Here is a 165,930-nt window from a genome sequence, read left to right on the forward strand (position 1 = left end):
ATGAAGTTGTACAGGATGATATGCATCAAATTGAAACAGTAGTAGATGTGAAAGATGAAGTACAACTCGAAACCCTTAAAATCGAAGTAGAGGCTGAAGTTGAGATTGAAGAAGCACAGCCTGATGTATCTATTCATGAGTCGAATGATCATAAAGTTGATACTTTGGTCCAATTTGATGAAAACGGAGACAAAGGAATTGATCTCGTTCAAAATAATGAAGAGAATGATATTAAGTCGGAATTAACAGACGAGTCAGATGTGAATCTAAAAGAGATTAAGGAAGAAGCGGTACAGCATGAAAATTCAATTGTAGAAGCAAAAGTAGAAGAAACCGTTGAAATAAATCAACATGCTGTTACCAATTCAAATGAACAGATAAAGACTGAAAATGAAGTTAATAAAGAAGAAGCTGAACCTAAACCAATCGAGAAACGTCAGAAAAAACGCCATTTTCCTTTTAATGTAATGATGCTTCGAAGTGATGTAGAGGCTTCAAGAAAAGCAAATATAATGAGACAACTTCGTGAATTACAAAATGAATCTGCTGCAACAGTAGAAAAGGTATATGAAGAAGTTGAGATAAAACAAAATGAACAGTTGATCGAGAATGCTAGTTTATCTGAACAAAGTGAAATTTTATCTTCAGAGAAAGTTCAGCCAAGTGAAATAATTGCTGATCCAATCACACATGACAAGACTCCTGAAGGGATTCAAGATCAGAAGGTTGTTGAACCTGAAGAAAGTAAAACAGAAACGAATTTAACTATGGAGACTAAAAATCAGATTGATCAAACTAATGAACCTGAAAGTTTAGTTGAACAACCACCAGTACTTTATGAATTACCAGAATTAGATTTATTAGTTGAACCCCCAATTGAACAATTTAATGATGGGGATTGGGTTGAAGATCAAAAGCAACTACTACAAGAAACATTACATAATTTTAATGTAGGAGCTAAAGTAATTGCTGCAACTCAAGGTCCAACAGTAACTCGTTTCGAAGTACAGCCTGATCCTGGCGTGAAAGTAAATAAAATAACGAACTTACAAGACGATATTAAATTGAGCTTAGCTGCTAGAGATATTCGTATTGAAGCTCCGATTCCTGGTCGAAGTGCAATAGGCATAGAAGTACCAAATAAAGAAAGTAAGCCTGTTTACTTAAGAGAATTAGTTAGCCAGGATAAATTTTTGCAAAGTGAATCACCTTTGACTGTTGCTCTTGGTCTTGATATAGGTGGAGAGCCTGTCTATGCAGATATTTCAAAAATGCCACACGGCTTAATTGCCGGGGCAACAGGATCTGGTAAGAGTGTGTGTATTAATTCAATTTTAGTTAGCATTTTATATAAAGCGAAGCCTCATGAAGTGAAATTAATTTTAATCGATCCTAAGATGGTTGAGCTGGCACCGTATAATCATATTCCACATCTTATTTCGCCAGTTATTACTGACGCTAGAGCCGCGACTGCTGCTTTAAAGTGGGCATGTGAAGAGATGGATCGACGTTATGATTTATTTGCTCATGCTGGAGCAAGAGATATTAAGCGATTCAATGATTTAGCGAAGAAAAAAGGTGCTTATAATGATGAGTTACCTTACTTAGTCATTATTATTGATGAATTAGCGGATTTAATGATGGTATCTCCAGGGGATGTAGAAACTTATATTTGTCGTATTGCCCAAAAAGCAAGAGCATGCGGAATCCATTTATTAGTTGCAACACAAAGACCTTCAGTTGATGTCATTACAGGTATTATTAAATCAAATATACCGACGCGTATCGCGTTTACAGTATCTTCACAAGTAGATTCTAGAACAATTATTGATATTGGCGGAGCTGAAAAGTTACTTGGACGAGGAGATATGTTATTCTTAGATAATGGAAAATCTCAAGCAATTCGATTACAAGGCGTTTATGTTTCGGATGATGAAATCGAACATGTTGTAGAGATTGTTAAAGACCAACAAAAACCGAATTACTTATTTAACCAAGAGGAACTTGTAGCAAAAGCGGATGCACAGGATGTTGATGATGAACTGTTTGAAGAAGCAGTGGAGTTTGTCATTGATCAAAAAGGTGCTTCTGTTTCAATGTTACAAAGACGTTTTCGAATTGGATACAACCGTGCAGCTAGATTAATTGACCTAATGTTTGATCACGGGATTGTATCGAATCAAAATGGAAGTAAACCTCGGGATGTTCTGATTACATCATTAGAGGAGATTCGTTCTGAGTGATATATTAGAAATTCGATAAAAATTAAGTAACGAATGTTAAAGTTATTTTAACCCATACTAGAAAAAAAAGAACGATACTTTTCAGCAGGTGAAGATTCATGGAAAAAGAATTAGATTTAAAATTACAAGGTAAAATAAGCCGATTAACGAACCGAACATTTAAATTTGATGAGAGAATCGGAGAAGGCTGGTTTTCAGCTGTATATTTTTTAAAAACTAGAGAAATCATTCGAAAAAAGAAGCCAGATACTGAAGTAACAATGCAATTTTTCCAAAGAGAAAGCGCAGTATTATGTGGAACGGATGAAGCAATTGCGATTTTACAAACTTTTGCCGATCATCCAGAAAATCTTATTGTTCATTCATTAAAGGATGGAGATATGATTGAACCATTTGAAACTGTCTTAACAATTAAAGGTAAATATGCTGATTTTGGCTATTTAGAAGGAATTATTGATGGTATTTTAGCTAGACGTACTTCTGTTGCTACAAATGTATACAATGTAAAACATTCTGCAAAATCCGCAGGCATTAAAAAGCCTGTTATTTTCATGGGAGATCGTGATGATCATTTCACGACTCAAGCAGGTGACGGTTATGCTGCATTTATTGGTGGTGCAACTGCACAAGCAACTCATGCAATGAATGAGTGGTGGGGCAATGAAGGTATGGGTACAATGCCTCATGCACTAATTCAAATGTATAATGGTGATGTTGTGGAAGCTGCGCGTGCATATACAGAAGTTTATCCACAAGATGATTTAATTGTCTTAGTAGATTATAATAATGATGTCATAAACGACGCTTTAAAGGTTGCACGAGAATACGGTAGCAAATTAAAGGCTGTACGTGTAGATACATCGAAAACAATGATTGATCAGTATTTTATTGGTAATCCAGAATTATTAGGAAGTTTTGACCCTAGGGGTGTAAATCCTCCTTTAATTTTTGCTTTACGAAATGCACTAGATCAAGAAGGGTATCAGCATGTGCAAATTGTAGTAAGCGGTGGATTTACTGTAGAAAGAATCTTAGCTTTTGAGAAGCAAGGTGTACCAGTAGATTTATATGGTGTAGGCGGAAGTTTATTAAAAGTTAATATAGGCTTTACAGGTGATAATGTCGAGTTAAATGGTGTGCAACAAGCGAAAGTTGGAAGAAAGCTTCGTGAAAATCCTCGATTAGAAAAAGTAGAAATGAGCCCTAGACGATAAAGGGACAAAAAAATCAATTTAAGATTGATAGTATTTTAATATAAGCAGATGACTTAAAGTATTTACTTTTCCATCTATTTCCTCATAGTGGGATTTAAAATAAATAGTCCTATGGGAGTTTAAGTGATATAATACTAATTGCGTAAAAATTTAAGTTAGTTATCATTAAAAAAATAACTAGACTCGGCAAAGTAACAATGCATCAAATTTATAAAATATTGATGCCATTTCTTTTATTCACACATATACTGTCTAAGAGATAGGCCGTTGTATTAGTGATCGATTTTGGAGGTTCTTTTAATATGACAGTTTACCATTTTGTAGGGATTAAAGGTACTGGAATGAGTGCTTTGGCACAAATTTTACATGATTCTGGTTTGACCGTTCAGGGATCAGATTATGAAAAGCACTTTTTCACTGAAAATGAATTACGAAAAAAAAATATTACGATTTTACCATTTGATAAAGCAAATATTAAAGAAGGCCAATTCGTTATAGCGGGTAATGCATTTCCTGATACTCATGAAGAAATTGCAGCTGCTATTGAAAAAGGAATTCCGATGGCACGCTATCATAAATTCCTAGGGGAATATATGAATAAATTTACTAGCGTTGCAATTACTGGAGCACATGGTAAAACCTCTACGACAGGTTTATTAGCCCATGTAGTTTCTGGTGCGCGTCCAACTTCTTTTCTAATTGGAGATGGTACTGGGAAAGGTGAAAAAGACAGCGAGTATTTCGTGTTTGAAGCTTGTGAATACCGTCGTCATTTTCTTTCATACTTTCCAGACTATTGCATCATGACTAATATTGATTTTGATCATCCGGATTATTATAAGAGTGTAGATGATGTATTCGATGCTTTCCAACAAATGGCTGATCAAGTAAAGAAAGGTATTATTGCATGTGGAGATGACGAACATCTTCAACGAATTTATGCAAAAGTACCTGTAATGTATTATGGATTTAACGAGGACAATGATTTCCAAGCTCGTAATATCGAAAAACATACAAATGGTACAACATTTGATGTATTCGTCCGTAATACGTATTACGCTACTTTTGATATTACTGGATATGGTGATCATAGTATTTTAAATGCTTTAGCGGTAATTGCGCTTTGCCATTATGAAGAAATCGATGTTAATATTATTAAAGCTAGATTATTAACATACGGTGGCGTAAAGCGTCGTTTCAGTGAAAAACGCTTCGGAGATCAAATGTTAATTGATGATTATGCTCATCATCCAACCGAGATCCAAGCGACGATTCAAGCAGCACGTCAAAAATATCCTGACCGTGAAATTGTAGCAGTGTTCCAACCGCATACATTTACACGAACAAGTAAATTTTTAGATGAATTTGCTGGTACATTAGAAAAAGCAGATAAAGTTTACTTATGTGATATTTTTGGTTCTGCACGAGAAGATAAAGGTACTTTAACAATTGAAGACCTTTCTTGTAAAATTGCAGGTGCTGAACTATTGACTGATGACAATATCAGCAATTTACAAAACCATAAAAATAGCGTATTAATTTTTATGGGTGCTGGTGATATTCAAAAATACCAAGCAGCATACGAAAAACTATAAAAACTATTGAACCCGTTTATGAATGATCATAAACGGGTTTTTTGTTATTTTGAAAAAGCTTGTTTTACAAAAAATGCTTATATAAGAAGGTAAATTGTAAAGACAAAAAGAATATGTCATACGAATGAACAGGGTAAGGAGTGAAATGATTGAATAATCACTATGATGTAATTATTGTTGGAGCGGGCTCTATGGGAATGGCAGCAGGATATTATTTATCAAAAGGAAATCAGAAAATATTATTAATAGATTCTTTTGATCCACCACATAGCTTTGGTAGCCATCACGGCGATACTAGAATCATTCGTCATGCATATGGAGAAAGTAGAGAATACGTACCTTTAGCATTACGCGCACAAAAATTATGGGATGAGTTAGAACAATTGTCTGGAAAACAATTATTCTCGAGAACAGGCGTTTTATGTGCTGGTGCGCCTGGCTCGACTTTTACGAATGAAGTAATAAATAGTGCAAAAGAATTTTCGTTGCCGCTTGAAATAATGGATAGTAATGAGATCAATGCAAGATGGCCCGGTTTACGTTTACCGAAAGGATTTATAGGTTGTTTAGAAACGTCTTCCGGCATTCTTTTTAGCGAAGAATGTGTTCGGGCGTATAAAGAACTATATATCGAGAAAGGAAATAGTCTTCAAACAAACTCACCTGTTGTGGATATTGAGGTAGGTACTAATAAGACGCAAGTGCGTACAGAGAATGCTGTTTACACAGCGGATAAACTTGTAGTATGTGCAGGCGCATGGTCTGGCAAAATTCTTGAAAAGACAGGTATTCATATACCTGTAAAACCTACGCGTAAAACTGTTGCTTGGTTTGCATGTGATCATCAACTATATGATTCTAGTTCGCTACCAGCTTTTACGATTGATCTTATTGATCGACATTATTACGGCTTTCCAAGTATTCATAATAGCGGACTAAAAATTGGTCGACATGATGGAGGGCAAATTGTAGACCCTGAACAATTTAATCGAGAATTTGGAGAGTTTATTGAAGATGAAACGGATTTGAGAAATTTCTTAAGTGAATATATGCCACTTGCAAATGGGAGATTAGTAAAAGGGAAAACATGCTTATATACAATGACTCCAGACGAACACTTCATTATTGACCAACATCCAGATTACAATAATTTAATCATTGCCACAGGTTTCTCAGGCCATGGCTTTAAGTTTGCAAGCGTTGTAGGCGAGATTATTGCTGACCTAGTAACAAATCAGAAAACTGCTTTTGATTTGAGTATGTTTTCATTAAACCGATTTTTAAACTGTAAATAAAAATGCTGAAACTGCAAATAAATCAGGCAAATCTACAAATAAAAAAGTCAAATCTGCAAATAAAATTGTGAAAACTGCAAATAAGTCAACCGAATCATGTAGAAACGCTGTGAATGGATCAAAAAATAAATGGAATAACAGTAAAACAGATTGAGTTAAGGTCAAATCAAATGAAAATTGATAAAAACTATAAAAAGTCTTCTAAATTAATCTTAAAATAATGATTCGCAAATATTCACCTAAGTTCAACGTTAATACGAAGTTCACCTTGTGTTCGTCTTTCTCGATGTTGAGTATGTTAGAGTGATTATCATCGATTTCTAAGAGATAACCAATAAGCTATCTCTTTTTTTTAACTTATCTTCATCATACTCATCATTCCGTCATCCCCTACACTTAATATTTCAGCAATATTGTGCTAGTAATCCGAAACTTTATCTAGAGATAATTTAAGGAGTAATAATTATAATTTATTAAAAATACTGAAAATTTTGGAAGCGCTTTAGAAACGGTTAAGTAAGTAGTTATTTGATGATTACTTACTATTTTTTACAATTTTTATATCTGAAAAGTAAAAAAAGGGGGTATTCTTTTGAAGGAAAAAAAATTTATGATGGATGATGCACCGCTTAATAAATTCCATATTCGTATTACTGGACTTACTTTTGGATCGAATTTTTCGGATGGCTATGCTTTAGGAATTATCGGTATGGCACTTTCGCTACTAGGTCCTCAAATGAAATTAAATTCTGTATGGGAAGGATTAATCGGTAGTTCCGCATTAATCGGACTTTTTTTCGGTAGTTTGTTTCTTGGCGGATTATCAGATCGCATTGGTAGGCAGAAAATCTATTTAGCAAACTTTGTTATTATTACAATCGCATCTGCTTTACAGTTTTTTGTTCACGATCCATATACGCTTTTTGCATTAAGGATTTTAATCGGTGTTGCACTAGGAGGAGATTATGCAGTAGGCTCTACTTTACTTGCGGAGTTTGCACCTAGAAAGTATAGAGGTATGTTATTATCATCATTAAACGTTTTATGGACAGTTGGATATGTAGCTTCAAATCTAGTTGGTTATTATTTAGAAAAAACGGGGCCAGATGCATGGCGTTGGATGTTAGTGAGTGCAGCAATTCCTGGTCTAGTGGTCTTGCTTTTACGTTTCGGAACACCAGAGTCTCCACGTTGGTTATTAAAGATGGGCCGTGTTGAAGAAGCACGTGCTATTGTAAGAAAGTATATTGGTGAAAATGCTGTAATGGATGAATCAGTCGATGCTAATTCTAAACATGCATACAAGGTTACTGATTTATTCAATAAGCAGCTTTGGAAACGTACTACATTCGGATCACTTTTTTATATGTGTCAGGTAGTTCCATATTTCGCAATCTATACATTCCTACCAACTATTTTAAGTAAATTGGGATTTGAAGAAACATTTGGTGTAGACATGGTTCTAAACCTGTTCCTTCTGGTAGGGGCGTTAGCTGGTGTATGGTGTACTGAAAAGTTAACTCGTAGAGGGTTTACAATTAATACATTTATTATTTTAACGATTTCATTATTCGCATTAACAGTCTTACCTCAAGGTCTGCATACAATTGCAATTATTGTGTTTGCAATCTTTACATTTGTCATGTCAGCAGCTTCTAATTTAACATTAGTGTATCCTGCTGAACTATTTCCTACCGAGATACGTGGAACTGGAGTTGGATTGACAACAGCAGTTAGCCGAATTGGCTCAGCTGTTGGTACATTCCTTTTACCGATAAGTGTTAGTTCAATGGGGATGGCACCTTCTATGATCGGAATGTCTATTATTTTATTCATTGGTACAATTGTTTCGATCGCTTGGGCTCCTGAAACAAAATCGCTTTCATTAAATGAAGCTAGTAATCCATTACTTGAAGGTGATCAGCCTGAACCAACTAAACAATCAGTATCAAGTCATTAAACTTAAGATATTCAATGTAAGAGGTGTTTTGATGACAAAGAACGATTTTATTCATCCAAAAAATATAAAAGAGGTTATTCTTGGAGACCATGAGTTATCAATTAATGAAGTAATTGCTGTTGCAAGATATGGAGCAAAAGTATCATTTACAGAAAACTATTATCTTAGAATAAATAAGTCGCGTAATCTAATTGAAAAGTTTCTTGAAGAAGAACGAGCAGTTTATGGGGTAACTACTGGATTTGGAAGCAATGTAAGCGAAGTTATTTCAAAGGAAGATGCTCATACTCTTCAACGAAATATTGTTCGTTCTCATGCTGTTTCTGTAGGGGAACCACTTGAAAAAGAAGTGGTAAGAGCCATTCAATTAATGGTTTTAAATAATATAGGTCAAGGTTATTCAGGCGTTAGAATAGAAGTGTTAGAGTTAATAGCATCCATACTTAATCATGATATATTGCCGTTTGTACCTGGCGAGGGATCTGTAGCATATTTATCACCTGAGGCTCATATGGCGCTAGTGTTAATGGGAGAGGGAAAAGCTTGGTATAAGGATGAGTTATTAAGCGGCCACGAGGCGTTGGAACGGGCCGGTCTAAAACCAGTAACCTTCGAATGTAAAGAAGGACTTGCACTATTAAGCGGTACTACATCAGCCACAGCATTTGCTGTACTCTCGATATATAATGCTATTCAAGCTGTTAAAACAGCGGATATTACTGGTGCTATGTCACTAGAAGCATTGAAGGGAACGATAAAAGCTTTAGATCCCCGACTGCACTCGGTAAAAAAACATGTGGAACAAGCAAAGACAGCTCGAATCGTTTCAAAAATTCTAGATGGAAGTGAGATTGCGGAACAGTATAAAGACTATCGATTACAAGATGCACTTAGTCTTAGATGTATACCGCAAGTTCATGGGGCGGTTAAGAAGGTATTTAAAAATGCATTGGAAAATATTCATAATGAAATGATGTCTTCAAGTGATAATCCGATTATTTGGCCGGAGGAAGAAGACGGGCTTGCATTAATGGGTGGAAATTTTGATGCTTCCTATGTGGGAATTGATGCAGACACAATTTGTATAGGTATGGCAAACTTAGCGAAAATAACAGAACGTCGTATTGATCGATTAGTAAATTATCATGTAAGTGAGCTCCCTAGTTTTTTAGTTGTCAATCCTGGTTTAAATAGCGGCTATATGATTCCGCAATATACCGCAGCAGGATTACTCAATGAAATAAGGGTTCTGTCGCATCCAGCAACGATTGATAATACATCTACATGTGCAAATCAAGAGGATGTTGTTAGCTTTGCTTATTTCGCTGCTAGGAAAGCCTATCTGATTTCAAAAAAACTTGAACATATTTTAGCAATCGAATTAATGGTTGCCACTCAAGCACTAGAATTCCATGATACACTAAAACCGTCACCGGTAACGGCAAGTGTATATCAGTTAATTAGAAATCAAGTTCCAGCAGTTGAAGAGGATCGCTATTTTTATCGTGATATCGAAACAATTCGTAATCACATTCATGATGGAGATATTGTTGAACTTGTTGAAGAGAAAATAGGCGCTATGGAATTATGAAAATTGTAAGGGAGCAGTTATACTCTAAGAGTAGGACAGCTTCTTTTTTTATGGCTAATTCATTTTGATACTTACTACCAAACGTTCAACTAAGAAAAATCATAAGCTAAAAAGGAGAAATTAAGATGAATCGAGATGCTACTCAATCAGCTTTTTCAAATTTGTTACTTTCAGGTACGCTCGTCCATATAGGAAATTTTGATGAAGTTCAAAAAAGATGTGGCATTAATACTAATCCAAATATTGTAATGGTGATTTCGATTGATCGCTATCCTGATTTAGCAGAAGAAAACCCAAAGCAGTGGAAACAAGAAATTGGCCATGAACTTATCAATCAAATTGATCAGACGATCGGAGTTTCTTATTTATGGAACTGGGTAGAAGAAGGTGTGCTTGCTCTTCTAATTGAACTAGATGATGTAGATAGTGAAATCGAGTTCAATAAAAAGATTTATAGAATGGCAGAAGAAATTCAAAATTCATTGGATAGAGTTCAGATTTCAGTTTCAATTGGAATAGGTAAAAAATATAGTGATCCTTATTTGTTATATCACTCTTTTGAAGAGGCTAGAAAGTCAATGTCAGGTCGTTTTTTTCAAGGGAACAAACTGATCTTTCATAGTGATATTAAACTAGTGGAAGAAAATACACTAAGAGCATTATCAACCGAAGACCGTATTGAATTATTAGCACTTGTTCGAATTGGTGATGAAGAAGGTGTAGTCAAGCAATTAAAAAGTTTCCTTGATAAGGTAGCAAATGCATGCCGATTAAATGAAGACGTATTTAAGACTGAAGTAGTCGATTTAATTATGTTAATCTCTAGGGTTGTAGTTGAGTCAGGCGTGAATGCAACACTCATCATGTCAAAAAACGCTCAAATAATTCAAGAACTATATCATATTATTCGCTATGATAAATTCGAAAAAAAGGTTTGCGAATATGCTTACTGGTTAACGATTCAAATAGCCAATTCATTTATTAATCAGATGACTCCTGTTATTCGTAAAGCAACTAAGTATATTCAAGAAAATCATCAAACTAGTATAACACTAGAAGAAATCGCTCAATATTGTTGCGTAAGTAAATATCATTTCAGTCATCTATTCAAAAAAGAAATGGGTACTAGTGTGATCGATTTTTTAAATAGAATAAGAATTGAAAAATCAATGTTTTATTTAGAAATGACTGATTTAAGTATGCAGGAAATTGCTACACGAATTGGTTTTCAAGATTCAAATTATTTTAGTCGTATATTTAAAAAATACATTAAAAGTAGCCCTTCTGAATATAGGGCTACTAAATATCCACATTTAAATTTATTGTTAGAAAATTAAAATGTGGATGCAGAGTTTAAGGTTAAGGAGAAGGTTCTAAAAGACGCTTCTTACCCTTAATCCTGCCTTTCTAATCTTGTTGCATAAGGATAAAGTGAATCTAATAATTGGAATTCATAAGTAATTCCATCGACTTTTCCTACCATCTTTTCACTGTCATAAAGCTCCAACATGAAACCGGCCATTTCTTTTGCAGTATGATATTTTGGCAGAACGCCTTCGAATTTGATGTTTTCTTCTAAATCATAGGATACTTTTGCAAATTCTGTTTCAGTTGCAGCAGGTGCTAATACTTTAGCTTGCATTTTTGCACCTTTTTCTTTTAATTCATGAGCTAGCCCTTCTGTAAAGGCACTTACATAGAATTTAGTCGCACAATATGTGATGGCATTGCCAATAATTGTATACCCTCCACCAGATGACACATTGATAACTTGTGTACCTTCGACTGTTGAATAATCGCGTACGTATAGTGAAGTTAAAATCGTTAAAGCTTCAATATTCAAGTTAAGCATACTTTCAATTTTTTCTAAATTTTGTTCACCAACAGAAGCGAAATTACCAAAACCTGCATTATTAATCCAAGTTTCAATCTCATATTCTTTAAGTTCTTCATATAAATTATAAGCATTTTTAACAACAGATAAATCAGCTGTTTTTATAATCACATCAAGATCTGAATTCAATTTACCGATTTCTGATTTTAATTTTTCAAGTTCTTCCGTTCTACGAGCAACGATGATTAGGTTCTTTCCACGTGCGGCAAACGCAAGAGCTGATTCATAACCAATTCCTGAACTAGCACCTGTAATGACAGTATATTTTTTCATCTAAATTCCTCCCAATAATTTGGTTTATACTAAAATTAAATTAATTGTGTATCAGTTACGGATTCATTATACTGGTTAGAGTAAACTCTAAGTCAAACTTTTTATTTTTCACTCAAACTGGAGGTACTTATGTATTCAATTGGTGAAGTCGCTCAAATGTTAGGAATAAGCACACATACATTACGTTATTATGAAAAAGAACAGATCATTCTTCCAGATCGAAATGCAAATGGTGAGAGGCTGTATTCTGAATCACACATTCAGTGGTTAAGATTTGTCCTTAAGCTAAAAGAAACGCAAATGCCAGTTAATAAGATTAAAGAGTATGCACATTTATATACAGAAGGTGAGCACACTTCTTTGGCTAGGTTGGATTTATTAGTTGAACATAAACAGTCCATTGAACATCAGCTTAAAACATTAGAAGAAACGAATAAAATGTTAGAGCAAAAAATCAATTTTTATAAAGAGGTAATTCATAATAAAAACATAGTCCATAAATAAAACCTTATTGGAGAAAGCCCCAATAAGGTTATTATTTTTATTCAACTCTTTCTTTTTTTCGAAGACCAGCAAATCCTAATAATCCAAGAAGTCCAAGCCATCCATAATTGAAATGATTATTATCGTTATTGTCAGTTGTATTTAATGTGTTAGTAACAGGTGTAGGCGTAACACTTACATTTCGTCGATAATAATTCCCATCATTATTTACTGGATTATTTACTCCATTGTTATTGTTATTTAACATGTCATTTGTTGTATTTTTTATATTATTTTTAGTATTATAATACCCTTCTTTAACCGTGTTTTTTGTATCATAATACCCTTCTTTAACTGTATTTTTCGTGTCATTTACAACGTGGTTTGGATCATTAAAAGTATTGTTAAAATCTCTTTTGATATGTTTACCATTATGATCATAGCTTGGTTCTAATTGTGTAGCGTCAGGTCCAGTTGAAGCAGCGTGAACATTGGCTGAAATGATAAATGATAATGAAACTGTGCATAATGTAAGACAAATTTTATTCATCTTTAACCCTCCTTCTTTATGCAGTAATATTTTGTGCATCTTTAGAAGGAATATATGTGGGAAAAAAGTCCATTAAATAATTGCGCTAGTTTTATTCGAATTTGCTGAATGATACCAGAAATAACAAAGCGTGGTAATCAATAACAAATCAACAAAGTCCCCTCCATAATACATTAAGACCGCACCATTTTGAACATCATTAAAACCGAAACGGTCTAATGGATTTGAAAAAAGAAACTTCGATAAAATATCATGACCTGCTAATGCGAGTATCATAATTGATGAGCGAAACAAAAAACTGAATTTATGAGAGAACGGTTCAATCGCAATGATTGAGATTGTAAATAAATATCCCGAAAAAAACAAATGAATATGTACAAAATTTAACCAAAAGGTACTCTCATGAATTAAGTTAAACACTGTGGAGGTATATAATACCCAAAGTCCTCCGATATTTAAAAGCATTGTTGTAATAGGATGAGTTAATAGTCGAACTGGAGCACTTCTTAAAATACGTGTCACACGCCTTGCATGTTGAGTTTTTAATGTTGTTAATAATAATGTAATCGGTCTAGATAAAGCGATAAAAAATGGAGCGAGCATACCTAGTAACAAATGCATAATCATATGGAAAACAAAAAGGTGATGGCTTAGTTTTGCAATTGGTCCAATAACCGAAACGAATATACAAACAAAACCAGTTACCCATAAGATACAGCGTAATTTTGGCCACGGCTTTTTTTTATGTTTTTTCGCAGCAACCAAATATCCAACAATAAAAAGTAAAATTAATAAAATAATGAGTAGATCAAACGAATAATTATCCCTCAAATTGACCACCTTTATTTCGAGTTTTAAAAATTAGAATACAACCGATCAATGTCATAATAGAAGCAGTAATATTCCAAGTTAAATCATAGGGCATAATATCGACGTTATATCTAATTTGATGAAGCTTCATCCATTTATGCTGAACTGTTCCATCATAAAGTTGAAACAAACCAGCTCCGAGTAAAACTCCGCCGATCCATCTTTTAATATAGATTGATTTTTTTCTTCTTAAATTCGCAAACATAAATAAGGAGCCAATCGTTGCGAACCAACTAAAGGCATGAAATAGACCATCAGAGATCAGTCCCAGGCTTGTTGTAGACTTATCGTAAAAATGATGCCAATGAAGAAGTTGATGGAAAACTGCTTCATCAAAAAATGCCACCAATCCAAGGCCAAATAAAATTCCAGACCATAAATTTAAATGAGAATAATTAGCTGAATTCTCTAGAGTAGTCATAAAGACTCCTCCTTTCAAAATGGTATATTTTTCATTTTGCCCCAATTTTATCTGGCAAATCGTAATTAGTAAAAATTACAATTCAACCAAAAACGTTACTTGGGAAATATAAAGATTGTGATTGTTTTTAGTTACACAAAACGCGGAGGTAATATGGATAAAAAACAAACGCGGAGTTTATGGGCGCTATCTACAGTACCTCTTGTAATGACTTTAGGTAATTCAATGTTGATTCCCGTACTTCCACAATTAGAACAACAATTAAATATATCTGGCCTTAAAGTTTCGATGATTATTACTGTTTATTCAGTTTTTGCAATCATTCTTATCCCTATCGCTGGTTATTTGTCGGATTTATTTGGAAGGAAAAAAGTAATCATTCCAAGTTTAATTATTGCGGGAATTGGAGGAGCCTTAGCCGGCTTTGTTTGTTGGAAATTAGAAAATCCTTACGCTTGGTTAATTGTTGGGAGAATCATTCAGGGGATTGGTTCTGCTGGGGCAATGCCTGTTGTTATTCCGTGTGTGGGAGATATGTTTAAGGATGAAAATGAAGTGAGTAAAGGATTAGGCTTAGTTGAGACATCGAATACTTTTGGAAAAGTACTAAGTCCAATACTTGGTTCAGTATTAGCAGCGGTTGTTTGGTATTTAACATTTTTATCAATACCGTTCCTTTGCTTAATTTCAATTATTTTAATATTAATTTTTGTAAAACCACCAAAACAACCTATGAGGTCAAAAAGAAAAGATAAAAGAAAGAAAAAGTTTAAAATGTTTATCAGATCAATTCGAAAAATATTTCGAAATAATGGCAAATGGCTTTATACGATATTTATACTAGGTGCCATTATCATGTTCATATTATTTGGTATGCTTTTTTATTTATCAAAAATATTAGAAAAACGCTATCACATAATTGGCATATGGAAAGGATGTGTGTTAGCGATCCCACTCGCTGCTTTATCCTACACATCTTATAAGACAGGTAAAAAAATTGGAAATCAAAAAGGTGCAATGAAAAAATGCATTGTGATCGGATTTATCTTAATAAGTATTTCTTTTATCCTGCCGATAATCAATAAAGATATATATATGATTATCACGAGTTTATTGATTAGTGGGATTGGAATCGGAATGTCTTTACCAAGCTTAGATGCATTAATAACAGAGGGGATTGAGAAGGAACAAAGAGGGACTATTACTTCTCTTTATAGTTCTTTACGGTTTGTGGGGGTAGCAGCGGGACCTCCAGTTTTTGCCTATTTGATGAGTAAACCAGATAATTATATGTTGTATTTTTCCATAATTTTAGGAGTTCTTGGTCTTATATTGTCAATTAAATATATTAAGCCTAACGAAGATTCAGAAACCGCTAAATCCACTTAAAACAAATCTAGAAATGGCGGAGACTTAGACATAACCGAAACTACAAAATGTTTTCCAGTTCCAGAATTTCCTAATATGCCGAATGAACATAGCCCAGGTTTATATGATTTAAATATTAAATTTAAAAACTCCTTACAAATGTAGGGAGTTTTAATTTTACCTATATATTTGCTGACTAAGTAACGCTATTTTTTAAACATATCGTCCATAATCAGGTTTGGCGATTGTGTTGAAGTTTTTAACTAAGTAGTCTAATTTCTCATTTAAATCGTTTTCTAGCAATGGAAAGCCGTGACCTGTTATTGCTCTTTTAGGGTGTAAAGCCTGCAGTTTTTTTACAGAATTCAATGCTGCCTCCCAATCTGTCGTCAAATATCTAGGTGGACCATTTATTTCTCTTTGTTGAGTTAGAACGGAATAAATAGAGTCCTGTTTAACATTAACAAAGGCGTCTCCCGCAATCAATAATTGATCATCATGTCTAAAAAGTGAAATATGTCCAGGTGAATGACCCGGTGTGTGGATCCATTGCCAATTTGGCATTTCAGGTACAGAACCATCTGCAGGAAGAACATGGATATATTCTCCATAGTTAATTCCTTCGTTTGGGAACAATGGCGATAACTTTGCTATTAATCCACCTTCAACAGTGCCATCTGGTTCTGGGTAATTTTTTTCTCCTGTTAAATATGGTAACTCTTTTTCATGTGCATAAACAGGAATATTGAATTCTTTTATTAAGTCAAAGATTGCCCCGATATGATCAAAATGTCCATGAGTAAGGATGATTGCTTTTAATTTGTGTTTTTCACCGAATCGTTTTTTAGCTAACTCCATAATATTATCAAATGATTTTGGCATACCGGCATCAATTAATACCCACTCACTTGATAAATTAGGATTACCGTATAAGCAAAAATTCACAATTTGATTTGTTTCATAAAATAAATCATTCGCTAATTCCATCCCATTACCACTCGATATAGATGTAATAGGCATATAATGAAATTCCTTATTCATTTTTTGTAAATCATTTGAGTTATTCATACGATCCTCCATATAAGACTTATGTTGATTAACTTTTTTAGTCTTCTTTTCTAAGAGTTTTTTATTCTGATGGAGATAAAAAGCAAATTGAATTAAACCCATTCATTTAACAAAAGCTAATCATAAAAACAAAAAAGGTAGTGAATATATGCATACAGTTTGGAAAGGTACAATTAGCATGGGATTAGTTACAATCCCTGTAAAGTTGTTTTCAGCAGTTGAGGATAAGGATATAAAGTTTCGTCAATATCATAAGGATTGTAAAACACCGATCTCTTATAAAAAAGTGGCTAGTTGTGACGATGAAGTTACTCCCGAAGAAATTATTAAAGTATTTGAAACACCTAATGGTAGAGTTGTGGAAATTACAGAAGAGGAAATGAATAAATTAAAAGAAGAATTTGAATTAAAAACTGTATCAATCATTGATTTTGTCAAACTAGCAGAAATTGATCCAGTGTATTTTGATCGAACTTATTATATTGGTCCTGATTCTGGTGGAACAAAGGCATATGCTTTACTTTCGGAAATATTGAAGAAAAGTAAGAAAATCGGACTTGCAAAAATTACAATTCGTAGCAAACAGCATTTAGCTGCTATTCGTCCATATAAAAATGCGATTATTCTTGAAACATTACATTTTCCAGATGAGATTAGAGCAATTGAAAATCTGCCAGGTGGTGTTCCTGAAAAGGCTGGATTGGCGGAGCGTGAACTACAGGCTGGTATGATGCTAGTTGAACAATTAACGACAACGTTTAATCCAGAAAACTATACCGATACATATCGTACAGCTTTAGAGCAATTAATTTCGGAAAAAGTTAATAAAAATGATTATATCGCGACAGGGCAGGAGAAACCGGCAGAACAAAAAAATGTTGTTGATTTAATGTCTGCATTACAAGCGAGTATCGATCGAACAAAAGGACAAGCAACACCTCCGAAAAAGCCTAAAACTAAAGCGCCTAAAAAAGCAACGAGTTAAATAGGAGGTAGTAATGGAGCTAGATCCAATTTTTCCTTTTGAGCCTATTTCTTCAGATATTGTACCAAATGGTCCTGAATGGATTTCGCAAATAAAATGGGACGGTGTTAGAATCCTAACCTATTTTGATGGGAAAGAAGTTAAATTATTTAACCGGAAATTAAATGATCGTACAAATATTTTTCCAGAACTAACAAATATAAAATCCTATTCGAATGCTCAATCAATCATTTTAGACGGGGAGGTCATCGCTCTCGATCAAAATGGCAATCCATCGTTTCATGAGGTAATGCGAAGGGATGGAATTAGACGCATGGATCGGGTTGATTCCGCTATAGAAGCTGTCCCTATTTACTATATGATTTTTGATATTCTTTTTTACAATGGAAAATGGGTTACGCAATTATCTCTCCAAGAGAGACAAAATTTATTAGTAGAAGCAATCCAACCTAATAAGCAAATTCAGTTAGTTCCAAATAATACTGATGGAGTTGCCTTATTTGAAGTTGCGAAACAACATAATTTAGAAGGTATCGTATGTAAAAATTTAAATAGTAAATACTTGATCAATGGAAAGCACAATGCGTGGCAAAAAGTAAAAAATTATAAGGACGTTATTACTGTAATCGGTGGGGTAACGTATCGTTCAGGAATTGTTAATTCTATTTTAGTAGGACTTTATAACGAAAATAATCAACTCGTGTTTATAGGACATGTTGGAACAGGAAAATTAACGAAATCAGAATGGAAAGACCTTACTACAGTCATTAATACGATAAAAATAGAAAACAATCCATTTAGTAGCCAACCAAAAAGAATAAAGGAAATTCAATGGATTCAGCCATTGTTAACTGTTAAAGTTCAATTCATTGAATGGACGGAAGGTCATTCATTAAGACAACCAAGTATCCAAGCTTTTATCGAAAAAGATCCTAAAGAATGTACTCTTACAGATTAGGGGAAATAAGCGATGAATCATTACTTTTTTCAAAAACGGAATAAAATTTATACAGGCATTTTCTTTATTTTAGGTTTCAATATAAAAGAAGAATCCTTTTTAGTAGGACTTAAAAAAGAAAATGATATTTTGCAAATGGGGTCCTTCTCAAATGGACTTAGTGAGGAAGAGAAGAGAATTTTGATTAAAGCAATCGAAGCAAATAAAAAAAGCAAAAAAGGAAATATAAAATTTGTTGAGCCTGGAATCTGTATTGAACTTGAATTTCAAAGTATAGAAAACAACCAATTAACAAATGCAAAATTTATATCCTTTCAATTAAAGCATGCATGGAATGAATGTACTTGGGATGGCTTACTATTGAGTAATCTTAATTTGGAGGAAGAATTAACACTTACCAGTCCTGAAAAAGTAATATGGAAGGATCCATATATAAATAAAGAGAGCTTTGTTTCGTATTTAGCTCAAATATCCACTTTTATGCTTCCATTTCTAAAAAATCGTTTATTAACATCGATTCGTTTTCCAAATGGAATAGACGGTGAATCTTTTTTTCAAAAAAACTGTCCAGATTATGCTCCGGGTTTTATTAAAACCGAAGAACATGAGGGGAATAATTTTATTATTTGTAATGATGTATCAACATTGCTATGGTTAGGAAATCAATTAGCGATCGAATACCATATACCTTTTCAAACATATAAAGCCGATAACCCGATTGAAATCGTATTCGATTTAGATCCACCTAATGCAGATGCATTTCATTTAGCAATAAAAGCCGCATTGGAAATGAAATTAATCTTTGATTCTTTTCAAATAAAAAGCTACCCAAAAGTATCAGGAAGTAAAGGAATTCAAATTCATATTCCAATTAAAGAAAATTCTCTTACCTATGATGAAACAAGAATATTTACATCTTTTATTGCACATTATTTAATTGAAAAATTTCCAGATGATTTTACGATTGAAAGATTTAAAAAAAATCGAGGGAACCGTCTTTATATTGATTATGTACAGCACGCGAAAGGAAAAACCATTATTTGCCCATACTCCACAAGAGGAAAAGGAAAACCAACTGTTGCAACGCCTCTTTTTTGGGATGAGGTAAATGATCAATTAAAAATCGAAACTTTTACAATCCCGTTTGTACTAAAGCGGTTAGAAAATAGTTCTTGTCCAATGAATGGTTATTTTGATCAAGAAAACATTTCTTTAATTGACTTAATTTCAAAAATTAAAGAAAACGAATCAAAGTAAAAACTCCCTAATTATATTGTAAGGGAGTTTTTTTAAATTCTATATTTCAATGATTATTGGTAAAATCATCGGTTTTCTCTTTGTTTTCGTAAATAAAAATTGTCCAAGAGACCTTTTAATATTTTGCTTCATAACTCCCCATTGGAGTTTGTTTTCATCAAGTAATTCGTTTATGGATGATGTGACGATTTGATTTACTTCTTTCAATAAACTTTCTGAATCACGCGCATAGACAAATCCTCTTGAAATGGTATCAGGACCTGAGATAATTTTTCTTTCCATTTTATTAATGGTGATGACGATTACAACCATACCATCTTCAGCAAGTTGTTTTCGATCTCTAAGGACAATGTTACCGACATCTCCTATACCCATTCCATCAACATAAATATTTCCAGCTGGAATTCTTCGGCTTTGAATTGCTTCTGATTGTAGAATATCGACAACATCACCGTTTTTAATGATAAAAATATTATTTCGTTTGACACCAACAGATTCAGCAAGTGAACGATGATGGTGAAGCATTCTGTACTCACCATGAATTGGAATAAAATATTTTGGCTTCATTAATGTAAGCATAAGCTTAAGCTCCTCTTGATAAGCATGACCAGAAACATGCATTCCAGTCGAGCTTCCTGACCCATAAATGACATTTGCTCCGAGATTGTAAAAATTATCGATAATTTTAGAAACGCCGCGTTCATTACCAGGAATTGGTGATGCAGCTAAAATTACAGTATCACCAGGATAAATGTCAACTCCTCTAAAGCTGGAGCTAGCTAGTCGAGCAAGTGCTGCAAGGGGTTCACCTTGGCTACCTGTGCATAAAATTGTAATCGCTTCTGGTGCGAAATTATTAATTTCATCTTTATCAATCAACATACCTTCAGGGATTGATAAGTATCCTTGCTCCATCGCAACTTCGACAACATTTACCATGCTTCTCCCAAGTAGAGCTAACTTCCGATTAGTGATAATAGAGGCATCAACAATTTGTTGCACGCGATGGACATTAGAAGCAAATGTTGAAATGATGACTCTTTGTTTTGCCTTCATAAAAGCATCTACTATATGCTCTCCAACAATCCGTTCTGATGGTGTTGAACCTGGCCTTTCAGCGTTTGTGCTCTCTGATAAAAGTAGTAAAACTCCTTTACTACCTATTTCGGCCATTTTATGAATATCTGGGTATTGATTGTTAACAGGAGTTAAATCAAATTTAAAATCTCCAGTATGTACTACAGTTCCTTCCGGCGTTTCAAATACGATGCCTAAGCAATCAGGAATACTATGATTTGTTTTAAAAAATGAAATCGAAAAATGTTCAAATTTAATAACTGAATCAGAATCGATTAAAATTAGTTCAGTTTCTCCTAATAATCCATGCTCTTTTAATTTAAGCTCAATTAATCCAAGCGTTAATCTCGTTGCATAGACTGGAATATTCAATTGCTTCAAAAGATATGGGATTCCACCAATATGATCTTCATGACCGTGCGTAACAAATAAGCCTTTAATCTTTTCTTGATTTTCTTTTAGATACGTAATATCTGGAATGATTAAATCAACGCCTAATAAACTCTCGTCTGGAAACTTAGAACCGCAGTCTATTAGAATAATTTCTTTTAAGTATTGAATAGCATACATATTTTTTCCAATTTCATTAATTCCACCTAAGGCAAAGACCGATAGCATACTTTTTGTTGGACTCAAAATCGTATTCCTCCTAGTACATTGAAAAGTATAAACATTTCCTTTTAAGAAATTGCCATATATTTCTTAGTATGTACGTTTGCATTAAAATCATTCAATCGTGGGTTTGTATAAAAAAATGAGCCGGTATTAACCGAGCTCAATTTTGAATCACTCTTCGAAATAATTTTTAAATGGTTTTTTAGGTGTATGTGTTTCGTTACGATAATATGGATTATCCACAGTAGAATCTTTAGGATCCAAATTTGTTTTAATCACTAAAGACGGTCCCGTTGTACCATGTTCAGCAATAATCCGATCGTTTAATTCATTAAAATCAGGAAGTTTTTTATTCCCTGGTTGTAATGGTTCAGACATAAAACCACCTCCTGACAATAGGATGGTTTCTCTAAGGAAAATTATGTATTTGGATAAGAAAAAAGATGGGTCTTAAATAAGTATCAAATGAAGAAAATAAAAATTTATTTGTTGAGACACTTACTTCTAGGTTGGATGAAATTGAAAAAGAGACGAAAAGAAAACGGGTTGAAAAAAAAAGATTAGTTAAAATAAATGAAATAAGCCACAAACGCTTAATAATTTATCATTCGTGCTTTTTGTTTGAAGAACCATCTTCAATTTCTATTATCGTAAAGTTCATTTGTTATAAAAAAGGAAAGGATTGCAGATATTCATTCTGCTTTCTTGTCCTTTTTTTGTTAAAATGTTCGAATTATAAAAAAATGTAATTTGATAAAATTTATGAAATCTAAAATTCTGTCAAATCTCAATATAATGAGACTATCAAGAGAGAGAGGAAGATGGGGGAAAGATGAAAAAAATCAAAAAAAATGTTACAACTGTGGCACTTACAACAGGTCTTGTAGTTAGCGTATTTAATCCGATGTCGATTACACACAATGTTCATGCACAACCAGTTTCAAAAGTGGAGCAAGTTTTATCAGCTCTTACACCAGCTCAACGTGAGGCAATTAAACAATTAAAAGTTAGTGACAAAGAAGGACTTCAAGTATCTCCAGATTTAGATTTAACAAGTGATGCACAAACTTCAGTTATTGTTGAATTTAAGGACAAGCCTGCACAAACAGCGGTAATGGTAGCTGAGACAGCAGGTTCAAATCTTTCTGAATCAGATGCACAAGCAAAAGTAGATGCTTCACACGAAACGTTTGGTCAAGATCTAAAAACGATCTTCAGTAAAGAACTAAAAGAGAAGAAAAATCCATACAAAATTAAACGTTCATACAAAAAAGCATTTAATGGGGTTTCAATGACACTCCCTGCTAATAAAGTAAAATCATTACTTAAATCGAATGCCGTTCAAGCAGTATGGAGTGATTTACAAGTTCAGTTAGATGATCCAACTGTTAAAGAACAAACGTCTGGGCAACAAGGACCAACTCATAATATGGTAACTTTCCCTGGCGTTGAAAAACTTCATGAAGAAGGTTATACAGGTAAGGGCGTGAAAATTGGTATTCTTGATACGGGAATTGATTACAATCACCCGGATTTAAAAGGTGCATTTAAAGGCGGCTATGACTTCGTTGATAATGACAATGATCCAATGGAAACAACATATGCTGATTGGAAGAAATCTGGACTACCTGAAACAAGTGGTGGTGAAGCTTTTTATACTGAGCATGGAACACATGTAGCTGGGATTATTGCGGGACAAGGTAAAAATAATGCGGACTATGCGGTTACGGGTGTTGCCCCAGATGCTGACATTTATGCTTATCGTGTTTTAGGTCGATATGGATCTGGGCAAACTTCAGCAATTTTAGCTGGTATTGACAAAGCAGTATCAGAAGGTATGGATATCATCAGTATGTCACTTGGAGCAAACTACAATGATCCATTATATCCTACGGCAATCGCGGTAAATAATGCTGTACTTTCAGGTGTAACAGCGGTAGTTGCAGCAGGAAATTCTGGTAATAAAATGTATACATTAGGTTCTCCAGGAAATGCACCTTTAGCAATCACAGTTGGAGCAAGTGATACATCTGTTACGATTCCACAATTTTCAGCAATAGCTCATTTATCAACTGGTGATTCACCAACAAAACTGAAGCTAGCTGCCCAAGGAGATTCTGATAATATAGCGGATTTTCAAGGTCAAACAATGAAAGTGGTAAACGTAGGATCTGGTGCAGATACTGCTTATTATAAACGTGATGCGGATGGTGGTTATACGATACCGATTGATGTAAATGGAAAAATTGTTATCGCACAACGTGGTAACCTAGGCATAGCTGATATCGTCAATACAGCTAAAAAACACGGAGCAAAGGCGGTATTTTTAATCAATACGCCTGGAGATACATTACAAGATGTATTTTTAGGTAACACATACGGATATATTCCAACGTTTTTAATAAACAACCAACAAGGTACAGCTATAACAAGTAAACTACTTCTAACTGAAGCTATGAAAGGAAATTCGATTGACTTTACATTCGGTAATATGAGTCAAACTGTCACACAAGGTAATAAATTAGCAGACTTTAGTTCTCGTGGTCCATCACGTGTGCTATATGATATAAAACCAGAAGTAACAGCACCAGGTGTCTCTGTATTCTCAACAGTACCTGCATATATGCATAAGGACGATAATGGGAATGCATTAACAGATTTTCAAAATGCTTATGAGCGCTTATCTGGTACGTCGATGGCTACACCAAACGTTTCAGGCGTAGCGGCATTATTAAAGCAAGCTCATCCAGACATGACGCCAGCAGATATTAAGGCATCACTTATGAATACAGCAGATCCGTTAAATGATAAATATAGTGTATACGAAGTAGGGGCTGGTCTTGTAAATCCATACAAAGCCGTTCATGCACAAACGGAAATTCAAGTGAAAGACAAGACGAAGACATTTAGCGGTAGTGGTGATTCAGAAGGTACGATTACGCTTGCAAGTAAAGGAATCAAAACAATTAAAAACATTACTGGTGCATTAAGTTTTGGTGAACAATCTGTTGAAGGTAAGGATCTAACAGATCAACGATCAATGACGTTCTTTAATAAAAGCTCTGAAGATAAAACATTTGATGTAAAAGTTCAATTCCAGACATTGGATGGTCGGTTTACAAATGACTCTAGAGCAGACCAAGATGCAGCAGCTAATGGCGTTACATTAGATGTTAAATCAACAGTTAAAGTGAAACGTTACAGCAGTGCTAATATGGATGCTACGATCAAAGTTCCGAAAACTGCAAAACTTGGAACATATGAAGGGTATGTTGTCTATACAAATCAAAAAAATCCTAATGAAACATATAAAGTTCCATTTGCTATTCATACAGTAAAAGAAGGAATTGATTATGTTAAGGGAGCTCCAACTGCTTTTACCCTACCATATGAAGCAGGTAGCAATGCGACAAGATGGTCACTTGGAGTAAACTTTAAACTAAACTCCCATATGCGTAACTTTGATTTCTTCCTAGTAGATCCAAAAACAAACGAAGAGATCGGTTACCTTGGTTCAGCTGATGGAATGGGTGCGGATGAAAATATTGAATATTATTTCCAAGGTGTATTGAATAATGGTCAATATTATCCATTAACTGGAAATTCGGATAACCCAGTTGCATTTGATTATAAGGAAGTTGACCCTGGATTATGGAAAATTAGATTAGTAGGTACAAATGATAATGGTGAAACCTTCACAAGTGATGCACCTGTTTATTATGGTGAGAAAGAGCCAAAGGTTACGATGAACTATCAAGCAGGACAAATCGTTGAAACAGCTAATGCAACTGATAAAACTGTTACAGTAACAGGTGCTGCATTTGATAAAGATATAGCTGAAATGCAAGCTGCAGGAATTACTGCTTCACAAGGCGAGAATAAAATGTATTATTATAATCCAAATAATTCTGCTGAAATTAACATCCCAGTAGACCAGAATGGAAACTTCAATAGTTCAATACCATTGGCTACAGCTGGTCCAGTATCATTGCCAATTACACATTATGATTTCTATGACAGAAATAAATCAACTGTTGAAAATTATGGAAGTTTTAGAGACGTTTATTTTGTGAAAAAAGGCACTGCTTATTCTACAGCAGTTTCTGATAAACAGAGAATCAACATGGGAGATACAACAACAGTAACGTTCTCATCAAAAAATGTAGGAACTAAAGTGAAAAAAGCTGAATACTCATTCTTATATCCAGTCCAGTTCTTAGATACTGTAAGTGTTAAGCCGCATGGAACATATAGTGGAAAACTAGATGTTCAATATACAACTACTTCTTTTAACAATACTTACAATAAAATGACGATCACAGCAACAGCACTTGGTGACCTTGCGACTACAGGTATTACTGGAGATACTTCTTTAGTAGACTTGACATTTAAAGCAAAAGACCAATACTACAAAGGTCCAATGACATTTGAAGATCCAACTGGGTCATCTACTTTCTTTAATGCTATTTATACGAATGTGGATGATAGTAAGGTAACAACGCAGGGTATCCAACCTTATTTCTATATTACTCCTACTTATTCCCTAATGAGGAGTTCAGTTCAGCCAGAAGGATTAGTTACAGGTATTGGCACTGCAGGAGAAATTGTTGCGAAAAAGATTGACTATAACAAAGCCGGAACAAAAATTAGTGTAAAAGATTCTAATGGAAAAGAATATGGAGTATCTGATCCTCTAGGATATAGCTCAAGTGCTCCAAATGGCTTTACGACTAGATTACCGATCACAGATAAGCCATTTACATTATCAATTGACGTTCCAGGGCATTTCACATTCAAGAAAGATTTTACAGTTGGCTTAAAAGAAGACGGTAAGGTAACAGCGGGATCTAAACCAGTTGATTATGATTATATCCCTGGTGGAGATGTAAATAAAGATAATGTAATCGACGTGAAAGATGCTCTATACATCCAAACATATTGGGGCACAAATAAGCGTGACGCAGATATCAACTATGATGGTGTAGTAGATGAGCAAGATATGCAGTATGTAATCGATAACTACTCTATGCAAAACCCATGGAATGACAATGCACCAAAGGCAGTCAAGAAATATAAAGGTGAAACTTTAGATGATGTTTTAAAGGATCTTGGATTAGAGTAATAAAATATAAGTTTTCTATCCTTAGTCGGTGACGATCTAGTATCGTTACCGATTTTTTTGTTTATTCCTAAATAAAGTATCCTACTCCATATTGTATGGTTTTTTATAAAGAAACTAAGTTTTTAAAAGTAGGCACACAATTAGCCCTTATTTCATAATACTACGATAAAGGTTTCTTTTAGCGGATTGGTGGTTGAAATGAGAAGCGAATCGAAAGCAATTGTAGGTTCTGTGATCGTATCAATTGGAACAATAACAGCTGCAATTGGTTCTACGCCGTCCAATTATATAAAAAGTAGTATTCGAGATGACTTATCTCTGATCGGAAATGTTTTGCAGGCTACAGGAAATGGTATTGATGCTGAAGCAGAGGGGACTGTACTTAGGGCAGTTGGAAAAGAAATAACAGCAAGTGGGAATATTACTGTTATTTCAGGGTTGGTTTTTGACATTCGAAAGGAATCATCCTATAAATTATTCATTGCAGGTAATTTGTTACAAGCTTTAGGGTTAGGCGTTAATGTTGGAGAAGCAATTGAGCTTGATCCATTCCCTGGTCAATCCGAAAACATTGTAGGGAGCATAACACAAATTATAGGAAATACATTACAGGCAATTGGGTGGTCAGAAGCAATACATGATCTTATAGAAAATGAAAATAAACAAAAAGAGTTTGGCTTTTATGAGGATTATCTAAAAAAAAGTAATACATCGGAATCTGAAACTTTGGTAGCAACAGGAAGCTGGATCCAAGCAATTGGTTCTGTTATTTCAGTAATTGGAGCAGTGAAAGAAGTAAATGGGGCTAATTAAGTGGTGAGAATAAATATTTGAACCTAAAATTTTAAATACAGACAGAAGCGGGGATAATTTTTTCTCGTTTTTTTGTATTGTTAGAAAACAAGTTAGTTATGTTAAAATGCATTAAAAGTAGAAAATATCATAATGATAGAAGAGTTTTAAGATAAATTACATAAATTAAATAAAAAAACTTTTTATCCCCGTATCTTTTTATGCTCCTATTTTCGTTTAAAGGGTAGAGAGTGTTGATAAAGGAGTGAGCACGAATGTATAGTAAGCGTAGTCTGCACAGCATAGAAAAAGGAAATCAGGATGAAAAGTCTGATGAATTCTACTGGAAGGAGTACTATCCAAAACTGCAACGCTATTGTCATTTTCTAGCCCAAAATGAATGGGATGGTGACGATATCGCTCAAGAAGCCTTTTTTAAAGCAGTAAAATACTATAATAATGAAAAAATGAATTCGGCTTTGTTAAATAGGATAGCTTACAACCATTGGATCGATACTTTACGAAAAAGAAAAGATGAACTGATTATTCCTGATGTTGAACTTTCCCAATGTGCAACTGATCATCCACTTGATAATAAAATAAATAGTGTAGAGCTCTTACTTAAACATTTTACGCCAAAACAAGCAATTATCTTTTTTCTAAAAGAGGCATTTCAATATAAGTCTAAGGAAATTGCAGATATCCTAGGAACAACAGAAATAGCCATAAAATCTAGCCTACATCGAGCGAAAAAGCGTTTAGATAAAACCAACAAAGATGACGAATCCCTTTCTGTAGAATATTTTTGGAATGAGGAAGAACGCGAGAAGCTTGAAGAAGTTTTTCATATGGCTCTAGAAGTCCAAGACCCTACGGTATTAATTCAAGCGATTCCTTCCTTAAATCGTATTGTTGAAATTCCTAAAATGTTAATCCCTAATTTCCAGTCAGCTCGAACTCAATCTCCTTCAAGCACTCTCTGCATGGCTGCATAGCCAATTAACACTTTTAAGGAGGATTTTTAAATGACAACAGTTCCTTATGTAATTGAACAATCTAATCGTGGTGAACGTTCATATGATATATATTCCCGTTTATTAAAAGATCGAATTATTATTATCGGTGATGAGATAAATGATCATGTAGCAAATAGTGTAGTTGCACAATTATTATTTTTAGCTGCAGATGCACCTGATAAAGAAATCTCACTTTATATAAATAGCCCTGGTGGGTCAACTTCAGCAGGATTTGCGATTTATGATACGATGCAATATATAAAGCCAGATGTTAGAACAATTTGTACAGGAATGGCAGCGTCTTTTGGTGCGATGCTTTTGCTAGCGGGAACAAAAGGGAAACGTTTTGCACTTCCGAACAGTGAAATCATGATTCATCAACCGTTAGGAGGAGCAAGGGGCCAGGCAACAGAAATTGAAATATCTGCTCGCCGAATCTTAAAATTACGTGAGCATATTAATCAAATAATTTCTGACCGAACAGGACAGTCAGTTGAGAAAGTAGCAAAGGATACAGATCGAGATTATTTTATGAGTGCAGAAGAAGCGAAAGAATATGGAATAATTGATGAAATTCTGTATCCTAATAATTAAATAAATGATCAACGAAAAAGGTTAGCGGTGCTAGCCTTTTTTTGTGCATTGAAGAACCTAATTTGTTTTACTTCAGATATGTTAATAGATACATTTAAATTATTTAGAACGAATAAGCTAATTTTCTATGAATAGCATTAACTAGTACGCTTAAGTTTAAGCTTAAAATAATGTAAATATCGGATGGGGAGGGTTAAATGACTTTCGAACAAAAGAGTATAGCCGACTTTATGCACCGAGGTATTACAGAAGAGAATACTTACTTCTTTTTAAATGATTTTACTTCTATATTAGTAAGTGGGGAAGATACAAATGGGGTTTTTTGTGTCTTGCATTGTAACGGTAAAAAAGATGGTGGACCCCCTCTTCACGTACATGAATTAGAAGATGAAACGTTTTATGTATTAGAAGGAGAAATTACTTTTTTTATTGGGGATCATACAATTTTAGCTAAGGCTGGGGATTATGTATTTGCACCCCGGGGAATTCCTCATACGTTTAAAGTGCGCTCTGAAAATACTCAATTCATTGTTACTGCTTATCCTTCAGGTTTTGACCAATTTGTAAAAGAACTATCTGTTCCATTTAATAAAGGATTCAATAAACCGATAGGTCCTCCTTCAGATGAAAAACTTCAGAAGTTGATTGAGGTGTCAAAAAAATATAAAATATCTTATCCAAGTTTATAAATTTAATAGAAGACTATTTTCTACTTGGAAACTTTTGTATTCTTTAATTAAAAGGTTTTCTTAGGAAAGAGGATACGAAAATGAAGCATTTAAATAAGTTAAACCCAATTGAAGCAGCACAACACTTTATTAAACAGTACTTTCCAAAGTGTCAGGGAGCATTACTAGCAGGTAGCGTAGTCCGCGGCGAAGCAACAGAAACATCTGATCTTGATATTGTTATATTCGATAAAAGCTTTAGCTCTTCATATAGAGAGTCATTAAAAGAATTCGGTTGGGATATAGAAGTCTTTGTACACAATTTAACATCTTATAAACAATATTTTAAAAGTGATTACGAGAGGGCTAGACCTTCGCTTCCACGAATGGTTTCTGAAGGAATCATTTTAAGGGATGAAGGAATAATTGAGGATATTAAAAAAGAAGCAAATGATATTTTAGATAAGGGACCAGAAAAATGGTCAGAGGAAATAATTAAAGTAAAGCGATATTTTATTACGGATGCACTAAATGATTTTATAGGTTCCTCAAATAGAGCGGAAGAATTATTTATAGCTAATACGCTAGCAGAACTAGTAAGTGAATTCGTTTTAAGAACAAATGGTAAATGGATTGGTTCTTCAAAGTGGATCATACGTTCATTAAGACAATACAACGAAGAGTTTGCAAACATTCTTGTAGAAGCTTTTGATTCATTTTATACGAAAGGTGAAAAGAATCGAATAATCAAATTAGTTGATGAAGTTTTGAATCCATTTGGCGGGCAGTTATTTGAGGGCTTTACTTTAGGAAAAATGTAATGTGTAAAGGGGTCATATTTTTATGACTCTTTTTTATTTTGTTGTTTGTTTAGCTAAATATAGTTTCATATTAAGTTTATCTAAGAAAACAAAAAATTATTTGATTAAATTCATAATTTTCGGTATTTTACTTGCAATTAGATGGGTCATTTATCCTGTTTTTCGTCAAGGTTATAGAAATTTAGATAATAAAAATGAATTTTTTGTTAGATTTTTCCCAATTTTCTGTTTAATATACCCGTTAAAAAAGTAAAAAATCCGACAAAATTTTATAAAATTTACCACAAAGTAACAAGTTTTTTGCATATATCTAACAGTGAAACGTATAAATATGATAAAAAAGTTTGGGAAAGATCTTAGTAGGATTCCCCCAATATACGTTCAATTATGTCAGATGTACAATTTAATTGTATTTAATTAACAGCCACGAAAATCAGAAGAATAGGATAACTTAAGTTTGTTATTATATTTAACTATTACTCTATGGATCCAAGGTGGATTTAAGTAAATACAGAATAAAATTGTAGGAGTGTTGTTATGAAAAACGGAAAATTTAAAGCATTTAAAGTTATGTCTACAACTGCTTTAGTTTCATTACTTTTTACATCACTAGCTTTTGCGGACAATGATAACGTTACACCTCAAACTGATTCAACTGATTCTTCTGATGTAACTTTTGATCAAGGAGCATCTTTATTTGCAAAGAATAAAATAGATTTAACTCAAGACTCAATGTATAAAGAAGGAAACAATCAAGAAGTTACAAAAACATTCAAACCAGATGAGACTGTCCATTTAATCGTTGAAGTGGATGAGCCAGCTGATAGCGAGCAAGCGACACCTGAGCATAAAAAAGTAATGTTTAAAGAAAAGCAAGACAATGTAATTGATGAAATTTCAAAAGAAAAAAATGCTAAATCACAAGCAGCTTTTAAAGTGAGACACCGCTACTTTGAAGGTTTTAATGGATTCAGTATTGAAACAGAATATAAAAATTTAAAAGATATCCAGTCGATTCCTGGCGTAAAGCATGTTGCAGTTGCTAGAACATTCCACGAAACGATGGCAGCAAGTAAAGAATTAGTACAAGCTCAAAAGGTGTGGGAGCAATATGGTTATAAAGGGGAAGGCTTATTAGTTGGGGTTGTAGATTCTGGTATTGATTGGACTCACAAAGATATGACACTATCAGATGCAGCTAAAGCGAAAGAAAAATGGACAAAGGATAAATTTGACCAGTTTGCAACAACAACAGCTGTAAATGAAACTTGGTATTCAGATAAAGTACCATCTGGATATGACTGGGCAGACAATGATACGGATGTTATTCCTGGACCAAAAGGTAGCATCCATGGTACGCACGTTTCTGGAACGATTGGAGCAAATGGTGATGATGCGAATGGCGGAGTAGCTGGTATTGCACCTGGAGTTCAACTACTAGCGGAAAAGGTATTTTCTGATAACGGTAATCCCGGAGCTTCAGAGGATGATATTATCGCAGGAATCGAGCATGCTGTTACAATGGGCGCAGATGTAATTAACATGAGCTTAGGAACAGATGCAGGAAGAGTAGACGAAAATTATGATCCAATCCAAAAAGCAATCAGAAATGCGACTGAAAAAGGTACCCTTGTTGTAGTCGCTGCTGGAAATTCAGCATACAGTTCAAAGGCCTTACTAGTTCCTTCAACATTACAACCATATGCGGAAAATCCTGATATTGGAACTGTTGGTTCACCAGGAGTAAGTCCATTTGCATTATCAGTTGCTTCCTATGAAAATACTAAAATTCATATGAATGCAATTTCAGATGGAAGTCTAGCGGTTCCTTTCAAGGACCATACTCAATATGGACAAGCATTTAACGTATCTAATAATCTATTACCGAATACAAATTATGATTTGGTATATGTAAATGAAGGAAAAAAAGCGACTGATTATCCAAAAGGAAAAACGAATTACATTGCCGTAGTTAAACTTTTAAATTCATATAGTACAGTTTCATCTATACAATTTACTGCAAAGGCAGCAGGAGCAAAAGCTATCATTATGATACCACCTTCAAACTGGCCTGATTATGCAACTCTACCAGTAACTCCATCTGCAACACCAACTGCTTCAACAAGTAAATCGATTGGTCAGGCATTATTAGATAAAATGAGTAAAATGCCTACTGGGCAATATTTAAGTATGAAAAATATCGGCGATTATTGGGTAGATAATCCAGATAAAGACACGATGTCTTATTTCTCATCAATGGGTACGACACCTACATTAGACTTTAAACCAGAAATTTCGGCTCCGGGTGGAAACATTTATTCAACAATTCCTGGAAATAAGTATCAAGTAATGAGTGGTACATCAATGGCTACACCACATGTTGCAGGTGGTTCAACATTAGTATTACAATCACTTTATGAAAAAGGATTAAAACACTCAGAAGATACAGTTTTAAAAGCAAAAGTTGCATTAATGAATACTTCTAAAATCGTGATGGATCCAAGAACAAATAGTGAAGTTCCATATTCACCACGTATTCAAGGTTCAGGTTTAATGCAAATTCAAAATGCGATTAATACACCAGTTATTGTGACAAATCGAAACGCTCCTTTAGAACAGGCTGGTTCAGTAGCATTAAAAGAGATCGGACAAAATACAAGCTTTAAATTAAACGTAGATGCTTTTGATGCACCTAAAGGGAAAAATAATAGTGCTGATATTGAATACAATGTATATGTTGATTTATTAAAAGATAAAACAGAAACAAAGCAATTTGATTTAGACCATGATGGACAATTAGATTCAAAAGATTATTTAACCTTATCAAGTGAACAAATTAAGGGAGCAACAGTCACTGTAAATGATAATATCGTAACAGATAAAATAGGATCTACATTGAAAATCAAACCAGGTCAATCAAAAATGTTAACGGTTAATGTATCATTACCAGATTCATTAAAGAAAAATAGTTTTGTAGAAGGATATGTTCGTCTTGTACCAGTAGCAAAAGACCAAGATAAAGCTGTAACGATAACTATGCCTTATATGGGCTTCTATGGAAAATGGGATGAGCCACGAAACATCGATGCTCCAGCTTGGGAAAAAGATTCCTTTGCAGGTCGTACAGCACTTTGGAATGATAGTACAGAGGGGGGAGCGCCATTAGGATATAATGGAATAGGATTTGATTTAAATCATATTGCTTTCTCGCCAAACTATATAGATAAGGGAATTTTTGGTGGAATGAGCGTTTTACGTAATTTAGATAAAGCTGAGATCTCTATTGAGGATTCTACGGGCAAACAACTCAGATATCTAGGTGACTATAGTGAGTATACTGGAACTGGAGAACCTTGGAAATTTAATAAAAACATAATGTTTAATCAAGATTATGGTTATAATTTATATCAATGGGATATGAAAGACTTATCAGGTAATTTTGTTCCTGATGGTACTTACTATTATGTAATTAAAACAACTTTAGCCTCTCCAAACGCTAGACCACAAACTGTTAAAATGCCAATGATCGTTGATTCAGTTGCACCAAAAATTTCTAATATTAAGGTAACTCCAAAAGACGGTAAATTTGTCATTACATTTGATGCGACAGATAATGCAACCGACTTTAACTTTGCCGATATTTATGTAAATGGAGCATTTTATGAACTAAGACCTGGCGAAACGACTTTGACAGTTAATTCAGAACCAAAAGGTATGGTATTTAGATCTATTGATTATGCAGGAAACATGGCTTGGACAACATGGGGAGATCAAAGTTATAATAAACAAAGTATGATAATGACAACTTGGGGCATTTCTCCATCTACTGGTGTAAACCAATCTAACCCAGCTAAAATTTCTGTTCTCGGTTATAATAGAATAGACTGGACGATTAATATTAAAGATGCTAGTGGAAAACTTGTCGATTCAGCGACATTCGAAAATGAGCATACATTTAGGACACCATGGGCACCAGATAAAGATCTACCAAATGGCACATATACAGTTACTGTAGATGGCGTTACAAAAGACGGCTTTAAAGTAACATCAACGCCTAAAACTATAACGGTTGTTCAATAATACTAAATTGCAATAATAAACAAAGGCTCAGTGAAAACTGAAGCCTTTTGTTTTGTCTTTTTAATTTTCGTTAATTGTAATTCAAGTCTTCTTTATTGCTTTTTAGTTTACCTTGGATTAGGAGAACTAGTAATAAACTAACCGGAATAACAATTTGAAGTGGAATGTGAAGCAAATACGGTACTAAATCGATGCCCTCTTTATGATGCTCAAGAAAATTAGAAGCTACCCATAAGGAAGTAACAACAGTAATAATGCCAATAGGATAGACTAGTTGGTCACTTTTCTTTACATTAAATAAATCTGCAGCCCCAGATACCGCACAATAAAAGTAAATTGTAATTTTTACAAAGGCGTTGCATACAGCAATTACAACAATGAAAGTATCCAATCTTTGAATAAAATCGGCAATATTAATATAACTAACTGCTGTTAAAAGAGGGTAGGTTGTTCTTTCAATAACAGATGGGCCTAATATTGCTGTATTTAATACTGCAAATAAGGTTAAGATAAGTCCGGAAAATAATAAGGACGGTATTCCTACTTTTATTGCTAAATTTTGTTTACTTAAATGTGGCATAATCATTGTAAATGTCAGGATTTCACCAAAAGGTACGGTTAAAGAAATGGGAAAAGCCTTAAAAATTGGTTTCCATCCGTTTTCTAAAACGGGTCTTAAATTATCAATTTTTATTAAATTTGAAATGATTTCAAATCCTATAAATAGAAATGTAAGAAAGATGATCATGATAAATATAAATTCACTAGATCGAGCGAATGTTTCTAGTCCTTTAGAAATTGCATACATGATTAATAACATCATAATTAATCCAATTGAAATTAAAGAAGAAGCATTATACAGAGTGATTGTTAATAAATCCTCAAAATCACGTAAAGACCGCGCAGCAACATAAAGAAAATATAAGATGTATACTAGTGCTAATATTTTCCCGACATATTTCCCTAAAATGATTTGAATATATTTTGTTAAGGGTAGTTCAGGAAATAACGAATATAACTTAATATACACCGCAAAGATTAAACAAGCTGCAAAGAGTCCTATTAATAAACTAATCCATCCATCTTGTTTAGCTCTAGCATATATTTCGACTGGTGGAGAAGCACCGACCCCAAACATAAAAATCATACAAAAGAATTGAAAACCACTTATATTTAATTTACGATTCATTTGAATTCCTTCTTTTGACTTTTATTTTTTGTTCTATATATTTATTTTTTCCATAAAATTCTATTTTATTAGGGTTTAGATAAATAAACTAGTCAGAAGTTTGTTGAAAATTTAGTATAATAATAGCAATCATAAAAAAGGAATGAGGTGGTCATTTCGTGTATATTAAGGTTGATGATTTAACTGGAACTGAGGTTGCGATGTTAATTAGTGAGCATCTACAAAGTATGACACTGCATTCTCCACTTGAAAGCATACATGCTTTAAATCTTGAAGGATTAAAGAAACCGGAAATTACGTTTTGGAGTGTATGGGAAAAAAATGAATTAGTTGGATGTGGAGCTCTAAAAGAACTTGATCCATTACATGGGGAAGTAAAATCAATGAGAACTTCTTCAGCTCATTTAAGAAAAGGAGTGGCAAGGCGCATGCTCCAACACATCATCGAAGAGGCGAAAAGTAGAGGCTACAAGAGAATAAGTTTAGAAACAGGTTCAATGGAAGCATTCGATCCAGCAAAAAAACTATATGAACTCTTTGGATTTAAGTATTGTAAGCCTTTTGCTGATTATAAAGATGATCCTAATAGTGTTTTTATGACATTAGAATTGTAATATTTTTAAGTAAAGTTGCTGTTGTAGCAACTTTATTTAGTTTAATCCCCAACTAATTCCCCATAAATTAAAAGAATAAAAAAATTTTAAAATAAAATTAGTACCTAGTATTAATATCTGGTGATATAATATGGGAAAGATATTAAAAAATATGACTGAGGTGACCATAATGCAAAATTCGAAAGCACGTATCACTGCAATAGGTTCATATGTACCAGAAAAAGTATTAACAAATAAGGATTTAGAAAAAATAGTTGAAACAAATGATGAATGGATTGTAAAGCGAACTGGCATAAAAGAGAGAAGAATTGCAAATGGAAATGAATATACGAGCGACTTAAGCTTTAAGGCAATAAAAGATTTGATGGAAAAATACAATAAGGCTGTTGAAGATGTTGATATGATTATCGTTTGTACTTTAACGCCAGACTTCAAAACGCCAAGTGTTGCTTCAATTATCCAAGCAAAGCTTGGAATAAAAAATGCTGGGGCAATTGATTTAAATGCTGCTTGCGCAGGTTTTACTTACGGTTTGTATATGGCAAATGGATTAATTACATCAGGATTAAATCGAAAAATTCTAGTAGTTGGGGCAGAAACTTTATCTAAAATAACCGATTATGAAGATCGCACTACTTGTATTTTATTTGGTGATGGCGCTGGTGCAGCTTTAGTAGAGTATGATGAAGAACAACCTAGCTTCATATCCTCATACTTAGGATCAGAAGGTGAAAAAGGGAAACATCTATATTGTTCAAATTTATCAAATCAAATGTTTGGCGAAGAGATAATGAATAACAATAATATCATTCAAAATGGACGCGAAGTATACAAATGGGCAGTTACGACAGTACCAAAAGGAATGCAAGCTGTATTAAACAATGGATCCACTTTATTAAATGAAGTCGATTGGTTTGTTCCACATAGTGCAAATTTAAGAATGATTGAATCCATCTGCGAAAGAAGTGAATTTCCAATCGATAAAACACTAAATAGCTTAGTAGATTGCGGAAATACATCATCAGCCACGATTCCATTATCTTTAGTTAAGGGAGTTAAGGAAGGGAAACTTAAATATGGAGACAAGGTTTTACTGTATGGTTTTGGTGGTGGATTAACTCATGCAGGATTACTTATTAATTGGACTTTGTGAAATAGCAATAGGTTACTCATGAAAGGTTCATGAGTAAGTAAAAATGCAAAAAGAAGAAAAAAGGTTCCTCATGAGGGGTTCATGAGTAAGTAAAAAAGCAAAAAGAAGAAGCATGTTCCTCATAACTGGCTCCAGTAGCAACCGACTTTAGTTATGAGACCAATTGACAAACTAATTTTTCAGTAATCCGAAGAAGTCTAATAAGTTATCTAATTAGACTTCTTGTTTGTTTATTTGTTTAGTCCAGTTACTCGATAATAAATTTTGGAAGGAAGAGTAATGTATGAATGTATCTGTCTTAGGCTGCGGTAGATGGGGAACTTTTTTAGCTTGGTATGCTAATCGAGTTGGCCATGATGTAATTTTATGGGGAAGAGCAAGCTCTAGAAATTATATAGGCTTAAATCAGACAAGAAAAAATGACTATTTAAGCCTACCAGATGGAATTGAGTTAACGAGCTCTTTAGAAGGTGCATTATCATTTGCAGAAGTCATTATTATATCAATAAGCGCCCAAGAGCTAAGAACATTTGCAAACGGCTTAAGTCAATATAATGAAATACAAGGTAAAACTTTTATCCTCTGTATGAAGGGCATAGAATCTACTACTGGAAAAAGGCTTACACAAGTCTTTTGTGAAGAGGTGGGGAAATATAGCAATGTAGCGGTTTGGGTAGGACCTGGCCATGTACAGGATTTTGTAAGAAATATACCAAATTGCATGGTTATTGGTTCGGAGAATATTGAAGTAACAAAACAGATTACTAAAGCATTTAACAGCGAGTTAATACGATTTTATTACGGACAAGATTTAATTGGTAATGAAATTGGAGCTGCAACAAAAAATGTCATGGGAATAGCTGCAGGAATGCTGGATGGATTGAAATATAGTAGTTTAAAAGGCTCACTGATGGCTAGAGGCACAAGAGAAATTTCTCGTTTAATAAGAGCAATGGGTGGAAATGATTTAACAATTTACGGTTTAAGTCATTTAGGAGACTACGAGGCAACACTCTTTTCAATGCATAGTCATAATCGAAAGTTTGGACAGGCATTTGTTGAAGAAAAACCTTTTGATAAATTAGCAGAAGGGGTTTCTACAATTAAAGCTTTAAAGGAACTTTCTGATCAGTATGATGTTGAACTACCGATTTGTAACGCATTGTTTGAAATTATTTATGAACATAAAAATGCGAAAGACACTTTAGAGGAATTATTTTTAAGACCAATAAAATTCGAATTCTAAAAATTGAAATTTTATTTCAGTTTTTTTTAGAAAAAGATAACGAAAACATTGTTTTACACAAGTTGATTCTAATATTTTCTGTAAAATACGAATGTTATTATATATTTCTTTAAAAAAGTTCATGTTTTTATTGAAAATATATTTCGAGTTTGATATATTAGCAGTGTAATCATTCATAAACATTACTCGTATATGCTCAGTAATATGGTCTGAGCGTTTCTACCTGGTTCCCAATGAAAGAACTAGACTACGGGTTAAAGTATACTTGGTTTCGTTTTTTGTAACCAATAATGATGGTTGGCATTTATTGCTGATCGATACTTTAACTTTCGTAGGTCTAGAAGGTAGAGATTGTTCTACTTTTTCTAGACCATTTTTTTTGACTAAAACATCGAGTGTGATCATCATCAAGGGGGAAAAGACATTGTTAAAAAAATACGGTTTATTAGGTATCATTTCGACATTATTAATCTCAGTATCTGTAGGTTATAACTTTAAATCGAACACTGCAGAAGCAAAAACTAAACATCTAAAACCAATTATAATTGAGGGGCCAATGCCAATTGAGGCTGAAAAGTTTGCAAGTCAGCTAAAAAATGTAAAAATTGAAAAATCAGGTAGTTTCGTATTTTACAAAGGTACTTTAGATAATTATCCAGTTATTGTAGCAAAAACAGGTAAAGGTATGGAAAACACTGCTGCTGCTACAGCGATTGCAATTGAAAAATATAAACCAATCGCAATTATTAACCAAGGGACATCTGGTGGTCATGATCCAAATTTAAATGTTTTTGATATCGTATTAGGTAAAAATACAACTAATATTGGTTCTTTAAAAACAGAAACGAAGGACGAAAACCAAGGAATTGATGCAACGGAGTGGAAACCAATGGACTTAATGGCTTCAGAAGGTAGTGCAGGTGAAGATCCAAATGCTGAAAAACCACGTTTTTACGAAGGTAATAAAGATTTATTAGCAGCTGCAAATGCTGTGAAAAACAAATACACTAAAGGTAAGGTTGTAGAAGGTACAATCGGATCTGCAGACGTTTGGAACAATGAAGTTGATCGCATTAAATGGTTCCATACTAAATACGGAACTTCAGTAGAAGAAATGGAAGGTGCAGCTGCAGCTCAAATCTCTCAAGCATATAATGTAGCTTTCTTAGGAATTCGCGTATTATCAAACAATAAAACAAATGGCGGTAAATATGATCCAACTACAGCTGATGCTTGTCAGGGGTATGTTATGGAAGTAGTTAAGAAATATATTTCTACAAATCCAAGTAAATAATTAGTTAGAAAAAGAGATATTTTAAAGTATCTCTTTTTCTTTTTTTAGGATTCTGTCAATAGATTTTATTTTACTTAAATGCTAGTTTTTCTCTTCTTTTTTACCCAATTATTTTAACCACCATAATTCAACTGGATTTAATTCATACTGATTATTTTCGCGATACATGTATTGACACATAATGAGCTCTCGTCTCAAAGTAGCGTAATCTTCATGAAATTCCTTCAAATATTCATTGATTTCTTTTTCTTGATAAACTCTACCAAATTCTAAGCCTTTAATCATATGCTCTAAAACTACAAGCTTTTTCTTTCGCTGAGCAGGATAAATTTTAAGTTTGCCTTCTTTAGTAAAGAAATTATTGATAATGCTTGAACGTTCACTATCAGTAACTGACATTTCCATATTGGAATCTCCTCCTGTTCCTACTGTAAAAATTGCTTTCGCATTCATTTCTAAAATTTTTGTATTTAGAGAGAAATAGATTGTATTTTTATCTCGGCGCTCTTTAATCAGACCAACCTCTCTAAGCTTTGACATATGATGGGTAATTGTTGGGGGTTTAAGACTTAATTTACTGGCAATTTCTTGCCCACTTAAATGACCTTGCTGGAGTAAAGCAATAATGCGTACACGAGTAAGATCACCTAAAGCTTTATGAAAATCTACAATTTTACTTAATTGCACTTAATATACACCTACTTTTATACTTATCTAATTAGATGATAGTCTAATTACAACTTCTTTTCAATAAGTAGAATTCACGATACGTAAATTTAGTTATTTTTTACTAAATTAGATACGAAATTTTGTTGGACTGTATGTGAAAGATCAGGAATCTTACTATTTTACTTCGAAGGCACTAAAGTAAAGAAATGTGGTGAAAATAGTGAGGCTGCCATCATACCTGAACTGTGGCATTACAAAATGATACTCAAACAATTTTTTAAAACAAGTCAAATTGGTTTGCTTTAGGCATTCCAATTTTTCTCATTTATATAGGGAAAAAGTATTAGGGTTGCATATTGGCATAATCGGAAATAACTGCTATGCTAATTAAGTGAAAAGTTTAAAAAGGGGGAATTTTCATGCAAATAATGGGTATACCTGGTACTAGTATAAACCGAAGGAGATTTAATAGATAAAGAGAGGTAGAAAGAGCGTGGGGATACTGAAGTTTCACAAAAATATTAAAATTCGATTACTTGAATCGTTCTTAAGTTCGTCAATTGGAAGTATGATTTTTCCATTTATGGCGATTTATTTATCTAATCATTTTGGGGTAAAACAAGCAGGATTACTTTTGCTTGTAAATGTATTTATAGGCATTATTATGAACTTTTTTGGGGGATATTTTTCGGATCAGTTTGGTCGGAAAAAGGCGATTGTATTTGCCGAAACACTTCGATTACTTGCGTTTATTACGATGATGCTTTGTAATTCACCTTGGTTTACATCACCTCTTATTACATTCTTTATGATGACTTTGAATAGTATTTGTTGGGGACTAGCAGGGCCAGCTAACCAGGCAATGTTAATAGATGTGAGTAAGCCAGAGGAACGAAAGCTTATGTACTCAATCATGTACTGGTCGAACAATTTATCAATTGCGATTGGTGGCATGCTTGGAGGATTTTTATTTAAATCATATTTATTTGAACTATTATTAGCACTATCAGTTGCTTCACTTGTTACTTGGGTCTTAATTACGTTCTTTGTTGAAGAAAGTTTAGTTACTGAAAAGACGGAAACAAAGACGATTTCTCATCATGCTCAAAAAATGATTTCAAATTATCGTGAAGTTTTTCAAGATAAGCTCTTTATTCTTTATGTACTGGCAGGTTTGCTAGTACTTTCAATGGAATTCCAATTAACAAATTATATAAGTATTCGATTAGCGAATGATTTCCACACACAACATTTATTGAACTGGACATTTGGTGGAATCGAGATGAATGGTTTCCTACGTACAGAAAATACGATACTAGTAGTTGTAATGGCACTTTTCGCTTCTAAAATAGTAGGAAAATTGGATGATCGAAAAACGTTAATATGGAGTTGTATTGCATTTGTTGGTGGATATGCAGTGATTTCATATAGTAACTCTATTTGGCTATTATTTATAGCAATGTTCATCGCAACAGTTGCGGAAGTATTAAGAGTACCGGTTCAACAAAACTATATGGCTAACTTACCAGCTGACGAAACAAGGAGTTCCTATATGGCGGTTGTAGGTTTAACATTTAATTTAGCGATGTTTATCTGCTCGATAACCGTTTCTCTAAGTGCATACTTATCGAATTTCGCGACCTCTTTCTTTTTAACAAGTTTAGGTGTAATCGGTATTCTTATATTTGTACGAATTACTCCTGCATTAGAAAGAAGATTGAAGGGAGAAATAGTGCAGGAGCAGGGACAGACTGCTGGAATAAATTCTTAAGTTACAGGGAGTTGCCTTTTGCAGCTCTCTTTTTTTTGTGGAGAAGGTGAATAGGCAAAGCCTTTAGCTTGAGGTTATATTTTCCATATTAGGACAACTTAATGGTAAAGGTGGCGTTTTTATGAACCGACGTTTAATCGTTGTTTTAATCAGTACTTTTACATTTTTTACTTGTTCTTCCGTAAGTGCGCGACAAGCTGAACGAGTGGTTATGAATGGGATTCCAAGTGATGTGTGGCAGGAAAATATCTATTTAATCGCTGACCGAATTGATCAGAAAGAATACCGAAATTTTGATGTTCAAATTGGAAATGAAGGTTATTTATATCACTTCCCAACATGGAAAAGTGGGAAGTATGGTACGAAAATGTTTAGTGAAGATTTAAATAAAGATAAACAAAATGAAGTTATGATCGTATTGGATAATTTTAATGATCCGATTCATTTATTGCAAATTAGTACTAACGATGACCAAAGCGAAGAATATAAGGAAGTTCCAATTGAATCGGTGCCTGAAGCCGTTAAACGTCTTGTGGAAATGGAGAAAAAAGGGGATATTGTAACGATAACAACTAAACAAAAAACTTATAAAGTTAATTTGAAAACGTTAGGGTTTAAAGATACGTCTTCTGACGATAGTGTATATACCCACGTACCGGTTGACTATATGGTGGAGAAGAAAAAACTAGTTGCCGATGCTGTTGTAATGATTTCAACCGATGGTGGAGGAGCGATTGGAAATTTGAAGCTTTTATATGATTGGAATGAAAAGAAATATGAGGTTCAGACGATTACTTTTGAGAAGTATAATCGGAAAAGGTAGTAAAGAGCATCTGTTGAGGTGCTTTTTTTTGTTAAAAATAGAGAATCGCAAATGAAAAAGAGTAATCGCAATTAAAAATGGCAAACCCACAATTAAAACCCCGAAATGCTCTTATAAGTAGCTAGTTTAATTAGGAGATTACTACTTTTTACGTCACTACAAGGAAAACTCAAGAAAAATTGAAGGACTTTTCATCACTATGAAGGTATATATATTTTTAAAAAGAGTGGTGCGAGGTGGAAGATTTGATTATTAGGAAAGCTACAATGTCAGATGCGAAAGGCATTGCTAAAGTTCATGTTGATAGTTGGAAAACTACTTATCGAAATATTATACCTAACGAGTTTTTAGAGAAGTTGTCATATGAACAAAGAGAAAAATTGTGGAATTATAATCTTTCAAAAGAGGGGGATTATGTAGTTGTTGCTGAAAATGATGGCGGGGAAATTATAGGTTTTGCGGATTGTGGAAAAAGAGAGAGGAATCAAGTCGAACACTCTGGTGACTTAACATCTATTTATCTTCTTGAGGAATATCAAGGTAAAGGAGTAGGAAAGCAATTAATGAAACAATTATTCCTTCAGTTTCAAAAATGGGGTTATAATCGGGTATTCGTCGAGGTTTTAGAAGACAATAAAACACGCTATTTCTATGAATATTATGGTGCTGAGTTGTTGAAAACAGATAAGATTACATTTTCTGGAACTGAATTGAAATTACTAACTTATGAGTGGAGAAATGTAAATCAAGTATTAGCTAAATTGTAATAAACTCGAATTTTACTATTTAATAAAACACAATAAAACTACCAACTATTCAATAGGAATAGTTGGTAGTTTTTATGTTATTTTGGCCCTAATTGATTCATAAGAGTTGGTGTATCAAATAATCCACGATGAGATAAAATTTTACCATTTTCTACTTTGAATTCTCTAAATAAAAATACTTTTACCGAATTTCCGGTTGGGGCATTTCCTCTAAAAAATCCAGAGTTTGTTCCTGTGAATTCCAGTCTTGTGATAACAGTTTCTCCTTGGGAGACAATTTCTTCAATCGTGTAATGGCTATCTGGGAAGCCTGTGAAAATTACGTTAGCGAATTGTTTTAATCCTTCTGTTGAACCGTAAGAGTAATCTTTGTAATCAAGTGATAAATAATTGGTGGTGCTGTCTAGTTTGTTCTGATTCCAGAAAACCTCAATAAACTCTTTTACTAATTTTTTATTATTCTGTTGGATTGATTGCATAGCATGATTCTCCTTTTTGTTTGGCTTAACACATATGATAAATTATAATAGTGACAAAAACTGTCATAGTTATAAAATAAGGTGAGAATATGTCTGCGAAATCAAAACGATTAATTGAACTATTGATGCTCGTCAATCGGAAGCGTAAGTTTACAGTTAAGGAATTAGCTTATGAATTTAACGTTTCTACTAGAACAATCTTAAGAGATTTAATGGAATTAAGTGAATTAGGGGTGCCTTTATATTCTGAGGTTGGTCCTCACGGTGGATATCAGGTGTTGAACGAAAGAGTTTTACCTCCAATTACTTTTACAGAAGAAGAAGCAGTTTCAATATTTTTTGCTAGTCATGCATTACGACACTTTTCCACACTTCCTTTTGAAGCGCAATCTAAATCCGCTTTGAAGAAATTTTATGCTTACTTACCTACTGACGTTAAAGATCATATTGATGAAATGAAAAATCGGTTTGATTTTTTCATACCAACAAAACAAGCAAAATCCCCATTTCTGCCAATACTATTAGAGACTTCAATTCGACAAAATGTACTTAGTATTGAATACGAGTCGTATAAAGGAAAGTCGTTTCGAGAAATTCAGCCACTTGGAATTTATGCGAGCAATGGTTTATGGTATTGTCCTGCATATTGTTTTACTAGTCATGATTATCGTTTATTTAGATGCGATAAAATTGTTTCGATAAGTCATGAAGTGGAAAATGAGCCGCTTGATTTGCCGCAAATACCACTTGGAAAGAAATTGAAAAGTATGAGAGAAGAAAAATTAATTAAGTTTTACGTGGAGCTTAGTAGGGAAGGGGTACAAAGATGTGAAACAATAATTGATCCGAGGTTTAAGGTACAGACCCGGGAGGACGGAACTGGGTGGATTAAAGATTGGATTACACAAAATGAAATACCTTTTTTAGCTCAAATATTCATTGCCATTGGAAAAGATGCGTCTGTGAAGGAACCGACCGAGCTAATCCAAAGTATAAGGGAGAAGCTTTCTGAAGTTTTGGAGTGGTATAAAATTGAATCATAAAGTCTTATATAAATATCAAAAAAACTGTAATAAAGCTATCGCCTTATTACAGTTTTTTAATCATGTTATACCATTTTACTCCACCATGTGTTGAGCTAGAAATACCGTTATTGATGAAGCCATGGTTTTCGTAAAAATGAATTAAGGTTTCTTTACATGTAAGAGTAATTGAATCACGTTTTTTTTCTTTTGAAACTTTTTCGATATGAGAAAGCAATTTTGATGCGATCCCTTTATTTTGGTTTTGTGGAGCAACTGCTATGCCTAAGATACTTTGATGGCCACCAGTAGATGGATTTTTTTTAATTTCGCTAAATAAATCATCTGTAATGAAAGTCTCATTTATAACAGGACCATTTACTAAACCAACTAATTTACCATTTTCCTCAGCTACAAAAAAACTATCGGGAATTAATTTAATGCGTTTTTCGAATGCCTGTTTTGTTGCCGCCTCTTCTTTTGAAAAACATAGATGCTCAATTTCTACCAGTTCAGTTAAATCTTCCAATCTTACATTTCGTATGTTTAGCATGATTTGATTCCCTCCATTTTTTCTTAATTATATTATATTAATTTCACAGCTTACAATCTATTTAAACTAGCATTTTGTATAGTGATTGAACAAAATGAAATAAAAAGATGTTGACAGAATTATGAAATAACCCCTATAATACAAAACATATTAAAAAAAGAAACAAGCTACTAATGATAGATTAATATAGTTTTAAGCAATGAAGGGAATTTAAGTAGTACTTATCTCAATGTAATAGAGAGCTGATGGTTGGTGGAAATCAGTACAAAGATAAGGATGAATTTCGGTCCTGGAGCTATTTTTTTCGAAGTAAAGTTTAATCTTTACTGAGGGAAAAACGGTCAAATTTGATCGATATCAAATTCTTAAGAGGCAGAATATTTCTGCAACTAGGGTGGTACCGCGAATAATTCGTCCCTACTGATACAATCAGTAGGGACTTTTTTATTAGTTTAAAACTGAATATAGAAAATGCAATGAAGGGAATACAGTAATGTTTGTTTCACTGTTTAAGAGAGCTGGTGGATGGTGTGAATCAGTACATAAACAAGCATGAATTACAATCCTGGAGCATCTTTTTTAAAAGTAAAGGTCGACATTTACTTTGAAAAAGACGGTCATCGATCGTTAAATAAAACAAGTGGCAGATTCAATTCTGCAATTAGGGTGGTACCACGGTGAAAATCGTCCCTGTCGTTAGTGGCAGGGGCGATTTTTTTTATAAAATTACAAGCTAGAAAGAGGAGATAGAAAATGGAATTACAAAAAAATTTACTACCAAGACATATCCGTTTCATGGCACTCGGTGGTGCAATAGGCACTGGTATTTTTAAAGGGACATCAGAAACTGTATCGATTGCAGGACCTGCAGTTATTTTTTCATATTTGTTTGCTGGATTATTACTACTTGTTGTGATGAGTGCGATTGCGGAAATGGCTATTGCGTTTCCAGGTTTGAATATGAAAGGATTTATTCGTAAAGCGTTTGGTACAAGAGTGTCTTTCGTAATTGGTTGGTTGTACTGTTTTATGTGGTTAGTTGTTTGTGTTATTGAAGTAATCGCAGCCGGTAGCTTTCTACAATATTGGTTTCCTTCAATGTCGTTATGGTCTTTAAGTTTTATTAGTGCAATTTTTATTGTGGCCGTTAATTTTATGAATGTGAAACGATATGGTGAAATAGAATTCTGGTTTGCAGGAATTAAAATTACAATGATTGTTTTATTTATTGCGTTAGGCGCTGGAATTTTATTTGGAATTATTCCAAGTGATCATAGTGGTTATGTACAAAATTATGTTGGGCATAAAGGATTTTTCCCACATGGCTGGTCAGGAGTATTTTCTGCTTTATTAATAGTCATTTTTTCTTACGGTGGTTCAGAACTAATTGGATTGACTTTAACAGAAACAAAGGATGCTGAAAAAGTAATACCAAAAGTTATAAAAGGGGTTATTTGGAGAATTGTTTTATTCTACACGCTTCCAATTCTGATTATTTGTGGATTAATTCCATGGAATGAAATTGGTAATCAAGAAAGTCCATTTGTTCAAGTTTTATCAACAGTAGGTTTTCAAGGTTCAGCTCATATTATGAACTTTGTATTAATTACAGCGGTATTATCTGCTGCAAATTCAGGTATTTACGGCTGTACTCGTATGATGTATTCGTTAGCAACTGAGGGAGAGGCGCCAAAGGTTTTTGCAAAAATTTCTAAAAATGGTGTACCTGTTTATACGGTTATTGTAAGTGCAATTATTTTAATTGGGGGCACTTTTGTAGCTTATTTTTCTCCAGATCGCGTATTCGGTTATTTAATGGCAATACCTGGATTTACAGTATCATTAGTATGGTTCAGCATTTGTTTAGCACAATTAAAGCTCCGTAAAACTTATACTAAGCTGCCACACTATAAAGTATGGGGATTTCCGTACGTAACATCATTTACAGTAATTGCATTAGGTGTGAGTTGTATAGCTTTTGCATTCAGTGAACAAAACAGGTTAAGTATTTTTGTATGTTTAGGGATGTTAGTTGTATTAATTTTATGTTCATTTATTAATAGAAAAAAAACAGAATCAGTCTGAAACTCAAGTTTTTTGTACTTTGTTACACATACACTGAAGGGCACCTTATTTGGTGCCCAAATATACTGCATTAAATTATTGATTGTTAGCCAATGCTAAAAGCTGTTCATTTACATTTTCATTTACAACTCCGCCATGGTAACAAATGATTGTTTCAATATCATATTTTGTTAATTGTTTAATGGATAAAAGAGCTGTTTCCATATCAGGTGTGGCATTTGGATTTGGCCCCATAATTACGCCATCAGCCGCGACAACAGCATCACCTGCGATTAAAGTTTTGCTTTGTTGATGATATAAACAAATGTGACCAGGAGTATGTCCAGGTGTAAAAATCACAGTGATTCCACCAGCATATGGTAAAACTTCTTCGTCAGATAGAGTTGTATTAACTTTAGCATTTAGTGGTGTATTATAGATTGCTTTTATTTTTTTTCCTATTTCTTCAGGAACAGATTCAATCATTTTTGCGATTCGCTCTGGATTTACTTTAATTAAAGCTTTATCGCCTTCAATATATGGCTTGTCTTCTTTATGTGCTAGTACTTCAATTTCTTGATCAGCAGTTTTTAAAAACTCAGCAAGGCTCCCGATATGATCAATATCTTGATGTGTAAGAATGATTTTAGAAAGCTTGTTAAATTCCAATCCCGCTTTTTCAATCGCTTCACGAATTTCCCCAGTTTGCCCTGGCATTCCTGTATCTACTAAGATCACTTCTTGTTCATCCCTAAGTAATGTTGGGTGAATAATATTTACCTGTCCTGTAAAGTTCATTTCTAATTCAATTGTTTCAATACCTTTAGCTATTTTCATTTAAATGGTAAAAGCATTTATTGCCTTTACCACACCTCCCTTTGTTATATGTGAGCACTAAACTAGACATCTAAGGAAAGTTGCCTAGTTTAGTGTTCACATTTTTTATTGCTAAAAACTTTTACTTTTGCGTTTTTGAAACAGAAGAAATAAAGTCATCAATCATAACGTCAAAGCTGTCATCTACATTTACTGGATGTTGGAAATATCCAAGGAAATTCATCGAGACAAATCCGTGTAAAATGCTTCTTAATGCTCGGCCTTGATGAATTAATAAAGTAGGGTCCGTAATATAAAATTTTAGAATTTGATGAATAATTCCAGTTGTTTCCCTAGCAAGTCGTTTAACATCATCATTTTCTGTACTCGGGATATTCATAAAAAGTCCATAACCAGTTCTATTATCAAATGCAAAATCACGGTATACATAAGCGATTTCTCTAATCGCTTGTTCACCACTTTTACCGACTAATCGCTGCATTAAAGTCGAATTTAATTTATTTAAAAGTGAAATCGTCATTTTCAATTTTAAATCGTCCATATTCGCAAAATGGTTATATAAAGATGGATATTTAATATCTAGCTTCTCTGCAATTTTTGGAAAAGTAACTTGATTAAGTCCGATTTCATTAGCCAATGAAAAAGCTACTTCAATAATTTTTTCTTTTGTTAAATTTCTTTTTTGAACCATTTTTTTGCTCCCGTCTCATGTTTAGGTAAATTGTTTTTTTAAAGTATATATAGGCTGATTTCTACTGCCAATCAACTAATGTCCTTAAAGATACAATACCTAAATACAAAGTATTTTTAAAGAGAGACTATATTACTGAAAATAGTTTAACACTTCTAATGATAATTAGTAAACTATATAATATAATTTACAAACTATAAAATATAGTTTAGTGTTATATGTATACTAGAAACTTATTGTTATTTTTTATTTGTCTCATTCTTGAGATTTTTTTATAGTGATTTTATTTTTATCAAAAAGGAGGGGGACGTGATGTTATTGTGGAAAAGAAATTTGATTGTTTGCTGGTTCGGAATGTTTGTAACAAGTATTGGAATGAGCCAACTTGGTCCGGTATTACCCCTATATATTGATAAACTTGGTGTTCATAATTCTGCATTAATTAGTCAATTTTCAGGTATTGCTTTTGGGGTAACTTTTATTATTTCAGCCATTTTTTCTCCTATTTGGGGTTTGGCAGCGGATAAGTTTGGACGTAAACCAATGCTGCTAAGAGCAAGTCTTGGTATGTCAATTATCATTTTTTGTATGGGTTTTGCACATAATGTCTATGTTTTAATTGGTTTAAGACTTTTACAAGGTGTCATTACCGGTTACGGTACAGCTTGTACAACTTTAATCGCAACGCAAACAGATAAAGAGCATGCGGGATCGGCATTAGGTACACTTTCAACTGCAAGTATAGCAGGTTCATTACTTGGTCCGATGATTGGAGGTTATATTGGAGAGACTGTAGGCTTACAAAATGTGTTTTTTGTAACTGGTGGACTCATGATGGTTGCATTTGTTACAACAGCATTATTTGTAAAAGAATCATTTACTCGCCAAGATAAAAAAGTGCTTAAGTTTAAGGAAATATGGAGTATTATTCCAGATAAAAGCTTAATGATTACTATGTTCATTACTTTTTTTGTTTTAACAATAGCGCTTTATTCGATTGAACCGGTAATTACGGTCTATATTTCTCAGCTATCTGCTCATTCTACACATGTTGCATTGTTAGCGGGTATGGCATTTTCAGCATCAGGCTTGGCAAGCATTATTGCCGCTCCGAGATTAGGTAAGATTTCAGATCGAATTGGTCCACATAAAGTTATATTCGTTGCACTAATTGTTTCAGGTCTAATGGTTATTCCCCAAGCATTTGTAAAAAACGCTTGGGAATTGATGGGACTACGATTTATTTTAGGTTTGGCAACGGCGGGCTTAACTCCGGCTGTTAATACATTAGTTAAACGAATTACACCAGATGCCATTACCGGCCGAGTATTTGGATTTAATATGTCAGCAGGATATTTAGGTGTATTTGTCGGTTCCATTTTAGGTGGGCAAATTGGAGCATATTTAGGTGTAAAATACGTATTTTTTGTTACAAGTGCATTATTGCTACTTAATTCAATTTTGGTTTATGTTAAGGTTAATAAGAAATTGAATGTAAAAGAAGATTTTAAATTATCGATCTAAAAAGTTATAATTTTGGGGGAGCTACTTAATGTTGCTCCCTTTAATAATAGTACCCTACATAACTTAGCAAGAAATGTCGGATTGGTTAATTTCGTTCCTGTTATTCTATTGATGAAGGAGGTTATAAAATGGATTTGTTAAAGAATATGAATGATGCTCTAGTATATATTGAAGAAAATCTGACAAGTGAGATCGACTATAAAGAGCTTTCTAGACGGGCTTTTTGTTCTGAGTATCATTTTAAAAGAATGTTTTCGTTTCTTGTTGGAATTTCCCTTTCAGAATATATACGTCGCCGCCGTCTTACCGCCTCTGCATTTGAACTTAAAGATCATAACAAGAAAATAATTGATATTGCTTTAAAATACGGATACAATTCTCCGGATTCCTTTACGCGAGCCTTTCAAAACTTGCATGGAATTACGCCGTCAGAAGCTAGAAATAACGGCAATTCGCTCAAAGCATTTCCACGAATGACCTTCCAATTATCAATTAAAGGGGGAAATGAAATGAACTATCGTATTGAAGAAAAAGAGGCATTTCGAATCGTAGGGATAAAAAAGAGAGTTCCGATTATTTTTAATGGAGTTAATCCGGAAATTGCATCCATGTGGAAAACTTTAACGATGGAAAAGATAACGAAACTAAAAGAACTCTCCAATGTTGAACCGAATGGCATAATTAGTGCATCAACAAATTTTTCTGAAGGTAGAATGGAAGAAAAAGGAGAGCTTGATCATTATATTGGTGTTGCCACTACAAATGACTGTCCAAATGAGTTCATTCAACTTGAAGTTCCTGCATTTACATGGGCAGTATTCGAAGCAATTGGAAAATTTCCAGATGCATTGCAAGAAGTCTGGGGACGAATTTATTCGGAATGGTTTCCATCTTCTAATTACCATCAAGTAGAAGGTCCTGAAATATTGTGGAATGAACAGAAAGACATCACATCACCAACTTTTAAGAGCGAAATATGGATTCCAGTCTCTAAAAAATAAAAAAAGAAAGAGACATATGCTCTTTCAGGTTTCTGAATGATTATTATTAAAGTGATCTAGTTTATCTGAAATACTTTTAAGAATTTGATTCTTCTCTTGTTGAATTTTTAGGAATTTTAAAAGAAACCAAATCATAAAAACAAATGGTGCTATGTAAAATAAAATCGGTATGATTGAAAATAGAGGAAAAAGCATGTTATGCATATTAATTTCACTCCTTTTGGAAGATTATACCATAAGATTTAGATTAAAACCTTCTTATTATTGAAGGTTTTTTTGTTTATAACTTATTCAGTTAGATTCTTGGTTAAGAATGATTTTAAAAGGAAAATAGCGTTACTTAGAGAATGTACTATTAATTAAGAGATGCTATAAGTCGAATACTAAAGTAGGAGAATTAAAAATGAAAATAGTAAAACAATGGGTACAAGAGGATAGTGATTTTATTAGAAAAAAAGTAATTGAATTTAATGCTAAAAACCTTCCTGATGAGAGGAAAGCACCGTCGGAAAATATAAGCTTTGTCGTTAGAAATGAAAAAGAGGAAATAGTAGGTGGAATTACTGGAAGGATGTATTGGCACCATTTATCGATAGACTTCTTATGGGTGTCAGAGGAATATAGACATGCAGGTTTTGGTAGTCAGCTAATCAATCAAATGGAAGAATTTGCAATCGAAAATGGATGTCGCCTTATTAAAGTAGATACTTTTAGTTTTCAAGCTCCAAAATTTTATAAGAAACATGGTTTTAAAGTATTTGGATTAATTGAGAATCATCCAAAAGGGTATAATCAATATTATTTTGAAAAAAGATTATAAGAGACAATCTAAACTTTTAACAACATGAAGTTGCTTTTGCAGCTTATTTTTTTTAGCTAATAAACTTAATGGTATGATTAATTAAAAGTTTGATGTGACTGGAGGAATCATTAATGAGCGAGCTTAATTTATTGTTTCGAAAAAGAATCGGATTACGTGATAATGAAGTGATTAACTTTAATAATGTAAATGACGTTCTTGAAAAAACTGCTAAAAATATCCCTTTTGAAAATCTTTGTATTATAGGAAATAAAACGAATGAGATCAACCGAGAAAATTTAATTAGTAAATTATTAGTAAAAAATGAAGGTGGTCTCTGTTATGAATTGAATTCATTACTTTATTTATTTCTTCTTGAAAATGGGTTTAACGTGAGGTTAGCAAGAGGAGTTGTTTATGACAATATAGCTCAAAAATATCCTACTTTTGGAAGAACACATGTCACAATCCTATTAACACAAAATGAAGAAACATACTTAATTGATACAGGATTTGGGGCGAATCTTCCTTTAAAAGCAGTTCCCTTATCCGGTGAGATAATTACTTCTAGTAATGGTGAGTTTCGAATTAAAAAAGAAGACACAGAATTCGGGGATTATGTATTGATGTTAAAACTAAAACATAAAGATCCCGATTGGAGAATTGGTTATGCATTTGATTCACGCGATGTCATTTCAGATGTGTCCGAATTTAATGAGATTCAAACAATTATTGCTGAGCACAAGGAGTCTCCATTTAATAAAAACCCTTTAATGACTCAACTGACAAATGAGGGGAATAAAACTTTAACGAATACTTCTTTTACACAATGGATTAACGGTGTAGTTACGAAAGAGGATATTGATGAAATGAGATATAAGGAATTAGCTAAGCAACATTTTGGTCTCTAATAAAAAAATAGATTTACGATCTATTAGTAAACATCTAAATAATTATTGGTGAAAATTGTTAATAACTTTCTTCTAACCATTCTATTGCCTATGAAAATTTAATGTTCTATCATTTGCTTAATAAGTAATCAACCAAGTAATTTTAGGAGTGAAAAGCAATGAGTAGTGCAAACAGAGGTGTCAATATTGGTCCACCTCGTTTTAAAATAGCAGTTCATGCAATAGTTTGGTTGGCAAATAGTGGTGGAATGTTATCTAGCGCAATGATTGCAGAGCAAGTGGATTCTCATGCGACATTCATGCGAAGAGTAATGCAATCTTTATCCTCAGCAGGTATTGTAGAATCCAAAGGTGGCCGTGAAGGTGGTTATATTTTAAAAAAGGCGATTGATTCAATTACCTTAGGTGAAATCTATACTGCTGTTAATAGGGGTCCCATAGAACAAGAAATGTCAGTTGACTGTGGTGAAGCTGCAGAACAGCTAGATTTAGAAATAGAAAGAATACTATTTGAAGCGGAACGCCAGGCTTTAGATTATTTAAAGCAATTTACAATTGAAGATGTTATGAATCGAATTGATTTTTTTAAGGATTAAATTTAGTTTACTAACTTAATAAGGAATAAAAAGTACTAAATAAGCAGGTAACACTGCTTTTTTATTTTGGGTAGACTAAAGACCCAGCAGAAACGTGGAGGCTCAGCTCATGCTATAGCGAGCATCCTTAGTTGAAATCAACAAGACATGACTTATTTAATAAAACATTCTAATCAAAATTTTAGATTGAATAGTTACTTTTGTAGTAATATGTGCTTTTTTCAATTGCATATATATTAGTAAAGGGGTGATAAAAAATGGATATTTTATCAACTATCTTGCAAATTTTATTAGCTCTTATGTTTTTAATTGCTGGTTTAGGTAAAGTTTTTGGTTCAAAAACGAGTGTTGAAAGTTTTAATCACTTGAAATTAGCACAATGGTTCAGAGTAATTACTGGATTAGTAGAATTGGTTGGTGCTGTTTCACTCATTATTGGATTTTGGGAAGAAAGTTGGGTTCCAGCGGGTGGTTTATTATTAGGAGTTGTGGCAATCGGTGGAATAATATCACATATCCGTGTTAAGGATTCGTTTAAACAAACTTTTACAATATTATTATTAGGTATTATTGCGTTTGTACTTTTATGGATTAATTATTCCGATCTCTCAAGTTTCCCGGGATTTAATTAATTTGCAATCAATATATGCAGGATTAATAAGGCGACGATAGAATAATAATGACAGTACTTAAATCAATCTTATATGTAAAAAGGAGCGATTTTAATAATGTATGATATCGTAATTATCGGCGCCGGACCGGCGGGAGCAAGTGCTGCTTTATTTGCAGCAAAAGCTGGTAAAAAAACTCTAGTTTTAGACAACGACAAGAGTATAACGAAAAAAGCTTGGATTGAAAATCATTATGGGGTTTCAGAAATTACAGGTCCAGATTTAATAGAAACAGGAAAAAATCAAGTTAGAAAATTTGGAGCTGAAATGATCCAAGGTACTGTAGGTAACATTGTAAGTACAGAAAATGGCTTCAATATTGAAACCGAAACAGCAACTTATGAAGCTAATCAAGTGATTTTAGCTACAGGCTTAAGTGTGGATTTAGCTGAAAATGTGGGACTAAAAACAAAAGCTGGAACAGAACCTCGCATAAAGACCGTACTTGATGTAGATTCGACTGGTAAAACAAATATAGAAGGAGTATGGGCAGCTGGAACTGTTGCAGGAACAAGTGTTCATACGATTATTACAGCAGGTGATGGAGCAAAAGTTGCGATTAATGTTATTAGTCAATTAGATGGGAAACGATATGTTGATCACGATGTTTTGAAATCATAATCTGATTAAATAAATAATTTAGCATTACTTCTATTGAAGTAATGCTTTTTTTATATACTATTATTAAATTTTGGTAGACTAATAGCTAATCTACTTAAAAAGATGTATCAGTAATAATTCATTTTTTCATCAATATATTAGAAAGTGAAATGAATTATGTTAGGAGGGGTCCGATTGTCGGATGCATTTATAGCACGTTCTTTAGATGAGATTCTGTTTTGGTCTAGGATCATGAAAGAGCATTCACTCTTTCTTAAATTAGGATTTAATTGTGATGATACTGAATTAATTCAAGAAGCAGATCAATTTTATCAAGTCTTCGAAGCAATTGGAAATAAAGCCCAATCATTTTCACTTCAAACGGATCCTCAGCAAATTAAACAGTTTAATAATGAGGTTCATCAAGCAGCTTCTATGATTTGGGCGTATAAGCGAAAAATCCTTAATTTACTCCTTACTTGTAAAATAACGGGCAATAACTTTCCCTTATTAGTTGACCATACAAGTAGAGAAGCAGCTTATTTTGCAAATCGCTTGACTGAATTAAATAATGGTCAACTCCAACCGCTACCTGCTGCAATTATCCAGGAAAATGTTTTCTTTTTAAGAATTATGGCAGACCATGCAAAATTTATCGGACATTTATTAGATCCATCAGAAAGAAAACTAGTAGATCAAGCCAGAGAATTTAGCCATGATTTCGATCAACTTTTATACCAAGCCGTAGATTTAGAATCAATGAGACCACAATCGGAAACAGTTCCTATACTTGATCAATTCCTTGATGAAAACCGTGTATCGGTAAAATCACTTAGAGATTTTAAGAAAACAGCTCGCGACCTAATAGAAGCTTGTAGAATTAAAAGTATCATTCACCCACTGCTAGCAGACCATGTATTTAGAGAAGCAGATCGATTTTTGCATATAATTGACGCGTTCGAAGCACAGTTAACAGGGAATGGAAATAGAAATATTGTACTGGACGACCATTAAGAACACCGCAAGTTACCAAAATAGACACGAAAAAAGAATCTTTAATCAGATTCTTTTTTTATTGCGCGTTGAAATGGGTAGCATAAGTAGAAAAGGGTTTAAATAATTGATAACATACTTTTTATGTAGAAATTATTTCCTCTCACTATAACTCTTTAACAAATCTTCAACTAAAATGCCATTAATTTTCAATCCTGATAAATTACAATTATTAATTTCGACATGACTTAAATCACAGTCCGTAAACTGACTATTTGTTAAATTGCAATTCTCAAATTTAATAGAATTAGAGTGATCGTCAATATTTAAATCATCCGGAATGACAATATTGCGGAAGCTTGTTCCAGCTAAATGAACATGATCAATTATTAAGTCTCTTAAATTACCATTTGTTATTTTTGTATTAGACAAATTAACATCTGAAATTCGAGTTCCGAATAAATTCACGTCATTTAATTCCAGATTTCTCATGTTTGCATTTGTAAATTTCGAATTTGCCAAGCTTACATTATTAAAGTCTAAATTATCAGCTCTTACTTCATTAAAAGTTGAAAAAGACATATCTGTTTTTTGTAACTCAAATAATGCAGTCTTCCAATTTGACATTACCTCTCCTCCTAAAGCTTTGATAATTGAATATATTTAACTTAGTTCCTGAGAATCCTTCACTCTTATTCATTTTTAATTTCGACAAATAGTTGAATCAACTTTTATTTTGTAATTCATACTATATAAAAATCTATAATCGTTTTGAAATAGTTTGACTTTTCAATATCTTTTTTATAAAATCTTTTTAACATTTGAATAAAAGCAATGAAGAGGAAAAGTAGAATAATGTTATTCTTTACAGAGAGCTTCGGTAGCTGAAAAGAAGCATGAATACTTATTTGAACAATGGCCTCGGAGCTTCGTACTGAACGTATATTTCATATTAGTAGGCTACGACAAGAGTTGGCACTTGTTACCAAAGTCACAGTATATAAGCATTTTTATGCTTTTCGTACTTGCAAAGACAAATGTATGCAAATACTTTGTGAACTAAGGTGGTACCACGTGGATATTAAACCTCGTCCTTATCTTTTATAGATAGGGGCGAGGTTTTTTGCATTTATAAATTAGGAGGAATTGGAATGGATATTTTTATTGGAGGAGCTTGGCCTTATGCAAATGGTTCATTACATTTGGGGCATATTGCAGCTTTACTGCCAGGTGATATTCTAGCTCGATATTTTCGTTTGAAAAAAGCGAATGTATTATACGTTTCAGGAAGTGACTGTAATGGGACACCTATTGCTATTAAAGCAAAACAAGAAAATGTAACTTATAAAGAAATTGCAGATCGTTACCACCTTGAATTCGAGGATAACTTTAAGAAATTAGGATTTACCTATGATTTTTATACAAGGACAGACGCACAGCATCATCATCATACTGTACAAGAAATTTTCTTAACTTTATTACAAAATGGGTTAATTTATAAAAAAGAAATTGAACAATGTTATTGTGAAGAATTTGAACAATTTTTACCAGATCGTTATGTAGAAGGAAATTGTCCAAATTGTGGTCAAAATGCGCGTGGAGATCAGTGTGATTATTGCTCTGCTATTTTAGATCCTTTAGATTTATTAAATAAAACATGTAAGTTATGTGGAAATCCTCCATCCGTAAAAAACACAGAGCACTTTTATTTTTCATTAAGCAAGTTACAAGATGAGCTAAAGGAATATGTTGATTTTGCTAAAATGAGTGGATGCTGGCGTTCGAATGCGATCCAATTAACAGAACGATATTTAAATGAAGGGCTACATGACCGAGCAGTATCAAGGGATTTGCCAAATGGAGTAAGCGTACCAGTAAAAGGGTACGAAAAGAAGAAAATTTATGTGTGGATTGAAGCAGTATCTGGTTATTATTCGGCAAGTAAACAATGGGCACTTAGCACGAATCAAGATGTCACCAGCTTTTGGAAAAAAGAAACAATTTCATATTATATTCATGGTAAAGACAATATACCGTTTCATTCAATTATTTGGCCATCTATTTTAATTGGTTTAAAAAAAGAGGCTCTTCCAACTCATATTGTTTCAAATGAATATTTGACGCTTGAGAAGAAAAAACTGTCCACTAGTAAAAACTGGGCTGTATGGGTACCATATTTAATCGAAAAATATCATCCAGATTCAATCCGATATTTTTTAACAATAAATGCTCCAGAAAATAGGGATACTGATTTTTCTTGGAGGGAATTTATTTTTAGTCATAATAGTGAGCTATTAGGCGCATATGGGAATTTTGTAAACCGCACATTAAAGTTTCTTGAAAAGTACTATAATGGTGTAGTCCCAGAAGGGGAAATTGAACAATCAATTAGATTTGATATTAAAGGGCTTTATAAGTCTGTTGGTTCACAGATTGAATCGGCTAATTTCAAAAAGGCCGTGGAGGAAGTATTTGAATTTATTCGATCTGCAAATAAATATTTTGATGAAGCTGCGCCTTGGAAACAAGTTAAGGAGAATTTGATCGAATGTCATAACACGATGGTGAGTTGTGTCTATGCTATTGCCAACCTGGCGCAAATCTTACATCCAATCCTACCTTTTTCGAGTAATGAAATAAAAGAAAAGCTAAATTTACCAAATTTTGAATGGAAGGAAATTTCTCCGTTTTTAGTAAAAATTAACGAAGTAAATCCTCTTTTTGAAAGAATTGATGTAGGTAGAATAGAGGAAGAATTAGAACAGTTAACTAACCAATCGAAAAATTAATAAAAGAAAGCATTAATAATCAGTGTGATCATTAATGCTTTTCTTATTGAAAAATATAAAATAATTGCTAAAGATTTTAATATAGAACGCTTATAAATTCAAAGGCTGTAAAGATAAAAGATCCAAAAATAATGGTTGCTCCTGTTGAAGTGAAATATTCATCAGGATCGATGATTACAGATGTTGTATGCCATCCATCAATATCAGGTGTTGCTTCACCAGTTGTACGTGGGGCAAATTTAATATAAAGCATGAGTAATAGAGCAAATAGACCAACAAACGGTGCAGTAGATGAAAATGGCATATTAAAATAAAGCGCAATTAAAAATGATATAAAATATAAAACTATAATTGATATACTTAATTTTAAGAATTGTTTAAGCCAATAATTGCGTCGATTGATTGGTTGGTCGCGTAATACTTCTTTCATTTTCTGTGCATCCTTGTATCGGAAATATAATCCGACTGGCCATGCAATTAAGAAGCAGATTAAGGTAAAGGCCAAGCATAGTAAAAGTTTTCCTCCGAAAGCTGTTATGAATAATGACATATTTTCCTCCAAAATTTTAATGATAATTATTATTTTATCAAACTTTCAAATTGAAAATATTGGAAAAATGTAAAATCATATAGAAAATGTAATCGTTTTATTTAACCTGTTTAATAATGTATATTGTAAAATGATTGAATATAAGCACTATTCTAGTAATCTCATAAAAATTAGAGTAGATATAAAAAACTAAATGAGGTGAGAAAATGAAAAATATTACTGTTTACCATTACGATGCTTTTAGTAAAGAACCCAATAAAGGAAATCCAGCTGGAGTCGTTTTAGATTGCGATTCTTTGACTGATTATGAAATGCAGGATATTGCGAAACAAGTGGGATTTAATGAAACTTCATTTCTATTAAATTCGAAGGTTGCTGATCATAAAATTCGTTATTTTACACCAGGACATGAAATGGATTTATGTGGTCACGGGACAATGGCAGTAATATATGCTTTGGTCACTAGAGGGGAATTTGAGTTTAAAAGTGAGTTAACAATTGAAACAAAGGCTGGGATTTTGCCAATCAAAATTCATAATTCAAATAATGAGATCTACATAACGATGAAACAAAAAACACCAGAATTTGTAGGGTTTAAAGGCTCGATTGATGATGTAGCGGCCTCAATTGGTCTTAGTGTAGGAGAAATCGATAAAAGTCTACCAACTCTTTATGGAAGTACAGGTGCCTGGAATTTACTTTTACCGATAAAAAAATTATCTTCATTTGAAAAGATGAAACCTAATAATCTACTTTTTCCTAGTATTTTGAAGGAAATTCCAAAAGCGTCCGTTCATCCATTTTGCTTAGAAACATACGATTCAAATGCAGATTTTCATGCTCGCCATTTTTCTTCTGCATTTTCAGGAACGATTGAAGATCCGGTTACAGGCACTGCCTCTGGGATTTTAGGAGCTTATTATGCTAAGTATATTAATAATGATGTTAATGATGCAATTGAATTAGTTGTTGAGCAAGGAACTGAAATTCAAAAAGACGGGCGTGTAACAGTAAATGTAAAAAGAGTAAATTCGTCATTTGACATAGAAATTACTGGAAATGCTGTATATGTTAAGGAGATGGAATTTCAAATATAAAATGAACAGGAGTACAGTATGTTTTTGAGCGATAAGCTATATGGAGAATACAATATTGATCAAGTTCTTGTTGAATTAATCGATACAAAACCAATTCAACGGTTAAAAAGAATTCATCAAGCTGGTGCTACCTTTTTAGTGGATCAGCATTTTAATGGTACTCGATATGACCATTCTATTGGCGTTATGCTGTTAATAAAAAGGTTAGGGGGTTCGGTCAAGGAACAAATAGCGGGTTTATTACATGATGTTTCTCACACGGCATTTTCCCATGTTATTGATTTTGTTTTTGATAATAGTGAAGAAAATTACCATGAAACAATCTTTGAAAAAGTAATTTTAGATTCGGAGATTCCTTCTATACTTGAAAAATATCATATCGATATGAAAGAAATTTTTGATATAGATAATTGGGAAATACTTGAAAAAGAGCTTCCGAAGCTATGTGCAGATCGAATAGATTATACATTAAGAGATATGCATACATATTTTGGAACAACTAAAAAAGAAATTGAAGTATTTTTAAATTCATTAGTTATTGTAAATGGAGAAATCTGTGTAAATTCTATTGAAATAGCGGAGTGGTTTACAGTGATTTATTATAAACTTGCTATTGATTATTTTTTAGGTCCGATCAGCATTTATTCATATGATTCACTTGCAAAGATTATTAAACTGGCATTACAAAAAGATATTATTAAGTTAAACGATTTATTATTGGACGATATGCAGTTAATGACATTAATTCAAGAAAACAATGTTCAAGAAATTCAAGAGTTAATAAACAGTTTATATGCAAAAGTTGAGCTCGAAGAAAATGATCAGGATTATGATATTCATCGAAAAGCTAAAAGAAGGATTATCGATGTGCCTGTATCATTAGACGGAAAAACTGTCCAACAATCATCTCTTTTATCAGACAATATAGCTAAAATGAATAAGATCGCAATTGAAAAGTCTGAAAAAGGAACATTTGTAAAAATTAAAAGATAGAGTAAAAAGAAATTTGAAGTATGTAAATTAACTAGTTTGAAGCCAGGGGGAGTCTTTTTGAAATCAGAGCTAGAACTTATGGAAATGCATATTAACGTATTATTTAAACACGATGAAGTTGGAAAAATAACAAAAATAAATGAACCACCATATACAAAAGCACCACGGTTTTATATTGGAAGCACCAAAATTGGAAATGTGAAAAGGTTTTTAGATAGTCTTAAAAATGAAGAACTAATTGAATTAGAGAAGGCCTTAGACACGAACTATAGTATACCTATAGTAAATATCATGCAGATTTTAAGTGAAACTCATCAGATAGACAGTTTATGGATGGGGCCGGCATATGTATTTCAAACAGTTGGCAAAGCATCATCGAAAGCAATAAAAATTACCCGGGCAAATAAACAATTTTTATTACCAAACTTTCCTTATACATATGAGGAGCTAGAATTTAAAGAACCATGTTATGCAATTATTGAAAATGACATAGCTGTGTCGATTTGCTGTAGTGCCAGACAATCAGCTGAAGCTGCTGAAGCAAGCGTATATACGCTCGAGGATTTTCGTGGAAAAGAGTATGGATTAATCGTTTCAAATGCTTGGGCTGCGGACATCCAACGCCAAGGACGAACTGCTTTTTACAGTACATCTTGGGATAATTATGCATCGCAGGCAATCGCACGAAAATTAAAATTAGTTCAATATGGAACGGATTTACATTTTAGTTAAAAGCATCAGTATTTTAGTGCAAAAGCATTACTTCTTATATTGAAGTAGTGCTTTTTAATTGAAATATAAGTGTATTATTAATTGAAAGCTAATATAATTATGAATGATATTTAATCAATTTAATGTAATAAATCTGTTTGAAAGAAGGGGAAGAAGTGTTGGAGAACCAATTTTCAGTTAAACAGGCAAGTTTCCTAATATTAGTAACTTTGACTGGAATTATTAGTTCCGTCATATTACAAATCTCTCTCGTATTTGGAATTTTACCAGGATTAATTTTTTTAATCGTATTAAGTTTAAAAAGAGGATATGAAGTTAGAAATATTATGAAGTTAAGCTATCAAGGGATGGGAAAAGTTAAAATTGTTCTCTTTATCTTATTTTTAATTAGCTTTTTACTTCCATCGTGGTATTTATCAGGAACGATAACATCGATGGTTTCGATTACTTTACAGGCAATAAATCCACATCATTTTTTTGTGTTTTGTTTTCTAACGACGATGATTTTTTCAATGATTTTGGGTTCGTCGATTGGAACATTAAGTGCCTTAGGAGTTCCCCTTATTAGTAGTGCCATATTACTGCATATACCTGTGGAAATATCGGCTGGAGCGGTTATTTCGGGTGCATTTGTTGGTGATCGAACATCACCTTTTTCAAGCGCACATCAACTTTTAGCTAATATTCTTGAAACAACTGTCAAAAAACAAGGTAAAGCGATGCTTTTTACATCCATTACTGCTGTAATCGTAACAATCATATTTTTTAGCGTAATGGATTTACAGTTTGCGCAAGAAATTACCCAGACACATCATGAAATCGTGAGCAATAAGAATATTTCATTCATTCAATTTATTCCTCCGATTTTATTAGTTGTACTTGTTTTATTTCGAATCAATATTATTTACTCGTATGTCATTAGTATTTTGTCTGGAAGTTTAATAGCTTTGTTTAATGGCACTTCTTTTAGTAAAATTGTAAATTCTTTTTGGCACGGAATTAATGGACTTGGTGGAGGGCTAAGTCATATGTATAGCTTGTTATTGTTTATTGCTGTAGCAGGAATTTATAATGCGTTATTGGAGGAGCTTAATATCATTCAGCCGATGTTGGATAAATGGCTTCAAACTTCAACTTCAATGCTATCCGATTCTTTAAAAACAATTGGTGCAACAGCTGTTATATGCGTAATAGCAGGTAACCAAACGATGCCTATTATTTTAACAGGGCGATCTTTTTTAGCGCATTGGTCAAATAAATATAACAAAGAAGAGTTGGCTCGGTTAATGGCGGATACAACTTTATTATTTCCAGCAATGATCCCTTGGAATGTTCTTGCAATCATGAGTAGTACAGTCATTAATATGAAGTTACATGAGTATTTACCTTATGCAATATTCTTATGGCTTCTTCCGTGCTTAACGATTTTCATCAATGTATTTAAAAAAGTTAAGACTTACGAAACGAAGTATGAGGTCAGTTCTTAATCAGCAAGGGTAAAACATAGAAAAAGAGATAAATAGCTAATATGCTATCTATCTCTTTTTTTCATACAACACTAGCAGACTGTATTTCCTTTAATTGTCTAACAGTAATACTGTATTTTGTTCGTATAGCTTCTAATTCCATAATAGCAACATCAATGTATTCGGGATCGGCATAAATAAAATTAATTTCTTTTAGCTCTAAAAGTTTTTGTAAGCTTCTTAACTCATTATGTAAAAGTTGTGATGGCGTTTCATCAATTATTTGGTTTTTAGTAAAACGTTGAAAGAATGATTTAAAATTGACAGTTTTTCTTCTAGATTGTTCTTGACCCGTTATTAATTTTGACATTCAGTAATCCTCCCTAAATATAGAAAATATCTACTATAGAAGACATAGGCTTGTCCAACTTAATAAACTTGAAAGAAACTTTTGAGTTGGTTGTTCTAAATCTTATTACAGCGTTGGTAAAAATATTCATGTATATTTTAAAAAATAAATTTTTTACTAAAATTGATTCTCACAAAAAAGATGGTTTAAAAATAGAACGATTTAGAAAAGCTTTAAGTGTATTTACAATTTAACGTTTTGCATCATTCTGTTACACTAAAGGAACATAAAGGTTTTTCTTTATGCAAAATTAATTTGAAATAAGTGAGGTCAAGATTTATGGAAAAGATTGAAGTAGGCGAAATTCTTACACTTAGCTATGATGAAGGTGACGAGCAAGATTACGAAGTACTAGGCTCAATTACAATTGAAGGTCATGAATACATAGCAGTAGGTTTACTAGAAGAAGTAGAAAAAGAAAGTGAAGAGGATATTGACGTTTTCTTCTTAAGAGTCGAAGAAGATGGCGAGTTTTATGATATTGAAACAGAAGAAGAGTTTGAAAAAGTTTCAGCTGCTTTTGATGAAGTCTTAAGCTAATAAGATTAAAAAAAGTAGGATTAAAGCATTGGAATACGGGCAAGGATATGGGGAGTATTTCGTAATTTCAATAAAGGTAGAACACTTGTAGATCATACAAAGTGTTCTTTTTTGTATGTTTATGTAGAAATATGTAGGTTTTATTAAAGAATTGGAGTACAAACTATTAAATTTTCGGTATACTACAAATAGCAATTATATTAGGAGGAAGCTTATGCAATTTTCATTTAGAAATTACGCTTTCCCTTTGATTTTACTTTGTTGTATCATCATAGGTTCAGTCATCGGATATACTCATGAAAGCGTAGGAGTTGCCCTTAAGCCAATAGGGGATTTATTTTTAAATTTATTATTCGTAGTAGTTGTACCACTTGTGTTTTTCTCTGTAGCTTCAAGCTTTGCAAATGGCGGGGGAGAAAAATTCGGTAAGATTATGCGAAATATGTCAGGGGTATTTTTATTTACAGGTATTATTGCAGCGATCATAATGCTTGTTGTTATGAAAGTTTATCCACCTGCACATGGGGTTCATATCCCAATTGTTAAGCCAGATGCAACTGATAAAGTATCAGTTGCGGAGCAAATTGTAAATACATTTACGGTGAATGATTTCTCAGGCTTGTTTACTAGAAGCAATATGTTAGCAATTATCGTTTTTGCTGTATTAGTCGGTTTAGCAACGAATAAAGCTGGTGATAAAGCGGACATTGTTAAAAAATTATTATCAAGTGGTAATGTAGTGATCATGAATATGGTTAACTATATTATGTATCTAGCACCGGTTGGACTTGGAGCTTATTTTGCTTATCTTGTTCCGACATATGGTAAAGAATTAATAGGTTCATATGAGCGAGTTTTTGTTTTATATTATGTAACTGCTATTCTATTTTATTTTATCGTTTATAGTATTATTGCTTATATGGCTGGTGGTAGTTATGGATTTAGAATTTATTGGAAAAATGTATTACCTTCAACGTTAACATCTCTAGGAACTTGTAGTAGTGCAGCAACGATTCCAACAAATTTTGAATCAGCTGAAAAAATGGGTGTATCTAAAAATATTAGAGAGACCGTTATTCCTTTAGCTAGTGCACTACACAAAGATGGATCTGTTATGGGTGGAGTCGTAAAAATTGCTTTTGCATTTGGTGTATTTGGAATGAATTTCTCTGGTTTGAATATTTATCTTGTAACAATCGGTATTGCATTACTAGTTGGTATGGTAATGGGAGCAATTCCAAATGGTGGAATGATCGGGGAAATGTTAATTCTTTCTCTGTTTGGGTTACCGGTAGAATCTTTACCAATTCTTGCAGCAATTAGTACGTTAATTGATCCGCCTGCAACAATGTTAAATGCAACAGGTGATTTATCTGTGAGTATGTTAGTTGAGAGATTGACTAACGGGAAAAAGGCTGTATAAAAACGAAGACTGGGAATCTCCCAGTCTTTTATTTTTGTATTAGAATTGTTGTCTCTTAATTTTTAAGTTTCAGTCATTATACCTCCATTTACATGAAGTACTTGGCCTGTTACAAAAGAGGAATCGTCAAAAGCAAGATATATATAGGTTGAGGCAAGTTCGAATGGTTGACCGGGACGTAGAAAAAAGAACACATAGCCTAGTATGTGTTCTTTATATTAAAAATTATTTTAAGTTTTCAGGGTTTAATCCTTTTAATTCTTCGATTACGAAAAGACCATCTTTACGGATTAAAACGTCATCGAAATAGATTTCTCCTCCACCGTATTCAGGGCGTTGGATACAAACCATATCCCAGTGGATATTTGAGTTGTTACCGTTGTAAGCTTCATCATAAGCTTGACCTGGTGTAAAGTGGAAGCTTCCATCGATTTTTTCATCGAATAAGATGTCTCCCATTGGATGTGAGATGTATGGATTTACACCAATTGCGAATTCACCGATAAAGCGTGCACCTTCATCTGTATCAAAGATTTTGTTGATACGCTCAGTGTCGTTAGCAGTTGCTTCAACAATTTTACCATCTTTGAATTTAAGTTGAACATTTTCAAATGTAAAACCATTGTTAGGAGATGGTGTGTTATATGAAAGTGTACCATTTACTGAATCACGAACTGGTGCTGTAAATACTTCACCATCAGGAATATTCATTTCACCAGCACATTTAATAGCTGGGATATCTTTAATTGAGAATGTAAGATCAGTTCCAGGACCTTTAATTTGAACTTTATCTGTACGGTTCATTAATTCAACAAGAGCATCCATTGCTTTGTCCATTTTACCGTAATCTAAATTACATACATTAAAATAGAAATCTTCAAATGCTTCAGTGCTCATTTTTGCTGATTGAGCCATTGAATCAGTTGGGTAACGTAGTACAACCCATTTAGTTTTTGGAACACGAATTGCTCTATGTACTTTTTGGCCTACAGTTTTACCATGGATTTTAGTTTTTTCGTCTGGTACATCAGAAAGTTCATTAATATTAACACCTGAACGTAAACCGATATAAGCATCCATATCTTTCATTACGTTTGCTTCGTATTCTGCTACTTTATTAAAGTGTTCTTCAGTAGCACCCATTAATAATGCGCGATCTACTTTATGATCTTTGATTGATACGAAAGGAAAACCACCAGCAGCATATGCTTCTTTAACTAAAGCTGTAACTAATTCAGTTTCTAGCTTAAAGTTTTCAATTAAGATTTTTTCTCCTGGTTGTAATTTTACTGAGTAATTGATTAAGTTTTTAGCTAATTTTGAAATACGTGGATCTTTCATTGAAAATTCCCTCCAATAATTATAACTATATACCTATTGTAAACTATTTAGTCAGTTTTGTTTACTAAAGTATTCTTTTTTTACTAAAGAATTTGAAAACTTGTTTTACGACTAGTTTAGTGTTTGGTAAAATTTGTAGTATAATACGAAATAAGTGATTAAATTTGTGGAAGGCTATGAAGGAAAGGGGTTTTTTCGAATGGATTTAATTTCTATTAGTGCATTAATCGCAGCAGTTGCATTTGTGATCTTAGTTGTATTTATTAGTCGTACTTTATTCCGACTAGAAAGGGTATTTAGAGGTGTAGAGTCTACTATTGCTGAAACACAAAAAGATTTACATAATGTTTGTGTTGAAGCCGTTCAATTAGTACATACTTCGAATCATTTAGCAAATGAGGCTAAAATTTTTGTGAATAATTCGAATGAACTTACGAAAGATATGCGAGAACGAGCAAAATCCCTTGATGTATTAGCTAAATCAGTCGAAGAAGTCGGAGTCACAATCTCAGAAATGAATGAAAAAGTACGTGATACTGCGAATAATGTATCGAATACTGTAAAAGTTAGTACTGAAAAAATGTCCCAAGTAGTAAATTGGGGAAATACAGCAATGGATTTATGGGAAAAGTACAAAACGAAGCGTGAGGGAAAAAAGAGAAATGGTAAATCGAATATCAACGATTCAACAGTTTGATGAACTAATTAACAACGATGAGAAATTTGTGTTTTTAAAGCATAGTACAACATGCCCAATTAGTCATGCAGCTTATACTGAATTTTTAGCATTTGCATCTGCATATGAGAATGTACCATTGTATTTTTTACAAGTTCAAGATGACAGAGAATTGTCTAACTATATTGCTGAGAAAACGGCAATCAAACATGAATCTCCTCAATTATTTATTTTTGAAAATGGAGAGGCAGTCTATAATACTTCTCATTTTTCAATTAAGAAAGATTCAATTGAAAATGCTTTATTAAAAAAATAAAAAAACTGCACCTTAAATCGTAACTTAAGGTGCAGTTTTTTTATGTTGTTTGAAAAATAAACAAAAAATTTGATGCTCAGACTGGTTGAAAACGGCTGCCTTTCGAGGCGCGAAGTGACCTTTGTCGGTAATGAGCACCGCTTTAGCAGGTGAAGCAACGAAGAAAGCGAGCGTTTGGCGGGCAGTCTGAGATTTATTCTACGTCAAAGCCAGCAGCTTTCCACGCAGCAGTACCACCATCGATATATGCAACATCAGTGAATCCCATTTTTTTAAGTAAATATGCTCCTAAAGATGCTTGGCCACCTGCACCACATGTAACAAGAACAGGGCGATTTCGATCTGCTAATTTCGGCTCACGTAAATGTTCTGGTAATTCTAAATCAGCACGGATTGGTAGCATTCCAAGTGAGATATTCAAACTGCTTGGTATTAATCCGCATGCACCTGCATCGGCTGCGTCTTGAACATCAATTACTAATGTTTCAGGATTAGCATTAATTTTTTCACGAGCATCTGCTGAACTGATTCCTTGTACATTGTCACGTGCCTCTGCAACCATTTGTTTAAAAGTAATTGCCATTATTACTCCTCCAGTATAATGAATTTAGAAATCCCTAAATTTGGAAATCTCATCTATAAAATACACCGAAAGTCTTATCCAATTCAAATTGGTGGAGCAAATCATATGATTTATAGGAAAAAAGTAATAAAAATTTAAAATTAAAACAAGGGGAATGAAGTTACGTGCAGAAATTATTTATAGTTAAATTATTTTTACATATTAAAATTGAGCGTTGAAAGAAGGAGTAATTATGCCAGAAACATATAAATTTAAAACATCAGATCAGCATTTGCACGCATCTTTTAATAATGAATATGAACCAATTCAAATCATTCGTTCTGGTGATTCGATTGAATTTGATACGATTGATATTGGGTGGGGTTATTCGAGTAAAAATGGAGAAAGAGTAAGATTCGAGTCAAGGGAGAAGGAAGAAGAATGGGGACATCCTATGATTGGTCCAATTTTTGTAGAAGGTGCTAAACCGGGGATGACACTTGAAATTAAAATAAACGAATTAAAAGCTGGCTGGTACGGCTGGAATTGTGCGGGTGGTAAAAAGAATTGGCAAAATAACGCATTAGGTATTTCTGAAGAATTAGAAGTAACTTTAAATTGGCTAATCAATGAAGAAAACAATACAGCAATGACTAAAATCAGAAATAAGGAAGTTTCGGTACCATTAGTACCATTTTTAGGAGTCCTAGGTACAGCGCCTTCTGAATCAGGTGTACATTCGACTATACCACCGAGATATTGTGGTGGAAATATCGACTGTAAAGAGTTGGTTGAAGGTAGTACATTGTATTTACCTATAGCCGTAGAAGGAGCGCTTTTTTCTGCAGGTGATGGACACGCTGCACAAGGAGATGGGGAAGTATCTGGTCAAGCGATCGAATCTCCATTTGATAAAGTGAATCTAACTCTTACATTAAAAGAGGACATGCAGATTAAAATGCCACGAGCTAACACACCAGCAGGGTGGCTTACTTTTGGCTTTGATGAAGACTTAAATATAGCAACTAAAACTGCATTAAATGGCATGGTCGAGTTAATTCAAGAGCTATATGCTATTGAAAAAACAGAGGCGGTTGCTTTAGCTAGCGTTTGTGTTGATTTGAGAATAACTCAAATTGTTAACCATGTTAAGGGTGTCCATGCAGTTTTGCCTCATAATATTAATATTACTTCAATTTATTAAAATGATAGATTTGAAAATTGGAGGTTAATAAAATGCCTTTTTGTACTTTAAATAATATTGACATAAACTATGAAATAAAGGGAGAAGGAAAACCAATCGTTATGATACATGGGTTTACTCCAGACTCTAGGTTAATGCAAGGTTGCATGGAACCGATTTTTACAGAGAAAAGCGGTTATAAAAGGATTTACTTTGACCTTCCAGGTATGGGTAAAACAAAGGGTGGAACAAACATTAATACGACAGATGATATGCTGAACATCGTCTTAAAATTTATTGATACAATCATACCGGGTCAATCATTTTTATTAGCCGGAGAATCTTACGGGGGATATTTAGCAAGAGGAATAATTGCTAATAGACCTGAAAAAGTCAAAGGTGCTGCATTTATTTGCCCAATGATTATTCCACAATTTGAGAAAAGATCGTTACCAAGCCATACCATAATAGTTGAAGATAATACTTTTTTAAATCAATTAAATGAACTTGAAGAAACTGATTTTCGTTCAAACAATGTAATTTTAGATGAGAAAACTTGGGTTCGCTATAAAAATGAAATTGTTAGCGGATGTTCAATCGCTGATCAGGAATTTTTATCTAAAATTAGGAATAACTACGGATTTTCATTTGAAATAGATAAAATTAAGTTCAAAGAACCAAGTCTATTTCTATTGGGATTACAAGACTCGGTCGTTGGATATAAAGACGCATTTACTATTCTTGAAAATTATCCAAGAGCATCATTTGCAATTTTAGATAAAGCTAGCCATAATCTTCAAATCGAACAAGAGAATCTATTCAACTCGCTAATCAATGAATGGTTAGACAGAGTATTAGAAGTAGAAGATGGACGTAGTATTACTTAAGATTACAAAGAAGAGTTACTTTGCTAACTCTTCTTTGTATTTTAATCTCGCAACTATTCCCAACGAGAATACAAAATATTCACTAAAAAAACATTTTTTTAAAATAATGCTCATGTTTTGATTAGCTTTCAATAAAGTGTCATAATAACAAATGAAATATTGGTATTTGCAAGGAGGATTTAATTTGACTAAAAATGATTTAGAACAACTTAGAATTGAAATAGACGAGATTAATCATCAAATATTTGAGTTATTAAATAAAAGAGGCGAAATCGCAAAGAAAATTGGTATAGCAAAAATTGATCAAGGCGTTAAACGTTATGATCCAGTTAGGGAACGTAAGATGCTAGATCATATTGCCGAAATCAATGAAGGTCCTTTTAGTACGGCTACCCTCCAACATATTTTTAAAGAAATTTTTAAAAGTAGCTTAGAGCTTCAAGAAGAAGACGATAAAAAAGTTCTTCTAGTTTCAAGAAAAAGAAAATCAGAAAACACAATCGTAAATGTAAATGGTGCTAATATTGGTGATGGAAGCCCAATTATTATTGCAGGCCCATGTGCTGTTGAGAGCTATGAACAAGTTGATTCTGTAGCGAAAGTGTTAAAGGAACAAGGAATAAAAATTATGCGTGGCGGTGCATTTAAACCACGTACTTCGCCTTATGACTTCCAAGGTCTAGGTGAAGAGGGTTTAAAGATTTTAAAAGAAGTTGGCCAAAACCATGGGTTGGCAATTATTAGTGAAATAGTAAGCCCAGAACATATTGAAATGGCATTAGATTATGTTGATATCATTCAAATCGGCGCAAGAAATATGCAGAACTTTGAATTACTAAAAGCAGCAGGTTCTGTAAATAAACCAATTTTATTAAAAAGAGGTTTATCAGCGACAATCGAAGAATTCATTTATGCAGCTGAATACATCATGTCAGAAGGCAATCAAGAAATTATTTTATGTGAACGTGGCATAAGAACTTATGAAAAAGCTACGAGAAATACATTAGATATAACAGCTGTTCCTATTTTAAAACAAGAAACACATTTACCAGTTTTAGTAGATGTTACTCATTCGACAGGTAGAAGAGACTTACTAATACCTGCAGCAAAAGCGGGACTAGCAATTGGAGCTGATGGTATTATGGCAGAGGTTCATCCAGATCCTGCTACTGCTTTAAGTGACTCATCTCAGCAAATGAATTTTGATCAATTTGACCAATTTATGTCTGAAGTTAATTCTTTCATAAATCGATAATCAACATAAAAGCGCTGGCTGAACAAAATCAGTCGGCGCTTTTTGAATAATTTGTGAACGTTTGTTTTAAATTAGCAATATATAGTGATAAACTACGAATAATTTACATTTTTTTCTAATAGGTGTATTGAACGAATATACGTTTCACTATAAGATAGAATGAAGCACTATTTTTGTGGAATATTACGTTTTATGACTATTTTACCTAAATAAAAAACAAACTACATAATAGATAGAATAAAATAGAGGAGTGATGAATATGACGGTTACGATTTATGATGTAGCACGTGAGGCAAACGTTTCCATGGCTACAGTTTCACGAGTAGTTAATGGTAATCCAAATGTTAAACCTACTACACGAAAAAAAGTAAACGAAGCGATCAGCCGTTTAGGATATAGACCTAATGCAGTAGCAAGAGGACTAGCAAGTAAAAAAACAACTACAGTTGGTGTAATTATTCCAGATATATCAAATACTTTTTATGCAGAACTAGCACGTGGTATTGAAGATATTGCAACAATGTATAAATACAATATTATCTTAAGTAACTCAGATGAGAATGTTGAGAAAGAAATTACATTAATAAATAATATGTTAGCAAAGCAAGTTGACGGAATTTTATTTATTGGTGGAACAATTACGGATATTCATCAAGAAGAGTACGAAAAGGCTGGCGTTCCAATCGTATTAGCGACTACATATGATGAAGCTAATAAAATCCCTTCAGTAAATATCGACTATGCTCAGGCGGCATTTGATGCAGTAGATTATTTAATTAAAAAAGGTCACCAAAAGGTAGCATTCGTAAACGGACCTACTGAAACGAATATTATCGGATTAAGTAAGTTAGAAGGATATAAACGTGCTTTACAAGAAAATGGAATCGAATTCGATGAAGAGTTAGTAACTTATGGTGATAATACGTATGAATCAGGTAGTGAAGCTTTTGAAGCTTTCCATGAGCGTAATATTATTCCGAGCGCGATTTTCGTAGCATCTGATGAAATGGCGATTGGTATAATCCATAGTGCCCAAGACCACGGAATATTAGTACCGAATAATCTTGAAGTTTTTGGTTTTGATAATACAAGGCTGGCATTAATGGTGCGTCCAAAATTATCATCTGTTGCTCAACCAATGTATGATATTGGTGCAGTTGCAATGAGATTATTAACGAAGTATATGAATAAAGAGACAGTGGAAGATCATACAGTCATTCTTCCGCATCATCTTCAAATTAGACAATCAACAAAGTAAATAATGAAAGTAGCTTAGAATTTTAGTGATTCTAGGCTACTTTTGTTTTTTATGCGGAACTTATCAAAAAATATGGAATAAACGTTGGGCTGCAAATAAACTTGGGTGGTCCGCAAATAAAGTAGAACTGCAAATAAAATCCGAGAATCGCAATTAAAAATAGCAAAACTGCAATTAAAATCCAAGAACCGCAAATAAAAATAGTAAAACAGCAAATAAAACTTTGTAAACTGCAAATAAATCAAAAGAATACATATACCCGTAATCGTATTTCACATCTTTATTAACAAGTTAATAGATAGTTTTTAGAATTAAACTAGCAAAGGTGCTCTGAATCTACTTAAAATCGAGCCGTAAATAAATCACAGTCTACTAATTCATAATCAAAAATCTACCAAAAATAATAAACGCCGTCGAGATACTCTCTCAGACGGCGCTTAGTATTTAAATAAAAGGTTTTTTTTGTTGAATGTGCAATGGCTCAAGTGCACGGTATAAGACTTGTTCGTTGTATTCCTCTATTTCCCTTTTCCTTGGAATAGGCTTTACGATTGATGGATTGTCAGTCCAAGTTGTAGGTAACTTAACATTAGCAATTTTCTGCCATTTTTCTAGCCAGCTATCCGGTATTAGGTTAGAAGTTGGTTGTTGATCTGTCATAGCTAGCCATACTTGTGACCAAGCTCTTGGTACTACTCTCCAGTAATCGTATCCTCCTCCGGCAACAGCAATCCATTTGCCATCGCAATATTTGTGAGCGATTTCGTGTGCGATTTTTGGGATTTCCTCAAATGTTTTCATTGTCGTACAAAGATGAGTTAATGGATCGTAACAATGCGAATCAGAGCCATTTTGGGTAAGGATTACATCTGGTTTGAAATATTGAGCTATATCGTTGATTGCTTTTTTATAGCTTAATAGAAATGATTCATCTTCGGTGAATGCATCAATTGGAATGTTAAATGAGTAACCGAAGCCTTTACCTTGTCCTCTTTCTGTTACCGCACCTGTACCTGGAAATAGATATCTACCAGTTTCATGGATTGAGAGTGTGCAAACAGTTGGGTCATCATAAAATGCCCACTGAACTCCGTCGCCATGGTGTGCGTCCGTATCTACATATAACACCTTTAAACCATATTTCTGTTGAATATATTTTATGGCGATTGCACAGTCATTATAAACACAAAAACCAGAGGCTTTTCGTTTAAAACCGTGATGTAGCCCACCACCTAAATTAAAAGCATGATTGGATTTTCCTTCTAGAACGGCATCTACTGCTGTTAAGGTGCCACCAACAATTAAAGAACTGGCCTCGTGCATATTTTTAAAAATGGGTGTATCTTCAGTTCCAAGTCCAAATTGTTCAGCGATATTTGCACTAACTGGTTCTCGACTTGCTTTTTTAACTTGTTCGATAAATTGTAAATCATGAAAAAGGAGCAGTTCGTCATCAGTTGCTAATCTTGGTGGAATAATATCGGCATCATTTAATAGATTACTAGATGTTAATAGTTCATAAACCAATTGAGAGCGAATCGGATTAAATGGATGCTTTTCGTTGAATTGATAGGCATGGTATTCTTCGCTATATACTAAGTATGCATCCTTTTTCATCATGATTCACTCGCTTCATTTGGCCAAAGAATTTTATATCCTTCAGTTTTTAAAGTTTGAATGATCGAAAGTGGATTCATCGTTTGAATTCTAAATACAAGAACCTTATGATCTACATCTTTTGCAGGGTAAACAAGGACACTTACAATATTAATATTTTCTTTTGAAAATACGTTAACAACGTCACTTAAAATGCCTGGATGATCATGGACTAATATTTCTATTTGAGAGCTAGGTTGATATGCACCTGTTAAAGTTACTAGAGTGTGTAATACATCAATTTCGGTCACAATTCCTATTAATTTTCCGCTAGATACGACAGGTAAACAGCCTATTTTATATTGATAGAAATAAGTTGCTACTTCTTCAACGAAGTCAATTGGACTGCAAGTAATGACATTAGTCGTCATAATTTTTTCAACAGGAACCTCAAGTACAGATGAAAATGCTTGTGGAAAAAGTGTTGAAGGTAAAGCATCGCGTACATCTCGATCAGAAATGATTCCAACCACTTGATTATCTCCATTAACGATTGGAATATGACGTACATTACCTGTTCGAAAGTTGGTTACTGCATCACCGATTGTATTTTCTTTTTTAAAAGTAATGTTTGAACTGCGCATAATATCTTGAATAAGCATTATTTTGAATCCTACCTTTCGAGATTAAAGTTCAATTAGTACATATATCTTTGTAAAAAGCGTAGTGCGTCAAATGCTTGAATTTCTTCAGTTGTTACTCGTTTCCCCATTCTTACCATTAAACAGTTAGCTGGATGGGAACAGATTTCAGGATCATCAGTTGCAAATTGGATGAGTCCACCGGCATTCATCATTTTTTCCATCATTTTTCGATATTCCCATACATTTAAACCAGTACCTTTTAAATCCCAATGCCAATAATACTCTGTTGTGATAATGATATAGTCTTCCATTGCATCATCTAGCATTGAGAGATTTAACATATTTTTAGCAACTGAAAAACCGCGGAATTCAGGTATTACCTCAATTGCTCCAAGCTCGATTAAATTTTCTAGAGTTGTTTTTGACCATCGTTCAAGTGGGTCTGGATATAAATAAGTTACGTAACCTACTATTGTTTGATTAAGTCTAGCAATAATAATTCTAGCTTCAGGTAGACTAGCGATTTCAACAATTGCTTTATGTTGCTGTGCTGGTTGTCTAAAAGATGTTAAATTTTCATGAAAATGATATGTTTCAAGTAAGGCAGATTCGACCGGTCCCTCTATAATTAATTCACCATGCACAGTTTGGATTGTTTTTGAAAAATATTTTTTTGGGTGATCCAATATTTCTCACTCCCTTTAGAAAACACCTTTTTAATAATCATACTAAAAAATGCAGGAAAGACATACAGGAAAAAAACAGTATGTGTCTAATACATATAAATGAGTAATTTATTAAAAATACTGAAAATTAAATCTTATCATTGTATAATGATAGTAGAGAATATCAAGGAGGGATTTATATGAAGGTGGAAGCGCTTCCTGTAAAAAACGGACAATTTAATTTAAAAAACTATGATGAAACTTATAAAAATTTTAAGTGGGAAGATGTAGAAAAAGAGTTTTCTTGGTATACAACACAAAAGTATAATATGGCTTTTGAAGCGATCGATCGTCATGCAAATTCTGATCGAAAAGATAAAGTTGCTTTGTATTACAAAGATGATAAGCGAAATGAAAAATATACGTTTGAAGAAATGAAAAATAATTCAAATAAGGCTGCAAATGTTTTAAAACAATTCGGTGACGTTGAAAAGGGTGATCGAGTATTTATTTTCATGCCTCGTCAACCAGAATTGTATTTTGCACTTTTAGGAGCTTTAAAATTAGGTGCTATTGTTGGCCCTTTATTTGAAGCATTTATGGAAGGCGCTGTTAAGGATCGTTTAGAGGATAGTGAGGCAAAGGTATTAGTCACAACGCCAGAATTATTATCGCGTGTTCCAGTTAATGATCTACCTGCGTTAAAAACAATCTTCCTTATAGGTGATGACGTTGAGGAAGGCGGTAAATTTGTAGATTTTAAAGCTCGTTATAAAGAGGCGAAAGCAGATTTTGAGCTTACATGGTTAAATCGTCATGATGGTTTAATTTTACATTATACTTCTGGGTCAACTGGAAAACCAAAAGGTGTACTTCACGTTCAACAAGCGATGATTCAACACTATCAAACTGGTAAATGGGTGACGGATCTTCAAAACGATGATGTATATTGGTGTACAGCAGATCCAGGTTGGGTAACTGGAACTTCATACGGTATTTTTGGACCTTGGTTAAATGGTGCTTCTAACGTGATATTAGGAGGGCGTTTCAGTCCAGATGCTTGGTATGAAACAATTCAAGAATTCGGCGTTACGGTTTGGTATAGTGCTCCGACAGCGTTCCGTATGCTTATGGGTTCAGGGGAAGACATTATTAAGAAGTATGATTTAAGTTCACTTCGACATATTTTAAGTGTTGGTGAGCCTTTAAATCCAGAGGTAGTTCGTTGGGGAGCAAAAGTATTTAATTTACGAATCCATGATAATTGGTGGATGACGGAAACTGGAGCTTCATTAATTTGTAACTATCCATGTATGCCAATTCGTCCAGGTTCAATGGGTAAACCATTCCCTGGAATTGAGGCAGCTATTGTTGATAATAACGGTAATGAAGTTGCACCATATACGATGGGAAATCTAGCAATTAAAAAGGGTTGGCCATCGATGATGAACACAATTTGGAATAATGAAGCAAAATACCAATCATATTTCTTAAACGATGAGTGGTATGTTTCAGGTGACTCAGCTTATATGGATGAGGATGGATATTTCTGGTTCCAAGGTCGAGTAGACGATGTAATTATGACTTCTGGTGAGAGAGTAGGTCCATTTGAAGTAGAAAGTAAGCTTGTCGAGCATCCTGCAATTGCAGAAGCTGGTGTAATCGGTATACCAGATCCTGTAAGAGGTGAGATTATTAAAGCATTTGTTGCACTAAGAGATGGTTATGTTGCTTCAGATGAATTGAAAGAAGAAATCCGTACCTTTGTAAAACTAGGACTAGCAGCTCATGCAGCACCTAGACAAATTGAATTCCGTGATAAATTACCAAAAACTCGAAGCGGAAAAATTATGCGAAGAGTATTAAAAGCATGGGAGTTAGACCTTCCAACTGGTGATTTATCAACGATGGAAGATTAATAACAAAAAACCATTGGAAATAATCCAATGGTTTTTTTGTTGTTCTAAAATTTTCGATCGGAGCCACCACCGCCGGAGCTTCCTCCGCCACCGCCTCTTGGACCACCGCCACCTGATGAGTTTAATAGTGCAGGTAATAAATTTAAAATGAAATAAGTAAGTACACCATTAAAGAACATCATATCAATGATGATGACCGCAATTACAATCGCAATGATGATGAATACTTTTAAAGTGGCCCATAAATTACTTGTCTTAGAATGACCAGTTTGTTCAGAGCCATTTACAATAACATTATATAGAGATTTATATGTGTTTGTTAATGCAAGGGATTCTTCACCTTTTTTCAAATATGGAATAGCGCTCTGGTCCAAAATGTTACCAGATCTAATATCTGTTACAACTCCTTCTAAACCATATCCAACTTCGATTCTTATTTGTCTGTCTTTTTTAGCATATAACAAAAGAACACCATTATTTTTCTCTTTATTACCTAAACCATATTTACGAAATGCTGTATTAGCATATTCTTTAATATCGTTTCCTTCCAGACTTGGGATTGTTAATACTGCAAGTTGAGCAGAGGTAGTGTCTTCTAATTTTTTCCCTAATTGAATTAGAGTTTGTGTATCTTCTCTGTTAAGAACATTTGCATAATCTTGTACATAAATGTCTCCTACTTGAGAAGGTACTTTAATTTCAGCATTTGCTCCTGTAGCAAATGAAAAAAGAAATCCTATTAGGAATATTGATGAGAGAAATTTTCTCATTTATTACCATCGCCACTAAAGTCAACCTCAGGTGTAGCTTTATCTTTTTCAGATACTTCAAAGTAATCCTTCTTCTCAAATCCAAAAGGTCCAGCTACTAGTACACCCGGGAATTTTTTGATTTTTTGGTTGTAAACCGTTACTGCATCATTATAATCTTTACGCGCAATAGCTAATCGATTTTCAGTTCCTTCTAGGCTATCCATTAATGCTTGGAAGTTTTGATTTGATTTTAAATCAGGATAGTTTTCAACCACTACTAATAAACGGCTTAGCGCTCCAGACAATTCTGCGTCAGCTTTACTTTTATCAGCAGTCGTTTGAGCACCAGCTAATTTTGCGCGTGCATCTGTTACTGAAGCAATCACATCTTTCTCTTGTGTAGCATATCCTTTTACTGTATTTACTAAGTTTGGTATTAAATCTGAACGACGTTTTAGTTGGTTATCAACTTGTGACATTTTATTTGTTACATTTTCTTCCTGAGTCACAAAGCTATTATAGCTTCCTACACCCATAAAGATTAGAACGACTACAATAATTAAAGCAATCCATATTCCTTTATTCTTCAAGAAAAAACACTCCATTTCCAAAATATGTATTTTTAAAGATGTTAGTATTAATATTTAACCATATTATTTGATATAAAGCATTTTTATTTAAATATTGAATGACAATTTAAATAAAATTAATAAAAATTTAATTATCTATTTGACTTAAACGATTTATTTGTGATATAAATGTTTCATAACATTTTAATAGTGAGCGTTGAAAGGCTTAGTAGTGTGAATGGTATTGGATCAGAGAGCTAATGGTTGGTGAGAATTAGCACAGACATTGACATGAATTACACCCTGGAGCATTCTTTTTCGAAATTTGTTTAAAGCAAATTAGGATTAGAACGGTTAACAGCCGTTAATTGTATGAGAGGTAGCTAGTTTTATTAGCTACAACTAGGGTGGTACCGCGATTATAATTATTCGTCCCTACTGTTTATCAGTAGGGACTTTTTGTTTTGTTTAAACGACGTATAGAGCATAGAAGGGGTGGGCTAAAAATGGAAAATATCTTACAAGATTTAGAATTTCGTGGATTAATTAATCAAATGACAGATGAAGAAGGTTTACAAAAATTATTAAGCGAAGAATCTGTTTCATTATATTGTGGTTTTGACCCAACTGGTGATAGCTTACACATTGGTCACTTATTACCAGTGTTAATGTTAAAGAGATTTCAAGTTGCAGGTCATAAACCAATTGGTTTAGTAGGTGGAGCAACTGGAATGATCGGTGATCCAAGTGGTAAGAAGGCAGAACGTACATTAAATACTGCTGATACAGTAAAAATGTTCAGTGAACGAATTCGTACACAATTATTACCATTTTTAAACTTCGAAGGTGAAAATGCTGCTAAAGTAGTTAATAACTTTGATTGGACAGGCGAATTAGATGTTATTACATTCTTACGTGACATCGGTAAAAACTTCGGATTAAACTACATGCTAGCTAAAGATTCAGTTGCATCTCGATTAGAGGCAGGTATTTCATTTACTGAATTTAGTTACATGATTTTACAATCATATGATTTCTTAAAATTATACCAAGACCATAACTGTAAATTACAAATTGGTGGTAGTGACCAATGGGGTAATATTACAGCGGGTATGGAATTAATCCGTAAGACAGAAGAAGATTCAAAAGCTTTTGGTCTTACAGTACCTTTAGTAACAAAAGCTGATGGTTCTAAATTTGGTAAAACAGAAGGCGGAGCAGTTTGGTTAGACCCTGAAAAAACAACTCCATACGAATTCTACCAATTCTGGATTAATACAGATGACCGTGATGTAGTTAAATACTTGAAATACTTTACTTTCTTAACGAAAGAAGAAATTTTAGAGCTTGAAAAACAATTTAATGAAGCGCCTGAACAACGTGTTGCTCAAAAAGCATTAGCTGCTGAAGTAACGAAACTTGTTCACGGTGAAGCAGCTCTTGATCAAGCGATTAAAATTACAGAAGCACTATTTAGTGGATCTGTAAAAGAATTAACGGCTGCTGAAATCAAACAAGGTTTTAAAGACGTACCTTCATTTAATTTAAGTGAAGCAGAAAAAGGATTAGTAGACTTACTAGTTGAAGCAAAAATTTCTCCATCAAAACGTCAAGCACGTGAAGATGTACAAAACGGTGCGGTTTATGTAAATGGAGATCGTATACAGGACGTTGCAACTGTCTTAACTAAACAAGATGCAATAGAAGAGCAATTTATTATTATCCGTCGTGGTAAGAAGAAATACCACTTGGTTACATTATAATATTGAACAAACAGTGAACGAAAAAGCAGTAGTTTGATTGGTAGTAGTTCAGAGAGCGAGTGGTTGGTGAAAACTCGTCTACACAATCAAATGAATTACATTTCGGGAGTTTTCTTTTCGTAGTTAGTTGATCTAATGAAGGGAAGAACGTAAATCTACGTTACAGATTCGAGTGATAAGGAATTTTTCTTTTATAAGTATTTATTTCTTATAACTAGGGTGGTAACGCGATCGAGGTCGTCCCTATATTTTATAGGGGGGCCTCGATTTTTTATTGGCTTTTTTTGAAAGGGTGAAAATTATGGAGATAGTTGCAACGAAAGATTACAGAATATTGGCGAAACTTAACGAAGGTGTTCAAAACCTACATGCTGATTTATTTCCAGAGTTTTTTAAAGTTCATAATTCGGCTGAAATAACTGAGTTTTTCAAGAGTGTAGTTGATAAACCAGAGCATCATTTTTTCGTCGTTAAAGATGTCGAAGAATTAGTCGGTTATGCTTGGATTGAAATAAAAAATATACCTGAAGGACCGATAAAAAAGGCTTTTCGATTAGGGTATGTTCATCAGATAAGTATTAATGAAGAAAAAAGAAATAAGGGGTACGGTTCATTCTTAATCCATAAAATTGCTTCTTTTGCTCGTGAGAATAATCTTTCTAGAATTGAGCTAGATTACTGGATCGACAATAAAAATGCAAGAAGCTTTTATGAGAAACTTGGGTTCGTAAAGTTTCGTGAACACGTATATATGGATGTATAAATAAGGGAGAGTATATAAAATGAAAAATATTGAATTAGGTGCGTTAATCGTACTGTTTGCAGTTATTATGTCTAGTTGTCTAGTTATATTAAAATCAGATCCACAAATTCCGCTTCTTTTATGTGTGGTTTGTTTAGCTGTATTTGGATTATTTAAAGGATTTAAATGGGAACAGATTGAAAATGGGATGAAAAAGGGTATTCAAAATGGGTTGTCTCCTACATTAATCTTAATGATGATCGGTCTATTAATCGGTTCTTGGATGCTAAGTGGTACGGTACCAACTTTATTATTTTACGGAATTTCTGTTCTTTCAGCTAAGTGGTTTGCGATCAGTGCAATTTTTATTACAATCATCGTTGCTAGTTTTACAGGTAGTACATTTACAACAATTGCTACAGTCGGTGTAGCGTTGATGGGAATCGCTCATATTATGGGGATTCCACCAGCAATTGCAGCAGGTGCAATTATTAGTGGAGCGTGTTTTGGTGATAAAATGTCACCAATCTCAGATACAACGAATTTCGTTCCAAGTATTTTAGGAATAAAGGTTAATGAACATATTCGACACATGGCATATACAACAATTCCAGCATTAATTGTTACAGTTATTTTATTTTTAATCATCGGTATGGGTCATGGAAATACAGATATGGCGCAGGTTACAGAAATGAAAAAAGCAATTTCATCTAGCTTTGAAGTGAATCCGTTATTATTAATCCCATGTTTAATTGTTTTTATTATGGCATTTAGAGGTTTTTCAACTTTACCAACAATGTCGGCGGGTATTGTTAGTTCATTAGTTTTAGCATTTTTCATTCAAAAGGATCTTACACTTGCAAAAGTGTTTACAACATTACAAAATGGATTCCAAACGGATACAGGAAATGAAATGCTTAATTCGATTGTTAACCGTGGAGGATTACAATCGATGATGTGGTCCGTGTCATTAATTTTTATTGCACTTGCTTTAGGCGGATTATTACAAGAGCTACGTGTATTCGAGACATTAATACAGTCATTATCTAATTTGAAACGTAAAGGGAATATTGTTATTGCAAGTACATTATCTGCAATGAGTGTAAATCTTTTAACAGGTGAACAATACTTATCAATTCTACTTCCTGGGCAATTATTAAAGGATGTATTTATCAAAAAAAATATTCCACTTAAAAACTTATCACGTGCATTAGAAGATGGAGGAACTCTTTTTAATCCAATCGTTCCTTGGAGTGTAAGTGGAGCATTTTTCGCTTCAACATTAGGAGTACCTGTTATTGATTACTTACCGTTTTCATTCGTATTATTTATTACACCATTATTCAGTATGTTAGCCGCTTTATTGGGTAAAGGATTAGAAGTTGAAAATAAAGGTGAAAGTTCAAGAAAAGTCGCATAAACAAATTATTTCTACGTAAACTAGTTTTTGTACGAACTGGTTATTGGAGGGAAAAAAATGAGTCATGCAGCAGGTGGTTCAAAGAAAAATCGTCCTAGTGATGCAAATCATGTAGATGCGAAAACGAAAGCACATCAAAAGAGACTTTCGAAGGATCAACATAATCCTATGGGCGATAAGTATCCTAGATAATTGAATAAATAATTTGAAACAATCCCTTATACGAAAGAAAGGACAAGCATTTCTTTTCGTATAGGGGATTTTTTATTTCACTGTAAAAGACAAGTCAAGATTTTTATGAGGAATAATGTTAAATATTTGTGGAATATTCCAAAATTAAGTGAAATCCACTTTATTATTAGATAAAATAAAAGTTAAAGTAATTTTATTTAAGGAGATAAAGGTAATGGGTGTTTTTAAAATAATTACATATACAATTATCATTGGGATATTAAGTTATGTCTTCTGCATCGTTTTTATCGGTGTAAATAGCATTTTACAATATCAGCATAAAGTACCTAAAAATGCGGATTATGTTATTGTATTAGGTGCTGGTTTGAAAAAGGATAAGCCAACTAGAGCTTTACGTTATCGAATTGAAACAGCAGCAAAATATGCTAAGGAAAATAAAAGTGCAAAAATTATTGTTTCAGGTGGAAAAGGTCATGATGAATTGATATCAGAAGCTGAATGTATGAGGGTTGAATTAATCAAATTAGGAATTGCAGAAGATCGAATCATTAAAGAAGATTTATCAACAAATACATACGAGAATATGAAATTCTCAAAAAAACTCATTCACAATGATCAAGCCCACGGAGTCATTGTTTCAAATGATTATCATTTATTTAGATCTTTAAAATTGGCTAAAAAACAAGGGTTACATGTAGTCGGTCTCCCTGCAAAAACGCCAAAAGTTATCATACCGACAGCATACTTTAGAGAATGTTTATCTATTTTAAAAGCTATTTACTATAAACAAATTTAATCATTGTGGGGCAATCTATCATTTTTATAAAAACTATGAATTAATTTGTACCAATGTCCGTTTCATTTCTACTGATTGAAACATTTTATATTATATGGATTTGCTTGTCCAAATAATATGAAAGGAGTGACGTTAATGTCGTCAAAATTTTTATCAACTGGCGTATTAAGAAGACATTCAAGTACTCAGTTTTTAACAGTTGAAGCTCTTAATGTTGACCCGGATGACGCTCGTTCTGTGAGTGTTTTAATGTTTGACTGGTCAAGTGGTTTCCCGGTGATTCTTCCTATGGTTGACCCATCTACAGTAACAATTCCACCAAATCAATATAGAACATTTAGATCTTTCCAACTTCCAGCTACTTTATTTGCTTATGAAGTAAGAATTCTTCACCCGAAAGATCGTGATGTTGTAGTAAATGTATTTGGACTTAGTGATATTGCATTTGATCCACAAGAAGGTAATAATGCAATGCAACATGACTTAGCGGTAGTGAAATTAAAATAATATAAAAGCTTATTTTAATACACCTCTCATTTCCGCATAAGTAGCCCTTCGAGTAAAGTCGAGGGCTTTTTTTACATATTAATCGAATGTAAATAATAAAAAACTGTAGAAAGAACTCGTGATAATAAAGGCAGTTTGGTAGAAATGAAGATAAAGTTACTATTAGAAAAACGAGTCCCAAACGAAAGCATTGTTTGTTTACACCAACAATCAAATTTGATTGAGGTTATAACGTATTATCATGAAAATTAATGTTTTCCCACTTTAATCTAAGTGCCTCTCATTTTCTCAGACCCGTGTATACCAACAATAAAATAAATGTGTAATTAGTTATGTTTTCTATTTTTTTGCTTAAGATAAAAATAATTTTAGTTCTAAAGGTGAAAGAAAATTTTCTTCATCTTTTTTTGTTGGTAAAGAAATTTTATTAAATCGATTTCTAGTAATAATTTCATCACTAACAGCTGTTCTATTATCGAAACAGGGTATTTTTGTAATATAAATCATTCATAATTTAGATTCTAAATGGTAAAATTAACATGTTTTAAAAAAGAAAATAGAGGAAGTAAGTATTAAATGAAGGTACGCAAAGAAGCGTATGTAATCTCTGAAAACTATTTAAACCGAGATTTCAATACAGATAAACCAAATAGAAAATGGGTAACAGATATTACTTATCTAATATTTAACGGAAAACGATTATACCTTTCAATTATTCAAGATCTATATATTAACGAGATTGTTTCGTATCAAATAAGTGAACGAAACGATATTAAGCCCGTTTTAGATACAGTAAAAAAAGCAATAAAAAAAAGAGATGTAAGTGAACTCCTATTACATAGCAATCAAGGATTCCAGTACACCTCAAAAAGATATAACCTAACACTTAAAAGATACAATAGAAAGATAAGTATGTCTAGAAAAGGAAATTGTCTGGATAATGCATGTGTTGAAAGCTTCTTTAGCCATTTTAAAACTGAATGCTTCTACCGCTATCAGTTTAATGAACAAAAACAAGTCGAACATGCGGTAAAACGCTATATTTGGTACTACAATAATAAGAGATTTAAAAGAAATTAAATAACCTTAGCCTTATAGAATACAGGTCTATGGCTGCTTAAAGTACTTTTTTATTTACTGTCTACTTGACAGGGGTAAGCCCATACTGGAGGGTTCTCTTTTTGTGTTAATTTATTTATTGGGCAAAGGCAAACAAGCTTGTAAAAAAAGAGAAACTCACAGGATAAGTTTCTCTAAAAATTAGGTGAATTAAAGTAGGTTCTGTCCCTTTAATGGATTGTTACTAGACATATTGTATAAAAAATGGGGGGGAATATGAACAATCGTTGGAATGAGTTGATATACAAAATTTGGGCTGGTATATATGATAAGTTTTTTAACACTGGGCAATTCCTCCACGCAAGGAAAGAGATTTTCAGCAAAACTAATTTTTTAAAAAATCAAAAGATACTATTTGTTGGAGTAGGAACAGGTGCAGATTTGGAACTGATTAATCACAAAGAATTACATATTACATCTATAGACTATTCTGATGATATGCTCAATAAAGCAAAAGAAAAATTTAAAGACTCATCAATAAAATTTTTAAAAATGGACGCTCAAGACACCAGTTTCAGTGATTGTTATTTTGATATAGTTATAGGAAGTCTTGTATTATCAGTTGTTCCAGATGCAGATAAGTGTCTTAAAGAGATGTTGAGAGTATTGAAGCCAAGTGGAGAAATTATCATCTTTGATAAATTTGCACCAAAAAATAAAGGACTTTCGCCATTTAAAAAAGTAATTAGACCATTAATAAAATTATTAGGTACTGACATCGGAGTTAACTTTGAAAAATTGTATGATAAGAATAAAGATAATTTATTTGTTAAAGAAGATATTTCAATAATGTTTGACGGGATGTACAGAAAGATTATTATAAAAAAAGTGTATACTGATGATATTTTATTATAGGAAGTTATAGTGAAATATAAAAAAGAAAAGCTCAGAGCATAAAGTCTGAGCTTTTTGAGTGTGATACACGGTGATTTAACCTTTGCATTTAATTAGAATTTAGCGTATTATTTCTATGTTTTCTCCACAGGAACAACTAATAGCCGATTCCTTCACAACTCCATTTTCAATTTTCAAAGTAATAACCGCGACAGCTTCTCAGGTGGTTAGAGAAACAGCTACTAGAACCTTAGCTCACGCGCTTGATCCTTTAATTGAAATTCTTGTTGCAACTAGTCTTCCTGTTGCTTCAGTAGTAATGGTTGGCGGATGTTTTTTCTTTATGTTAGGTAATTCCGAAAAATCCTGGAGTATGATTCAGAATGCTGGTCTTGGTTACGTTCTAATACAACTCTCACCATTATTCATAAAAATGTTAGAACAGGTAGGAAGATCGATGTAATTAAAATCAAGAGGTGATGAGATTAAATTTTAGTTGTGAATAATATAAAAAACAAATACTGTTTATGATAGATATGGTCTTTATATAATTGAAGCTAAATTAAATTCAGAACCAAATAAAATAGGAATCGCGAATGGAAGCAATGTATTAATTTTATTACTTTAATTCAAAGGATAGTAATTGAACTTGAAAAAATTCAAAGTAAGATGTAGAAAATTAAAAGTAAGATTGTATCTGTGAGGAGTAAGTGACAAAAAAAGATTGTAGAAGTCTTTAGTTAATTTTTCATTAACGCCTGTCCACTTTATTAAATTAAAAGTTCCCCCAAAACATCCCCCAATTAATTGGGAGAGAACAACTTATCCTACAAAGCAGAGATAAAATAAAAATCCCTAGAATTGTTGATATACCAACGATTCTAGGGATTTTATAAATGCTATTTACATAGCATTTTGATTAACGGTTGTAGAATTCAACGATAAGAGCTTCGTTGATTTCAGCTGGTAATTCAGAACGCTCTGGTAAGCGGTTGAAAGTACCTTCTAATTTGTCAGCGTTGAAAGTGATGTACTCAGGTACAAAGTTGTTAACTTCAACAGCTTCTTTAACTACAGCTAAGTTTTGTGATTTTTCACGTAAGCTGATAGTTTGGCCAATTTTCACGCGGAAAGAAGGGATGTCTACACGTTTGCCATCAACTAAGATGTGACCGTGGTTAACTAATTGACGAGCAGCACGACGAGTACGAGCAAGACCCATACGGTAAACTACGTTGTCTAAACGAGTTTCTAATAAGATCATGAAGTTTTCACCGTGTTTACCAGCTAATTTACCAGCGATATCAAAAGTGCGACGGAATTGGCGCTCATTAACACCAAACATGTGACGAAGCTTTTGCTTCTCTTGTAATTGTAAACCGTATTCTGATAATTTTTTACGTTGGTTAGGTCCGTGTTGACCTGGTGCGTAAGGGCGTTTTTCTAATTCTTTACCTGTTCCGCTTAATGAAATGCCTAAACGGCGAGATAATTTCCAAGTAGATCCTGTATAACGAGACATTGATTGTCTCCTCCTTTAGTTTTTATTTTGGAGTAAAATAAAAACGTTCGTGTAGCCCCAGTTTGTTTATTTTGCTTTCATGTATCCTCGCTCCAGCAGCCAGAGTTACGCGATGACACCTCTTAAACAGTAGAGGAACAAAATAAATATCAAGCCTGTGCTTACAACGCTGCGTTATTTTACACAAAAAATATTATAACCAGATAGTATAAAATAGTCAAGGGCAGTTTTGTTTTTAGCTTTATATAAAAAGAAAAAAGAAATCCAATAAAGGATTCCTTTAGAAATTAATTTTCTTATTTAATTGTTTCTTCAATTAAATTTACGATTGCTTGAAGATATTTTTGATCCGTTTCATCAAAACGATTGAATTCCGGACTATCGATATCTAATACACCAATTACTTCACCGTTCTGAATTAAAGGAATAACGATCTCTGAATTTGATGCAGCGTCACAAGCGATGTGGCCTGGGAAATCGTGAACATTATCGATTCTTTGAACTGTTTTTGTTTGAGCAGATGTACCGCAAACTCCTTTGCCGTATGGTATACGTACACACGCAGGAAGACCTACAAATGGGCCTAATACTAATTCATTGCGATCGCCATCTTTTAAATAAAATCCTACCCAATTTATTTGGTGTAAAAACTGATTTAATAAGGCAGATGTATTTGCTAAATTAGCAATTAGGTTATGTTCACCATCTATTAAAGCTTTAACTTGAGCTGTTAGAGTATTATATTGTTGTTCTTTTGTACCTGAATATTCGACTTTTTGAAACATTTGTAGACCCCTTTCCCTAATTCATTTGAGATATCATAGCATATTTCGAAAGAATACTGGTAATTTTGTCGACCGATTTGTAGAGGAATTTTTCAGTATTTCGCTAATTAATAAAGGAATTGATGTTGTAAAAGAGGGTGACGAGTATGGAGCAAGATAAACTTGCAACAAAGAAGAAAGTCATCGAGACAGCGCTTACGTTATTTAAAATTAATGGATACCAGGGTACTTCAGTAAGGGACATTTCTAAAAAAGCAAATGTAAATATTGCGACGATTTCATATTATTTTAAAGGTAAACAAGGTTTACTTGAACATATCATAGTAGATTTTTTAGAAGGATACGTTGAAATTTTAGATAAACACAGTTTGTCATTGTATGATAAAAACGCAAATGTCATTTTAATGAACCTTGTTGGTGAAGTACTTAATTATTACTTTTTAAAAAAGGAATATGCTTCGATTTTTTACAGAGAGCTGACAATCGACTCGGTCTTCATTCGTGAAATTATGATGACTTATTTAGCAAGAGAGCGTTATACATTTACTCAAATTTATGATGCTATTCGTTTGTCTAATGTGAAACTAACAATGCCATTTTCAGTCTTTTTCGTCCAATTAAAATCCTTCCTTTCAACACCGTACTTATTTCCAGGCTATTTAAATGAAGTATTGTATATACAACAAAATGATATGTATTTTTTTGAAAGATATAAAGAGTATGTTGAGAAGTGGATCGAATCACTATTCGATATGGATGAGAGACTAGTTAGTCGAGTAGAACTGTCATCCTAAAAGTTCGCCTTTTTCATTGTGAAAAATCACAATGGAAAGGCGTTTTTCGTTGTTTAAAAATCTGAAATTTCTACAAGCTTTTACAGTATTTATTATAGTTTGATAAAAATATGAAAAAATTGAAAAAATTAAGCCAAAAATCAACTTTATCATGTTATTATTAACTATGACCTAAATAAAGAGCGATTTATTAACTCAAAAAATAACGTACAAATAAATAGATTCAGATGGCAGTAAAAGGAGGTACATCAGGGAAAATGACAATGACATTCTATGTAATTTTAGTCGTAATAGCTATTGTTATCGCATTAATGATTGTAGCCTTAACAATTCGACAACGTTTATTCAAAAAACTCGATGAACTTGAATCGTGGAGAATGCAGTTAATGAGTAAGCCAGTTACGGATGAACTTTCAAAGCTAAAGGCCTTAAATATGACCGGCCAAACGGAAGAGCTTTTTGATAAATGGAGAACTGATTGGGATGAACTAGTTACAACATTTTTACCAAAAGTAACTGATTCCATCTCAGAAATAGATGAGGCAATTAATAAATATCATTTCATGAAAGCTAAAGCAGGGATTAGTGAAATTGAGGGAAGCCTAACTGAAGCTGAATCAAGCATCGATAAAATTCTAAATGAGGTAAGTGACCTAGTAGGTAGCGAAGAACAAAATAATTCGGATATTGAAATGTTAAACAAAGAGTATCTTGAGCAAAGAAAGCTTTTATTAACTCATCGTCATTTATATTCAATTTCTGAAACTCAGTTGGAACAAAAAATGGATGATATCAAACAACAAATTCAATTATTTAATGACACAACTGAAAAAGGAAACTATTTAGAAGCAAGAGGCTTAGTGAAAGAAATTGCTGATCAAGTACATATACTAAAAACAAATATGCAAATCATACCGGATTTATATATTGAATCTTCTACTACAATGCCCTCTCAAATACATAATTTAACTGATGGTTTAAAGCAAATGAAAGCAGATGGATATGTGCTTGATTTTGAAGCATTAGAAAATGAAACTATTGATTGTTCTAAAATATGTATCGACTGTGTCGAATTAATTAAAAAACTAGAAATCACAGAAGCGAATGATAAGCTTGAATTTGTGAAAGCAAAAGTCGATTCAATCTATGATTTATTAGAAAAAGAAGTAGAGAGTAAATTTGTAGTAGAAAAAGAAATATGGACTTCTCAGGAAGAAATTCAAAGTATTCGAGAAGATAATTTAAAAACAAAAGAAGAGACTCAATTAGTTGAGCAAATTTATGAATTAAGTGATGAAGATACTCAAGCTCAAAAAATGGTTGAAAAGCAAGTAAGCATCATTACAAAACGCTTTGAATTATTGCAGATCCGTGTAGCAGAACAAGATCTTGCATTTTCTGTAATAAGAGAAGAATTGGATTTATTAAAAAAGCAAATGGAAGATGTTAAAGAATCTCATTTGATGTATGTTGAAATGCTAAAAGCACTTCGAAAAGATGAATTACAAGCTCGTGATCAATTAATTGAAATGAAACGATTAATGTTAGAGGTTAAACGTCTTGTTCAAATTTCTAATTTACCTGGTATGCCAGTTTCTTCTATGAAACAAATACAAGATGCTCAAGAAAGTATGCAAATTGTTTATTTGGAATTAGAGAAAAAGCCATTAAAAATGACGCATGTTTCATTTTTACTAGAAAAAGCAGCAACAGCTGTACATGTTTGCTATAATGATACGAAATATATGATTGAACAAGGGTATTTCGTAGAAAAAGTGATACAATATGGAAATCGCTATAGAAGTAAAAATGAACAAATGGCAACGTCAATGGACAAGGCAGAGCAATTATTTAGAGAATTTCAATATAACGAAGCTCTAGAAGAAGCTGCCGTTTCAATTGAAAAAATTGAACCTGGTGCAATCGATAAATTACAAGAAATACTAAATGAACAAAAGTACACACTACCCCTATAGATGTAAATCTTAGGGGTTTCGTCTGTTTTCAGATATAATGAAAAATGGACTCAAGCAATATGGAGGTACAAAAAAATATGATTTATTTTGATAATAGCGCGACTACTAAGCCTTATAAAGAGGTATTAGACACATATATGACTGTTTCGGACCAATTTTTTGGAAATCCCTCTTCGATTCATAAGCTAGGTGGACGCTCAGAGCAATTACTCTCAAAAGCTAGAAACCAAATTGCAGAGCTTTTATCAGTTCAACCATCAGAGATCATCTTTACATCAGGTGGAACAGAGGGGAATAATTTAGCAATAAAAGGAACTGCCATGATGCATCGTTCAAGGGGGAAGCATTTAATTACGACTGAAATTGAACATCCGTCAATTTATGAAGCGTACAAGCAATTAGAGGATCTAGGATTTGAAGTAACCTACTTATCCCCAAACGAAGATGGGTTTATTTCTGTTGACCAATTAAAAAATGCGTTAAGAGATGATACGATATTAGTTTCTGTCATTCATGTAAATAATGAAACAGGAGCAATTCAACCGATAGCCGAAATTGGGCGATTATTAACGGATTATCCTAAAGTATTTTTCCATGTTGACGCGGTTCAAGGGGTAGGAAAAGTACCATTAAATATTAAACAAGCTGCGATCGATTTATTATCTATTTCTGGTCATAAATTTCATAGTGTAAAAGGAACTGGAATTTTATATATTAGAGAAGGTGTAACATTATCATCTTTAATGACAGGTGGTTCACAGGAAAGAGAGATTCGTTCAGGAACGGAAAATCTAGCAGGAATTGTTGCGATGGCAAAAGCGTTAAGAATCACGCTAGAAAAACAAAAAACAATGAATGATCACCTATATAACATGAGAAACGCACTCATTCAAAATTTAGAGTTGATTGACTATACTGTATTGAACTCACCACAATCAGATTTTGCTCCACATATAATAAATATTTCATTTGTAGGATTAAAGCCTGAAGTAATTGTCCATGCTCTATCTGAAGAAAATGTTTTTATTTCTACAAAATCAGCATGTTCTTCTAAAACTTTTGAGATAAGCCGAGTACTACAAAGTATGGGTAAGAACGAAAAAGTAGCAAGTAGTGCTGTCAGAATAAGTCTTTCTTATGAAAATACAATGAGTGAAGTAGAGCAGTTTAACAAAATAATTAAAGAAGTAATTAAAAATTTATATAAAGTAATGGGGTAACAGCATGAATGTAGAATATATTTTAATTCGCTATGGAGAAATGACTACAAAAGGAAAAAATCGAGGTCGATTTACAAGTATATTAAGAGAAAATGTTCGAAATCGATTAAAAGCTTATGAAAAAATTAAAATCACTGCAACGCGTGATCGTATGTATATAAAATTAAATGGTGAAGACCATGAGAAGGTTGCTGCCAACCTAAAGGAAGTTTTCGGAATTCATACGTTTAGTTATGCTAGAAAAGTTGATACTGAATTAGATGCAATTAAAAAAGGTGCTCTTGAAGCTATTAACGAGCTTGGTGATAGTGTTAAAACGTTTAAAGTTAACGTACAACGTAGTTATAAACAATTCCCATTAAATACGCCACAGTTAAATCGCGAGCTAGGTGGGTATATTCTTCAAAATACTGAACACTTAACTGTAGATGTTCATAAGCCAGATGTAGCTGTTCGAGTAGAAGTGCGTGATGATGCTACATATATTACTTGTGGAGAAGAATATGGTGCAGGTGGCTATCCAGTTGGAGTTGGCGGAAAAGTTATGTTATTACTTTCTGGTGGAATCGATAGCCCAGTAGCAGCGTACATGTTATTAAAACGAGGTGTGTCAATAGAGGCGATTCATTTTGAAAGTCCTCCTTTTACGAGTGATAGAGCAAAACAAAAAGTATTTGATTTAGCAAGTAAATTAACTAGATATTGTAGACGAGTCACTTTACATGTTATACCATTTACTGAAATTCAAAAAGCAATTCATAAAGAAATGCCTGCAAGCTACACAATGACAATCATGAGACGTGTTATGCTTAAAATTGCAGAGCAAGTTTCTGTTGATCGAAAAGCACTTGCTTTAGCAACTGGTGAAAGTTTAGGTCAAGTGGCAAGCCAAACATTGGAAAGTATGCATACAATCAATGAAGTAACTAATTATCCAGTTTTAAGACCACTATTAGCTATGGATAAATTAGAGATTATGGATATTGCTAAAAAAATTGATACGTATGATATCAGTATTAGACCTTATGAGGATTGCTGTACAATTTTTACTCCAGCTAATCCAACTACAAAACCAAAACGTGATAAAGTGGCTCGTTACGAGAGTCGTTTTGACTTTACTGAACTAATAAATGAAGCTGTAGTTAATAGAGAATCAATCATTTTTGAGAACGAAATGATTCGAAATCAAACGTCAACAAAAGAAGCAGAAATCGATATCGACGCACTTTTATAAAATTACTAAAAATTACCAGTAAAAATATGAATGAAGATATGTGTTTTATCACACTCTATACTCACAAGGAGGTGACAACACATGTCAAATAGAAATAATTCAGGTAGCAATCAATTATTAGTTGATGGTGCTGAGAATGCTTTAAACCAAATGAAGTATGAAATCGCTACAGAATTTGGTGTAAACCTTGGTCCAGATTCAACTTCACGTGCTAATGGTTCTGTTGGTGGTGAAATCACAAAGCGTTTAGTACAAATGGCTGAACAAAGCCTTGGTGGATTTTCTCGATAATAAAATTTAAATAATTATGGATTAAGGGGTAGGGTAAAACCTACCTCTTTTCTATTTCGCTAGATTTAATATTTAAGATTAACTTTGCTATAATTGAGGGGAATAAATTAAAGGAGAGACCTGTTCATGTCAAATATCGAAAATGAATTTATTAAAATTACAACTAAATCACAGGGAGCAGAGTTGACGGGTATCTTTACAAAAAAAGATAATTTAAATTATTTATGGAATGCTGATCCTGCTTATTGGGGGAGACATGCACCTGTTTTATTTCCGAATGTTGGTAAATTAATTGATAATCAATATAAAGTGGATAATAAAGTTTATGAGCTTTCTCAACATGGTTTTGCAAGAGATATGGATTTTCAATTAACTGAAATGAAAGAAGACTTTATTAACTATGAGTTAATCAGTAGTAAACACACGCTTTTAAAATATCCATTTCAATTTTCATTAAATATTAATTATAAGATTAAGAACAATACAGTTTTTATTAATTATGTTGTAACGAATAATGATCAGAAATCAATGCCATTTTCAATAGGTGCTCATCCGGCGTTTAACATACCACTGAAGGAAGATGAAAGTTTTGAGGATTATTACTTACAGTTTGAAGAGGAAGAAAGATTAGAAACAATTAAATTAGAAGGACCATATCGAAGTGGTAAAAGAGAACTAATCGGTCAAAATATTAAAAACTTACCATTAACTCGAGAACTTTTTAAGGATGATGCATTAATTTTTGAAAAACTTAATAAAAACGTACTGACAATTCGTTCGAAAAATCATAGTAATACAATCAAAGTTCATTTTGAAGGGTTTCCATACGTTGGAATATGGACTACACAAACAGCACCGTTTCTATGTATTGAACCGTGGTATGGAATTGCAGATGAAATCGGCCCAGTAAAAGAAATGAAAGATAAACTTGGTATTCAAATACTAAATCCAAATGAAACATTTACTTGTACATACAGTATTACAGTTGAAAGTGATTGATTTACAGGAAAGGCGAGGAGTATAGAGCTCGCTATTTTGATGAAATAAACTATCTTTTTTAGGTAGTTTATTTTTTTTATGAGTTTTTGTTTAAATTTTCTGAAAAATAGTCGAAAAATAGCAGGAATTGACTATACAATTAACGAAACCATTATTATTCTATTTTGCAAATTTCAAAATATAATTTTAGTAATGATCAAAAGGGGGACTAACTAAGATGAACAGTACAAGTCTAATCGCTCCAAAAGTATATAATCTCGTTTGGGAAATTGAAAAATTTGCTTCAACTGATAAAGTGGCGTTAAAGTGGGTTGACCTAAATGGAGAATCCCACCAATTAACATATAAGGAACTATATAATAAAGTTCACCAATATGCTTTTACATTTAAAAATAGTGGCATCGAAAAAGGGGACAAACTTTTTGTCATGATGCCAAGATGTATTGAGACTTATGTAGTTTATTTAGCTATTTTAAAAATTGGATGTGTTGTAATCCCAGGATCTGAAATGTTAACGGTTAAGGATATTCAGTACCGTCTTGAACATAGTGAAGTAAAAGCGATTGTTTCGCATGATCAATATATAGGTACTTTTAGCGATATTGCTAAAACTGGAAAATATAAATTATTTACGATTCATAATCAACAAACAGTGTGGACTTCATTGAATGACCAAGCAATTAGTGGAGCACATGTATTAACTGTGGAAACAAAAAGTGATGACTTAGCGTTTATTTCATATACGTCAGGAACGACTGGCAATCCTAAAGGGGTTGTACACACTCATAGTTGGGGGTTTGCACATATTCGTACAGTTGCTTTGAATTGGCTAGATGTGACTGAAGATGATACTGTATGGGCAACTGCAGGGCCAGGGTGGCAAAAGTGGATTTGGAGTCCATTTCTAGCGACATTAGGCAGTGGGGCAACGGGTTTCTTTTATGAAGGGAAATTTGATTCAGATACTTTCCTAACATTACTAAAGGAGCAAAATATAACAGTATTTTGTAGTACGCCAACCGAATACCGTTTTATGGCAAAGGTTGAAAATCTAGATCAATATCAATTACCTACATTAAGAAGTGCTGTATCAGCAGGAGAGCCTTTAAATCAAGAAGTAATCCGTACGTTCAAAAAGCATTTCAATGTTGATGTAAGAGATGGTTATGGACAAACTGAAAATACTTTATTAATCGGGACGATGAAGGATATTAAAGCAAAAGTAGGTTCAATGGGTATTCCAACGCCAGGAAACTTAGTTGAAATCGTTGATGATGAAGGAAATCCAATTGGGGTTAACGAAGTGGGACATATCGCAGTACATTTAAGCTCACCAGCATTATTTAAACATTATTATAATGATATGGAACGTACAAAAGCACAAAGAAAAGGCGAGTATTATTTAACGGGTGACCGAGCTAAGAAAGATGAAGATGGCTACTATTGGTTTGATGGGCGAAGTGACGACATCATTATTAGTTCTGGTTATACAATTGGTCCTTTTGAAATAGAAGATGCGTTAGTACAACATAAGCTTGTAAAAGAATGTGCGGTTGTTGCTAGTCCAGATCCATTACGTGGAAATGTTGTTAAAGCATTTGTTGTTTTGACTGAAAATACTACAAATCAAGATGACTTAGTATCTGAACTACAAGAACACGTGAAAAAAATTACTGCTCCTTATAAATATCCACGTAAAATTGAATTTGTCCAAGAGCTACCAAAAACAACTTCTGGTAAAATTCGCCGAGTAGAATTACGTGCGATGGAACAATTACGTGAATCCAATTAAATACTTATGTTAAAATGAGGGAAAATTCCCTCTTTTTTTGATTTTGGGACAATTTATCTTTCAAAATAAAAAACGAAACTATTTTAAGAACGGTTGGTGGAATGAAATGAAGAAGCTTTGGCATAATGGTTTATTCTATACGATGGAAAGTGAAGGGGAAACTGTAGACTCAATCATTACTGAAGGTGAACAAATTTTAAAAACAGGAACATATGAAGCTTTACTTTCTTCTTTACAGGGTGAACAATTTGAGAAAATCAATTGTAACGGAAAAATCGGTTTTCCAGGTTTCATTGATAGTCATTTGCATTTAATTGGTCATGGAGAAGCGATGAATCGTGTAGATTTGTCAAAGTGTCAATCATATGACGAGATGCTTGATCGAATGAAAAAAGTTGTAAATGACGCGCACCCAAATGAGTGGATTGTTGGGGAAGGATGGAATGAAAACGAATGGGACTCAAAAGCTGTATTTTGCATTGACGACTTAAATAGTTTATCAAGCACAAATCCACTTGTGTTAAAAAGAACTTGTAGACATGTCTACTTTGTAAATTCTCTTGCACTTGATCATGCATCAATAAATGAACAAATGCAAATCGAAGGAGGACAAATTGGCTGCTTTGAGGATGGTCGTTTAAACGGATTATTGTATGATGAAGCTGTCAATTTAATCATAAAAGCGATGCCGGCACCAGACGATCAGTATTTGTCAAAAGCAATCATTTCCGCTATTAAAGATTGTTATCAATACGGTATTGTTGGAGCGGTTACAGAGGATTTATCCTATTATGGAAACGCAAATTTAGTGATAGATTTATATGAGCGATTGTTAAATGAAGTTCCATTTCATACTCATGTTTTAATTCATCATACGACTTTGGATGAAGTCAAAGGAAGATTACATAATGGCAATAAAAATGTATCATTTGGAGGCGTAAAAGCATTTATTGATGGTTCATTTGGTGGTCGCACTGCACTGTTACAAAAACCTTATGACGACGATCAAAGCATAACAGGATTACAAGTGACTTCTCTAGAAAAATTAGAAGTAATTACAAAAAAAGCGCGTGAAAATGGATTGCCAATAGCATTTCATATGATTGGAGATTTAGCCGTTAAGCAAGCTATTGATGTTGTTAAAAAATATCCTAATCAAACTCAGCTACCTGATCGTTTTATACATTGTGCACTTTTATCTCCAAAATTAATTGAGGAAATGAAAGAATTAAACATCATTGTAGATGTGCAAACCTCATTTATATATGCCGATTATCCATGGCTAGTAGAACGTATTGGTCAAAGCCGAAATGAATATGCATATTTAATTAAAACACTATTAAATGAATCAATCGCTATAGCAAATGGTTCAGATACACCGATTGATACAATTAATCCGTGGCAAGGTATATATACAGCGGTTACCCGAAAAGCAAAGGACCAGATAGCATATAATATCGATGAAGCAATTAGCCTATATGAGGCAATAAAACTATATACGATTGATAGTGCGGCTTCGTTTCGTCAAGAAGATAAAAGAGGTCTCATAAAAGAAGGATATTCTGCTGACATTATTTTATTTGATGAAAATCCATTTGAGTTAGAAAAAGATGATCTACTGTATGTTAAATGCAGTGAAACTATTTGCCGAGGTAATATTGTCTATAAAAGACATGAGTAAGTTAATGGAAGGTCAAGCGGGAGTGTCCTAGAAGTTGTTTGTTACCAACAAACAACTAGAATTTACATTAAAAACCTAATATTTTACTACTCAAAAAGAATGGTATGTAATTTTACCATTCTTTTTGTTTATCCAGAAGTTGGTTTGCCCATACTGATACAAAAAAGGGTGATTTTTTGCTTTACATATATTCTATTCTAATTTTTATTGCAATCGTTGTTTTACTGTTAATCATTTTCGTCCTTTTTATAAATATGAAAGTCAATATTTTATCCGTTTATACAAATGAAGAACGATTTATGAATATTAAACTGTCTATCCTGAACAATCTTTTGCATTTCACCTTTACGATTCCTTTAAAGAGACCAAAAGAGGTAAAGGAGGACGTATCAGATTTAGAGAAAAAAAGGGATTTGTCTGTCTTTCAACAAATTGATTTTTTCATAAATTTATACTCCAACGGACATACTATCATTACAAAATTTTTAAACACTGTACAAATTTACAATTTAACTTATCATATTCATTTCGGTGTCGGAAATTCAGCTTTAACAGGGATATCAATTGGAACAGCTTATAGTGCGATCGGAATTTTTGAAAATTTATTAAAGAAATTTACAATATTACATCATCCGCCAACGATCGATATCACGCCCAATTATTATACGTCCGTAATGGAAACTAAAGGAAAGATAAGGTTTTCATTTTCGGTACGAAAGGCAGTCTTTGCGGGATTATTATTACTTAAAGCATACTTAAAAACTAGAAAAGACTTTAAAGCAACACATCCAATCGAAACTAATTAGAGGTGATTAACAATGAGTCAACATCCTATTGGAGACTTAATGCACGCGGCAATGGAAAATTTATCAGCAATGATTAATGTAAATACAATTATTGGTGATCCAATTTCAACACCAGATGGAAGTTTAATTTTAACCGTATCAAAAGTAGGGGTTGGCTTTGCAGCTGGTGGAAGTGAATTTCGAAATTACCATTTAGTAGATGGTGTTAAAGAAGCTGAAGTAAGAAGTCCACATCCATTTGGAGGAGGTACAGGCGGAGGTGCTTCAATCACTCCGATTGCATTTTTAATTGTAGGTAAAGATGGTGTTAAACTACTTCACTTAGACCAAAATACACATTTAATTGAAAAGCTAATGGATTTAACGCCACAAGCATTAGAAAAAGTAAAAAAATATATGAAGAAAAAAGATGATTCAGATAAACATGTGGATGATTTTGATTCAGATTTAGATTAAATATAAAATTTAAGTAAAGTTAATTGCATTCAAGGTTTCCTTCCAGTAAGATAAATGTTGTGAACATTTTGTAATTTTGGGAGGAAATATCATGGCAACTGTAACATTTAAAAACAATCCAGTAACTCTTATTGGACAAGAAGTAAAAGTAGGAGAAAAAGCTCCAAGCTTTACTGTATTAGCAAATGATTTAAGCCCTGTAACTTTAGAGGCTTCAGCTGGTAAAGTACGCTTAATTAGCGCAGTACCTTCTGTAGATACTGGAGTTTGTGATGCACAAACTCGTCGTTTTAACGAAGAATTATCAAACGTAGAAAACGTTGAAGTTTTAACAATTTCAATGGACTTACCATTCGCACAAAAAAGATGGTGTTCTGCAAGTGGTTTAGAAAATGTACATACTTACTCTGATCACCGTGATGCATCTTTTGGTGAAGCATTTGGTGTCTTAATGCAAGAATTACGTTTATTAGCTCGTGCAGTATTCGTAGTAGATTCAAATGATGTTGTTACTTACGTTGAGTACGTAGCTGAAGGTACAACTCATCCAAACTATGAAGCAGCAATCGAAGCTGTAAAAGCTGCAAAATAATAACAAATACCATTTTAGAGGTAAAAGGCTGTCGAGTAAATCTCGGCAGTTTTTTTTGCATTAAAAAGGCATTCACAAATATGAATGCCTCAGTGTGTATATTATCAGACTGATTCCAAGATCATTTACCTAAAGACACTGATTTCTCAGTACAACGTTCCATGGCCGAAATAATAGATGAGCGGAAGCCTTGTTTTTCTAATTCGGCAATTGCTTCTATTGTTGCACCACCTGGTGTACAAACTTGGTCTTTTAATTCTCCAGGATGTAGTTCAGTTTCAAGTACCATTTTTGCTGCACCTAAAACTGCTTGTGCAGCTAACTTATATGCTTGGTCGCGTTTGATACCTTGTAATACAGCTCCATCTGCTAAAGCTTCAATCATTAAGTAAACATAAGCTGGAGAAGAACCACTAACAGCAGGAATCGCATCCATTAATTTTTCATTTACTAATTCGCATTTTCCGAAGCTATTGAAAATTTCCATTACTTCACTTAACTCTTCATTGGTCACTACTTGATTATGACATAGTGCACTCATGCCTTCCCTAACTAACGAAGGAGTATTTGGCATCGTTCGAACGATTTTAACCTCTTTACCGAATGATTTCTCAACACCTTCTAAAGTAATTCCAGCGGCAATTGTAATGATCACAGTATTACTTGAAACAACTTCTTTAATTTCCTCAATAATAGTCGGATATAAATCAGGTTTAACTGCTAAAAACAAATAATCAACCTGCATTGCTAAATCGATATTACTATTTAATGTGTGAACATTATATAAATCTTTCACTTTTACAAGCGTTTCATTAGATCTTGCACTTACATAAATTTGATGCTTTTCAATTACATTCGAATCAATTAACCCACCAATCATAGCTTGGGCCATTTTACCGCAACCAATAAAACCAATTTTCCTATTCATTTGTTCTCACATCCATTTATATTTAATAAATTGAATTATACAGGAGGGGTTAAATATTACCAAATAATACTTTGATAAAAAAAAATAATGTATGGATTTCCACAAGTAATTATTTTTTGTAAAATAGAAATTGTAAAGAAAATTGACTCTTTATATTGGGGGTATTATGAAACAAATTTTAAAAGAATCAAATCAAAAAACTACAATTGAGATTATTCAACAACTTATTAAAACATATGGTGGAACTTCATTAACGCATTTAGGATTACTTGGAGATAAAAAAGTATTTCTTTCAGAAGATCAAAAATCTGCATTTGTTTACCGTAAAGAGGGTAATAAATTAGTTGTTTTATGTGATCCAATTGGTGAGATTTCTTTTGAAAAAATAAAGGAGTTTGAACATTATTCAAGGAGTATAAAATGTATTCCGTGCTTTTATCAAATAGACGAAATCTCAAAAATGTTGTATGAAAAAGCTGGCTATCGATTGTTAAAATTAGGTGAAGAAGCAATAGTTGAATTAGAGAATTTCGAAATTGCAGGTAAAAAAGGAGCAAAACTAAGAACAAAAAGGAATAAATTCATTCGACAAGGATATCAATTTGAAGTGTCTATGCCTGGACATTCTATAGGTCTACTTCAAGAGCTAAAAGGGGTCTCTGATGTATGGTTAAACGGAAGAGAAGAGCTATCCTTTTCAGTAGGTTCATTTCATTTTGATTATGTTTCAAATTTTCCGATCGGAATTTTAAGGGATAAAAATGGTCAAGTAATAGCTTTTGCGACATTACCGATTCAAGCCGAAAATATAACAATCGATTTAATGAGATATTTAAAGGAATTACCATATGGAACGATGGATATGCTGTTTGTTTCAATTATGTTTTGGGCAAAAGAAAATGGATTTAAAAGCTGCAGCCTTGGAATGGCACCATTAGCAAATGTTGGCCAAGATTCAAAATCATCAATCATCGAAAAATCCGCAAAAATAATCTTTAAATATGGTAACTCAATTTATAACTTCAAAGGATTATTAACTTTTAAAAGCAAATTTGCGAATAAATGGGAATCAAAATACTTAGCATACAAACCATATACATTACTTTCGGTTATCACAAGCTTATATCGCCTAGTTCATGGAACAAAATCTTTGAACTATATAACCCGATTTATGAAACCTTTAGAAAAGAAAGTGAAAATTAGTTAAACTGACGACGGTGAAAAATAGAGCTATACATATATAACAGGAAATAAAGACCTCAACTAATGAGGTCTTTAGCGTGTTGAATTAAAACATTGAAACGGCAGTAATAGTAAGTAAACAGTTGAAAATTACTTATTTAAAGCAGGTTCATGAGTAAGTATATCAGCAAAAATTTGAAAGTAAGTTACTCATAATAGGCTTTAGTGGAAATCAACCACCACCAATTGGCAACTAATTGAAAAACTCATTTTTAAGTTTGTTGAAAACTTAAATGCTCTAAAGGGAAAACAATATTAAGTGGAAAATTATTATTGATGTAAAAATTCATTTTTTGATGAACTATTAATGGTCTTAAATGTTAAAATGATTGAGCAATTTTACGATTCCAATAACTATAGTAATGTTAGTTTATTCTAAGTAAAGGCTATTTTGATTAGGTTTTATTGCAGACTTTTTTTAATAAATAAGTTGATTGGAATGGANNCATGGAAAGCGAGCACCCCGTAGTGGAAATCAACAACACTCTACTCCTTTACGGAAATTTGATAATTAATTGACAAGATTATTATTCAACAACGTGAAGACCTCAACTAATGAGGTCTTTGTTTGTTTTCAATTTGTACTGATATTTTAAAACTACATAAAAAGTTCAAAATGTATTAAATAAAAGTAAACATTCATCAATTAAAATTAAATTAACAGTACTGGATTAAAATTGATTAAAAAAACCAAATACTTTCTAATAGAAGAAATTATTAAAGTGGACACGTTTAAAAGCCATACGTATAATGAAACACAATGACTGTTCTATTATGAAAGTGAGGAATGAAAAATGGTAAGAGAGAATTCAGTAGAATTTTTATTTAATTACATAGATGAATCGACAGAATGTTTAAAAGATAATTTAGAAATTTCTTATTTAGAGGCATTAATTGAAACAGGTGAAAATTTCTTTGAAGGGGAAGTTTTGCAAGAAGAAATTAATGGTTCACAAAAAGACAAGCTTATGAATACAATTCATCAATTTACATCGGCATCAAAAGATAATGAGAGTATTCGTAGAGCATTTCAATTAGCGATATTAAAAGGTATGAAGCAAGGGGTACAAACAAATCATGAAATGACTCCAGATGGTATTGCTTTTATTATTACTTATTTAGTTGGAAAGCTTACTGAGGGGAAACAAAATTTAACTATTTTAGATCCGGCAATCGGTACTGGAAATCTTCTATTAACAATTTTAAATTCTTCAAAGGATAAATTTACTGAATCTGTTGGAATAGATGTAGATGATGTTCTTGTTAGAATCGCATTTGTTATTGGCAACTTACTAGGACATGAAATAGAACTATTTAATCAAGATAGTTTAGCACCTTTATTTGTAGATCCGGTTGACCTTGTTGTTTGTGATCTACCAATTGGTTTTTATCCAAATGCTGAACGTGCAAACGAATATACTTTAAAAGCAAAAGAAGGCATGTCTTATGCTCATCATTTGTTTATTGAGCAAAGTATGAACTACTTAAAATCTGGAGGATTTTTCATCTCGCTAGTTCCAAATCACCTATTTACTTCAGAGCAATCTCCACAATTACAAAGCTATATTAATGAAACAGGTGTTATTCAAGGATTGATACAGTTGCCAGTATCTGCCTTTAAGGATGAAAAACATCAAAAAAGTATATTAATAATCCGCAAAAATGCAGAAAATATGAAGAAGCCAAAGCAGGCTTTATTAGTTGATTTCCCTAAGTTATCGAATATGAAAGCAGTTGAAGATATTATGCTTCAAATGAATGAATGGTTTAAAGAAAATTTACAATAATTGAACTTTTAAACACGTAAACTAATTTGTGTTATAATAATTTCAGCTAAAAAAATATAACAGTTTCATGTTTAAAGGAGATGTAAAAAACATGGCAAATATTCTTGCTATTAATGCAGGTTCATCGTCATTAAAATTTCAATTAATTGAAATGCCTAGCGAAAAAGTACTTACAATTGGTTTAGTAGAACGTATTGGTATAAAGGATAGTGTTTTTGTAATTTCAGTAAACGGGGAAAAAATTAAAGAAGTAACTGATATTGCTGATCACTCTGTTGCAGTAAAAATGCTTCTTGAAAAGCTAACAGGTTTAGGAATTATTTCTTCATTCGATGAAATTCATGGAGTTGGACATCGTGTAGTTCACGGTGGAGAACTATTTACAGATTCTGCTTTAATTACTGAAGAAGTTGAACAACAAATTGATCAACTTTCTGATTTAGCACCACTTCATAACCCAGCTAACCTAGTTGGTATTCGTGCATTTAAAGAATTATTACCAAATGTTCCTGCAGTTGCTGTATTTGATACTGCGTTTCATCAAACAATGCCAGAAGAGTCTTACTTATATAGCTTACCTTATGAGTACTATAAGCAATTTGGTATTCGTAAATATGGATTCCACGGTACATCACATAAGTATGTAACAGAAAGAGCTGCTGAATTAATTGGTAAACCAATTGAAGAGCTAAGACTTATTTCATGTCACTTAGGAAATGGTGCAAGTATTGCTGCAGTTGAAGGTGGAAAATCAATTGATACTTCAATGGGATTCACTCCACTTGCTGGTGTAACAATGGGAACTCGTTCAGGTAACTTAGACCCAGCTTTAATTCCATTTATTATGGAAAAAACAGGTAAAACAGCTGAGGAAGTACTTGATGTATTAAATAAACAAAGTGGTATGCTTGGGATCTCTGGATTCTCAAGTGACTTACGTGATATTGAGACTGCAGCTGAAGAAGGTAATAAACGAGCTAAAATCGCTCAAAGTGTATTCATTGAACGTATTCACAAATATTTAGGATCGTATGCTGCACGCATGAAAGGTGTAGATGCGATTATCTTCACTGCTGGTATTGGTGAAAATGGTCCGGAAATTCGTCAAGCCGTATTAGAAGGTCTTGAATTTATGGGTGTTTATTTTGACCCAAGTAAAAATAACTTTAGAGGAAAAGAAGCATTCATTAGCTTTGATCACTCTCCAGTTAAAGTTATCGTAATTCCTACTAATGAAGAAGTTGTAATCGCAAGAGATGTAGTACGAGTTGGAATGAAATAATCAAAAAGTAAGCATAAACGTAGAGCATACAAAAATAGATGACCTCATATTCTTAAATTGAGTTCACTTTTTGGCTCTACGTTTTTTTATATTCGAGGTGATAGTATGGATCAGATGAAAGAGTATAATTTATGGCTTGAACTTAACGATTTGATTGAAAAGAAACAACAACAGCAAAATTTAAATAAATTAGAACTTATGTATCAAAATGCTTCTAATTTTCTCCTCCAAAAAATACCTCAGAGCTATTCGAATACTTTTAATGAACTTTTTTCAACTGCTTTTTTCCACACTCAATCTTTAATACAAACAACAAAACAGTTTCAAGAAAAGAAATTAGATATACTTAATCGAGCACAAATTTTAAGAAGTGATATTAAGACAATAAGCGATTTAAGAAAGTTACCATTAAGACAATTGAATTTCTTAGCTGAGCAAGAAATATCGAAAGCCTTAATAGTTTCAAGTGTTCAAGGTGGAATAAGTGGAACTAGTACAAAGCTTGCTTTATTTGGTGATTTGCCTGCTTTATTATTTATTAATCTTAAAACGGTACAAGAAATAGCACTTTGTTATGGTTATGATGTAAGTATTCCAAAAGAGATGGAATGTAGCTTAAAAGTACTACAAGGTGCAATCCTCCCATCAACCGAAAAATACGTTGTTTGGAGTAATTTAATGAACGATATTTTAAAGCATGAGGATTCGGACGTATTTGCAACTTGGGAAAATGAATTTAATGGAGAAGGGGTCTATTACACAGTTATATTACAAATGTGCAAGTTATTAACAATCCACTCATTACGGAATAAGGTTTTAAGTGGTATTCCTTTATTAGGAGTTACTGTTGGGGCAAAGTGGAATGAATCTTTTACAAAAAACGTATTAGAATATACAAAGAAATTTTATCAATATCGTATATTATCGGAACGGGTAAACCAGGAGCCAACAGATTAAATAAAAATTTGAGAAACTTACAAATTATCTGTTAGCTTTTTTAGAGTGTAGAATGAATGGAAACCTAAATACTTGAACTAGACAATTTACCCTTAACTAAATGAATACCCGTTTGGTTGTAAACAAGTATGTGGTATGCTAAAGGAAAACCATTCAAGGAGACAATTATGAAGCCTACATCAAGTTTTCAACTAGAGCAATCCGTCGGAAGGTTACGAAAAGTGATTGACCAACTAAACAAGCAAATCAAAGAAGCATCTTCCGATAAAGTTGCGAATGAAACCATCCGACTTAAAGAGGAACTAAAAACAATCGGAGACACGCTTTTACAAATTCAAAAGCGCGAAAATGAATAAACATAAATAATAGAGGTACAAAAAAGCTAACAAACTTATTGTTAGCTTTTTAACCATGTATTTTTGTATTATTGGACATTTGTTGGTTACTTCTAAACCAAATCCAAAGATCGTTAATAATTGATGCTAATTCTGCAATTTCAGAATTTAATTTACAGCTCAAAACAAAATCAGATTCGTGATTTAATTGTTCTTGTTTATGATTTATCGAAAACTCTAAACGCTTAATTTGATCAGGTATTCCACCACGGATATATTCCCATTCAGTAAGAATCATTAATTGTTGATCGTGGGAGTAATCTTCCCAATCTAATTTTAGGCTTGGTAGTAAAATACCTAATCGTTCATCGTATGAAAAATAATCTTGTAACATTTATTTACTCCCCCGTTGCCATTAATTCATAAATATCAATAAATTGATGTTTGTTTCCTGTTCTACGTGTTCGATTTTGCCGAAACTACTCTCGGTTGGTTCTAACACTCCGAGGGCGTAAATTCGGATACAACGAATCCTACATAGTTGAGTTATCGTTTACGTGATTATTCTTAACTTTTTATTTATTGACTTGGTTTTTGTCCAATAGTAAGTCTACTCACTATCATGGTTCTACCCAATGCCGAAGTCTCTTTCGCAACAGCCTAGATTCACAGTAGATGTGATAATTATATCATGAATTGTCGTATCGTAAAAAGTAATTAATATATATTACTTCCTTTTGTTATAAAAATCCAGTAGTTTTCACACGATTTTAAAAATTTATTTAACTGCTATTTACCTTTGATACATTGAAAATCAGTTGAACAAATTTGTTCTAATATTTTTTATAATCAAGGCTCGCTTATTTAATGTGTAAAGCTTAAAATCTAAAAATAAAAATTATTAAAATAAAAGGAAAATAATTCATAATAATAGAAAACATAGTTATCTTTTAATAAAATAATCTTACTAAATTAAAGATATAGGTATAACGATAATGACATAATTTTTAAAGAATTAGCTTTATGCTTAAATAACTAATTAAAAAGGTTAATGAGAATAGATTTTACAAATACATACAATTGATTGATTTATCTAGATGATTTTCACAAATATATAAAATTATTTAGACTCGAAAGGAAGAGTTTTATGAGGCATGCTGTCATTACGGCAGGATCAAAGGGGTTAGGGAAGAAAGTCACTGAAGCATTTTTGAAGGATGGTTATTCAGTAACTGTTACGTACTTTTCTGATGAACAAGCTATCAAAGAGCGAAAAGAAGAATGGAAGGATTATTTGGACCGGGTTCTTTTTGTAAAAGGTGATATATGCGATAAACAATTTATTAATGAGATTGTCTCAAAAACGATGGAGAAATTCGGTAGGGTTGATTGTCTTATCAATAATGCTGGCCCGTATTTATTTAACCGTAAAAAACTGGCTGACTACACGGATGAAGAGTGGGAATACTTGATGTATGGAAATTTGCATAGCGTGTTTTTTCTTTTAAAGCAAATTATTCCAATTATGAGAAAGCAAAAATATGGACGTATCATAAATTATGGATTTCAAGGTGCCAATTCAGCTTCTGGATGGATTTATCGTTCTGCATTCAGCGCAGCTAAAGTAGGTCTAGTTTCATTGACTAAAACAATAGCCTATGAAGAAGCAGAGAATGGTATAACATCAAATATGATTTGTCCTGGGGATATTTTTGGTGATATGAAAGAAGCAAATCAAACTGAAGCAAGTAAGGATGGAAAAGGTCTTGCACCAGTTGGAAGATCTGGTACTGGGGAGGATATAGCAAGAATGGTGCAATTTTTGTGTAAGGAAGAGTCTGATTTTATAACAGGTGATATTTTTGAGGTCACAGGTGGCTTGGATGTCATTAATAAATACAGACATATTCCATTATCATGAGAATTCGTGGGACAATTCCATTTTTAAAGCATAATTTATAGTAAAAAAGATTCTGAATTAATATTTATTAAACGAAATTAAGCGTTTTCATTTTCTGCACTATATGTTTTGTGTTAATATAAAAATGTATTATTTTTTAATAAATAGAGCTCATCCTAAGAGGGACGAATTAAATATATTTCAGGGGGAAATAACATGCGTATTGGGGTACCAAAAGAAATAAAAAACAACGAAAATCGTGTAGCAATGACACCAGCTGGAGTAATGAACTTAGTTGGACATGGTCATTCAGTTTACATTGAAACAAATGCTGGAATTGGTTCAGGATTTACTAATGAAGAATACGTAAATGCTGGCGCAACAATTGTTGAAACAGCTGAAGAGGCTTGGAATAATGATATGGTTATGAAAGTTAAAGAACCAATTCCAAGCGAATATGGATACTTCCGTGAAGGATTAATTTTATTCACATACTTACATTTAGCTCCAGAGCCTGAATTAACTAAGGCTTTAATTGATAATAAAGTAGTAGGAATTGCTTACGAAACTGTACAAGTTGGTAATACATTACCGTTATTAACTCCTATGAGTGAAGTAGCAGGACGTATGTCAGCTCAAATCGGTGCTCAATTCCTTGAGAAAAATAAAGGCGGAAAAGGTATTTTATTAGGTGGAGTACCAGGAGTACGTCGTGGAAATGTTACAATCATAGGTGGAGGTGTAGCAGGAACAAATGCTGCTAAAGTAGCTGTTGGTCTTGGTGCTCATGTAACGATGATTGACTTAAATCCAGATCGTTTACGTCAATTAGATGATATTTTTGGTCATCAAATTACGACTTTAATGTCAAACCCTTACAATATTGCAGAAGCGGTTAAAGAATCTGATCTTGTAATCGGTGCAGTATTAATTCCAGGTGCAAAAGCGCCAAAACTTGTAACAAAAGAAATGATCGAATCAATGGAACCAGGTTCAGTTGTAGTTGATATTGCAATTGACCAAGGTGGTATTTTCGAAACAACAGATCGTATTACAACTCATGATTTCCCAACATATGAGAAGCATGGAGTAGTACACTACGCTGTAGCAAACATGCCTGGTGCAGTACCTCGTACTTCTACAATGGCATTAACAAATGTTACAGTACCTTATGCAGTTCAAATTGCTAACAAAGGTTATCAAAAAGCTTGCTTAGATAACTCTGCATTATTCAAAGGTATTAATACACTTGATGGATATGTAACTTACGAAGCAGTAGCGGAAGCTCACGGCTTAGAATACAAAGAAGCAACTACTTTATTACAAGGTACATCTGTTTCTACAAACTAATAAAAAGTAAAATCCCTTTATCGAAATCGGTAAAGGGATTTTATTTTATACTCAATTCTAATAACATTCACTTTATTTTTATAGTAAAATTATATTATAATTTCCATTTTATGTAAAAAGGAGTGAGAGTATTGGAATTTATTTTAATCCTTATTTTTCTGAATGTAGGTATTTTCGGGTTTAACTGGCTAATGGGTTATTGTAATCAAAATATTACATTAGATTTAGATGAGCGTTATTTAAATCTAAATGATTATGCGAAGGCTGTGAAGGCTGAATTAGAAAGCCAAGGTAAAACAGTTGATTACAGAGGAAATAGACTTTTTATTATAAAGGGTAAACAATATCATCTAATTGAGCGAAATGTATCAATGGGTGGTGTTCCATTACAACATACGATCCTTCAAAAGATATAAATAAAAACCCCCTTCTCCATCTTACGGAGAAAGGGGTCTTTATTTGGTATTTAAACCTTACTCGAATTAAATTCTTCTTTCAACATGCTATATTGATACATATCACGATGAGCGCCTTTGAAAAACTCATGCTTGCGCAGTATACCATCTAAATGAAAGCCTAATTTTGTAAGGAATTTTTGTGAAGCGATATTATATTCGTATACTTCACCATATATTTTTATAAGTTTTAATTCATTAAAAGCATAATTTAGTAGATAGTTTAATGCAAATGAACCAATTCCTTTATTTTGCATTGATTGATCTCCAATTACGATTCCAAAAGCGGCATGATTATTCTCTTGATCAAGATTTCCTAATTCAATTCTTCCTACACAAATACCATTGTATTCGATTGTGAACAAGTGGAGATTAGGTTTAAGTCCGTCAAAATATTTTTCATAGCCTTGTACCATTTCATCTAAAGAACGTGGTTTTTCTATTCCTACAAGTTTACCAATCTCATCATCACATTCCCATTTATGCATAATAGGGATGTCTGAGGGAAGTACTTGTCGAATATTTATTAATCCGTCTTGATTCATATTATAGGATGATTAATTCTTTAGGGAACTTCGTTAATGTCATTGCACCTGTTTCTGTAATAACGATATCATCTTCAATACGAACTCCACCAACATTTGGTACATAGATTCCTGGTTCAATTGTATATGACATACCAGTTTTAATAATATCAGTATTTGAATCATTTACTGATGGGTAATCGTGGATACCAATACCTAAACCGTGACCAATACGGTGAACGAAGAATTCGCCATATCCAGCATCTGTGATGATTTGACGTGCAGCGCGGTCAACATTTCCTAATACCTCGCCTGGTTTACTTACTTCGATTGCAGCAAGTTGACCTTTTAAAACGGTTTCATAAATTTCTCGTTGTTGCTCATTTGGTTGACCAAACATTACTGTACGAGTAATATCTGAGCAATATCCATCAACGATAAAACCTAAGTCCATAAGTACGAAATCACCTTTTTTAATTGGGTTTGTACCTGGATTTCCATGTGGTAATGCTGAGTTTGCACCAGTTAAAATTAAAGTGCTAAATGAAGTTTTAGAAATACCTTTTTTCTTCATTTCGTATTCCATTTCAGCAATTAAATCCATTTCTGTTTTGCCTTCAGCAATACGATCAACAATAATTTGGCAAGCCATATCAGCAGCTTCAGCAGCAACCTGCATACGACGAATTTCTTCGCTATCTTTAATTAAACGTAAGTCATGTAATTTTTCCTCAGCTGCAAGGAATTGTACGCCAGGGAAAAGTTGTACTAATCTTTCATAGCGGCCAACAAGAAGATGTTCTTTTTCGATCGCCATACGATTTACTGTAATATTACGTTTTGCTAATGATTCTTGTATCATTGCCCAAGGATCTTGACTATCATTAAAGCCAATTACGTCATATTTCCAGCCTGCGTTTTGTACATGTCCAACTTCCATTTGTGGACATACAAGAATTGGCTCATCATTTGGAAATACAAGACAAGCTAAAAGACGTTCATGTGGATTACAATGGAAATTAGTTAAGTAAAATACGTTCTCAGTAGATGTAATAAATCCTAGTTGAATATCTTGCTCTTTTAACCAAGTTGATAGATTTTGTATACGGTGTTCCATTTGTAACATCCTTTCTTAAAAAACAAATTACTGCAATAAACAAAAAAAGTCTTTACAGTTTACAACACTCTTATTTTATCATTTTTTATCGAATTACGTAAAATAGTTAACTTATTTCTTATTTTTGTAATAGAAAATAATCTGTTAAAATGTGGTAGAGACTAATTTTATAACAAAGGAGCGACTTCAATTGAAAATTACATATTTTGGGCACAGTGTTATTTTAGTAGAACAAGGTCAAGATTCAATTATTATTGACCCGTTTATTAACGGTAATCCACATACTAATGTGAAGGTAGAAAATATTAAAGTGAATTATATTTATGTAACACATGGGCATGGCGATCATTTAGGTGACACGATAGAACTAGCAAAACGAAATGATGCAACTGTTATTGCTCCTGTGGAATTAGCAACGTGGATCTCGTGGCAAGGTGTCAAAGTAGTCCCTATGCATATCGGGGGAGAAAAAGAGTTTTCATTTGGTAAATTAAAATTAGTAGAAGCAATCCATGGTTCAAGTATTGTTGATGAAGAAAATAAACAAATAATTAATGTAGGACCACCGTCAGGCGTTTTATTAAAAATAGCTGGGAAAACAATTTATCATGCTGGTGATACTGCATTATACAGAGGTATGAAAACATTAGGTGAGTATGAAAATATCGATCTAGCATATTTACCAATTGGTAATCATTTTACAATGGGAATCGACGATGCAGTAATTGCTTCTGAATGGATTAACGCACAGCAAGTAATTCCGATGCATTATAATACATTTCCACCAATCCAAGTAGACCCAAATGAGTTCCTTTCAAAATTACCTAAGAATAATGGTTTCATTCATGAGCCAAATACAACAATTTCACTATTGTAGTATAGGCCATCGAAGAAAATATTAGTACAGTAGTAGAAGCACGTTGAAACGTGCTTTTTTTCATGGTATGAATTGTTATATAATAGTTAATAAAAATATTAATACAACCATTGAAAGCTTGGTGAGGTAATTGACTACAAAGCACGATCAAATACTAGAACATATTGAACAACTACCGGTCGGTCATAAAATATCAGTAAGACAAATTGCAAAAGATTTAAGTGTAAGTGAAGGTACTGCATATAGAGCAATTAAAGATGCGGAAAACAAAGGATTTGTTAGTACCATTGAACGTGTAGGTACGATTCGTATTGAAACGAAAAGAAAAGAAAATATTGAAAAATTAACTTTTGCCGAAGTTGTTAATATTGTTGATGGACAAGTTTTAGGTGGTAAAGAAGGATTACATAAAACACTTAATAAGTTTGTTATCGGTGCAATGCAGCTTGATGCGATGATGAGATATATTAGTGCAAATAATTTATTAATCGTCGGAAACCGAGTGAAAGCACATGAATTAGCATTAAAAGAAGGTTCAGCGGTTTTAGTAACAGGTGGATTTGATACAGATGAAAGTGTAAAACGTCTTGCGGATGAAATGAAAATGCCGATTATTTCTTCTAGTTATGATACGTTTACTGTCGCGACGTTAATTAATAGAGCAATTTATGATCAGTTAATTAAGAAAGATATAGTACTAGTTGAGGATATACTCATTCCAACTGAAAAAACAGCTAGACTATCTCCATTTGATGAAGTAGAAAAGTGGTATGAACATAACAGAGATACAGGTCATGGAAGATATCCTGTAATTGATGATCGAGGTAAGCTAATAGGAATTGTAACTTCAAAGGATATTATACATGAACAACGTACTCAAAGAATTGATAAAGTCATGACTAGACAACCAATAAGTGTAAATGAAAAGATGTCGGTTGCAGCAGCTGCTAGAATGATGGTTTGGGAAGGCATAGAGTTGCTACCAGTTGTAAATACATCGAATAATTTAATCGGTATTATAAGTCGTCAAGATGTACTTGAAGCATTACAACAATTGCAACGCCAACCTCAAGTGGGAGAAACAATTGATGATATAGTTACTAGTCAATTTCATAATAATAAAGATCAAAAAAATGATGACTTCACGATTAGATGTAATGTAACTCCTCAAATGACGAATGTAATTGGTACTCTTTCACATGGCGTATTTACGACGATTGTAACCGAGGCAGGTAAACGAGCAGTTCGTGACATGAAAAAAGGGGACTTAATCGTAGAAAATATTACAATTTACTTCGTACAGCCAGTTCAAATTGATGATGTAATAGAAATTAAGCCAAAAGTTTTAGAATTAGGTCGTAAATTTGGAAAAGTTGATGTTGAAGTATTTCAGCAAGGAATATTAGTAGGTAAAGCATTGATGATGATGCAGTTATTAGATCGATGACCTCAGACTGTTGACAAGCGCTTGCAATCAGTCTGAGAATGTATTTTTTAGTTCTACAAATAATGGAAGCTCTATTAGGGCTTCCATTATTTTTTAATTACGTAAAAAAAAAGCAGGAAACGATTCCCGCCTTTGAAGTTTATGAAAAAATCATCCCATATTTTTAATTCGAAAGTAGTTTATTAACTCGATTAACAAATTCATTATTTTCGTTTCTAGTATCAAAATCTTTTGCTAGGTCAAATACAATTTTCTCTAATTTCTTTAAGTCATAAATAAATTCATCTTCATTTATTTTTAATTTTTTCGCCATAAATAATGCTGCTAGCCAAAACTCGAATTTATATGATAGATTCGAAAGATTATCACATAAATCAACATGTTTATAGAACAATTCAATTGCCCTGTCAGGATCACAAAAAGTTAAAAAAATCATTTGTTCACTTAGTTCAGGAATGTATTTTGTGCGATTGTATGTTACAAAATAAGCTTTTTGTTGAATAATTAATGCTTCATCTATTTTGCCTTCTTCTAATAAAGGAAGCAGTAATTTTGAATAGGATTTGTGTATAGCTTCGTCACAATCTACTGAGCTATTCATTATTTTATTTTGTAGATTTAACGCTTCTTGAAGATGATCAGTTTTTAGTAAATAAATCATTTCACCATACATTTCACATTTTTCACAATTACTTAAATGATCCCTTGGAGATTTTTTATATAGTTGATAGTTTTGTTTTGCGTAATCAATTTGATTTAAATACAAGTTCATTATAAATAGAGCTTGAAAATAAGGTCTTAAAGAATAGTTAGCAATCACTAAACGATTCTTAAAATCCTCGAAATAATGATGAATTTCTTCTAACGAGAATCTGAGGGACTGAGGTATTATTTCTAACAACCACTTGTACAGCCATAGGATCTGCTCTTGCTCGATACGTTCTTCGTTTTGATCATATAAATCTACACACCACAAAAAGGTATCAATAAATAAGTCTATTTCACCAATAGAAAAAGCAGTTTCTGCTAATTCCATATTAACGTAATATAGATATCCCCATTCCTCTTGATTCTCTAATTCTTCTGCAAAAGTAAGTAGTTTTTGAAGTTTATTACTAGAATGTGATAATTCTACTAGTTCATCAAATTTTGATGAAAATAGTTCTTCAGTCATCATGTAAGTTTTCTCACTTTCTAGATTACTATAAGATTAAACAGTTTGTTTATTTTCAATTGCTTTATAATGCTTATTCTGTAAGTATCCACGATATAGATTTGCCGCGCCAAATAGAATGAACACAATACCGACACAAATTGTTATTAATTCAAGCTTTGCTACAATTTGGTTTATACCGTAAAGCAATAAGAATAATCCAAAAGTTAATCTTGCACGTGATCCTGCAATTTTTTTTGTTAACAGTTCGCTTGTAAAGAAAAATTTGGTAACGTAAAATAAGAAGAATAGAAAAGATATAATTACAATTGTTGCAATGCTATTCACTTAGCTTCCACCTTTCAATGACTAATACATAATTCTATTTTACAGTCATAGAAACTATATTTCAAAAGTTTTCATATAAAGGAGAGTTTAATGTTGAAGGAACAAATTTTAAAAGATATACATTCGTTTGATACGATTATAATTCATCGTCATGTTCGCCCAGATCCAGATGCAATCGGTTCACAGTGCGGTTTAGCAGAGATGATTAAAGCAAGCTATCCTGCAAAAAAAGTATATGTAGTAGGACATTTGCCACAATCTCTAGAGTATTTATATAAAATGGATGAAATTTCAGATGAAGTCTATAAGGATGCACTTGTTATTGTTTGTGACACTGCAAATACTGAACGTGTAGATGATGCTAGATATTCAACTGGAAAGAAACTGATTAAAATTGACCATCATCCGAATGTAGATCCATACGGTGACATTATGCATGTAGATACTACTGCAAGTTCAACAAGTGAGTTAATTTTTGAACTGGCAGAGAGTAGTAATGAACAATTAGTCGTAACTGACAAAGCTGCGAGACTAATTTATGCGGGGATTATTGGAGATACAGGAAGATTCTTATTTCCAAGTACAACAGAAAGAACTTTTCATGCAGCTAGTAATTTGATAAAAAAGGATTTTTCTATTAATGAAATATATGACAATATGTACGAAACATCAATTGAGATGGCTCATTTAAATGGATATGTTCTTCAAAATTTTAAACTAACAGAAGAGGGAGTCGGTCATATAAACATGACAAAGGCTCTAATGGATGAATACAATGTAAACTCGGAACAAGCTTCATTGGCTGTAAGTTCACTTGGACATATAAAAGGGGTAAAAGCTTGGGTTATCTTTTTAGAAGAAGAGGATTTAATTCGAGTACGTCTACGTTCAAAAGGACCAGTTATAAATGGAGTAGCTGCTATGTTTAACGGGGGTGGACATCCGCTTGCATCTGGAGCGAAAGTCTTCTCATGGGAAGAAGCAGAAAAAGTAGTGGAAGAATTAAAAAAGGTTTGTAGGGAAGAAAAATAAAGTTTTAAAAATATATATGAGAGGCTAATCGAATACTAGCCTCTCATTTATTTTGTGCTTTTTATTTTTAATGTGATTTCTAATACGGTATCAAAGTAGATTGTATCTATTTCAAGTTTAAATCGTCGATCATCTTTAATATAAACTTTGTTTTCGATCGCACGTCTTAATAATTCCCGATTTTGGGAAACGCTTTTTATATCTTGAGTCAGTAAATTACTTAGGTCATCCTTTACATCAGTAATTAGTTGATTATTAGTAAAGGCATTTAAATTGTATTGTTTGTAATTTAAAATTGTCACTTTGATATCTTGCACTGTTAAATTTCGTTTCTTTTCCTTGTTCATACGCTCCATATTTTCAATAAATATATTTTTATCTCTTAAATATTGTTTATTGAGCATTTTCAATTCAGATATTTGTTTTACTTGTTCTTCTTCTGTCACACCATAAAAATAAATAAAGACAAGCCAACTAATGATAAACCCGAAAAAAATGCCTACAAAAAATTTAGCCCAAGCGTGGGAGAGTTGTTCTGGAGGAGCTTTCATTAAACATGTTCTCCTGTAAACCATTGGATAATGATTGTACCTGTATGAGTTCCTCCCATGGCGGCTATAATCATGAAAATTTGCTTAATGAATTCGATTGTTTCTCCTTCAAACAATCCTTTTTCAAAACTATAGAATGTATCAAATGTTCCGCCAATCGCCCCAACAATTGCCCAAATTCGTAACTTCATTGATAAATCATACATGCTGCTAAGTGGTGGCTGTCCAATGACGTAGTAACCGATTGAGCCAATGATCGATCCACCTATTATGATTCCTAGTGAAATAAAATACATTGAAATTAATGCTGGTATAAATGGCAACTTAAGCTCCAATTGTCCTCACTCCCTCAATTCATATATATGGACAAAGTGTTATGTGTATGATGAGTATTAAAGTAAGTTTAAAATAAAAGATTTGTTTTGATTTTCACGAACAAAAATAGAATGTAAGTTCGTGTTTTGTGATAGAATAGATTATATTGAAATGATGGTAAGGAGGAATGTAGATGAGTTTTGTTCATTTGCAAGTTCAAAGTTCTTATAGTTTATTGCAAAGCGCATGTAAAATAGATGAATTAATTAATGCTGCTGTTAGAGAAGGACATCCTGCGCTTGCTATTGCAGATGAAAATGTCATGTACGGGGTAATTCCTTTTTATCATGCGTGTAAAAAAGCAGGGATTAAGCCAATTATTGGGCTGAAAATCTCAATTTTAATGGATGAACATCAGTCTTATCCGATGATATTACTAGCGAAAGATTTGATTGGTTATCAAAACCTTTTAAAACTTACAAGTATAATAGGGACAAAATCACCAGAAGGAATTCCTAAAAAGTGGTTATCGGCATATAGTAACGGCGTGATTGCTATTACACCAGGAATCGAGGGGGAAATTGAAAACTTACTATTGAATGGAGAAATCGAAAGAGCTATTGTTCATGTAAAAGAGTATCAATCAATTTTCGATCACTTTTTTGTCAGTATTCAAGATCACGGTTTACCTGAAAATCGTTCGCTATATCCATTAATTAAACAAGTACAAAAAGAAACAAACATCAGTTTAGTTGTTACAAATGATGTTCGATATATTGAAAAAGAGGATGCACTTATTCAAGATGCATTATTTTCAGTTAAAAATGGTACTAAGTTATCGGACGAATCAAGACCAAGATTACATTCGAACGAATATTATTATAAATCAAAAGCCGAATTATTGAAGTTGTTTTCTGATGAAGAAGAAGCATTTCAAAACACTATACATATTTCAAATCTATGTAATGTAACGATTCCTTTTCATCAGCCATTATTGCCTAAGTATCCAGTACCTGATGAATATTCAACAGTGGATTACTTAAAAATGGTTTGTGAAAATGGCATGATTGAGCGGTACGGGGAAATAAATGATGAACTTAAACAAAGATTAGAATTTGAGTTAAATACAATCAATAAGATGGGATTTAATGATTACTTCCTCATTGTTTGGGACTTTATTAAATATGCACTTGAACAAGGGATATTTGTTGGACCAGGACGTGGTTCCGCCGCGGGGTCTTTAGTGGCTTATGTATTAAAAATTACGAATGTAGACCCAATACATTATAATTTACTATTTGAACGATTTTTAAATGAAGAAAGAATTACAATGCCAGATATTGATATTGACTTTCCAGATCATCGACGAGATGAAATGATTGATTATGTCGCTGCAAAATATGGTGATGTGCATGTTGCACAAATTATTACATTTGGAACATTAGGAGCAAAAGCGGCCATTCGAGATATTGCCAGGGTAATGGGGCTTACGCCAACTGAAATAGATCGGTATTCGAAGTTAATACCATCATCATCACTAGGATTAAAAGATGTCTATGAGCAATCAAAAGCATTTAAAAGTCATGTTGAACATTCTGGTATTCATAAAAGGATATTTGAGGTAGCTTGCCAAGTTGAAGGATTACCTCGTCATACAAGCATCCATGCAGCAGGTGTTATTATTTCTGAACTTCCGTTAACAAATGTTGTCCCATTACAAGAGGGGAATCATGGAGTGTTTTTAACACAATATCCTGCTGAAATCCTTGAAGAGCTTGGATTAGTAAAGATGGACTTTCTTGGACTACGTAACTTAAGTTTATTGGAAGAGGTCTGTCGATTAATTTATGAAGCAAAAGGTGAAGTAATTAATTTGGAAGAAATTCCGTTACAAGATCTAAAAACATTTGAAATTCTTAGTAAAGGAGATACCTCAGGCGTATTTCAGCTAGAATCATCAGGGATGAGAAGAGTACTACAGCAATTACAGCCTAATCAGTTTGAAGATATAGTGGCTGTAAACGCGTTATATCGTCCGGGTCCAATGGAGCAAATCCCTAGATTTATTCAATATAAACATGGATTAGAGAAGGTTACGTATCCACATCCGGTTTTAGAAAAAATATTAAAACCAACATATGGCGTAATCATCTATCAAGAGCAAATCATGCAAATTGCTTCAACTCTTTCAGGATTTACGTTAAGTGAAGCTGATTTACTTCGAAGAGCTGTAAGTAAAAAGAAGAAGGAAGTTTTAGACAAAGAAAGAATTCATTTTGTAGAAGGTGCAATAGCTAAAGGTTATGATGAACAAGTTGCAAATGAAGTATACGATTTAATTGTCCAATTTGCTAACTATGGATTTAATAGAAGTCATGCTGTTGCGTATAGTATGATTGCGTATCAACTAGCCTATTTAAAGGCGAATTTTCCTCTAGAATTTTATGCAGCACTTTTATCGAGTTTTATAGGAAGTGAAGAGAAAGTATCGAATTATATTGGTGAAGCGAAATTGAAAGGAATCCCAATCTACCCACCTTCAATCAATAAAAGTCAATATGCATTTGTAGTTGAAGGAAATGGTATTCGATATAGTTTATTAGCTATTAAAAATATAGGAATGGCAACTGTAAGAGAAATTCTACAAAAGCGACCATATAAAGATTTTTTTGAAGTGTGCATTAAAATTTCACCAAAAGCATTAAACCGAAAAAGTATAGAAAATTTAATTTTTTCGGGATGCTTTGATGAGTTTGAGCTCGACCGTGCAACACTTTTAGCAAATATTGATATGATTTTTGATTACGTGGATATAGTAAGACCTGAAAATGAAGATCAATTTGATTTATTTCTTGATGAAGATTTTGTGCCTAAACCAGAAATAATTAAAGTAGAGCCAATGAAAATTTCAATTAAGCTTGAACTTGAAAAACAGGCTTTAGGTACTTATTTATCAGGACATCCGATTAGTCAATACGAGAAGTTGCTTAATGAAAGTGATGCCGGGACTATTTCATCAATTATGATGAAGAAAGATACTGAGCATCTACTGTTTGTCTATATTAAGGATTTAAGGATTACAAAAACAAAAAAACAACAGCATATGGCTTTTATTCACGTTGAAGATTTAAGTACATCAATTGATGGTGTTGTATTTCCAACTACATTTGAAAAATACCGTCATAAGTTAAAAGAAAAAGAAGTAGTTGTAGTTAAAGCAAAAGTTGATGAACGGGATGAAAGAAAACAATTAATAATAAATGAAGTCCTTACAATCGAAGAAATGGAAGAAATAAACGACCAAAAGAAGTATACTTTATTTATTAAAATAACGGGACATACTAATAAAAATATTTCCTACACAATACAGCAAACAATTTCTAAGTTTAAAGGGCATGCGAAAGTTGTGCTTTACTATGAAGAAAATAAAAAAGCTGTTCAATTATCTGAACAATATTATGTGAATCCTTCTGTGAATTGTCTTTCGATGTTAAGAAATATTGTCGGGGATGCAAATGTTGTATTAAAGAAATAGACATTCTTCTCTAAACTATTTATTATGTAATATACATGTGATATCATACAAAAAGAAAATTTTACCTTTTAAAGAGAAAATCACTAAGAAATATACAGTTGAAAAGTCAACTCGTCAACATTAGGGAGAGTGAATAGTTTGTCATTATTAAGTGAAGAAGCATTACATATGCATAGAGTACATCAAGGTAAATTAGAAACAGTTTCTAAGGTGCCGGTTACAAATGCTAAAGAACTAAGTTTAGCGTACTCACCAGGTGTTGCCGAGCCGTGTAAAGAAATTTACGAAGAAAAAAGCAGAGTATATGAATACACAATGAAAGGTAATATGGTTGGTGTAGTTTCGGATGGATCTGCCGTACTTGGACTAGGTAATATTGGACCAGAAGCTGCATTACCTGTAATGGAAGGTAAAGCTGCGTTATTTAAAAGCTTTGCTGGTGTTGATGCATTTCCAATCTGCTTAAATACACAAGATGTAGAGCAAATCATTCAAACAGTAAAATTGTTAGAACCTACATTTGGTGGAATTAATTTAGAAGATATTGCAGCTCCAAACTGCTTTATAATAGAAGAGCGCTTAAAGCGTGAAACAAATATTCCAATATTCCATGATGATCAACATGGAACGGCTATCGTTACACTTGCAGGTTTAGTTAATGCTTTAAAAATAGTGAATAAAAATATGGCTGATATTAAAGTGGTCCTAAATGGTGCAGGAGCTGCAGGTATTGCTATTTTAAAATTATTATATCGTTTTGGTGTTCGCCAAATTATTATGTGTGATACAAAAGGCGCGATTTACGAAGGGCGTCCAAATGGTATGAATACCGTTAAAAATGAAGTAGCAAAATACACTAATAAAGATAAAATTCAAGGTAGCCTTAAAGAAGTACTTGAAGGGGCAGACGTATTTATTGGGGTTTCTGTAAAAGGAGCAGTAACTCAAGAAATGGTTCGTTCAATGAATGAAAATCCTATTATTTTTGCAATGGCTAATCCTGATCCAGAAATTATGCCTGAAGATGCAAAAGAAGCAGGGGCTTTAGTAATTGGTACTGGTCGAAGTGATTATCCTAACCAAGTAAATAACGTTCTTGCATTCCCAGGAATTTTCCGTGGAGCATTAGATGTTCGTGCTACACATATTAATGAAGAGATGAAAATTGCTGCAGTAAATGCGATTGCAAGTTTAGTAAGTGAAGCTGATCTATCTCCAGATTTTATTATTCCAGCACCATTTGATCCTCGAGTGGCTCCAAAAGTAGCTGCTAGTGTGGCAAAAGCTGCAATGGAAACAGGGGTTGCGAGACTGAATGTTGATCCGAAAGAAATCGAAGAAAAAACAAAAAAACTAGCTTTAATTAAATAGTTTTATTACCAGATATCAATATTAATGGGGATAGTATTACAATACTAAAATTAAGTAATGTAGTACTATCCTTTTTTATCTGATATAATACTTAGATGTGGTAAAAAAGCGCAGGGATTGTTGGAAATTAAAGGAATTTCATGAAAAATGTATAAATTAGTTTTTTAAGATTTTCTACAAATTTCAAGTTGGTTAAATAGTTGAAATGACGAAATTTAGCTGAATTTTATCGACAAATGTTAACAAAAAGTGTATAACATTTATAGTATCCTATTAGTATTTAGTACTAAAAAAGTTAGGAGGAATTAGGTTGCAAATCAAAGACTTATTTTCCAAAAAGAAAAAATATGCATCTATACCTTCAGAAGTAATGAGACAAGATTTACCTGACGGTGTTATGACAAAATGTCCTAAATGTAAAAAAATTAGTATTACAAAAGAATTAATAAAAAACCTAAAAGTTTGTAATAGTTGTGGATATCACCATCAAATGACAGCATTCGAAAGAATCGAAAGCTTAATTGATGAAGATACTTTTGAAGAGTTTGATCAAAATATGGTTTCTGCAAATCCTTTACACTTCCCTGATTACATAGAGAAGCTTGAAGGGGACCGTAAAAAAACAGAGCTTAACGAGGCGATTGTTACAGGAAAAGGAAAAATCGACGGAATTCCTGTTGTAATTGCAGTTATGGATGCAAGATTCCGAATGGGAAGCATGGGATCTGTTGTCGGAGAGAAAATAACTCGTGCAGTTGAGCGAGCTTCATCTGACGGTTCACCATTTATTATTTTTACTGCATCTGGCGGAGCTCGTATGCAGGAAGGTATTTTAAGTTTAATGCAAATGGCAAAAACTAGTGCTGCGCTTAAAAAGCATAGCGAGCTAGGTTATTTAGCTATTTCTATTATGACAAATCCAACTACAGGTGGAGTATCTGCTAGTTTTGCTTCTTTAGGCGATTTTAACTTTGCTGAGCCTGGTGCATTAATTGGTTTTGCTGGTAGACGTATTATTGAGCAAACGATCCGTGAAGAACTACCTGAAGACTTCCAAACTGCTGAATTCCTAATGAATCATGGTCAGCTTGATGCAGTCATTTCACGATTAGAATTACGTTCAAAACTATTTACAATCCTTAACTTACATCAAGGGGGTGTCTTGCAATAGTGGTTATGTTAGAATTCGAAAAACCGATTCATGAACTAAAGACGAAAATAGACGAACTTAAGGTTTATACAAGTCAACATGATGTTGATTTTTCTGAAGAAATCAGACGTTTAGAAGAACGTTTAAAAACCTTAGAAAATGAAATATACGGTAACATGGGAGTTTGGGATCGTGTACAAGTTGCTAGACATCCAGAACGACCAACTACTTTAGATTATGTTAATAGATTATTTACAGATTTCTTTGAGTGTCATGGTGATCGATTATTTGGAGACGATGCTGCAATCGTTTCAGGTATCGCATCTTACCGTGGATTACCTGTTACTGTCGTTGGACATCAACGTGGTAAAGATACAAAAGAAAATATTAGACGTAATTTTGGTATGCCACATCCAGAAGGGTACCGAAAAGCACTTCGTTTAATGAAGCAAGCAGAGAAATTTAACAGACCAATTATCGCGTTTATCGATACAAAAGGTGCATATCCTGGTAAGGCAGCTGAAGAGCGTGGACAAAGTGAAGCAATTGCTCGAAATATTTTTGAAATGGCAGGCTTAAAAGTACCTACTATTTGTATCGTAATTGGCGAAGGTGGTAGTGGTGGAGCGTTAGCATTAGGAATTGGTAATAAGTTACTGATGTTAGAAAACTCAACTTACTCTGTTATTTCACCAGAAGGTGCAGCAGCATTATTATGGAAAGATTCTTCACAAGCACGTAGAGCAGCTGAAACAATGAAAATTACAGCTCCAGACTTATTAGAATTAGGTGTAGTTGACCAAATTATTCCTGAAGTAAAAGGTGGAGCACAAAATGATGTTGAACAACAGGCTAAATATATCGATAAGTACTTATACGAAACATTAAAGTCACTGTTAACTATGGATAAAGAAGAGCTAGTTCAACAACGATATGAAAAACACGCAAAATTAGGAAAAATTTCTTTTACCAATAATATTTAGTTTAACTTCTAGAGTGTGTGAAACAATATGTTAGCATGCTCTTTTTTGTATTTTTTTTAGAAATTAGTAAAAAATAACATTATGCGTAAAGACTATCGTCATAATTTTTACAAGTATTTCATTCATTAAAAAAAGTTTATGAAAAAGTTCACATTATTTCTATTGTTTAAAAATGTATTACATGGTACTTTATTTAAATGAATAAATGCATAAGGTAAAATCGATGAGGTGACTACATAATGAAAAAAATTGGCGTATTAACTAGTGGTGGAGACTCTCCAGGAATGAACGCTGCTGTACGTGCAGTTGTAAGGAAAGCGATTTTCCACGGTCTAGAAGTTTATGGTGTATACCAAGGTTATTCTGGCCTTATTAATGGAAATATTGAGAAGCTAGAGTTAGGTTCTGTTGGTGATATTATTCATCGTGGTGGGACAAAACTACTTAGTGCACGTTGTCCAGAATTTAAAACATTAGAAGGACAAATGAAAGGGATCGAACAGCTTAAAAAGTTTGGAATTGAAGGATTAGTTGTTATTGGTGGAGATGGATCATATCAAGGTGCAAAGAAGCTGACTGAACATGGTTATCCTTGCGTTGGTGTTCCAGGTACAATTGATAATGATATTCCGGGTACAGATTTTACAATTGGATTCGATACAGCATTAAATACTGTTATTGATGCGATTGATAAAATTCGTGATACAGCGACATCACATGAGCGTACATATGTAATTGAAGTTATGGGTCGTAATGCAGGTGACATTGCATTATGGGCAGGATTAGCTGATGGAGCAGAAACGATATTAATACCTGAATGTGATTATGATATGGATGATATCATTAGTAAATTAAACCGCGGTAGTGAGCGTGGTAAAAAACATAGTATCATTGTAGTTGCAGAAGGCGTCGGAAGTGCAATTGAGATTGGTAAAGTAATACAAGAACGAACTCACTTTGACACGCGTGTAACAGTTTTAGGACATGTTCAACGTGGTGGTTCACCAAGTGCGGCTGATCGAGTTTTAGCAAGTCGTCTAGGAGCGAGAGCGGTTGAACTACTTATGGAGGGCAAAGGTGGACGTTGTGTTGGAATCCAAAATAATAAGTTAGTTGACCATGACATTATCGAAGCACTATCTAAAAAGCATGAACTTGATCAAGATATGTATCAATTATCTCAAGAACTTTCAATTTAATTAGATAGATTTAATTGAGCAATCGATTTCATAAATTTCGTAATAGAATAGAGTTTTATATAAATTTGGAGGGTAAAAAATGCGTAAAACAAAAATAGTTTGTACGATCGGTCCTGCTAGTGAATCGATAGAAAAATTAGTAGAGTTAATTAATGCAGGAATGAACGTAGCACGTTTAAACTTCTCGCATGGTTCTCATGAAGAGCATGCTGCAAGAATTACAAGTATCCGCGAGGCTTCAAAAAAAACTGGTAGAACTGTAGCGATTCTTTTAGATACAAAAGGTCCAGAAATTCGTACTTTAGATTTTGAAGGTGGTCAAGCAGAATTAAAAACTGGAAATGAAGTTATTATTACTACGGAACCAGTAGTAGGTACAGCAGAAAAATTTGCAGTTTCTTATGAAGGGCTAATTGACGACGTACATGTTGGTTCTAAAATTCTTATCGACGATGGTTTAATAGGATTAGAAGTAATCGGTATTGAAGGAAATGATATTCGTACTAAAGTGTTAAACAGCGGTTTAGTTAAAAATAAAAAAGGTGTAAACGTACCAAATGTACGCGTAAATCTACCTGGTATTACAGAAAAAGATATAAGCGATATCGAATTTGGTATTGAACAAAATGTTGATTTTATTGCTGCATCTTTCGTTCGTAAAGCTTCTGATGTATTAGAAATTCGTGAGCTTTTAGGTGAACATGGCGCTGAGTATATTCAAATTATACCGAAAATAGAAAACCAAGAAGGAATCGATAATATCGATGAAATTCTTGAGGTTTCAGATGGTTTAATGGTTGCACGTGGTGATATGGGTGTAGAAATTCCACCAGAAGAGGTACCAATCGTTCAAAAACTATTAATTAAAAAATGTAATAACTTAGGTAAGCCAGTCATTACTGCTACTCAAATGTTAGATTCTATGCAACGTAATCCTCGACCTACACGAGCAGAGGCAAGTGACGTTGCAAATGCGATTCTTGATGGAACGGATGCAATTATGTTATCAGGAGAAACTGCTGCAGGTTCATATCCAATCGAATCTGTTTCAATGATGAACTCAATTGCGCTACGAATTGAAAAAAGCTTACAATACGAAGAATTATTTAAAAAGCGTCAAAGAGAAAATAAAGGTACAATTACAGATGCAATTGGTCAATCGGTTGCAGCAACGGCTTTAAACTTAAAAGTAGCAGCAATTATTGCTCCTACTGAGAGTGGACATACTGCGAAAATGATTTCAAAATATCGTCCAAAAGCTCCTATTTTAGCTATTACATCTGATATTCGTATTTGTCGCCGCCTAACTTTAGTTTGGGGAGTTCAAACTGAGTATAGAGAAAGAGCAAACTCAACTGATGAAATGTTACAACATGCTATGGAAGCGGCTCAAGACGCTAAATTTGTTTCAAATGGTGATACTGTCATCATTACTGCTGGATTACCAATTGGTGAAACAGGTATGACAAATATGATGAAAATCCATGTAGTTGGTGACGTGATCGCTCAAGGTCAAGGTATTGGTCGCAAAACTGCTGCAGGAAAAGTTGTCATCGCAAAAACTGGTGAAGAAGCTGTTTCGAAAGTTACACCAGGAAGTATTCTTGTAACAAATAGCACAGATAGAGACATGATGCCAGCGATTGAAAGAGCAGCAGCTATTATTACTGAAGAAGGTGGATTAACTAGCCATGCTGCAGTAGTAGGTGTTAGCTTAGGAATTCCAGTAATTGTTGGAGTTGAAAATGCAACAAACATCTTAGTAAACGGTCAAGCTGTTACAGTAGATGCTTCTAGAGGAATAGTTAGTACAGGACATAAAAGCATATTTTAAGATATAATAAAGAGAAGGACAAAGTTTCCTTCTCTTTATTTATTGACATGAATAAGATTATTAAGAGATACATTTAATTCTAAGCAAGAGGTGAAACTATCATGAAAAAACTTGTTGGTTGGCTATTGTTAATCCCATTAATTGATTTAATCTGTTTAACATTACTTGGTAGAGTAATTGGTTCCTTATCAGTATTCCTTTGGCTAATCGGTACGCTTTTGATCGGTATATATATCATGAGAACCGTTTGGGTTACAGTTAAACAACAAGCCGGAGAACAGATGCGGGCAGGCAAAATGCCAGATTTAATCATGATAGAGGGATTATCATTTTTCCTAATTGGCCTCCTGTTTTTTATTCCAGGACCAATTACCGACTTACTGGCAATCGTGTTGCTAATTAAACCAATTAGAATCAAATTTGTTCAACAACTTATTTATTTTGTTATGAAAAGACTAAAAGGTAATGTTGTTTGGACTGGATTTATAAAGAAATAAACATTAAAAATGCACAAGATTTTTTATAAGAGACAAAAAACGAGAAAGCAGTTAGCTTTCTCGTTTTATTTTGCAAAGAAATAAAAATTTGATTTTGAGTTTAATTCGAACCTCTAATATAATACCAAAGTTCATGGAAGACTCTTGCTCGGTATAAGGTTGATAAAATTACTAAAGTTACTGGACCGGCAATTAATCCTAGTAAACCAAAAAATTTAAAACCAACAAATAACGAGATTAAAGTAGGAAGTGGTTGTAATCCAATATTTGAAGATAGAACTTTTGGCTCTGCAAGTTGACGTTGGACAATTACAACACCATATAAAATTGCGAGACCAATCGTTAATTTATAATCGTTAGACAAAAACGTATATAAGATCCATGGTACGAAAATTAAGCCAGTTCCTAAGTAAGGAAGTAAGTCGATGAAACCGATTAGAATAGCTATAGTGATAGCAAAAGGAATTCTTAATATTAATAATCCGATTAAGACTAGCACTGTCGTCATAGAAATAAGAGTGATATGTGCTTTAATAAAACCAAATAAAGCTTTTCGTAAATCAATAAAAATTGTTTTGCTGTAATGTTGAATTCGATCTGGAGTATATTTTGCGAATAAATTTTTTATTTTGTACCAATCTTTACTAATAAAGAATGTTGCTAATAAGGAAACGAATATTAAGGTAGCAGTATTTGGTAATAAAGCGATTACTAATTTAATTCCTACAATAATTCCGTTTAATGCTTCTTTTCCTAGATTAATTGCAGAATCGCCAATCGATTGTATATTTGTGCGAATCGTTTGTTGTTGACCAGCACCGAGTTGACTATACTTACTCATAATTAAGTCGTATACAGGAATCACCTTATCAGTAACAATATTTTCAACGAAATAAATTAATCGTTCAAAGCTTTCTGGAACTACCTGAATTAAATAGGTTGAACCTGAAATGATTTCCGTAATTAGTAATGTAAATAATCCTGCTAGAACAGCTAAAAGTAAAATAATAGATAAAAAAGCTGCTATTCCTCTTGGTATTCTGGCTTTTTCGTTTAATAAATTTACTAGTGGATTTAAAAGGTATGCGATGATTAAAGCAATGATGAAAGGGTATGTAAGTTTTGAGATGAATAGTGCCACGTAAAGACCTAAAATAGTACATGCGATTACAAATAAAAACCGAGTGATCTGAAAAACTAATGTTCTATTCAAACTTTTACCTCCTTCCAAAGTGAAATGAGTCCTCTTGTCTTATTTTATCAAGAATTATTTTTTTATAATAGTAAAGTTTGATAGTATTTATTAATAAATTATACATTAAGGAGATACTAACAAATGAGTGAATCGACAATTTTTCTTTTAGTTTTATTATTAATTGGTGCAATTGCTAAAAATAACTCTTTAATTATTTCAATTATAGTATTGTTAGTACTAAAATATACTCCCCTAGGAGTTCGAGTATTTCCTTATATGCAATCAAAAGGTATTAATTTAGGCGTAACGATCATTACGATTGCTGTATTAGTACCAATCGCGACCGGTGAAATCGGTTTTAAAAATTTGATTGATGCGTTAAAAACCCCTGTTGCCTGGATCGCACTACTCTCTGGTATCGCCGTGGCTCTTTTGGCAAAAGGTGGAGTACAATTATTAGCTACTAGTCCACAAATAACAGCAGCATTAGTACTAGGTACTGTACTGTCTGTCGCGGTATTTAAAGGGGTTGCAGTAGGGCCTTTAATTGGAGCTGGAATCGCATATCTATTCATTTGGATTGTAGAATTAATTAAGTAATTGCATAATAATTATATTTTAGTAAATTGTTTTCATTCACAAAAGTCAGATTATTGTTTATAATAAATGATAGTAGGGTTCCTTTCTATGTATACTCGGTAATTTATAAGAGTTATACCAGTATATGTATGTATTAAATACTAGGGAAATTTTTGCGTAAAGGAGAGAGGGGAATATGACAGTTAAAAGTGGTTTAGAGGGTGTTGTAGCAGCTACGACTTCTATAAGTTCTATTATTGATGATACATTAACGTATGTAGGTATCGGTATTGATGAATTAGCAGAATATGCAAGTTTTGAAGAAGTAGTATATTTATTATGGCATCGCAAATTACCAAATAAGGATCAACTTAAAGAACTTGCTTCCCAATTAGCAGATAATGCTGAACTACCAGAAGAAGTTATTACTTACTTAAAATCAACTAATTTAAAAAATGTACATCCTATGACTGTACTACGTACAGTTATTTCAATGCTTGCATTGTATGATAAAAATGCTGAAGCAATGGACTCAGATTCAAATTATCTTAAAGCAATCCAACTTCAAGCTAAAATTTCAACATTTGTGGCAGCGTTTTCTCGAATTCGTCAGGGGCTTGAACCAATCGCTCCTAATAAAGATTTATCATTTTCGGCTAATTTCTTATACATGCTAACTGGTGATAAACCTAATGCAATTGCTGAAGAAGCAATTAATAAGGCTTTAGTACTACATGCTGACCATGAATTAAATGCTTCGACATTTACTGCACGCGTTTGCGTAGCTACATTATCTGATATTTATTCAGGAATTACAGCTGCGATTGGAGCTTTAAAAGGTCCATTACACGGCGGCGCAAATGAAAGCGTTATGAAAATGTTAGCTGAAATCGGTGAGATTGAAAATGTTGAGTCTTACATTCAAGAGAAAATGGATGCTAAAGCTAAAATTATGGGATTCGGACATCGCGTATACCGTGGTGGGGACCCACGTGCGAAACATTTAAAAGAAATGTCTCGTCAATTAGGTGCAATTACTGGAGAGTTAAAATGGTACACAATGTCTGAAAAAATTGAAGAACTTGTTACAACTCAAAAGAATATTCCACCAAATGTTGATTTCTACTCTGCATCTGTTTATCACAGCTTAGGAATCGAACATGATTTATTCACTCCAATCTTTGCTATTAGCCGTATGTCTGGCTGGACTGCACACATTTTAGAACAATATGAAAATAATCGTATTATTCGTCCGCGTGCAGATTATACAGGACCAGAGAAAAACTCTTACATTCCAATTGAAGAGCGTGCATAAAGAAGTAATTGAATACTTAAAATAGTATTTAATATTCGAATAATAGTGGTATAGTAAAGAGAGGAAGAGGAATCTTCCTCTCAAAAGCATGTATTTTAATGAATTTAATTTATTTATACAAGGGGGAGCATGTAATGCAAGCTGAAAAAATTACATTAGTAGACGGCCAATTAAACGTGCCAAATAATCCAATTATTCCTTTTATTGAAGGCGACGGTACAGGCCCAGACATTTGGGCAGCATCTTCACGTGTTTTAGATGCAGCTGTTGAAAAAGCATATAATGGCAATCGTAAAATTGAATGGAAAGAAGTTCTTGCTGGTGAAAAAGCATTTAATGTAACTGGTGAATGGTTACCTCAAGAAACTTTAAATTTAATTGAAGAATACATGATCGCAATTAAAGGACCTTTAACAACTCCAGTTGGTGGTGGTATTCGTTCTTTAAACGTTGCTCTACGTCAAGAATTAGATTTATTTGTGTGCTTACGTCCTGTACGTTACTTTGAAGGTGTACCTTCACCAGTTAAACGTCCAGAAGATACAGATATGGTAATCTTCCGTGAAAACACTGAAGATATCTATGCTGGTATCGAATATGAAAAAGGTTCTGAAGCAGTTCAAAAAGTTATTGAATTCTTACAAAAAGAGATGGGTGTTAATAAAATCCGTTTCCCAGAAACATCTGGTATTGGTATTAAACCAATTTCTGAAGAAGGTACAAAACGTCTTGTACGCGCAGCAATTAATTATGCAATTCAAGAAAACCGTAAATCTTTAACTTTAGTTCATAAAGGTAATATCATGAAATTTACTGAAGGTGCATTTAAGAACTGGGGTTATGAAGTTGCTGAGCAAGAATTCGGCGATAAAGTATTTACATGGGCAGAATACGATCGCATTGTAGAAACAAGCGGTAAAGATGCTGCTAACAAAGCAATGGATGAAGCTGAAAAAGCTGGTAAAATCCTAGTAAAAGACAGCATTGCTGATATCTTCTTACAACAAATTTTAACAAGACCACGTGAGTTCGATGTAGTAGCTACAATGAACTTAAATGGTGACTATATTTCTGATGCACTTGCTGCTCAAGTTGGTGGAATTGGTATCGCTCCTGGAGCAAATATCAACTACGAAACTGGACATGCTATTTTTGAAGCTACTCATGGTACAGCACCTAAATACGCTGGACTAGATAAAGTAAACCCATCTTCTGTTATTCTTTCTGGAGTATTAATGCTTGAGCATATGGGTTGGAATGAAGCAGCTTCTATGATTCTTAAGTCAATGGAAAAAACAATCGCTTCAAAAGTTGTTACTTATGACTTTGCTCGTCTAATGGATGGAGCTACTGAAGTGAAATGTTCTGAATTTGCAAACGAATTAATTTCAAATATGGAATCAGTTCTTGTATAATTAAATTGTGTTTGTAAACAAAAGGGAGGTATTTATATGTCAATTCGTAGACGTAAAATTTCCGTGGTAGGTGCTGGGTTTACTGGTGCTACAACAGCTTTCTTGCTTGCACAAAAGGAATTAGGGGATGTCGTAATAGTTGATATTCCACAACTAGAGAACCCTACTAAGGGCAAAGCCTTAGATATGCTTGAAGCAAGTCCAGTTCAAGGATTTGATGCTAACATTATTGGTACTAGTGATTATGCTGACACAGCAGATTCAGATGTAGTAGTCATCACAGCAGGCATCGCTCGTAAACCGGGTATGAGCCGCGATGATTTAGTATCAACTAACTCAAACATCATGAAAGCAGTTACTCGTGAAATCGTAAAATACTCTCCTAACTGTACAATCGTTGTTTTAACTAATCCGGTTGATGCAATGACTTATACAGTATACAAAGAAGCTGGTTTTCCTAAACACCGCGTTATAGGACAATCCGGAGTTCTTGACACAGCTCGTTTTAGAACGTTTGTAGCTCAAGAATTAAATTTATCCGTTAAAGATATTACTGGATTTGTTTTAGGTGGTCACGGAGACGATATGGTACCATTAGTGCGTTATTCATATGCTGGTGGAATTCCATTAGAAAAATTAATTCCAAAAGATCGTTTAGATGCTATTGTTGAACGTACTCGTAAGGGTGGCGGAGAAATCGTTAATCTACTAGGTAACGGAAGTGCTTATTATGCACCTGCTGCATCTTTAGTAGAAATGGTTGAAGCTATACTTAAGGATCAACGTCGCGTGTTACCTACAATCGCTTATTTAGAAGGCGAATATGGGTACAGCGGTATTTACTTAGGAGTTCCTACAATTATTGGCGGAAACGGTATTGAACAAATTATCGAATTAGATTTAACAGCTGAAGAAAAAACAGCGTTAGATCGTTCAGTTGCAGCTGTCAAAAACGTTATGAACGTTTTAGCTTAAAAAGAAGACCCACAAGGTAATTTCTAATTATCTTGTGGGTCTTTGATTTTTAGTTTACTTTAATATTCACCTTTAATAACAAAATACGATCCACGAATCGTTCCAGCTAGTTTCGATTTCTGCCTAGCAAACTTAAACTTCTCTACTAACTCTGCTGGAATTTCCATTCCGTCAGAAAGTTTAAAACCAACAGCACGCTTTTTAGGATCATCAACTGTATACATAACGTTGACCGAAAGTCCATCCTCATAATAGACGTAGGTAAATTTAATATTTTCCACTTGAAAACTAGAAGTTTCTAAAGGCTTAGCTGCGAATACGATATCACGTTCTTCTTTCAAAATTCGGTTAACATAATCAAGTGTCTCCTGACTTTCACTAGCAGGTACGACCGTAAACTCATGTTTGTACTTGTTCATAAAATAACGAGCTTCATTAGCGCGTAAACCAGCAAGTGCATCGACTACTGGGGAGGACTCTAAACCAACCGTAGACACATTTTTAAAATCAACTATATAGGACATGTCCATCTCTCCTTTTCACTTAATTTAAACATCTTATCTACTAAATTATACCAAAAACTTATGTTTCCGAAATGACGTTTCTCGGTATAAGTATGTACAAGTTTTTTATGCAACAAACCACATGATTTTTATACGGATTTTAAAGGGAGTACGTATAGGAGTATTTAAATTACTTATTAAGGAGAAAGATAGAATTTTATCTTCTATAAGGGGGAAAATATGAATAGACGAATAGTAAAATTTTTTATAAGTTTTTTATAAAAATTTTGCCGATTAAGAAGGAAATTTGCTGTTGTTTATCGAATTTTTAAAATATTAAGATAAACAGGGGGTTTAATATGTTAACTAAAAAAGCAAAAATCGGACGAAAACTTGAAGACATTTCAATTGGTGAAAAGTTAATTGTAACAGAACATATTGATGAAAAACATATTTACTTATACCTGGCTCTAACAGGCGATACAAACCCATTATATACTCAATACAACTATGCTTCACAAACAAAATATAATAAACCGATTGTTCCAAGTTTTATTATAAGCGGGTTAGTCTCTGCAGCAGTTACAAAACATTTACCTGGCCCAGGAAGTCATATTATTAAAAAAGAACTTCAATTCGATCAACATATATATCATAATGAAACAATTTCAATTCATTTTGAGGTAGTCGAAATTAACTCAGGTTTAAATGAAGTATGTATTAATGTAAGCGTTTTAAATAAAACGCAAACTGAAATTGCTAATGGAAAACTAACAGTAATTCCACCAACAGTAAACCAATCGAATGCTCTACTATATGAAAATTTTTAACTTAAAGAATGTCAACTGACATTCTTTTTTTGTTGTTTTACCTTTGAATGTACTTTCCATCCCTGCTTTTTACGTTTTACGTCTGGTCGAATTTTTAGTATGATTAAAAAGTAGATATAGATAAATAAAATAGGATACAAATGGATGAGGGTTTAACAATGACCTGGAGGAATATGAAATGAACAATAAAATTCTTGTAGTTGACGATGAAGAGCATATCTTAACTTTAATCAAATTTAACCTAGAACAGGCAGGCTTTCAAGTTGTTACAGCTACTGATGGGGAAGAAGGTTTACAAAAGGCTGTAGAGGAAAAACCAGAATTAATTGTTCTAGATCTAATGCTACCTAAAAAAGATGGTATGGAAGTATGTAAAGAATTAAGACTTCAAAGAAACACGACGCCTATTTTAATGGTTACAGCAAAAGATGATGAATTTGATAAAGTGTTAGGACTTGAACTTGGTGCCGATGATTACATGACAAAACCATTTAGCCCAAGAGAAGTCGTAGCTAGAGTTAAAGCGATTTTAAGAAGATCTAAAATTACTGAGACACCAGTACAATCAAACGACGACGCTGATACTTTAATAATTGCTGATTTAAAGATTCTACCTGAGTATTATGAAGCATATTTCCAAGGTGAAAAACTGGAGTTAACACCTAAGGAATTTGAGTTATTATTATATTTAACGAAAAATAAAGGTAGAGTATTGACTCGAGATCAATTATTAAGTGCCGTTTGGAATTATGATTTTGCTGGAGACACTAGAATTGTCGATGTTCATATTAGCCATTTAAGAGAAAAAATTGAACTAGATTCGAAAAAACCAGTTTATATAAAAACAATTCGTGGATTAGGATATAAATTAGAGGAACCAAGACTAAATGAGTAATCTAAATCGAAAATTGCTCTATGGATTCTCTGCAATAATAATCGTTATTCTTGTTATATTAGGAATCGTACTAGGGCAAATATTTAAATCCTTTTATCTGACAAACTATGATCAAAGAATTGAGAAAGAGACGAACTTAATTGCTTCAATAATGGAGTCGAATACCCCATTAACAAAGAATATATCTAATCAAACGTTAAAAAAGATATCTAAGGATTTAAATATCGATATAATTTTATTTGATGATCATTATAATCTAATCGCTAAATCTAGTAATGAGAATGTGGAATTGAATATATCATCAAAGAATTTAAAAGCTTATCTAGAACGACTTGATAAAGTAAATTCTGCAGCTAAATTTATCGAAAAAGATTCTGCTGCTAAATATTACGGCAAGAAAATAACAGATAAACATGGTAATAAACAATTTTTGATTGTTGATTATTCAACTAAGTCAATCAAAGAAGTTTACCGAAGTATTTCGATGTTATTATTTTCATTATTAGGTTTTGTTTTATTTGCCATCATAATTTTACTAATACGGTATTCGCATCAATTTTCAAAACCAATTGAAGATATTACACAAGTTGCAATTGAATTATCCAAAGGGAATTATAAAGCTAGAACACTAGCCGAAAGTAATGAATCGACAACAATGTTAAGTCAAGCAATGAATGTACTTGCAAAAAATCTTCAAGAAATGACTAGTCAACAAGAAATGCAGCAAGATCGATTAAACACATTGATCCATAATATTGGTAGCGGAGTTGTTTTAATTAATAGTAGAGGTCATGTAAACCTAATTAATAAAACATATCGAGAAACGTTCAAAATTGACTCGAGAAGTATACTGGGTGAGCTTTATTATGACGCATTTAAACATAAAGAAGTTATTGAAATCGTGGAAGAAATTTTTCTAAAAGAAATAAAAGTTAGAAAGCAAATCATTCTGCCGTTATCAATTGAAAGAAAACATTTTGAAATATACGGTGCACCAATTATTGGGATAAATCACGAGTGGAAAGGAATTGTACTTGTTTTCCATGACATAAGTGAATTAAAGAAATTAGAGCAAGTTCGAAAAGATTTTTTTGCAAATGTATCTCACGAGCTTAAAACGCCAATTACATCTATTAAAGGTTTTACTGAAACGCTACTTGATGGAGCAATGGAAAATGATGAGTTATGTAAAAACTTCTTATCGATTATTTTAACGGAAAGTGATCGTATGCAGACACTTATTCAAGATTTATTAGACCTTTCAAAAATTGAGCAACAAAATTTTAAATTAGATCTTGCAGAAGTATCCGCAAAACAAGTTATTGAAGATGTACAGCAAATGCTTAATCAAAAAGCAGAAGAAAAGAATATAGACTTCAAATTATACTTAAATAGTCCGTTAGTTGTATATGCTGATGCGTTAAGATTAAAACAAGTAATTATTAATTTAGTTGATAACGCAATTCATTATACTCCAGCTGGTGGTAAAGTATTTATTACTGCCTCCGAGACAAATGATCAGATTGTTTTAAGGGTCAATGACACAGGAGTTGGAATTGGAAAAGAAGATATATCTCGTATTTTCGAACGTTTTTACAGAGTAGATAAAGCAAGAAGTAGGAACTCCGGAGGGACAGGCCTAGGGCTAGCTATTGTAAAGCATCTTGTCGAAGCTCATAAAGGCAAAATCGAAGTTGAAAGTAAACTAGGCCATGGGACGTCATTCATTGTAACCTTAAATAAAAATATTTCGATGTGACATTTACATTGATTTTACATTGTATTTATTAATAATTAATAAATAATTGGTATAGTTATGATGAAAACCCCTTCATCCAAGGAGTTGTCTTAAACCGGGAGTAGTTATACTTCCGGGATTTTTTATATTCAAAAATGTTTTAATTTATCTTTAAGGTGTCCATACTAGTGGATACCTTTTTATTGCACTTTAAGATCGTATAAATTGGCAGCGAGTAATCACCAATTTTAGGAATAAAGTATAAGTGCTACTTCGCCTCTACCTAAAAGGCTTGTCAGTCGACGAGTTTTCTTTATTTGATCATATTACTTTTATAATTTTTGGGGAAATTATGAGTGTTGAGTCATACATCGGAGGGTGGATACAGATGTACGAATACGAATTTGTAAAAGTTAACACGAAATCATCAAATCGTCATTATTATGATGTAGTTGGGAACTATGCTAAAAGTGGCTGGCGCCTTCATCAAGTTGTAAACAATCAGCAAGCAATAGAAGGTTCATGTGTTGAACTAATTTTTGAGCGAGAAATCGACTTAAATTAATTACAGAGGTAGTCTTACGATTCATTCTTAAAAGTCATAATTATTCAACTTTAATCTAAAAGTGAATAAAAACTTTTAATATGCCTGAATCAAAGACGACCTCTTTTTCTTTTATGAATAGTTCGTGTTAAAATGTTAAGAGCAAGGAAATGAGGAAACGATTAATTTTGAAAAAGTAACCAAATAAAATTAATACATAAAAAGATAATGAGATTTGTAATAGGAAGGGGATCTATTTTGAAGAAGAAATTGGTTTTAATTGATGGGAATAGTATTGCCTATAGAGCTTTCTTTGCATTGCCTCTTTTGAGTAATGATAAAGGTGTACATACGAATGCAATTTATGGATTTACAATGATGTTAATGAAAATTCTTGAAGATGAAAAACCGACTCATATGCTTGTTGCATTTGATGCAGGGAAAACAACATTTAGACATAGTACATTTAAAGAATATAAAGGTGGAAGACAAAAGACTCCACCAGAGTTAAGTGAACAGTTTCCACTTGTGCGCCAGCTATTAGATACATACGGAATTGCACGTTATGAATTAGAGAATTATGAAGCGGATGATATTATTGGTACACTTGCAGGTCAAGCTTCTAAAGATGAATATGAAGTAAAGGTCATCTCAGGTGATCGAGATTTATTACAGCTAGTTGATGATCGAATTACTGTAAGTATGACTAAAAAGGGTATTACTGAAGTTGAAGAATTTACTCCTGCAGCAATTCATGAAAAGTATGAGATTACACCTGATCAAATTATTGATATGAAAGGATTAATGGGTGATAAATCTGATAATATTCCTGGTGTTCCAGGTATTGGGGAAAAGACTGCAATTAAACTTTTAAAGCAGTTTCAAACTGTAGAAGGTCTTTATGAAAATATAGAGGAAGTAAGTGGAGCGAAGCTTCTTCAAAATTTAAGTGAAAATAAAGATCAAGCCTTAATGAGTAAACAATTGGCGACAATTAATAAAAACTCACCAATTGAATTAACGGTAAATGACACAACGCTTCCAGAAGCTGATACGAATAAAGTTGCGGAATTTTTTAAATCTCTTGGATTTACATCATTGTTAGCTAAATTGGACATCAAAGAATCGATTGAAGATCTAGAAGAGATTAACTATGAAGTACTAGATTCAATAGAAGAGAAACATCTAGCGAATCATTCAAGCTTAATCGTTGAAATGATCGGAGAAAATTATCATACAGAAGAAATTCAAGGATTTGGTCTTTCTAATGAAAAAGGTCATTTCTTTATCCCGACAGCTGTTGGCTTAGAGTCGGATTTATTTAAAAAATGGCTCGAGGATGAGCGTGTTAATAAGAATGTATATGATGCAAAAGGCGCTTATGTTGCACTGAAGTGGAGAGGAATTAATTTAAATGGTGTTAATTTCGACCCGCTACTTGCTTCATATATATATGACCCTGCCCAGTCTAATAAAGAATTTGCTGATATTGTAAATGGTAAAATAGATTTTTCAATTCAAACTGCAGAAACGATTTATGGTAAGGGTGCAAAGCAATCTAAGCCATCAGATGAAGTTTTATCTGAATATATTGTTCGTAAAACAATTGCTATTAGCAAATTAAAAGATACTTTAGAAGAATTATTGCGAAAAAATAGTCAATTTGAACTACTAACAGAATTAGAATTACCTTTAACATTTATTTTAGGTGATATGGAATTTGAAGGAGTAACAGTTAGAGAAGAGACTCTTCGTACGATGGGTTCAGAACTAGCCAATACGTTAAAAGAGCTTGAAGAGGGTATTTATGAGTTAGCCGGAGAAAAATTCAATATTAATTCACCAAAGCAATTAGGTGTTATATTATTTGAAAAGTTAAATTTACCATCTGGTAAAAAAACAAAAACTGGTTATTCGACTTCTGCTGATGTACTTGAAAAATTAGAGGCCGAACATGAAATCATTCGATTAATTCTTCACTATCGCCAAGTTGGGAAATTAAATTCTACATATGTAGAAGGTTTATTAAAAGTGATAAATGAATCAGATTCCAAGGTTCATACACGATTTAATCAAGTATTAGCACAAACTGGTCGCTTAAGCTCAATTGATCCTAACTTGCAAAACATTCCTATTCGTTTAGAAGAAGGTAGAAAAATTAGAAAAGCTTTTGTCGCATCTAAAAAAGACTGGCTGATCTTTGCTGCCGATTATTCTCAAATTGAATTAAGGGTATTAGCTCATATAGCACTAGACGATAATTTAATGGATGCATTTAAAAATGACTTTGATGTTCATACAAAGACTGCAATGGATGTTTTCCATGTTAGTGCTGATGAGGTAACAAGTAATATGAGAAGACAAGCAAAAGCTGTTAACTTTGGGATTGTATACGGAATTAGTGATTATGGATTATCACAAGGATTAGGTATTACAAGAAAAGAAGCGTCTATATTTATTGAAAAGTACTTTGCTAGTTTTCCAAAAGTAAAAGATTATATGTCAGATATTGTTCAAAAGGCAAAACTAGATGGATTTGTAAGTACAATCTTAAATAGACGTCGTTATATTCCTGAAATTTCAAGCTCAAACTTTAATGTTCGTGGATTTGCTGAAAGAACAGCGATGAATACCCCAATTCAAGGTAGTGCTGCAGATATTATTAAAAAGGCTATGATTTTATTAGATGAGCGTCTTAAAGCAGAAAAACTTCAGGCAAAATTAATTTTACAAGTACATGATGAATTAATATTAGAAGCTCCAAAAGAAGAATTAGCAATTTTAGAAAAAATCGTACCAGAAGTAATGGAACATGCAGTCGAGCTAGTAGTGCCATTAAAGGTTGATTATAATTTTGGAGATTCTTGGTTTGAAGCAAAATAAATAGATAGGATGACTTTGTATGCCTGAATTACCAGAAGTTGAAACGGTCAGACGAACTTTACTTGATTTAATCGTTGGGAAAACAATCTCAACAGTAATCGTTTCATGGGGAAAAATAATAAAGAAACCGAATGAAGTAGATGAGTTTCAGATTTTACTAAAAGGTCAAACAGTAGAAAATATAAATCGTCGAGGTAAGTTTCTACTATTTCAATTAAGTGATTTTACACTTGTTTCACATTTAAGAATGGAAGGGAAATTTCGCGTGTTCCCAGCGGAAGAACCTGTAGCACCTCATACTCATGTTCGATTCCTATTCGAAGATGGAACAGAACTTAGGTATCAAGATGTTCGTAAATTTGGCACAATGCATTTATTTATTAAAGGTGAGGAGAATGAAGGACCACCACTTGCTAAATTAGGTCCAGAGCCATTTTCCGATGAATTTACTGTTGATTATTTAAGAAAAAAGCTTAAAAATACAAACCGAAAAATTAAAGTCGTTTTATTAGATCAGGAATTAGTAGTCGGTTTAGGTAATATTTATGTTGATGAGGTTTTATTCAGGGCTAAGATTCATCCGGAAACACCTGCATCATCATTAAAGTCTAAACAAATAAAAATACTTGCCGAATCCATTACAGCAACTTTACAAGAGGCTGTGGATTTAGGTGGAAGCACAATTCGTTCTTATGTAAATTCACAAGGTCAAATAGGAACTTTTCAAGATATCATTAAAGTATATGGCAGAAAGGGTTTAGAGTGTCATAATTGCGGCCAACCAATAGAAAAAATAAAAGTTGGCGGCAGAGGTACTTCTTTTTGCCCGGTCTGTCAGCCTAAAAAAAATTAACATAAGGTTCCTTTCTTTCATACTATATCAAGAGTACGAAAGAGAGGGGCCTATTTTTATGGTAAATATGCTATCATTAATACTACTAGCATGCGCACTAAGCTTAGATAGTTGCAGTGTTGGGTTTACTTATGGACTTCGAAAAGTAAAAATTCCTTTAAAATCAATCATTACAATTGCAGCTTGTTCAGGGATCATATTAATGACATCCATGGGGATTGGGCATGCAATTACAGACTTTTTTTCACCGATAATAGCAAAAAGAATCGGAGGATTTGTACTTGTATGTATAGGATTATGGGTACTTTTTCAATTTTACCGATCAAATAAAGGATCAAATATAGAAGAAAAGAATGAGATAGAAGATAAAGGGATTGACTGGGAATTTGAAATTCTAGGTGTTGTCGTAAAAATTTTAAAGAAGCCTACAACTGCAGACATAGATCGTTCAGGTAGTATTAATGGATTGGAAGCGATGTTACTTGGGTTTGCACTTTCACTCGATGCCTTTGGGGCTGGTATAGGTGCATCGTTACTTGGATTTTCTCCGCTATTGACGGCAATCGTAACATCTACTGCAAGTGCTTTATTCTTATTATTTGGTATGAAATTAGGAAATGTGTTATCGAAAACATTGTGGCTTCAAAAGTTAACCTTTTTACCAGGTGTTTTTTTAATATTAATTGGATTAATGAAGATGTAATAAAAATAATGAAAGAGTGTATCCGAATGGATTTATTCCATTTGGTCCTCTTTATCTAGTGTAAGGAGAATAAAAGATGGGTAAAATTTTTGGACTAACTGGTAGCATTGCAAGTGGAAAAAGTACAGTTTCCAATTTCTTAAAGGAATTAAATGTTCCAATTGTTGATGCAGACGTAATTGCAAAAGAAGTGGTTGAAATTGGACAACCTGCATATAAAAAAATTGTTGAGGCTTTCGGGAGTGAGGTTCTTTTAAATTCTGGTGAAATTAATCGACCATTTCTCGGAAGTATTATTTTTAATAATAAAGAAAAGCGCTTACAACTTAATGAAATAGTACATCCAGAAGTAAGACGTGAAATGAAAGAACAAGCTGATCGATACATAAAAGAAGGTGAACCACTTGTTATTTTAGATATCCCTCTTTTATATGAGGGTAACTCAATTGAATTAGTGGAAAAAGTAATTGTAGTGACAGTGTCGGAAGAAAATCAACTAAAGCGTTTGATGAATCGTAATGGTTTATCGAAAGAGGATGCCCTTTTACGTATTGCGTCTCAAATACCAGTTAAAGAAAAAGCAGCACGAGCTGACTATGTAATAGATAACAATGGTGACTTTGAGGATACAAAAAGACAGGTTAAAGACCTATTAAATAAAATTATTTCGTAAAATAATGTAAATAGTTTAACCAAAATCCAACTTATGTGTTATACTAATTGCAGGGAGATAATAAACAGTATAACTTAATTGGGGGTTTACTTATGGTAAATGTAGCAATAAATGGATTTGGTCGAATTGGACGCATGGTTTTCCGTCAAGCAATTAAAAATGGAGATTATAATATCGTTGCAATTAATGCAAGTTATCCTTCTGAAACTTTAGCGCACTTAATTAAATATGATACAGTTCATGGCAAGTTTGATGGTGAAGTAATTGCAAATGCAGATCATTTAATCGTTGATGGTAAGCGTGTGGAATTAATTAGTGAAAGAAATCCTGAGTTACTTCCATGGAACGAGCTTAATGTTGATATAGTTATTGAAGCAACAGGAAAATTTAATGATGCTGAAAAAGCAAAAATGCACATTACTGCTGGAGCTCAAAAAGTAATTTTAACAGCACCTGGTAAAAATGAAGATATCACAGTAGTAATTGGCGTAAATGATGATAAATTAGACCTAGAAAATCATCACATTATTTCAAACGCATCTTGTACAACTAACTGTTTAGCGCCAGTTGTAAAAGTATTAGATGAGCAATTTGGAATTGTTAATGGATTAATGACAACTGTTCACTCATTTACAAATGATCAAAAAAATATTGATAATCCACATAAAGATTTACGTCGTGCACGTGCTTGCAGTCAATCAATTATTCCAACAACTACAGGTGCAGCAAAAGCATTATCTAAAGTACTTCCACATTTAAATGGTAAGTTACATGGTATGGCTTTACGTGTTCCTACTCCAAACGTATCACTTGTTGACTTAGTTGTTGACTTAAAGAGAGAAGTAACTGTTGAAGAAATTAATGAAGTATTTGAAACAGCTTCTAAAGGTTCAATGCACGGAATTATCGAATATTGTAACGAGCCATTAGTATCAATTGATTTTAATACAAATACACACTCTGCAATTATCGATTCTCTTTCTACAATGGTAATCGATGGTACAAAAGTTAAAGTATTAGCTTGGTATGATAATGAGTGGGGCTACTCAAGACGCGTAGTTGACTTGGTGTCAATCGTTGCATCTAAAATAAAAAAGCTTGAAACTGTTTAATTAAAATATTGTACTTATAAAAAATTGTAAACGAATACAAAAGGCTAACTAGTTTATCTGGTTAGTCTTTTTGAAGTTGTATAACACATTAATGAGAAATGTGAATTTATGACTATACTGAGATGTAATACGTGACTTAATATCTAATAAAGAAGAACGTTGATTTCCATTACAAAAGTCTCACTATACAATACCAGATAGCGATCTATCCCCTAAAAAGCATGTACGCTCTTTTTCCTTGTTATACATGCATTTATCGCACTTATAGACTTATTTTCTTCACAATTAATTCAGTAAATAACAAAAAAATAAAATTTATCTTGCAATTCAAATTTAAAAAAAGTATACTAACTTTCGTGAACTTCTAAAAGTATAACTAATTACTTAAAGGGTTAGGACCTCTTTGGACTAACTTTCCCCCGTGGTAGTTGATCATACTTTCGCAATAGAAGTCATGACAAATTATTTTAAGGGGGAAATGAATATGGATACTATGGGTCGTCACGTCATTTCAGAATTATGGGGTTGTAATACAGAAAAATTAAATGATATGAAATTTATTGAGGAAACTTTTGTTGATGCTGCGTTACGCTCTGGTGCAGAAGTTCGTGAAGTTGCTTTTCACAAGTTCGCTCCTCATGGCGTTAGTGGTGTCGTAATCATTTCAGAATCACACTTAACTATTCACAGTTTTCCTGAGCATGGTTATGCAAGTATCGATGTTTACACTTGCGGTGATAGAATTGATCCGAATGTAGCTGCAAACTTTATCGCTGAAGCTTTAGAAGCTGATACTCGCGAAAACGTTGAGTTACCAAGAGGAATGGGTCCCATTCAAGTTGATAATGTAAAAGTTGTAAATGGTAACTAAAAAGAATTGAGAGAGGTGATTTTTCATCTCTCTTTTTTGTTTTTGCTAAATTACCATACCCGAAAAATAGATTAGCTTAATGCTTCTTCAAGGTTAGCGGATTAGATTGTCTAAACAATCTAGCTTTGAATAGCCTTCTGGAGAATGAACTAGCTTTACATAGTGAAAAATATTTCCATTAACATAAAATAATGAAATTTCATTGGTCATGAAAAATAGGCTTTGTGACTTTTAAGAAATAAACTTTAGTTTATTTTGAATTTGTTATAGTATAGAGTTATAATAATACGTTTAAACAATTAAGTGTTTGGAGTTGAACTATAACGATGAGATGTCCAACGTGTAACTTTAATGGGACAAGAGTACTTGATAGTAGACCAGTTGATGAAGGTCGTTCAATTAGAAGAAGACGTGAATGTGAAGAATGTCAGCATCGTTTTACAACTTTTGAGCGAGTTGAAGATAATCCTATTTTAGTTGTAAAAAAAGAGGGAGCTCGTGAGGAATTTAGTAAAGATAAGATGTTAAGGGGACTGATCAAAGCGTGTGAAAAACGCCCTGTCTCTTTATCTCAGCTAGAAGATATTATTCATAGCATTGAAAAAGAACTGAAAAATAGTGGCACATCAGAAGTTCCGAGTGAAGTTCTAGGTGAAATGGTCATGGAGCATTTATCTAAAGTAGATGAAGTTGCATACGTACGATTTGCGTCAGTTTATCGTCAATTTAAAGATATTAATGTATTCATTGATGAATTAAAAGATTTAATTAACAAAGAGCGAGGTAAAGACGAATAATACTTCGCTCTTTTGATACAAGAAAGGAATGTTTGAATGTCTATTGATAAGCAACACTGGATGGATGTTCTACCTGCGGATCCTTATACTGTAATGGCAGCTGGGTATTTACATAATTTTCATAGGCAAGTATTGACGATGTTGTATCAACCAATAATTGGTAGTCAAGCTTTAAGTTTATATATGACGCTTTGGAGTGAATGTGAACAAACGGACCTTAATCCTAATACGTTAACACATCATTCTTTAATGCTTGGAATGAAAAGTAATTTAAAATCAATTTATGAACAAAGATTAATCCTTGAAGGAATCGGCTTACTTAAAGTTTATGAAGGATTTGAAAATAGTACAAAAAAGCTTCTATATGAGCTTCAATCTCCGTTAGATCCTCATTCTTTTTTCGAAGACCCTATCCTAAATATCTTTCTGTTTAAAACAATTGGAAAAACACAATATCAACGAACTAAAACCTTTTTTAGTAGACAGGCATTTTCGAAAGAAGGGTTTCGTGAGATTTCACGTTCATTTGATTCGGTATTCCAAGCAATAACAGTTGAGCAATTAAATGAAATTCAGCAAAGTAATGATCTTTCTACGTCAAATGATCGTAGAATTTTACAAGACAATCAGCCAATTAAAATATCTGTCAAAATGGAAGAGTTTGACTATGCGTTATTTTTGGATGGAATTTCTGATTCCTTTGTTCCAAAAAGAGCATTTACTACAGAAGTAAAGGAAACGATTTTAAAACTTGCATTTTTATATGGAATAAATCCAATTCAAATGAAAACGATTGTTATGCGCTCATTAAATGAAGATAATAAAATCAATATTGAGACGCTTCGACTTGAAGCAAGAGACTGGTATCAATTCCAACATCATGAAGCTCTGCCTACGATTGTGGAAAAGGTTCAACCCATTCAGCATAGACAAATGGGCAATGAGCAACCATCAACCCAAGAAGAAAAATTAATTCATTGCTTCGAAACAATTTCTCCTCGCAGGTATCTTAAGGAGATATCGGGTGGAGCTGAACCAAGTGAAGCTGATTTGAAAATTATTGAAGAGATTATGATTGATCAAAAGCTTCTACCTGGAGTCGCAAATGTGTTAATTGACTATGTCATGATTCGTTTAGATAAAAAGCTTTCTAGAAATTACGTAATTAAGATAGCAAGTCATTGGGCGAGAAAAGGTGTAACAACCGTTAAACAGGCTATGGATCTTGCCCGTAAAGAGTTTGAAGAAACTAAACAGAGTGCAACTGCTGCTAAAACTCGCTCAAGTAATAGACGAAATAAATCAATTCGAACTGAGATTGTACCTGACTGGCTTCAATCGAGTGAGTCGAATGATTCACAGACTGCACCGGCAACAATCAATAACCAAAATGATTCTTCGATAGATGAAGAACGAAAACGATTAGAAAAAGAACTAGAAATGTTTAAAAATAAAAAGAAACGTTAAATGGGAGGACGCTAATGGAACCTATTCAAAACGCATTTAGTGCATTAATGAAAAATAAACAATTCCAGGACACATTTCAAAAAATGCGACAAGAAGTCCGTAGTCACCCAAAAATAATTTCATTTTTAGCTGAGCATAAAAATGAAATTACGGATCAAATGATTGATAGTAGCCTAGTTAAGCTATATGAGTATATTGGACAAAGTGTAAATTGTGAAGATTGCCCATCTTTTAATGAGTGTAAAAATATGGTGCATGGTTATCATCCTCATTTGATTATTCAAGGAAAACGAATTGATGTTCAATATGATCGTTGTCCAAATGGTGTGAAAAACGATAAACGCAAAAAACATGAGTCATTGATAAAATGCATGTACTTACCAAAGGATGTTCTTCAAGCTTCTATGTCAAACTTGTCTTTAGAAGACCCTGGACGTTTTGAAGCAATTTCTGCTGCTAGACAGTTTATTATGAATTATGAAAAAGGAAAAATGGCTCAAGGTTTATATTTACATGGTCCGTTTGGGGTTGGAAAAACGTTTATTCTTGGTGCTATAGCAAATGAACTAGCAGAGGAAGAAATAACTTCAATGCTCGTATATTTACCTGAATTTTTACGAGAACTAAAAAGCTCTATTAGTGATGGCACATTAGAGGAAAAAATTGAAGCTGTAAAAAAAGTGGAAGTTCTTATGTTAGATGATATTGGTGCAGAGCAAATGTCTAGTTGGGCAAGAGATGAAATATTAGGTACAATTCTGCAATACCGCATGCTAGAAAAATTGCCTACCTTCTTTACATCTAATGCTGATTTAAATCAATTAGAGCATCACTTAACATATTCTCAACGTGGAGAAGAAGAAAGGGTTAAAGCAGCACGTATTGTAGATCGTGTTAAGTTTTTAGCCAAACCAGTTAAAATTTCTGGTTCAAATTTAAGACATTCATAAAAAAATCAAAAAATGGCGTAAAATCACAAATTACTAAGTGATTTTGCGTCATTTTTTAATTATTTCTTTAATATATATAGGACTAGGTGGTGCTAGAAAGGGGGGAACAGGGTGATTGAAATTTTTTTCAATGAACCCATTGACGCAGCTTATGTCTACGAACGATTACAAAAACGCTTAAAAAAGCAATCGAGACCATACATTTTAAGAAGACACAAAATCAATACAATTTTAATCACATTTCCTCAAAACACTGAAGATTTAATAAAAAGTATTTTAGTTCCGACACTAGTACAATTTATTTTACTTCAAAAAGAAGATAAGTGGATTCAATCCATTTTACATACATCTTTTTTCTATGAGGAAGACGAGCAAAGTCAAATCATACCGATCGCACAATCATTATTAAGAGGAACTAGAAGAAGCATACCAAACCAGAAAAAAATTAGACGAAGTAAGAATTTAGTTTCATATGCACTTTCTGAGTACTTAAAAGATGGAGTAAATTTTAGCTTCGATTCTTTTATTACATTTCGTTTGAAGGAATATTATAAGCAGTTAGCTTATGTTTGTGAAATTGCAATAGATGAGTACAAATTAGAAAACGAATACCAGAATCTTATTGAGAATCTAAGACAGCAGGTACTTAAAACGGATGCGCTTATTCCTCAAGTGCATATAGTGTTTGACGGAAAATTTAGCGTATATGATCATCTATTTTTACCACTTACTAAAGATGTACTAAAAGAATATGGAAAACAAGTGGAAAATAGAGAGTATATTGATAACGAATTAATTTTGCCCTTAACGGCAATTGCACCTAAAAGAATTCATTTATACACTTCATCAGTCGATATTTCATTAATCATTACACTTCAAAATATCTTTCAAGAACGAGTCCTAATACATACATTACAAGAGTTTTCACAGGAAAAATTGAAATGAAATTTTATAATTTAAAAAAGCATTGTCATAAATAAGTTTCTTTGATATAATAAATTTCGTTGCGAACAAAGCATACGAATATTGACAACATCATGTCGCTATGTTATAGTAACGAAAGAAAAGAATACTTATTTGTTGAAGAAGAAGCACCCGCTTCTCACCTGGATGACGCTACAAGGCTGTTATCAGGTAACAGAATCATTAATTACTTTGATACTGTCAGTGTGGGTGTATTTATATACCCACACTTTTTTGTTGGGTTATGATTGCTTCAACGATACAAATTAAGATCATTCTTACAATACCTTGGAGGTGTTTTACTATTAGCAAAGACATGATGGTAAACGATGGAATTCGTGCTCGTGAAGTTCGATTAATTGGTCCTAACGGAGATCAACTTGGAATCAAGACAAAACAAGAGGCTCTTGAGTTAGCTTCGAATGTTAATCTTGATCTAGTGATGGTAGCACCAACGGCAAAACCACCTGTATGTCGAATTATGGACTACGGAAAATTCCGTTTCGAGCAACAAAAGAAAGACAAAGAGAGCCGTAAAAACCAAAAAATTATTAGCATGAAAGAAGTTCGTTTAAGTCCTACAATTGATGAACATGACTTTAACACAAAGCTTCGTAATGCAATTAAGTTCTTAGAAAAAGGCGATAAAGTTAAAGCGTCTATTCGATTCAAAGGACGCGCTATTACGCATAAGGAAATTGGACAACGAGTACTTGATCGTTTCTCAACTGCTTGTGCAGAAGTTGCAACTGTTGAGTCACATCCAAAAATGGACGGTCGTAGTATGTTCTTAGTCTTAGCACCTAAAAACGAAAAGTAATTTATTTGAGGAGGAAACACGATATGCCTAAAATGAAAACTCACCGTGGTTCAGCAAAACGTTTTAAAAAGACTGGATCAGGTAAATTAAAACGTGGTCGTGCATACACAAGCCACTTATTCGCTAACAAATCTACAAAAGCAAAACGTAAATTACGTAAAGCTTCATTAGTAAGCAAAGGCGATTTCAAACGTATCCGCTTTATGCTTACAAACATGAAATAAGAACGATAAACGTATTAGATAGATATCTAGGAGGGAAACAATATGCCAAGAGTTAAAGGCGGTACAGTTACACGCGCTCGTCGTAAAAAGGTTATTAAATTAGCAAAAGGTTATTACGGTTCTAAACATACATTATTCAAAGTTGCAAACCAACAAGTTATGAAATCATTAATGTATGCTTACCGTGACCGTCGTCAAAAGAAACGTGATTTCCGTAAATTATGGATCACTCGTATTAACGCGGCTGCTCGTATGAACGGACTTTCTTACAGCCGTTTAATGCACGGATTAAAATTAGCAGGTATCGAAGTTAACCGTAAAATGTTAGCTGACCTAGCTGTTGCTGACGAAAAAGCATTTGCTGAATTAGCAAACGCTGCAAAAGCTAACTTAAAATAATTCGTTTAAAAAATCCTTAACATTTGTTAAGGATTTTTTTTCACTTTAAAGTATAAATTGGCAACGAGGAAGTTAATTCGACGTGGTATCCAATTTTAGGAATAAAGTATAAGTGCAACTAAACCTCTGTCTTCGCCTTAAGGCTTGCCAATCGGCAAGTTTTCTTTATTTGAATAGATTTCTTAAACGAAACTAAATTCTTTTTTCATGTTATTAACGTTTGATTCATGACAATATTTTGTGAAACCAGAAGGAAATGAAAACTCTTTTTCTAATGAATTTATTTCTGCCTCATTATTATTCTGTATAGCTTTTTGAAGTCTTTTTAAGTAACTTCTACCTAGCTCAATTCGAGTAGCAATCTCTTCTTTATTTGATGAAACTTGACCGTGGCCTGGAACTAACAATGATAATTCAAACTTATTAATTAGTTCTTCTGCCTTATCTAAAGTATTGTAATAGCTTTTTACACTATCAAATACAATCGGAAGTTCAAAATCAGATAAATAATCACCTGTAACCCATATTCCTAAATTTTCAATATAAAGAAATAATCCATCTTTCGTATGTCCAGGAGAATGATAAAATTTTAATGTTGTCTGTCCAATTTTTATTTCCTGCCCATCTTCACTAATAACTAAATCAATTTTTGGAAATTGTATTGGCCAGGCATGATTAATATAATTATCATTGTAAAATTGACGGATTTTTGAAAGTTTAATATCTTTTTCAGGATGGTTATGTAAATTTTCACTACCAATAGTCTTAGCGTTAGGAAATGCATAATAACCTATAATGTGATCAAAATCTCCATGTGTAAAGTATAAATAAATTGGTCGTTCATTTTTTATTGATTCAACAAATTCCTTTATCTCATTTATTTCATGAGGTAACCAAGTTGGATCCACAATAATAATACAATCGTCGGTTGCTACAACTGTTGAGTTTGTTTGAAATAATGCACTTTGAAATACTGTAAGATTGTCAGTTTGAAATAAAATCATTGAATTACTCCTTTATTTAATTTTTAGAAAATTATGCCGTTGCTTAATATTGTACCAAATAATAGAAAAAACCTTAATGAAATAACTACAAATGTGTCAGTTCATTAAGGTTATAACTAGAATGATTATCTTGGAAAGAAATTTGGCTTAATGATTGTATCATCGTATCGTTTATGAAATACATGAGTTGTAGCAGGCGACATAGGAGGAATTAACCACTTCCAATTACCTGTTAACCTACGGCAACATGATTCTTCCTGTTTTTCAAATTGAAGAAATTGCTGTGCAGCAGAATGATGATCAACAATACTAACACCATTTTTTTTATATGAATATAAAACGGCAATATTTAATTCAACTAGTGCACGATCTTTCCAAAGTGTACTGTTTCTTTTTGTATCTTGACCGATAATTTTTGCTACTTTAGGCAACAGATTAAAACGAAATTCATCAGCAAAATTTCGAGCACCGATTTCAGTTCCCATATACCATCCATTAAATGGAGCAGCGCTATAAGATATACCACCAATCTCTAGAGTCATATCTGATATCATCGGGACAGCATACCATTTAGTATTTAAAGGAGAAAAATCATATTCAGGATGTTCGATCGGTACTTCGAGTACGATTTCATTTGGGATCGTAAAATAGTTTGGTTCATGATTGTCTAATGAATAAACAATAGGCAAAATATCGAAGTTAGTACAATTCCCTTTCCAACCAAGACTCTCACATTCCTTTGTAAACTCGATCGATTTTGGGTCTCCAATTATTCCATTTTCAGTATCGTAGCCAGCATATCGGATCAGCTGGTGATTATGGATTTTAAGAGAATTAATTGTTCCTAGTTTTGGTTTGAAAATTGTAATTGTAGGCAGAATCTTACCTGAATTTGTAGCATAGCTTATATGATGCAATATTTCGTGCTCTATACTTTTATCATCGTTAATATGGCGAGCATCTAAAACATGAAGCTTATCCCAAAATAGTCTACCGATACAACGGTTACTATTGCGCCACGCCATTTTCGCACCGTGCTCTAATTCCTCATAAGTATGAGTGTAAAAACCAGTATCTCGTATTTCAGCTTCGATACTTTTTAATCGTTTTTCTATTTGATCGGATTTATCGAGTTCCTTATAGCATTGTGATATAAAGGAAAATGCTTCTTTATATAAAGCGGAAGTTGTTATCATATTAATCTCCAGATGGTTAATTTAAAAAACTAGTAATAATTTATAAGCTTTATTATTATACCCCACAAATAATTTAGAGAAAATTAATATAAAATTTATATGTTTTAATACCAAGGGCTGAAGAACTATCTAAAAATTTTGTCAAAAGGAATCCCAAATTGTATAATGTTATATGTACATAATCTTAATTAAAAAAAGGATGGATGAGTTTGTCTACTTTAGATGCAAAGTTACAAATGTTAAAAGAACTAACAGATGCAAACGGCGTAGCTGGATTTGAACATGAACCACGTGAAGTAATGAGAAAATATATTACACCACTTGCTGATGAGGTTGTAACTGATAATTTAGGAAGCTTAATAGCAGTTAAAACCGGAGACCCGAATGGTCCAAGAATTAAAGTTGCTGGACATCTTGATGAAGTTGGATTTATGGTTACACAAATTGATGATAAAGGATTTTTACGTTTTCAAACAATTGGTGGCTGGTGGTCCCAAGTAATGCTTGCTCAGCGTGTTACCATTTCAACAAAAGAAGGTAATATTACAGGTATTATTGGCTCGAAACCGCCTCATATTATGAGTGCAGAAGCAAGAAGAAAAGTAGTAGATATTAAGGATATGTTTATTGATATCGGTGCTTCAAGTAAAGAAGAGGCATTAGAATTTGGGGTTCGTCCTGGAGACCAAGTTGTTCCATATTTTGAATTCCAAACGATGAAAAATGAAAAATTATTATTAGCAAAAGCATGGGATAACCGTATCGGTTGTGCGATTGCAATTGACGTTTTAGAACAATTACAAGGCCAAGCACATCCAAATATCGTATTTGGAGTTGGAACAGTACAAGAAGAAGTAGGACTTCGTGGTGCAAAAACATCTACGTATAAAATTGAACCTGATATCGGTTTTGCATTAGATGTCGGTGTTGCAGGTGACATGCCAGGTGTATCTGAAAGAGAAGCACAAGGTAAATTAGGCAAAGGCCCACAAATCGTTTTATATGATGCATCAATGGTGTCTCATAAAGATTTACGTGAATTTGTAGTAAATGTAGCAGATGAAATTGGAATTCCATATCAATATGAAGCCATGCCTGGTGGAGGAACTGACGCTGGTTCAATGCATATTACTATGAAAGGCGTTCCAGCATTAGCAATTACAATTCCAACGAGATATATTCATTCTCATTCTGGAATTCTTCATCGTGATGACTATGAAAATACAGTTAAATTAATCGTAGAAGTAATCAAACGATTAGATCGCGATACAGTAGATCGTATAACATATAATTAAGAAAAATCAATCCCTCATTTATTGAGGGATTTTTTTTTGTAGTTTTAAATTAAAATTGCTTACATCTTGTATTTTAGGTGACCCCTTATAAGGAACTAAAAACCAAGATTTTGTAGTTATAGTACCTCATGAACCCATTATGAGTAATTAAACCTCAACATCTTGCTTTTTTACATCCCCATGAAACTTACTTGATAAAGTAATTTTCATATCTCCGAATAAACCTCATTTATTAAGGTTTTTTTGCTTCTTCTACATACCTAACCAACCTGATTTTCCCACTTTTTCATACCTTAACGTTATCGAACTGAAACAAATTGTATTATTCCTATAACTTGTTTGAAATAGTTTTGTCATATCTTATTGTTATCATGAATGCACGCTTTTCAAATAAGGATACTCGGAAATAGAGTTTGAAAAATGGTTTCTTAGGGAATTTTTTAAAGCTAATAAATAAAATTTAGACTCCAATTTTGTAAGTGGAGTTTCTTAAGGAGCCAAGACTTAATTAGTACTTGGCTGATTTTTTTTATGGGGAGAATCCTTATTTAAAATATGGAGAAGCAAAATAAATATAAAGTTTTGAGGTGAGTTAATGAAAGCAAAAGTTAAAGTGAAGAACGTAACAAAGGTTTTCGGTAAGTCTCCAAAGAACGCCATAAAGTTACTAGAAAAGGGATATTCAAAAAAGCAAATTTTAGAGCAGACAAACTCAACAATCGGGGTAAATAATGCAAGCTTTGAAATATTCCCAGGTGAAATTTTTGTTGTAATGGGTTTGTCAGGTAGTGGTAAATCGACCTTGATTCGAATGCTTAATCGTTTAATTGAACCAACTACTGGGCAAATCTTGATCGACGATGAGGACATTGTAAAAATGAATCCTCAGCAGTTAAGAGATGTTCGTCGTAAAAAAATTAGTATGGTATTTCAAAATTTTGCTCTGTTCCCACACAAGACAATTCTTGAAAATACGGAATATGGTTTAGAAGTACAAAATATTTCACAGGAAGAAAGAACTGAAAAAGCTTTGAAGTCATTAGAAATAGTTGGCTTAAAAGGTTATGAGCATCAGTTCCCATCACAATTAAGTGGTGGTATGCAACAACGTGTTGGCCTTGCAAGGGCACTAACAAGTGACACGGATATTTTATTAATGGATGAAGCATTTAGTGCGCTCGATCCATTAATTCGTAAAGATATGCAGGACGAATTATTAGAACTGCAAGAGACGATGAAAAAAACGATTATATTTATTACACATGACCTTGATGAAGCCCTTCGAATTGGAGACAGGATTGCTCTTATGAAAGATGGTAACATAATGCAAATTGGTTCTCCTGAGGAGATTATGGTAAATCCAGCCAATGAATATGTTGAACGATTTGTAGAAGATGTAGATCTATCAAAAGTTTTAACGGCGGCTCATGTGCAGAAGCGTGCTGAAAGAATTACGCCTGACCGTGGACCACGTGTAGCTTTACAAGTAATGAGAGACCAAGGATATTCAAGTATATTTGTGGTTGATCGTAGACAAAAGCTACTTGGAGCAATTACTGCTGATGATGCTTCAAATGCTCTTATTAAAAATAAATCGGTAGAGGAAGCTATGCAGAAGGAAATTGTGTCTGTTTATGAAGATACTTTATTAACAGATGTAATTGGAGCACTTGCAACTTCTGAACTACCATTAGCAGTTATAGATAAAAATGATCGATTAAAAGGTGTCATTATCCGTGGAGCAGTAATCGGTGCTTTAGCGGGTAAAACAGACGATTTAAATATAAAGGGAGGTTAAACATATGGGTATTCCAAAAATTCCATTAGCAGAATGGATTGATAAAATTGTCGATTTAATCATTAAAACTTTCCATCCTCTATTTGGCGCAATAACCAACATCACAGAAACCCTTTTAAATAACCTTGTTAAAGTATTAGGACTTGGCCCATCTATTATTCTAATCATATTAATTTCATTACTAGCTTTTTATACAAGTAGGTGGACAGTTGGTCTGTTTACGTTACTTGGCTTGTTATTAATCGATAATCTTGGACTTTGGGATGCTACAGTTGATTCGTTAGCATTGATCTTATCATCAATCGTTATAACGGTTGTAATTGGAATTCCTTTAGGGATTTGGACGTCGCAAAACGATCGAGTGAAACAAGTGATTACACCAATACTAGACTTTATGCAAACAATGCCAGCATTTGTCTATTTAATTCCAGCAATACTCTTTTTCGGAATTGGTGTAGTTCCTGGTATTTTAGCTTCTGTCATTTTTGCAATTCCTCCAACAATACGATTAACGAATTTAGGTATACGAGAGGTTCCAAATGATTTAATAGAGGCATCTAACGCTTTTGGATCAACAACGTGGCAAAGACTCTTTAAAGTACAGCTACCTTTAGCAGCACCTACCATTTTAGCTGGTATAAATCAAAGTATTATGCTTGCATTATCGATGGTAGTTATTTCATCACTAGTAGGTGCTCCAGGATTAGGTGCAGAGGTTTATCGAGCTGTAACCCAGATTAAGGTAGGGGAAGGATTCGAGGCAGGAATATCAATTGTTATCGTAGCAATTATTCTGGATCGAATTTCTCAAAATCTTCGTCAACCTGCTTATGGGAAAAAATTTGCAAAAAAATATGTTTATGGATTTACTGTATTAATCTTTTGTATTTCGGCCATTTCAGTTGCCTTTGCAGGTGGCAAGGATCAAAAAACAGCTTCAAATAAAATAGGTACCGGGGTTAATTTTGAGATTACCGGAATTGATCCAGGAGCTGGGTTAATGAAAGCAACTGAAAAAGCGATGAAGGATTACGATTTAAAGGATTGGACTTTAAAAGAAGGATCTTCAGCTGCGATGACTGCTGAATTGAAAAAAGCGTATGAAAATAAAGAACCTATAATCGTTACAGGATGGACACCCCACTGGATGTTTTCAAAATATAAATTAAAGTATTTAGAAGATCCAAAAGGGTCATTTGGTAAGGATGAAGAAATTCATACAGTGGTTAGAAAAGGATTAAAAGAAGACGCTCCTGGTGCGTACAAGATTTTAGATAACTTTTCATGGAAACCATCTGATATGGAAGAAGTGATGAGTGATATTCAAGAAGGTGCGAAACCTGAAAATGCAGCGGCGAAATGGATTAAAAAGCATCAAGATCAAGTAAATAAATGGACGAAGGATGCTACAAAAGGAAATGGTGAAAAAATTAGTCTCGTTTATGTTTCATGGGAATCTGAAGTTGCCAGTACAAATGTGATTGGAAAAGTACTTGAAAACCAAGGCTATGACGTTACATTAAAACAGGTTGAGGCAGGACCAATGTTTGCTGGTATCTCAGATGGAAGTGCAGATGCAATGGTCGCAGCTTGGCTTCCGACAACTCATAAAGATTATATGAATGAGTATAAAAAACAATTGGTTGATCTTGGACCGAATTTAAAAGGGACAAAATTAGGCTTAGTCGTACCAGAATATATGAAGATTAATTCGATCGAGGATTTAACAGGTAAAACGAAATAATCAAAATAAAAGGACTAACGAAAAGTTAGTCCTTTTCTATGTTTTTAACAGATTAGTTTAGTGGCTTACTCCATTTTCTAAAACTGTAAGTAGTTCATGCTTTTGATTTTCAGAAGCGTGATTCCAAAAAACTTCGAGAAGTACACCTAAACCTGGTAATACTTTTTCTTCGCCACTTTGAATAGCATCTACAATTGTTGCTTCTAATTGATCACTTTTATTACCTGAAATATTGTGAAGAACTGCTCCGCGAATATTAAAATTCATTTGGATTCTCCTTTCATATTAAGCTTTATGTAGTATTTGTAAACGGAAACGATTTTATGTATGATAAACGATATGAGATACGATGAAAGGTAAAGGAAACTTATGAAACAAATTGATTCCATACAAAATAATTCTGTAAAGGCTTGGAAAAAGCTACATACTAAAAAAGGAAGAGATAAAGCTAAACAATATATCGTAGAAGGTTTTCACTTAGTCGAGGAGGCAATTAAGCAAGATGCACCGATTCTTCATTTATTAATTAGTGAAGAGATTGACTTACCTTCTAATTTTTCGACAGGGTCATTTGAAATTACGTATATATCTAAAGAGGTTAGCAAGGAATTAAGCGAAACAGAAACATCTCAAGGTATTTTTGCAATTATTGAATTTTCTTTTGTTAGAATTGATTTTGAGAAAGTGTCAAAATTATTATTAATTGATGAAGTTCAAGATCCAGGGAATGTTGGAACAATGATTCGAACAGCGGATGCGGCTGGTTTTGATGGGGTTATTTTAGGTTCGGGTACAAGTGACTTATATAATGCTAAAACAATTCGATCCACGCAAGGATCATTATTCCATTTACCAATATTACGTGGTGATTTAGTTGAAGTAGTTTCTAATTTAAAAGATAAAGGATTAACTGTTTACGGAACATCTCTTCAAAATGCAAAACCATTTAATGAAGTAAACGTTACAAATCGTTTTGCCATTATTGTAGGAAATGAAGGTAAAGGTGTGAATTCAACATTACTTTCATTAACTGATGAAAATCTATATATACCGATTTACGGTAAAGCTGAATCATTAAACGTTGGTATTGCAGCAGGGATTCTAATGTATAGTCTTTGAGGCATCGAAAATAATTGAGATTTCTGGGTCAGTAAAAATGATTCAAATCATTTAGTAAATAATTATGTTGAGCAGTTGCATTAATTGAAAAAAATCAATATAATTAATTAAGAAAATTTAATACATAAAAAGCTATGACAGAGAATAGTAAATTTGAATCTCTATTTAGGGAAAAGGTGCCGTAGACTGTAAGCACTTTTATAGTAGACCAAATTGAATTCACCTCTTGAGCTAGCGCCGGGACCATTTTTGAATGTAAAGGCGACTCGGTCTATCTAAGTAGATCGTTATATGAATGAAGTGAGCAGTTAGTTTTTTGTAACATAATAACTGTTAATTAGGGTGGTACCGCGATCAATCCTCGTCCCTTTTTTGGGAGCGAGGTTTTTTTATGTTTAAATTTATGAATTTGAATAGGAGGATTATTCATGCAAGAGCGTTTAGTTTCTTTACAATCAGAAGCGATTAAGCAAATAGAAGAAGCAACAGATTTAAAAGTATTAAATGAAATAAGAATTGCCTATCTAGGGAAAAAAGGTCCGATTACTGAGGCAATGAAAGCAATGAAGGATTTAACTCCTGAAGAGCGCCCTAAAATGGGAGCTGTAGCTAATGAAGTACGTGCGGCAATCCAAGAAAAACTTGAAGCAAAGCAAGTTGTATTAGAACAAAATGCAATTAATGAAAAATTAGAAAGTGAATCAATTGACGTAACACTTCCAGGAAGACCAGTTCATGCTGGTGGAGCTCATCCATTAAGAGCGGTTATTCAAGAAATTGAAGATTTATTTATTGGAATGGGATATGAAATCGCAGAAGGTCCAGAAGTAGAAAAGGATTATTATAATTTCGAAGCACTAAATTTACCAAAAGGTCATCCAGCACGTGATATGCAGGATTCATTTTATATTTCTGAAGAAACATTAATGAGAACTCATACTTCACCTGTTCAAGCTAGAACAATGGAAGCAAACGTGGAAAAAGGACCAATTAAAATAATTTGTCCAGGTAAAGTTTATCGCCGTGATGACGATGATGCTACTCATTCTCATCAATTTATGCAAATCGAAGGTCTTGTAATTGGTGAAAACATTTCAATGAGTGACTTAAAAGGTACTTTACAACTTTTTGCGAAAAAAATGTTTGGTGAAGATCGTGAAATTCGCTTACGCCCAAGCTTCTTCCCATTCACTGAGCCTTCAGTAGAAATGGATATTTCTTGTATGAAATGTGGAGGAAAAGGCTGTAACATGTGTAAACACACTGGATGGATTGAAATTTTAGGTGCGGGAATGGTTCATCCTAACGTACTTGAGATGGCTGGGTATAATCCAAAAGAAGTTCAAGGATTTGCTTTCGGTATGGGTCCAGAACGTATTGCATTATTAAAATATGGTATTGATGATATTCGTCATTTCTATACGAACGATATAAGATTCTTAAAGCAATTCCAACAAATGTAAGGTAGGAGGGGACTAAAACATGTTTGTATCAACAAAATGGTTACAAGAATACGTTGATTTAAGTGGTGTTACACCAGACGAGCTTGCAAAATTAATAACAAAAGCAGGTATTGAAGTTGAAGGTGTTGATCATCTTTCAGAAGGAATTAAAAATGTTGTTGTTGGTTATGTAATGGAACGTGAACAACATCCAGAGGCAGATAAATTATCAAAATGTACTGTTGATGTTGGAGAAGAACAACCAGTACAAATTATTTGTGGCGCACCGAATGTTGCTAAAGGTCAAAAAGTGATCGTGGCAAAGGTAGGCGCTGTTTTACCGGGGAATTTCAAAATTAAAAAAGCTAAATTACGTGGAGAAGTTTCTGAAGGAATGATTTGCTCGCTTCAAGAATTAGGCATTGAAGGCAAAGTAGTTGCAAAAGAATTCTCAAATGGCATTTTTGTTTTACCAAGTGATGCTGAAGTAGGAGCAGATGCATTAGACGTACTATATCGTGATGATGCAGTATTAGAACTTGGATTAACACCAAACCGTGCAGATTGCTTAAATATGATTGGTGCTGCCTATGAGGTAGCAGCAATTTTAGATCGTGACGTGAAACTTCCAGCGATTAGCGCTCAATCAGCTACAACTGCTGATTATGTTTCAGTTTCAATTGAATCAAAAGAAGATGCACCATACTATAGTGCTAAATTAGTGAAAGGTGTAAAAATTGGTCCTTCACCATTATGGATGCAAGCTCGTTTAATGAGTGCTGGTATTCGTCCGATTAATAATGTGGTTGATATTACGAACTATATTTTAATTGAATATGGTCAACCGTTACACGCGTTTGATTTTAATAAATTAAATAGTAATCAAATTATTGTTCGTCATGCGAAAGAAAACGAAAAGATCGTTACACTTGATGGCGAAGAACGCACATTACAGCCACATAATTTAGTCATCGCAACAGAAAAAGAAGCGGTAGCAGTTGCAGGTGTAATGGGTGGTCAAAATACTGAAGTTGATGTTGAAACTGTAGACGTTTTAATTGAATCAGCTGTTTTCAGAGGTCAAAGTGTTCGCCAAACTTCAAAAGACCTAGGCTTACGTAGTGATTCAAGTGCTCGTTTTGAAAAAGGTATTGATGCTTCTCGTACATTCCCTGCTTCTGAACGTGCTGCTCAGTTAATGGCTGAACTAGCTGGTGGAACAATTGTAGAAGGTACTGTAATTGCCGACAATTTAGTTGAAGATGCTAAAAAAGTATCAGTTTCTGTAAGTAAGATTAATGGTGTACTTGGTACATCAATTGATGCTGAAACAGTAAAAGATATTTTCCGTCGCTTAAGATTAAAAGCTACCAAGAATGGTGAAGTATTTACAGTTACTGTTCCAAGTCGTCGTGGTGATCTTTCAATAGAAGAAGATTTAGTTGAAGAAGTAGGAAGACTATATGGCTATGATCATATTCCTGCTACTTTACCAACAGGTGTTGCTAGTCGTGGACAATTAACACCTTATCAAGCAAAACGTAGAAAAATTCGTCAGTATTTACAGCATGCAGGTCTTTTCGAAGCTGTAACTTACTCTCTAACAAGCAATAATAAAGTAAAACGCTTTGCACTAGAAACAGTAGATGCAGAACCTGTACGTTTAGCTTTACCTATGAGTGAAGAACGCAGTGAGCTACGTTTCAGTTTAGTACCACATTTATTAGATGCTATTGCATACAATGTTGCACGTAAAGAAGAAAATGTTCAACTATTCGAAACAGGCTCTGTATTCTTAACAAAGGAAAAGAACGATCTTCCTCATGAAGAAGAATATTTAGCAGGAGCGCTAACTGGTTTATGGTTGCAACATGCTTGGCAAGGCGAGAAAAAAGCTGTAGATTTCTATGTTGTAAAAGGTATTTTAGACGGTTTATTTACTGAATTAGGTTTAACTAGTAAAATTTCATACGTTGCAGCTAAAAAAGAAGAATTACACCCAGGACGTACTGCAAGTATCTTATTAAACGGAGAAGAAATTGGTTTTATCGGTCAAGTTCATCCTGTTACTCAAAAAGAGTGGGATCTTAAAGAAACGTATGTATTCCAATTATCTCTTGAAAAGCTATTAAATACTGAATTTGATGACATTTTATACAATGCAATTCCTCGTTTCCCATCAATGAATCGAGATATGGCATTAGTAGTAGATTCAAAAGTATTTGCAGGTGATATTCTATCTACAATTCGTTCAACGGGTGGAAGACTTCTAAAGGATGCTACAATCTTTGATTTATACGAAGGTGATAAGATGGAAGCTGGTAAAAAATCAGTTGCCTTCTCATTAACATATTTCGATCCAGAACGCACTTTAACGGATAAAGAAGTAACTAAAGCTCATTCAAAAGTATTAAAAGCTGTAGAAGAAACACATAATGCTCAATTACGTGGTTAATTAACTACACTACTCTATTTGAATAAATAGTATTAAAGTTTATATAAAATTTACTAATTTTAATCAGTTTTTTAGTAATGTGACATACTGATTTAATAAAATTTAAAAACTTATGAAAACCAGAAATCTAAGATTTCTGGTTTTTTAATAGGTGAATACTCTATTAGATTTTTTTAATAGAGTATTCACCTATTTTTTGACTCATTTTTATGGTGAGAATGAACCAATTTGTCCTTTTTTTATACAATAAATTGTACAATTAAAATTTTTTTGAGAGGTGTATTTTTTTGCCACTACCACCATTACCACCACGATTTCCACAACCATCAGAACAACCAGAAGAACCAAAAATGTCACTAAATACAGATCCTTCAGATTCACCTGTATCAAATTCTCCTTACTCACCTAGTTATTCATTTGGTTCAAATGAATCAAATGGTTTAATTGGACCAATAGGACCTATTGGCCCTACTGGACCAACAGGAGCAACAGGCCCTCGAGGAGAAAGAGGTAAGCGAGGTAAAGAAGGAGAAGACGGTGACAGAGGTCCAAGAGGTCATATGGGACCAATGGGGCCGATGGGACCAGCAGGAACACCAGGACCAGCGGGAGCAACAGGTCCTTCAGGAGGACCTCCAGGCCCAGCGGGAGCAACAGGTCCACAAGGTCCAACAGGCCCAGCAGGCGCAACAGGCCCAGTGGGAGCAACAGGCCCAGCAGGCGTAACAGGCCCACAAGGAATACCAGGTCCATTTGGTCCAACGGGTCCAGCAGGTCCAGCAGG

At 33.2% G+C, this 165,930-nt stretch carries 152 protein-coding genes, 3 pseudogenes, 1 riboswitch and 7 other annotated features; of the genes and pseudogenes, 116 read left to right on the plus strand and 39 right to left on the minus strand.

Features of this window, described 5'->3' with window-relative positions:
* The 7 genes from COJ46_RS10380 to COJ46_RS10415 form a co-directional block, all read left to right on the plus strand.
* A partial coding sequence (locus COJ46_RS10380; protein WP_176527938.1) for a DNA translocase FtsK occupies window positions 1–2,243 on the plus strand: 2,243 nt, incomplete at its 5' end.
* Between the two features lie 98 nt (window positions 2,244–2,341).
* Window positions 2,342–3,457 (plus strand): nicotinate phosphoribosyltransferase, encoded by a 1,116-nt coding sequence (locus COJ46_RS10385; protein WP_098565902.1) that lies wholly within the window; start codon window positions 2,342–2,344, stop codon window positions 3,455–3,457.
* A gap of 302 nt (window positions 3,458–3,759) precedes the next feature.
* Window positions 3,760–5,052 carry a UDP-N-acetylmuramate--L-alanine ligase gene (gene murC / locus COJ46_RS10390; protein WP_097979199.1) on the plus strand — a complete coding sequence of 431 codons (1,293 nt, stop codon included), beginning with the start codon at window positions 3,760–3,762 and terminating at the stop codon, window positions 5,050–5,052.
* 149 nt (window positions 5,053–5,201) lie between these two features.
* Window positions 5,202–6,347 (plus strand): N-methyl-L-tryptophan oxidase, encoded by a 1,146-nt coding sequence (solA, locus tag COJ46_RS10395; RefSeq protein ID WP_098565903.1) that lies wholly within the window; start codon window positions 5,202–5,204, stop codon window positions 6,345–6,347.
* Between the two features lie 592 nt (window positions 6,348–6,939).
* On the plus strand, window positions 6,940–8,307 hold the full coding sequence (locus COJ46_RS10405) for an MFS transporter (protein ID WP_286145504.1): 1,368 nt from the start codon (window positions 6,940–6,942) through the stop codon (window positions 8,305–8,307).
* A 31-nt stretch (window positions 8,308–8,338) separates the two neighbouring features.
* The gene (gene hutH, locus COJ46_RS10410; RefSeq protein ID WP_097979196.1) at window positions 8,339–9,898 is read left to right on the plus strand and encodes a histidine ammonia-lyase; all 1,560 of its coding nucleotides are present in this window, start codon (window positions 8,339–8,341) and stop codon (window positions 9,896–9,898) included.
* Window positions 9,899–10,023: 125 nt separating this feature from the next.
* Window positions 10,024–11,235: a helix-turn-helix domain-containing protein gene (locus COJ46_RS10415; RefSeq protein WP_098565905.1), complete on the plus strand. Its 1,212-nt coding sequence runs from the start codon at window positions 10,024–10,026 to the stop codon at window positions 11,233–11,235.
* Between the two features lie 56 nt (window positions 11,236–11,291).
* Here the strand turns inward: COJ46_RS10415 and COJ46_RS10420 are convergent, their stop codons facing one another.
* Window positions 11,292–12,065: an SDR family NAD(P)-dependent oxidoreductase gene (locus tag COJ46_RS10420; protein ID WP_098565906.1), complete on the minus strand. Its 774-nt coding sequence runs from the start codon at window positions 12,063–12,065 to the stop codon at window positions 11,292–11,294.
* Between the two features lie 129 nt (window positions 12,066–12,194).
* On the opposite strand from COJ46_RS10420, the gene COJ46_RS10425 reads away from it, so the two are divergent.
* Complete coding sequence (locus COJ46_RS10425) at window positions 12,195–12,569, plus strand: MerR family transcriptional regulator (RefSeq protein WP_097979193.1); 375 nt, start codon at window positions 12,195–12,197, stop codon at window positions 12,567–12,569.
* 37 nt (window positions 12,570–12,606) lie between these two features.
* Here COJ46_RS10425 and COJ46_RS24990 read toward each other — a convergent pair whose 3' ends face one another.
* The 3 genes from COJ46_RS24990 to COJ46_RS10440 form a co-directional block, all read right to left on the minus strand.
* Window positions 12,607–13,098 (minus strand): WGxxGxxG family protein, encoded by a 492-nt coding sequence (locus COJ46_RS24990; protein WP_097979192.1) that lies wholly within the window; start codon window positions 13,096–13,098, stop codon window positions 12,607–12,609.
* Between the two features lie 72 nt (window positions 13,099–13,170).
* Window positions 13,171–13,929 (minus strand): cytochrome c oxidase assembly protein, encoded by a 759-nt coding sequence (locus COJ46_RS10435; protein WP_176522687.1) that lies wholly within the window; start codon window positions 13,927–13,929, stop codon window positions 13,171–13,173.
* Window positions 13,919–14,389: a DUF2243 domain-containing protein gene (locus COJ46_RS10440; RefSeq protein ID WP_097979190.1), complete on the minus strand. Its 471-nt coding sequence runs from the start codon at window positions 14,387–14,389 to the stop codon at window positions 13,919–13,921. The genes COJ46_RS10435 and COJ46_RS10440 overlap by 11 nt, the downstream gene beginning before the upstream one ends.
* 153 nt (window positions 14,390–14,542) lie before the next feature.
* On the opposite strand from COJ46_RS10440, the gene COJ46_RS10445 reads away from it, so the two are divergent.
* Complete coding sequence (locus COJ46_RS10445; RefSeq protein WP_141437851.1) at window positions 14,543–15,778, plus strand: MFS transporter; 1,236 nt, start codon at window positions 14,543–14,545, stop codon at window positions 15,776–15,778.
* Window positions 15,779–15,970: 192 nt separating this feature from the next.
* Here the strand turns inward: COJ46_RS10445 and COJ46_RS10450 are convergent, their stop codons facing one another.
* Window positions 15,971–16,825 carry an MBL fold metallo-hydrolase gene (locus COJ46_RS10450; RefSeq protein ID WP_286133690.1) on the minus strand — a complete coding sequence of 285 codons (855 nt, stop codon included), beginning with the start codon at window positions 16,823–16,825 and terminating at the stop codon, window positions 15,971–15,973.
* 148 nt (window positions 16,826–16,973) lie between these two features.
* On the opposite strand from COJ46_RS10450, the gene ku reads away from it, so the two are divergent.
* Genes ku through ligD (COJ46_RS10465) form a run of 3 tightly spaced genes read left to right on the plus strand, consistent with a single transcriptional unit; the run spans window position 16,974 to window position 20,025 of the window.
* Window positions 16,974–17,810 (plus strand): non-homologous end joining protein Ku, encoded by an 837-nt coding sequence (ku, locus tag COJ46_RS10455; RefSeq protein WP_098565907.1) that lies wholly within the window; start codon window positions 16,974–16,976, stop codon window positions 17,808–17,810.
* Between the two features lie 13 nt (window positions 17,811–17,823).
* Window positions 17,824–18,768, plus strand: a complete 945-nt coding sequence (ligD, locus tag COJ46_RS10460) for a non-homologous end-joining DNA ligase (RefSeq protein ID WP_097979187.1) — start codon at window positions 17,824–17,826, stop codon at window positions 18,766–18,768.
* Between the two features lie 12 nt (window positions 18,769–18,780).
* Window positions 18,781–20,025, plus strand: a complete 1,245-nt coding sequence (gene ligD, locus COJ46_RS10465) for a DNA ligase D (RefSeq protein WP_098565908.1) — start codon at window positions 18,781–18,783, stop codon at window positions 20,023–20,025.
* Window positions 20,026–20,064: 39 nt separating this feature from the next.
* On the opposite strand, the gene COJ46_RS10470 is transcribed toward ligD (COJ46_RS10465), so the two are convergent.
* Entirely contained in the window at window positions 20,065–21,738 is a 1,674-nt protein-coding gene (locus COJ46_RS10470) for a ribonuclease J (protein ID WP_141540897.1), read from the minus strand.
* Window positions 21,739–21,888: 150 nt separating this feature from the next.
* Complete coding sequence (locus tag COJ46_RS10475) at window positions 21,889–22,095, minus strand: hypothetical protein (protein ID WP_069034689.1); 207 nt, start codon at window positions 22,093–22,095, stop codon at window positions 21,889–21,891.
* A 454-nt stretch (window positions 22,096–22,549) separates the two neighbouring features.
* Here COJ46_RS10475 and COJ46_RS10480 point away from each other — a divergent pair, with 454 nt between their 5' ends.
* From COJ46_RS10480 to COJ46_RS10515, 7 genes are all read left to right on the plus strand, one after another.
* Complete coding sequence (locus COJ46_RS10480; RefSeq protein WP_098565909.1) at window positions 22,550–26,839, plus strand: S8 family serine peptidase; 4,290 nt, start codon at window positions 22,550–22,552, stop codon at window positions 26,837–26,839.
* A gap of 198 nt (window positions 26,840–27,037) precedes the next feature.
* Window positions 27,038–27,652, plus strand: a complete 615-nt coding sequence (locus COJ46_RS10485) for a DUF6944 family repetitive protein (RefSeq protein WP_097979184.1) — start codon at window positions 27,038–27,040, stop codon at window positions 27,650–27,652.
* A gap of 254 nt (window positions 27,653–27,906) precedes the next feature.
* Window positions 27,907–28,626 carry a sigma-70 family RNA polymerase sigma factor gene (locus tag COJ46_RS10490; protein WP_097979183.1) on the plus strand — a complete coding sequence of 240 codons (720 nt, stop codon included), beginning with the start codon at window positions 27,907–27,909 and terminating at the stop codon, window positions 28,624–28,626.
* A 30-nt stretch (window positions 28,627–28,656) separates the two neighbouring features.
* Entirely contained in the window at window positions 28,657–29,241 is a 585-nt protein-coding gene (gene clpP / locus COJ46_RS10495) for an ATP-dependent Clp endopeptidase proteolytic subunit ClpP (protein WP_069034684.1), read from the plus strand.
* Window positions 29,242–29,438: 197 nt separating this feature from the next.
* Window positions 29,439–29,930 (plus strand): quercetin 2,3-dioxygenase, encoded by a 492-nt coding sequence (locus tag COJ46_RS10500; protein WP_097979182.1) that lies wholly within the window; start codon window positions 29,439–29,441, stop codon window positions 29,928–29,930.
* Window positions 29,931–30,010: 80 nt separating this feature from the next.
* Window positions 30,011–30,730 carry a nucleotidyltransferase domain-containing protein gene (locus COJ46_RS10505; RefSeq protein WP_097979181.1) on the plus strand — a complete coding sequence of 240 codons (720 nt, stop codon included), beginning with the start codon at window positions 30,011–30,013 and terminating at the stop codon, window positions 30,728–30,730.
* Between the two features lie 537 nt (window positions 30,731–31,267).
* The gene (locus COJ46_RS10515) at window positions 31,268–34,810 is read left to right on the plus strand and encodes a S8 family serine peptidase (protein WP_098565910.1); all 3,543 of its coding nucleotides are present in this window, start codon (window positions 31,268–31,270) and stop codon (window positions 34,808–34,810) included.
* 70 nt (window positions 34,811–34,880) lie between these two features.
* Here COJ46_RS10515 and COJ46_RS10520 read toward each other — a convergent pair whose 3' ends face one another.
* Window positions 34,881–35,999, minus strand: a complete 1,119-nt coding sequence (locus tag COJ46_RS10520; RefSeq protein ID WP_097979178.1) for a GerAB/ArcD/ProY family transporter — start codon at window positions 35,997–35,999, stop codon at window positions 34,881–34,883.
* Between the two features lie 158 nt (window positions 36,000–36,157).
* Here COJ46_RS10520 and COJ46_RS10525 point away from each other — a divergent pair, with 158 nt between their 5' ends.
* From COJ46_RS10525 to COJ46_RS10540, 4 genes and pseudogenes are all read left to right on the plus strand, one after another.
* A complete protein-coding gene (locus tag COJ46_RS10525; protein WP_097979177.1) occupies window positions 36,158–36,613 on the plus strand; it encodes a GNAT family N-acetyltransferase in 456 nt (151 codons plus the stop codon).
* A 169-nt stretch (window positions 36,614–36,782) separates the two neighbouring features.
* Entirely contained in the window at window positions 36,783–37,766 is a 984-nt protein-coding gene (locus COJ46_RS10530; RefSeq protein WP_176522686.1) for a ketoacyl-ACP synthase III, read from the plus strand.
* Window positions 37,767–38,049: 283 nt separating this feature from the next.
* On the plus strand, window positions 38,050–39,012 hold the full coding sequence (locus COJ46_RS10535) for an NAD(P)H-dependent glycerol-3-phosphate dehydrogenase (protein ID WP_097979176.1): 963 nt from the start codon (window positions 38,050–38,052) through the stop codon (window positions 39,010–39,012).
* Window positions 39,013–39,178: 166 nt separating this feature from the next.
* Window positions 39,179–39,282, plus strand: a riboswitch (purine riboswitch).
* A 265-nt stretch (window positions 39,283–39,547) separates the two neighbouring features.
* A pseudogene (locus COJ46_RS10540) lies at window positions 39,548–40,306 on the plus strand (5'-methylthioadenosine/S-adenosylhomocysteine nucleosidase); the annotation flags it as partial.
* 108 nt (window positions 40,307–40,414) lie between these two features.
* On the opposite strand, the gene COJ46_RS10545 reads toward COJ46_RS10540, so the two are convergent.
* Window positions 40,415–40,993 carry a DUF2087 domain-containing protein gene (locus tag COJ46_RS10545; RefSeq protein WP_098565911.1) on the minus strand — a complete coding sequence of 193 codons (579 nt, stop codon included), beginning with the start codon at window positions 40,991–40,993 and terminating at the stop codon, window positions 40,415–40,417.
* Between the two features lie 475 nt (window positions 40,994–41,468).
* Here COJ46_RS10545 and COJ46_RS10550 point away from each other — a divergent pair, with 475 nt between their 5' ends.
* The 3 genes from COJ46_RS10550 to COJ46_RS10560 all read left to right on the plus strand — a co-directional run bounded on the left by COJ46_RS10550 (window position 41,469) and on the right by COJ46_RS10560 (window position 44,336).
* Window positions 41,469–42,746: an MDR family MFS transporter gene (locus COJ46_RS10550; protein ID WP_098565912.1), complete on the plus strand. Its 1,278-nt coding sequence runs from the start codon at window positions 41,469–41,471 to the stop codon at window positions 42,744–42,746.
* A 121-nt stretch (window positions 42,747–42,867) separates the two neighbouring features.
* Window positions 42,868–43,569 (plus strand): hypothetical protein, encoded by a 702-nt coding sequence (locus COJ46_RS10555; protein WP_098565913.1) that lies wholly within the window; start codon window positions 42,868–42,870, stop codon window positions 43,567–43,569.
* A 245-nt stretch (window positions 43,570–43,814) separates the two neighbouring features.
* Window positions 43,815–44,336 carry a GNAT family N-acetyltransferase gene (locus tag COJ46_RS10560; protein ID WP_097979172.1) on the plus strand — a complete coding sequence of 174 codons (522 nt, stop codon included), beginning with the start codon at window positions 43,815–43,817 and terminating at the stop codon, window positions 44,334–44,336.
* Between the two features lie 77 nt (window positions 44,337–44,413).
* Here COJ46_RS10560 and COJ46_RS10565 read toward each other — a convergent pair whose 3' ends face one another.
* Window positions 44,414–44,815, minus strand: coding sequence for an ester cyclase (locus COJ46_RS10565; RefSeq protein ID WP_097979171.1), 402 nt, complete (start codon window positions 44,813–44,815; stop codon window positions 44,414–44,416).
* Between the two features lie 89 nt (window positions 44,816–44,904).
* Between COJ46_RS10565 and COJ46_RS10570 the strand changes: the two genes are divergently transcribed.
* Window positions 44,905–45,858, plus strand: a complete 954-nt coding sequence (locus COJ46_RS10570; RefSeq protein WP_097979170.1) for a helix-turn-helix transcriptional regulator — start codon at window positions 44,905–44,907, stop codon at window positions 45,856–45,858.
* A gap of 46 nt (window positions 45,859–45,904) precedes the next feature.
* Here COJ46_RS10570 and COJ46_RS10575 read toward each other — a convergent pair whose 3' ends face one another.
* Window positions 45,905–46,390, minus strand: coding sequence for a GNAT family N-acetyltransferase (locus COJ46_RS10575; protein ID WP_097979169.1), 486 nt, complete (start codon window positions 46,388–46,390; stop codon window positions 45,905–45,907).
* Between the two features lie 190 nt (window positions 46,391–46,580).
* Window positions 46,581–46,812 (plus strand) — a binding site (T-box leader).
* Window positions 46,813–46,857: 45 nt separating this feature from the next.
* Window positions 46,858–47,085 (plus strand) — a binding site (T-box leader).
* A gap of 58 nt (window positions 47,086–47,143) precedes the next feature.
* Between COJ46_RS10575 and COJ46_RS10580 the strand changes: the two genes are divergently transcribed.
* The gene (locus COJ46_RS10580; RefSeq protein ID WP_097979168.1) at window positions 47,144–48,475 is read left to right on the plus strand and encodes an amino acid permease; all 1,332 of its coding nucleotides are present in this window, start codon (window positions 47,144–47,146) and stop codon (window positions 48,473–48,475) included.
* A gap of 75 nt (window positions 48,476–48,550) precedes the next feature.
* Here COJ46_RS10580 and COJ46_RS10585 read toward each other — a convergent pair whose 3' ends face one another.
* Both COJ46_RS10585 and COJ46_RS10590 read right to left on the minus strand, forming a co-directional pair.
* On the minus strand, window positions 48,551–49,291 hold the full coding sequence (locus COJ46_RS10585; protein ID WP_097979167.1) for an MBL fold metallo-hydrolase: 741 nt from the start codon (window positions 49,289–49,291) through the stop codon (window positions 48,551–48,553).
* A 121-nt stretch (window positions 49,292–49,412) separates the two neighbouring features.
* Window positions 49,413–49,982 carry a TetR/AcrR family transcriptional regulator gene (locus COJ46_RS10590; protein ID WP_097979166.1) on the minus strand — a complete coding sequence of 190 codons (570 nt, stop codon included), beginning with the start codon at window positions 49,980–49,982 and terminating at the stop codon, window positions 49,413–49,415.
* A 312-nt stretch (window positions 49,983–50,294) separates the two neighbouring features.
* Here COJ46_RS10590 and COJ46_RS10595 point away from each other — a divergent pair, with 312 nt between their 5' ends.
* The 8 genes from COJ46_RS10595 (at window position 50,295) to COJ46_RS10635 (ending at window position 57,098) form a co-directional block, all read left to right on the plus strand.
* Window positions 50,295–51,506, plus strand: a complete 1,212-nt coding sequence (locus tag COJ46_RS10595; RefSeq protein ID WP_097979165.1) for a multidrug efflux MFS transporter — start codon at window positions 50,295–50,297, stop codon at window positions 51,504–51,506.
* A 128-nt stretch (window positions 51,507–51,634) separates the two neighbouring features.
* Window positions 51,635–52,507 carry an AraC family transcriptional regulator gene (locus COJ46_RS10600; protein WP_097979164.1) on the plus strand — a complete coding sequence of 291 codons (873 nt, stop codon included), beginning with the start codon at window positions 51,635–51,637 and terminating at the stop codon, window positions 52,505–52,507.
* Window positions 52,508–52,910: 403 nt separating this feature from the next.
* Entirely contained in the window at window positions 52,911–53,327 is a 417-nt protein-coding gene (locus COJ46_RS10610) for a GNAT family N-acetyltransferase (protein ID WP_097979162.1), read from the plus strand.
* Window positions 53,328–53,440: 113 nt separating this feature from the next.
* The gene (locus tag COJ46_RS10615) at window positions 53,441–54,217 is read left to right on the plus strand and encodes an arylamine N-acetyltransferase family protein (RefSeq protein WP_097979161.1); all 777 of its coding nucleotides are present in this window, start codon (window positions 53,441–53,443) and stop codon (window positions 54,215–54,217) included.
* A 158-nt stretch (window positions 54,218–54,375) separates the two neighbouring features.
* A complete protein-coding gene (locus COJ46_RS10620; protein WP_097979160.1) occupies window positions 54,376–54,813 on the plus strand; it encodes an RrF2 family transcriptional regulator in 438 nt (145 codons plus the stop codon).
* Window positions 54,814–55,070: 257 nt separating this feature from the next.
* Window positions 55,071–55,445 (plus strand): DoxX family protein, encoded by a 375-nt coding sequence (locus COJ46_RS10625; protein WP_097979159.1) that lies wholly within the window; start codon window positions 55,071–55,073, stop codon window positions 55,443–55,445.
* 96 nt (window positions 55,446–55,541) lie between these two features.
* Entirely contained in the window at window positions 55,542–56,105 is a 564-nt protein-coding gene (locus tag COJ46_RS10630) for an FAD-dependent oxidoreductase (RefSeq protein ID WP_097979158.1), read from the plus strand.
* Window positions 56,106–56,279: 174 nt separating this feature from the next.
* Window positions 56,280–57,098 carry a DUF2935 domain-containing protein gene (locus COJ46_RS10635; RefSeq protein WP_420488126.1) on the plus strand — a complete coding sequence of 273 codons (819 nt, stop codon included), beginning with the start codon at window positions 56,280–56,282 and terminating at the stop codon, window positions 57,096–57,098.
* Between the two features lie 132 nt (window positions 57,099–57,230).
* Here COJ46_RS10635 and COJ46_RS10640 read toward each other — a convergent pair whose 3' ends face one another.
* A complete protein-coding gene (locus COJ46_RS10640; protein ID WP_097979156.1) occupies window positions 57,231–57,704 on the minus strand; it encodes a pentapeptide repeat-containing protein in 474 nt (157 codons plus the stop codon).
* A gap of 198 nt (window positions 57,705–57,902) precedes the next feature.
* Window positions 57,903–58,176: a binding site (T-box leader), on the plus strand.
* Between the two features lie 52 nt (window positions 58,177–58,228).
* Between COJ46_RS10640 and metG the strand changes: the two genes are divergently transcribed.
* Window positions 58,229–59,866 carry a methionine--tRNA ligase gene (gene metG, locus COJ46_RS10645; RefSeq protein ID WP_097979155.1) on the plus strand — a complete coding sequence of 546 codons (1,638 nt, stop codon included), beginning with the start codon at window positions 58,229–58,231 and terminating at the stop codon, window positions 59,864–59,866.
* A 76-nt stretch (window positions 59,867–59,942) separates the two neighbouring features.
* Here metG and COJ46_RS10650 read toward each other — a convergent pair whose 3' ends face one another.
* Complete coding sequence (locus COJ46_RS10650; RefSeq protein ID WP_097979154.1) at window positions 59,943–60,416, minus strand: hypothetical protein; 474 nt, start codon at window positions 60,414–60,416, stop codon at window positions 59,943–59,945.
* Window positions 60,417–60,622: 206 nt separating this feature from the next.
* Between COJ46_RS10650 and COJ46_RS10655 the strand changes: the two genes are divergently transcribed.
* The 4 genes from COJ46_RS10655 (at window position 60,623) to COJ46_RS10670 (ending at window position 64,725) form a co-directional block, all read left to right on the plus strand.
* Window positions 60,623–61,513 (plus strand): PhzF family phenazine biosynthesis protein, encoded by an 891-nt coding sequence (locus tag COJ46_RS10655; protein ID WP_097979153.1) that lies wholly within the window; start codon window positions 60,623–60,625, stop codon window positions 61,511–61,513.
* Window positions 61,514–61,531: 18 nt separating this feature from the next.
* Window positions 61,532–62,506 carry an HD domain-containing protein gene (locus tag COJ46_RS10660; protein WP_097979152.1) on the plus strand — a complete coding sequence of 325 codons (975 nt, stop codon included), beginning with the start codon at window positions 61,532–61,534 and terminating at the stop codon, window positions 62,504–62,506.
* Between the two features lie 57 nt (window positions 62,507–62,563).
* Window positions 62,564–63,238 carry a GNAT family N-acetyltransferase gene (locus COJ46_RS10665; RefSeq protein WP_097979151.1) on the plus strand — a complete coding sequence of 225 codons (675 nt, stop codon included), beginning with the start codon at window positions 62,564–62,566 and terminating at the stop codon, window positions 63,236–63,238.
* A 158-nt stretch (window positions 63,239–63,396) separates the two neighbouring features.
* Window positions 63,397–64,725: a Na+/H+ antiporter NhaC family protein gene (locus tag COJ46_RS10670; protein ID WP_286133689.1), complete on the plus strand. Its 1,329-nt coding sequence runs from the start codon at window positions 63,397–63,399 to the stop codon at window positions 64,723–64,725.
* Between the two features lie 61 nt (window positions 64,726–64,786).
* On the opposite strand, the gene COJ46_RS10675 is transcribed toward COJ46_RS10670, so the two are convergent.
* Window positions 64,787–65,074 (minus strand): hypothetical protein, encoded by a 288-nt coding sequence (locus tag COJ46_RS10675; RefSeq protein ID WP_097979150.1) that lies wholly within the window; start codon window positions 65,072–65,074, stop codon window positions 64,787–64,789.
* Window positions 65,075–65,392: 318 nt separating this feature from the next.
* On the opposite strand from COJ46_RS10675, the gene COJ46_RS10685 reads away from it, so the two are divergent.
* Both COJ46_RS10685 and COJ46_RS10690 read left to right on the plus strand, forming a co-directional pair.
* Complete coding sequence (locus COJ46_RS10685; RefSeq protein ID WP_097979148.1) at window positions 65,393–65,653, plus strand: DUF1292 domain-containing protein; 261 nt, start codon at window positions 65,393–65,395, stop codon at window positions 65,651–65,653.
* Between the two features lie 214 nt (window positions 65,654–65,867).
* On the plus strand, window positions 65,868–67,076 hold the full coding sequence (locus tag COJ46_RS10690) for a dicarboxylate/amino acid:cation symporter (RefSeq protein WP_097979147.1): 1,209 nt from the start codon (window positions 65,868–65,870) through the stop codon (window positions 67,074–67,076).
* Between the two features lie 62 nt (window positions 67,077–67,138).
* Here COJ46_RS10690 and COJ46_RS10695 read toward each other — a convergent pair.
* Window positions 67,139–67,255: pseudogene (locus COJ46_RS10695) on the minus strand (SDR family oxidoreductase); the annotation flags it as partial.
* Between the two features lie 46 nt (window positions 67,256–67,301).
* Window positions 67,302–68,417 (minus strand): aminopeptidase, encoded by a 1,116-nt coding sequence (locus tag COJ46_RS10700; RefSeq protein WP_097979146.1) that lies wholly within the window; start codon window positions 68,415–68,417, stop codon window positions 67,302–67,304.
* Window positions 68,418–68,616: 199 nt separating this feature from the next.
* Between COJ46_RS10700 and COJ46_RS10705 the strand changes: the two genes are divergently transcribed.
* Together COJ46_RS10705 and ytxJ are read left to right on the plus strand one after the other, a co-directional pair.
* A complete protein-coding gene (locus COJ46_RS10705; RefSeq protein ID WP_097979145.1) occupies window positions 68,617–69,114 on the plus strand; it encodes a DUF948 domain-containing protein in 498 nt (165 codons plus the stop codon).
* A complete protein-coding gene (gene ytxJ, locus COJ46_RS10710; protein ID WP_097979144.1) occupies window positions 69,080–69,409 on the plus strand; it encodes a bacillithiol system redox-active protein YtxJ in 330 nt (109 codons plus the stop codon). The genes COJ46_RS10705 and ytxJ overlap by 35 nt, the downstream gene beginning before the upstream one ends.
* 193 nt (window positions 69,410–69,602) lie before the next feature.
* Here ytxJ and COJ46_RS10715 read toward each other — a convergent pair whose 3' ends face one another.
* Window positions 69,603–69,992: a rhodanese-like domain-containing protein gene (locus tag COJ46_RS10715; protein WP_025671366.1), complete on the minus strand. Its 390-nt coding sequence runs from the start codon at window positions 69,990–69,992 to the stop codon at window positions 69,603–69,605.
* 232 nt (window positions 69,993–70,224) lie between these two features.
* Between COJ46_RS10715 and COJ46_RS10720 the strand changes: the two genes are divergently transcribed.
* The 4 genes from COJ46_RS10720 to ccpA all read left to right on the plus strand — a co-directional run bounded on the left by COJ46_RS10720 (window position 70,225) and on the right by ccpA (window position 74,554).
* Window positions 70,225–71,175: an acetamidase/formamidase family protein gene (locus tag COJ46_RS10720; protein WP_097979143.1), complete on the plus strand. Its 951-nt coding sequence runs from the start codon at window positions 70,225–70,227 to the stop codon at window positions 71,173–71,175.
* Between the two features lie 32 nt (window positions 71,176–71,207).
* Window positions 71,208–72,041 (plus strand): alpha/beta fold hydrolase, encoded by an 834-nt coding sequence (locus tag COJ46_RS10725; RefSeq protein ID WP_097979142.1) that lies wholly within the window; start codon window positions 71,208–71,210, stop codon window positions 72,039–72,041.
* 184 nt (window positions 72,042–72,225) lie between these two features.
* On the plus strand, window positions 72,226–73,296 hold the full coding sequence (locus COJ46_RS10730) for a bifunctional 3-deoxy-7-phosphoheptulonate synthase/chorismate mutase (RefSeq protein ID WP_097979141.1): 1,071 nt from the start codon (window positions 72,226–72,228) through the stop codon (window positions 73,294–73,296).
* Window positions 73,297–73,555: 259 nt separating this feature from the next.
* Window positions 73,556–74,554 carry a catabolite control protein A gene (gene ccpA, locus COJ46_RS10735; RefSeq protein ID WP_097979140.1) on the plus strand — a complete coding sequence of 333 codons (999 nt, stop codon included), beginning with the start codon at window positions 73,556–73,558 and terminating at the stop codon, window positions 74,552–74,554.
* A gap of 444 nt (window positions 74,555–74,998) precedes the next feature.
* Here ccpA and COJ46_RS10740 read toward each other — a convergent pair whose 3' ends face one another.
* Genes COJ46_RS10740 through COJ46_RS10750 form a run of 3 tightly spaced genes read right to left on the minus strand, consistent with a single transcriptional unit; the run spans window position 74,999 to window position 77,480 of the window.
* Window positions 74,999–76,171 (minus strand): acetoin utilization protein AcuC, encoded by a 1,173-nt coding sequence (locus COJ46_RS10740; RefSeq protein WP_097979234.1) that lies wholly within the window; start codon window positions 76,169–76,171, stop codon window positions 74,999–75,001.
* Window positions 76,171–76,812 (minus strand): acetoin utilization AcuB family protein, encoded by a 642-nt coding sequence (locus tag COJ46_RS10745; protein ID WP_097979139.1) that lies wholly within the window; start codon window positions 76,810–76,812, stop codon window positions 76,171–76,173. Before COJ46_RS10745 ends, COJ46_RS10740 begins: the two co-directional genes overlap by 1 nt.
* A gap of 35 nt (window positions 76,813–76,847) precedes the next feature.
* Window positions 76,848–77,480 (minus strand): GNAT family N-acetyltransferase, encoded by a 633-nt coding sequence (locus COJ46_RS10750; protein WP_097979138.1) that lies wholly within the window; start codon window positions 77,478–77,480, stop codon window positions 76,848–76,850.
* A gap of 179 nt (window positions 77,481–77,659) precedes the next feature.
* Here COJ46_RS10750 and acsA point away from each other — a divergent pair, with 179 nt between their 5' ends.
* Complete coding sequence (acsA, locus tag COJ46_RS10755) at window positions 77,660–79,378, plus strand: acetate--CoA ligase (RefSeq protein ID WP_097979137.1); 1,719 nt, start codon at window positions 77,660–77,662, stop codon at window positions 79,376–79,378.
* Between the two features lie 44 nt (window positions 79,379–79,422).
* On the opposite strand, the gene COJ46_RS10760 is transcribed toward acsA, so the two are convergent.
* Both COJ46_RS10760 and COJ46_RS10765 read right to left on the minus strand, forming a co-directional pair.
* On the minus strand, window positions 79,423–80,148 hold the full coding sequence (locus COJ46_RS10760) for a TPM domain-containing protein (RefSeq protein WP_098565914.1): 726 nt from the start codon (window positions 80,146–80,148) through the stop codon (window positions 79,423–79,425).
* On the minus strand, window positions 80,145–80,720 hold the full coding sequence (locus COJ46_RS10765; protein WP_069034636.1) for a LemA family protein: 576 nt from the start codon (window positions 80,718–80,720) through the stop codon (window positions 80,145–80,147). Before COJ46_RS10765 ends, COJ46_RS10760 begins: the two co-directional genes overlap by 4 nt.
* Before the next feature lie 187 nt (window positions 80,721–80,907).
* Window positions 80,908–81,139: a binding site (T-box leader), on the plus strand.
* 66 nt (window positions 81,140–81,205) lie between these two features.
* Here COJ46_RS10765 and tyrS point away from each other — a divergent pair.
* From tyrS to COJ46_RS10810, 9 genes are all read left to right on the plus strand, one after another.
* Window positions 81,206–82,462: a tyrosine--tRNA ligase gene (gene tyrS, locus COJ46_RS10770; RefSeq protein WP_097979135.1), complete on the plus strand. Its 1,257-nt coding sequence runs from the start codon at window positions 81,206–81,208 to the stop codon at window positions 82,460–82,462.
* Between the two features lie 4 nt (window positions 82,463–82,466).
* Window positions 82,467–82,710 (plus strand) — a binding site (T-box leader).
* A 53-nt stretch (window positions 82,711–82,763) separates the two neighbouring features.
* Window positions 82,764–83,225, plus strand: coding sequence for a GNAT family N-acetyltransferase (locus tag COJ46_RS10775; RefSeq protein ID WP_141437849.1), 462 nt, complete (start codon window positions 82,764–82,766; stop codon window positions 83,223–83,225).
* A 19-nt stretch (window positions 83,226–83,244) separates the two neighbouring features.
* A complete protein-coding gene (gene nhaC, locus COJ46_RS10780; RefSeq protein ID WP_097979133.1) occupies window positions 83,245–84,624 on the plus strand; it encodes a Na+/H+ antiporter NhaC in 1,380 nt (459 codons plus the stop codon).
* Window positions 84,625–84,681: 57 nt separating this feature from the next.
* Complete coding sequence (locus tag COJ46_RS24995; protein WP_097979132.1) at window positions 84,682–84,816, plus strand: hypothetical protein; 135 nt, start codon at window positions 84,682–84,684, stop codon at window positions 84,814–84,816.
* A 214-nt stretch (window positions 84,817–85,030) separates the two neighbouring features.
* Window positions 85,031–85,612 (plus strand): YdcF family protein, encoded by a 582-nt coding sequence (locus tag COJ46_RS10790; protein WP_097979131.1) that lies wholly within the window; start codon window positions 85,031–85,033, stop codon window positions 85,610–85,612.
* Window positions 85,613–85,747: 135 nt separating this feature from the next.
* The gene (locus COJ46_RS10795; protein ID WP_286133688.1) at window positions 85,748–86,119 is read left to right on the plus strand and encodes a hypothetical protein; all 372 of its coding nucleotides are present in this window, start codon (window positions 85,748–85,750) and stop codon (window positions 86,117–86,119) included.
* A gap of 576 nt (window positions 86,120–86,695) precedes the next feature.
* Window positions 86,696–87,199 (plus strand): IS3 family transposase, encoded by a 504-nt coding sequence (locus tag COJ46_RS10800; protein WP_098565915.1) that lies wholly within the window; start codon window positions 86,696–86,698, stop codon window positions 87,197–87,199.
* 255 nt (window positions 87,200–87,454) lie between these two features.
* A complete protein-coding gene (locus COJ46_RS10805) occupies window positions 87,455–88,093 on the plus strand; it encodes a class I SAM-dependent methyltransferase (RefSeq protein ID WP_097979128.1) in 639 nt (212 codons plus the stop codon).
* Between the two features lie 115 nt (window positions 88,094–88,208).
* Window positions 88,209–88,535: a hypothetical protein gene (locus COJ46_RS10810; RefSeq protein ID WP_097979127.1), complete on the plus strand. Its 327-nt coding sequence runs from the start codon at window positions 88,209–88,211 to the stop codon at window positions 88,533–88,535.
* 456 nt (window positions 88,536–88,991) lie between these two features.
* Here COJ46_RS10810 and rpsD read toward each other — a convergent pair whose 3' ends face one another.
* Both rpsD and COJ46_RS10820 read right to left on the minus strand, forming a co-directional pair.
* On the minus strand, window positions 88,992–89,594 hold the full coding sequence (rpsD, locus tag COJ46_RS10815) for a 30S ribosomal protein S4 (RefSeq protein ID WP_097979126.1): 603 nt from the start codon (window positions 89,592–89,594) through the stop codon (window positions 88,992–88,994).
* Between the two features lie 296 nt (window positions 89,595–89,890).
* Entirely contained in the window at window positions 89,891–90,379 is a 489-nt protein-coding gene (locus tag COJ46_RS10820) for a GAF domain-containing protein (RefSeq protein ID WP_097979125.1), read from the minus strand.
* 146 nt (window positions 90,380–90,525) lie between these two features.
* Between COJ46_RS10820 and refZ the strand changes: the two genes are divergently transcribed.
* The 11 genes from refZ to tpx all read left to right on the plus strand — a co-directional run bounded on the left by refZ (window position 90,526) and on the right by tpx (window position 102,220).
* Window positions 90,526–91,173: a forespore capture DNA-binding protein RefZ gene (refZ, locus tag COJ46_RS10825; protein WP_097979124.1), complete on the plus strand. Its 648-nt coding sequence runs from the start codon at window positions 90,526–90,528 to the stop codon at window positions 91,171–91,173.
* Window positions 91,174–91,430: 257 nt separating this feature from the next.
* Window positions 91,431–93,149, plus strand: coding sequence for a septation ring formation regulator EzrA (gene ezrA / locus COJ46_RS10830; protein WP_176522685.1), 1,719 nt, complete (start codon window positions 91,431–91,433; stop codon window positions 93,147–93,149).
* Between the two features lie 77 nt (window positions 93,150–93,226).
* On the plus strand, window positions 93,227–94,369 hold the full coding sequence (locus COJ46_RS10835; protein WP_097979122.1) for a cysteine desulfurase family protein: 1,143 nt from the start codon (window positions 93,227–93,229) through the stop codon (window positions 94,367–94,369).
* A gap of 4 nt (window positions 94,370–94,373) precedes the next feature.
* Window positions 94,374–95,603, plus strand: coding sequence for a tRNA uracil 4-sulfurtransferase ThiI (gene thiI, locus COJ46_RS10840; RefSeq protein WP_097979121.1), 1,230 nt, complete (start codon window positions 94,374–94,376; stop codon window positions 95,601–95,603).
* An 81-nt stretch (window positions 95,604–95,684) separates the two neighbouring features.
* Window positions 95,685–95,894, plus strand: coding sequence for an alpha/beta-type small acid-soluble spore protein (locus tag COJ46_RS10845; RefSeq protein ID WP_097979120.1), 210 nt, complete (start codon window positions 95,685–95,687; stop codon window positions 95,892–95,894).
* Window positions 95,895–96,020: 126 nt separating this feature from the next.
* The gene (locus COJ46_RS10850; RefSeq protein ID WP_097979119.1) at window positions 96,021–96,893 is read left to right on the plus strand and encodes an aldose 1-epimerase family protein; all 873 of its coding nucleotides are present in this window, start codon (window positions 96,021–96,023) and stop codon (window positions 96,891–96,893) included.
* 217 nt (window positions 96,894–97,110) lie between these two features.
* Window positions 97,111–98,685 carry an acyl-CoA synthetase MbcS gene (gene mbcS, locus COJ46_RS10855; RefSeq protein WP_097979118.1) on the plus strand — a complete coding sequence of 525 codons (1,575 nt, stop codon included), beginning with the start codon at window positions 97,111–97,113 and terminating at the stop codon, window positions 98,683–98,685.
* A 106-nt stretch (window positions 98,686–98,791) separates the two neighbouring features.
* On the plus strand, window positions 98,792–100,366 hold the full coding sequence (locus tag COJ46_RS10860; RefSeq protein WP_097979117.1) for an amidohydrolase: 1,575 nt from the start codon (window positions 98,792–98,794) through the stop codon (window positions 100,364–100,366).
* Between the two features lie 176 nt (window positions 100,367–100,542).
* Window positions 100,543–101,172, plus strand: coding sequence for a DUF2953 domain-containing protein (locus COJ46_RS10865; protein ID WP_097979116.1), 630 nt, complete (start codon window positions 100,543–100,545; stop codon window positions 101,170–101,172).
* 12 nt (window positions 101,173–101,184) lie between these two features.
* Window positions 101,185–101,628 carry a GerW family sporulation protein gene (gene ytfJ / locus COJ46_RS10870; RefSeq protein ID WP_097979115.1) on the plus strand — a complete coding sequence of 148 codons (444 nt, stop codon included), beginning with the start codon at window positions 101,185–101,187 and terminating at the stop codon, window positions 101,626–101,628.
* A 91-nt stretch (window positions 101,629–101,719) separates the two neighbouring features.
* Window positions 101,720–102,220 carry a thiol peroxidase gene (gene tpx, locus COJ46_RS10875; RefSeq protein ID WP_097979114.1) on the plus strand — a complete coding sequence of 167 codons (501 nt, stop codon included), beginning with the start codon at window positions 101,720–101,722 and terminating at the stop codon, window positions 102,218–102,220.
* A gap of 121 nt (window positions 102,221–102,341) precedes the next feature.
* Here the strand turns inward: tpx and proC are convergent, their stop codons facing one another.
* Entirely contained in the window at window positions 102,342–103,148 is an 807-nt protein-coding gene (gene proC, locus COJ46_RS10880) for a pyrroline-5-carboxylate reductase (RefSeq protein WP_097979113.1), read from the minus strand.
* A gap of 166 nt (window positions 103,149–103,314) precedes the next feature.
* On the opposite strand from proC, the gene COJ46_RS10885 reads away from it, so the two are divergent.
* From COJ46_RS10885 to COJ46_RS10905, 5 genes are all read left to right on the plus strand, one after another.
* Window positions 103,315–104,355 carry a phosphatidylglycerol lysyltransferase domain-containing protein gene (locus tag COJ46_RS10885; RefSeq protein ID WP_097979112.1) on the plus strand — a complete coding sequence of 347 codons (1,041 nt, stop codon included), beginning with the start codon at window positions 103,315–103,317 and terminating at the stop codon, window positions 104,353–104,355.
* A gap of 829 nt (window positions 104,356–105,184) precedes the next feature.
* Window positions 105,185–106,177, plus strand: a complete 993-nt coding sequence (locus COJ46_RS10890; protein ID WP_097979111.1) for a class I SAM-dependent methyltransferase — start codon at window positions 105,185–105,187, stop codon at window positions 106,175–106,177.
* Window positions 106,178–106,268: 91 nt separating this feature from the next.
* Complete coding sequence (locus COJ46_RS10895) at window positions 106,269–107,459, plus strand: acetate kinase (RefSeq protein ID WP_097979110.1); 1,191 nt, start codon at window positions 106,269–106,271, stop codon at window positions 107,457–107,459.
* Between the two features lie 105 nt (window positions 107,460–107,564).
* Window positions 107,565–108,416 carry an EcsC family protein gene (locus COJ46_RS10900; protein ID WP_097979109.1) on the plus strand — a complete coding sequence of 284 codons (852 nt, stop codon included), beginning with the start codon at window positions 107,565–107,567 and terminating at the stop codon, window positions 108,414–108,416.
* A gap of 167 nt (window positions 108,417–108,583) precedes the next feature.
* Window positions 108,584–108,772 carry a hypothetical protein gene (locus tag COJ46_RS10905; protein ID WP_097979108.1) on the plus strand — a complete coding sequence of 63 codons (189 nt, stop codon included), beginning with the start codon at window positions 108,584–108,586 and terminating at the stop codon, window positions 108,770–108,772.
* 49 nt (window positions 108,773–108,821) lie between these two features.
* Here COJ46_RS10905 and COJ46_RS10910 read toward each other — a convergent pair whose 3' ends face one another.
* Window positions 108,822–109,145 (minus strand): hypothetical protein, encoded by a 324-nt coding sequence (locus tag COJ46_RS10910; protein WP_097979107.1) that lies wholly within the window; start codon window positions 109,143–109,145, stop codon window positions 108,822–108,824.
* A 753-nt stretch (window positions 109,146–109,898) separates the two neighbouring features.
* Here COJ46_RS10910 and COJ46_RS10915 point away from each other — a divergent pair.
* From COJ46_RS10915 to COJ46_RS10925, 3 genes are all read left to right on the plus strand, one after another.
* On the plus strand, window positions 109,899–110,672 hold the full coding sequence (locus COJ46_RS10915; protein ID WP_097979106.1) for an SDR family oxidoreductase: 774 nt from the start codon (window positions 109,899–109,901) through the stop codon (window positions 110,670–110,672).
* A 195-nt stretch (window positions 110,673–110,867) separates the two neighbouring features.
* Window positions 110,868–112,001: an alanine dehydrogenase gene (gene ald, locus COJ46_RS10920; RefSeq protein WP_097979105.1), complete on the plus strand. Its 1,134-nt coding sequence runs from the start codon at window positions 110,868–110,870 to the stop codon at window positions 111,999–112,001.
* A gap of 131 nt (window positions 112,002–112,132) precedes the next feature.
* Window positions 112,133–112,417, plus strand: coding sequence for a hypothetical protein (locus COJ46_RS10925; protein WP_098565916.1), 285 nt, complete (start codon window positions 112,133–112,135; stop codon window positions 112,415–112,417).
* A gap of 50 nt (window positions 112,418–112,467) precedes the next feature.
* Here COJ46_RS10925 and COJ46_RS10930 read toward each other — a convergent pair whose 3' ends face one another.
* Window positions 112,468–113,001 (minus strand): GNAT family N-acetyltransferase, encoded by a 534-nt coding sequence (locus COJ46_RS10930; RefSeq protein ID WP_097979103.1) that lies wholly within the window; start codon window positions 112,999–113,001, stop codon window positions 112,468–112,470.
* A 1-nt stretch (window position 113,002) separates the two neighbouring features.
* Window positions 113,003–114,097: a M24 family metallopeptidase gene (locus COJ46_RS10935; protein ID WP_097979102.1), complete on the minus strand. Its 1,095-nt coding sequence runs from the start codon at window positions 114,095–114,097 to the stop codon at window positions 113,003–113,005.
* A gap of 190 nt (window positions 114,098–114,287) precedes the next feature.
* On the opposite strand from COJ46_RS10935, the gene COJ46_RS10940 reads away from it, so the two are divergent.
* Entirely contained in the window at window positions 114,288–114,974 is a 687-nt protein-coding gene (locus COJ46_RS10940; protein ID WP_097979101.1) for a metal-dependent hydrolase, read from the plus strand.
* 130 nt (window positions 114,975–115,104) lie between these two features.
* Window positions 115,105–116,421 (plus strand): DRTGG domain-containing protein, encoded by a 1,317-nt coding sequence (locus COJ46_RS10945; RefSeq protein WP_097979100.1) that lies wholly within the window; start codon window positions 115,105–115,107, stop codon window positions 116,419–116,421.
* 163 nt (window positions 116,422–116,584) lie between these two features.
* Here the strand turns inward: COJ46_RS10945 and COJ46_RS10950 are convergent, their stop codons facing one another.
* Window positions 116,585–117,598, minus strand: a complete 1,014-nt coding sequence (locus COJ46_RS10950; protein WP_097979099.1) for a hypothetical protein — start codon at window positions 117,596–117,598, stop codon at window positions 116,585–116,587.
* 33 nt (window positions 117,599–117,631) lie between these two features.
* Window positions 117,632–117,922: a YtpI family protein gene (locus tag COJ46_RS10955; RefSeq protein WP_097979098.1), complete on the minus strand. Its 291-nt coding sequence runs from the start codon at window positions 117,920–117,922 to the stop codon at window positions 117,632–117,634.
* 93 nt (window positions 117,923–118,015) lie between these two features.
* Between COJ46_RS10955 and COJ46_RS10960 the strand changes: the two genes are divergently transcribed.
* Window positions 118,016–118,954 carry a DHH family phosphoesterase gene (locus tag COJ46_RS10960; RefSeq protein WP_097979233.1) on the plus strand — a complete coding sequence of 313 codons (939 nt, stop codon included), beginning with the start codon at window positions 118,016–118,018 and terminating at the stop codon, window positions 118,952–118,954.
* Between the two features lie 47 nt (window positions 118,955–119,001).
* On the opposite strand, the gene ytrI is transcribed toward COJ46_RS10960, so the two are convergent.
* Both ytrI and ytrH read right to left on the minus strand, forming a co-directional pair.
* Window positions 119,002–119,505 carry a sporulation membrane protein YtrI gene (gene ytrI, locus COJ46_RS10965; protein ID WP_097979097.1) on the minus strand — a complete coding sequence of 168 codons (504 nt, stop codon included), beginning with the start codon at window positions 119,503–119,505 and terminating at the stop codon, window positions 119,002–119,004.
* Window positions 119,505–119,840, minus strand: a complete 336-nt coding sequence (ytrH, locus tag COJ46_RS10970; protein ID WP_056472224.1) for a sporulation membrane protein YtrH — start codon at window positions 119,838–119,840, stop codon at window positions 119,505–119,507. The genes ytrI and ytrH overlap by 1 nt, the downstream gene beginning before the upstream one ends.
* A 173-nt stretch (window positions 119,841–120,013) precedes the next feature.
* On the opposite strand from ytrH, the gene dnaE reads away from it, so the two are divergent.
* The 7 genes from dnaE (at window position 120,014) to COJ46_RS11005 (ending at window position 130,389) form a co-directional block, all read left to right on the plus strand.
* Window positions 120,014–123,355, plus strand: coding sequence for a DNA polymerase III subunit alpha (dnaE, locus tag COJ46_RS10975; RefSeq protein WP_097979096.1), 3,342 nt, complete (start codon window positions 120,014–120,016; stop codon window positions 123,353–123,355).
* A gap of 168 nt (window positions 123,356–123,523) precedes the next feature.
* Entirely contained in the window at window positions 123,524–124,726 is a 1,203-nt protein-coding gene (ystJ, locus tag COJ46_RS10980) for an NADP-dependent malic enzyme (RefSeq protein WP_176522691.1), read from the plus strand.
* A gap of 370 nt (window positions 124,727–125,096) precedes the next feature.
* Window positions 125,097–125,897, plus strand: a complete 801-nt coding sequence (accD, locus tag COJ46_RS10985) for an acetyl-CoA carboxylase, carboxyltransferase subunit beta (protein ID WP_097979232.1) — start codon at window positions 125,097–125,099, stop codon at window positions 125,895–125,897.
* On the plus strand, window positions 125,897–126,859 hold the full coding sequence (accA, locus tag COJ46_RS10990) for an acetyl-CoA carboxylase carboxyl transferase subunit alpha (protein WP_387329139.1): 963 nt from the start codon (window positions 125,897–125,899) through the stop codon (window positions 126,857–126,859). Before accD ends, accA begins: the two co-directional genes overlap by 1 nt.
* A gap of 239 nt (window positions 126,860–127,098) precedes the next feature.
* Entirely contained in the window at window positions 127,099–128,058 is a 960-nt protein-coding gene (pfkA, locus tag COJ46_RS10995) for a 6-phosphofructokinase (protein ID WP_097979093.1), read from the plus strand.
* A 79-nt stretch (window positions 128,059–128,137) separates the two neighbouring features.
* On the plus strand, window positions 128,138–129,892 hold the full coding sequence (gene pyk, locus COJ46_RS11000) for a pyruvate kinase (RefSeq protein ID WP_097979092.1): 1,755 nt from the start codon (window positions 128,138–128,140) through the stop codon (window positions 129,890–129,892).
* Window positions 129,893–129,993: 101 nt separating this feature from the next.
* On the plus strand, window positions 129,994–130,389 hold the full coding sequence (locus COJ46_RS11005) for an FxsA family protein (protein WP_097979091.1): 396 nt from the start codon (window positions 129,994–129,996) through the stop codon (window positions 130,387–130,389).
* A gap of 100 nt (window positions 130,390–130,489) precedes the next feature.
* On the opposite strand, the gene ytvI is transcribed toward COJ46_RS11005, so the two are convergent.
* The gene (gene ytvI, locus COJ46_RS11010) at window positions 130,490–131,602 is read right to left on the minus strand and encodes a sporulation integral membrane protein YtvI (protein ID WP_097979090.1); all 1,113 of its coding nucleotides are present in this window, start codon (window positions 131,600–131,602) and stop codon (window positions 130,490–130,492) included.
* A gap of 123 nt (window positions 131,603–131,725) precedes the next feature.
* On the opposite strand from ytvI, the gene COJ46_RS11015 reads away from it, so the two are divergent.
* From COJ46_RS11015 to mdh, 4 genes are all read left to right on the plus strand, one after another.
* Window positions 131,726–132,184: a DUF441 domain-containing protein gene (locus tag COJ46_RS11015; protein ID WP_069034597.1), complete on the plus strand. Its 459-nt coding sequence runs from the start codon at window positions 131,726–131,728 to the stop codon at window positions 132,182–132,184.
* A gap of 175 nt (window positions 132,185–132,359) precedes the next feature.
* Window positions 132,360–133,478: a citrate synthase gene (gene citZ / locus COJ46_RS11020; RefSeq protein WP_097979089.1), complete on the plus strand. Its 1,119-nt coding sequence runs from the start codon at window positions 132,360–132,362 to the stop codon at window positions 133,476–133,478.
* Between the two features lie 134 nt (window positions 133,479–133,612).
* A complete protein-coding gene (gene icd, locus COJ46_RS11025; protein ID WP_097979088.1) occupies window positions 133,613–134,893 on the plus strand; it encodes an NADP-dependent isocitrate dehydrogenase in 1,281 nt (426 codons plus the stop codon).
* Between the two features lie 36 nt (window positions 134,894–134,929).
* The gene (mdh, locus tag COJ46_RS11030) at window positions 134,930–135,868 is read left to right on the plus strand and encodes a malate dehydrogenase (protein ID WP_097979087.1); all 939 of its coding nucleotides are present in this window, start codon (window positions 134,930–134,932) and stop codon (window positions 135,866–135,868) included.
* Between the two features lie 59 nt (window positions 135,869–135,927).
* Here the strand turns inward: mdh and COJ46_RS11035 are convergent, their stop codons facing one another.
* Window positions 135,928–136,392: a phage tail protein gene (locus COJ46_RS11035; protein WP_098565917.1), complete on the minus strand. Its 465-nt coding sequence runs from the start codon at window positions 136,390–136,392 to the stop codon at window positions 135,928–135,930.
* A gap of 338 nt (window positions 136,393–136,730) precedes the next feature.
* Here COJ46_RS11035 and COJ46_RS11040 point away from each other — a divergent pair, with 338 nt between their 5' ends.
* The 17 genes from COJ46_RS11040 (at window position 136,731) to rplT (ending at window position 153,093) form a co-directional block, all read left to right on the plus strand.
* Window positions 136,731–137,201, plus strand: coding sequence for a MaoC/PaaZ C-terminal domain-containing protein (locus tag COJ46_RS11040; RefSeq protein ID WP_097979085.1), 471 nt, complete (start codon window positions 136,731–136,733; stop codon window positions 137,199–137,201).
* 178 nt (window positions 137,202–137,379) lie between these two features.
* Window positions 137,380–138,096, plus strand: coding sequence for a response regulator transcription factor (locus tag COJ46_RS11045; RefSeq protein ID WP_056472254.1), 717 nt, complete (start codon window positions 137,380–137,382; stop codon window positions 138,094–138,096).
* Entirely contained in the window at window positions 138,089–139,855 is a 1,767-nt protein-coding gene (gene pnpS, locus COJ46_RS11050; RefSeq protein ID WP_097979084.1) for a two-component system histidine kinase PnpS, read from the plus strand. Before COJ46_RS11045 ends, pnpS begins: the two co-directional genes overlap by 8 nt.
* A 367-nt stretch (window positions 139,856–140,222) precedes the next feature.
* Window positions 140,223–140,399 (plus strand): DUF4177 domain-containing protein, encoded by a 177-nt coding sequence (locus COJ46_RS11055; RefSeq protein ID WP_167555369.1) that lies wholly within the window; start codon window positions 140,223–140,225, stop codon window positions 140,397–140,399.
* A 207-nt stretch (window positions 140,400–140,606) separates the two neighbouring features.
* Window positions 140,607–143,261: a DNA polymerase I gene (gene polA, locus COJ46_RS11060; RefSeq protein WP_097979082.1), complete on the plus strand. Its 2,655-nt coding sequence runs from the start codon at window positions 140,607–140,609 to the stop codon at window positions 143,259–143,261.
* Window positions 143,262–143,280: 19 nt separating this feature from the next.
* On the plus strand, window positions 143,281–144,114 hold the full coding sequence (mutM, locus tag COJ46_RS11065; protein WP_098565918.1) for a DNA-formamidopyrimidine glycosylase: 834 nt from the start codon (window positions 143,281–143,283) through the stop codon (window positions 144,112–144,114).
* A gap of 58 nt (window positions 144,115–144,172) precedes the next feature.
* Window positions 144,173–144,817 carry a sporulation membrane protein YtaF gene (ytaF, locus tag COJ46_RS11070; protein ID WP_097979080.1) on the plus strand — a complete coding sequence of 215 codons (645 nt, stop codon included), beginning with the start codon at window positions 144,173–144,175 and terminating at the stop codon, window positions 144,815–144,817.
* 76 nt (window positions 144,818–144,893) lie between these two features.
* Window positions 144,894–145,490: a dephospho-CoA kinase gene (gene coaE, locus COJ46_RS11075; protein ID WP_097979079.1), complete on the plus strand. Its 597-nt coding sequence runs from the start codon at window positions 144,894–144,896 to the stop codon at window positions 145,488–145,490.
* A gap of 92 nt (window positions 145,491–145,582) precedes the next feature.
* Complete coding sequence (locus COJ46_RS11080; RefSeq protein WP_029715263.1) at window positions 145,583–146,602, plus strand: glyceraldehyde-3-phosphate dehydrogenase; 1,020 nt, start codon at window positions 145,583–145,585, stop codon at window positions 146,600–146,602.
* Window positions 146,603–147,086: 484 nt separating this feature from the next.
* Window positions 147,087–147,473, plus strand: coding sequence for an adenosylmethionine decarboxylase (gene speD, locus COJ46_RS11085; RefSeq protein WP_088013420.1), 387 nt, complete (start codon window positions 147,087–147,089; stop codon window positions 147,471–147,473).
* A gap of 326 nt (window positions 147,474–147,799) precedes the next feature.
* A complete protein-coding gene (gene nrdR / locus COJ46_RS11090; protein ID WP_025568424.1) occupies window positions 147,800–148,270 on the plus strand; it encodes a transcriptional regulator NrdR in 471 nt (156 codons plus the stop codon).
* A 36-nt stretch (window positions 148,271–148,306) separates the two neighbouring features.
* On the plus strand, window positions 148,307–149,737 hold the full coding sequence (locus COJ46_RS11095; protein WP_098565919.1) for a replication initiation and membrane attachment family protein: 1,431 nt from the start codon (window positions 148,307–148,309) through the stop codon (window positions 149,735–149,737).
* Between the two features lie 14 nt (window positions 149,738–149,751).
* Complete coding sequence (dnaI, locus tag COJ46_RS11100) at window positions 149,752–150,687, plus strand: primosomal protein DnaI (protein WP_097979077.1); 936 nt, start codon at window positions 149,752–149,754, stop codon at window positions 150,685–150,687.
* Between the two features lie 111 nt (window positions 150,688–150,798).
* Window positions 150,799–151,632 (plus strand): sporulation protein YtxC, encoded by an 834-nt coding sequence (gene ytxC, locus COJ46_RS11105; protein ID WP_097979076.1) that lies wholly within the window; start codon window positions 150,799–150,801, stop codon window positions 151,630–151,632.
* 132 nt (window positions 151,633–151,764) lie between these two features.
* Window positions 151,765–151,892, plus strand: a sequence feature (ribosomal protein L20 leader region).
* 74 nt (window positions 151,893–151,966) lie between these two features.
* Window positions 151,967–152,470 carry a translation initiation factor IF-3 gene (infC, locus tag COJ46_RS11110; RefSeq protein WP_069034593.1) on the plus strand — a complete coding sequence of 168 codons (504 nt, stop codon included), beginning with the start codon at window positions 151,967–151,969 and terminating at the stop codon, window positions 152,468–152,470.
* A gap of 23 nt (window positions 152,471–152,493) precedes the next feature.
* A complete protein-coding gene (gene rpmI / locus COJ46_RS11115) occupies window positions 152,494–152,694 on the plus strand; it encodes a 50S ribosomal protein L35 (protein WP_025568429.1) in 201 nt (66 codons plus the stop codon).
* 42 nt (window positions 152,695–152,736) lie between these two features.
* Entirely contained in the window at window positions 152,737–153,093 is a 357-nt protein-coding gene (gene rplT / locus COJ46_RS11120) for a 50S ribosomal protein L20 (RefSeq protein WP_025568430.1), read from the plus strand.
* A gap of 182 nt (window positions 153,094–153,275) precedes the next feature.
* Here the strand turns inward: rplT and COJ46_RS11125 are convergent, their stop codons facing one another.
* Complete coding sequence (locus tag COJ46_RS11125; RefSeq protein ID WP_098565920.1) at window positions 153,276–154,097, minus strand: MBL fold metallo-hydrolase; 822 nt, start codon at window positions 154,095–154,097, stop codon at window positions 153,276–153,278.
* Between the two features lie 125 nt (window positions 154,098–154,222).
* Window positions 154,223–155,293, minus strand: coding sequence for a nitric oxide synthase oxygenase (locus COJ46_RS11130; RefSeq protein WP_098565921.1), 1,071 nt, complete (start codon window positions 155,291–155,293; stop codon window positions 154,223–154,225).
* Window positions 155,294–155,502: 209 nt separating this feature from the next.
* On the opposite strand from COJ46_RS11130, the gene COJ46_RS11135 reads away from it, so the two are divergent.
* From COJ46_RS11135 to COJ46_RS11145, 3 genes are all read left to right on the plus strand, one after another.
* A complete protein-coding gene (locus COJ46_RS11135) occupies window positions 155,503–156,588 on the plus strand; it encodes a M42 family metallopeptidase (protein ID WP_097979073.1) in 1,086 nt (361 codons plus the stop codon).
* Window positions 156,589–157,183: 595 nt separating this feature from the next.
* Window positions 157,184–158,386: a quaternary amine ABC transporter ATP-binding protein gene (locus COJ46_RS11140; RefSeq protein WP_097979072.1), complete on the plus strand. Its 1,203-nt coding sequence runs from the start codon at window positions 157,184–157,186 to the stop codon at window positions 158,384–158,386.
* Window positions 158,387–158,390: 4 nt separating this feature from the next.
* Window positions 158,391–160,130 (plus strand): glycine betaine ABC transporter substrate-binding protein, encoded by a 1,740-nt coding sequence (locus COJ46_RS11145; protein WP_098565922.1) that lies wholly within the window; start codon window positions 158,391–158,393, stop codon window positions 160,128–160,130.
* Between the two features lie 57 nt (window positions 160,131–160,187).
* On the opposite strand, the gene sspI is transcribed toward COJ46_RS11145, so the two are convergent.
* Entirely contained in the window at window positions 160,188–160,397 is a 210-nt protein-coding gene (gene sspI / locus COJ46_RS11150) for a small acid-soluble spore protein SspI (protein ID WP_097979070.1), read from the minus strand.
* A gap of 102 nt (window positions 160,398–160,499) precedes the next feature.
* Here sspI and COJ46_RS11155 point away from each other — a divergent pair, with 102 nt between their 5' ends.
* The 4 genes and pseudogenes from COJ46_RS11155 to COJ46_RS11170 all read left to right on the plus strand — a co-directional run.
* Window positions 160,500–161,249 carry a TrmH family RNA methyltransferase gene (locus tag COJ46_RS11155; RefSeq protein ID WP_098565923.1) on the plus strand — a complete coding sequence of 250 codons (750 nt, stop codon included), beginning with the start codon at window positions 160,500–160,502 and terminating at the stop codon, window positions 161,247–161,249.
* A gap of 125 nt (window positions 161,250–161,374) precedes the next feature.
* Window positions 161,375–161,621, plus strand: a binding site (T-box leader).
* A 56-nt stretch (window positions 161,622–161,677) separates the two neighbouring features.
* Window positions 161,678–162,712, plus strand: a complete 1,035-nt coding sequence (pheS, locus tag COJ46_RS11160) for a phenylalanine--tRNA ligase subunit alpha (RefSeq protein ID WP_097979068.1) — start codon at window positions 161,678–161,680, stop codon at window positions 162,710–162,712.
* A gap of 19 nt (window positions 162,713–162,731) precedes the next feature.
* On the plus strand, window positions 162,732–165,146 hold the full coding sequence (pheT, locus tag COJ46_RS11165) for a phenylalanine--tRNA ligase subunit beta (protein ID WP_098565924.1): 2,415 nt from the start codon (window positions 162,732–162,734) through the stop codon (window positions 165,144–165,146).
* A gap of 287 nt (window positions 165,147–165,433) precedes the next feature.
* Window positions 165,434–165,930: pseudogene (locus COJ46_RS11170) on the plus strand (collagen-like protein); the annotation flags it as partial.

It is taken from the genome of Bacillus sp. AFS077874, assembly GCF_002566505.1.
GTDB lineage: Bacteria > Bacillota > Bacilli > Bacillales > Bacillaceae_G > Gottfriedia.

What these genes read in the sequence shown, in the direction of transcription:
- COJ46_RS10385 (WP_098565902.1), top strand. Translation starts at nt 2,342, where the DNA reads ATGGAAAAAGAATTAGATTTAAAATTACAAGGTAAAATAAGCCGATTA.
- murC (WP_097979199.1), top strand. Translation starts at nt 3,760, where the DNA reads ATGACAGTTTACCATTTTGTAGGGATTAAAGGTACTGGAATGAGTGCT.
- hutH (WP_097979196.1), top strand. Translation starts at nt 8,339, where the DNA reads ATGACAAAGAACGATTTTATTCATCCAAAAAATATAAAAGAGGTTATT.
- COJ46_RS10415 (WP_098565905.1), top strand. Translation starts at nt 10,024, where the DNA reads ATGAATCGAGATGCTACTCAATCAGCTTTTTCAAATTTGTTACTTTCA.
- COJ46_RS10420 (WP_098565906.1), bottom strand. Translation starts at nt 12,065, where the DNA reads ATGAAAAAATATACTGTCATTACAGGTGCTAGTTCAGGAATTGGTTAT.
- COJ46_RS10425 (WP_097979193.1), top strand. Translation starts at nt 12,195, where the DNA reads ATGTATTCAATTGGTGAAGTCGCTCAAATGTTAGGAATAAGCACACAT.
- COJ46_RS24990 (WP_097979192.1), bottom strand. Translation starts at nt 13,098, where the DNA reads ATGAATAAAATTTGTCTTACATTATGCACAGTTTCATTATCATTTATC.
- COJ46_RS10440 (WP_097979190.1), bottom strand. Translation starts at nt 14,389, where the DNA reads ATGACTACTCTAGAGAATTCAGCTAATTATTCTCATTTAAATTTATGG.
- COJ46_RS10445 (WP_141437851.1), top strand. Translation starts at nt 14,543, where the DNA reads ATGGATAAAAAACAAACGCGGAGTTTATGGGCGCTATCTACAGTACCT.
- COJ46_RS10450 (WP_286133690.1), bottom strand. Translation starts at nt 16,825, where the DNA reads ATGAATAACTCAAATGATTTACAAAAAATGAATAAGGAATTTCATTAT.
- ku (WP_098565907.1), top strand. Translation starts at nt 16,974, where the DNA reads ATGCATACAGTTTGGAAAGGTACAATTAGCATGGGATTAGTTACAATC.
- ligD (WP_097979187.1), top strand. Translation starts at nt 17,824, where the DNA reads ATGGAGCTAGATCCAATTTTTCCTTTTGAGCCTATTTCTTCAGATATT.
- ligD (WP_098565908.1), top strand. Translation starts at nt 18,781, where the DNA reads ATGAATCATTACTTTTTTCAAAAACGGAATAAAATTTATACAGGCATT.
- COJ46_RS10475 (WP_069034689.1), bottom strand. Translation starts at nt 22,095, where the DNA reads ATGTCTGAACCATTACAACCAGGGAATAAAAAACTTCCTGATTTTAAT.
- COJ46_RS10480 (WP_098565909.1), top strand. Translation starts at nt 22,550, where the DNA reads ATGAAAAAAATCAAAAAAAATGTTACAACTGTGGCACTTACAACAGGT.
- COJ46_RS10485 (WP_097979184.1), top strand. Translation starts at nt 27,038, where the DNA reads ATGAGAAGCGAATCGAAAGCAATTGTAGGTTCTGTGATCGTATCAATT.
- COJ46_RS10490 (WP_097979183.1), top strand. Translation starts at nt 27,907, where the DNA reads ATGTATAGTAAGCGTAGTCTGCACAGCATAGAAAAAGGAAATCAGGAT.
- clpP (WP_069034684.1), top strand. Translation starts at nt 28,657, where the DNA reads ATGACAACAGTTCCTTATGTAATTGAACAATCTAATCGTGGTGAACGT.
- COJ46_RS10500 (WP_097979182.1), top strand. Translation starts at nt 29,439, where the DNA reads ATGACTTTCGAACAAAAGAGTATAGCCGACTTTATGCACCGAGGTATT.
- COJ46_RS10505 (WP_097979181.1), top strand. Translation starts at nt 30,011, where the DNA reads ATGAAGCATTTAAATAAGTTAAACCCAATTGAAGCAGCACAACACTTT.
- COJ46_RS10515 (WP_098565910.1), top strand. Translation starts at nt 31,268, where the DNA reads ATGAAAAACGGAAAATTTAAAGCATTTAAAGTTATGTCTACAACTGCT.
- COJ46_RS10520 (WP_097979178.1), bottom strand. Translation starts at nt 35,999, where the DNA reads ATGAATCGTAAATTAAATATAAGTGGTTTTCAATTCTTTTGTATGATT.
- COJ46_RS10530 (WP_176522686.1), top strand. Translation starts at nt 36,783, where the DNA reads ATGCAAAATTCGAAAGCACGTATCACTGCAATAGGTTCATATGTACCA.
- COJ46_RS10535 (WP_097979176.1), top strand. Translation starts at nt 38,050, where the DNA reads ATGAATGTATCTGTCTTAGGCTGCGGTAGATGGGGAACTTTTTTAGCT.
- COJ46_RS10555 (WP_098565913.1), top strand. Translation starts at nt 42,868, where the DNA reads ATGAACCGACGTTTAATCGTTGTTTTAATCAGTACTTTTACATTTTTT.
- COJ46_RS10565 (WP_097979171.1), bottom strand. Translation starts at nt 44,815, where the DNA reads ATGCAATCAATCCAACAGAATAATAAAAAATTAGTAAAAGAGTTTATT.
- COJ46_RS10570 (WP_097979170.1), top strand. Translation starts at nt 44,905, where the DNA reads ATGTCTGCGAAATCAAAACGATTAATTGAACTATTGATGCTCGTCAAT.
- COJ46_RS10575 (WP_097979169.1), bottom strand. Translation starts at nt 46,390, where the DNA reads ATGCTAAACATACGAAATGTAAGATTGGAAGATTTAACTGAACTGGTA.
- COJ46_RS10580 (WP_097979168.1), top strand. Translation starts at nt 47,144, where the DNA reads ATGGAATTACAAAAAAATTTACTACCAAGACATATCCGTTTCATGGCA.
- COJ46_RS10585 (WP_097979167.1), bottom strand. Translation starts at nt 49,291, where the DNA reads ATGAAAATAGCTAAAGGTATTGAAACAATTGAATTAGAAATGAACTTT.
- COJ46_RS10590 (WP_097979166.1), bottom strand. Translation starts at nt 49,982, where the DNA reads ATGGTTCAAAAAAGAAATTTAACAAAAGAAAAAATTATTGAAGTAGCT.
- COJ46_RS10595 (WP_097979165.1), top strand. Translation starts at nt 50,295, where the DNA reads ATGTTATTGTGGAAAAGAAATTTGATTGTTTGCTGGTTCGGAATGTTT.
- COJ46_RS10600 (WP_097979164.1), top strand. Translation starts at nt 51,635, where the DNA reads ATGGATTTGTTAAAGAATATGAATGATGCTCTAGTATATATTGAAGAA.
- COJ46_RS10610 (WP_097979162.1), top strand. Translation starts at nt 52,911, where the DNA reads ATGAAAATAGTAAAACAATGGGTACAAGAGGATAGTGATTTTATTAGA.
- COJ46_RS10615 (WP_097979161.1), top strand. Translation starts at nt 53,441, where the DNA reads ATGAGCGAGCTTAATTTATTGTTTCGAAAAAGAATCGGATTACGTGAT.
- COJ46_RS10620 (WP_097979160.1), top strand. Translation starts at nt 54,376, where the DNA reads ATGAGTAGTGCAAACAGAGGTGTCAATATTGGTCCACCTCGTTTTAAA.
- COJ46_RS10625 (WP_097979159.1), top strand. Translation starts at nt 55,071, where the DNA reads ATGGATATTTTATCAACTATCTTGCAAATTTTATTAGCTCTTATGTTT.
- COJ46_RS10630 (WP_097979158.1), top strand. Translation starts at nt 55,542, where the DNA reads ATGTATGATATCGTAATTATCGGCGCCGGACCGGCGGGAGCAAGTGCT.
- COJ46_RS10640 (WP_097979156.1), bottom strand. Translation starts at nt 57,704, where the DNA reads ATGTCAAATTGGAAGACTGCATTATTTGAGTTACAAAAAACAGATATG.
- metG (WP_097979155.1), top strand. Translation starts at nt 58,229, where the DNA reads ATGGATATTTTTATTGGAGGAGCTTGGCCTTATGCAAATGGTTCATTA.
- COJ46_RS10650 (WP_097979154.1), bottom strand. Translation starts at nt 60,416, where the DNA reads ATGTCATTATTCATAACAGCTTTCGGAGGAAAACTTTTACTATGCTTG.
- COJ46_RS10655 (WP_097979153.1), top strand. Translation starts at nt 60,623, where the DNA reads ATGAAAAATATTACTGTTTACCATTACGATGCTTTTAGTAAAGAACCC.
- COJ46_RS10660 (WP_097979152.1), top strand. Translation starts at nt 61,532, where the DNA reads ATGTTTTTGAGCGATAAGCTATATGGAGAATACAATATTGATCAAGTT.
- COJ46_RS10675 (WP_097979150.1), bottom strand. Translation starts at nt 65,074, where the DNA reads ATGTCAAAATTAATAACGGGTCAAGAACAATCTAGAAGAAAAACTGTC.
- COJ46_RS10685 (WP_097979148.1), top strand. Translation starts at nt 65,393, where the DNA reads ATGGAAAAGATTGAAGTAGGCGAAATTCTTACACTTAGCTATGATGAA.
- COJ46_RS10690 (WP_097979147.1), top strand. Translation starts at nt 65,868, where the DNA reads ATGCAATTTTCATTTAGAAATTACGCTTTCCCTTTGATTTTACTTTGT.
- COJ46_RS10700 (WP_097979146.1), bottom strand. Translation starts at nt 68,417, where the DNA reads ATGAAAGATCCACGTATTTCAAAATTAGCTAAAAACTTAATCAATTAC.
- COJ46_RS10705 (WP_097979145.1), top strand. Translation starts at nt 68,617, where the DNA reads ATGGATTTAATTTCTATTAGTGCATTAATCGCAGCAGTTGCATTTGTG.
- ytxJ (WP_097979144.1), top strand. Translation starts at nt 69,080, where the DNA reads ATGGTAAATCGAATATCAACGATTCAACAGTTTGATGAACTAATTAAC.
- COJ46_RS10715 (WP_025671366.1), bottom strand. Translation starts at nt 69,992, where the DNA reads ATGGCAATTACTTTTAAACAAATGGTTGCAGAGGCACGTGACAATGTA.
- COJ46_RS10720 (WP_097979143.1), top strand. Translation starts at nt 70,225, where the DNA reads ATGCCAGAAACATATAAATTTAAAACATCAGATCAGCATTTGCACGCA.
- COJ46_RS10725 (WP_097979142.1), top strand. Translation starts at nt 71,208, where the DNA reads ATGCCTTTTTGTACTTTAAATAATATTGACATAAACTATGAAATAAAG.
- ccpA (WP_097979140.1), top strand. Translation starts at nt 73,556, where the DNA reads ATGACGGTTACGATTTATGATGTAGCACGTGAGGCAAACGTTTCCATG.
- COJ46_RS10740 (WP_097979234.1), bottom strand. Translation starts at nt 76,171, where the DNA reads ATGAAAAAGGATGCATACTTAGTATATAGCGAAGAATACCATGCCTAT.
- COJ46_RS10745 (WP_097979139.1), bottom strand. Translation starts at nt 76,812, where the DNA reads ATGCTTATTCAAGATATTATGCGCAGTTCAAACATTACTTTTAAAAAA.
- acsA (WP_097979137.1), top strand. Translation starts at nt 77,660, where the DNA reads ATGAAGGTGGAAGCGCTTCCTGTAAAAAACGGACAATTTAATTTAAAA.
- COJ46_RS10760 (WP_098565914.1), bottom strand. Translation starts at nt 80,148, where the DNA reads ATGAGAAAATTTCTCTCATCAATATTCCTAATAGGATTTCTTTTTTCA.
- tyrS (WP_097979135.1), top strand. Translation starts at nt 81,206, where the DNA reads ATGGAAAATATCTTACAAGATTTAGAATTTCGTGGATTAATTAATCAA.
- COJ46_RS10775 (WP_141437849.1), top strand. Translation starts at nt 82,764, where the DNA reads ATGGAGATAGTTGCAACGAAAGATTACAGAATATTGGCGAAACTTAAC.
- nhaC (WP_097979133.1), top strand. Translation starts at nt 83,245, where the DNA reads ATGAAAAATATTGAATTAGGTGCGTTAATCGTACTGTTTGCAGTTATT.
- COJ46_RS24995 (WP_097979132.1), top strand. Translation starts at nt 84,682, where the DNA reads ATGAGTCATGCAGCAGGTGGTTCAAAGAAAAATCGTCCTAGTGATGCA.
- COJ46_RS10790 (WP_097979131.1), top strand. Translation starts at nt 85,031, where the DNA reads ATGGGTGTTTTTAAAATAATTACATATACAATTATCATTGGGATATTA.
- COJ46_RS10795 (WP_286133688.1), top strand. Translation starts at nt 85,748, where the DNA reads ATGTCGTCAAAATTTTTATCAACTGGCGTATTAAGAAGACATTCAAGT.
- COJ46_RS10800 (WP_098565915.1), top strand. Translation starts at nt 86,696, where the DNA reads ATGAAGGTACGCAAAGAAGCGTATGTAATCTCTGAAAACTATTTAAAC.
- COJ46_RS10805 (WP_097979128.1), top strand. Translation starts at nt 87,455, where the DNA reads ATGAACAATCGTTGGAATGAGTTGATATACAAAATTTGGGCTGGTATA.
- COJ46_RS10810 (WP_097979127.1), top strand. Translation starts at nt 88,209, where the DNA reads ATGTTTTCTCCACAGGAACAACTAATAGCCGATTCCTTCACAACTCCA.
- rpsD (WP_097979126.1), bottom strand. Translation starts at nt 89,594, where the DNA reads ATGTCTCGTTATACAGGATCTACTTGGAAATTATCTCGCCGTTTAGGC.
- COJ46_RS10820 (WP_097979125.1), bottom strand. Translation starts at nt 90,379, where the DNA reads ATGTTTCAAAAAGTCGAATATTCAGGTACAAAAGAACAACAATATAAT.
- refZ (WP_097979124.1), top strand. Translation starts at nt 90,526, where the DNA reads ATGGAGCAAGATAAACTTGCAACAAAGAAGAAAGTCATCGAGACAGCG.
- ezrA (WP_176522685.1), top strand. Translation starts at nt 91,431, where the DNA reads ATGACAATGACATTCTATGTAATTTTAGTCGTAATAGCTATTGTTATC.
- COJ46_RS10835 (WP_097979122.1), top strand. Translation starts at nt 93,227, where the DNA reads ATGATTTATTTTGATAATAGCGCGACTACTAAGCCTTATAAAGAGGTA.
- thiI (WP_097979121.1), top strand. Translation starts at nt 94,374, where the DNA reads ATGAATGTAGAATATATTTTAATTCGCTATGGAGAAATGACTACAAAA.
- COJ46_RS10845 (WP_097979120.1), top strand. Translation starts at nt 95,685, where the DNA reads ATGTCAAATAGAAATAATTCAGGTAGCAATCAATTATTAGTTGATGGT.
- COJ46_RS10850 (WP_097979119.1), top strand. Translation starts at nt 96,021, where the DNA reads ATGTCAAATATCGAAAATGAATTTATTAAAATTACAACTAAATCACAG.
- mbcS (WP_097979118.1), top strand. Translation starts at nt 97,111, where the DNA reads ATGAACAGTACAAGTCTAATCGCTCCAAAAGTATATAATCTCGTTTGG.
- COJ46_RS10860 (WP_097979117.1), top strand. Translation starts at nt 98,792, where the DNA reads ATGAAGAAGCTTTGGCATAATGGTTTATTCTATACGATGGAAAGTGAA.
- ytfJ (WP_097979115.1), top strand. Translation starts at nt 101,185, where the DNA reads ATGAGTCAACATCCTATTGGAGACTTAATGCACGCGGCAATGGAAAAT.
- tpx (WP_097979114.1), top strand. Translation starts at nt 101,720, where the DNA reads ATGGCAACTGTAACATTTAAAAACAATCCAGTAACTCTTATTGGACAA.
- proC (WP_097979113.1), bottom strand. Translation starts at nt 103,148, where the DNA reads ATGAATAGGAAAATTGGTTTTATTGGTTGCGGTAAAATGGCCCAAGCT.
- COJ46_RS10885 (WP_097979112.1), top strand. Translation starts at nt 103,315, where the DNA reads ATGAAACAAATTTTAAAAGAATCAAATCAAAAAACTACAATTGAGATT.
- COJ46_RS10890 (WP_097979111.1), top strand. Translation starts at nt 105,185, where the DNA reads ATGGTAAGAGAGAATTCAGTAGAATTTTTATTTAATTACATAGATGAA.
- COJ46_RS10895 (WP_097979110.1), top strand. Translation starts at nt 106,269, where the DNA reads ATGGCAAATATTCTTGCTATTAATGCAGGTTCATCGTCATTAAAATTT.
- COJ46_RS10900 (WP_097979109.1), top strand. Translation starts at nt 107,565, where the DNA reads ATGGATCAGATGAAAGAGTATAATTTATGGCTTGAACTTAACGATTTG.
- COJ46_RS10905 (WP_097979108.1), top strand. Translation starts at nt 108,584, where the DNA reads ATGAAGCCTACATCAAGTTTTCAACTAGAGCAATCCGTCGGAAGGTTA.
- COJ46_RS10910 (WP_097979107.1), bottom strand. Translation starts at nt 109,145, where the DNA reads ATGTTACAAGATTATTTTTCATACGATGAACGATTAGGTATTTTACTA.
- COJ46_RS10915 (WP_097979106.1), top strand. Translation starts at nt 109,899, where the DNA reads ATGAGGCATGCTGTCATTACGGCAGGATCAAAGGGGTTAGGGAAGAAA.
- ald (WP_097979105.1), top strand. Translation starts at nt 110,868, where the DNA reads ATGCGTATTGGGGTACCAAAAGAAATAAAAAACAACGAAAATCGTGTA.
- COJ46_RS10930 (WP_097979103.1), bottom strand. Translation starts at nt 113,001, where the DNA reads ATGAATCAAGACGGATTAATAAATATTCGACAAGTACTTCCCTCAGAC.
- COJ46_RS10935 (WP_097979102.1), bottom strand. Translation starts at nt 114,097, where the DNA reads ATGGAACACCGTATACAAAATCTATCAACTTGGTTAAAAGAGCAAGAT.
- COJ46_RS10950 (WP_097979099.1), bottom strand. Translation starts at nt 117,598, where the DNA reads ATGATGACTGAAGAACTATTTTCATCAAAATTTGATGAACTAGTAGAA.
- ytrI (WP_097979097.1), bottom strand. Translation starts at nt 119,505, where the DNA reads ATGAAAGCTCCTCCAGAACAACTCTCCCACGCTTGGGCTAAATTTTTT.
- dnaE (WP_097979096.1), top strand. Translation starts at nt 120,014, where the DNA reads ATGAGTTTTGTTCATTTGCAAGTTCAAAGTTCTTATAGTTTATTGCAA.
- ystJ (WP_176522691.1), top strand. Translation starts at nt 123,524, where the DNA reads ATGCATAGAGTACATCAAGGTAAATTAGAAACAGTTTCTAAGGTGCCG.
- accD (WP_097979232.1), top strand. Translation starts at nt 125,097, where the DNA reads ATGAGACAAGATTTACCTGACGGTGTTATGACAAAATGTCCTAAATGT.
- pfkA (WP_097979093.1), top strand. Translation starts at nt 127,099, where the DNA reads ATGAAAAAAATTGGCGTATTAACTAGTGGTGGAGACTCTCCAGGAATG.
- pyk (WP_097979092.1), top strand. Translation starts at nt 128,138, where the DNA reads ATGCGTAAAACAAAAATAGTTTGTACGATCGGTCCTGCTAGTGAATCG.
- COJ46_RS11005 (WP_097979091.1), top strand. Translation starts at nt 129,994, where the DNA reads ATGAAAAAACTTGTTGGTTGGCTATTGTTAATCCCATTAATTGATTTA.
- COJ46_RS11015 (WP_069034597.1), top strand. Translation starts at nt 131,726, where the DNA reads ATGAGTGAATCGACAATTTTTCTTTTAGTTTTATTATTAATTGGTGCA.
- citZ (WP_097979089.1), top strand. Translation starts at nt 132,360, where the DNA reads ATGACAGTTAAAAGTGGTTTAGAGGGTGTTGTAGCAGCTACGACTTCT.
- icd (WP_097979088.1), top strand. Translation starts at nt 133,613, where the DNA reads ATGCAAGCTGAAAAAATTACATTAGTAGACGGCCAATTAAACGTGCCA.
- mdh (WP_097979087.1), top strand. Translation starts at nt 134,930, where the DNA reads ATGTCAATTCGTAGACGTAAAATTTCCGTGGTAGGTGCTGGGTTTACT.
- COJ46_RS11035 (WP_098565917.1), bottom strand. Translation starts at nt 136,392, where the DNA reads ATGTCCTATATAGTTGATTTTAAAAATGTGTCTACGGTTGGTTTAGAG.
- COJ46_RS11040 (WP_097979085.1), top strand. Translation starts at nt 136,731, where the DNA reads ATGTTAACTAAAAAAGCAAAAATCGGACGAAAACTTGAAGACATTTCA.
- COJ46_RS11045 (WP_056472254.1), top strand. Translation starts at nt 137,380, where the DNA reads ATGAACAATAAAATTCTTGTAGTTGACGATGAAGAGCATATCTTAACT.
- pnpS (WP_097979084.1), top strand. Translation starts at nt 138,089, where the DNA reads ATGAGTAATCTAAATCGAAAATTGCTCTATGGATTCTCTGCAATAATA.
- COJ46_RS11055 (WP_167555369.1), top strand. Translation starts at nt 140,223, where the DNA reads ATGTACGAATACGAATTTGTAAAAGTTAACACGAAATCATCAAATCGT.
- polA (WP_097979082.1), top strand. Translation starts at nt 140,607, where the DNA reads ATGAGATTTGTAATAGGAAGGGGATCTATTTTGAAGAAGAAATTGGTT.
- mutM (WP_098565918.1), top strand. Translation starts at nt 143,281, where the DNA reads ATGCCTGAATTACCAGAAGTTGAAACGGTCAGACGAACTTTACTTGAT.
- ytaF (WP_097979080.1), top strand. Translation starts at nt 144,173, where the DNA reads ATGGTAAATATGCTATCATTAATACTACTAGCATGCGCACTAAGCTTA.
- coaE (WP_097979079.1), top strand. Translation starts at nt 144,894, where the DNA reads ATGGGTAAAATTTTTGGACTAACTGGTAGCATTGCAAGTGGAAAAAGT.
- COJ46_RS11080 (WP_029715263.1), top strand. Translation starts at nt 145,583, where the DNA reads ATGGTAAATGTAGCAATAAATGGATTTGGTCGAATTGGACGCATGGTT.
- speD (WP_088013420.1), top strand. Translation starts at nt 147,087, where the DNA reads ATGGATACTATGGGTCGTCACGTCATTTCAGAATTATGGGGTTGTAAT.
- nrdR (WP_025568424.1), top strand. Translation starts at nt 147,800, where the DNA reads ATGAGATGTCCAACGTGTAACTTTAATGGGACAAGAGTACTTGATAGT.
- COJ46_RS11095 (WP_098565919.1), top strand. Translation starts at nt 148,307, where the DNA reads ATGTCTATTGATAAGCAACACTGGATGGATGTTCTACCTGCGGATCCT.
- dnaI (WP_097979077.1), top strand. Translation starts at nt 149,752, where the DNA reads ATGGAACCTATTCAAAACGCATTTAGTGCATTAATGAAAAATAAACAA.
- infC (WP_069034593.1), top strand. Translation starts at nt 151,967, where the DNA reads ATGATGGTAAACGATGGAATTCGTGCTCGTGAAGTTCGATTAATTGGT.
- rpmI (WP_025568429.1), top strand. Translation starts at nt 152,494, where the DNA reads ATGCCTAAAATGAAAACTCACCGTGGTTCAGCAAAACGTTTTAAAAAG.
- rplT (WP_025568430.1), top strand. Translation starts at nt 152,737, where the DNA reads ATGCCAAGAGTTAAAGGCGGTACAGTTACACGCGCTCGTCGTAAAAAG.
- COJ46_RS11125 (WP_098565920.1), bottom strand. Translation starts at nt 154,097, where the DNA reads ATGATTTTATTTCAAACTGACAATCTTACAGTATTTCAAAGTGCATTA.
- COJ46_RS11130 (WP_098565921.1), bottom strand. Translation starts at nt 155,293, where the DNA reads ATGATAACAACTTCCGCTTTATATAAAGAAGCATTTTCCTTTATATCA.
- COJ46_RS11140 (WP_097979072.1), top strand. Translation starts at nt 157,184, where the DNA reads ATGAAAGCAAAAGTTAAAGTGAAGAACGTAACAAAGGTTTTCGGTAAG.
- COJ46_RS11145 (WP_098565922.1), top strand. Translation starts at nt 158,391, where the DNA reads ATGGGTATTCCAAAAATTCCATTAGCAGAATGGATTGATAAAATTGTC.
- sspI (WP_097979070.1), bottom strand. Translation starts at nt 160,397, where the DNA reads ATGAATTTTAATATTCGCGGAGCAGTTCTTCACAATATTTCAGGTAAT.
- COJ46_RS11155 (WP_098565923.1), top strand. Translation starts at nt 160,500, where the DNA reads ATGAAACAAATTGATTCCATACAAAATAATTCTGTAAAGGCTTGGAAA.
- pheS (WP_097979068.1), top strand. Translation starts at nt 161,678, where the DNA reads ATGCAAGAGCGTTTAGTTTCTTTACAATCAGAAGCGATTAAGCAAATA.
- pheT (WP_098565924.1), top strand. Translation starts at nt 162,732, where the DNA reads ATGTTTGTATCAACAAAATGGTTACAAGAATACGTTGATTTAAGTGGT.